The organism is Actinomyces vulturis (genome assembly GCF_001687305.1).
GTDB lineage: Bacteria > Actinomycetota > Actinomycetes > Actinomycetales > Actinomycetaceae > Actinomyces > Actinomyces vulturis.
Genome location: NZ_LZRK01000003.1, coordinates 1 through 230686, shown reverse-complemented (window position 1 = coordinate 230686; position 230686 = coordinate 1). Strand labels below are relative to the sequence as shown.

201 protein-coding genes, 6 tRNA genes and 2 pseudogenes (1 of these 209 cut by a window edge) are annotated in these 230686 nt (G+C 54.4%); 139 read left to right on the top strand and 70 right to left on the bottom strand.

The window, feature by feature from the left end; all coding sequences use genetic code 11:
- Positions 1-65: the 3' portion of a DUF5719 family protein gene (locus A9753_RS05770; RefSeq protein ID WP_067781685.1), read on the top strand. 1570 nt of this gene lie to the left of the window's left edge; the window shows 65 of its 1635 coding nt (coding positions 1571-1635); its start codon lies off the left edge, out of view; the stop codon is at positions 63-65.
- Positions 66-160: 95 nt separating this feature from the next.
- On the opposite strand, the gene A9753_RS05765 is transcribed toward A9753_RS05770, so the two are convergent.
- A complete protein-coding gene (locus tag A9753_RS05765) occupies positions 161-598 on the bottom strand; it encodes a metallopeptidase family protein (RefSeq protein ID WP_245637382.1) in 438 nt (145 codons plus the stop codon).
- Between the two features lie 137 nt (positions 599-735).
- Here A9753_RS05765 and A9753_RS05760 point away from each other — a divergent pair, with 137 nt between their 5' ends.
- The 3 genes from A9753_RS05760 to A9753_RS05750 are packed head-to-tail and all read left to right on the top strand — an operon-like array spanning position 736 to position 2374.
- Positions 736-1164 (top strand): DUF3499 domain-containing protein, encoded by a 429-nt coding sequence (locus A9753_RS05760; RefSeq protein WP_067781682.1) that lies wholly within the window; start codon positions 736-738, stop codon positions 1162-1164.
- Positions 1161-1388: a hypothetical protein gene (locus tag A9753_RS05755; RefSeq protein WP_067781679.1), complete on the top strand. Its 228-nt coding sequence runs from the start codon at positions 1161-1163 to the stop codon at positions 1386-1388. The genes A9753_RS05760 and A9753_RS05755 overlap by 4 nt, the downstream gene beginning before the upstream one ends.
- A 32-nt stretch (positions 1389-1420) precedes the next feature.
- A complete protein-coding gene (locus tag A9753_RS05750; protein ID WP_067781676.1) occupies positions 1421-2374 on the top strand; it encodes a cation diffusion facilitator family transporter in 954 nt (317 codons plus the stop codon).
- Here A9753_RS05750 and A9753_RS05745 read toward each other — a convergent pair.
- Complete coding sequence (locus A9753_RS05745) at positions 2360-3130, bottom strand: RDD family protein (RefSeq protein ID WP_245637381.1); 771 nt, start codon at positions 3128-3130, stop codon at positions 2360-2362. The two genes, A9753_RS05750 and A9753_RS05745, sit on opposite strands and share 15 nt — an antisense overlap.
- A 51-nt stretch (positions 3131-3181) precedes the next feature.
- On the opposite strand from A9753_RS05745, the gene A9753_RS05740 reads away from it, so the two are divergent.
- Positions 3182-4174 carry a stage II sporulation protein M gene (locus tag A9753_RS05740; protein ID WP_067781668.1) on the top strand — a complete coding sequence of 331 codons (993 nt, stop codon included), beginning with the start codon at positions 3182-3184 and terminating at the stop codon, positions 4172-4174.
- Between the two features lie 108 nt (positions 4175-4282).
- On the opposite strand, the gene A9753_RS05735 is transcribed toward A9753_RS05740, so the two are convergent.
- The 5 genes from A9753_RS05735 to A9753_RS05715 are packed head-to-tail and all read right to left on the bottom strand — an operon-like array spanning position 4283 to position 9705.
- Positions 4283-5578: a DUF58 domain-containing protein gene (locus A9753_RS05735; RefSeq protein ID WP_067781665.1), complete on the bottom strand. Its 1296-nt coding sequence runs from the start codon at positions 5576-5578 to the stop codon at positions 4283-4285.
- Positions 5579-5584: 6 nt separating this feature from the next.
- Positions 5585-6715 carry an AAA family ATPase gene (locus tag A9753_RS05730; RefSeq protein ID WP_083090343.1) on the bottom strand — a complete coding sequence of 377 codons (1131 nt, stop codon included), beginning with the start codon at positions 6713-6715 and terminating at the stop codon, positions 5585-5587.
- Positions 6712-7872 (bottom strand): DUF4350 domain-containing protein, encoded by a 1161-nt coding sequence (locus A9753_RS05725; protein ID WP_067781662.1) that lies wholly within the window; start codon positions 7870-7872, stop codon positions 6712-6714. Before A9753_RS05725 ends, A9753_RS05730 begins: the two co-directional genes overlap by 4 nt.
- Positions 7869-8510: a DUF4129 domain-containing protein gene (locus A9753_RS05720; RefSeq protein ID WP_067781659.1), complete on the bottom strand. Its 642-nt coding sequence runs from the start codon at positions 8508-8510 to the stop codon at positions 7869-7871. Before A9753_RS05720 ends, A9753_RS05725 begins: the two co-directional genes overlap by 4 nt.
- 16 nt (positions 8511-8526) lie before the next feature.
- A complete protein-coding gene (locus tag A9753_RS05715) occupies positions 8527-9705 on the bottom strand; it encodes a hypothetical protein (RefSeq protein WP_067781655.1) in 1179 nt (392 codons plus the stop codon).
- 140 nt (positions 9706-9845) lie between these two features.
- Between A9753_RS05715 and mtrA the strand changes: the two genes are divergently transcribed.
- From mtrA to A9753_RS05690, 5 genes are all read left to right on the top strand, one after another.
- Complete coding sequence (gene mtrA / locus A9753_RS05710; protein WP_067781652.1) at positions 9846-10541, top strand: MtrAB system response regulator MtrA; 696 nt, start codon at positions 9846-9848, stop codon at positions 10539-10541.
- On the top strand, positions 10538-12340 hold the full coding sequence (mtrB, locus tag A9753_RS05705; RefSeq protein WP_067781649.1) for an MtrAB system histidine kinase MtrB: 1803 nt from the start codon (positions 10538-10540) through the stop codon (positions 12338-12340). The genes mtrA and mtrB overlap by 4 nt, the downstream gene beginning before the upstream one ends.
- Positions 12330-14126, top strand: coding sequence for an LpqB family beta-propeller domain-containing protein (locus A9753_RS05700; protein ID WP_067781647.1), 1797 nt, complete (start codon positions 12330-12332; stop codon positions 14124-14126). Before mtrB ends, A9753_RS05700 begins: the two co-directional genes overlap by 11 nt.
- A 173-nt stretch (positions 14127-14299) precedes the next feature.
- Entirely contained in the window at positions 14300-15649 is a 1350-nt protein-coding gene (gene glmM, locus A9753_RS05695; protein WP_067781645.1) for a phosphoglucosamine mutase, read from the top strand.
- Positions 15650-15684: 35 nt separating this feature from the next.
- Positions 15685-16524, top strand: a complete 840-nt coding sequence (locus A9753_RS05690) for a hypothetical protein (RefSeq protein WP_067781642.1) — start codon at positions 15685-15687, stop codon at positions 16522-16524.
- Between the two features lie 295 nt (positions 16525-16819).
- Here A9753_RS05690 and A9753_RS05685 read toward each other — a convergent pair whose 3' ends face one another.
- A complete protein-coding gene (locus A9753_RS05685) occupies positions 16820-17944 on the bottom strand; it encodes a twin-arginine translocase TatA/TatE family subunit (protein WP_067781640.1) in 1125 nt (374 codons plus the stop codon).
- A gap of 264 nt (positions 17945-18208) precedes the next feature.
- On the opposite strand from A9753_RS05685, the gene A9753_RS05680 reads away from it, so the two are divergent.
- Positions 18209-18847, top strand: coding sequence for an O-methyltransferase (locus tag A9753_RS05680; protein ID WP_067781637.1), 639 nt, complete (start codon positions 18209-18211; stop codon positions 18845-18847).
- Between the two features lie 317 nt (positions 18848-19164).
- Here the strand turns inward: A9753_RS05680 and A9753_RS05675 are convergent, their stop codons facing one another.
- The gene (locus A9753_RS05675; protein ID WP_067782292.1) at positions 19165-20373 is read right to left on the bottom strand and encodes a P-loop NTPase; all 1209 of its coding nucleotides are present in this window, start codon (positions 20371-20373) and stop codon (positions 19165-19167) included.
- Positions 20374-20589: 216 nt separating this feature from the next.
- Here A9753_RS05675 and A9753_RS05670 point away from each other — a divergent pair, with 216 nt between their 5' ends.
- The gene (locus A9753_RS05670) at positions 20590-22518 is read left to right on the top strand and encodes an acyltransferase family protein (protein ID WP_067781634.1); all 1929 of its coding nucleotides are present in this window, start codon (positions 20590-20592) and stop codon (positions 22516-22518) included.
- A 195-nt stretch (positions 22519-22713) separates the two neighbouring features.
- Here the strand turns inward: A9753_RS05670 and A9753_RS05665 are convergent, their stop codons facing one another.
- Both A9753_RS05665 and A9753_RS05660 read right to left on the bottom strand, forming a co-directional pair.
- Complete coding sequence (locus tag A9753_RS05665; protein WP_067781630.1) at positions 22714-23538, bottom strand: sugar phosphate isomerase/epimerase family protein; 825 nt, start codon at positions 23536-23538, stop codon at positions 22714-22716.
- Positions 23535-24245, bottom strand: coding sequence for a YflT domain-containing protein (locus A9753_RS05660; protein ID WP_067781627.1), 711 nt, complete (start codon positions 24243-24245; stop codon positions 23535-23537). Before A9753_RS05660 ends, A9753_RS05665 begins: the two co-directional genes overlap by 4 nt.
- Positions 24246-24407: 162 nt before the next feature.
- Between A9753_RS05660 and A9753_RS05655 the strand changes: the two genes are divergently transcribed.
- Together A9753_RS05655 and A9753_RS05650 are read left to right on the top strand one after the other, a co-directional pair.
- Positions 24408-25700, top strand: coding sequence for a magnesium transporter MgtE N-terminal domain-containing protein (locus tag A9753_RS05655; RefSeq protein WP_067781624.1), 1293 nt, complete (start codon positions 24408-24410; stop codon positions 25698-25700).
- Positions 25693-26205, top strand: a complete 513-nt coding sequence (locus A9753_RS05650; protein WP_067781620.1) for a DUF1003 domain-containing protein — start codon at positions 25693-25695, stop codon at positions 26203-26205. Before A9753_RS05655 ends, A9753_RS05650 begins: the two co-directional genes overlap by 8 nt.
- 160 nt (positions 26206-26365) lie before the next feature.
- On the opposite strand, the gene A9753_RS05645 is transcribed toward A9753_RS05650, so the two are convergent.
- Complete coding sequence (locus A9753_RS05645; RefSeq protein WP_067781617.1) at positions 26366-27931, bottom strand: aminopeptidase P family protein; 1566 nt, start codon at positions 27929-27931, stop codon at positions 26366-26368.
- Between the two features lie 154 nt (positions 27932-28085).
- Here A9753_RS05645 and A9753_RS05640 point away from each other — a divergent pair, with 154 nt between their 5' ends.
- The 8 genes from A9753_RS05640 (at position 28086) to A9753_RS05605 (ending at position 36154) form a co-directional block, all read left to right on the top strand.
- A complete protein-coding gene (locus A9753_RS05640) occupies positions 28086-28931 on the top strand; it encodes a PHP domain-containing protein (RefSeq protein ID WP_067781614.1) in 846 nt (281 codons plus the stop codon).
- A gap of 140 nt (positions 28932-29071) precedes the next feature.
- Positions 29072-30763, top strand: coding sequence for a DUF5129 domain-containing protein (locus tag A9753_RS05635; protein ID WP_067781611.1), 1692 nt, complete (start codon positions 29072-29074; stop codon positions 30761-30763).
- 162 nt (positions 30764-30925) lie between these two features.
- Positions 30926-31138: a 50S ribosomal protein L31 gene (gene rpmE, locus A9753_RS05630; protein WP_067781608.1), complete on the top strand. Its 213-nt coding sequence runs from the start codon at positions 30926-30928 to the stop codon at positions 31136-31138.
- Positions 31139-31270: 132 nt separating this feature from the next.
- Positions 31271-32353 carry a peptide chain release factor 1 gene (gene prfA / locus A9753_RS05625; protein ID WP_067781605.1) on the top strand — a complete coding sequence of 361 codons (1083 nt, stop codon included), beginning with the start codon at positions 31271-31273 and terminating at the stop codon, positions 32351-32353.
- Positions 32354-32355: 2 nt separating this feature from the next.
- Entirely contained in the window at positions 32356-33387 is a 1032-nt protein-coding gene (locus A9753_RS05620; protein WP_245637380.1) for a N5-glutamine methyltransferase family protein, read from the top strand.
- Positions 33388-33519: 132 nt separating this feature from the next.
- Positions 33520-34521, top strand: a complete 1002-nt coding sequence (locus tag A9753_RS05615; RefSeq protein WP_083090339.1) for a metal ABC transporter substrate-binding protein — start codon at positions 33520-33522, stop codon at positions 34519-34521.
- Positions 34518-35279: a metal ABC transporter ATP-binding protein gene (locus A9753_RS05610; protein WP_067781602.1), complete on the top strand. Its 762-nt coding sequence runs from the start codon at positions 34518-34520 to the stop codon at positions 35277-35279. Before A9753_RS05615 ends, A9753_RS05610 begins: the two co-directional genes overlap by 4 nt.
- On the top strand, positions 35276-36154 hold the full coding sequence (locus A9753_RS05605) for a metal ABC transporter permease (protein ID WP_067781599.1): 879 nt from the start codon (positions 35276-35278) through the stop codon (positions 36152-36154). The genes A9753_RS05610 and A9753_RS05605 overlap by 4 nt, the downstream gene beginning before the upstream one ends.
- 120 nt (positions 36155-36274) lie before the next feature.
- Here the strand turns inward: A9753_RS05605 and A9753_RS05600 are convergent, their stop codons facing one another.
- Positions 36275-37987: a phospho-sugar mutase gene (locus A9753_RS05600; protein ID WP_067782283.1), complete on the bottom strand. Its 1713-nt coding sequence runs from the start codon at positions 37985-37987 to the stop codon at positions 36275-36277.
- 211 nt (positions 37988-38198) lie between these two features.
- Here A9753_RS05600 and A9753_RS05595 point away from each other — a divergent pair, with 211 nt between their 5' ends.
- Together A9753_RS05595 and A9753_RS05590 are read left to right on the top strand one after the other, a co-directional pair.
- Entirely contained in the window at positions 38199-38942 is a 744-nt protein-coding gene (locus A9753_RS05595) for an LOG family protein (protein WP_067781596.1), read from the top strand.
- 157 nt (positions 38943-39099) lie between these two features.
- On the top strand, positions 39100-39267 hold the full coding sequence (locus A9753_RS05590; protein ID WP_067781593.1) for a DUF3117 domain-containing protein: 168 nt from the start codon (positions 39100-39102) through the stop codon (positions 39265-39267).
- A gap of 157 nt (positions 39268-39424) precedes the next feature.
- Here A9753_RS05590 and A9753_RS05585 read toward each other — a convergent pair whose 3' ends face one another.
- From A9753_RS05585 to A9753_RS05575, 3 genes are read right to left on the bottom strand one after another with little or no spacing between them, the layout of a single operon-like run.
- A complete protein-coding gene (locus A9753_RS05585) occupies positions 39425-42583 on the bottom strand; it encodes an AAA family ATPase (RefSeq protein WP_067781590.1) in 3159 nt (1052 codons plus the stop codon).
- Complete coding sequence (locus A9753_RS05580; protein WP_067781587.1) at positions 42583-43848, bottom strand: metallophosphoesterase family protein; 1266 nt, start codon at positions 43846-43848, stop codon at positions 42583-42585. Before A9753_RS05580 ends, A9753_RS05585 begins: the two co-directional genes overlap by 1 nt.
- Before the next feature lie 54 nt (positions 43849-43902).
- Positions 43903-44739, bottom strand: coding sequence for an undecaprenyl-diphosphate phosphatase (locus A9753_RS05575; RefSeq protein WP_067781585.1), 837 nt, complete (start codon positions 44737-44739; stop codon positions 43903-43905).
- 112 nt (positions 44740-44851) lie between these two features.
- On the opposite strand from A9753_RS05575, the gene A9753_RS05570 reads away from it, so the two are divergent.
- Entirely contained in the window at positions 44852-47491 is a 2640-nt protein-coding gene (locus A9753_RS05570; RefSeq protein WP_083090338.1) for a multicopper oxidase domain-containing protein, read from the top strand.
- An 18-nt stretch (positions 47492-47509) separates the two neighbouring features.
- On the opposite strand, the gene A9753_RS05565 is transcribed toward A9753_RS05570, so the two are convergent.
- Genes A9753_RS05565 through A9753_RS05550 form a run of 4 tightly spaced genes read right to left on the bottom strand, consistent with a single transcriptional unit; the run spans position 47510 to position 51098 of the window.
- Positions 47510-48127, bottom strand: a complete 618-nt coding sequence (locus tag A9753_RS05565) for a GNAT family N-acetyltransferase (RefSeq protein ID WP_067781582.1) — start codon at positions 48125-48127, stop codon at positions 47510-47512.
- Between the two features lie 5 nt (positions 48128-48132).
- The gene (gene rsgA / locus A9753_RS05560) at positions 48133-49191 is read right to left on the bottom strand and encodes a ribosome small subunit-dependent GTPase A (RefSeq protein WP_067781579.1); all 1059 of its coding nucleotides are present in this window, start codon (positions 49189-49191) and stop codon (positions 48133-48135) included.
- Positions 49184-50569, bottom strand: coding sequence for a 3-phosphoshikimate 1-carboxyvinyltransferase (gene aroA / locus A9753_RS05555; protein ID WP_067782277.1), 1386 nt, complete (start codon positions 50567-50569; stop codon positions 49184-49186). The genes rsgA and aroA overlap by 8 nt, the downstream gene beginning before the upstream one ends.
- 22 nt (positions 50570-50591) lie before the next feature.
- Complete coding sequence (locus A9753_RS05550; protein WP_067781576.1) at positions 50592-51098, bottom strand: DoxX family membrane protein; 507 nt, start codon at positions 51096-51098, stop codon at positions 50592-50594.
- A gap of 67 nt (positions 51099-51165) precedes the next feature.
- Between A9753_RS05550 and A9753_RS05545 the strand changes: the two genes are divergently transcribed.
- The 3 genes from A9753_RS05545 (at position 51166) to A9753_RS10180 (ending at position 52464) form a co-directional block, all read left to right on the top strand.
- Positions 51166-51936, top strand: a complete 771-nt coding sequence (locus tag A9753_RS05545; RefSeq protein ID WP_083090337.1) for a sigma-70 family RNA polymerase sigma factor — start codon at positions 51166-51168, stop codon at positions 51934-51936.
- Positions 51933-52232 carry a mycothiol system anti-sigma-R factor gene (gene rsrA, locus A9753_RS05540; RefSeq protein WP_067781573.1) on the top strand — a complete coding sequence of 100 codons (300 nt, stop codon included), beginning with the start codon at positions 51933-51935 and terminating at the stop codon, positions 52230-52232. The genes A9753_RS05545 and rsrA overlap by 4 nt, the downstream gene beginning before the upstream one ends.
- Before the next feature lie 157 nt (positions 52233-52389).
- Positions 52390-52464, top strand: a complete 75-nt coding sequence (locus A9753_RS10180; protein WP_425394250.1) for a 50S ribosomal protein bL37 — start codon at positions 52390-52392, stop codon at positions 52462-52464.
- A gap of 163 nt (positions 52465-52627) precedes the next feature.
- Here the strand turns inward: A9753_RS10180 and A9753_RS05535 are convergent, their stop codons facing one another.
- The 4 genes from A9753_RS05535 to A9753_RS05520 all read right to left on the bottom strand — a co-directional run bounded on the left by A9753_RS05535 (position 52628) and on the right by A9753_RS05520 (position 59319).
- On the bottom strand, positions 52628-53230 hold the full coding sequence (locus tag A9753_RS05535; RefSeq protein ID WP_067781570.1) for a GDSL-type esterase/lipase family protein: 603 nt from the start codon (positions 53228-53230) through the stop codon (positions 52628-52630).
- 94 nt (positions 53231-53324) lie between these two features.
- Positions 53325-57188: a multifunctional oxoglutarate decarboxylase/oxoglutarate dehydrogenase thiamine pyrophosphate-binding subunit/dihydrolipoyllysine-residue succinyltransferase subunit gene (locus A9753_RS05530; protein ID WP_425394249.1), complete on the bottom strand. Its 3864-nt coding sequence runs from the start codon at positions 57186-57188 to the stop codon at positions 53325-53327.
- A gap of 239 nt (positions 57189-57427) precedes the next feature.
- Positions 57428-58540 (bottom strand): HAMP domain-containing sensor histidine kinase, encoded by a 1113-nt coding sequence (locus A9753_RS05525; protein WP_067781564.1) that lies wholly within the window; start codon positions 58538-58540, stop codon positions 57428-57430.
- Positions 58537-59319 (bottom strand): response regulator transcription factor, encoded by a 783-nt coding sequence (locus A9753_RS05520; protein WP_067781561.1) that lies wholly within the window; start codon positions 59317-59319, stop codon positions 58537-58539. The genes A9753_RS05525 and A9753_RS05520 overlap by 4 nt, the downstream gene beginning before the upstream one ends.
- A gap of 86 nt (positions 59320-59405) precedes the next feature.
- On the opposite strand from A9753_RS05520, the gene A9753_RS05515 reads away from it, so the two are divergent.
- The 4 genes from A9753_RS05515 to A9753_RS05500 all read left to right on the top strand — a co-directional run bounded on the left by A9753_RS05515 (position 59406) and on the right by A9753_RS05500 (position 63851).
- Complete coding sequence (locus A9753_RS05515) at positions 59406-60728, top strand: hemolysin family protein (protein WP_067781558.1); 1323 nt, start codon at positions 59406-59408, stop codon at positions 60726-60728.
- The gene (locus A9753_RS05510) at positions 60725-61879 is read left to right on the top strand and encodes a hemolysin family protein (RefSeq protein WP_067781555.1); all 1155 of its coding nucleotides are present in this window, start codon (positions 60725-60727) and stop codon (positions 61877-61879) included. The genes A9753_RS05515 and A9753_RS05510 overlap by 4 nt, the downstream gene beginning before the upstream one ends.
- Before the next feature lie 169 nt (positions 61880-62048).
- Complete coding sequence (locus A9753_RS05505; RefSeq protein WP_067781551.1) at positions 62049-63014, top strand: M23 family metallopeptidase; 966 nt, start codon at positions 62049-62051, stop codon at positions 63012-63014.
- A gap of 63 nt (positions 63015-63077) precedes the next feature.
- Complete coding sequence (locus A9753_RS05500; RefSeq protein ID WP_176702747.1) at positions 63078-63851, top strand: glycerophosphodiester phosphodiesterase family protein; 774 nt, start codon at positions 63078-63080, stop codon at positions 63849-63851.
- 114 nt (positions 63852-63965) lie between these two features.
- Here the strand turns inward: A9753_RS05500 and A9753_RS05495 are convergent.
- The 4 genes from A9753_RS05495 to A9753_RS05480 form a co-directional block, all read right to left on the bottom strand.
- Positions 63966-64041, bottom strand: a tRNA-Arg gene (locus tag A9753_RS05495).
- A 90-nt stretch (positions 64042-64131) separates the two neighbouring features.
- Positions 64132-65388 carry a GHMP family kinase ATP-binding protein gene (locus tag A9753_RS05490; protein WP_245637379.1) on the bottom strand — a complete coding sequence of 419 codons (1257 nt, stop codon included), beginning with the start codon at positions 65386-65388 and terminating at the stop codon, positions 64132-64134.
- Positions 65385-66194 (bottom strand): nucleotidyltransferase family protein, encoded by an 810-nt coding sequence (locus A9753_RS05485; RefSeq protein ID WP_067781548.1) that lies wholly within the window; start codon positions 66192-66194, stop codon positions 65385-65387. The genes A9753_RS05490 and A9753_RS05485 overlap by 4 nt, the downstream gene beginning before the upstream one ends.
- Before the next feature lie 77 nt (positions 66195-66271).
- Complete coding sequence (locus tag A9753_RS05480; protein ID WP_083090334.1) at positions 66272-67564, bottom strand: Nramp family divalent metal transporter; 1293 nt, start codon at positions 67562-67564, stop codon at positions 66272-66274.
- Between the two features lie 169 nt (positions 67565-67733).
- Between A9753_RS05480 and argS the strand changes: the two genes are divergently transcribed.
- From argS to rho, 5 genes are all read left to right on the top strand, one after another.
- Positions 67734-69410, top strand: a complete 1677-nt coding sequence (gene argS, locus A9753_RS05475; RefSeq protein WP_067781545.1) for an arginine--tRNA ligase — start codon at positions 67734-67736, stop codon at positions 69408-69410.
- 2 nt (positions 69411-69412) lie between these two features.
- Positions 69413-71026, top strand: coding sequence for a hypothetical protein (locus A9753_RS05470; protein ID WP_067781542.1), 1614 nt, complete (start codon positions 69413-69415; stop codon positions 71024-71026).
- Positions 71027-71128: 102 nt separating this feature from the next.
- The gene (locus A9753_RS05465; protein ID WP_245637378.1) at positions 71129-72532 is read left to right on the top strand and encodes a homoserine dehydrogenase; all 1404 of its coding nucleotides are present in this window, start codon (positions 71129-71131) and stop codon (positions 72530-72532) included.
- Positions 72533-72657: 125 nt separating this feature from the next.
- On the top strand, positions 72658-73554 hold the full coding sequence (locus A9753_RS05460) for a homoserine kinase (protein WP_067781538.1): 897 nt from the start codon (positions 72658-72660) through the stop codon (positions 73552-73554).
- 190 nt (positions 73555-73744) lie between these two features.
- A complete protein-coding gene (rho, locus tag A9753_RS05455; protein WP_425394248.1) occupies positions 73745-75676 on the top strand; it encodes a transcription termination factor Rho in 1932 nt (643 codons plus the stop codon).
- A 109-nt stretch (positions 75677-75785) separates the two neighbouring features.
- Here rho and A9753_RS05450 read toward each other — a convergent pair whose 3' ends face one another.
- Positions 75786-77414, bottom strand: coding sequence for a DEAD/DEAH box helicase (locus A9753_RS05450; RefSeq protein ID WP_067781533.1), 1629 nt, complete (start codon positions 77412-77414; stop codon positions 75786-75788).
- A gap of 326 nt (positions 77415-77740) precedes the next feature.
- On the opposite strand from A9753_RS05450, the gene A9753_RS05445 reads away from it, so the two are divergent.
- Positions 77741-78370, top strand: a complete 630-nt coding sequence (locus A9753_RS05445; RefSeq protein ID WP_067781530.1) for a ferritin-like fold-containing protein — start codon at positions 77741-77743, stop codon at positions 78368-78370.
- Positions 78371-78492: 122 nt separating this feature from the next.
- On the opposite strand, the gene A9753_RS05440 is transcribed toward A9753_RS05445, so the two are convergent.
- Positions 78493-78708, bottom strand: a complete 216-nt coding sequence (locus tag A9753_RS05440; protein ID WP_067781527.1) for a DUF3107 domain-containing protein — start codon at positions 78706-78708, stop codon at positions 78493-78495.
- A 143-nt stretch (positions 78709-78851) separates the two neighbouring features.
- On the opposite strand from A9753_RS05440, the gene A9753_RS05435 reads away from it, so the two are divergent.
- Positions 78852-82394, top strand: coding sequence for a UrvD/REP family ATP-dependent DNA helicase (locus tag A9753_RS05435; RefSeq protein WP_067781524.1), 3543 nt, complete (start codon positions 78852-78854; stop codon positions 82392-82394).
- A 53-nt stretch (positions 82395-82447) separates the two neighbouring features.
- On the top strand, positions 82448-85738 hold the full coding sequence (locus tag A9753_RS05430) for an ATP-dependent helicase (RefSeq protein WP_176702746.1): 3291 nt from the start codon (positions 82448-82450) through the stop codon (positions 85736-85738).
- Between the two features lie 94 nt (positions 85739-85832).
- On the opposite strand, the gene A9753_RS05425 is transcribed toward A9753_RS05430, so the two are convergent.
- On the bottom strand, positions 85833-87017 hold the full coding sequence (locus A9753_RS05425; RefSeq protein WP_067781518.1) for a phosphotransferase: 1185 nt from the start codon (positions 87015-87017) through the stop codon (positions 85833-85835).
- Positions 87018-87251: 234 nt separating this feature from the next.
- Here A9753_RS05425 and A9753_RS05420 point away from each other — a divergent pair, with 234 nt between their 5' ends.
- The 9 genes from A9753_RS05420 (at position 87252) to ettA (ending at position 95015) form a co-directional block, all read left to right on the top strand.
- Positions 87252-88481 carry a TadA family conjugal transfer-associated ATPase gene (locus A9753_RS05420; protein WP_067781515.1) on the top strand — a complete coding sequence of 410 codons (1230 nt, stop codon included), beginning with the start codon at positions 87252-87254 and terminating at the stop codon, positions 88479-88481.
- The gene (locus A9753_RS05415) at positions 88481-89332 is read left to right on the top strand and encodes a type II secretion system F family protein (RefSeq protein ID WP_067782261.1); all 852 of its coding nucleotides are present in this window, start codon (positions 88481-88483) and stop codon (positions 89330-89332) included. The genes A9753_RS05420 and A9753_RS05415 overlap by 1 nt, the downstream gene beginning before the upstream one ends.
- A 29-nt stretch (positions 89333-89361) precedes the next feature.
- Positions 89362-90246 carry a type II secretion system F family protein gene (locus A9753_RS05410; RefSeq protein WP_245637377.1) on the top strand — a complete coding sequence of 295 codons (885 nt, stop codon included), beginning with the start codon at positions 89362-89364 and terminating at the stop codon, positions 90244-90246.
- Positions 90247-90383: 137 nt separating this feature from the next.
- Positions 90384-90623, top strand: a complete 240-nt coding sequence (locus A9753_RS05405) for a hypothetical protein (RefSeq protein WP_067781509.1) — start codon at positions 90384-90386, stop codon at positions 90621-90623.
- Between the two features lie 7 nt (positions 90624-90630).
- Complete coding sequence (locus A9753_RS05400; protein ID WP_245637376.1) at positions 90631-91074, top strand: TadE family protein; 444 nt, start codon at positions 90631-90633, stop codon at positions 91072-91074.
- Entirely contained in the window at positions 91071-91559 is a 489-nt protein-coding gene (locus A9753_RS05395) for a hypothetical protein (RefSeq protein WP_176702745.1), read from the top strand. The genes A9753_RS05400 and A9753_RS05395 overlap by 4 nt, the downstream gene beginning before the upstream one ends.
- A gap of 41 nt (positions 91560-91600) precedes the next feature.
- A complete protein-coding gene (locus tag A9753_RS05390; protein WP_176702744.1) occupies positions 91601-92059 on the top strand; it encodes a hypothetical protein in 459 nt (152 codons plus the stop codon).
- Between the two features lie 49 nt (positions 92060-92108).
- Positions 92109-93224, top strand: coding sequence for a peptide chain release factor 2 (prfB, locus tag A9753_RS05385; protein ID WP_067781500.1), 1116 nt, complete (start codon positions 92109-92111; stop codon positions 93222-93224).
- A 105-nt stretch (positions 93225-93329) separates the two neighbouring features.
- Positions 93330-95015, top strand: coding sequence for an energy-dependent translational throttle protein EttA (gene ettA, locus A9753_RS05380; protein WP_067781497.1), 1686 nt, complete (start codon positions 93330-93332; stop codon positions 95013-95015).
- Between the two features lie 102 nt (positions 95016-95117).
- Here the strand turns inward: ettA and A9753_RS05375 are convergent, their stop codons facing one another.
- A complete protein-coding gene (locus A9753_RS05375) occupies positions 95118-96122 on the bottom strand; it encodes an acyl-CoA thioesterase (protein WP_067781495.1) in 1005 nt (334 codons plus the stop codon).
- Positions 96119-97822: a phosphoenolpyruvate--protein phosphotransferase gene (ptsP, locus tag A9753_RS05370; RefSeq protein WP_067781492.1), complete on the bottom strand. Its 1704-nt coding sequence runs from the start codon at positions 97820-97822 to the stop codon at positions 96119-96121. The genes A9753_RS05375 and ptsP overlap by 4 nt, the downstream gene beginning before the upstream one ends.
- A 293-nt stretch (positions 97823-98115) precedes the next feature.
- Here ptsP and A9753_RS05365 point away from each other — a divergent pair, with 293 nt between their 5' ends.
- Positions 98116-98361 carry a PTS sugar transporter subunit IIB gene (locus A9753_RS05365; RefSeq protein WP_067781490.1) on the top strand — a complete coding sequence of 82 codons (246 nt, stop codon included), beginning with the start codon at positions 98116-98118 and terminating at the stop codon, positions 98359-98361.
- A gap of 71 nt (positions 98362-98432) precedes the next feature.
- Positions 98433-100754: a 4-alpha-glucanotransferase gene (malQ, locus tag A9753_RS05360; protein WP_067781487.1), complete on the top strand. Its 2322-nt coding sequence runs from the start codon at positions 98433-98435 to the stop codon at positions 100752-100754.
- Between the two features lie 123 nt (positions 100755-100877).
- Here malQ and A9753_RS05355 read toward each other — a convergent pair whose 3' ends face one another.
- The 4 genes from A9753_RS05355 to A9753_RS05340 all read right to left on the bottom strand — a co-directional run bounded on the left by A9753_RS05355 (position 100878) and on the right by A9753_RS05340 (position 102737).
- On the bottom strand, positions 100878-101333 hold the full coding sequence (locus A9753_RS05355; protein WP_067781484.1) for a PTS sugar transporter subunit IIA: 456 nt from the start codon (positions 101331-101333) through the stop codon (positions 100878-100880).
- A complete protein-coding gene (locus A9753_RS05350; RefSeq protein WP_067781481.1) occupies positions 101330-101560 on the bottom strand; it encodes a PTS sugar transporter subunit IIB in 231 nt (76 codons plus the stop codon). The genes A9753_RS05355 and A9753_RS05350 overlap by 4 nt, the downstream gene beginning before the upstream one ends.
- Before the next feature lie 117 nt (positions 101561-101677).
- Positions 101678-101941, bottom strand: a complete 264-nt coding sequence (locus A9753_RS05345) for a PTS sugar transporter subunit IIB (RefSeq protein ID WP_067781478.1) — start codon at positions 101939-101941, stop codon at positions 101678-101680.
- A complete protein-coding gene (locus A9753_RS05340) occupies positions 101934-102737 on the bottom strand; it encodes a GntR family transcriptional regulator (protein WP_067781474.1) in 804 nt (267 codons plus the stop codon). The genes A9753_RS05345 and A9753_RS05340 overlap by 8 nt, the downstream gene beginning before the upstream one ends.
- A gap of 271 nt (positions 102738-103008) precedes the next feature.
- Here A9753_RS05340 and A9753_RS05335 point away from each other — a divergent pair, with 271 nt between their 5' ends.
- Positions 103009-104316 carry a PTS transporter subunit EIIC gene (locus A9753_RS05335; RefSeq protein ID WP_067781471.1) on the top strand — a complete coding sequence of 436 codons (1308 nt, stop codon included), beginning with the start codon at positions 103009-103011 and terminating at the stop codon, positions 104314-104316.
- A gap of 366 nt (positions 104317-104682) precedes the next feature.
- Here A9753_RS05335 and pepN read toward each other — a convergent pair whose 3' ends face one another.
- A complete protein-coding gene (gene pepN / locus A9753_RS05330) occupies positions 104683-107259 on the bottom strand; it encodes an aminopeptidase N (protein WP_067781467.1) in 2577 nt (858 codons plus the stop codon).
- 327 nt (positions 107260-107586) lie between these two features.
- On the bottom strand, positions 107587-109647 hold the full coding sequence (locus A9753_RS05325) for a M13 family metallopeptidase (RefSeq protein WP_067781464.1): 2061 nt from the start codon (positions 109645-109647) through the stop codon (positions 107587-107589).
- Between the two features lie 130 nt (positions 109648-109777).
- On the opposite strand from A9753_RS05325, the gene A9753_RS05320 reads away from it, so the two are divergent.
- From A9753_RS05320 to epsC, 3 genes are all read left to right on the top strand, one after another.
- A complete protein-coding gene (locus tag A9753_RS05320; protein WP_067781461.1) occupies positions 109778-110464 on the top strand; it encodes an IMPACT family protein in 687 nt (228 codons plus the stop codon).
- 360 nt (positions 110465-110824) lie between these two features.
- A complete protein-coding gene (cysK, locus tag A9753_RS05315) occupies positions 110825-111823 on the top strand; it encodes a cysteine synthase A (protein WP_083090332.1) in 999 nt (332 codons plus the stop codon).
- Between the two features lie 145 nt (positions 111824-111968).
- Positions 111969-112511, top strand: a complete 543-nt coding sequence (epsC, locus tag A9753_RS05310) for a serine O-acetyltransferase EpsC (RefSeq protein WP_067782253.1) — start codon at positions 111969-111971, stop codon at positions 112509-112511.
- Between the two features lie 270 nt (positions 112512-112781).
- Here the strand turns inward: epsC and rpmF are convergent, their stop codons facing one another.
- Positions 112782-112952 (bottom strand): 50S ribosomal protein L32, encoded by a 171-nt coding sequence (gene rpmF, locus A9753_RS05305; RefSeq protein WP_067781458.1) that lies wholly within the window; start codon positions 112950-112952, stop codon positions 112782-112784.
- A 202-nt stretch (positions 112953-113154) separates the two neighbouring features.
- Between rpmF and A9753_RS05300 the strand changes: the two genes are divergently transcribed.
- Complete coding sequence (locus tag A9753_RS05300) at positions 113155-113607, top strand: ribose-5-phosphate isomerase (protein WP_067782250.1); 453 nt, start codon at positions 113155-113157, stop codon at positions 113605-113607.
- Positions 113600-114664, top strand: coding sequence for an Fpg/Nei family DNA glycosylase (locus tag A9753_RS05295; RefSeq protein ID WP_067781454.1), 1065 nt, complete (start codon positions 113600-113602; stop codon positions 114662-114664). The genes A9753_RS05300 and A9753_RS05295 overlap by 8 nt, the downstream gene beginning before the upstream one ends.
- A 191-nt stretch (positions 114665-114855) precedes the next feature.
- On the opposite strand, the gene A9753_RS05290 is transcribed toward A9753_RS05295, so the two are convergent.
- Positions 114856-114932, bottom strand: a tRNA-Pro gene (locus A9753_RS05290).
- A 185-nt stretch (positions 114933-115117) separates the two neighbouring features.
- Here A9753_RS05290 and A9753_RS05285 point away from each other — a divergent pair.
- Positions 115118-115789 (top strand): queuosine precursor transporter, encoded by a 672-nt coding sequence (locus A9753_RS05285; RefSeq protein WP_245637375.1) that lies wholly within the window; start codon positions 115118-115120, stop codon positions 115787-115789.
- Positions 115790-116002: 213 nt separating this feature from the next.
- Here the strand turns inward: A9753_RS05285 and tgt are convergent, their stop codons facing one another.
- Complete coding sequence (tgt, locus tag A9753_RS05280; protein ID WP_067781450.1) at positions 116003-117274, bottom strand: tRNA guanosine(34) transglycosylase Tgt; 1272 nt, start codon at positions 117272-117274, stop codon at positions 116003-116005.
- Between the two features lie 260 nt (positions 117275-117534).
- The gene (gene pgi / locus A9753_RS05275; RefSeq protein WP_067781447.1) at positions 117535-119211 is read right to left on the bottom strand and encodes a glucose-6-phosphate isomerase; all 1677 of its coding nucleotides are present in this window, start codon (positions 119209-119211) and stop codon (positions 117535-117537) included.
- Positions 119212-119277: 66 nt separating this feature from the next.
- Between pgi and A9753_RS05270 the strand changes: the two genes are divergently transcribed.
- Complete coding sequence (locus A9753_RS05270; protein ID WP_176702743.1) at positions 119278-119700, top strand: hypothetical protein; 423 nt, start codon at positions 119278-119280, stop codon at positions 119698-119700.
- A 143-nt stretch (positions 119701-119843) separates the two neighbouring features.
- On the top strand, positions 119844-120296 hold the full coding sequence (locus A9753_RS05265; RefSeq protein ID WP_067781440.1) for a Dps family protein: 453 nt from the start codon (positions 119844-119846) through the stop codon (positions 120294-120296).
- Positions 120297-120662: 366 nt separating this feature from the next.
- Here A9753_RS05265 and A9753_RS05260 read toward each other — a convergent pair whose 3' ends face one another.
- Positions 120663-121244: a hypothetical protein gene (locus A9753_RS05260; protein WP_141673326.1), complete on the bottom strand. Its 582-nt coding sequence runs from the start codon at positions 121242-121244 to the stop codon at positions 120663-120665.
- A gap of 179 nt (positions 121245-121423) precedes the next feature.
- On the opposite strand from A9753_RS05260, the gene A9753_RS05255 reads away from it, so the two are divergent.
- The gene (locus A9753_RS05255) at positions 121424-121879 is read left to right on the top strand and encodes a hypothetical protein (protein WP_067781433.1); all 456 of its coding nucleotides are present in this window, start codon (positions 121424-121426) and stop codon (positions 121877-121879) included.
- Positions 121880-122199: 320 nt separating this feature from the next.
- Here A9753_RS05255 and A9753_RS09810 read toward each other — a convergent pair whose 3' ends face one another.
- From A9753_RS09810 to A9753_RS09640, 3 genes are all read right to left on the bottom strand, one after another.
- Complete coding sequence (locus A9753_RS09810; protein ID WP_067781430.1) at positions 122200-122481, bottom strand: hypothetical protein; 282 nt, start codon at positions 122479-122481, stop codon at positions 122200-122202.
- 539 nt (positions 122482-123020) lie between these two features.
- Positions 123021-123776, bottom strand: a complete 756-nt coding sequence (locus A9753_RS05245) for a hypothetical protein (protein ID WP_067781427.1) — start codon at positions 123774-123776, stop codon at positions 123021-123023.
- Positions 123766-124182, bottom strand: a complete 417-nt coding sequence (locus tag A9753_RS09640; RefSeq protein ID WP_141673322.1) for a hypothetical protein — start codon at positions 124180-124182, stop codon at positions 123766-123768. The genes A9753_RS05245 and A9753_RS09640 overlap by 11 nt, the downstream gene beginning before the upstream one ends.
- Between A9753_RS09640 and A9753_RS10175 the strand changes: the two are divergent.
- From A9753_RS10175 to A9753_RS09795, 3 genes and pseudogenes are all read left to right on the top strand, one after another.
- Positions 124100-125319, top strand: a pseudogene (locus A9753_RS10175) (IS3 family transposase). The gene A9753_RS09640 and the pseudogene A9753_RS10175 sit on opposite strands and share 83 nt — an antisense overlap.
- A 441-nt stretch (positions 125320-125760) precedes the next feature.
- Positions 125761-126177 carry a TNT domain-containing protein gene (locus tag A9753_RS09800; protein WP_067781424.1) on the top strand — a complete coding sequence of 139 codons (417 nt, stop codon included), beginning with the start codon at positions 125761-125763 and terminating at the stop codon, positions 126175-126177.
- Positions 126174-126413, top strand: a complete 240-nt coding sequence (locus tag A9753_RS09795) for a hypothetical protein (protein ID WP_067781421.1) — start codon at positions 126174-126176, stop codon at positions 126411-126413. Before A9753_RS09800 ends, A9753_RS09795 begins: the two co-directional genes overlap by 4 nt.
- Before the next feature lie 325 nt (positions 126414-126738).
- On the opposite strand, the gene A9753_RS05225 is transcribed toward A9753_RS09795, so the two are convergent.
- Positions 126739-126812: transfer RNA gene (locus A9753_RS05225), tRNA-Gly, on the bottom strand.
- A 120-nt stretch (positions 126813-126932) separates the two neighbouring features.
- On the opposite strand from A9753_RS05225, the gene A9753_RS05220 reads away from it, so the two are divergent.
- The 8 genes from A9753_RS05220 to A9753_RS05185 all read left to right on the top strand — a co-directional run bounded on the left by A9753_RS05220 (position 126933) and on the right by A9753_RS05185 (position 138110).
- Positions 126933-127223: a hypothetical protein gene (locus A9753_RS05220; RefSeq protein WP_067781418.1), complete on the top strand. Its 291-nt coding sequence runs from the start codon at positions 126933-126935 to the stop codon at positions 127221-127223.
- A gap of 298 nt (positions 127224-127521) precedes the next feature.
- Entirely contained in the window at positions 127522-128886 is a 1365-nt protein-coding gene (gene tig / locus A9753_RS05215; RefSeq protein WP_067781415.1) for a trigger factor, read from the top strand.
- Between the two features lie 224 nt (positions 128887-129110).
- The gene (locus A9753_RS05210; protein WP_067782244.1) at positions 129111-129719 is read left to right on the top strand and encodes an ATP-dependent Clp protease proteolytic subunit; all 609 of its coding nucleotides are present in this window, start codon (positions 129111-129113) and stop codon (positions 129717-129719) included.
- Positions 129719-130384 (top strand): ATP-dependent Clp protease proteolytic subunit, encoded by a 666-nt coding sequence (locus A9753_RS05205; RefSeq protein WP_067781413.1) that lies wholly within the window; start codon positions 129719-129721, stop codon positions 130382-130384. Before A9753_RS05210 ends, A9753_RS05205 begins: the two co-directional genes overlap by 1 nt.
- A gap of 300 nt (positions 130385-130684) precedes the next feature.
- Positions 130685-131977 carry an ATP-dependent Clp protease ATP-binding subunit ClpX gene (gene clpX / locus A9753_RS05200; protein WP_067781409.1) on the top strand — a complete coding sequence of 431 codons (1293 nt, stop codon included), beginning with the start codon at positions 130685-130687 and terminating at the stop codon, positions 131975-131977.
- Positions 131978-132014: 37 nt separating this feature from the next.
- Entirely contained in the window at positions 132015-132356 is a 342-nt protein-coding gene (locus tag A9753_RS05195) for a chorismate mutase (protein WP_067781406.1), read from the top strand.
- A 571-nt stretch (positions 132357-132927) separates the two neighbouring features.
- On the top strand, positions 132928-136275 hold the full coding sequence (gene ileS, locus A9753_RS05190; protein ID WP_245637374.1) for an isoleucine--tRNA ligase: 3348 nt from the start codon (positions 132928-132930) through the stop codon (positions 136273-136275).
- The gene (locus A9753_RS05185) at positions 136275-138110 is read left to right on the top strand and encodes a bifunctional folylpolyglutamate synthase/dihydrofolate synthase (protein ID WP_067781399.1); all 1836 of its coding nucleotides are present in this window, start codon (positions 136275-136277) and stop codon (positions 138108-138110) included. The genes ileS and A9753_RS05185 overlap by 1 nt, the downstream gene beginning before the upstream one ends.
- A gap of 393 nt (positions 138111-138503) precedes the next feature.
- On the opposite strand, the gene A9753_RS05180 is transcribed toward A9753_RS05185, so the two are convergent.
- Positions 138504-139733 carry a hypothetical protein gene (locus A9753_RS05180; RefSeq protein ID WP_067781395.1) on the bottom strand — a complete coding sequence of 410 codons (1230 nt, stop codon included), beginning with the start codon at positions 139731-139733 and terminating at the stop codon, positions 138504-138506.
- Positions 139734-139969: 236 nt separating this feature from the next.
- Here A9753_RS05180 and dhaL point away from each other — a divergent pair, with 236 nt between their 5' ends.
- From dhaL to ffh, 7 genes are all read left to right on the top strand, one after another.
- Positions 139970-140707, top strand: coding sequence for a dihydroxyacetone kinase subunit DhaL (dhaL, locus tag A9753_RS05175; RefSeq protein ID WP_067781391.1), 738 nt, complete (start codon positions 139970-139972; stop codon positions 140705-140707).
- On the top strand, positions 140704-141624 hold the full coding sequence (gene dhaM, locus A9753_RS05170) for a dihydroxyacetone kinase phosphoryl donor subunit DhaM (protein WP_067781388.1): 921 nt from the start codon (positions 140704-140706) through the stop codon (positions 141622-141624). Before dhaL ends, dhaM begins: the two co-directional genes overlap by 4 nt.
- Positions 141625-141626: 2 nt before the next feature.
- Positions 141627-142055 (top strand): nucleoside-diphosphate kinase, encoded by a 429-nt coding sequence (gene ndk / locus A9753_RS05165; RefSeq protein ID WP_067781386.1) that lies wholly within the window; start codon positions 141627-141629, stop codon positions 142053-142055.
- Positions 142056-142082: 27 nt separating this feature from the next.
- Positions 142083-145706: a chromosome segregation protein SMC gene (gene smc / locus A9753_RS05160; protein WP_067781383.1), complete on the top strand. Its 3624-nt coding sequence runs from the start codon at positions 142083-142085 to the stop codon at positions 145704-145706.
- Positions 145707-145805: 99 nt separating this feature from the next.
- Positions 145806-146138, top strand: a complete 333-nt coding sequence (locus A9753_RS05155; RefSeq protein WP_067781379.1) for a hypothetical protein — start codon at positions 145806-145808, stop codon at positions 146136-146138.
- Positions 146139-146299: 161 nt separating this feature from the next.
- Positions 146300-147481 (top strand): signal recognition particle-docking protein FtsY, encoded by a 1182-nt coding sequence (gene ftsY, locus A9753_RS05150; RefSeq protein ID WP_067782241.1) that lies wholly within the window; start codon positions 146300-146302, stop codon positions 147479-147481.
- A 126-nt stretch (positions 147482-147607) separates the two neighbouring features.
- A complete protein-coding gene (gene ffh, locus A9753_RS05145) occupies positions 147608-149293 on the top strand; it encodes a signal recognition particle protein (protein ID WP_067781375.1) in 1686 nt (561 codons plus the stop codon).
- Positions 149294-149535: 242 nt separating this feature from the next.
- Here the strand turns inward: ffh and A9753_RS05140 are convergent, their stop codons facing one another.
- The 5 genes from A9753_RS05140 to A9753_RS05120 all read right to left on the bottom strand — a co-directional run bounded on the left by A9753_RS05140 (position 149536) and on the right by A9753_RS05120 (position 154902).
- Positions 149536-150948 (bottom strand): cryptochrome/photolyase family protein, encoded by a 1413-nt coding sequence (locus A9753_RS05140; protein ID WP_067781372.1) that lies wholly within the window; start codon positions 150946-150948, stop codon positions 149536-149538.
- Between the two features lie 67 nt (positions 150949-151015).
- Complete coding sequence (locus A9753_RS05135; protein ID WP_067782238.1) at positions 151016-151627, bottom strand: response regulator transcription factor; 612 nt, start codon at positions 151625-151627, stop codon at positions 151016-151018.
- Positions 151628-151728: 101 nt separating this feature from the next.
- Positions 151729-153072 (bottom strand): sensor histidine kinase, encoded by a 1344-nt coding sequence (locus tag A9753_RS05130; protein ID WP_067781369.1) that lies wholly within the window; start codon positions 153070-153072, stop codon positions 151729-151731.
- A gap of 12 nt (positions 153073-153084) precedes the next feature.
- A complete protein-coding gene (locus A9753_RS05125) occupies positions 153085-153915 on the bottom strand; it encodes a hypothetical protein (RefSeq protein ID WP_067781366.1) in 831 nt (276 codons plus the stop codon).
- A 12-nt stretch (positions 153916-153927) separates the two neighbouring features.
- On the bottom strand, positions 153928-154902 hold the full coding sequence (locus A9753_RS05120; RefSeq protein WP_067781363.1) for an ABC transporter ATP-binding protein: 975 nt from the start codon (positions 154900-154902) through the stop codon (positions 153928-153930).
- 449 nt (positions 154903-155351) lie between these two features.
- On the opposite strand from A9753_RS05120, the gene rpsP reads away from it, so the two are divergent.
- From rpsP to A9753_RS05060, 12 genes are all read left to right on the top strand, one after another.
- Positions 155352-155840, top strand: coding sequence for a 30S ribosomal protein S16 (gene rpsP, locus A9753_RS05115; RefSeq protein ID WP_067781360.1), 489 nt, complete (start codon positions 155352-155354; stop codon positions 155838-155840).
- 1 nt (position 155841) lies between these two features.
- Positions 155842-156078: an RNA-binding protein gene (locus A9753_RS05110; protein ID WP_067781358.1), complete on the top strand. Its 237-nt coding sequence runs from the start codon at positions 155842-155844 to the stop codon at positions 156076-156078.
- Positions 156079-156248: 170 nt separating this feature from the next.
- On the top strand, positions 156249-156785 hold the full coding sequence (gene rimM, locus A9753_RS05105) for a ribosome maturation factor RimM (RefSeq protein ID WP_067781355.1): 537 nt from the start codon (positions 156249-156251) through the stop codon (positions 156783-156785).
- On the top strand, positions 156785-158224 hold the full coding sequence (gene trmD / locus A9753_RS05100; RefSeq protein WP_067781351.1) for a tRNA (guanosine(37)-N1)-methyltransferase TrmD: 1440 nt from the start codon (positions 156785-156787) through the stop codon (positions 158222-158224). The genes rimM and trmD overlap by 1 nt, the downstream gene beginning before the upstream one ends.
- A gap of 165 nt (positions 158225-158389) precedes the next feature.
- The gene (gene rplS / locus A9753_RS05095) at positions 158390-158737 is read left to right on the top strand and encodes a 50S ribosomal protein L19 (protein ID WP_067781347.1); all 348 of its coding nucleotides are present in this window, start codon (positions 158390-158392) and stop codon (positions 158735-158737) included.
- Positions 158738-158843: 106 nt separating this feature from the next.
- Positions 158844-159968 (top strand): signal peptidase I, encoded by a 1125-nt coding sequence (gene lepB / locus A9753_RS05090; RefSeq protein WP_067781344.1) that lies wholly within the window; start codon positions 158844-158846, stop codon positions 159966-159968.
- Positions 159958-160683, top strand: a complete 726-nt coding sequence (locus tag A9753_RS05085) for a ribonuclease HII (protein ID WP_067781340.1) — start codon at positions 159958-159960, stop codon at positions 160681-160683. Before lepB ends, A9753_RS05085 begins: the two co-directional genes overlap by 11 nt.
- A gap of 125 nt (positions 160684-160808) precedes the next feature.
- Positions 160809-161120, top strand: a complete 312-nt coding sequence (locus tag A9753_RS05080) for a DUF2469 domain-containing protein (RefSeq protein WP_067781337.1) — start codon at positions 160809-160811, stop codon at positions 161118-161120.
- Positions 161121-161348: 228 nt separating this feature from the next.
- Complete coding sequence (locus A9753_RS05075; protein WP_067781334.1) at positions 161349-161738, top strand: YraN family protein; 390 nt, start codon at positions 161349-161351, stop codon at positions 161736-161738.
- A 64-nt stretch (positions 161739-161802) separates the two neighbouring features.
- Positions 161803-163377: a YifB family Mg chelatase-like AAA ATPase gene (locus A9753_RS05070; RefSeq protein ID WP_067781331.1), complete on the top strand. Its 1575-nt coding sequence runs from the start codon at positions 161803-161805 to the stop codon at positions 163375-163377.
- Positions 163352-164707 (top strand): DNA-processing protein DprA, encoded by a 1356-nt coding sequence (locus tag A9753_RS05065; RefSeq protein ID WP_083090328.1) that lies wholly within the window; start codon positions 163352-163354, stop codon positions 164705-164707. The genes A9753_RS05070 and A9753_RS05065 overlap by 26 nt, the downstream gene beginning before the upstream one ends.
- A 212-nt stretch (positions 164708-164919) precedes the next feature.
- On the top strand, positions 164920-165903 hold the full coding sequence (locus A9753_RS05060; protein WP_067781325.1) for a tyrosine recombinase XerC: 984 nt from the start codon (positions 164920-164922) through the stop codon (positions 165901-165903).
- Positions 165904-165948: 45 nt separating this feature from the next.
- On the opposite strand, the gene A9753_RS05055 is transcribed toward A9753_RS05060, so the two are convergent.
- Positions 165949-166152 carry a hypothetical protein gene (locus tag A9753_RS05055; protein WP_067781322.1) on the bottom strand — a complete coding sequence of 68 codons (204 nt, stop codon included), beginning with the start codon at positions 166150-166152 and terminating at the stop codon, positions 165949-165951.
- Between the two features lie 101 nt (positions 166153-166253).
- Positions 166254-166835, bottom strand: coding sequence for a M23 family metallopeptidase (locus tag A9753_RS05050; RefSeq protein ID WP_083090327.1), 582 nt, complete (start codon positions 166833-166835; stop codon positions 166254-166256).
- A 391-nt stretch (positions 166836-167226) separates the two neighbouring features.
- Here A9753_RS05050 and rpsB point away from each other — a divergent pair, with 391 nt between their 5' ends.
- The gene (gene rpsB / locus A9753_RS05045) at positions 167227-168069 is read left to right on the top strand and encodes a 30S ribosomal protein S2 (protein ID WP_067781316.1); all 843 of its coding nucleotides are present in this window, start codon (positions 167227-167229) and stop codon (positions 168067-168069) included.
- Between the two features lie 54 nt (positions 168070-168123).
- The gene (gene tsf / locus A9753_RS05040; protein ID WP_067781313.1) at positions 168124-168963 is read left to right on the top strand and encodes a translation elongation factor Ts; all 840 of its coding nucleotides are present in this window, start codon (positions 168124-168126) and stop codon (positions 168961-168963) included.
- An 85-nt stretch (positions 168964-169048) separates the two neighbouring features.
- On the opposite strand, the gene A9753_RS05035 is transcribed toward tsf, so the two are convergent.
- Positions 169049-169846 (bottom strand): substrate-binding domain-containing protein, encoded by a 798-nt coding sequence (locus tag A9753_RS05035; protein WP_176702741.1) that lies wholly within the window; start codon positions 169844-169846, stop codon positions 169049-169051.
- 316 nt (positions 169847-170162) lie between these two features.
- On the opposite strand from A9753_RS05035, the gene A9753_RS09630 reads away from it, so the two are divergent.
- The 19 genes from A9753_RS09630 to A9753_RS04945 all read left to right on the top strand — a co-directional run bounded on the left by A9753_RS09630 (position 170163) and on the right by A9753_RS04945 (position 191010).
- The gene (locus A9753_RS09630) at positions 170163-170393 is read left to right on the top strand and encodes a hypothetical protein (protein ID WP_141673313.1); all 231 of its coding nucleotides are present in this window, start codon (positions 170163-170165) and stop codon (positions 170391-170393) included.
- Between the two features lie 423 nt (positions 170394-170816).
- Entirely contained in the window at positions 170817-171554 is a 738-nt protein-coding gene (gene pyrH / locus A9753_RS05030; protein ID WP_067782235.1) for a UMP kinase, read from the top strand.
- Positions 171551-172108: a ribosome recycling factor gene (frr, locus tag A9753_RS05025; RefSeq protein WP_067781310.1), complete on the top strand. Its 558-nt coding sequence runs from the start codon at positions 171551-171553 to the stop codon at positions 172106-172108. Before pyrH ends, frr begins: the two co-directional genes overlap by 4 nt.
- A 359-nt stretch (positions 172109-172467) precedes the next feature.
- Positions 172468-173412 carry a phosphatidate cytidylyltransferase gene (locus tag A9753_RS05020; protein ID WP_067782233.1) on the top strand — a complete coding sequence of 315 codons (945 nt, stop codon included), beginning with the start codon at positions 172468-172470 and terminating at the stop codon, positions 173410-173412.
- A gap of 91 nt (positions 173413-173503) precedes the next feature.
- Complete coding sequence (gene rlmN, locus A9753_RS05015) at positions 173504-174841, top strand: dual-specificity RNA methyltransferase RlmN (protein ID WP_083090325.1); 1338 nt, start codon at positions 173504-173506, stop codon at positions 174839-174841.
- Between the two features lie 12 nt (positions 174842-174853).
- A complete protein-coding gene (locus A9753_RS05010) occupies positions 174854-175399 on the top strand; it encodes a DivIVA domain-containing protein (RefSeq protein WP_067781306.1) in 546 nt (181 codons plus the stop codon).
- Between the two features lie 67 nt (positions 175400-175466).
- Entirely contained in the window at positions 175467-176888 is a 1422-nt protein-coding gene (locus A9753_RS05005; RefSeq protein ID WP_067782230.1) for a 1-deoxy-D-xylulose-5-phosphate reductoisomerase, read from the top strand.
- Positions 176885-178195, top strand: a complete 1311-nt coding sequence (locus tag A9753_RS05000) for a M50 family metallopeptidase (RefSeq protein WP_067781303.1) — start codon at positions 176885-176887, stop codon at positions 178193-178195. The genes A9753_RS05005 and A9753_RS05000 overlap by 4 nt, the downstream gene beginning before the upstream one ends.
- 122 nt (positions 178196-178317) lie before the next feature.
- On the top strand, positions 178318-179502 hold the full coding sequence (gene ispG, locus A9753_RS04995; protein ID WP_067782227.1) for a flavodoxin-dependent (E)-4-hydroxy-3-methylbut-2-enyl-diphosphate synthase: 1185 nt from the start codon (positions 178318-178320) through the stop codon (positions 179500-179502).
- Between the two features lies 1 nt (position 179503).
- Complete coding sequence (locus tag A9753_RS04990) at positions 179504-180400, top strand: GNAT family N-acetyltransferase (protein WP_067781300.1); 897 nt, start codon at positions 179504-179506, stop codon at positions 180398-180400.
- Positions 180401-180461: 61 nt separating this feature from the next.
- Positions 180462-182285: a proline--tRNA ligase gene (locus A9753_RS04985; RefSeq protein ID WP_067781296.1), complete on the top strand. Its 1824-nt coding sequence runs from the start codon at positions 180462-180464 to the stop codon at positions 182283-182285.
- Between the two features lie 113 nt (positions 182286-182398).
- Positions 182399-183982 carry an ABC transporter substrate-binding protein gene (locus tag A9753_RS04980; protein WP_176702738.1) on the top strand — a complete coding sequence of 528 codons (1584 nt, stop codon included), beginning with the start codon at positions 182399-182401 and terminating at the stop codon, positions 183980-183982.
- Between the two features lie 242 nt (positions 183983-184224).
- Positions 184225-184503, top strand: coding sequence for a DUF1540 domain-containing protein (locus A9753_RS04975; protein WP_067781289.1), 279 nt, complete (start codon positions 184225-184227; stop codon positions 184501-184503).
- A 177-nt stretch (positions 184504-184680) separates the two neighbouring features.
- The gene (locus tag A9753_RS04970; protein ID WP_067781286.1) at positions 184681-184962 is read left to right on the top strand and encodes an HU family DNA-binding protein; all 282 of its coding nucleotides are present in this window, start codon (positions 184681-184683) and stop codon (positions 184960-184962) included.
- A gap of 522 nt (positions 184963-185484) precedes the next feature.
- Positions 185485-186252, top strand: a complete 768-nt coding sequence (locus tag A9753_RS04965) for an ABC transporter ATP-binding protein (protein ID WP_245637396.1) — start codon at positions 185485-185487, stop codon at positions 186250-186252.
- A complete protein-coding gene (locus A9753_RS04960) occupies positions 186228-187913 on the top strand; it encodes a hypothetical protein (protein ID WP_067781282.1) in 1686 nt (561 codons plus the stop codon). The genes A9753_RS04965 and A9753_RS04960 overlap by 25 nt, the downstream gene beginning before the upstream one ends.
- A 62-nt stretch (positions 187914-187975) precedes the next feature.
- A complete protein-coding gene (gene nagB / locus A9753_RS04955) occupies positions 187976-188731 on the top strand; it encodes a glucosamine-6-phosphate deaminase (protein ID WP_067781279.1) in 756 nt (251 codons plus the stop codon).
- A gap of 138 nt (positions 188732-188869) precedes the next feature.
- Complete coding sequence (locus A9753_RS04950; RefSeq protein ID WP_067781276.1) at positions 188870-189202, top strand: DUF3039 domain-containing protein; 333 nt, start codon at positions 188870-188872, stop codon at positions 189200-189202.
- A 59-nt stretch (positions 189203-189261) separates the two neighbouring features.
- A complete protein-coding gene (locus A9753_RS04945; RefSeq protein ID WP_218056745.1) occupies positions 189262-191010 on the top strand; it encodes a DEAD/DEAH box helicase in 1749 nt (582 codons plus the stop codon).
- Positions 191011-191014: 4 nt separating this feature from the next.
- On the opposite strand, the gene A9753_RS04940 is transcribed toward A9753_RS04945, so the two are convergent.
- Positions 191015-192379: a nicotinate phosphoribosyltransferase gene (locus tag A9753_RS04940; RefSeq protein ID WP_067781269.1), complete on the bottom strand. Its 1365-nt coding sequence runs from the start codon at positions 192377-192379 to the stop codon at positions 191015-191017.
- Between the two features lie 58 nt (positions 192380-192437).
- Here A9753_RS04940 and clpS point away from each other — a divergent pair, with 58 nt between their 5' ends.
- Genes clpS through A9753_RS09625 form a run of 5 tightly spaced genes read left to right on the top strand, consistent with a single transcriptional unit; the run spans position 192438 to position 195774 of the window.
- Positions 192438-192761, top strand: coding sequence for an ATP-dependent Clp protease adapter ClpS (clpS, locus tag A9753_RS04935; RefSeq protein WP_067781266.1), 324 nt, complete (start codon positions 192438-192440; stop codon positions 192759-192761).
- On the top strand, positions 192739-193512 hold the full coding sequence (locus A9753_RS04930) for a DUF2017 family protein (protein WP_067781264.1): 774 nt from the start codon (positions 192739-192741) through the stop codon (positions 193510-193512). The genes clpS and A9753_RS04930 overlap by 23 nt, the downstream gene beginning before the upstream one ends.
- Positions 193513-193553: 41 nt before the next feature.
- A complete protein-coding gene (gene murI / locus A9753_RS04925; RefSeq protein ID WP_067782221.1) occupies positions 193554-194369 on the top strand; it encodes a glutamate racemase in 816 nt (271 codons plus the stop codon).
- Positions 194366-195142, top strand: a complete 777-nt coding sequence (locus A9753_RS04920) for an MBL fold metallo-hydrolase (RefSeq protein WP_067781261.1) — start codon at positions 194366-194368, stop codon at positions 195140-195142. Before murI ends, A9753_RS04920 begins: the two co-directional genes overlap by 4 nt.
- Positions 195130-195774: a hypothetical protein gene (locus tag A9753_RS09625; protein ID WP_141673311.1), complete on the top strand. Its 645-nt coding sequence runs from the start codon at positions 195130-195132 to the stop codon at positions 195772-195774. Before A9753_RS04920 ends, A9753_RS09625 begins: the two co-directional genes overlap by 13 nt.
- Here the strand turns inward: A9753_RS09625 and rdgB are convergent.
- From rdgB to pip, 9 genes are all read right to left on the bottom strand, one after another.
- Complete coding sequence (gene rdgB, locus A9753_RS04915; RefSeq protein WP_067781258.1) at positions 195731-196393, bottom strand: RdgB/HAM1 family non-canonical purine NTP pyrophosphatase; 663 nt, start codon at positions 196391-196393, stop codon at positions 195731-195733. The two genes, A9753_RS09625 and rdgB, sit on opposite strands and share 44 nt — an antisense overlap.
- Entirely contained in the window at positions 196390-197178 is a 789-nt protein-coding gene (gene rph / locus A9753_RS04910; RefSeq protein ID WP_067781255.1) for a ribonuclease PH, read from the bottom strand. The genes rdgB and rph overlap by 4 nt, the downstream gene beginning before the upstream one ends.
- 234 nt (positions 197179-197412) lie before the next feature.
- Positions 197413-197499 (bottom strand) — tRNA-Leu (locus A9753_RS04905).
- A gap of 71 nt (positions 197500-197570) precedes the next feature.
- Complete coding sequence (bcp, locus tag A9753_RS04900; RefSeq protein ID WP_067781252.1) at positions 197571-198050, bottom strand: thioredoxin-dependent thiol peroxidase; 480 nt, start codon at positions 198048-198050, stop codon at positions 197571-197573.
- A 104-nt stretch (positions 198051-198154) separates the two neighbouring features.
- A complete protein-coding gene (locus A9753_RS09790) occupies positions 198155-198325 on the bottom strand; it encodes a hypothetical protein (RefSeq protein WP_176702737.1) in 171 nt (56 codons plus the stop codon).
- A 205-nt stretch (positions 198326-198530) separates the two neighbouring features.
- Positions 198531-198606: transfer RNA gene (locus A9753_RS04895), tRNA-Lys, on the bottom strand.
- Between the two features lie 36 nt (positions 198607-198642).
- Positions 198643-198715 (bottom strand) — tRNA-Lys (locus A9753_RS04890).
- A 125-nt stretch (positions 198716-198840) separates the two neighbouring features.
- Positions 198841-199392 (bottom strand): hypothetical protein, encoded by a 552-nt coding sequence (locus A9753_RS04885; RefSeq protein WP_067781249.1) that lies wholly within the window; start codon positions 199390-199392, stop codon positions 198841-198843.
- Positions 199393-199395: 3 nt separating this feature from the next.
- Positions 199396-200388: a prolyl aminopeptidase gene (gene pip / locus A9753_RS04880; protein WP_067781246.1), complete on the bottom strand. Its 993-nt coding sequence runs from the start codon at positions 200386-200388 to the stop codon at positions 199396-199398.
- A gap of 93 nt (positions 200389-200481) precedes the next feature.
- Here pip and A9753_RS04875 point away from each other — a divergent pair, with 93 nt between their 5' ends.
- The 3 genes from A9753_RS04875 (at position 200482) to A9753_RS04865 (ending at position 204219) form a co-directional block, all read left to right on the top strand.
- Positions 200482-201402, top strand: coding sequence for an ATP-grasp domain-containing protein (locus A9753_RS04875; protein WP_067781243.1), 921 nt, complete (start codon positions 200482-200484; stop codon positions 201400-201402).
- Between the two features lie 120 nt (positions 201403-201522).
- Entirely contained in the window at positions 201523-203355 is a 1833-nt protein-coding gene (locus A9753_RS04870) for a cation:proton antiporter (protein WP_067781240.1), read from the top strand.
- Between the two features lie 159 nt (positions 203356-203514).
- The gene (locus A9753_RS04865; RefSeq protein WP_067781237.1) at positions 203515-204219 is read left to right on the top strand and encodes a hypothetical protein; all 705 of its coding nucleotides are present in this window, start codon (positions 203515-203517) and stop codon (positions 204217-204219) included.
- A gap of 4 nt (positions 204220-204223) precedes the next feature.
- On the opposite strand, the gene A9753_RS04860 is transcribed toward A9753_RS04865, so the two are convergent.
- The 3 genes from A9753_RS04860 to A9753_RS04850 are packed head-to-tail and all read right to left on the bottom strand — an operon-like array spanning position 204224 to position 207077.
- A complete protein-coding gene (locus tag A9753_RS04860) occupies positions 204224-205540 on the bottom strand; it encodes a lysophospholipid acyltransferase family protein (protein WP_245637373.1) in 1317 nt (438 codons plus the stop codon).
- 5 nt (positions 205541-205545) lie between these two features.
- Positions 205546-206409 (bottom strand): phosphatidate cytidylyltransferase, encoded by an 864-nt coding sequence (locus tag A9753_RS04855; protein ID WP_067781234.1) that lies wholly within the window; start codon positions 206407-206409, stop codon positions 205546-205548.
- Positions 206409-207077 (bottom strand): CDP-alcohol phosphatidyltransferase family protein, encoded by a 669-nt coding sequence (locus A9753_RS04850; protein WP_067781231.1) that lies wholly within the window; start codon positions 207075-207077, stop codon positions 206409-206411. Before A9753_RS04850 ends, A9753_RS04855 begins: the two co-directional genes overlap by 1 nt.
- Positions 207078-207253: 176 nt before the next feature.
- On the opposite strand from A9753_RS04850, the gene A9753_RS04845 reads away from it, so the two are divergent.
- The 19 genes and pseudogenes from A9753_RS04845 (at position 207254) to A9753_RS04755 (ending at position 230011) form a co-directional block, all read left to right on the top strand.
- On the top strand, positions 207254-208183 hold the full coding sequence (locus A9753_RS04845) for an SseB family protein (RefSeq protein WP_083090322.1): 930 nt from the start codon (positions 207254-207256) through the stop codon (positions 208181-208183).
- 27 nt (positions 208184-208210) lie between these two features.
- Positions 208211-208903, top strand: coding sequence for an ABC transporter ATP-binding protein (locus A9753_RS04840; protein WP_245637372.1), 693 nt, complete (start codon positions 208211-208213; stop codon positions 208901-208903).
- Positions 208903-210840 (top strand): DUF6297 family protein, encoded by a 1938-nt coding sequence (locus A9753_RS04835; protein ID WP_067781225.1) that lies wholly within the window; start codon positions 208903-208905, stop codon positions 210838-210840. The genes A9753_RS04840 and A9753_RS04835 overlap by 1 nt, the downstream gene beginning before the upstream one ends.
- Positions 210841-211231: 391 nt before the next feature.
- Positions 211232-211828: a translation initiation factor IF-3 gene (gene infC / locus A9753_RS04830; RefSeq protein WP_083090321.1), complete on the top strand. Its 597-nt coding sequence runs from the start codon at positions 211232-211234 to the stop codon at positions 211826-211828.
- Between the two features lie 95 nt (positions 211829-211923).
- The gene (gene rpmI, locus A9753_RS04825; RefSeq protein WP_067781220.1) at positions 211924-212118 is read left to right on the top strand and encodes a 50S ribosomal protein L35; all 195 of its coding nucleotides are present in this window, start codon (positions 211924-211926) and stop codon (positions 212116-212118) included.
- Positions 212119-212144: 26 nt separating this feature from the next.
- Positions 212145-212525 (top strand): 50S ribosomal protein L20, encoded by a 381-nt coding sequence (gene rplT / locus A9753_RS04820; RefSeq protein ID WP_067781217.1) that lies wholly within the window; start codon positions 212145-212147, stop codon positions 212523-212525.
- A gap of 132 nt (positions 212526-212657) precedes the next feature.
- Positions 212658-214859, top strand: a complete 2202-nt coding sequence (locus tag A9753_RS04815; RefSeq protein ID WP_067781215.1) for a polysaccharide lyase family 8 super-sandwich domain-containing protein — start codon at positions 212658-212660, stop codon at positions 214857-214859.
- 61 nt (positions 214860-214920) lie between these two features.
- A complete protein-coding gene (locus A9753_RS04810) occupies positions 214921-215739 on the top strand; it encodes a TrmH family RNA methyltransferase (protein WP_067781212.1) in 819 nt (272 codons plus the stop codon).
- A gap of 81 nt (positions 215740-215820) precedes the next feature.
- Positions 215821-216909: a phenylalanine--tRNA ligase subunit alpha gene (pheS, locus tag A9753_RS04805; RefSeq protein ID WP_067781209.1), complete on the top strand. Its 1089-nt coding sequence runs from the start codon at positions 215821-215823 to the stop codon at positions 216907-216909.
- Between the two features lies 1 nt (position 216910).
- Positions 216911-219526, top strand: a complete 2616-nt coding sequence (pheT, locus tag A9753_RS04800; RefSeq protein WP_067781206.1) for a phenylalanine--tRNA ligase subunit beta — start codon at positions 216911-216913, stop codon at positions 219524-219526.
- A 102-nt stretch (positions 219527-219628) separates the two neighbouring features.
- Positions 219629-220117, top strand: a complete 489-nt coding sequence (locus A9753_RS04795; RefSeq protein WP_067782215.1) for a flavodoxin domain-containing protein — start codon at positions 219629-219631, stop codon at positions 220115-220117.
- A pseudogene (locus A9753_RS04790) lies at positions 220114-220626 on the top strand (arginine repressor); the annotation flags it as partial. The gene A9753_RS04795 and the pseudogene A9753_RS04790, both read left to right, overlap by 4 nt.
- Positions 220627-220897: 271 nt before the next feature.
- Positions 220898-222175, top strand: a complete 1278-nt coding sequence (gene tyrS, locus A9753_RS04785) for a tyrosine--tRNA ligase (protein ID WP_067781200.1) — start codon at positions 220898-220900, stop codon at positions 222173-222175.
- Between the two features lie 75 nt (positions 222176-222250).
- A complete protein-coding gene (locus A9753_RS04780) occupies positions 222251-222529 on the top strand; it encodes an arginine repressor (RefSeq protein WP_176702736.1) in 279 nt (92 codons plus the stop codon).
- Positions 222530-222907: 378 nt separating this feature from the next.
- Entirely contained in the window at positions 222908-224371 is a 1464-nt protein-coding gene (arcD, locus tag A9753_RS04775; RefSeq protein WP_067781194.1) for an arginine-ornithine antiporter, read from the top strand.
- A gap of 239 nt (positions 224372-224610) precedes the next feature.
- A complete protein-coding gene (locus A9753_RS04770; protein WP_067781191.1) occupies positions 224611-225852 on the top strand; it encodes an arginine deiminase in 1242 nt (413 codons plus the stop codon).
- A 262-nt stretch (positions 225853-226114) separates the two neighbouring features.
- Positions 226115-227125 (top strand): ornithine carbamoyltransferase, encoded by a 1011-nt coding sequence (argF, locus tag A9753_RS04765; RefSeq protein ID WP_067781188.1) that lies wholly within the window; start codon positions 226115-226117, stop codon positions 227123-227125.
- An 8-nt stretch (positions 227126-227133) separates the two neighbouring features.
- Positions 227134-228057 carry a carbamate kinase gene (gene arcC / locus A9753_RS04760; protein ID WP_067781185.1) on the top strand — a complete coding sequence of 308 codons (924 nt, stop codon included), beginning with the start codon at positions 227134-227136 and terminating at the stop codon, positions 228055-228057.
- Positions 228058-228436: 379 nt separating this feature from the next.
- The gene (locus A9753_RS04755) at positions 228437-230011 is read left to right on the top strand and encodes a YfcC family protein (protein ID WP_067781182.1); all 1575 of its coding nucleotides are present in this window, start codon (positions 228437-228439) and stop codon (positions 230009-230011) included.
- Positions 230012-230686 lie beyond the last annotated feature (675 nt).

Genomic DNA, 230686 nt, shown 5'->3' with positions numbered 1-230686 from the left:
CCTCATTCCAAGCGCTGAGCACCCAAGATCATGTGGCCAGCGAATCCTTCGTTCCCGCGCCGTAAGGTGCTCGTTGGGGACGGTGTTGTATCAGTGGCCTCGATGCCACCTCGTGGATTCACGGGGAACTAAGGAATGCGGCCAAGTGAATCGGACCAACTTAGTCGCGCTCTAAATCTTCAGCACTAACCCCAAGAAGAGACGCTACCTGTTGAGCAAGGACCGTGCGAATCATGGAAGACAGTTCACTTGCTGATGACGCCCGCGAGGCAATCACACGGCGGTAAACCACCACACGAGGAGCCAAACCAGCGCGCGGCTCAGCATCAAAAGCACGGCCCAGAACCACGCCCCTTTCCCACGGAGCAGGATCTGATGGGGGCACCTCCTCAACGGCGAACTCAATAGTCTCTACCGCTGGACAAATCACGGCCATACGATCCACATGCCCCATAACAAGACGATCAAACTGTTCGCGACGAGTTCTCCATGCGGGAACCGTATGCGGCAGCAGAGGCGCACGAAGCCCGCGGCCATGACGATCACGGCGTCGAGCAGGCGGCGCCATCGGGTCAGGAAGCAAAGGATCAGGACTCACCCCATCAGCCTAAAGGGAAGGCTGGCGCCACGCTCTCAGGGCACGCCACGAAACACCTCCGCACAGGGACATGCGGGGATATATCAACCGCTGTTACCCTCTGCTCGCCCTTGTCAGCGCGCCACATGCACATACCAATGCGCTCGCGATACTCTCACCATGTGAACTCAGGACGAATTTGCCGCAGACCCGGCTGTGAACGCCCCGCAGTAGCCACATTGACCAGTGTCTACGCGGACTCCACTATTGTGCTCGGTCCGCTGGCGACTCAGCCTCAGCCCGAGGCTTACGACCTGTGCGAACACCACGTGGAAAACTTCACCGCACCCCGCGGTTGGCAAGTTATTCGCCTCGTCACCGAATTCGAGTCCGCGCCCCCGTCCGACGACGATTTGGTTGCGTTAGCTGAAGCTGTTAAGGAGGCATCACGTTCACCTCACCCACGCATGCAAGGCCGCAGTACAACCCGCATGGAGTCATCACCCTTGACCCAACCACTCGGCGCTGACGGCGAGATCGCTCGGCGAGGGCACCTGCGTGTTCTTAGGGGAGAAAAAGACTCGTGAACGCAACTCCTGACCATCTGCAGAACCCAGCATCTCTTCCTGAAGCCTGGGTCCAGGCGCTTTTGCGATGCCCACGAACCTCCCACCCTCTTACTCCAGCCACCGCACCTGATGGTTCAACTGTTTTACTCAACGTCATCGACGGATGGATGTATCCCGTAGTTCACGGAGTCCCCCTGTTGCTGCCCAACAGCGGAATACACCTTGACGACACTAATGACTAACGTTTTATTCGCCCACCAAAGGACTCATCACTGTGTCAGACGGACATAGCCACGAGGGAAGCGCCGCGATTCTCGCCGCCCTTGGAGCCAACATAGGTATCGCACTAACAAAAGCACTCGCCTGGATGCTCACCGGATCATCATCCATGCTTGCTGAAGCAGTTCACTCCATGGCTGACAGTGGAAATCAGGTGTTGCTTTTAGTAGGAAAAAAGCGCTCCCAGAGGCAGGCTGATGATGAGCATCAGTTCGGTTATGGTCGAGCGCGCTATGTTGCAGCGTTTATCGTCTCGATCGTCCTGTTCGTTTTGGGTGGTCTTTTTGCCCTTTACGAATCATGGGAAAAGTTCCACCATCCAGAAGCGATCACCTCCTGGCAATGGGTTCCCTTAGCAGTTTTAGGTGTATCCATTGCTCTAGAAAGTTTCTCACTACACACGGCATTAAAAGAAGCAGCACAGGCTCGCGGAAATAGTTCCCTGTTTACCTATATTCGTACCTCACGCTCGCCTGAGGTCCCTCTTCTCCTGCTTGAGGACATGGGAGCTCTCTTCGGCCTCATTTTGGCGATGGGCGGTGTGGTGATGACACTGGTGAGCGCAGATGGACGTTGGGATGCTCTGGGAAGTGGAGCAATCGGTGTCTTGTTGGTGATTATTGCTCTGTTTCTCGCCACGGAAATGTCCTCATTACTGCTTGGTGAATCTGCCACCCCTGAAGTTCAGCGTGACCTGGAATCAGCAATCGAGGGAGATGGACTTCAGCGTCTTATCTACATGAAGACAGTTCATACCGGCCCGCAAACGATTGTGGTGGCCGCGAAAATCGCAGTGGATAGGCAAAGCACCGGCGAAACAATCGCTCGCGCTATTAATCGTGCAGAAGAACGTATGCGTCAGGCAGTACCGCAGTTCAATTTGGTGATTTTCATTGAGCCTGACCTTGACCATGATGGCGTAGAGGCCAGTCATTTAGTAAGCAAATGAGGGATTCTCATTTAATACGTACTCCCGGTCTCGACGCTCAGCGAGAATTGCGGCAATGACCCGTTCAGGATGAGCTTGCGGTGGCGGGGGAGGAGAGACTTTCGAGACGAGTTCTTGGGCAAGGTCTATCCCTTGACGGTGGCGTGACATGGGGTCCATGGTCCGTGCTCGAGCGAGGAAACCACGAGCCGCCAGAGTTAATGAGCCATCAATTGGGACAATATTGGCGTGGCGAACCCATGCTTCAAGTTCAGGTGGCATGAGAACAGGCAATGGCTGTTGAGCCCACATGCGTTCGTTCACCACATAGGTGCCTGCAAGATAATCGCCTAAACGCTGACCGCGTCGTGAAATGACTGAGACCAAAACGGCAACCATACCTGACGTGAGCCAGACTTCAACAAAAGCCACCATGATGCGAACGAAAGAGTGACGAAGGCGAATCGGACCCCCATCGTGGCGTACAACACGAGTACCCATCACAATCTTTCCCAATGAGCGGCCTGCGGTAAAAACCTCAATGCTCATCGGGATGACCACTATCCACAACAACATGATTAGTGCGATAGAAGTCATCATTTGCGCCGGAGAAAGAATGATTCGATCGAAGAGAGACACCATGGTGATCAGGGTGAGAAGAAGCATGACCCCGAAGAACACATAGTCAATCAACCCGGACAATACACGGGTACCGACCGTTGAAGGCATCGCATCGAGCGCAACGGCTTCACCGGTCACCACAAGATCGCGTGTCATCCTTCTCTCGGATGATGCTGTGTGCGTAGTCACCATGACAGAATACAGGGTGTGGACCTTGACGCATTCGTTACAGCGCGCCGACCTGTATGGGATCGGCTTGATCAACTCGTTGCTCAACGTAGCCTATTAGGGGCAGAAGCAGACGAGTTGATCTCGCTATACCGTCAAACCGCGCATGATATGTCCCGGGTCAGTGCGAATTGTCCGGATCCTGCAGTGCTCCATGAATTGTCTATTCGTTTAATGCACGCACGTGGGCGAATTAGTGGAACGAAAAAAACTCACTTCAGTGAAGTCAAACGATTCTTCACTACCGTTCTTCCGATTAGCTTGTACCGAGTACGGTGGATGAGCCTGTGGGTCACGATTGTCAGCCTTCTTGTAGCCCTCATCGTTGGCGTATGGACATATCGTTCACCCGAAGCAATGGCCCAGTTAGGTACACCCAAGCGCCTCCAAACCTTGGCTGAGCAAGACTTTGCTTCCTACTACTCTACTTACGCTCCATATGATTTTGCTGCACAGGTCTGGACGAACAACGCGCGCATTGCCGCCATACTAGTGGCCAGTGGCATCACTGGTTACTTTCCCGTGCAAATTCTGTGGCAAAACTCTGTTCACCTCGGACAAATGGGAGCCATACTCGCTGACCATGATTTGCTTGGAACCTTCTTCCTCTATATCGCACCACATGGCTTGATTGAATTGAGTTGTGTGTTCATCGCGGGTGGTGCTGGGCTCCACCTCCTGTGGTCATTCCTGGTTCCTGGAAGGCGCCCCAGGATCCAGGCGCTTGCCGAAGAAGGCCGTATCGTTCTTAGCGTCGTGGTCGCATTGACAACCGGATTATTTGTTGCAGGTTTACTCGAAGGGTTTATTACCCCTTCATCGTTGCCATGGGCACTGAAGATTCTCATTGGTGCTTTGGCATGCATCGGTTTGTGGTGGACGATGTGGGTTGTGGGCGCACAGCGCGCTCATGAGGGCCAGAGTGCCGATCTGGAAGAAGTAGACGCTGGTTACAGCGGCATCTACGTCTAGTTTTCTTCCTGAATGCCTGATCGCGTTAGAACCTGAGAGGCATGAAAACTGACGGCGCACGTCGCAGATGAAACGTGCTTGACAAGTGAAGCGAGAAGAACGAACAGGCTATAGTTTTCCGGCTGCTTTTAACTCGAGATACCGATCCGCTACGGCAGGAGGCAGTGCAGTGGGGGATGCCTGGACTACCGATACTCCCAACTGAGTTAAGACACTCGCAGCCTGGTACACATCGCTACGCATATGCTCAGCCGCTGCAGCGACATAAGTATCCTTGGGGTCATCGCGGTGACGAATTGCTTCATCCAATGCGGGATCTTGAGCATGGGCAACGACCACGGTGTGCTGCTGCGCCAAGGTGCCAATAATTTTGCGCATCCGAGAATCAAGGGTTGCTGATTCGATGGTCGTCAACACCACGATTAAGCCATGATGTGTGAGACTGCGTTGCGCCAGCGACCACACTAACGACCAGTCCATTTCAATAAGGCGAGCATCAACTGGGGCGAATTCGCTAGCAATGTGATGCAGCAAATCATCACCCGCCACACCGTGTGTTCGGGCACGAACTTCACGATCGCAGCCCACCACATCAACATGATCTCCAGCATGAGAAGCCAAAGCTGCCAAGAGCAATGCCGACTCAATGAACGAATCAAGACGAGGTTCATCGCCCAATCGAACAGCACTCAGGCGCGCGGTATCAACAATCACCAGAACACGACGGTCACGCTCAGGGCGCCATGTACGCAGAACAACCTCTCCCCGCCGTGCAGTAGAACGCCAGTCAATCGACCGTACATCATCACCAATGACGTAGGGGCGAAGCGAATCAAACTCTGTTCCCTGCCCGTGCATCATCACAGCAGCGCGACCTTCAATTTCACGCAACTGCACTAGTCGAGACGGCAAATGGCGGCGTGAATGGAATGGGGGAAGAACACGGACCGTACAGGGGATATCGCGGTTCCACTGCCTACCAGCGAAACCGAGGGGCCCTAGGACCCGCAGGGTGAGCGGGGCAGCTTGACGATCGCCACGCCGCGTAGGGATGAGCGTGTGAGTGAGGGTGACATGTCCTTGTTTCTCCAAGAACAACGACATGGTCTTATTTTCAGCGCCTGCACTCGGAGGCCAGGCGTCTTTGAGGTGCGCATGAACGGGGCGAGAGGCAGTATTGAGCACGTCAATCTCAACGTCGACACTCTGTCCTAAACGAATCGTTCCAGGAACGCGGCGTTCAATGTGAAGCACATCCGGTTTAGGGGACAAGAACATGTCCAGGACACAAATAAAGCCAATAAGAAATCCCACCCAGCCCGCTAGCCACCATGGGCTAGGAACAACGATGGCAAGAGGCACACTCAGCGCTGTAACAAAAACAGTACGTCGCGTAATAAACATGGTGGTTTAACGAGGCACAGGAACGGTGCGAAGAACGGATTCGATCACGCTTGAGGGCGTGACACCTTCCATCCGAGATTCGGCACGCACTTGAATACGATGGCGTAAAGTCGGTAAAGCCAAGGCTTGAACATCATCCGGGGTAACGAATGTTCGCCCAGACAACCATGCCCATGCGCGAGATGTAGCAAGCAGCGCTGTGGCACCACGGGGGCTTACACCTAGCGACAGTGACGGGTTCGTCCGAGTGGCTTGCACCAGATCCACGATATAGCCCACGACATCACGAGAGATTTCTACACGGCGGACCTGCTCACGAGCGACATGAAGATCCTCAATACTCATGACCGGGCCAACGCCTGCCCCCTCAAGATCGCTGGGAGAAAATCCCTGAGCATGACGAGCAACGATTTCAATTTCTTGTGCTCGCTCAGGTAGAGGCAGAACAAGTTTGACCATGAAACGGTCCAACTGTGCCTCAGGAAGGACATAGGTGCCTTCGTACTCCACAGGGTTTTGCGTAGCGATCACCATAAAAGGATCTGGGAGAGCACGCGGAGTACCATCTACGCTGACTTGGCGTTCTTCCATTGCTTCAAGCAAAGCTGACTGAGTTTTTGGAGGCGTGCGGTTAATTTCATCCGCGAGCAAGATATTGGTGAAAACCGGGCCCGGACGGAAAGAGAACTCGGCGCTACGAGAATCGTAAATGAGTGAACCTGTGACGTCACCAGGCATAAGATCAGGGGTGAACTGAATACGTTTGGAATCCACATCCATTGCTTTTGCCAAAGTGCGGACCATCAAGGTCTTCGCCAGACCCGGAACACCCTCAAGCAATACATGGCCACCCGCGAGCATGGCGACAACCAGTCCAGTGACTGCAGCGTCCTGGCCAACAACCACTTTAGCGACCTCTGCACGAACCTTTGCTAAAGAATCACGTACCTGTGTGTTTTCCGGAAAATCCTGAGATCCTAAAGCGCCAGTCGTGGGCCAAGGACCATCGAAACGCCTCAGCTGCTCAGGATTGAGAAGCGGTGCCTGTGCAGCAGAACCGACCGGCTCATGATGAGGGATTGATACCTGTGAGGCATCTTCAGGCATTTGACCATAGTTCTGGAATGGAGTTGTCATAGCGGATGAACCTCACTTTCGATGGTGTCGAGCTGCTGGGCGAGATCGACAAGACCACGATCGGTCGTTGGGGCAGGGCCGAAGAATAAGGAGTGGACCTCATGGGGATGACGATGCGTACGAGAAGAAATCAGCATGACGACGTCATCATTACTTAGTGACGACGATGAACTCAGTTGCTTAGTCATACGATGAAGTGAACCTGAACGCAGGTACTGCGCAGCATGGACATGGTCATGAGAGTGTTCGTAGAGACGACCCAAACCAATCGTCGTCTCAATAGATTTCACCTCAACAGGAAGCGGCTCTCTAACTAACGGCCCAAAACGCCGGCCGAGTGCAAAAGCCAACACGATAACCGTCAAGAGGAAAGCGAAGAGCATACGAGGAAGGAAAGGCGGCACACTAACGGAGTTCCACACGCTAGTGGGGGGAGGAGTGGCCGCATCGAACCACTTGACTTTGGGACGCTCACCCAAAGCATTAATGAGCAAGGCAGCGTTGCCCGATTCAGCAAGATGAGAGTTCAGGGCTATGTCACCATCTGCGATGAAGGTCAACTCCCGACCTTCATTCGTCACTACATGAGCCACAGAGAAAGATGAAGAGTTTTGCGAAGTGGACAAGGGAAAGCACGCATCAATCGTTGTCCCATCAGGTAAGGCCCAATGTCCATCATGAAAAACAGCGTCCTTGCTGAGTGTGAGTGAGGTCAGAGAACCTGCAAGTGACTCCGCGCGAATCCCAGGAGCCCACTGACATTGAGCAGTGAGAAGTTGCTCAGACGGGGCACTTGTGCCAGAAGCGGACAATGCATCAGTAACATCCGAGAGGTTAGCCCACTGCGTACCTAAAAACACTACATGCTGAGCGTGGGAAAGATGCTTAATCTGCTTTTCATCAAGGCTGGCTGACTGCACTACGACAACAGTGACATCATCACCGGCAGTATCGAGATCATCGAATGATGATAGTGCCGATACCTCAATATCAGAGTCTTTTAACAGCTCAGACAAGGCCATTGTTCCGTTGGCATGGCGATTGAATGGTGAATACGCAACCCTCGAATCAGGCTGATGAAGCATGACGACTATGCCCATGGCAAGAAGAAAGACCATGAGCACAATCCAAAAACTCCGTGACTTTAATGCCTTCATGCCTTCACCTCACTAGGGGAAGACAAGACAGTCACCACATGTTCTGTCAGACGGGTCATTTGCTGCTCATCGTTTTCTGATGCCGTAATTTGTCCATAACGAACTGAATCAAACAGATGCGCTGCGTCAATGATCTCTCCGCGGAGATCAGGGAGAAATTGAGCGATCCGCTGGGCCGCATCGCAAGCAGTTAGACCCGGATAGACACGAATGATTCGCCGTTCATCACATGAACGCACCATCCAGCGGAAACGCTCCACGAGGGCCAAATCAAACATTCCTTCGCGTAGCGCCTGCTGCGCAGACTCAAGCAAATCATCTGACGACGACTCTGAGGTAAAGACTTCGGAACTATCCTGTGCGTACTGGCGCCTGCGGCGTCGGAAACGCACAAGAAGCCACACCACGATGACAGCGATAGCAATGACCACAACCCACGCAAAAACCGTATAAATCCATCGGGTAGAGCCAATTCCGCCCATGTGGCCGGTGAGAAGTTCCTGCAGCCACATGAAAAAACGCTCCAGTAGCGAGGGACCGTCAGTATAAATGCCGCGGGAGAGTTCCTCCTCTGCCTGGCGACGAGCTTCGTCAGCATCAGGCGTAGGAGGAGCAAATTCCGTGAATAGCGTCAGCACAGACCACATCATTAAGTCACAACTCAGCAGCAGCCTGACGCAAATTAGCGTCAAATCCTTCACGACGCATACGTAAGTTGACGTAAATCAGTGCAACTGTTGCTGCAGCGAAGGGGATCGTAATAGCGCTGATCAGGTTGGTCAGAAATGTCTCGATCACAATCAATAGGGTCGTGTGTTCAGGACTAAACATCATACCGAGGGCTAAAGCACCACCGACAAGACCGCCCATAATGCCGCTCAAGGTTCCCACAATCAGCATAGTGATGACCTGAACGCCGAAGATATGCCAGAACGATCCCTTGCTCAGCGCCCATGAACGCTTTAAGGAAGCAAAGACACTGAGATTTTCAAGAACCAACGCGGCAGGAGAAACGCTCCAGCGCACGTAGAGGAAAATCGCAACAATGATCCAGGCGACAGTCCAGGCAATGCCGATCAAAACAAGCGCAACAATGATGCCAGTCGACGGGTGATCCATTGATACGCCAGTGAAAATCAGTCCAATGACTCCGGCAAAAATCGCGGCAGAGATGAGAAAATACACCGCGTTCATCAAAATGGCCAGACCAATAATTGCCCAGATACGAGGCTTGGTGCGCTCCCATACCTGAGAGGTGGTAGCAATACGACCAAGGACGGCGCGAGAGACTGCCACGATCAGCAAACCTGTGATGATTGCTGTGGCCAATGCGCCCAGTAAGGAACTCGAAATAGATGAGATATTGCTTGTTAACGACACCTGGGTTGAGGCAAGCAAATCCTCATCACTCGCTGTGCCATCAAAGAGGGAGACCAGAGAAGGCATTTGTCTCAAAACGATCCAGGACAGTAACGCGCTAATCGAGGCAATGATTGTCATCGTCACCAACGACATGAGGAACATTGTCTTAGGATTAACACGAAGGGCTTGGAATGCGCCGTCAATGATTTCAAAAACGCCCAGAGGACGAAGCGGAATGATGCCTGGTTTTGGCGCATAGGAGAAAGACACAGGCTGTTGCTGACCAGGCATGGGAACAGTCTGTTCCGGAGAGACATAACCCTGTGCAGGCTGATCAAAACCACCAGGATCAGAGGAAACAGAGGGATTGGGCTGGGAGACTTGCGAGCCTGAAGGCTGGGAACCGTAGGCGCCAAAACGCGGTGTGGAGAATTCGGAATCGTTTGTTGGCGGAACCCACGAATCACTCATTGATGTATCCCTTCGATGGTGGCATCAATCCTTACATGCTCATCCTTTCATGTTCACCGCCGGTAAACCTCCATCTTGAGGATGAAAACTCACGGCATGCCTGGCCCCACCCAGGCGAATAAACGTGCAAAAATACCAACATGACCACCCGTATCCTCGTCGTCGATGATGACATCGCCCTTGCGGAAATGATTGGCATCATGCTTGAGTCCGAAGGCTACACGCCATCGTTCTGTGATGATGGTGCCAAAGCCTTGGATGCGTTCCGAGCCATCCAGCCAGACCTTGTCCTTCTTGACCTTATGCTTCCCGGCATGGATGGCATCGAGGTGTGCAAGCGCATCCGACTCGAATCCGATACACCGGTTATCATGCTGACCGCTCGCTCTGATACCCAAGACGTGGTTGCCGGATTAGAGGTGGGGGCGGATGACTATGTCCCCAAGCCGTTTAAATCTAAGGAACTTCTCGCCCGCGTTCGTACCCGCCTGCGTCGATTACCAGAAGTTAATGCTCCCGTCGCTGCTGAGCATCTTCGGGTGGCGGATATCGACATTGATGTCGCTGGCCACGAGGTTCGCCGCGGTCATCAGATTATTGCCCTCACTCCTCTCGAGTTTGACCTCATGGTCACTCTTGCTCGAGCACCCTGGAAAGTCTTTGGGCGTGAAGAACTTCTTGAGCAGGTTTGGGGATACGATCAGCATTCGGCAGACAACCGTCTTGTTAACGTTCACGTTCAGCGCTTGCGCGCGAAAATCGAAAAAGATCCTGAGCATCCCGAAGTGGTAGTCACTGTTCGCGGTGTGGGATACAGGGCAGGAACAGTAGCGTGATCCGTCTGCTGCCACGGCCATGGCAGCGTGCCATTGATAAACGCATTTCCCACCTGCCAGCAGTCCGTGCTGTACGCCGTAGCCTGGCATTGCGTATGGGGCTAACGGCACTCGCTTTGGGTGTAGTGCTCGTGGTGGGACTGCTCGTTTTTGTTACGGGACGTATTCGTTCTGATGTTTTTAGTGACCGTCTCAATATTGTTCTTGACGACGCTTCCATGCGTGTGGCCACGGCACAAAGTCAATTTGATGCCTCCACCGCCACGACTGCTGACGAAGTAGCCTTCCTGGCTCAAAGCCAACTCACCCAAATGAAATCGTCCTCATCAGGGGCCGGTGGCGTGGGCGTGGTCTTGGTACGTTCCAGCCAGGAAACCTCGCCCACCCTCATTAACGATCTGACTACCTCCACGGCTCTACGTACGCTGATTAGTGCTGACCTAGCGAAAAAAGTTGAGGAAGCAGGACCTGGCCACCAGTACTGGCAGTCCATCGCCGTCCCTACACCTGACGGCGATGACACTCGAGGCCCGGGCATTGTGGTGGGAACGCAAATCATCCTGCCACAAGCAGGGGTTCACGACCTCTACATCTTCTACACACTTCAACCTGAACAGCGCACCCTCGACCTTGCGGCCAGGGCAGTCAGCATTGGCTCCATGGTGGTGCTTGTTCTTCTTGTACTTGGTGTGTGGGGCTTGACGTGGCGAGTTCTCCTCCCCGTTCGCCAAACGTCCCTTGCTGCTCAGCGCGTTGCTAGTGGCCACCTCTCTGAACGCCTCACCGTGCGAGGCGAAGATGAATTGGCCTCACTAGCCATGAGTTTTAACAATATGGCCGCCTCTATCGAGGCTCAAATTGATCGCCTGGCAGAACTCTCACGACTTCAGCAGCGATTCGTCTCCGACGTCTCCCACGAACTGCGGACACCACTGACCACCATCCGATTGGCTGGTGAACAACTCTTCGACGCTCGCGATGACTTTGACGATCCCATCCTCAAACGCAGTGCCGAACTGCTCAGCGAACAAATCGAACGTTTTGACCGCATGCTCTCCGACTTGCTCGAAATGTCCCGCTTTGACGCCGGCGCCGCCAATCTAGCCGTGAGGAACACGGACGTACTCGACGTGCTTAACCATGTGGTGGCGATGGCCGGACCGTTGGCTGCCACCAAAGGCTCAGATATTCGCCTCACCGTTCCTGACTACCCCTGCATGGCAGAAATCGATCCTCGACGCGTTGAACGCATCCTTCGTAACCTTGTGGTCAACGCTCTTGAGCACGGCGAAGGAAACCCCCTAGATATTGAGATGGCAGCCAATAACACTGCCGTCGCTGTACGCGTCCGTGACCACGGCATTGGTATGAGTCCCCAAGTAGCCGAACATGTCTTTGACCGTTTCTACCGTGCAGACCCCGCCCGCGCCCGTACTACCGGTGGCACAGGCCTAGGCCTATCCATCTCTCTAGAAGATGCATCGCTCCACAACGGCACCCTCAATGCCTGGGGCTGGCCAGGAGACGGCGCATCCTTCCTGTTGGTCCTCCCCGTGACGCAATCCGTTCCTATCGACATCCCGCCACTTGACGTCATTCCCGACGATGCACCCCCGTTGGCCAAATTTGCCACCGAACCCGAATTGGCTGATCCCGACGACGCGCCCGCCGTTCCCATGACACCACCCCTGGGTATCCCTGTTCCCGTTCCCGCCACCCGTTGGGCTGACGAAACAGGAAGCGTGCCTGCCGTAGCCTCAACCGCCGACGCCGCCGCGGAGGATGAAGATGACAACTAACCTCACCCGGCGCACCGCCCTCACTACACTGTCTCTAGCCACGTTTACCACCCTGAGCGCATGTGCAGCTCTGCCCACCTCTGGGCCAGTTACTGAGTCTCAACCCGGCCTTTCCGCGCCGGACCCGCTGCTCCAAACAGCAGATGGCCCCGCAGATGGCGCTAGCCCTGAAGAACTCGTCTCTGCATTCCTTTTGGCCTGCGTAGCTGGCTTCTCTGATGACTTTTCCACCGCACGTCAATTCCTCGCAGGCCCCGCACTACACTCCTGGACGCCCGAATCTGCCGTCTATGTGTACGTCGCTAGTTCTACCGTCGACGTCACCCAAGACACTGACGGATCGGTTAGTGTCAGCGCACCGGCAGTGGGCACTGTTGACCATAGTGGCCTACTTACCCTGGCTGAAGAGCCCTCCGATCACGAGGCGCGATTCACGCTCGCCACCAACCCCTCAGGTCAGTGGCGCATCATCGCGTTGCCTGACGGGGTATTCCTTTCTTCGTCGACCTTCACGTCCACTTTCGTCACCCAACGACTGAACTTTCTCACCCCCACACGAACCCGTCTCGTCCCCGATATCCGTTGGTTCCCTCGGCGCAAACTTGCCACCCGCCTCGTCAACGCACTTTTAGCCGGCCCCTCGCCATGGCTTGCCCCCGGTGTGGTCACCGCTATTCCCTCAGGAACTACCCTAGGCGTGGGAGGAATCGAGGTTAACGAGGGAACAGCGCGCGTTGAACTCTCCGCGGACCTGCTTCAATCATCAGACGCCGACCGCCTCCTTGCTGGCGCACAAATTCGTTCCACACTGCTTCAGTTACCCACTGTGCGCGACGTGGATATCGTCGCGGATCAAACACAATTTCCCTCCGACGCTGATTCCCTGGCAGACGATGGTTCAGTATCCCAAGTCAACACATACGTGGGGATCACTCCCGCAGGCATTGTTCAACGCACTCAACCATCTGCTTTTTCTCTGGCCATCAGCGCAGATTCACTCAGTGGACTCAATCCCCGGTGGCCGTTACCGATCCCTCGGGGTGACCAGAGCGCCACACAGTTCGTCCTGTCCACTAATCAGGGATTGATGGCCATTGACTCAGTGACCAACCAACGCACGGTCATCTCACAACAACTCACGCCCATTCCGGCTATCGCAGACGGCTACGGTTGGATATGGAGTGCCAATGACACAGCCCTGCACGCCTACTCTCTTCAAGGCACAGTTAATGCCATCGAATCAGACTGGCTTGAACAAGGCACCATCCTTGCCATGGACCTCTCTGCAGAGTCCACGCGAATGGTCATCCTTCGCCACTTACCTCAGACAGAAAAGCAATCTGCTGACGGCAGCCAGGCAAGTGATGAGGCGAGTGAGAATGAAGCGAGTAACACGGCGTCGGACGAACACGGCCATGAAGTGATTGATGTGGCCGTAGTGATTCGCGATGACAGCGGTATGCCAACTGGACTTGGACCTGCTGTACGTATCGCGCGTGGTGACTTCAGTGCCGTAACGTGGTCTGACGATGTCAACATTGCGGCATTAACCGGAGACCCCCATGACACTCAACTTCGAGTGCGCCTGGCCACCGTTGGTGGTCTAAGTAATACCATCGACGCTCCCGATGACGCAGTCCACATTGCCTCCAACCGTCTCGACGGCGTGCTCGTGGCACAGGATGCCAAAGGTGACCTTCAAGTACGTTCGGGTGCTACATGGCGTCTGACCGTGGATGATGTCACAGACGTTCGCTACCCCCTAGCGGTAATGAAAACCAACTGAATAATCTCCACATCAGGACAACGACACGTTATCTACACCGTGCTTTTGGTAATCTGACAAGTCCAACGGATGTAAGCGCGCGATAAACTATCCCTTACCTGCAGCGGAATCCCCACGTGACCACTGCATGCCCAAGGCGTAAGCCCACCCCCAAAAAATTCTAGGAGGCCACTGTGGCTCGACTGTTCGGAACCGACGGCGTGCGAGGCTTAGCAAACGACTTACTCACCCCTGCGCTCGCGGTTCAACTCGGTGAAGCAGCAGCGCGAGTGCTGACAGAAAAAAGCCTTGTTGCTGGCAAGCGTCCTCGGGCCATCGTTGGCCGTGACACCCGCGCATCTGGTGAATTCCTTGACCACGCCATCAGCGCAGGCCTCGCTTCCTCTGGTGTGGACGTCACCCGTGTCGGTGTTTTGCCCACCCCAGCAATCGCTCACCTCACGGCCACCCAGGACATTGACTTGGGCGTCATGATTTCCGCCTCCCACAACCCCTTCCCTGACAACGGCATCAAATTCTTTGCTCGTGGGGGCTTCAAGTTGGAAGACGCCGTTGAAGACGAAATCGAAGCACTGCTTGGCGCTGAACTGACACGCCCTACCGGAGCGGACGTTGGCCGTGTTATCAAGGGTGAAACCGTTGCTGACCAGAACTACATCAACCACCTCGTCAATGCCGTGAACACGGACCTCAGTGGTCTGCGCATTGTGGTTGACGCATCCAACGGTGCAGCTTCCGTAGTAGGACCCGCTGCCCTGCGGGCAGCCGGTGCCGAAGTGCTTGTTATTAACGCCTCACCTGACGGTCTGAATATCAATGCCAACTGTGGTTCCACCCACCCCGAACAGCTCCAGGCATACGTCCGCACCGTGGGCGCTGACATGGGTGTGGCCTACGACGGTGACGCCGATCGCTGCCTAGCTGTTGACGCAGCTGGCAACCTCGTGGACGGCGATCAGATTATGGGTCTTCTCGCTGTAGGCATGAAGGAAGACGGTACACTCGCCTCTGACACCCTCGTGGTTACGGTGATGAGTAACCTTGGCCTGCTTAACGCTATGAAGGCCCGCGGTATCCGCACTGTCCAGACCGGTGTGGGTGACCGTTACGTTCTTGAAAAGATGCTTGCTTTTGGATACACCCTCGGTGGCGAACAGTCCGGCCACGTCATCGATTCCATTCACGGCACCACCGGTGACGGCGTACTGACCTCTCTGCGTGTTGCTGCACGTATGAAGCGTACTGGCGCTTCCCTTGCTGAACTCGCTTCTATCGTTGAGCGCATGCCCCAGACCCTTATCAATGTGCGTGGTGTGGATAAGAGCCGCGTGACCACTGATGCCGGTGTTCAAGATGCCATCAGTGCTGTAGAAGAGAAACTTGGTGATAGTGGGCGCGTGCTTTTGCGTTCTTCCGGTACTGAGCCTCTCGTCCGCGTCATGGTGGAAGCTTCCACTCAGGATGAAGCCGATAGGGTTGCTCAGCACCTCGCTGACGTTGTCAAAGACCGCCTGGCTCTCTAATTTATTTTCGTATCGAATTTAACGGAGAAATAACGATGAGTGTACTAGACGGAGTTCTCGCTGAAGGTAATGCCGATAACCTTGACCTTCCTGAGATCGGAATGTTTTGGTACGGACCAAAATTGCACCGCGCGGAGCAAATGTCAATGCAGTCGTATCTCAATCAAGGGCATCGGGTAAAACTGTTTTGCTATGAAGAGCCACATGGTGTTCCTGAAAAAGTTCAGATTCTCGACGCAAATCAAGTGATTCCAGAAAATAAACTTTTCTATAACCAACGTGGTGGCGCAAAAGGGTCTCTTGGGGCTTTTTCAGATGCTTTTCGTTTTAGGATGTTCAAACTTTTTCCTGGCATTGTGTGGTCCGATACTGACATGGTTTGTTTAAAGCCTGTGTGTGATCATATTGATGGATACCGTTGGGGGTTTGAGAGTGAGAATAGAGTCAATGGGGCTTTACTCTCTATTCCTATTGATTCGCCATTGTTTAAGTGGTTTTATCATGGTTCTATGCGTCCTAATATATGGATGCCTTGGGATTCATGGAATGATCGATATATTAAATTTCGTCGTTTTGTCAATCGTAATCACCCTGGAAACATTCAGCATGGTGAATATGGGCCAACTGGTTTGACACAAGCGGCAAAGTATTTCTCTCTATTGGACACAGTTCAACCTGGACACGTGTACTATCCGCTTAGTTACCATGATTGGGAAAACATTTATTTGGCTCCTGCTGCAGACTCTCGAGAAGTGCTTCTCGGTGCAACATGTCTTCATTTATGGAATGAGGCGCAAAGATGGGCGTCTTGGGATAAGGATGGTTCATGGCGCTCAGATTCTCTATTTGAAGAACTTTGGTCTGCGCTCATGTGATGGATAGTTTCGAGAAATATCCGTATGTATAAGATGGATCTGTCATTTTCTACAGATTAAATCGCTCGGGTGGAGTTGGAATTTGTATTTTCTGTTTTCAATTTCTTGAGATTTTGGAAGATAATCAGGCTAATGAGCCGGTAGGACCTACAACGGTATTTAGTTAGTTTGAGTGCGAACTCCTTCGCATGCATTCATGTGGAATGGCGTTAAACTAAAAATGATTGCGCGTATTGGCTGTTCGCAGTCGATGAGATATTGGTGTGGGCCCCAGTCAACTGAGCCCCCTCGTCAATCAGAGAGTGACGGAGCGCTTGGAGGCTTGGGTGCGAGCGGCCTTCTTGGACGTGCGGATTACGTCGCGCGGGTTGAGCGGAACAATCGTCACATCAGAGGCAGTGGGGGAGAGCGTCGAGGGAACCGTGGTGGATTCGCGCTCTGCATCATCCACGCCAGCCTTGATAGCGGCAGCATCAGCCAATGAAGCAGCCTCTTCGGCGACCTTCGAGGCCTCATCAGCAGCAAGAGCAGCATCGCGAGCGGCAGCGGCGGCGGCTACAGCAGCGCCGGCGGCAGCAACGCGGGGGTTGACTACCTCCTTGGCGTCCTCGTCCTGAGCCTCGGTAGCGTTTTCTGAATCGTCAGCCACTACCTCGCTGCCAGAACCAGAGTCTTCGTTTTCAGAGGTTTCAGGCGCGGAGGACTCTACGGAGGACTCGTCTGCATCAGTCACGTCGGCAGGTGCGTCTGAGGATTCCTCAGAGGAGATATCAGCGGACTCAGCGGCATCATCGTTTGAGGTGGCTGCTGAATCATCACCGTTGTCGGTGGAATCCGAGGACTGAGCATCCTCGCTGGCATCAACGCTCACGGCCTCGGGAGCATCAGCATCGACGGACTCGGATGTGCTGGAATCAAAGGAATCAACGGACGGTGAGGCTGCGTCGTCGGAAGAAGCGGCAGCGGTGGAATCAATGGTGGAGGAATCGTTAGAAGAATCAGAATCAGAAGCGGTTGCCGTGGCAGCAGCCGTAGCAGCGCCACCAGCGGCAGCACCAGCCTTGGCTGTGGAGGACAGGCTCAGATCGTTCTTTGATGGAGCAGATTCCTTAACGGCGTCAGCCACTGACTTGAAGGGATCTTGAAGATCGCGCTTAATCGCGTCAAGATCCTCACCTAATGCATCACGCACAATCTTGCGGGGATCGTATTGGCGAGGATCAAGATCCTTGAGATTCATATCAGCCAGTTCAGGGCCGATTTCCTCAGCAATAGTGGACTTTGCATTGTCCAAAGCTACACGGGCTTGGCGCACTAACTGACCAAGTTTTTGGGCGTACTCCGGTAAGCGCTGCGGGCCAACAAGGACCACAACGAGAAGAAAAATGACGAAAAATTCGGAGCCGTTGATCCCAAACACAATCCTCAGTATAGCCGTGATTGATAAGGGGGAAATCCTGCCTCGTCGTCGGGAGATGAAAGGACTCATTACGTGCCATGAGGGCCTCCCTTGTCAGTTAAGAGGACCATCGCGTGACGGGAAGGAAAGAGAAGGGACTAAGGTGCCTGGCAACGGCGTGATGGCGAATAAGGAACCTGATGAGAACTATAGTGACGCGTCTGATCAGCAATAACGGTAGAACCTGGCACAATAGTGCCCACAGACCACATGAGAGGAATCAATGTGAGTGCAGATAAAAACCTCACCTGGAGTTTTACTGAAGAAGTAGCAGCTCAGGATGACATGACGTCTGCCGCACGGGTGCATGCCAGCGAAATCGGCGCCACTGCGGTTTCCGCTGGTGAAGGAGCAGTTCTGCGCATGCTTGCCGCCGCAACCGGAGCCAAAGCTATTGCTGAGGTCGGCACAGGGGCAGGAGTTTCCGGACTCTGGCTACTGGCAGGCATGGGGGATGACGGCGTACTCACCACTATTGACGTGGAACCTGAGTTCCAGCGCGAAGCCCGTAAGACTTTCGCCGCTGCCGGATACCCGTCCTCTCGTACTCGTATCATCGGTGGCCGTGCTCTGGACGTTATGCCCCGTATGGCAGCACGCTCTTACGACATGGTGGTCCTTGACGCCGAACCGCGTGACACCGCAGACATGATTGAGCACGCCATCCGCATGCTCCGTCATGGCGGTGTTCTAGTGATTACTCGCGCTTTGTACAACGGCAATGTTGCTGACCCGGCCAAGCGTGATGAAGTGACTGTCGCTATGCGTGAACTGGGCAAGGATCTGCGCGCCCGTGAAGATGTGCAGACCACCCTCCTACCCACTGGCGACGGACTGCTTGTTTGTGTCAAGACCGGTGCCTGAGTAACCACCTTATCGTCTGTTACTCGTGTGCTCCTTAATTAGTGCTAGTCATGAAGAGACAACTCATTCTTCATCGATTAGTGATAACAGACTGAACAGAGACCACGGGCGAGAAACAGTTAGTTACTAGCAATCGTTATGACAATATCGGGGCACCTCAAACCGCGATGAACGGGATGAGGCGCCCCGAGTTTTAGTGTGGTGGCGTAGGTTTGAGGAGCTTCAATGGCCAATAGCGAAAAATGGCCTGTTCTAACGGCTAGTGCTGGTTATTGATGGCCACCAATAAACGCTCCCATCAGTGGAATGCCTGCAATTTATTGGGGAGTCACTCCAAGCGGGCGACCAGCTAGGCCACGGGCGCGCTTGGTTAGACGCTGAGCGACCTCGACCAATGCCTCCGCAGCAGGGGAGCCCTTAACAGGGTCAGCGTTGTGAGGAACCTTCGGGTTCACGAACTGATCGTCATCTGTCTCAGGAGTGTTCTGTGCCGCCGGAGCGCCGCCGATGGTGGCGGGGCGACCCACGTCGCTGCCTTCACGCACAGCAATATCGAGCGGCAACTGGGTGAGCAGAGGAACCTCGTATCCCAGTGCTTGCGTCAAAGAGTCAGAGACCGCCTGACCGCCACCGGAACCGAAGATTTCCACGCGGGAACCATCAGGTATCGGCATATAGGACATATTCTCAATAACCCCAACAACACGCTGGTGCGTCTGCGAAGCAATAAGACCGGTGCGTTCAGCAACCTCAGCGGCAGCCAACTGCGGGGTAGTGACCACGATGATCTCAGCATTGGGCAGCAACTGGGCCACCGAGATAGTCACGTCACCGGTGCCAGGAGGAAGATCGAGGAGGAGTACATCAAGGTCTCCCCAGTAAACGTCGGATAGGAATTGCTGGACGGCACGATGAAGCATAGGGCCACGCCACACCACAGGCTGTCCTTCATCAACGAACATGCCGATGCTCATGACCTTGACCCCATGAGCAACCGGAGGAACGATCATGCCGTCCACCTGTGTGGGGGTAGTGTCCACGCCCATCATGCGAGGGATAGAGAAACCGTAGATATCAGCATCAACCACGCCAACACTTAATCCCTGAGCAGCCATTGCGGCGGCAAGGTTCGCGGTAACGGAAGATTTACCCACGCCGCCTTTACCGCTGGTGATTGCGTAGATACGGGTGAGGTTACCGGGCTTGGTGAATTGGATAGTGGGTTCGGCTGCTCCGCCGCGCAGGGTGGCGCGGAGCTGAGCCTTCTGCTCGTCGGTCATCACGCCGAGTTCAACATGAACGTCGGTGACTCCCTCAACCTTGCTGACTGCGGCAATCGTGTCCTTGGTGATGGTGTCTTTCAGAGGGCATCCCGCAACAGTAAGATCAACGCCTACCGTGACCACGCCGTCGTCAGTGATATCCACGCTGCGTACCATGCCAAGTTCGGTGATGGGACGCCGGATTTCAGGGTCGATGACGCCGGTCAAGGCTTCGCGGACTGCTTCTTCGGTGGGATAACTCATGGCCATAGTCTACGTCTGTTGTGCTTGCGTCCCCATTCCTGCCTTTTCTTCGCACTATGATGGGCCAGTGTCTCGGTCCCAGGATTCCCACGTCCGTGACGTTATGCCGTTGGCGCATGTGAACGACTTATCTACCCCAGGAAGTCGCCGTTGAGAATGTCTTGAGTACACGCCCTAGTGTGATTGTTGTCAGAAATACTAAGTTGAAGGAGTTGTATGCCCACCGCACGTCCACACTCTGTGCGCATGCGCGGTCTTGACGGATTGCGAACTATCGCTGTTGGGGTGGTCCTGGGCTACCATCTTCTTCCTCGTCTGGTTCCTGGCGGTGTGGTTGGTGTTGATGTCTTCTTTGTGATTTCCGGCTTCCTCATCACCTCCCTTCTTCTTACTGAACGACGCCGCACCGGCCGTATTGATATCGCTCGCTTCTGGCTCAGGCGTTTACGACGGTTGGTTCCCGCGGTGACCCTTATGGTCATGACAGTCACCGCGTTGGCTGCTATGGCTGGGGGAGATATCTTGGTGGGGATTCGCCGCCAAGTTCTAGGAGCGCTGACTTTTTCCTATAACTGGGTAGAAATTGCCCACGGCTCCTCTTACTTTGATCACACTCGTCCGGCATTGTTGACCAACATGTGGTCGCTGGCAGTTGAGGAACAGTTTTATATTTTCTGGCCCCCGGTGATCGTGCTACTTCTTGGTAGGCGCCTGACTCGCTGCTCTCGTTTCATGGCTGCTGGTATGACGGCTGTGCTTGCAGTTTTCTCAGTTGGGTGGGCCTGGTATTTGACTCAAGGTGGAACAGATCCTTCCCGCGTATATATGGGAACGGATACGCACGCTTACGGCCTCATGATTGGTTCGGCGTTGGCTCTGGCTGATGGATGGGCTTTGGATGCTGCTCGCAGGCCCACGAACTGGCTCGCCCGTGCTGTTGCCTCCTGCCATCATCGTCACGATGCTGATGCCACAACTCCCCTCGCACTGATGAGAGTGGACCACGCGCTCGTGATGGGTCGCGGAATCATCGGTTGGGCTGGCTTAGCAGGCATTGTGATGTGTGCACTGAACATCAATGCTTTGGACCCAGGGATGGTTCCGTGGGGACTGGCAACGGGGTCCTTGTGTGCAGCAGCTGTGGTACAGGCATTGATTCCATCGATTGCTGCGCGTCGCGGACCCGGACGGGCATTAATTCATGTTCTTGACCATCCTGTGTTGACCTGGTTAGGCGCACGTTCTTACGGCATTTACTTGTGGCATTGGCCCTTGTGGGTCTTGGCATTTAGCGTCTTTAAGGGAGTCAGTGGCCCCTGGTGGGCAGCATTACTGATTCTTTTGAGCGTGCTCATTGCTGATCTGTCCTACAGGTTTGTTGAAGTTCCAATGAGGAAAGACGGCTTCGTGCCTACTCTCCGCAGGTGGCGCACGCTTTCAAGTCACCAAACCATGGCAGCCTTGGCTGCGGGCGCGACCGCAGTAGTGTGTGTGGCTGGCGCCGGTCTTGCTGCGCAACCTGAACGCACCAGCGTTGAAGAACTTATAGAATCGGGTGCTCAGGCAGTGGCTTCTGCCGAAGCATCCACCCCTGAAACCAGTACAGCGCCGCCAGCAGTACCAGCGCCTACCCCAGCGAGTTCGATTCCTTCCCCCGATCCCGTTCAAGGGGATGAAGTCTCTATCGTGGGTGATTCGGTGACCTTGGCATCCGCTGGCGCATTGACTGAAAAACTCCCCGGGGTTGCCATTGATGCTGCCGTCTCCCGTTCAATGCTTGCCGCCATGGATGTCCTCAAAGGGCTCGATGCCGCCTATGGCGCTCGGCCTTACGTGGTGATTGCTCTGGCAACGAACGGCACCGTGGACCGTGAACAACTCAACGAGATTCTCAACTACCTCGGTAAGGATCGCCGACTTGTTCTGGTCACCGGATATGCACCCGATTACGCTACCTGGGTTCCTCCAGCCGACCAGACGATCCGTGACTTTGCCACGGAGTACCCGCAGCAAGTTCGCGTGGCATCATGGGACAACGTTATTGTGTCCCACCTGGAGTTTCTCGCTGATGATGAGATTCACCCCGGCCCTGAAGGCGGTGAACTCTACGCTGCTGGCGTGGTTGAGGCGCTTAATTCTTTCTAGTCTGTACGCACTGGTGAAGCATAGAAAATAATGACTGGGGTGAGGGATTCATTAGGGTTGAATGAGGCGAGTTCTGAAAACGCTATCCCACCTGCATAGCACGTTAGTTCCTGCAATCACTAAGTCAAGTCAACTCCGTGAGTGTTTTTATGCGAGTAGTACTTCTATGAACGTCGTTGCACTGCGTGAGTTTAATCATTGAGGAGCATCGTGGCCTAGGTGCTTGCGGCAGAAAGCCAAGCAATCAGCGAGAGCTTCACGACGCTTATCTTTGGATAGGGACCGCGTGCCCACCTCAATCACCACGTCGCCGTCAAAGCCGGTGGAGGCCAAGAACTGCAGCAAACGTTCAGGATGCTGAGAGCCTTGTCCAGGAAGAAGGTGATCATCCTTCGGGCCGGCCACGCCATCAGTCATATGCACATGGCGCAGCGTAGGCCCCAAGGAACGAGCCATTGCCAAACTGTCACAACCCGATGTGGCTGCATGGGACACATCGAGAGTCACTGAGCGATAACCCTGACCGATCGGATCCCACGTGGGGGAATAGGCCTGGAAGTCACGCGTGGAATGAGCAGTGCGGGTACGCCAGGTAAACATATTCTCCACGGCTAGACGTACCTCCGTGCGCTGCTCGCGCTCGGCAATACCGGAGACAAACTGTCGCGCGTAGCGGGTCTGCCAGAAGAACGGTGGATGAATGACTACAGTTGAGGCCCCCACTGCTTGAGCCAGTTCAATTGAGCGATCAATTTTGCCCCACGGTGATGCGCCGAACACTGAGCGCGTCAGCAGCAAGGTCGGTGCATGGATAGCAAGGATAGGGATGGAATAACGGTCCATAAGCGTACGCAGTGTGGAGGCATTCTGCGTATTGCGGTCACTCCACACCATGATTTCCATGCCGTCATAGCCCAGGGAGGAAGCAACCTCGAACGAGGCCTCCGCCCCCTCGGGATACATCGATGAGGTCGATAACCCCACACGGACCTCATGAGTACTTCGGGGCTGATCAATCATGAGTGGTTAGTATCCTCCGAGGGTCCTTGCTGCTCACCATGAGTGGGTTGCATAGGAGAGGAAATGGAAGTGTTGAGCATTTGCTCGCGTTCCTCAGGACTTAGACGCACCCCAAAGCGAGGCTTCTCGTTGGGACGAGAGCCAAATGTGCTGGGAACTGACGGATCCTCGCTGCGTTCGGTGCGGCGTCGAGAACCGAACTGCCCGCCGGGGGTGAGGTTACCTTGCTGGTGAGCTAGAGCCTTAGCAGCTTCATAAGCCTGATCGGAAGCCATGATGGCGTAACGGGCAGCGATTACCTGGGAAACAGATGTGAAGTCACGGCGACCACGGCGCATGGCATACGAAATTCCCTGGAACGTGGCCCCCCATAACACACCTAAAGCTAGGCATCCGACGATAGTGAAACTGTTCATTGAATCGCTGCTGGTTAAGTAAAAGACTGCAGTGAGTAGCACACCCAACCACAGGCCATTGATTGCGCCAGAAAGAAGAACACGTGGCCATGTCATGCGCCCTGTGATGTGCTCGACCTGGCGTAGATCCGTCCCCACGATTGTCAGGGCCTGCACAGGAAAACCGGAATCAGCCAGCATATCGACTGCCTCTTGAGCCTGAGCGTAAGTGGAAAAGGATGCCACTTCATGACCTTGGGTGGCTCGAAGAAGAATTGAGGGTGCCGTGTTGGGGGTTGGTGCAGGTGTCATAGAGCAATAATCCCATGCTTGACGCCGCGGTGACGTATTCCGTGAGTAATACCGCCACTAGCGCAATGCCGTCATCTTCGGGGGGGCGTAAGAGAGACCTGTCTTGTTTTCTCGCAAAGCCTAACGTGGCATTGCAACGCGTTAGCCACGTAGTCTTAAGGAGTGGAGAACACTAGGAATCGCCCCAGCACCCGCGTCTTTGTTGCGCGACTGGCAGGAACAACTGTATTCGATCCCCTTGGTGACGCAGTCGGCAAGGTTGCAGACGTCGTGCTCCTTCTTCAGTTGCGTGACGCACCCCGCGCAGTGGGGGTAGTGGTCGAAGTTCCAGGGCGGCGCCGTGTTTTCCTTCCACTCTCACGCGTCACCTCCATCGCGCCTGGTGCCGTCATTACCACCGGACTACTCAATATTCGCCGATTCACCCAGCGTCACGTGGAAACCCTCGTCGTGGGGGAAATGCTTGATCGCGTTGTGGAAATGAAAGATGGAAGTGGCAAAGTCACCATTCGTGACGTGGGTATTGAAAAGGACCGCGGTCAGGACTGGAAGGTTACCCGCTTGTTTGTCCAGCGTTCCTCTTCCGGACCTTTAGGTTTGCGCAAGGGAGAGACCTTCATGGTTACTCCTGAAGATGTGGTGAGCCTTGGTGGCACGCCCGAACAGCAGGGGGCAACCGCACTGCTTGCCACGATGGAAGATCTTAAGCCCGCCGACCTGGCTGATGTGCTTCACAACCTGCCTGATGCTCGTCGCATGGCTGTCGCTGCTGAACTCAGCGATGAACGCCTCGCAGACGCACTCGAAGAACTCGGTGACGATGATTCTGTCTCCATTCTCTCCGCTCTGGACTCTTCGCGTGCAGCCGATGTTCTTGACGTGATGCAGCCAGACGATGCCGCAGACCTCATGTCCGAACTGCCAGACTCTAAAGCCACCGAGTTACTTGCCTTGATGGAGCCCGAAGAAGCAGAAGACGTGCGTCGCCTCATGGCTTATGACGAATACACCGCCGGCGGCCTCATGACCACTGAGCCCATGATCCTTCCCCCTGAAGCAACTGTGGCCACACTCCTGGCCCAATCACGCAAGGCAGAAGTGACCCCAGCCCTCGCGGCTATCGCCTTCGTGACCCGCCCCCCACTGGAGAGTCCCACAGGACGATTCATTGGCGTGGTTCACTTGCAACGTGCACTTCGTGAACCTCCTCAGACGCTGGTCGGCTCAATCGTTGATCGAGACATTGAAACCGTAGGCCCCGATGACTCAATCGGTACCGTCACGCGCCTCCTTGCTACCTATAACCTCACGGCACTGCCAGTTATCGATGAGGCCCACCGGCTGCTTGGCGCCGTGAGCGTCGACGATGTTCTTGACCACCTGATGCCTGATGACTGGCGTGAAGCCGATGAAGCCATCACTGACGAAACCATTGAGAGGAGCGCAAATGGCTGAGTCCCTCGATACGCCCCTAGAATCCAGTCGCCGCTTACGCTTCAATGGCGGTGACAGTGAAAGTTTTGGACGCTTCGCTGAAGCCACCGCCCGATTCATGGGCTCACCGAAGTTCATCCTTTACATGACGATCTTCGTGGTGGCATGGATCAGCGCCAACGTCATCCTCGTGGCCTACGCAAAGCACTACGCCTGGGACCCCTACCCATTCATTCTCCTCAACCTCGCATTCTCCACACAGGCCTCCTACTCAGCACCCCTTATTCTTCTTGCACAAAACCGCCAAGATGATCGTGACCGCGTGACCGCTGAACAGGACCGTCAGCGAGCAGAGCGCAACCTTGCGGATACTGAATTTCTCACCCGAGAAATCGCTTCACTGCGCCTCGCTATGAACGAAGTGGCCACCCGTGACTTTGTTCGCGGCGAACTGCGCGACCTGCTCGATGAGATTCGTGAAATGACAGAAGACGAAGACACTAACGACGATCAGGACAACAATTAGTTCGTAATCTAGCGCTCGGTTGTTTCAACGTGAAGGGGGCTGCACCCAATGGTGCAGCCCCCTGAAGTTATCTCATCTCCGCTTATTTCTGTGACGACAAGGAAGGTCATCGCCAAGATTCAGTGGTGATGAAACGTCAACTGTCATAAGTCAATGACGCTCAGTTGTCCGACTGAATAAGGCTGGTAATCCATGCCTCGACGTCGTCGATGGTACGAGGAATGGATTCGCTCAGACGCTCCACGGAACCATCGGGACGAACGATGCAGTCATCTTCAATGCGCACACCCATGCCGCGGAACTCTTCGGGAACCTTGAGGTCATCTTCTCGGAAGTACAGGCCAGGCTCGATGGTGAAGCACATGCCCGGCTCCAACTCAGCATCCATGTACATGTCACGACGTGCCTGAGCGCAGTCATGGACATCAATACCCAGATGGTGGCTGGTGCCATGAACCATCCAGCGGCGGTGGAACTGGCCCTCAGGTTTGAGAGTCTCCTCAGCGCTTACACCATCGGGAAGTAAACCCCACTTTTCCAAGCGGTCAGCGAGAACCACCATGGCTGCTGCATGAAGGTCACGAAACTTTGCTCCCGGTTTGTTTGCTGCAGCCAGAGAAGCCTCGCAAGCATCAAGAACAGCCTGGTACACGCGAGCCTGGGGCTCAGTAAAATGACCATCGACGGGGATAGTGCGAGTAATATCGGCGGTGTAGAGGGAATCCACCTCAACGCCTGCATCAACCAGGACCAGGTCACCAGAACGTACAGGGCCGTTGTTATTAATCCAGTGCAGCGTATTGGCATGGTTACCAGCAGCAGCAATTGTTTCATAGCCCACGCCGTTGCCTTCTTCGCGAGCTTTTGCGCCAAAAGCCCCTTCGAGAACGCGTTCGCCACGCCAGTGCCCCTGGGCGCGAGGAATGGAACGGATCAGGTCATCGAAACCTGCTCGGGTGGCGTCCACGGCGTTCTGCATCTGCTGAACTTCCCACGGATCTTTGGTCAAGCGCAGTTCGCTCAGTGCTTCCATTAGAGCTTCATCACTGGCTTGAGCTTCACTGCCGGAGGATAGGCCGGCCTGGCTACGAGTAGAGTCTACGAGAGAGGTCACTGCGTCATCAGCCTCAAGAACTACACGCAGATTCACTCCGCCGGGACCGGCATCCTTAGCCAGAGCATCAGGAAGAGTATCGATGTGTGCGCAGGTGATGCCGGTGAGGGTCTGGATTTCCTCCAGGCTCGGGCGGGCCCCCACCCACAATTCCCCGTAACGTGCATTGGCGTAAAACTCCTCGCTCGACCGTGAAGCGCGAGGACGGAAATAGAGAACAGCTTCATGAGTTGCCTCGCCTTGAGCAACTTTGCTGGAAGCGTCAGTGAGTGGGTGAAGAACCAGAACGGCGTCGGGCTCGAAGTTCGTACCGGTACCGGTCATATGAGCGAACGCGGAATGAGGACGGAACAGGTAGTCGCAGTCATTTGAGCGAACCTTTAGCGGGCCAGCCGGAATGACGAGGCGTTCGCCGGGGAAGGAGGCGCCAATCGCAGCACGGCGCAGTGCAGCGTAAGGGGCGCTATCGAGAGCCTCAGTAGGACCCTGGGGACGTGGACCCCACCCATCGCCAATGAAGTCGCGGAAATTCGCGCAGTACGGCTGAGCCGAACGGTTGGAACCGCGAGAGGCCATCGACTGGGGGGCTTGGGTTTCGGATTCATTCGTCATACCACCATCGTGCCACGTTTGCCTGGACCAGACCTGTCACCAAGCGCAGAACGAACACAACACTCAACACACATGTATCGCTGTCAACGAAAGGACACTTATGCAGCACCATCCACGCAAGGAGCACAGTAGTGAAGAAACGTACACTGCACATATGCGCATCGACCCCCATACGCACAGTTCCTTTTCTGACGGAACAGACACGCCCACCGAGTTACTAAGCAAGGCACGCGATGCAGGCCTGGACGTCATTGGCCTGACCGACCATGACACTGTTGCTGGATGGGAAGAAGCAGAACGTGCTGTGGCCACCAGTGGCGTGAGTTTGCTGCGTGGAATGGAGATCTCCTGCGCCTGGCAAGGCATCTCTATGCACCTGCTCAGTTACCTTCATGATCCTGCCTACCTGCCGCTTTCTGATGCATGCCTGCGAGCACGCGAGACTCGCGTGACTCGCGCCCAAGAAATGGTCGCTCTTCTCGCCGTTGACTTCCCGATCACCTACGAGGAAGTAGTCCAGCAAGCAGGGGGAGCAGTGACCATCGGGCGCCCCCATATCGCCGATGCTCTCGTGGCCAAAGGCTGCTTCCCCGACCGTAGCGCCGCCTTCGCTGGCCCTCTTCACAACGGTTCGCCCTATTACGTGCGTCACTGGGCGCTCGATCCTGTTGACGCCGTGGCACTCGTTCGCGCCGCAGGGGGCGTTCCCGTCGTAGCCCACCCGCGCGCATCAAAACGCCAGAAGAAACTCATTCCCGATGAAGTCTTTGGCCAGATGAAAGACGTCGGCTTGGCCGGTGTTGAAGTCGATCACCGTGACCATGGCCCCGAACAACGTGAACAGGCCGCAGAGATCGCTCAGCGATACGACCTGATGATGAGTGGTGCCTCCGACTATCATGGTGCGGGAAAGCCTAATTTGCTGGGAGAAAACCTCATGCCCGAGGCCATGCTTGAGACAATCCTTGAGGAAGGCGCTTTGCCTCTCGTCACCCCCTGAGAATACTCAGTGAGCGTGGGATAGCGGTATGTCATCATCCGGAAGGGGGAGTGGTCCCCGCTGATTCATCCCTGCGTCAGTCCCCTTCACTGTGGCGGAGCAGACATAATAGGCTCATGGGATATACCGGACGCAGGTTAGTGAAAGCATCACAGGATGTTGCCACTGTGGGACAACAGCGCAACTACCGTGTCATCGGCGTGGTCATCACGCTGGTACTGATTGTCGTGTCACTTTCTCTCCTTCCACTGTCACTAGCACTGGGATTCACGCAATCACACGCACCTGAACAGGTCGTGATTCATGATGAGGCTAACGTACTCGATACCAGGTGGCTTGAAGAAGAAATCTCCAACGTCGATTTCTACACCTCAGGTATGCGTGTCCTAGTGATGAGTGTGGGAGACATTCCCCCGCAAAGCCTCAATGACGAGATGCTTGAACGGATCCGCACCTCCTACGCTGATGAAGGGTGGATTGACCCCGCCCATCCCAATGTTTTCGCTCCCCACGTCCTCATCATCGCTTTCTCACCTGAAGGGCGTCAGGTGGGTTCCTACTTCGGTGAAGATGTCATGATCGGCGCCTCGGGAGAAACAGCCGTCCAAGACGCCGCAAAACCCGACTACCGCGATGGTCGCTGGCAGCAAGGCACCCTTGAAGCAGTCAAGGAAGCAGCAGGACGTATTGATCGCCCGTTCTTTGCCGGATTCTGGGGATGGTTCATCGGTGGCATCGCCGCACTCGCAGGACTCGTAGGTCTTGGAGGAATGGGGCGTGTTCGGGCAAAAAACAAGTCCATTATCAACGGACTCAAACGCTCTTACACCAACATCACCAAAGACTTTGACTCCACCGCGCTCGCGGCCATGATGCTTCCTCAGGACAAAGACCATTCCACCCAGGTACTCGCCCGCTATGAGCAGTACAAGCAGGACTATTACGCGGCCACCAGTGTGATGCAAGGATTCTCCGAGCCCAAGGGGCTGCACTTGTTCAACCCCAATGTGAGCACTGATTTACAGCGCATCCATGACCGGGTGGTCTCTGTTGATGCCATGGATGACGTTATTAGGAACGCTGAAATCTTGTATTCCCATGGGCCCACCTGGCAGCAGGTCTGGTTCAATGAAATCGGGCCCATCTGTGAAGAATTGGCTGCATTGTCTGACATGGCGATGGACTCCCAACGCCGCTACCCTGGTGTCAATTTCACCGAGTTCCAGAGGTATGTGGCTGACGCTTTCGGGCAAGTGGATAGCCTCGGCATACAACTAGGGGAAAAGGCCATCGATGCTGAACAAGCACTCAGCGAACTCGATGTCATTGCTCAGACTACTCGTATGCAAGGTGCTCGGGTCATGGAAATGATTATGGAGCGCATGCCTGAATACCAGCGCCGCGTATTTACCGGTTCAATCTCAGTTGCCCAGCAGAAGGAGCAGGTCTACAAGGGATATTGGCGTTGGGGTAACCGCTCCATGAGTTACAACCCCGCCAGCACCATTCGCGCTCACGAGGGAAGTGTGTACTGGAACCCTGACGCCGTATGGGCTGCAACCACTCGTGCAGGAAACCTGGATGTCAGCCAGTCCTCATGGGGACGGCGCTATTCCTGGGGAGGCGGACCCTACCCGCGCAGTTACTATGGCAACCGCACTTACTATGGTCCTGTGGTTCTTGTGGATCGTGGTTACCACTCCGCGCGTTCCACTGCTGATCCGTCGCGCTCGAATACCTCTTCTTGGGGTGGCTCAGGTGGCCGCGTGGGTGGATTCTCAGGCGGATCTGGTGGAAGTTTCTCCGGTTCTGGTTCCTCATCCTCCTTCTAGGTCGCCAGAATTCTTTGGTAATCCGTCTGTGGGGCGTGCCCCGTCTCACGTGATCTCGCCTTGTTGATAGGTGTGCCTCTATGGAAAGATAATTCTTTGGTTGCCGGTTCACCGTCACAATCCGTGATGGACCCGGAGCCCTCTGACGCTAAGGAGAAACCTATGAAGCAGGGGATCCACCCCGAATACGTGACCACTCAGGTGACCTGCACCTGTGGTAACACGTTCGAGACTCGTTCCACCGTCACCTCCGGCGAAATTCGTGCCGATGTGTGCTCTCAGTGCCACCCGTTCTACACGGGCAAGCAGAAGATTCTGGACACCGGTGGTCGTGTGGCCCGCTTCGAGGCTCGCTACGGCAAGCGCTCCAAGTAACTGTCTTATCCCGACGCCGATCTGCACTATCGTGTAGGTCGGCGTCGGTGTCGTATCTGGCCAGTGCCCGCGCACTACGGCTAAAGCACCATCATTATGTCACCCCAGCCTTCGCATTACAGAGAGTCAGTCATGTCCCAAGACTTTTCAGCAGCACAGCCCCTCCTTGACGAGCACGCTGAGATCGAAGAACAAATGGCTTCCGAAATGGCTTCTGACCCCGTGGTGCTGCGCAGGCTCGGCCGCCGTTACGCAGAACTCGGTCCTGTGGTGGCCGCGTATCGCACATGGCAACAGGCTGCCCAAGATTTGGCTGACACGCGAGACCTTGCTGACGATCCTGACTTCGCTGCGGAATTGCCTGCCCGTGAGACGGAGGAATCTGCCGCAGCAGACCGCCTGCGCCAACTCCTTGTTCCCCGTGACCCAGATGATTCGCGTGATGTGATTATTGAGGTCAAAGCTGGTGAAGGTGGTGAAGAATCCGCCCTCTTCGCCGGTGACTTGGTGCGTATGTACTTGCGTTATGCTGAATCCAAAGGCTGGGCTACCGAAATGCTCGATGCTACCGAGTCTGACCTTGGCGGCTACAAAGATGTTCGTATCGCGGTGAAAAACCGTAGTGCGGTACCACCTGAAGAAGGTGTGTGGGCTCACCTCAAATATGAAGGTGGAGTACACCGTGTTCAACGTGTTCCCGTCACCGAAAGTCAGGGACGTATTCATACCTCTGCGGCAGGTGTCCTAGTGATGCCTGAAGTTGATGATCCGGGTGAAATCGAAATTGATCCCAATGATCTGCGTATCGATGTGTTCCGTTCTTCTGGCCCTGGTGGGCAGAGCGTGAATACTACTGACTCAGCAGTCCGTATTACTCACGAGCCCACTGGCATTGTGGTGTCGATGCAGAATGAAAAGAGTCAGTTGCAGAACAAGGAAGCTGCTATGCGTGTGCTCCGTGCGCGACTCTTAGCAGAACGTGCCGCCCAGGCTGAGGCTGAAGCAAGCGCAGCCCGTCGTAGTCAGGTTCGTACCGTGGACCGTTCCGAGCGTATCCGTACCTACAACTTCCCTGAAAACCGTATTGCTGATCACCGCACGGGATACAAGGCTTATAACCTTTCTGCTGTGCTTGATGGGGATCTTGGTCCTGTGATCGAGTCTGCCATAGTGATGGATGAAGCAGAACGTATGGCTGCTGTGGGGCAGGACTGACCATGATTCATCGCGTGGAACATGAGCGTCTTGTTCCATCGATGTTGCCGCGTCAAGCGGTGAGGGTGATTACTTCACGGCTTGTTCAAGCTGACATTGTGAACGCCGAGGGAGAAGCTCGCCTTATGGTGGAACATGTCCTTGGCTCCCCACTTATCCTTGCACGCAATCTTTCTGACAATGATGTTGAGGCTCTCGACGACATGGTGGAGCGCAGGAGTCAGCGCATCCCGCTTCAGCACATTTTAGGACTCATGTGGTTCCGTTATCTGGAACTCCAGTGCCGCCCGGGAGTCTTTGTGGTGCGCCCAGAGACGGAAGTTGTTGCTGGATGGGCAATCGACCACCTCGTGGCCTTTGGGGCAGCTCCTGAGACAAGGACATGTGCGGGAACTGGAGATAGGGTGTTGAGCAGTGCCGTGATGTCTGATGGTAGTCAGGTGACGCCATCAGGTGTAGGGCAGGAATGTTCCTCTCGCCCCTTACGTGTCCTTGACCTATGTACAGGGTCGGGTGCGATTGCTGGAAGTATCGCCAGTGAGGTGCCCGGAGTTGAGGTTGTTGGCGTTGATATCAACCCGCAAGCAGTGGAATTGGCTCGGCAAAATTGCTCGGCTCCCACACTGGGTGATGCTTCACGGCGTGTTTCTATCTGCCATGGAGATGTTCTTGACCTGAGCGTCGTTCAGGGACCGCGTGGTGAGCAATGGGAAGCGGGAACGATTGACCTAGTCGTATCTAATCCTCCCTACGTTCCAGCTGGTGCAGTTGAAGATTATGAGACTACTTGTGATCCAGATAGTGCTGTGTATGGGGGAGGGGATGATGGTATGGATTTCCCTCGAGCGCTTATTGCTCACGTCTTCCACTTGCTTAAGCCCGGTGGTGTGTTTGTGATGGAACACGACTCATCTCAAGGGGTGGCCATTTGTGAGGCTGCGCGCGCAGCAGGATTTTGCCAATGCTTGATTCATCCGGACTTGACGGGGCGTGATCGTTTCCTTACGGCGCAGCGTCCTGGAGTGCAGGCTTAATAGCCTAGTCACCACGTTAGTGTTCCTGGCTTATGTCATGATTGATAAAAGTTCGGGCTTGCGAAGTTCGGATACCCGAAACTAGAGTAAAGGCTACTTACTCCGTCCCTATCTGACCTATCGGGAACGCTCATGACCGCCGCATCTCACCGTATCGCTTCACCCCTTGTTTCACATGCAATCTCACGCCGCAGCGCCTTCATTGCTACGAGTGCCAGTGTGCTCACTTTGATGGGAACACTCGCAGCCTGCAGCCCCAAGGCCTCATCAAGCGCTGAATCACAACAGGATTATGAAACCGATCCTCATGCGCCCCGAGTCCTTGCCACCTTCACCGTCATTGCCGATATTGCCCGCAACGTCTCCGGACCACACATGGATATCCGTTCCATCACCAAGCCCGGTGCCGAAATTCATGACTATGAACCCACGCCTGATGACATCAAATCCGCTCAAAACGCTTCCCTCATTATCAAAGCAGGACTAGGTCTTGAACGATGGTTCGACAAGTTCACAAACCATTCCAAGGCTACTGTCGTTGACCTGTCCGAAGGGATTGACCCCATCATGATCTCCGGGGGCGAATACAACGGACAGCCCAACCCTCACGCCTGGATGAGCCCCATCAACGTCGTCCACTACGTTGATCTTCTCGTCACCGCTTTCTCCACTGCAGCACCCGAGCACGCTGACGACTTCGCCAAGAGGGGAGCTGACTATCAAGAGCAACTACGCGGCGTCATGGAATCGATGACGCAAGAACTTAACAAACTGCCTGAAAATGAACGTGCACTGGTCACATGCGAAGGCGCCTTCTCCTACCTGGCCAAGGATGCAGGACTAGCTGAGGGCTACCTCTGGCCAGTGAACTCTGATAACGAAGGCACCCCTCAACAAATAGCCTCCACCATTACTTTTGTTGACGACAACCACGTCCCCGCCGTGTTCTGTGAATCCACCGTCAATGACAAAGCCATGAAACAAGTTGCCCAATCCACCGGCGCAGACTTCGCTGGCGTGCTTTACGTGGACTCACTCACCGGCCCCGACGGAGACGCCCCCACCTACCTTGACCTCATTACCTACGACGCCACCACCATCACCAATGGACTGAGCGGAAAGAACGGACAGTGACCACCTCACACGACGAATCCGCAGCACTCCATGTTGAATCGGTCAGCGTCCACTATGGAGACGTCCACGCCCTAGAACTCGTGGACCTCACTGTGGCGAAAGGCTCCATCTGCGCACTCGTGGGGATGAATGGTTCAGGGAAGTCCACCCTCCTGCGCTCCGTCATGGGGCTGACCGAACCCGATCATGGTCGCATCATCATTCATGGCCTGCCTCCTGCGCAGGCCCGCCACCACGGGCTGGTTGGATACGTCCCTCAGGAAGACGCCGTGGATCGCGATTTTCCGATCACCGTGGGCGAGGTGGTGATGACGGGCCGATACGGACATATGGGGATTCTTCGACGCCCCAGTACAACAGATCATGAACACGTCAGCCGAGCTTTGGAGATTACGGGTCTTACCGATCTCAGTGATCGCCAAATCGGGGCTCTGTCCGGCGGACAACGCAAACGTGCCTTCCTAGCCAGAGCCCTATCTCAAGAAGCACAACTTCTGCTCCTTGATGAGCCCTTTAGCGGCGTGGATAAAACCAGCGAAGCACTCATGTCTGACATTTTGCGCAGCCATGTGGACAAGGGAGGAAGCGTGCTTATCTCCTCTCACGATCTTAAATCTCTTCGCCAATTAGCAGACCGAGCGGTGCTTTTACACCGCCACGTGGTAGCAAGCGGCCCAGCCGCCGACATCCTTACCCCATCCAATGTCGCCCAGGCCTTCGCTATCAGCATGGATGAAGGGGAGGAGATTTTGTCATGATCAATTTCTTCACTGAGCCACTCCAGTATGAATTCATGATCAACGCCTTTGTCGTAGCCACGGCTGCAGCGGTGGTCTGCGCACTACTGTCCTGCTGGATTGTCCTTATCGGCTGGTCCCTGCTTGGGGACGCAGTCTCACACGCAGTGCTACCCGGGGTGGTGCTCGCCTTTATGTTTGGCCTGCCCTTCACCGTTGGCGCTTTGATTGCAGGGCTCATCGCGGTCACTCTCATCGGAACAGTCCGTGACACCTCACGCGTAAAAGGGGACGCCGCCATCGGCGTGGTGTTTACCGCTTTCTTCGCCATTGGTCTCATTCTCAAATCGCGCTACCCCTCCAACACGGACCTTAACGGCATCATCTTCGGCAACGTCCTGGGAATCTCTCACACTGACCGCATCATGGTGCTGAGCCTGGCCGTCATCGTCGGAGCAATCCTTATCGCCCGGCGCAAAGACATCACCCTTTTCGCCTTCGATTCTGTTCACGCTCATGCTATTGGCCTTCACCCTAAGCGCATTAGCGCCTTGGTACTCCTCTTGCTGGCACTTACCACCATCGTGGCACTGCAAGTAGTGGGCGTGATTTTGGTGGTAGCCATGCTCGTTATCCCAGGAACCACCGCCTACCTGCTCAGTGATCGCATGGGGCACATGCTCATCATTGCACCCAGTATTGCGGCACTGTCAACGATCACTGGTCTCTACATCGCCTACTGGACCAATGCATCACCGGCAGGATGGATAGTGGTCTGTCAAGCCATCGCCTTTGCCCTGGCTTATATTGGGTCGCCCAAGTACGGCATGGTCCATCGATTCCTCGTCAAGCGGCGTCATGCGATGAATCCATCAGAACTATCAAAAGGCTTATGACGTTGTGATAATGCTCGTGAGAGGGCGGTAACCGCGTCATGACACGGTGTGGGGGGCAAGGCTTCAAGCCTTGCCCCCCACACCACCACTAGGTCAGAAAGATGACGTTAGCGTCCCGCGTTAGTTCACGCCGATAGCACTGCGCATATCAGCCTTAATTGCTTCTAGGCGTTGCGCAGCATCGTCACGTGCCTGAGCAATGTCAGTGGACTCATCGGTGTCGATGATGACCTCGCAGTAGCACTTGAGTTTAGGCTCAGTACCGGAAGGGCGAACAATGACACGGTCATTGCTTTCGGTGACAAACATCAGGCCATCAGTGGGAGGCAATGAGCCGCCGTTACCATCGCTGGCACCATCAAGAAGATCTTCGACAGTGGTCACGCGGCTACCAGCCAGTTCAGCCGGAGCGCTGGATCGCAGCCGAGCCATTGCATCAGTAATGAGAGACAGGTCCTTCACACGAATGCTCAGCGGACTCGTCGCATGCAGACCATGATCACGAGCCAGGCGATCAAGAAGGTCACTAATGGAACGCCCCTGCTGTTTTAACACACTGGTCAGTATTGCCATACGAACCGAAGCAGAAATACCATCCTTGTCGCGGACGGCAGCCGGATCCACACAGTAGCCCAATGCTTCCTCATAACCGAATACCAAGTTCGGGACACGAGAAATCCACTTAAAGCCAGTCAGCGTGATGCGGTGGTCCAGGCCGTGCGCCTGAGCGATACGGCGCAGCAGACGAGAGGACACGATGGAGTTAGCAAGCACGCCCTGACCAGCGAAAGCAGCCAATTCAGCGGACTGCTCGCCAAGCAATGCGCCAACCTCATCGCCAGTCAACTGACGGTAGCCAGCCTCGCTGGAAGGATCAGGAATCGCCACAGAGCAGCGATCGGCGTCAGGATCATTAGCGATGATGAGATCAGCTCCCACCTCACGGGCAGTCTTGAAGGACTCATCCATGGCACCTGGTTCCTCAGGGTTGGGGAACGTTACCGTGGGGAAGTCAGGATCAGGGGAGAACTGAGAAGCAACAGGAGTAATCGTGTGGAAACCAGCCTGCTCGAGAGCCTGCTGGCACAGAGGGCCACCAACGCCGTGCATCGCGGTCAGAACGATGGACACATCAGCAACAGCGCCCTGGCAGGAGACGGTCTTTAAACGCTCCAGGTAGGCCTCACGCATATCATCGCCGACAGTCTCCCAGCCCTCAGAAGGCATAGGGACCTCGGCAAGAGCGCCCACATTGGCAATATGGCTGGCGATGTCTGCATCGAAGGGAGGAACAATCTGCGCCCCCTGGCCGGCATCAGTGACCGCGCGGCCACCGAGGTAGACCTTGTAGCCATTGTCCTGAGGTGGGTTATGAGAGGCGGTCACCATGACACCGGCGTCGCAGTTCAACTCGCGAAGAGCAAACGCGAGAACCGGAGTGGGGCAGTGATCATCAAACAAGAGCGCCTTGCCGCCAGCACCAGTTACTACTGATGCAGTGTCCTCAGCGAACTGACGGGACATATGGCGAGCATCGTGACCAATGACCACTGAAAACCCTTCACCCAGTGTTTGGCGAAGGTAAGAAGCTAAACCGGCAGCAGCACGGATCACCACAACACGGTTCATGCGGTTGGGGCCAGGACCGATTTTGCCGCGCAAGCCTGCAGTGCCGAAAGTCAGGGTGCCGTTGAAAGCATCCTGTATTTCCTTGATGGCTTCTTCATCATCACGGTTGGCAGCCTCAAGCAAATCAGACAGTTCCTGTGCAGTCTTCTTGTCCGGATCGTCATTGATCCAGGAGGTCACCATGTCGGTATCAAAGTGTTTCATGATGTGAACCGTACCCGCTTGCTCTGACATTGTGTAGAGAAATGACCTAAACCGAGAGGACCATCACCCGTGGGCTGAGACACAAATATGCGATGAGTAGGGAAAACGCAGGACTTTAAGTAATTCGATTAGGGGAGAGAAGGGGAGATAAACAGTCTCAAAAAGCGTGGTGTTCATCCCCCGTTTGCTTTGATATGAGCATGATGGAGCCATGACAAAACGGACTTCATACCGCAAAGGCCCCGTACTTCTTCGTGGCCAGCAAATTCCCGAGCAAACTACTGACAGTCGACTCCTTGATGGACGCTCAGACCCTGACTGGATTCACAACGATCCCTGGCGTGTGATGCGTATCCAGGCGGAATTTGTTGAAGGTTTTGGTGCGTTGGCTGAATTGCCTTCAGCCATCAGCGTGTTTGGCTCAGCACGTACTAAGCCGGACGAATCTGGCTATCACACAGCCGTGGCCGTGGGAAGGGGACTGGCAGAAGCAGGATTCGCCGTCATTACCGGTGGTGGCCCCGGCATGATGGAAGCAGCCAACAAGGGGTGTCAGGAATCTGGCGGTGTTAGCGTAGGCCTGGGAATCGAACTACCTATGGAACAGGGGATGAACGATTACGTGGATCTTGGCGTGAACTTCCGCTATTTCTTCGCTCGTAAAACCATGTTCGTCAAGTACGCCGATGGCTTTGTGGTGATGCCCGGTGGATTTGGTACCTTCGATGAACTATTTGAGTCCCTTACTCTTGTGCAGACAAAAAAGGTCTCTTCCTTCCCTATCGTCTTGGTGGACCGCTCTTACTGGGGTGGATTGTTCGACTGGGTTCGTACAGAAGTGGTTTCCCGCGGAATGATCTCAGAAAAAGACCTCGACCTCATCACCATTGTGGATACCGCTGAAGAAGCTGTTGAGGCTGTTGTTAACGGGGTTCGTGAACTTCGTGACGAGTGAAGATACTGAAGGGTATTTTCGACTTTTGTGGTGATGGTGAGTTTTCTCCGAAACGGACAGGAACTTTCTGTGAGCAATTTCCGGCCGTTTTTCGTGCATTGTGACGTAGAATAAGGCTGGTGTGTTAAACGCACAGATCCTGAAGAAAGGGAAGCACATGGCTGCCATGAAGCCCAGGACCGGTGACGGACCGCTTGAGGTCGTGAAAGAAGGACGCTCGATTATCATGCGTGTCCCCCTCGAAGGAGGCGGTCGCTTGGTGGTTGAGCTGGCCCCACAGGAAGTAACTGCTTTGGGTGAGGCTCTCAAGACTGTCAAGGTCTGATGAGACTGTCTGCTCGGTGATGGGCCTGCTCCGCGTGGAGCGTTAAGCATCATCGCATTAGGGTGAAGTGATCATTTCCTTCATTTGATGACTACGAGGGGCGGAGTGACCGGAAGGTCGCTCCGCCCCTCGTTTTCTTGCTTATGGTGCGACCTAATCAGTTCCCGGCAATTACGCGGAGTGTGGAGCCATTTTCTGTACTCGTTACTTCGATACGGTCAGCGATTTCTCGCTTGAGTTCTTCAACGTGTGAGACTAATCCGATGATGCGTCCGCCTTCACGGAGTTGATCCAGCTCATGCATCACGGCTGAGAGAGTGTGAGGATCCAAGGAGCCAAAACCCTCATCAATGAACAGGGTCTCGAGGTGGATACCGCCGCTTTCGGCACTGACCACATCAGCCAAAGCCAAGGCTAGGGACAGTGACACGTAGAAGGTTTCGCCGCCGGAGAGGGTGCGCGGGTCACGGGCCTGCTCGTTTTCGCTGAATAAGTCGATCACCTCAAGCCCTAGACCGTGGCCTTTGCGCTTGGATGAGCCGGATTCTCGATGGACTCGGCGTAGCGAGTAACGACCATTACTCATCGTCATGAGACGGTCATTGGCGAAGGTAACAACATCTTCAAAGCGGTTCATGAGCACCCATGTGCCCAGCGATGTTTCTTGAGCATTGTCACCGGTAACAAGACTTGCTACGTAAATGAGATCCGCATGTTCGGCGCGTGAGCGATCCGCTTCATCGATGGCTTCTTCCAACTGATGAATCATTGATGAGGCAGTGTCATGCTGTGAACGGAGCGTGGAGAGAACGGCGCTTGCTTGTTCTTCCGCAATGCGCTGGCGTTCCACAACGGTAGCGAGTGCATCGCAATCGGGAGTTGGGAGTTCATCCACTCCCACCAATGTAGGATCACTCAACTGCTGTTTCACTGCTTTTACATCAGTGGTGTACGTAGAATGAGTAGCCACATGCGCAGCAAGGTCATCCTTAGGTAAAACATCTGGACGAGCCGCTTCAATGGATTCGTAACCATTGTTTTCACACAGGAGGGTGAGATCGTCCGTCGCATGCGAGAGCGCTTCCTGTGCTAGATGGTACTGGTCATAACTATCGACGACTCGCTTGGCCCACGAGTAGTGAACAGTCACATCCTGGTAGCGCTCTTCTAGGGTTTCAAAACCTTGGCGATGTTCATCAATGAGGGTGCGAGTGTCATTGAGTTTTTGTTCAGCAAGTGTCGCTGCCTGAACCGCACCAGTCCATGCATCCTTCGCTTCACTCGTTGTTTGTGATGAGGCTTGCTCTTCAGCAGTGAGTTTCTTGAGTTGCTCGTCAACAGACGCCGCTGCCTTGCCAGCAACAACGCATGCCTCATGGGCCTGGGCAGCCGCTTGCAGTTCCTCATTAACTTTCTCTGGGCTAAGGCCTTGGGAGAGGTCACGCTGGGAATCCTGCTGCTGACGAAGATTCTCCAACTGTGTAGCGATGCTGTGCGTGTGGGCCTGTGCTGTGTCATAGGACTGATCAGCAGTGTCAACAATTTCTTGACTAATGTCATTATCGTCCGGCAACAGGGCAGGGTCAGGGTGGTTTGTGGAACCACAGACTGGGCAGGGGGAGTCGTTATCAAGCGCTTGGGCGAGCAGACCCGCCTGAGCATCAATCCAGCGCTGGTGAACAGCAGTCTTTGCTTCGAGAAGTTCGTGTTGCTGAGACAAAGCCTTCTCATACTCCGGCTGAAGTGCAGCAATTTTCTCGCCGATTGCCACGACGTCATGAGCTGCCTTATGACGTTGCTTGACTTCATTGAGCTCAGTCAAGGCTTGTTCAAGTCCCGCAGCAATAACCTGCTGCTCCGCTTTCTCTTTTTCGAGTGCCTCCCGGTGTGAGGGAAAGTCCTGAGCAGACTGAAGAGCTGCGTCATATGTAGCTTTGGACGATTCCACCTGCTCGTGAGCAGCGGTAACTGCTGCTACTAGGGACTCGAGGGAAGCAGCCTGCTTGAGCACGGGTTTAAGAGCAGCAACTTCGTCATTGAGATCATTCACCAGGGTGTGGCGAGCCTCAGTGTCCTTTGCTTGAAGCACATCAGGGTATTTTTCTGCATGAGGATCATCGGCAAGGCCGTCAACCGCACTCTTGGCTGCCGTAAAGTCCTTGCCTGCGCGCTCAAAAGCACGAGAACCATCAAGAACATTCTGTGCACGATGCGCACGATCGATGAGTTCTTTCAGTTCATCCATCACCTTCGCTTGGCTGTTTAACTCATTCAATGAGGTGCGTAGCCGTGCCAGACGTTCTTGACGAGTCACGAGATCGCGAGCGTCAGTGAAGCGTGCTTGCGCATCTTTGAAGGCCTGATGGCTGACATTAAACGCTGACTGTGCATGCTCAACGCGCTGGAGGAGGAACTGAGCCACGCCCGTAACCCGCAATGAAAGCATCGAACGGTAGTGGTAGTCAGACAAATCGGTGAAGGCCGGTGAATCATCGTTATTCGACGGGGCTTCATCATTGTCTTCCGGCGAGGCATTAGCATCCTGGTCTATGGGTTCAAGAGAAACATCCTGCCCGTTGGCCACTGCGATAAGGGACGCATACGGGGTATCACCCTGTAACTGTTCTGCTTGATCAAAGCGCTCAAGCATGGTGGACAGTGACTGCACCGTTAGGGCTACTGAGGTATCTGCTTCTCTGCTGCGGCGCCGCGCATCCTTGGACTGCTCTTCGAGATAGTGCTGCATCTCGTCATAGGTCACGGTGCCGAAAACATCGCGGAGTAAACCGTGACGCTCTTCCGAGGAGGAGCGTAAGAATTTCGCGAACTTGCCTTGGGGAAGAACGACTGTCTGAGTGAACTGCTCGCGGGTGAGTCCCACAATCTGCAGGACTTTTCGGCTCACTTCATCGACGCGGACTAGAGGCGTACCTAGCCCATCACCATCAAGTTCATTGATGGACCACATGGCGACTGTGGGTTTTTCTGTTACTAGTCCGGTACCACGTTTTTTCGGACGCTGATATGCCGGTGTACGCCGGATTCGGAACATGCCGTTAGGAGTGGAAAACTCCAGGGCCACCACAGTTTCGGTGGATGGGTCGGCAAAGGTTGAACGAATGCGATCCGTGGACGAATCATCGTCGGCGACATTGCCGTAGAGAGCGAACACGATTGCATCGATGATGGTGGTTTTTCCACTACCGGTGGGACCGGTGAGCAGGAACTTTCCTGAGGCTTCAAAATCATCGAAATTGATGGTGTGCGTGCCAGGGTAGGGGCCGACTGCTTGCAGGGAGAGACGATGAATATGCATTAGTTGCTCCTACCTGCGCTTAAAGATGCTTCGTACGCTTGACGAAGGATCGTGAGGTGGTTGTCCGTGGGGGTAGTACCAGTCATCGTGCTTAAGAAATCACCGGATACTTCCAGGGGATCACTTGCGCGAGTAATCGCGATTGATTGACGTTGAGGTTCAGCGGCCTGGGCATAGGAGAAGGAGAGCATATGAGGGAATCGGTGCTTCAGCCTGCTCACGGCGCCTGGTACACGCTCTCCCGTCAGAGTGACGTCCAACCATGCGTCCTTGAGGTAATCAAAGGCGCCTGATTCACACTCATCCATGCTCATCGAAACACGTTCAATTCGGTGGTCAAACGGCGTGGTGATCGTTTCCCAAGTCCCCGATTCAGTATCAATGACGACATTGGATTTCTGGTGAGCGGCTTCGGAGAACGAGAAGGGTAAAGCCGAGCCACTATAAACTAAAGCCGGGCGGCGCTCCTCGTCACGTTCAGACGAGGAGGAGAAAGCAAAAGCACCCTCATCCAGTATTTGGGGACGGTGCAAATGTCCAAGAGCCACGTAATCGAGCCCAGGACACCGATCAGGACGCTCTGAATAACCCAGCGTGGTGAAGAGTGACGATGACACGCTGTCCACACCACCAACCCGAATATCACGTTCGGAATCGGTAACTTCACCGCCGGTCACAAACGCATGGGCCATGGCAATGACCGGAATACGCCGTGACCATGACTGAGAACGAGTCGATAAATCTGTTCCTACTAATCGCAGGGCTCCACCCATCACTGCTTGATGAGACCGGGGGAGAGGTTCTTGAGAGGACTCCATCTGACGCTCAAACAGCACCGATGCCAAGGGAGCACGGGCAACATCCGGATCCAAGTATGGCAACGCATAGACCACAGCACCGATGTTCCCGTCGCGATCTGGCAATTCGATTGCCTGGGCAACGTCGGTGATCGACGGTTGAACGTGAACGCGATCGGTAAAAAGACGATGCCCAAACCCTAGGCGAGTGGCGGAATCGTGGTTTCCCGGTGTCAGCACCACATGCGTGAGCGCACTGAGGCGCTCCATCGCATCATTGAGTAACTCCACGCTCTCCACTGGCGGCAAGGAACGGTCATAGACATCCCCGCTCAGGAGGACAGCATCGATCATCTCATCACGGACAATTTGCTCAATGTGATCGATGAATGCGGCATGCTCTGCGTGCAGAGTCAGACCATGAAAAGTGCGCCCCAGATGCCAGTCAGAGGTGTGAAGAATTCGCATGGCCCCATCGTGCCACGGACTAGTGACACATATAGCCCGTCTGCTACGAGGAAATCAGGCAGTCACCAAACCAGCCCCCACACTGATCATGATGAGCACACCGATGACCACGCGGTAGACGATGAACGAGGTGAACTTGTTGGAAGAGACGAAGCGAAGCAGCCAAGCGATAGAGGCATAAGCAACCACCCCGGAGACTACCGTGGCCACGAGGGTAGGAACCCAACCGACAGTGGCAGAGATATCTGCGGCACCTGTGATGGCTTCGAGCACACCCGCAGCCACTAACGCCGGAATACCCATGTAGAAGGACAAACGTGTTGCAGTGACGCGATCGAAACCGCGGAACAATCCGGCGCTAATGGTGGCGCCAGAGCGGGAGATACCAGGAAAAACTGGAGCAAGAGCCTGGAAGCAGCCGATGATTAGTGCATCAACAATGCCCACATCATTCATGGATTTAGTCAGAGACTTACGACGGTCAGCCATCCACATCACGCCACTCCACACGATCAGGGCACCTGCGATAATCCACAGGCTCCGTGAGGTGGTTTCAATGAAGTCTTTAAAAACTAGGCCTACAACGGCGACAGGAATGGAGCCAATGATGATTCCCCACCCCAGAGTGTAATCGGGGTGGTTTCTTTTGCTGATATTGCCCAGACCGCTCACCCATGCGGTAGCGATACGGACGATGTCTTTCCAAAAGTAGATGATGGCCGCGATAATGGCACCCACCTGGATGACGGCAGTGAAAGCTGTCATACCCACGGAATCAATTTGGTAGCCGAGAAGTTTTTCTACGATGTTGAGGTGACCGGTTGATGAGACCGGAAGAAACTCGGTGATTCCCTCGACAATTCCCAAAATGACGGCATGGATAAGGTTCATGTGCACGCTCCAGACATACGGTGCTTTCGGCTTGTTAGGCCAGGACTGCGTCCAGATTAGCGCCATTACAGGTTGGTGACTCTATCGGGCGCGCAGCCGTAGGGTAGGGCCCATGACACATCAGCCTCTTCGACGTTCTCTCCCCTTGGCAACATCAGGTCAAGCCAGTCCAGCCTCTGCGTGGACCTCCCGCCGTCATGAACAACTGCGTCGTAATAGCCTCATTCTGGTGTGGATAGTGGTGGCTTTCGCTGCTGCTGTGATGAACCATTGTGAGTCGTGTATTCACCCCGGCGGCTGGTTCGTTATCCATGCGCTGCTACTTGGAGCAGCGGGCAGTGCCATCACGATTTGGAGCGCCCACTTCGCCACTACTCTCCTACGTCTTCCAGCGCGCTTCGGTCCATGGATGCTTGATGTCCGCCTCGGTGCTCATACGGTGGGCACCGTGCTGGTTCTCGCCGGTGTGTTAGATGACCGCATTGTCTTGACTTTTTTTGGTGCTCTTTGTGTTTTAATCAACGTTGCTATCGGCGTGGCTTCTATGATTCTCGATAAGCGCCAGTCAGTGGGCGCGCGTTTTCACACGCTCGTTTCTTATTACGTCATTGCCTGGCTGTGGTGCATCGTGGGCATCCTTGTGGGGGTGGGGATGACCTATCTGACTCATACTGGGCACGCCTCATCAATACCTCCTATGGCCATGGCTCACGTGGCCATCATGATTCATGGCTTCATGGGAATGACGGTGTGGGGAACACTCGTTCTTCTGTGGCCCACGATGCTACGTACTCGTATGGAAGATGCGGCACCATTCCATGCTCGCCACGCTCTCCTCGCGTTGAGCGTGGGAACTGTGTTCACTGCCGCTAGTGGCTGGCTAGCGTGGATGAGCCTGCTTGGTGGCTTGGCGCTGCTCATCGGTATCGGTGTCATCGTGCGTGACGGGTTAGCCGAAATGCAGCGCAAACCCATCTCTTCACTGGCCACAGCCGCCAGCGCTGCCGCAGCCGTCTGGTATATCTGGGGCACTCTGACCCTGGCTATCTCCTGGAGCCCGCTTGTATCCGACGCCGCTCGTTCCAGTGCCATCACGCGTCTCCTTCCAGCGCTTGTTCTTGGCGCCATGCTCCAGATAATCCTGGGAGCTCTTTCTTATTTGCTTCCGGTGATGTTGGGCGGAGGCCCCGCCCATTCTCGGCGAACGAATGCCATCGTCAATCATGCATGGCCTTGGGTTGTTCTGACCTACAATGCTGGAATCGTGGCCATGCAGATACCGCATGCTCGGGGCGTGTGGGGACTTCTTCCTGTGCTCACCCTTATCGCCATTGCTTTTATGGTGGGTAAACTTCTTGTCATCACATGGATGACGCTGTGTTCGCGGGTAAGCGCACCTGCCACGGAAGTAGCGATGTGCGACGATCGTGTTAATCGTCGTTGGGCGTTAGCAGGCCTTCTCACTGTAGGTGGCGTAGCGTTGACGGGCGAACTGCTTAGCCATGACAGCCTCGTATCCCCATCAACTCAGGGTGGGAAACGCCGTGAAGACATCAGCATCGAAGGAATGCGTTTCACCCCCAACACACTGGATGTGGTTGAGGGGACTGTGCTTACTCTAAATGTCATTAACAATGGCGACCAGGTCCATGATTTATTTATTGATGGTCAGTCCACTGGATTCCTCTCACCGGGAGAATCCGGTCAAGTGACCATTGGCCCGCTCACTGGGCCTGTGACCGGCTGGTGCACTCTGCCTGGGCATCGCGCGATGGGGATGGAAATCCATATTGGTATCAGGGGCCAACAGGATCAGCATGCTGAGCACCACGCGATGGCGGACTCCGACGATTGGGTGGATTGGCAGGCTAAGCCGCCTGCCGATTGGACGACTTACGATCCCTATGCGCCAGCCATGCGCAGTGACAGCACCCCCCAACACCATGAGGTGACCATGACTGTCAGTGAAATGGTGATGGATGTGGGCTGTGGTATTCACCAGCGGCGCATGATGTTTAACGGCACGGTACCTGGCCCCGTTTTGCGAGGAAAGATTGGTGATACCTTCGTCATCACTCTCGTCAATGACGGCACCATGAGCCACTCCATTGATTTCCATGCTGGCATTAACCCTCCCAGTCGTGACATGAAATCGATTGAGCCTGGTCAGTCCTTGACCTATACCTTCAACGCCGAACATGCAGGAATCTGGCTCTACCACTGCTCCACGGCACCCATGAGTTTCCACCTGTCTTCGGGCATGTACGGAGCGGTCATCATTGACCCTGAAGGCCTGCCTGCGGTGGACCATGAACTGGTCATGATTCAGTCGGAAATCTACGCAAGTGAGGGGTCTGTGGAACCTGATCCGAAGCGTATTGCTGACGCGAACCCTACTGTGATGGCCTTCAATGGCTACGCCTTCCAGTACACTCACGCCCCTATTGTCATCGGTACGGATGAACGAGTGCGCATATGGGTGATGGATGCTGGCCCCTCTTTACCTTCATCATTCCACGTAGTGGGAGGACAATTCGACACTGTCTTCTCTGAAGGGCGTTGGGTGCTGGGAGGCCCGGAAAACGTGGGAGTCTTTGCACGTGGAGCATCCCAGGCTCTTGGACTTCAACCGGCACAAGGCGGTTTCGTGGAGTTGACCCTGCCGGAAGCAGGCGATTACCCCTTCGTCACGCATGCCTTTAACCTCATGGAGAAGGGAGCGAAGGGCATCTTGTCCGTGCGTCAGAAGTGATGTGAGGAGACAGCGACTTCAGGACACTTGGGTGCACATGGGGTAACACTCAGGCAGCGGATCACTTGCCTCAATGAGTCCCACGGAGCGCATGCCCATGCGCTCGTACAGTGCTGCGGCACGTGTGGTGGTGGCCTCAAGGAAAGCTGGCATATTGCGCTGATGCGCACGATCGATACCGTGTTCGAGAAGTTTGGAGCCCACACTCATCGAGCGGCAATCGGGATTCACCGCCAGCAGATAGAGATAGTGATGAGGACACTGTGGGTGGAAGGGGGCTGCCAGTTCCTCGCAGCGATTCCACAATGCTGCGCCGTCACCCAGCACACGGACAGCACGATCCTCACAACCAGGATGCTCAAAACGTGGATCCATCTCAATCCACCAGGCACTGCCTGCTAAGGTGCGCTGACCATCCTCAACCAGCCACGCGACGTCGACCAGACCGCCGGGCAGGTAATCGTCACGTAACTGCAGGGACAGGAACCCGGCCATCATGTTGCGTCGGCGTTCAGTGGGAAAGTGTTCCACCATCAACTTCATCGTGGGGTCGTGGAGGAAGACATCAGCCATCAACTCAGTGATGGGATCGGCATCCTGCTCACGTGCTGGGACAATACGAATATCACAGGTCATGTCGGTTATTTCTTCGTGGGATCTTCAGCATCTAAAGCAGGAGCGAGGAGACGGCGGAACGATTGAACGCGGGCAGTGCGAATCTCATCGCCCTGAGCCCATTCGTCTAGAGCACAGTCGATGACGCCATCTTCATGGGTACAGCCACGGGGGCACTGCTCAGCAACCTCTTCTAAATCGGGGAAGCCACGCAGTACATCGGCGCTGCCCACATGAGCCACGCCGAAGGAACGCACGCCAGGGGTATCAATGAGCCATCCGCCCTCATCGAAGGCAACAGCCTGCATGGAGGTGGAGGTATGGCGCCCCTTGCCCGTAATGGCGTTGACATGACCCGTGAGCCTGTCGGCTTCTGGGATGAGGGCATTCATGAGGGTGGACTTGCCAACACCGGAGTGGCCAACCAGCACGCTGACTTGTCCAGCAAGATGACGCCGTACCGCATCAATGCCTTCAATGCGCGGCTGGCCGTCTTTACTGATCGTCACTGTCGTGGGCAAACATGTGACCCCCAGGGGCTCATATAAACTGAGCAACTCGTCACTTGGTGCTAAGTCTGCTTTGGTCAAGACAATGAGTGGAGTCATCCCCGCGTCATAGGCGGCTACTAAATAACGGTCAATCATACCGGGGCGAGGTGGGGGGTCAGCTAACGCGGTCACAATAACGAGAAGCGTGGCATTAGCAACGACAGGCTTCTCGGTACCAGCCATATCTCCATCTTCATTGCTGCGGCGCAGCAACGTGGAACGTTCCTCAATACGAACAAGACGGGCCAAGGTATCTTTACGGCCACTGACATCGCCTACTACGGCCACGTGATCACCAACCACAACTTTGCCGCGTCCTAACTCGCGGGCCTTCATTGCGGTGATATTGCCCTGACCATCATCAGTGAGTGAGGGGTCAGCCAGGTGAATACGGTAATGGCCGCGATCGATACGCGTGACCTTCCCCGTGGGAGCATCAGGGTAACTCGGACGGACCTTTGTTCGTGGACGAGAACCCTTCCCTGGGCGCACCTTCACACGAGGATCGTCGGTACCAATATCGCGTCTACTCATTACTGACTTGCACTTCCTCACTGCTGTTCAGCAGAGATGACCATAAGGACACGAAATTCGGCAGAGTTTTTGACGTGCACTCCACGTCCTCAACGACCACGTCATCAATTGCCAGGCCAATCAACGCAGCAAATGTGGCCATCCGATGATCAGCGAAGGTCGGCAACTGTGCACCATGAAGAGGAGAAGGCTCAATAATGAGTGTCCCCTCATCAGCACTAGCCCGCCCACCAAGCAGCGTAATGACGTGAACAAGTGCAGCCAATCGATCCGTTTCATGACCACGTAAATGACCAATACCAGAAAGTACCGAGCGGTGCCCCTGTGTGCCGGCAATGGCCGCCAAAGCCGCAATTGTGGGAACCAATTCGCCCACATGAGACAGATTCATCTCCAAACCACGAATTTCACCCGTTCCTCGCACGCGGAAGCGCCCCAGGCCAGACTCCTCGGGCTCGAACTCCACCTCGGCGCCCATCAGTGGCAAAATCTCACGCCAAGCATCGCCAGCCTGTGTAGTAGAAACTGGCCACGAGTCAACTGCTACGTCACCGCCAGCAATCATCGCTGCAGCAAGGAAAGGACCGGCATTCGACAGATCAGGTTCGAGAATAACTAGATGCTCATCACGGGCGACGGATATATCAAAGCCATTGATACGCCAAGCATGCGTAGCCCCGTCACGTTGTATGTGGCTAACTTGGCAGCCCGCTGAACGCATGCACTCAATAGTCATCTGCACATGCGGCCATGAAACCACCTCGCCAGTAGTCCAAATCACCGCAGGCATCGGCCATTGGCTAGCACCCATCAACAGAGCAGATAAGAACTGACTTGAGGCACTGGCATCGACTTGCACGTGAATCTCATCGTCGTGAACGCTACTGGTAGCAGGGAAAGAACCGGGGCCCACGCTGGCAGGGAAGAAACCTTCATGAGCAAGGAATGACACATCGCCGCCCACGCTGGACAGTGCGGTAAGCAGATCGGCAACAGGGCGGCGTCGAGCGCCCTCGTCACCATCAAAAATCACCGGAGCGTCAGCAAGCAAACACAACGGTGGAACAAAACGCATCACCGTGCCTGCAAGACCACAATCAATCGTGCAGCCTCCAACAAAGGCATCTCCCGTAGCCAAAGGAGAAGACAACACAAGATCGTCACGCATCTCATCGTGATCAATCTGCACACCAAGCGAGCGCAACGCTGCCATCATCAAATCCGTGTCACGACTGCTCAGCACATGACGAATCCGAGTCCGCACAGGACTCAACGCACCCAGAATGAGGGCACGGGCACTTAACGATTTCGATGAAGGAACCTGAACAGTCCCATGGAGGGGGGTATACGCTCGAGGCGCAGCCCATACGGTGAGCATAGATGAGGAATTAGTTAAACACTCAGGCAACGCGAGCCTGCTCCTGAGCACGCGCTTTTGCTACTGCTGCTGCGGTAAGTTCACGCTGACGCTTCAGTTCAGAAGCACGCCACATCAAGGAGGGCTTACCTTCACGGTCAACTGAAGCCATCAGTAATCCAGCGCCGAGAGCAGCACGGACCATCAAACCATTCAGGGTATCGCTTCGCTCCTGCTTGCCACGAGCAAGCCAGATGGGATTGTTAACAATGGCCAAGGGAACATTAAGTGCCGCAAGAACGGCGGCACTTGAACGAGGAGCCACACCAGTAGCTAGGCCCAGGCCAGCAACAACGCTAAGCGCTCCTGAAGCGCGGGTAATCACTGTGGCTTGTTCGCGAACGACTGGAGGCAGACCAATCTTTTCGAGAGGGGGAAGAACCTTCTCAACTTTCTCGACATGAGCCTTGGGCTTGATTAGGGCATCGATGCCTTCGACAATGAAGACGGATGCGAGGATGGGACGGGAGAATCGACGCATGATATTCATGGTCCATTACTAGCGCACCTGGGGCGTTGTTGCACTCTCAACACACGGACCGTATAGGCTCTATACGATGACTGAGTCTCCCACCCCCACTGCGCAGGCACTGGATTACGATCCAGATGCTGATTTTCGCGCCCCCAATGATGAAGATGCTGCGCAGCGTGCTGCGCGTTTCGAAGCAGACGCTCTGCCCTACCTCGATCAGTTATATGGCGCTGCCGTGCGCATGACGCGTAACCGATCTGACGCTGAAGACCTGGTCCAGGATACCTATGCCCGTGCCTTCTCCTCCTTCCATCAGTTCAAGGAAGGGACCAATCTCAAGGCATGGCTCTACCGGATCTTGACCAATACGTTCATTAACTCATATCGAAAAAAGCAGCGTCAGCCCCAGCAATCTGACGCTTTCGAAGTTGAAGATTGGCAACTTCATCGCGCCGCCAACCATGACTCAGTTGGTTTGCCTAGTGCAGAGATGACCGCGTTGGAGGCATTGCCTGACTCAGACATTAAAGATGCCTTGGGGCAGCTGAGCGAGGATCGTCGTTTAACGGTGTATCTGGCTGATGTCGAGGGGTTCTCGTATAAGGAAATTGCGCAAATTATGGATTGCCCCATCGGCACCGTGATGAGTCGCCTCCATCGTGGTCGCGCACAACTACGTGAACTTCTGGCCGATCATGCACGCTCACTGGGCTACGGTGATGAAGTTGATGATGATCACTCTTTTGATGATGACTTGGCGGGAACAAAAGCGGGTAGTGACAGCGTTACATATTCCAGTTCGCCGGATACCGGTAATCAAGTAACTCACAATCCATCACAGGAGGAGAACGTATGAGCGCCTCACAGACGCCAAATAACAGCGCTCAGCCCTGCTCCTGTTCTGAGGCATTGCGATACCTCGATCGGTTCCTTGACCATGAGGTCGATGCGGAGCTTACTGATCGTCTTGCTCAGCACGTGACGGATTGTCCTCACTGTGGCCGTCTTGCAGACGCCGAGCGTCACTTGCGTGCCATTATTCGCTCTCGCTGTGCGGAGCAGGCACCCCCGCAGTTGCGTGAGCGGATTCGTATGAGTTTGTCTGTTTCGTGTACTGAGTTCAAGATCAGCGGTAGTTCGTCAGGCTTTTAGACTCACTTCTTTATTGACGATGCTACGCATTGTGGCCACACTCACCCCCTGGCTATTCCATGCAAGTGGAACAGATGAGTAAAGGTGTGGGAAACTGTTCCCTGTTACCTGCGCCCCCTCGTGGGGCCAATTGGTCGATAATCACGAGGAGATAGACATGAGCAAGCGTGGTCGCAAGCGCAAGTCCCGCGCAAAGAGCGCATCCAACCACGGCAAGCGTCCCAACGCCTGAGCCGGGTTGAATCGCAACCCAAACTTTTCATGAGGGCGGGCAGTCACAATAGTGACTGCCCGCCCTCATGGTTTGTTTACTCTCGTCTCAAACTCTGCACCCATAGTGCTGATAACAGCGTGCCACTGAGCAGTAACTTAACGATATGTCGAGGGCTTGAGGATTATTCGTGTGCAGAAAACGGTTGTTCAAGACCGAGCCACTCATACCAACCGCGATGAAGAACAAGCCAGGCGAGCAGACCATAGCCGGCTTGGCCAGGCCACTGGCCGCCATTGACTTGAACATCGGTATTCCACTGATCGTGGTTTTTTAACGGGGTAAAGGTATCTACATAGGGAACGCCACGACGCTGGCACACTTCTGAGGAAGCATGGGCCAACTGTGCCATGCCATCGGGATTCACTCCGGGAAGAGGAGGAGGCCCCACCACGAAGCATGAGCGACGCTGAGTAGACGCACCATCAAGAATGTTTGCTAGGGCTAAACGTGAACGAGCAGGAGAAATACCTGCGCGCACGTCAGCGGCCCCCACGCCAATCACTAGGGCGTTAATGCCGGTGTGAGTGCTGCGGCGAGCAACTTCTTCACTCCAGCGTGCAGCCATCTGAGTGGTGGTTTCACCGGGAACAGCGAGAGTGGTCCACATAATGGGCTGTTTACGCGGGGTACGGGCCATCACTCGGCCGGTCCACCCAAGAGCCCGAGGGTCGCCATAACCGGCAACCAGTTCGTCTCCCAGGAAGCAGACGTTGAGATCCTCCACGTACTCCTCCTTGAATTCATCGCACCCTGACGGTGCTTATCACATGGTATCCCACCGCTACATGGCTCATGCAGGGGTGGGATACCGGAAGTATTTAGCGCTGGAATGCTGTGTTGATGAGCTCAACGAGTTGGCGCTTGTGCTCGCCAGCCGTTCCCACTGCGGGAGCAGCAGTTTCAGGACGGGCAACAACTGGAAGCATTCTGCCGCCGGTGAGTTCCATTGGCATATGGAGAACCAGCCAGGGCCATACGCCCTGGTTCTTCGGTTCATCTTGAACCCAGACCAACTGAGCGTCACCGAAGGGCTCCAGAGCGTGAAATAATGCACCCTCATCCAAGGGATAGATTTGCTCGAGGCGCACGATGGCGGTGGAGAAGTCCTCATCCTTGTCGCGGCGAGCAAGCAGGTCGTAGTAGATGCGACCAGAGCACAACAGAACGCGCTCTACATCGCCACGCTCAGCAGCGGCTAGAACACGTGGATGACTGTCCCCAATGACGGTCTGGAATGAGCCACTGGTGAAGTCGTCAACAGAACTCGTTGCTGCTTTCAGACGCAGTAACTGCTTGGGCGTGAGCACAATCAGGGGTTTACGAGGCTGACGGAAGGCCTGGTCACGCAGCATGTGGAAGTGGTTGGCCGGAGTAGAGGGTTGAACTACTCGCATATTGTCCTGAGCGCACAATTGTAGGTAACGCTCAATACGCGCCGATGAGTGGTCAGGCCCCTGACCTTCTAAGCCATGGGGGAGAAGAAGGACAAGACCAGACTCTTCGCCCCATTTTTGTCCAGAGGATGAAATGAATTCGTCAATCACAGTCTGGGCGCCGTTAGCGAAGTCACCGAATTGTGCTTCCCACATGGTCAAACCCTCGGTGCGTTCTACCGAATACCCGTATTCAAAGGCCATGGTGGCGTATTCACTGAGTAGTGAATCGTAGAGTTCGAGAGGTGCTTGTGTGGGAGTGAGGAAGTCTAGAGGAGTCCATTCCTGGCCGGTGAGGTGGTCATGGAGAACAGCGTGGCGCTGAGCAAAGGTAGCACGGCGTGCATCTTCGCCAGCCAGGCGAACGGGGATACCGTCCATAAGGATGGAGCCTAGAGCGAGGAGCTCACCAAAGCCCCAGTCGATGTCACCGTTACGGCTCATTTCTTGGCGCTTAGCCAGCATCTGAGCGAGTTTAGGGTGAATATTGAAGCCTGTTGGGTAAGCAACCTGTGCGTCACCGATACGTTCAATAACGCGACTTGATACGGCGCTGGTCCATACCCCGGAGCGCCGGGCAACCTCAGCAACTGTTGAGGGTTTGCATGCGGTAGCCAGACCGAGTTCCTTATTGGACTTCTCATTCTCATGGGCGCGCACATCGCGACGTTCATTAAGGATGCGCTCAAGTTCGCTTCGGTAGGCTTCATCGATCGCGGTCGCTTGCTCCACGGTGATGTGACCACGGCCTACCAGGTCCTTGGTGTAGACCTCACGAGTGGATGCTTTGCCGTTGATGAGTTTGTACATCACGGGCTGAGTCATCGAGGGATCGTCACCCTCGTTGTGGCCGCGGCGGCGGTAGCAAACTAGGTCAATGATGACGTCTTTGTGGAAAGCTGCACGGTATTCGTAAGCGCGTCGAGCCACACGAGCCACAGTTTCAGGATCATCGGCATTGACGTGGAAGATTGGCACCTGCAGGCCTTTAGCAAGGTCGGTGCAGTAAGTGGTGGAGCGTGCTTGAGCTGCACCCGTGGTGAAGCCAATCTGATTGTTGACGATGATGTGCACGGTGCCGCCAGTACGGTAGGCGGGCAACTGGCTCATATTGAGCGTTTCGTACACTACGCCTTGACCAGCGAACGCGGCATCACCGTGAACAAGGACAGGAACTACCGGGTAGTCATTGTCATTTAACTCGCCGTTACGGGCCATACGGTCCATTTTGGCGCGAGCAATACCTTCAACCACACCATCTACTGTTTCTAGATGTGAGGGGTTGGCCGCCAAGCTGACGCGAGTGGTCACGCCATCAGTACCGGTGAAAACACCCTGGGTTCCCAGGTGGTACTTCACATCGCCGGTTCCCATGCCGCCGGCGATGATGCGCCCATCGAATTCGTCGAAGACCTGACCGTAGGACTTGCCAGCGATGTTGGTCAGGACGTTGAGGCGTCCACGGTGAGCCATACCGATGACCACTTCATCGCGGTTATCATGTGCGGCAGCGTCGAGGAACTGGTCAAGGAGGACGATAAGGCTTTCACCGCCTTCGAGGCTGAAGCGCTTCTGACCTACGTACTTCGTTTGGAGGAAGACTTCAAAGGCTTCTGCCTGGCCGAGCATGGTGAGAATACGGGTACGTTCGGTCTGATTGATGTCAGTCCATTTACCCTCCAGGCGGTCTTGCCACCAACGACGCTGGGCTGGGTCTTGAATGTGCATGTACTCAACACCGACGGTGCGGCAGTAAGCATCACGCAGTAAGTCAAGAATCTCTCGCAGGGTGGCTCTCGGCTTGGTTCCTAGTCCGCTGGTGGGGAAAGTGCGATCCAAGTCCCACAGGCTCAGTCCGTAACTGGTGATATCCAAGTCAGGATGACGCCGCACACGGTACGTAAGAGGGTCAGTGTCCGCTGCTAGGTGGCCGCGTTGACGGAAGGCATGGATGAGCTGAGCAACGCGCGCGGGCTTATCATCTTCGCGTAACTCATCGTAGGTCACGTCACGTTGCCAGCGCATGGGCTGGTGGGGGATACGGAGCGATTCGAAAATTCGATCCCAGAATCCGTCCAGGCCGAGCAGTTTGTTTTCAATCAGGCGTAGGAACTCACCGCTCTGCGCGCCCTGGATGACACGGTGATCGTAGGTAGAGGTCAAGGTGAGAACCTTGCCTACGCCCTGGCGGGCCAAGGTTTCATCACTTGCGCCAGCAAAGCCTGCCGGATAAGCCATAGAACCTACACCGATAATGGCACCCTGGCCCGGCATCAGCCTGGGCACAGAGTGAAGGGTCCCGATCATGCCAGGGTTAGTCAGCGTGATGGTGGTGCCCTGGAAATCATCAATGCCTAGCGAGCCAGTACGTGCCTTTTCAACGAGTTTTTCATAGGCAGCGACGAAGGATGAGAACTCCAAGGTGTCAGCATTCTTGACGTTAGGCACAACAAGGCGGCGTTCCCCGCCGGGAGCCGGAACGTCGACGGCTAAGCCGAAGCCCACATGGGCGTTGTGACGAATGGCGTTTTTACCGTTCTCATCCTGGGTGAAAGACACATTCATCTCAGGCATTGTGACCAGTGCTTCCACAATTGCCCAGCCGATGATGTGTGTAAAGGAAATCTTCCCACCACGAGTATGAGACAGGTGTGCGTTGACGATGGAGCGGTTCTCAATCATCACCTTGGCGGGGATGGCGCGCGCAGACGTGGCCGTGGGAATCGCCAGAGATGCTTCCATATTGGTGGCGGTGCGTGCGGCAGCACCTTTGAGACGCTGGATGGAATCTTCTCCATGGTGGTCATCCAGGGCATGGCGCGCCGCAGCCATTCGTGCGGCATAAGGCGATGAAGGGGGTGCTACATCGGAGGCAGGAGCTGGAGGAAGGTCAGACCGAGTGACGTCCTGAGCCATCGAGGCTTGACGGTGAGGAGCAGCGCCACTGCGTGCGGCAGCAAAATCCGGGGTAGGGGAGGTGTACTGCGCTGCAGTTACAGCGGAAAGGGGCTGCTCCACAGCGGCAATGTCATGATCTTCAGCAGCCGCAGGTGATGCTGCCACGGGCTGAGAAAGGTGAGAGGCTGTGGCCTGGGGATGAGGAAGGGTAGGCGGAACGTGAGGGTAGGGAACGGGGGTATTCATAGGAGCGGGGGTAACAGCATTCGTATTCCCTGCAAAAAGTGCCCGCCATGACGCGGGAACTGATTGAGGATTGCGTTGGTAGGCCTCACGCATATCCTCGATCATTCGGTAACTTGACTCTTCTTGTGCGCTGTTGTCTTGACTGGACACGGCAGTCGCTCTCCTGACTCGATATAAAGGGCAAGCACCCATCCTCATAGTTTAAGGGCGTTTGAGCGAACACGCGGAACAAACACCGATACATTCCGCGCTTGTTCGTGAGGTGGTGATTACTTGTGCCACATCTGAGTAATACGCACTCACTGCTTGATCATTGATGTTTACCCGATCAAGATACCGATTTCTTATGTTCCGGGGCGGCGAAGAACAGTGGTACGACGTTGACGCCCCTCGGGTGAAGAGGGAAGCCGCACGCGAATCGTGGCTCCAGAATTAGGATGGTCAGCAGGCGGATCAATAGCGGCAATCGTCCCGCCGTGAAGACCAACTGCCCAGCGTGCAATCGACAATCCCAAACCGGTTCCTGAAGGGTCCGCACTTGCCCCACGCTGGAAACGGGAGAAAATATGGTGGCGCTCGTCAGGAGAAATACCTGGTCCATGATCGGTGATGTCGATGACCACGCCCTGGCGCCCAGATACACGTCGGGCGGTGACGTGAACAGTTGAGCCTGCCTTGGTATGTCGAGCAGCATTATCGAGCACATTAAGAAACACCTGACGAAGCCGTGCTTCGTCACCTTCAATAGTGAGAGGATTTTCGGCCACACTCACATCCCAAGACACGTCCCGTCCAGCACTATCGCTTGCCCGACGTGCAATATCGACCGCATTGTTAAGCAGATCATTGAGAGACAACGGTGCCACATTCAAATCTGCGGCACCTGCGTCAACGCGGGACAAATCGAGAAGGAAGGAAATTAATTCACTGAGTTGTTCAGTGCGGCAAAGAGCGGAGTTGAGTTCCTCACTGGAAGGGGCCACTACGCCGTCGGCCATATTCTCTAACTGGGCACGTAGGGCGGCCACCGGAGTACGCAACTCATGAGATACGTTCGCTACTACCGCACGGCGGGCTTCGTCTTCTCGCTGTAAATCCCAGGCCATATGATTGAAGGCATCAGCCAAGGCCCCAACTTCGTCGCGGCTAGTGGAGGGAACTCTGCGTGAATAGTCACCTTCAGCCATTGCGGTGGAAGCGTCTTTCATTAGGCGAAGGGGCTCAATCATGCCGTGAGCTAAGACCTGCGTGAATACTAAGGATGCCACCAAGACCACGGGGAAGGTTTGCAACAGGCTCCAGTCTGATTTCATCCCCAACCAGGTTAAAAAACAGGCCGCACTGACCGTAGCGGTTACGAGTACACCTAATTTGATTTTGATTGAACCAAGACGGTCGAGAGGACGCAGTCCACGCCCCTCCACATGGCGCGGACGAACCTGTAGCGGCTCACTCATCGTTCGTTACTGACTAAAGAATCGGAGAAGGCGTAGCCCACGCCGTGCACCGTACGAATGACTTCGCTGCCAAGTTTTCGGCGTAGGGCTTTGACATGAGAATCCACGGTACGCGTGGCAGCGACAGAAGGATCGGCCCACCCCCATACATCCTCAAGCAGGCGTTCTCGGGAGAAGACTTCGCCGGGGCTGCGGGCCAAGCGAACCAGCAAATCGAATTCCGTGGGAGTCACATGAATGTCCTGCCCCTGACGAGTTACGCGGCGACTCGTGATATCCACATCAATGTCACCTAGTGTTAAGAAATCATGTGGGGGGAGAGTCTCATCCTGGGCTTGAACAACTTCTTGAGCAAGTTTTTGAGCACGCTCATGGCGGCGCAGTAGGGCGGTCACACGAGCAACTAACTCACGCATTGAGAACGGCTTGGTCATGTAATCATCAGCACCGCGAGCTAGACCCGCCAGCACATCGGCTTCATCATCGCGAGCAGTGAGCATGAGTACCGGCACATTAGACATGGAGGCCGGTGCCCCTGCCTCCACCCACTTGTGCGGGTCCCGAAGGCGTGAACATAACTCCATGCCATCCATCACCGGAAGCATGAGGTCAATAATTAACGCATCTGCCCCGTAGGTCGTGACGTAATTCCAGGCACTTAGCCCATCACCTACCACCATGACGTGCCATCCCACAGCATTGAAGCGTGCGGCAATCGCGGAAGCAATATCGTGATCGTCCTCGACAACGACGAGACGGGCAGGCGTGAACGTTTCCATACCATTCAGGGTGCCATGCTAAGGGTCACAATGCATGGAGACACAGCGCCTAGTCAGCTAGTAGCCCAATATGAGAAGGTAGGCACATGCTTCTTGACCTCCTCATGCTGGTGCTGGGCGTTATCCTCACACTGGGCACAGCAGTGTTCGTTGCTGGGGAGTTTTCCCTTGTCGCATTAGATCCCGCAACAGTCGAATCGCGTGCTGTTGCCGGCGATCGCCGTGCAGGAACCGTCCGTCAAGCATTGCACTCATTGAGCACATTGCTCAGCGGCGCACAGGTCGGCATTACGTTGACGACGATTTTGCTTGGTTACACCGCACAAGCAGCATTGACTCGTCTGCTTGAACGCTGGCTTGGTTCCTTCCTCTCCGCCGCCATCGCCACGGCTACTGCTGTCGTCATCGCGCTTATCGTTATCAATGCGTTCTCCATGATTGTTGGTGAACTTATCCCGAAGAACGCGACCCTGGCTGATCCTATGCGTGCAGCCCGTGTTGTGGCGCCACCGCTCATGGCTTTTACTGCAGTGTTTAAGCCCTTGGTGATTGTCCTGAATAACGCAGCAAATAAAATCCTCGCTTCCTGGGGGGTCGAAGCATGCGAAGAAATGAGTGGGGCTCGAAGCGCTAGCGAATTAACAGCACTCGTTCGCCACAGTGCTCAAGAAGGCACCCTTGACATGTCCACTGCTACGCTGCTGACCCGTTCCATCGGTGTAGGTGAACTGACCGCCGTGGACGTGATGACGGACCGCGGGCGCATCCACTGCCTTCACGAAGATGACACTGCGGCGGATGTCGTGAGCATGGCTCGGGCAACCGGACACTCGCGTTTCCCTATTATTGGTGAAGATCTCGACGATGTGCTCGGCCTGGTTAACCTTCGTAAAGCCATCGCAGTGCCCTTTGAGAAACGCGCTCACGTCCCGGTCACGTCGAGTTCCCTCATGACGCCGTCCCCTCGCGTTCCTGAGACTGTCCCGTTGGCACAACTGCTTGTTCACCTTCGTGCTGAAGGACTCCAGATGGCCTTAGTTCAGGACGAATACGGTGGTACTGCCGGCATTGTCACCTTGGAAGATGCCATTGAAGAAATCGTGGGTGACGTGGCTGATGAACATGATCGACGCCGCAGTGGCGCCTACGTGGAAACCTCAGGTCAGTGGATTGTTCCTGGATGGATGCGTCCTGACGAACTGGCTCACTCCGCTCATATCTATCTTCCTGATGATGGCCCTTACGAAACACTTGGTGGTCTGGTCATGACGGAACTGGGCCGTATTCCTCGCGTGGGTGATGAAGTAACGACGCTTCGTGCTCACCTTGTGGTGGAAGCCATGGACGGTATGCGTATCACGCGTTTGCGTGTGTGGTCTCTTAATGACTCTGAGGAGACTCAGGCATGAGTACTACTTGGGCACTCGTTGTTACCGTCATTCTTCTGGCTGGTAACGCCTTTTTTGTGGGCGCAGAATTTGCCATCACCAGTTCGCGTCGCGCTCAACTTGAACCCTTAGCAGCAGAGGGTAATGCCCGTGCACGTACCGCCTTGTGGGCCCTTGAACATGTCTCGGCCATGCTGGCTACTGCCCAGTTAGGCGTGACCTTGTGCTCTACTGGACTGGGAGTAGTGGCTGAACCGGCTCTCGCCCATATGCTCGCTCACCCCCTGGCCGCTATTGGTCTAGGTGAAGCAACCGCTCACGCGATTGCTGTGATCATCGCGTTGACTTTCGTGGTGATGGTTCATGTGCTCGCTGGCGAAATGGTCCCTAAGAACTTGGCTATTGCAAGCCCAGAAAAAGCTGCTCTGATCTTTGCGCCGCCGCTGGTCGCCTTATCTCGGTTCTTCAATCCTGCCGTTGTGGTGTTGAACGGTATTGCTAACTCTGTGCTTCGACTCCTGGGTATTGAACCCAAGGATGAAGTTAGCGCCGCCTTCACTGCCCAAGAAGTGGCTTCCATCGTGGAACGTTCACGTGCAGAAGGTGTGCTTGCTGATGACACAGGTCTCCTCTCCGGGGCGCTGGAATTCAGTGAAGAAACTGCCGGCAGTGTCATGGTTCCGTTAGATGAACTCATCACTTTGCCTGACAACTGCACCCCAGAAGATGTGGAGCGTGAAGTAGCAAAAACCGGCTACTCGCGTTATCCGCTTGTCTGTGCGAGTACTTGGCCGGGAAAACTGAATGACGATGGTGACTATCAGCATGGGGGAGTTGATGAGCGCGCTCGTTCCGCGGCGTCGGAGATGGAACTGGTGGGTTACATTCACCTCAAAGATGTCCTTTATGCCGACGGTGACGAGCGTCAACAACCTGTTCCCGCATGGCTATGCCGCGCCTTAGTGCCCGTTCATGCTCAGGATGATGTGGAAGATGTGCTTGCCGCAATGCAGGCTACCGGCGCACACGTGGGCTACGTGCTTGATGAGAACGAGAAGACTACAGGTGTGGTCTTTCTTGAAGATATTCTTGAGGAACTTGTTGGTGAAGTGCGTGATGCTATGCAGCGCGATGATAAACATCTTCTGGAGCGCATTGCGCGCGGACGTTGATCGCGGATAACTAACAGGCTTGTCGTGGGCGGTAATGTCCGATGTGATATTGGACGAAACACCTGTGACGTCAAGACATAGCGGTGTATCGTTATTGTTCTGTCACATTGATATCTGCGACGATAATGGCCTGACTGGTACGCACATCAGAATCTTCGTTCAGGAAGCAATGACTCATACGCAACCTCCTCTTACTCGCCGTGAGATTCGCGAACGCGAACGTGCGGCTGAACGTGCTGCCAAAGCACGTCACGTTCCCTCTATTCCTCAGGCTCCCCACATCGTTGAGTCTGCCCAAGGAATCACGGTTGCACATCCCCATGTACGTCTGACCCCTTTGTCTCGCTCTGGCCTTGCTAAGCGAGTAGGTCTGTTGGCGGTTCTTGGAATCGTTACTGTCCTGGCACCCCTGGCTGGTGGCGTCGTAGGTTTCGCTCCTGTTTCCGCTTCTGTTCCTTCTTTAGCGCCGACGCCGACCACCCCGGTGATCGCCGCCGCTCCCGTTGCTGCGGGTGTCCTGGGTAACGATGTGGACGTTCCCGACGGTGCAGAAGCCATAGCAAATGTTCCGGACGCTGCAACTCGCGCACGTATCCGTGAAGCCTATGAAAACGCTGCCGTGACTTGTGCGCCTCAGTCAGCCGGGGCCAGTGGGGACACTTCCGCCTTTACTACGACTCCTGAAGTCTTTTACCCCATGATGCCTGGCAGTTACACCCTATCTAGTGAATATGGGTGGCGTATTCATCCCACCATGGGCTACTCCAAGTTCCATGCAGGTCAGGACATGGCTGCCCCCACGGGTACTCCGATCTACGCCGTAGCTGCGGGTACTGTTGTTGAAGCAGGTATGACTGATGGCACCGGAACCGTCACAATTAAACACGAGATTGATGGACAAACCTGGTATACCAGTTACCTACACATGTACTCCGATGGCATTTATGTCCATGTGGGAGAGCAGGTTTCTGCTGGTCAACTTATTGCTGGTGTGGGTTCCACGGGCTATTCCACTGGTGCACACCTTCACTTCGAGGTTCGCACAAAAAATGATTCGGCAGACTCTTCAACTGTTGATCCCATGGCCTGGCTTGTTCAACATCATGCCGTGGAACTCACTACGCACTGTTCTTGAGCTAGATCAGGACGCCTGCACCTGGCTACCGGATTTCGTCTCTAAGCGCGATACAGTCCAGATATGACTCCAGAGTTTTCTCGTCGTAAACCGCCCGTGACCATCATGGCGCATCGAGGTGGCAGCCTCGAAGTCCCAGAGAACACTTGGACGGCTGTGGAGCATACGGCCAACCTTGGGCTGCAATGGATGGAAACAGACGCACATGTCACCAAAGATGGCGTATGTGTTCTCAGTCATGACCCGTCTTTCGCTCGGACGAGTCCATCCCATCATCCTGAACTGATTCACCGTATGACGTGGGATGAGGTAAGTCGTATCGATGCCGGGGATGGTAATGCGCCTGTTCGACTTGATGACGTATTAGTTTCTTATCCCGATCTTCACTTTAACGTGGACTTAAAAAACTCCCAGGTGCCTCAGCCTGCTCTTCAAGCGGTTCGCCACGCACATGCGTTGGACCGGGTGCGTTTTTCCTCGTTTTCTGCCCGTCGCCTAGCGGTGTTTCGCAGGCAGGAACCGCGGGCGGTGACCTCTGTGGGGGTCGCTGATGTTATTGACCTTAAACTTCGTGCCGAAGCAGGTGTATCGCTCCCTCATACACGTTTTAGTTGGTATGTCGGTTTAGTTGATAGCGTGCAGGTCCCTGAGGTTGAGCATGGTATTCGTGTGGTTACTGATCGTTTTATCGCTACCGCTCATCGGTGCGGTATGGAAGTTCACGTTTGGACTGTGAATGAGGCTGAAACTATGTTACGTCTGCGCGATGCCGGAGTAGACGGCATTATTACAGATGCGCCTTCGCTGGCGTTGATTACTCTGGGGGAGCATCGCTGAAATATTTCTTGTCTACTGTTTGAGACTCTTAGCAGGCTTAGCGATTGTGAATCATTGAGTCTTGATATAGATACACAAAATTCCCCGCCATCATGCGATGGCGGGGAATGTGTATGGTGCCCCGGACAGGATTCGAACCTGCGACTTCCTGCTCCGGAGGCAGACGCTCTATCCACTGAGCTACCGGGGCTCACTGCGTATCGTAGCAGGCACTAGGGAACTCGGTGAAACTCCGAGTCGTTTTTGACAGGCAAGAGCAGGAAATTCGGAGGCAATGAGATTAGTTGATGGTGCGCTGGGCGCTATCGCCAGGGGTGGTGACTAAGGTTGATGCCCGAGGAGCAACCTCAGGAAATTCAACCGTGTATTTCTTCAACCATTGTGCAGCGAAGTCATCAGCCTGCTCAGAAGTGACCAAAGCCCATACGCTGCCACCAAAACCAGCACCGAAAGCACTAGCAGCAGGAGCGCCAAGTTCACGAGCGAAACGCTGCAATGCAACCGTTTCAGGAACCTGGTTGTTTAAGCCTTCCTCAGTCCAGTGTTGAGAGAGATCTACAAGACGACCAAATTCTTCAATGTCTCTAGCGATTAATGCGTCACCAGCTTGAGGAACGATGGTTTCGTTTTCGATGAGGAACTGCTCGAAGCGCCCCTGGAGATAACCCGACCCCTTGAGCATGGAACGAATTTCTTCAGCAGCAGATTCAGAAGATGTCACAGCATCAGCCAGGTAGACGTCGCTACGACCGGTATTTTCATTCCAGCGTTTGACGATTTCATGTGTGGATAACGCAGCACGGTTGTACTTCTCGCGAGCGGTGCCACTCTTTTCAGCAAGAACCCCCGAGACGGCAACCACAATGGAGTAATCATCAGGCCATGGAACACGGCGCTCTAGGCTGGTGGGGCAGAAGGAGTACTGGCTTAGTACGCCTTGCTTGCCGCACAACATGGCTGTGTGGTCCTCGCTGCCTCCGAAAGTACCTACGCCACGGTGACCTTCAAGATTCTCAAAAGTCTGACCATTTTCGACGCAAGCTAGATAGTGCGCACGTAATTCAGGGGTGGTCACACAGGAAGTGAAAGCCTCTGTTGCTTCCAGACCACTGAGATCCATCATGGTGCGGGCAAGACCCACAATCATGGCGGAGGAGGAACTCATACCGCTGGCAAGCGGAAGATTGGAATCCACGGTGATATGGGCGCCACGAACCTGAGAACCAAAGTTACTCACTAAACGTGAGGCCACTGCTGCTGGGTATCCTGACCAGTGACCATGACGGTCAGTAGAGGGCGCATCGAGGGGGATTTCGACAGTGTCATTGACTGCCTGAGAGGTGACGCGAAGAATGGGTTCTTCAAGAGCCTGGCCAGTGAAAGTCAAGCCATGGGAAGCGGCGGCTGTGAGAGTGCGGCCACCGGCATAATCAGTATGTTTGCCCAGAACTTCGATGCGACCGGGAACAAACCAAGTGACCTCATCGACTCGAGAAGTGAGCGGGCCGCGACCAGCGTCAGTTTCGAGCAGGCTCACAGTTCAACCTCAACGCTTTCTAGAGCAGCACGCACAGCGGCAATGTCGGTGCGGCGGGACATGTCGAGAACACCTACGGACACAGGAACAACAGCGAATTCCGTACCGCGTTCCTTAGCAAGAGAGACGGCATCCACAATTTCGAGTTCGCCGCGGACGGAGGGAGTGATGTCATCACATGCTGCGTAGATGTCCTTGGTAAACAGCCAGGCATTCATGGACAAAGGAGCTTCAGGGCCCATGTCATCAATGATGGACTGTTCAGGCTTTTCGAGGATGCGAGCAAGATTCCCGTTCTCGTCCACGTCCACGATGGCGAATGCGTTGACGCGGTCAGCTGGGATATTGGACTGTTCAACAAGAGCAGTGCGGTTGAAGCCCAGTAGGCCAGCGCCAGGTAACTGGCACAGAGCCTTGAGGGATTCAGCAGGGTAATAGTTATCAGAGTTAATGACCACAAAGCGGTCATCGCCAGTGAACTCGCGGGCTGCAGATACTGCATCGGCTGTGCCCAGGGGCTTTTCCTGGATGGCAAAGTCAATTTTCACGCGACTTGTTTCCAGGTTGCCGTAGTGCTCACGGAAGATGGTGTGTTCAGGGCCAATGACGAGGCAGATGTCAGTGATTCCAGCATCGGCCAGGGCACTCATGACAAAATCCAGGAAGGGGCGGCCCACGTCAATCATGCCCTTGGCGCCGGTCTCTACGGCCTTATCGGTGGTGGAAGCTGCGGCGGGATCAGCAGCGCGCATGCGCGATCCAAGGCCACGAGCGAGAATAACTGCCTTAGTAACGGGGGAGTTCATAGTGTCATCTTAGCGGTCACATCAGCGATACGCTCTGAACTGAGCGGGGAAGAGCCGATTTTTATTCGACCACTGATTTACGCCTGGCCAGTGAGCGTTAAGTAAATAAGCAAAGCGTTGAGAGCAACGATAATGGTCGCGAATACGATGGCCGCAAGTCGGAGTGGTTTGGAATCGGCGTAACGCCCCATGATGGAGGTGTCAGCGCAATAGTGGGCTAGAGGAATAATGGCCAGGGGAATTCCGAAACTCAAGACTACCTGGCTTAGAACAAGCGCCCAGGTTGGCTCCACCCCTGAGGCAATAATCAGGAGCGCAGGAATCATTGTGATGGCTCGGCGAACTACGAGCGGCACGTTAATATGCAGGAGGCCCGCCATAATTTCACTGCCTGCATATGCACCCACGGATGTGGATGCGAGGCCACTAGCTAACAGGCCTATGGCGAAGATCGCGCCGATAACGGGACCAAGGGTCATCGTAATAGCGTGATGGGCGCCTTCGATCGTGTCAGTTCCCTCAACTCCGCTCAACGCCGCTGCAGCAAGTAAAAGAAGTGCAATGTTGACAGCGCCGGCGAGAACCAGTGCCCATACCACGTCAATACGCGTGGCATGCAAAAGATGCGACAGACGTGAATGATTACCTGCTTCATCGCCTGTGAGGTGATCGGTGCCGAAGCGGTCGGTAACCAGAGATGAGTGCAAATAAATGGCGTGAGGCATCACCGTAGCGCCAAGCATGGAAGCAGCAACAAGAACAGAATCACGACCAGCGAATCGAGGAATCATGCCTGCGGCGGTGGCTGACCAATCCGGAGGAGCAACGAATAGTGCTCCCATGAAACCGAAGGTAATAATGATGAGCAGAGCAATGATTGCTTTTTCAAAACTGTGCTGGCCGCGGTGCTCTTGAAGCATCAAAATTGCCATCGAGATAGCGCCAATGATTAGGCCACCGGTCAGCAGCGGCATGCCCGTCAGGAGGTGGAGAGCGATTGCTCCACCAATGATTTCAGCTAAATCCGTTGCTGCGGCAACGAGTTCTGCTTGAGCCCAAAAAGCCAAGCGGGCAGGTTTTGATAAACGTTGCCCCAAAAGAGTCGGTAAGGACTGGCCTGTTACCAATCCGAGTTTGGCGCTTTGGTACTGGATGACCACAGCCATGAGGTTTGACAAAGCAAGAACCCAGACCAGCGTGTAACCGTAGCGCGCACCAGCGGTGATGTTTGCTGCGACGTTTCCGGGATCCACATATGCCACAGCAGCAACGAAAGCTGGACCTAAGAGCATGACAATTCTGCGTTTGTCCATGGCAGGTTTGTGCAGGCTAGGAGTTGTGCTGTGCTGTGGGGATGGCTGGGAAGACATGATGCTTCTAGCGTACAGAGGTTGTTTCGGGTATCCGAAACATAAATACTTGCTTAACAGCGTACTCCTTTCGTGAATTCCTACTCATAGACAGGCATAAAGTGTGAAACAGTGCGCAAAATGCTGCACACACGTGATGAATACCTCGTTGTCACGCTAATCTGTGCTCATGACTCCAGAAGAGCTCTCACAAGCGATCCATTCCGTTCTTGTTTCTGCCATTGATGATGGCGCACTGGCCTTGGACAAGGCTGACTTGCCTGAACCTAAGGTTGAGCGTCCCCGAAACCGAGATCACGGTGACTGGGCAACCAACGTGGCCATGCAGTTGGCGAAAAAGGCCGGGACTAATCCCCGCGCCTTGGCTGGTGAACTTGTTGAGCGTCTCAGCGCCATTGAGGGAATTGACAGCGTTGAAATCGCTGGCCCTGGCTTCCTCAACATTCGACTCAACGCTGCAAGCGCTGGCGAACTTGCCCGCTCCATTGTTGAGGCCGGTGAAAAGTACGGTACTAATGACACCCTTGCCGGCGAACACATTAACCTTGAATACGTTTCTGCTAACCCTACTGGTCCTGTCCATCTTGGTGGAGCACGATGGGCGGCGGTCGGTGACTCTCTCGCCCGTATCCTCAAGGCCTCCGGCGCTGAAGTGACCCGTGAGTACTACTTCAACGATCATGGCACTCAGATTGACCGTTTCGCGAACTCCCTTTTGGCATCAGCACGCGGCGAACAGACCCCCGAGGACGGCTACGGCGGCGCCTACATTGAGGAAATTGCCCAGACTGTGACCAACGATGAGGTTGCTGCTGGACGCCCCGAGCCCGCAACTTTGCCCGATGAACAGGCCACTGAAGTCTTCCGCAAGGCTGGCGTTGAACTTATGTTCGCTCAGATTAAGGACGAATTGCACGCGTTCCGTTCTGATTTTGACGTCTTCTTCCACGAAGATAACCTTCACAACTCCGGTGAAGTGGACAAGGCCATTGACATCCTTCGTGGCAAAGGCATGATCGAAGACCGTGACGGAGCCGTCTGGTTGCTCACCACCAAGTTCGGTGATGACAAGGACCGTGTCTTAATCAAATCCGACGGTAACGCTGCCTACTTCGCCGCCGATGTGGCTTACTTCCTTGACAAGCGTCGTCGTGGCGCTACCTGTGCTGTCTACCTGCTCGGCGCAGATCATCACGGTTACATTGGCCGCATGATGGCCATGTGTGCCGCCTTTGGTGACACACCCGGTGAGAACATGCAGATTCTCATCGGTCAGATGGTTAACCTCGTTAAGGATGGTGCTCCTGTGCGCATGTCTAAGCGTGCGGGCACGATCGTCACTCTTGATGACTTGGTCAGCGCCGTGGGCGTGGACGCAGCCCGTTACGCACTGGCACGTTCCTCCATGGACTCCTCGATCGATATTGATCTGGACCTGCTGTCCTCTTCTAGTAACGAAAACCCCGTGTACTACGTGCAGTACGCCTTCGCTCGTACCCGCAACGTTGCTCGTAACGCTGCAGAAAACGGTGTGAGCCGTGATGCAGGGTTCGAGCCTGGAGCCCTCGATACTCCTCAGGATGCTCAACTTCTCGGCGTCCTCGCTGAGTTCCCTGCCGTAGTTTCCCAAGCTGCTGCTCTGCGCGAACAGCACCGTATCGCTCGCTATTTGGAGACTCTCGCATCTGCTTATCACACCTGGTACGCAGCAACCCGCGTGACTCCTCGCGGTGACGAGGAAATTAACTCTGGTCATGTCGCACGTCTTTGGCTCAATGACGCCGTGGCCCAGGTTCTTGCAAACGGCCTCGATTTGCTGGGCGTGAGTGCTCCGGAGCGTATGTAATCATGGTGAGGCATGCCTCCCACATCGAGTTGTATCCCGCTGATGCTTTTCGCTCAGACCCCATCAACCGGCCAGACTTTTGGCCCTGGGGAACTGACAGTGACAACGGTGAACTCCTTGTGGGAGGCATGCGCGTTCCTCAGATCCTTTCAGCACTCGGGGACGCGCACACTCCTGTTCTCGTCTGTGACGCAGATGATCTCTCCTCGCGGATGTGTACTTGGGCTTCAGCGTTAGCAGAAGAATGCTGGCCCTCCTACGGCATGAACGATGCAACGGTCCTTTATGACCTTTCAACAATGGGAGCGCCGGCTGTCGCACGCCTAGCGCTGAGCCAAGGTCTGGGGCTTAAAGCGAGAAGTCTGGGTGAACTCTCCCTTGGCTTTTCCCTTATCAATCAGCATTGTGCCTCGCTCAAGCACGCAACTTCTCCCGTCCCGGTGAAACGTCCTCACCTCATTCTGGATGCTCCTGTTCTTTTCCCGAACCTTGTCCAGGCGGCACTGGAAGCCCACGCCCTCGTGACAATTCGCAGCATGGCGGACCTGGACGTGCTCATTAGTGTATTGCGTATTCGTCCTGCACAAACACCGCCTCATGCGCGCGTGATTATTGCTCTTCAGACTGATAATGACGGTTATGAGGATGATTCTTCCCGCTCTGATGACGCCTCGTCGACCAACAGGAGGGCTACTGAGGTCACTTATCTGCCCGCACTCACTATGACAGAATTTCGTGAGGCAATACGTATCTGTCGCAAACAGGCAGAAGTAGATTCTCTTTTGGTGGCAATTGAGGGTATTAGCCTGACCTTCACCGATGAGGCACCTTCGGCAATCGCTCAGGTGCTCGGTCACGTTATCGATCAATGGCCTATCGCTGAGTCTCCTGCTCATCCTGACCACGGTGGGGCATCGCTGTCTTTGCTGGACATCACTCTTGATCCGCCGGTGGCTCATACTGATCCTCATTACGCCATCAATGGTGCTGCCCATTACGCGCGTGCTTGGGTGCCCGTGCTTCGTGAGCGCTGCCAGGCTCGTCATCTATCGATTCCTCATCTCATTGTTGACCCGAGTTGGGCTGGCGTAGGTGCCTCGACCATGGTGTTATCCCGTGTTCTTCGTGTTGACCACGGTGAGTCCGCATTGACAGCGTCAACCACGGATTTGAACAATGAATCCATTGATGATTTATCCGCTAATGTGCCTACGGTATGGATTGATACCCCACTGACTCGTGACCTTCTCACGATCAGCGGAAGTACCCCGCTGACGGCCACTTACGCATGGAACGCACATGGTAGTGCGAACAACAATGCACACGCCACCCCTGCGAATGATGATGAACATTCCGCGTCAGCCACACAACAGGAGTACCTTCTTCGCTCCGCTAGCCACGCTGATAGTGCGCACACCGCACTGCGCGTCATCCTCCCGGTAGATCTCCAAGCAAACGACATTCTGGCCATGCCGATTATCGGTGCGATGATGCTGGGACGTTATGCCACGGCGTCATTCGAAACAGCGCCAGGATTGGCGATGATTCATCACGGACAGGCTACCTGGGCCGTGCGCCCGCAGACAGTGGAAGCCGTCATTAGCCGCTTTTTGTAGGCGTTGAGCCTCCCCGAGCAGTGTTCCTTAGCGCCCTATACTGGCCGCATCTATAGGGGTGTCATCCGATACTCCGTCAGCGCACTGCCCCAGGAGAACCCCGTGACAGCATCTGCTACCGCGCCCCATCTACCAATCGTGCGCGTAGGAATTCTTGGCGCAGGAACAGTGGGTAGTCAGGTCTACCGTATTCTTACCGAACGACGCGAGCATTTTGCGCGCATAGCTGGCGTAGACGTCGTGGTCACAGGTGTGGCAGTCCGTGATCTTGGCGCACCGCGTGACGTTGCTATTGACGAATCGCTCCTCACCACAGATGCCATGAGCGTGGCTACCTCTAATGACCTTGTCATTGAGCTTATTGGCGGCCTCGAACCCGCCCGCTCCCTCATTCTTGCTGCCCTGGGGGCTGGAGCCCATATTGTCACGGGAAATAAAGCACTTTTAGCAGTCCACGGTAATGACATCTTTACAGCCGCTTTCCATGCGGGCCGTCATGTTCGTTTTGAGGCAGCAATTGCCGGTGCTATCCCCGTAGTTCGAACTATCGAACAGTCATTGAGTGGTGACGTGATTACCTCGATTACTGGGATTCTCAACGGCACCACCAACTACATTCTCGATGAGATGTCTACCCAAGGCCTGTCCTTTGATGATGTGTTGCTTACCGCTCAAGAACTTGGTTATGCCGAAGCCGATCCGTCCGCCGATGTGGATGGGTACGACGCTGCCGCGAAAATTGCCTTGCTTGCTCGCCTCGCATTCAATACCCCGGTGATGCTTGACCAAGTGCCGGTGAGGGGTATTCGCGGTATCAATGATGATCTCATTGCTGATGCTCAAACCTGCGGCTACACCGTGAAACTTCTGGCAACCGCCCAGGTTATCGAACGCGTCGATGACTGCCTTAGTAATAGTGAGAATGAGGGATCACCTGAAAAAGTATTGGGTGAAAATTGTCAGTGTGCTTGTGCACTTAGTCTGGCTGTCCAACCCACGGTGGTGGGCAATGATGATCGACTTGCGGCAATTCCTGGTGCTACCAATGCTGTGACTGTGGACTGTGAAGCGGCAGGGGAATTGACTTTCATTGGGGCGGGGGCGGGTGGAAATCCTACCGCCAGTGCCGTGATGGGAGACGTGACTACTTTGCTCAAACAGATGGCTGCTGGTGTAGCTATCCCGCTTATGCAACCCTTGCAACAGATGGATGTTCTTTCTGCTGATGAGCAGGCGTCAACATATTGTTTTTTCGCTCATGTCTCCAGTGATGATGATGACGTGGTCAGTAGGCTGGCTGAGAAAACCTCTGATCTTCCTGGCACTTTGGTCCATATCGTCTCCCATGTCTCTATGTGTCATGATGCCACCGTCGTGGACATTGCTATTGATGATCTCACCGTTGTGCAGGCAGACGCCGTACTGCAGGAATTGATGGATATTGATGAATTGGACTCCGTGACCATGTGTGCTGCCCGACTATGTTTAGAAGTTACTGACGAGTAATGACCTTGACGGGACGCTGTGATTGGCAACTTATTTAGGTAGGTCATTGTGCTGGGTGGGATACGCCGTGATAGCCGGAGGCATGGCATCGAGAACGTAGATAGTGAAGTAGGAAGGGGAGGGCGATGAGGATCGTGGCTGAACACGTCACCGTGGAAGCACCAGCAACAATTGCGCATTTGGGTCCTGCTTATGACTGCCTGGCATGCGCCGTCACCCTCCGTGATCGTTTTCTGGTCCGCCCTATTGCCGGAGCAAGCCGCCTCACCGTTCACGGACAATCCATGGATGAATCTTGCGCGGTGGAGTCCACTACCTTCGTCAAAGCGTTACGTGCGGGGTTGGAATTTGTTGGAGCTCCACAGGTAGGAGTTGACCTGTACGCTCACCATCGCATTAGTGAATATGGCGGACTCGGACGCGACGCCGCACACACGGTTGCTGCTCTCCTTGCCGTTCGTGCTCTGATCAATGAACCCGAAGCTCTTTCTGACGATGACGTGCTCATCCTCGCCACAGAAATTGACGGACGTGCCCCTCAAATTGCTTCCACCCTCTACGGGGGCTGTCAGTTGGCATGGCATGACGACGAGCGCATACGAGTCACCGCATGTGCGGTCAGCGATGGATTACCCTTCACTATTCTGATTCCACCTGGTCGCCACCGCATCTCCCAGCGCCGCCTGCATCAAGTACTTCCCGATAAGATTACCCATCGTGATGCCGTGTTTAGCATGGCCAGAATGGGGCTTCTACTCCATGCCCTCGCGGGGGAGGGAGAACTCCTTTTTCACGCTACTGAAGACCGTCTTCACCAGGAGTATCAGCGTGCGCTCCTACCAGGTTCTACTGCTGTGATGGATGTATTACGTGATCGTGGATATCCTGCTGTGATTGCCAGTGGGGGTCCTAGTGTTCTTGTCCTTGCTTCACTTGATGAGCAGTCTCATCGTGAATTACATGACGCTGGCTGGAAAGTGTTGAATCTTGCGGTAGAACGTCAAGGTAGCGTGCTACTCTAGAGGCATACGCAGGCTTCCGGCGCAGCCGAGGCCCGCTGGAAGGCGGATATTTTCTTTATCGTTGCCTCCAATGGATGTTTTCCCCGTGATGTTCCGGGGAATTTCTGATTAACGCACCAGCATTGAACGGGCACGTATTCCCACTGATAGGACACTCGTGAGCGAGACCTCAACATCTTCACCTGACCTCATGACACTGCGACTTCCTCAGTTGCATGAACTGGCAGCACAACTTGGCCTCAAGGGCACATCTCGTATGCGTAAAGGCGAACTGATTGCCGCAATCAGTCAGGCAACCAGTACTTCCGCTCCTAACCGCGGTCAGTCCAATGACTCAGGCGGTTCTCGTGCGCGCCGTTCCCGCGACAACGAGAAGACCAACCGCTCTGATCGTGGTGATGAAGAAAACGAGAAGCAAGACCGTCCTCGTCGTGAGCGTAAAGAACGTCGCGATGAACAGGATTCTTCAGACGAACGCAAGAATCGTCGTTACCACAATGAAAAGCGCTCTAATGAGGAGCCTTCTGAGGAGCGTGAAGGTCGCTCTCAACGTCAGCGTCGCAACGATCGTGATCGCGGTGAGCGCACTGATCGTATTGAGCGTATCGAAGCGCCGACTCGTGAGGACGATGCAGAACGTGGTCGTGGCCGTCGCCCTCGCCGCCGCGTCGTAGCAGGTGCTGGAGCACCCACCCGTGTCAGTGACACTCAGCCTGAACACATCGATGCCAAGGCTGAACTCATGCGCGAACTGGCTGAACAGACTGGCACTCCGGCAGTTGAGCCCTCCGAAATGCGTCAGAATGACCGCCAGGACAATGACTCTAAGCGCTGGGATGATGACGATCGTTCCAACCGTCGCCGCCGTGGCCGCAACAAGCGCGGGCGTGATCGTGATCGGGATCGCGATGAGGACCGCTACGCACAAAACCAGCAGGAAGAAGTCCTTCTTCCCGTCGCCGGTATCCTCGATGTCAACGATAACCACGCCTACTTGCGTACTTCCGGTTACTTGCCCGGTGCCAATGATGTGTACGTCTCCAACCAGTTAATGAAGTCTGCAGGTCTTCGCCCTGGTGACGCCATCACCGGTTGGGTCCGTGAAGGTGGAGAAACTTCCAATCCCTATGGTCGCGGTCGCCGTCAGAACCGTAATTACCGCCAGAAGTTCAACCCTCTGGTCAGCGTTGACACCATCAACGGTATGGACCTGGAACGTGCCGCACAGCGTCCTGAGTTCAATAAACTCACACCCCTTTACCCCCAAGAACAGCTCCGCCTGGAAACTACTCCGAAGGCCGTCACGCCTCGTGTTATCGACCTCGTTGCTCCTATCGGTAAAGGTCAGCGTGGCTTGATCGTCTCCCCGCCTAAAGCCGGTAAGACAATTGTTCTTCAGCAAATTGCCAACGCCATTGCTGTCAACAACCCCGAAGCCCATCTCATGGTGGTCCTTGTTGACGAACGCCCTGAAGAAGTTACCGACATGCAGCGCACTGTCAAGGGCGAAGTTATTGCCTCCACCTTCGACCGTCCCGCCTCGGATCACACCATCGTGGCTGAACTGGCCATTGAGCGAGCTAAGCGACTGGTGGAACTTGGCCAGGATGTGGTGGTTCTTCTGGACTCCATCACCCGACTGGGGCGTGCCTACAACCTTGCGGCTCCTGTCTCTGGACGCATTCTTTCCGGTGGTGTGGATGCTAGTGCGCTTTACCCGCCCAAGAAGTTTTTCGGTGCCGCACGCAACGTGGAACACGGAGGCTCCTTGACGATTCTGGCAACCGCTTTGGTGGAAACCGGTTCCAAGATGGATGAAGTGATCTTCGAAGAATTTAAGGGCACCGGCAACATGGAACTGCGCTTGAGTCGCCAGTTGGCCGATAAGCGTATCTTCCCTGCAGTAGACGTTGCTGCTTCGGGTACCCGCCGCGAAGAACTCCTTATCGATCCTGCTCAACTCAAGATCATGTGGAAACTTCGTCGTCTTTTCTCCGGTCTGGAACAGCAGCAGGCGCTCGAACTGGTGCTCTCCAAACTCAAGGACACTTCATCCAATGCTGAGTTCCTTATGGTGGTTTCTAAGACGACTCCCGGTGCTGGATCCAATACCGACGAGTAAACACTGACTGACAGATGTGGGGAGGGGTGACACTCAATGAGTGTCACCCCTCCCCACATCTGTATTCCTCGATCATCTCGATAAAGAGATGAGAGGTCCTCTTACCAAACTACTGGTTGGATGATTGACGTCGGGTACGTGTGCGCTGACGCTTTGGTTTTGATGATCGTGACTGTGCGGTGTCAGATTTGGCGGTGCGAGATGCGCGGGAGGCGTCCTTGTGATGTGCCGCATCACGAGAAATACCGCGAGATGAACCCGCGCGAGAAGAACGGCCAACGGTACGGGACCGAGTGTTCCCCTTGCGTGCGCCAGACTTACCGCGACGGTTCTTTTTCTGGCCGCCAAGGTCTTCCAATTTTTCAGCTTTTAACCCAGCAAGCGTGCGCTGATCGTCGGGAAGAATGCCCGTAACATCTTGAGGAATATTGAGATCAGTGAACAGATGCTCACTGGTGTGATACGTCTCCACCGGCTCGGTTTGGGGCAGTCCCAAGGCCTTGGCGATCATGCGCCAACGAGCCAGGTCATCCCAGTCGACAAAGGTAATAGCAGTGCCTGAGTGACCAGCGCGCCCAGTACGGCCCACACGGTGGACATAGGTCTTCTCATCTTCAGGGCATTGATAGTTAATGACGTGGGTGACATCGTCAACATCGATACCGCGAGCGGCTACGTCAGTAGCTACGAGAACATCGACTTTTGAATGACGGAAAGCACGCAAGGCCTGTTCGCGAGCACCCTGGCCCAGGTCACCATGAAGGGAAGCAGTAGCGAAGCCACGTTCAGCCAAATCCTGGGCAACGTGAGCAGCAGTGCGTTTGGTGCGAGCAAAAATAATGGTGCGGCCGCGGTCGCGGGCCTGAAGCATACGAGCGAGAACCTCCACCTTGTTCATCGCGTGCGTACGGTACACGACCTGACTCACAGACTGAACAAGAGTGCCCTCATCACCTGGATCCTGAGCGCGAATATGGGTAGGAGCCTTCATATAGCGGCGGGCAAGAGCCACCACAGCGCCAGGCATCGTGGCACTAAAGAGCATCATGTGACGGTCTTCTCGAGTGCCAGCGAGAATACGCTCAACATCAGGTAAAAAGCCCAAGTCCAGCATCTCGTCAGCCTCATCAAGAACTACCGTGGTCACGTGGGTTAGATCAAGAACCCCGCGGTTCATCAGATCGATGAGACGGCCTGGTGTACCCACCACGATTTCCGCACCCTGTTCAATGGCCTCAATCTGAGGTTCGTAGGCACGGCCACCATAAACCTGAACAATACGGACAGTACGATGAGCGGCGGCAACAGCCAATTCATCGGCGACCTGCTTGGCAAGTTCACGAGTAGGAAGAACAACCAGAGCTTGGGGTGAGCCAGCAGCAGGATCTTCATCCCATCCTTCTTCACCGGGGCCCAGGGTGTCCATGAGTAAAGGAATACCAAAACCAAGAGTCTTACCAGTACCGGTTTTTGCCTGGCCAATAATGTCCTGCCCCTCCAGAGCAACAGGAAGAGTCAGCGCCTGGATGGGGAAGGGATAGGTAATACCGTGCTCTTCAAGGGCATCGGTAATCTCTTTTTCGACGCCGAAGTCTGCAAAAGACTTGTGCTTGAGCGTAGCGGTAACGCCCACTTCATCAGTGATATCTGGGGTGGCTTCATCAAGAATCGGGGCGTGAGCGCCAGCGGTCTGCAAAATCCCGGTTGGAGAATCAGTATGAGATTGTGTCATGTTCATGCTTTCAAAAGGCCCGTCAAATTACGGGACAACGCCACTGAATACTGAAGCAACGCTAGAAGACTCAGCGGCACTGGGGCAGCCGATCGTGAATATCAGGGATGGCTGCATCACTATGCAGCACGAAAACATGACGACCGGGCAACCGTGTACCCGTCCAGAGTAATGCCTTGAGAGACAAGGCGATAACTCAACGCGGATGGTGAGGGAGGAATCACGTGAGAAAAAATGGCAGGTGAATACTCGGCGTCGGAAAAACCGGAGAAGGCTACCCAATTTTCGATGACTGTTCACGGCATATACACAGTTGCTATTAGGCTAGGACTATGGCTGAATTACGTGCTGCTGGTGATCGACAAATCGTTGGTGTTGCCGCCTTTTCCCGAACCGTAGCCTGTGTACGTTTCGCAAAAGACGCTGACAAAGCCCCAACCATTACCGATCGCATAACCCTCATGCATATGAGCGCACAGGCGGTTGAGTCCTATGATCGCGTGGCAGTACTCTGCGCTGAACACGGATTTAACGCACCCGAAGAGGGTGAACAGTTTATTGGTGTACTTGGAGACTTCGATGAACGAACCCGACCACTGGATTGGCCAGAACGTGTTTTGAAAACCTCTCTTGGTTTAGGCTTGCTCACTGACTTTGCGATGGGTCTTGTTGATGGTCTTGAAGATCCACTCCGTGCCGCACTGATGAGCGAACTGGCTGATTCTCGCCTGTCGCAATTCACTTATGACGCACTCATGCCTTTGATTAGTCACGATGTGTCCCTGGCCCAGCGCCTGGGATTGTGGGGACGCCGTGTTGTGGGTGAAGAAATCGGAACCCTCCAACGTCTCCTTGTTACGTGTCCCACCCTCATTAGTCCCGATACGGATATTGAAGTGGTCCACGCTGTTTTGACTCAGGGAGCCACCCGACGGATGCAAGCACTGGGATTAAACGCCTGAGAACACAGATGGGATGAGTGAGTAACCACAATTACTTAGAATAGTGGAGGGCCCCACCAAGGTGGTGTGGCCCTCCACTATGAAGAAAACATGTCCGTAGCGAGATCAGACTGTTAATAGGGTCAGATGCCGAAACCGACGCGACGCTGCTCAGTAGCACCCATTTCAACGTAAGCTAATGAATCCGCCGGGACGAAAACTTTACGGCCCTTGTCATCGCTGAGGACCAGAGGGCCACCCTGAGCTGCAGCCAATTCATGGAGAATATCGTCTTGGCTCATAGAGGTTTCCAGAACAAGTTGATCGGAACTGTGCTTGATGCCAATGACAAGCTTCATGATGGTCCTTTCGCCGGGTAAATACCTGAAGTGTAGAACGTGGCTTGCTCAACTCCACAATGCGTCAGCCGTGAGCGAGAAAAACACTGTGATGGAAGGGTAATCGAGGCGTAAATATCAGCGGTGGGTGATGAAATGGACTCATGAACGCCTTAACTCTCCTTCCACCCCTCCCGAGTTATCAGTTGCCTGAGGCTACTGAGACTCAACGTCATGTCATCGAGGTGGTTAACCAGGGGAAGCATGCTGTGATTCGAGGCGGTGTACGGACAGGTAAAACTACCCTTGCGTTACGCCTGCATGCCGAGTTATCAGGTCGGGGAAAAAAAGTTGTTCTCCTTGTTCCTACGCGTGCACGAGCAGGAGAACTCCGTGATCGTGCTAGTGCAGCGCTTGAACAAGTGGGAGCCGGTAGTAGTCATGGCGTGAGCGTTCGTACGCCAGTGGCATTAAGTCTCGATATTCTTCGCGAACTGACAGAACAAGAACCGGAGCGTTTCCCTGCGGTTGGTTTAATGTCAGGCGCGCAAGAGGAGGCAAACCTTGAGCAAATCATTCCCACGATTTCTTGGCCAGGTCTTCACCCTGATGCGCTGACAAGTAGTGTGCTGCGTCGTGATATTCGCCAGTTCATCGCTACTTGTGGTCAATGGGGAATAGACGCTGATACTGTGCGCCGCTGGGGTAAGGAAATGCCCATTGAGATTTGGCAAGCAACCGCAGAAGTGCTCGAGCAATGGGATAAACAGGCGTGCATACCTTCTGCTCATGGCCCCGTTTTACTTGATACTCCACGAGTTGTGCGCCGCTGCGCAGACTATGTGCGCCACCTTCTCGGCACGGCAAGTGCTTTGGATACTCAGACGTTTCCATCCTCGCTTCCTGACGTTCTCATCATTGATGATGCTCACGATTGCAGCGCGTCAGTCTACGATCTTGTGCTTGCACTGAGCGCACCACGTAGTGATGGCTCGTCAACACAGATCATTGCCATAGGAAATCCTGACCAGACTGTTGAGGGATTCCGGGGAGCATGGCCGGGGATTCTTCAGGCTTTAGCTACTCATCCGCAATTGGCCGCTAAAACGTTTGCTCTCCCGATTTTTTTGAGCGGTGAGGCCCGTATTGATCGCATTGTTGCCAATCAATGTCAACGCCTTCCTGTTGAAGGTAGCCTCGATGCGCGGCGCGCTAATGAAGACCTGATGGGGCAGTTTGGCACTCAACCCATTACGCGTCTTGAGATCGGGGCCGAGAACCGTTCCGCAGATGGTGTGGATGTATTCATTACCGACCATATTGAGCAAGAAATTGCGCACATCGCTCGCATGATGATTTCTGAACATGCTGAGCATTCCACGCCCTATTCGCGTATGGCTGTCATCGCGCGCTCCATGACGATTGTTAATGAGGTTCGCCAAGGGCTACTGCGCCGAGGTCTTCCACTTGCTCCTCAGACACCTGCTGTTCTTTTCCGCCATGAGGCGTTAAGCAATGCATTGATTGCTCTTGCCGGGCACGTCCTTGAGGGAAGGCTTGTCCAAGGTCATGAAGAAGCAGTTGAGGAATTATTAACCAGTCCTCTGGTAGGTCTGCATACGAATGATTTGCGCACAATTAGCCGTAGAATTCGTTCCCAGTGCACAGAGGAACATAAGGCTCGTCTCTATGCGCCCGCTCAACTTCTTGCCCACGTTTTTACGGACGCTAATGATCGCGACCTTCTCGACGCCACCATTGCTAACTCAAGAGATGCACTGTCTACTGCACTGATTCGTGCACGTAGCATCTACGATGAAGCACGTGCGCTATACCGTGAAGACCAAGCACAACAACACGATGGTCACCGAGCTGGACGGATCAATGCAGAAGAACTGCTCTGGCGACTGTGGGAAGCTTCCGGAATCGGTGAGTACTACCGCAGTGTCATCGTCAGTAATGATCCGTCTATTACCCCGGATATGGTGATTGATGCCGACCATCACATTGATGTAGTAACTGCGCTGTTCAAACGGGCAGAAGTGTGGACTGCTCGTCATCCCGGGGCCCCGGCACAATCATTCTTCTTTGAACTGAATGAAGAAACGATTCCCTCAGATTCTATTGCTCGTATCGGACAACGTCCCGAAGGTATTTCTGTTCTCACTCCTGCACAAGCGGCAGGGCATCATTGGGACGTTGTTGCTGTGTGCCGGCTGAACGCCAACGTGTGGCCAAACGACACATTGCGTTCTACCCTTACGCGAGCCGATCTCATTGAACGTCGAGCCCTAGGGGAGGGGCCTGACAACGGTGACTGGGCACAATGGTGGACCCATGACATTCATCAACGGCGTCAGAGTATTCGCCATGATGAGCGGCGCATGCTTGTCGTGGCTCTCTCTCGGGCGACTCGTCGCCTCATGGTGACATGCAGCGTGGCACAAGATGATGCTCCCTCAACGTTCTTTTGGGAAATCGCCGATGCTGCAGGAATTTCTTGTCGAAAGGACAATGAACTCATCATCACACCTGCCATTGATGAGTTCAGCACCCGAGGAATGGTTGCTCGTTTACGTCGCACTCTTCTTCAGAGTGCTTACGATGAGGTGGCCGATGAACAGCAAGAGTCTGCTCGGGAAGCAGCTGCACTCCTGGCATACATGGCATCACAAGGAGTCGATCAGGCTGATCCGGATCAATGGAATGAACCCGTTGAGGTCACCTCAACGGCTCCGATTTTCGATAACAACCAATTTATACCGCTGCGTCCCTCGGATCTTGAAGGCATCTCACAATGTCCACTGCGCTGGTTCCTTACGCGACACGGTGCTGACAACGGTGCCAGTCAAGCGCAAACAACTGGAACAATGATTCACCAGATTGCTGAAGACGCAGAGAAGATGGGCCTGCGAGATGAAGCATTGCGTGAGCATGCTCATGAATTGATTGTCGATGATCTTGACCAAGAGACCTGGATCGGTCGGACCGAAAAAGAGCGTTTAGAACGCATGGTCGAGTTCATTAATGAATACCTCAATGAACGCGACCAAGTAGTTGAGCGAGTAGAAGTCGAAGTTCCGATTTCTTCCACTATCACTGTTCCTCGCCTGAACAATCCGCAAGAAGAACTCACCGTTCAGATTCGCGGACGAATTGACCGCCTCGAACATCTCAAAGGTGGGGGAGTGCGTATGGTCGATTGGAAATCAGGTAAACACGTCCCGGATGACCTTGATATCACCAGCATCATCACCCGCGCTCACGAACATTTCGATGGTCCCGCTTCTCCCTTCGATGAGAGTGTCCTTCCTCCGCTCGATGCTGAAGCACTAGAACAGGAAGCCGAGACTCATCTAAAGAACGGCAAAGCGGTGAAAACCCACGTGAATAAAGGTGTCTTCAATGCCCAGTTAGCTGCTTATCGTCTGGCTATGGCCACTAATAGTGAACCAGCGGATGTGGCTAGTTCATGCCTGATCATGCTCGGGTCGGACACACAAAAACTCAAAGTTGTTCCGGCAAGCGGATCTATTGCTGACAGCCCCTTGCCAGAATCGGGGGCTTGGGATTACATCGCTTTGACCGAAGCCGCTTACGACTGTCTAGGCCCTACCTTTGATGCTCGTCCTAGTGGCGCATGTTCCTACTGCCCTGTGTCCCACCTGTGTCCTGTTAACGTCAAAAACTCCGGGAGCCTGTCATGACGGATTCGAAGATCATTCGCTCGAGTGCACACATGGCTGAACTCCTTGGAGGTATGAGTCCAACACAGCAACAACAGCGCATCATTGAATATCCTCTTTCCCCGTTGCTCGTTGTGGCCGGTGCAGGAAGCGGTAAAACAGCTACGATGACTCAACGCATCATCTACCTCATAGCTACCGGTCAGGTCCGCCCCGACGAAGTACTCGGCCTGACTTTCACCACTAAGGCAACGGCAGAACTTGACCATCGTGTAGCACTGAGCATCGATTCATGTGCCTCTCACGGACTCATTGATCTTCCCGAGGATACGGGGCAGCCACATATTGCTACCTACAATTCTTTCGCCGGCATGATCGTTCGTGATTACGGTCTACGGCTAGGTATGGACCCGGACACCACACTTGTCACTGAAGCACGAGCGTGGCAAATCATGACAGAACTGGTGGAAGGTTATGAAAAGAACATCAGCGGTTTTAAGAGTGTTGCTGCCGTTGCTGATAATGCCTTGGCGCTGGCGGGAAAACTCCAAGAGAATCTTCTGAGCATTGAGGATGCTCGTCTTGGCCTAGCAGATCTCACTAGCATTTTCGAAGAACTCGTTCGCATTCCTGGCAGGAAGGGGAAAACCGTCCCATTCCTGGAGAAGAACGTGGCTCGTGAATCTCTCCTTGGTCTTGTTGAGGCATACGTGAACTACAAGCGTGCGCATTCCCTCATGGACTATGGCGATCAAGTGGCCTTTGCCTACAAGATTGTGAGCAGTGAGCCCAGCGTGTGTCGCGATATGGCCTCTACTTACAGCGTGTGTCGCGATATGGCCTCTACTTACAAGGCAATCGTCTTGGATGAGTTTCAAGACACGTCAATTGCACAGATTAAAATGCTTGCCACCCTCTTTTCTGGAATGGGCGTGACAGCCGTTGGAGATCCCAACCAAGCAATTTACGGATGGCGTGGAGCAAGTGCCGGCGCGCTGAACGGGTTCCATGCTGCATTCACACATCAAGAACAACCTCGCGACGTTCTCAACCTCTCTACCTCGTGGCGAAACGATGCCCTCATCCTTGACGTAGCAAACGCAGTATCGAAACCTCTGAGAGATAATAATGACGGTATTGCCGTCCCCGAGCTTCAGACTCGTAGCGTCATTACCGGCGAAGATATGCCTGCCGGAATCGTCCTGACAGATACTTTCATCGATGCGCAAGATGAAGCCGAAGCGGTAGCACGCTTCATGAAGCAGCACAGTGCTCCGGGGCGTTCGATGGCTGTCCTTTGCCGTACTAACAAACAGTTCGATCCAATTCAAAAGGCGCTGACAGCACAAGGAATTGACTCTGTTGTTGTGGCAGGAAATGGCCTGCTCACTACACCCATCGTTCACCATCTTGTCGATGCCCTTCACGTGGCTGTTAATCCTGAAGAAGGTGTGTGCCTGATGGCGCTGCTCGACCGAGCAGGACTCGGCGCTAGCGATATTCGTAGCCTCTATGCTGCAGCACGAGCACTGGCCTACCGTGTCGAGGACACCACGGGGAAACAAGGAATTCGAGAAACTCCTGTGCTCTCTGACGCGGTAGAACTTTGTCGTTATCTTGACGTGAGGGATTTAGAAAACAAAGACGGAAATGAACGGATTGCGCAGGCGCACTTGCTTTCTGCCCATGAACGTCGCGCCTTGACTATTCTGCGTGAGAGTCTCAGTGATCGCGGTGCTCGCATCTGCAGGCGTATTCACCGCCAAATCACGACGATTCGCCAATCCATGAGTCTTCCTTTGCCGCGAATTACTCACATTGCCGAGCGTGCCCTCAATCTTGATATTGAGGCTTCCGTGAATTCCACTCACGCTGGGGATCACATTGCTCTTCGCTCTTTTCATCAAGTCGCCGCACAGTTTATTCGGGACCTCCCTGAAGCAACATTGAGGGAATTTCTTTCCTGGCTCGAAGCGGCAAAAGAAAGAGAAGGGGGCCTCTCTATTCCACAGACCGTTGCTCCGCGCGGTGTAGTCCATATCCTCACCGTCCATGCAGCGAAAGGGCTGGAATGGGAAGTCGTTGCTGTGCCAGGAATGACCGAAAAACAATTTCCTCATTACGCGGCTGAGCCTGATATGGACGACCCCAGCAAGCCTGTGGGTGACTCAGGATGGTTAACCAAAAACGAATTCCCTCATCCTCTTCGAGCTGACGTGGATGTTCTTCCACCTTGCTCCGTTCTTCAGTGCACCTCGGCCACATCCAAAGAAGACTTCTCTGACTGTCTTGACGAATATCGACTTGCTCTTGGCGAGTACATCATTGCCGAAGAACGCCGACTTGCCTACGTAGCATTTACTCGAGCTCAGCATGCGCTTTTCGTCAGTGGTAGTTACTTCACTGGACAATCAACAAAGCCTAAGCCCATCTCACGATTCCTCCGACAGATTCGTGGCTGCGAGGGGGTCCGTGATGCCGGATGGGGGGTTGATACTTTTCCACCCAACGCTACGAACTGTGCTTTGGATCATTCAGAGAGTTATACTTGGCCAACCGTCGGACAAAGAGAAAACCCGGTGCTGTCCGAGGCCCGTCAACGAGCTGTACAAGCGGTTCGTGACGCTCAAGCATCCATGACAACTCTTCCCAGGTGGTCAAGTGACGAGGCGGCTGAGCGGGCCGCAACCATTGATATGCTTATTCGTCATGAACGCATGACTAACGAGGGTCCTAGCGTGCGCGTACCTGCTCATATGCCTGCAACGAGCATTGAGAAACTTGCACAAACTCCAGATGACTATGCGCTGACATTGCGCCGCCCCATGCCACAGCCCCCGAAAAAAGAAGCTCGCTTGGGCACCATTTTCCACGAAGCCATTGCTGAACGTCTCCGCGGGCAAAGCGAGTTACTCTCGATGGTTGATGCAGGCATTGATGATGGATTGGCACCGAAGGAGCGTGAACTGCTCACGAAGTGGTTTACCACCGTGGAGTCATTAGACTATCTTTCAAATCTCACATTGAGATACGCCGAAGTCGATCGCGATCTTCGAATTGGAGACGTGATTATTCGCTGTCGTATCGATGCGGTCTTTAGCGATTGTGATGGACGCTGGTACATCATTGACTGGAAAACCGGAAAACGTCCTGTTTCTGTCGATCAACTTAGCCTCTACGTTCACGCTTGGGCAACGAGTGAAGACATTGATCCGGCTGAGATTACTGCCGCCTACATTTATGTAGACAAGGACCCAGATGATCCGGCCATCATTGCGAAACTTCCGCCCGATCAACTCCAGCCAATTGAGAGTCTTCCTGAGATTCTTCGCGCTTCCACCCTGGATGAATCATCAGTGAACTAGTGAAGATTCTTGCTGTACTGCCGTGAGCGCGACGATGAGGATGGGGGGCGACATGACATGCAGTCATGGCACCCCTGCCGTCAATGTCAAAGTGTTAGAGATACGGATCAGTGGAAATATCGTCATCATCCACATCGTCGATGACACTCATGACCACCGTTGACGTGTCACCACTAGCATCATGAGCGGAGCGCATCCGCTCGGCACGGTAGTCCGAAGCAAAAGAATCATCCGCATCGTCAGTGTTTTCAGAAGACTTCTGCGATAGAGGCGATGATAATAAAGACGATTCGGCGTCGTCACTAGCCGATGTCTCAGTGACCAACGCTACGTGTGGTGGCATCGCTATCGGTTCCTCATCGGCAACCTGTTCATACAAGTCCTCCAGCATCCCCAAAGCATCATCGATAATGTTTTGATCATCAATGCGCACACCATGAATTAGCCAACGCACCAAGTTAAATTCCGTAATGAGATCAGCTCGTTCACGAATATGCAGGTCAATTCCCTCAGTACGAGCCTGCTCGTAGGCTGCCTCAATATCATCGAGACACTCGAAGGGGGCTGAGGCATATAACCATGCCAAATCCTCGGCAGGGTCACCCACATGGATAGCGCCGAGTGAACGAATTGCGGTGACCGCCCCGCCGGCAACCAGCACATTGTCCTCAGCTAAATCACCATGAACTACCACAGCTTTAAAACGCCACAAAGGTTCTTGAGCAATTGCAGAACGCCAGCGATACATGAGTTCAGCACGCACTAAGCCAGATTCTTCGGCTTCATCAAGCATATGAGTCCAGCGGTCACGAACCTGCTGGGAATCGTAAGAAGGCATACCTGCGCCCGTGACCACAGTAGTGGGCAGTTCATGCCACTGACCAATGACCTTACCCAAACCAGAGGCAAGGCCAGGGCCGGGACGGAGCGCTTCCAAATTGAGGGGGCTTCCGGGGATGTGGGAGCGAACTTGAACGTGACCGCACTCGTCTAAGCGCACAGCGCCAGCGGGACGAGGAACGTCAAAACTGAGGGTTCCTCCATCAACTACTTCACCGATCCGGCGCAGCACTTCACTTTCGGCTTCTAGGGTGGCCCCTGCGGCATCATTGAGGGGCTCAAGAACTTCCCAGTGGCGTCCGCGCGTATCGATAACACCGGTGACGCGAAGGTCCTCGGTTGTTTCTTGAGGAAGTGCTAAGCGGGTCGGTTCAAGGTCCGGAACTGCAACACATGCCAAGGCTGCTAAGGACAGGGCGGTGCGGGGGCGAGAGGACATGGAATAACCGTAGGGGAGAAGAGAGAAACATGCATATATCCCGCGCCCGACGGAAATCTATCAGCAGGCTTTAGTGATGTTTCACTATGGTTGCTAGTGGTTAGTTGTAGGAGTTATCCACTGTTTATGAAAAAGGTTTATTCGCGCTATCAGAGAACTCTAAGATGTCGTTAAGAACCCCTCCCTTCATTATTCATCATCGCCACAGATGAAGAAAAATCCCCAAGGACCATCATGGATGCACTCGATCGTCTGCACAGCGAAGTACGTGACCTTGTTCGACAACGAGACATCCATCCCACGGCGGACCCCGATGCACTTCATGGACTCGTCCACGAGGCAATTAACGACTATCTCGCCCGTTCCGACGCGGGCCTTGTTCCACCACTGAATGACCCTGACCACGCTGTCACTTTCCTTATCGATTCACTTGCAGGTTTGGGAAAACTTGAACCCTACATGATGGATGACAGTATTGAGGAAATCTGGGTTAACGCACCTGACAAGGTATTTATCGCACGAGGTGGCCACCCTGAACTTACCACCACCATGCTGACAGCAGAGGAAGTCGAAATCCTTGTCGAACGTATGCTCCGGGCTTCCGGACGGCGACTTGATCTTTCCGTTCCCTTTGTTGATGCCCAACTTCCCGGTGGACAGCGCCTCCATGTGGTCATTCCGCCCCTCACTCAGCAGCACTGGTCCATTAACATCCGTAAACACGTTGCCCGAGCAACAAAAACTCACCATCTGGTGCAGCGCGGTTCAATGACCGATCACGCATCACGTTTTCTCGACGCCGCGGTTCACAGTGGACTTAATATCCTCGTCTCAGGCGCCACTCAAGCAGGCAAAACAACTCTTGTTAGAGCATTAGCCGGGGCGATCCCACCTCACGAACGCGTCATTACTTGTGAAGAAGTCTTTGAACTGTCTTTACGTCATCGCGATTGCGTGGCGCTTCAGACTCGTAACGCCAATATCGAAGGAAGCGGCGCCATTACATTGCGTCATCTCATTGTTGAGTCTCTACGAATGCGCCCTGACCGTCTCATCATCGGTGAAGTTCGTGGAGCGGAGAGTCTCGATTTGCTTATTGCTATGAATTCTGGCTTGCCGTCCATGTCCACTATTCACGCTAATTCAGCACGAGAAGCATTGATGAAACTGTGTACTCTTCCGCTCCTGGCTGGTGAAAACGTCTCATCTGATTTTGTGCTTCCTACTGTTGCGAACTGCATTGACCTAGTGGTGTTTCTTGGAAAGAACAGCCGTGGCCATCGGCAAGTCCAAGAAATAGCTGCCGTCGGTGGACGTGTAGATCACGGAATTATTGAAATGACGGATGTGTTTTATCGTGATCATCACGACAATCTTGTTCGCGGATCAGGAATGCCTTCCAATGTTGAGCAATTCGAGCGAGCAGGATTTGACCTTCCGCAACTGCTGGGGGCACAAGCATGATTGGAGTCGTACTTGGGGCTCTGATGGGTAGCGCCGCGGTTCTACTCTTGTTTGCCATGACCACTCCACCCCGACATTGGTCATCGCACCGAACAGATAAACTACGCGACCTCCTCATCCAAGCAGGGGTTGGAGGTACTAGCCCATTGGCATTCATCGTCTTTAGTATGGGGCTTGCTATCGTTACAGCACTTGTATTTCTGGGGATTTCCCAAGCGTGGCCCGTAGCCGCTGCTTTCGGTGCAATTGCGAGCATGGTTCCCTGGATGGTGGTCTCTCAACGAGCGCGGAGCAGGCGTACTCACCTCAGAGAAACTTGGCCAGACGCTATTGACGATCTCCTGTCATCGGTCAGGGCAGGAATGAGTCTGCCTGAGGCTCTGGGGAACCTTGGCGTTCGTGGCCCCGTTGAAATCCGAAGCCAATGTGCTGCTTTTGCCCGCGATTACCAAAGTACTGCGCGATTTAGCGAAAGTCTTGACCGCCTCAAAGAGCGTTTCGCTGATCCGGTCGCTGATCGAATTATCGAGGCGCTCCGGTTGGCCCATGACGTGGGCGGAACAGACGTCGGAGTGTTATTGACCCATCTTTCACGCATGCTTCGTGAGGATCTACGGACTCGAGGAGAACTTGAGGCACGTCAATCCTGGACCGTCAACGGAGCTAAAGTCGCTGTTGCCGCACCGTGGATCATCCTCGCTCTGCTTTCGTCGCGCCAACAAGCAGCCAGCGCGTATGCCACATCAACGGGAGCCATGGTTCTTCTCGGCGGAGCATGTGCCTGTGCTGTGGCGTATTGGCTCATGATCAGAATTGGCCGCCTTCGAGAAGAACAACGGGTACTGCGATGAGATCGGGAGGACTTTGGCTGGGCGCTGGGATGGGATTGTCCCTCGTATTGCTCTGGAATGTGTGGTGTTCACGTCAGCCCACACTTCACTCACGCATTCGTCCCTATATTCATCATCGGCCGCCAACGAGCCGGCTTCTGCAAGGTAATCGTGAACAAACCACAGTCACAGGAGCCCTCATTCACTGCATCCATTGGGCTACCCGAGCGATGAACCAACTGGGCTCAACTAGCGATGCTGTTGCCAGAAGGCTTGCTCTTCTCCACACACGAATGAGTGTTGACGAGTTCCGTATCCACCAACTTCTCTGGGCCCTTGGTGCCCTGGTGAGCACACTTGGAATGGGACTGTTCCTTGCTTGGATTCGCCCCGTCAATGTGGTGGCACTTGTTGTACTGGCTCTGATGAGCAGTATTGGGGCTATTGCTGCTAGTGATTGGTGGCTGTCGCGTCGGGTGCGTCAACGTACTGCTCAGTTGGACCATGAGCTTCCTGACGTTGTGGAACTCCTGGCTTTGGCCGTTGGTGCGGGTCAATCTCCACTTAGCGCTATTGAACGTGTGGCGACTATTGGGCAAGGAGCATTCATTGATGACTTGCGAAGCGTCGTCGTTGATACACGAAGTGGGACCATACTTACTCAAGCTATGGAGCGAATGGCGAGTCGAAGCGAATCAGCCGCAGTTGGAAGATTTTGTGAAGCTATGGTGATCGCTCTCGAGCGAGGCACTCCATTGGCTGATGTCTTACGGGCTCAGGCTATTGATGCTCGAGAAGCTGCACGGCGCGAATTGATGGAAGAAGGCGGCAAGAAAGAGATTGCACAAATGATTCCTGTCGTTTTCCTTGTTCTCCCGGTTACGGTCATCTTCGCTTTGTTCCCGGGCCTCATGGTTCTACGTATCGGTTTGTAGTTTCTTGACTCAAGCTGCCTCGTTCATGTCCATTGACGCCGCTGCCGTCTCATCCTTGTGCTTCATCTCTGTCCTCCTCTTAGCCACTTATTGATTTACCTTTTTCCCTTTTACCCGCACCCAGATTAGGAACGCTCATGAAGAATTCATTGCCCACTATCAACCGATCTGCCTTTGCCTCCTTACAGGTTCAGGTTGCGGAACTGTCGGACAAAATGAGCCGGCGAATTAGCGATGAAGAACGTGGAGACGTACCCGGATGGGTGCTTGTCACCTTGATGACCGCAGGACTCGTCGTGGCACTGTGGGCTGTGGCGGGGCCAGCTCTTACTCAAGTCTTCACTGACGCTATTGCTAAGGTCACCGGAGCGATTTGAGACTGTGGTGAATCGTTCTCAGACCGTTGGAAGCGGTGTTTTTCGTTTAGATAACGCTGAACGAGGTAGTGCAGTGGTGGATTTTGTCTTGGTGTCCACTCTCGTCATTGCGGTGGCCTTGGCTTTGATGCAGATAGCTCTTGGCCTCCACGTCAGGACAGTGCTAATTGATGCCGCTGGAGAAGGTGCTCGTCGTGCAGCGCTCGTCGGTGGAACTGTTGAGGAAGCTGAACAACGAGTTCGGACACTGTCAAACCTCGCCTTACGAGACGATTACGTGGACATCGTGAATGTTCGACGCGTTGAAGTCGATGGACTGACCCTTGTGGACGTGGAGGTTGTGGCGCCGTTCCCACTTATCGGCTTCTTTGGTCCCGAGGGAACTTTGCACGTCCATGGTCATGCGGTTGACGAACGAACGTTGACTGATTCTCACAGAGGCATTCCGTGATGCGTATCTTCATCCATCTTCGCGATGTCTTGTATGCGGCTCGAGAACGGTGTGTGTCTGCCATGGGCCGGGTAGGAAATGATGATTATGGCAATGCACAAGTGGAGTTTCTTGGTTGGTTTATCGGGCTCGGATTACCGCTTCTTTACTTCATTTTCACTATTGCGTCTGTACAAGCTACTGCCTTTGGTGTTCAATCCGCTGCCGCCGCCGCGGCGCGAGTTCTCAGTGTTGACTCAAGTCATCAGTCACCCCAGCACGCTGCCCAGGCAGCTCAGGTGAACTTGCGTGATCAGCACATTTCTGAGGATCTCATCGATAGGGGAATAAATATAGGGTGTGTTGATGCTGGCTGTTCACGCTATGGCGTCGATATTCATATTCCTGTGGCGTTACCTTTCACCCATGGCGTGATTGATTTACCTTTCGTCGCGGTTGATGCTCATCGTGATGTGATTCGCTCAGGACAGGAGGGGCGACGATGAGGGTCGATCATCGACGAAACATCATGTGTCTATGGCAAGGCGTGAATGAAGCAAATCGTCGAGAGCACGGCAACATGCTTGTGTTAGGAATTGGGGTGTCGACTTTTATCCTGGCGCTTGTTTTGATGGCGAGCAGTGTTAGTGCTGTCTATCTTGATGCCAAGCGTTTGACTGCATTAACAGATCAAGCACTATGGGATGCTACGGGAACGGTATGCCGTATCCGAGATCGCGAATCACTTGACGATGAATCACGGCCATTACTTGATCCAGGGTGCGTCGAAGATGAATTTGTCCGTCGTCTTACTGCTGAATCATCAATATCATCGTTGGGCGGGTTCAGCGATATTGCGGTAGCAGATATTCATCATGATGGGCGAGTCATTACTGTTCGAGTTCGCGCCCACTCCCAGCCTCCATTCCTTCCATGGGGCATTATTCCGGCTGAAGGAATTCCTCTTGAGGTGGCAAGCAGTACGCGAGGATTCGCACAGTTTTAGCGAGCAGTCTCATTCTTCTCTCCTTGCTCACTCAAGGTAGACTACGAGCGTGGCCATTGACTTTTCTGCAGAAATCGACCGTTTAAAAAATACCTATGAATCTATCTCCGCGGTGACAGACCCGGAGGCTTTGCGTGCCCGTATTGCTGATCTCAGCGAAAAAGCTAGCGCCCCCGATTTATGGGACGATCCCGATGCTGCACAGGTCGTCACCAGCGCTCTTTCACACGCTCAGAGTGACCTCAAGCGCGTAGAACAACTTGGCCAGCGCATCGAAGATCTCGAAACTATGCTGGAAATTGCTGGTGAAGAAGAAGGACAAGAAGCTGCTGACATCGAAGCAGAGGCAGAAGCAGACTTGAAGAAGATCAGCGATGACCTCGCTGAACTTGAAATCCGTACCCTTCTTTCTGGCGAATACGATATTCGTGACGCCGTGGTGACTATCCGCTCCGGTGCCGGTGGCGTGGATGCTGCGGACTTCGCTCAAATGCTTTTGCGTATGTACACCCGTTGGGCCGAACGCCATGACTATCCTGTGAAGGTCCTCAATACCTCTTATGCGGAAGAAGCAGGCTTGAAGTCTGTAACCTTCGAAGTTCACGCTCCGTACGCTTACGGCACCCTGTCCGTCGAAGGTGGCACTCACCGTTTGGTGCGCATCAGCCCCTTTGATAACCAGGGCCGTCGCCAGACGTCCTTTGCTGCCGTGGAAGTGATCCCGTTAATCGAGTCCACGGATCACATTGATATTCCTGAAACCGACATCCGCGTGGATGTGTTCCGCTCCTCAGGCCCCGGTGGTCAGAGTGTGAACACTACAGACTCTGCTGTTCGTATCACTCACCTTCCCACGGGGCTGGTGGTCTCCATGCAGGATGAAAAGAGTCAGATTCAGAACCGCGCCGCTGCTATGCGTGTGCTTCAGTCGCGCCTTCTGGTTCTTAAACAGCAGGAAGAAGACGCAAAGAAGAAGGAATTGGCTGGGGATGTGAAGGCATCGTGGGGTGACCAGATGCGTTCTTACGTCCTCAATCCTTACCAGATGGTCAAGGATTTGCGTACTAACTACGAAGTAGGCAACCCTGACAGCGTTTTTGATGGGGATATTGACGGCTTTATTGACGCCGGTATTCGCTGGCGTATGCAGAATAACGACGAATAAATCTATGACTTCACGGTGACCACTAGGGCGCGCCAATGACCAATAGCCCTGATTGTTCGCCGCATACGACACTCTCACCACACAACCCGAAGGATTCTTACCACTGTGGCTGAATACATCTACTCAATGATTAAGGCCCGCAAGGCCCACGGAGACAAAGTCATCCTTGATGACGTCACCATGGCATTCCTGCCTGGTGCAAAGATCGGCATGGTGGGCCCCAACGGTGCTGGTAAGTCCTCCATCCTCAAAATCATGGCCGGCATTGACCAGCCATCCAACGGTGAAGCTCGCCTGACCCCTGGCTACACCGTAGGCATCCTCATGCAGGAGCCTCCGCTCAACGAGGAAAAGACCGTTCTTGGTAACGTCGAAGAAGGCGTCGCCGAAATCAAAGGCAAGCTCGATCGCTTCAACGAAATCAGCGCCCTCATGGCAGAACCTGACGCTGACTTCGACTCACTCCTCGCTGAGATGGGCACCCTCCAGGACGAACTTGACGCAGCCAATGCCTGGGACCTGGACAACCAGCTCGAGCAGGCTATGGACGCCCTGCGCTGCCCGCCGCCGGATGCTGACGTGAAGGTTCTCTCCGGTGGTGAGCGTCGCCGTGTGGCCTTGTGCAAACTCCTCCTTGAGGCCCCCGACTTGCTCCTCCTTGATGAGCCTACTAACCACCTCGACGCCGAGAGCGTGCTTTGGCTTGAGCAGCACCTGGCGAACTATAAGGGTGCCGTCATTGCCGTAACCCACGATCGTTATTTCCTCGATCATGTTGCCGAATGGATTGCAGAAGTCGACCGCGGTCACCTTTACCCCTACGAAGGCAACTATTCCACGTATCTTGAGACCAAGGAAAAGCGTCTCGAAGTTCAGGGTAAGAAGGACGCCAAACTCGCCAAGCGTCTGAAGGAAGAACTCGAATGGGTTCGCTCCTCGGCTAAGGGGCGTCAGGCCAAGAGCAAGGCCCGTCTGGCCCGCTACGAGGAAATGGCAGCCGAAGCAGAGCGCACCCGCAAGCTCGACTTCGAAGAAATTCAGATTCCCCCGGGTCCTCGCCTGGGTAATGTGGTCCTCGAAGCCAACAACATCTCTAAGGGCTTTGACGGACGTACCCTTATCGACAACCTCAGTTTCTCCCTACCCCGTAACGGCATCGTGGGTATCGTCGGTCCTAACGGCGTGGGTAAAACTACCCTGTTTAAGACCATTGTGGGACTTGAGCCTCTCGACAGCGGCGATCTAAAAATCGGTCAGACCGTCAAGCTCTCCTACGTTGACCAGAACCGTGCAGGCATTGACCCCAACAAGACGCTGTGGGAAGTTGTCTCTGACGGACTGGATTACATCCAGGTCGGCAACGTTGAGATGCCCTCACGCGCCTACGTCTCCGCTTTCGGCTTCAAGGGCCCGGATCAGCAGAAGCCTGCTGGCGTGCTCTCCGGTGGTGAGCGTAACCGCCTGAACCTTGCTCTTACCTTGAAACAGGGTGGCAACCTCCTGCTCCTGGACGAGCCCACCAACGACCTCGACGTGGAAACCCTTGGTAGTCTTGAAAAGGCCCTCCTGGACTTCCCGGGTTGTGCCGTGGTCATCACCCACGATCGCTGGTTCCTTGACCGCGTGGCCACCCACATCCTTGCTTGGGAAGGCACCGATGAGAACCCTGCTAACTGGTACTGGTTCGAAGGAAACTTCGCCTCTTACGAGGAAAACAAGGTGAAGCGTCTTGGGGCTGAGGCAGCACGTCCTCACCGCGTGACCTATCGTAAACTCACTCGCGACTCCTGATTTAAGGAACGCAACGGAGGGGGCCTCCACCATCATGGTGGAGGCCCCCTCCGTGTATGTCACCAATGTCTAATGCCATCACATCAATGGCATAAGGAGTCGTCAGGCGGGAATTTCGCCGCCGGAGTCATTGTCACCTAAGCGAATCTGCCAGTGTCCACGAGGTGTATCACTCTCAGGCACACGGATCATGCCCTCCTGAGCGACTGTCGAAATGAGTCGGCCATCGCGTGAGTACACGTCCGCACGTACCATGGCACGCCCTGACTGGAATGTGGGGCAGTCCTGGACGAAGAGCAACCATTCATTAACGTTCACATCGTGATGGAACCACTGTGCATGGTCCAGAGTAGCCAGGCTCATTCCAGGAGTTCGCCAACTCAGACTCTGACGGCGCAGTGCTGGCTCCAGCATGATCTGATCCACCACGTAGGTCAATAAGGCGCGGTGAACCACCTGAGAAGCAGATTCAGGCATAGCGCCGCGAGCGCGCATCCACACATGCTGGCGGCTCGCGCGCTGTTTACTTGAGCGCAAATAGAGGTTTCCCTCCACATGACGTACATCAAAGGCAGCGGTACGACCTAGGAACTTCGCCACCGGATGATCAATGCTACGGAAAATCTCCAAAGCGCTGGTCAATTCCTCAGGGCGAGGAACGCGAGGAGCAGGATCAGCATCCTGTGGTCCCTCTTCCGGGCGCTGGAAAGAGGTGATCATCGAGAGCAGGGTGTGATTGGCCTGTGTCGCAGTGGTGCGACGCTGAACAAAGGAACGACCATCGTGAAGGCGGTCTACCTCAAAAGCGATGTCCTGATCGGGATTACCTCCGCGAAGGAAGGAACCGTGCACGGAATGGGGAAGCATTAACTCGTCTGAGGCCCCACTCTCATGAGGACTTACCGGAGGAAGGCAACCGGGAACTGTTGCTGCGGCAGCAAGCATTCCCTGAGCCAGCACCTGACCACCGTAGACTCGACCAGCCATCTGAGGCAGGCTGCCGGCACGAAAACGATCCGCGCCGTCAGCTTCCTTAAGTGCAAGAACACGCGTGACACCGGCCAGGGGCTCTTCATGAGCCACCGGAACAGGGTAGGGGTGTGTCACAGGCCCAGTTCTTCCAGGATGGGTAATTCAGCACGAACAGCAGCACGCGCCTGTTCAGCGTAAGCACAATCAAGGGCAAGGTCAGCAAGACGCTTGCACTCATCCATCGTCACGGACTTAAGCACGGCATCCACATCAGGAAGTGCGCGAGCAGTCATGGATAGGCTGGCTACGCCGAGACCCACCAACACCACGGCAAGTGCAGGATCAGCAGCAGCTTCACCACACACGCCTACAGGACGTGACTTGGGAGCAGCGCCATCACAAGCGGTCTTGATCAAGCGGAGCACTGCAGGCTGCCAGGGGGAGTTCAGATCAGCGAGGGGGCCGAGAAGGCGGTCAGCGGCCATGACGTACTGAGTGAGGTCATTGGTGCCCACGGAAGCAAAATCAGCATGTTCGAACATGCGATCAGCCATGAGAGCAGCAGAGGGAACCTCAATCATCATGCCGCAAGTCTTCAGACCGTAGGAGCGAGCAAGATCGGTAAATGCCTGAGCCTCTTCAACGGTGGAGATCATGGGAGCCATGACCCACACGTGTGCTTCAGTGGCAGCCTCAGCCTTCGCCAGTGCTTCGAGCTGGTGAGCTAGAACCTCAGGATCGCGGCGGGTAGTGCGGTAAGCACGAACACCCAGGGCAGGGTTGATCTCGGTGGAATCAGTCAGGAAGGGCAGGGGCTTGTCAGCGCCAGCATCGAGGGTACGAACAACAACCTTCTTACCGGGGAACGCTTCAAGAACACCGATGTAAGCGGTTACCTGATCCTCGATGGAGGGTTCAGTGGGCTGATCAAGGAAGCAGAATTCTGTGCGGAACAGACCTACACCCATAGCGCCTGCTTCTGCCGCGCTTCGCGCACTCGCGGCGTCACCTACGTTGGCGAGTAACTGCACTTCGTGGCCATCCTTAGTGGCGCCGTCGCCGTGGAATTCGCGAACGCGAGAAGCCAATTCTCGAGCCTTGCGGAGCTGATCTTCAGACGGGTCGAGGGTAATGACACCCTTAGTGCCGTCAATGAGGGCAATATCGCCATCGCGCATCTGCTCAGTGACTGCTTCACCAGCACCCACCACGGCAGGAATACCCAGGGCGCGAGCAAGAATGGCCGTGTGCGAGGTGGGGCCACCTTCACTGGTCACGAAAGCCACAACCTTGTCAGGGTCAAGAAGAGCAGTATCTGCAGGAGCAAGGTCTTCGGCTACAAGAATGAAGGGCTCAGGCAGGCTAGGAATGCCTGGCATGGGCGAGTCTGTTAGAACAGCAACGATACGGTCGCGCACATCCTGAACGTCACGAGAGCGCTCAGCCATGTAACCGCCAAGGCTTTCAAGCATTTGAGCCAGGGAATCAGCGGCTTCCCACACAGCACGCTCAGGAACGAGGTTGCGCTCGCGTACCATTGCCTGAGCAGAGGAGGTGAGGGTGGGGTCAGCGGCCATTTGAGCGGTGGTTTCCAAAAGAGTGCGACCCTCACCATGAGCCTGTGCAGCACTGAGTTCAAGATTTTTCTTCACAGTCTGTGCAGCTAGAGCAATGCGCTCGCATTCCTTGTCCACATCACGTGATTCTGAGAGCGTCTTCACGGCAGGTTCACTGATTCCAGGGGCCATCCGCGCAATCGGGCCGGCCACAAGGCCCGGGCTTACGCCGATTCCGTGAAGGGTGGGGGTTGAGCTGAGCTCGGGTGCTTGCGTCATTGGGCTCTCCTGTGCGACCTTGACATGCGGACGTATATCCCATTGTGCATGATGGAGGGGGAAAATGGCGAAAGACCGCTGTTTTTGTTCACTCTTGGGGCATTGTGTGCGCTGGGAGATTGACGAGAAACGTATGGAAGACGTCGTGAAGATGTCATCTGCGCAGGCCAAAGCACGTGAATCACGTTAGAGTGATGAGTGCCACGAAAATGGTGGGTAGATCACTGAGAATGTCTTCCATCCTCACTCCGTGGCATCACTGATCAATCGAAAATGAAGGGTTCTAATAATCCATGAATGCTGACCTGATCCTCGAAGGACTCGGAGGATGGGACAATATTGCTTTACTTGAGTCCTGTGTAACGCGTTTGCGCGTTGAGGTTGTTAACCCAGCATTCGTCGTGGAGTCTCGGCTGCGTGAGGCGGGTGCGTATGGCGTAGTCCGTTCAGATAACGTGGTGCAAGTAGTTGTCGGATTATGTGCACGTGATTTAACTGCACAACTGGCCGCGTATCACAACCAATTCCGAACCTCGTGACACAATAAAGTCTAGCGTTCGCTGTAAAGCGAGCGAGCATCTGCCAGCCGTGACGTGAAGGCCTAAATCTCATGAGTGACTCAGCACCTGCAGCAAGCCCAGAATTACTTGAATTGGCTCATGCCTATGGTGTGTCAACAACATGGTGGGATTTCCATGGGCAGCAGCAGGAAACCAGTGCTGCCACACTTCAGGCCGTACTCCAAGCACTAGGCGTGAGTATTCAAAGTCCTGAAGATATTCAGCAGGCCATCAAGGATCATGATCTTGCTCCTTGGCGTCAGGTTCTTCCGCCCAGTTTGGTCATTCGCCGTGGCTTTACCCACCAGGTGGCTGTGCATGTACCTGACGGTCAGCCAGTGCGTGTTCAGATTCATACCGAGGATGGCGATCTTTTTGACCTCATCCAGGTCCGTGACGATACTCCTGCCCGTCTGGTGGATGATCAATGGGTTGGTCAAGCATCTTTTGAAATTCCCGCAGATTTGGACTTGGGTTGGCATGAAATGCTCGCCTGGGTGGGGCCCAATCCTGAGGAACCGGAACGTTGCGTTTTAGCCTGTACTCCCGATCACCTCGATCTTCCCACGACTTTAGGACGACGCCGCAGTGCCACGTCTGTTCTCACTCCACCTTCCGGTGAGGTGGGTTTCGGTGCTATTGACGGTACTGATGAGGTGACGATTGGTGAGGAGGCAGTGAAGGCTGATCTGCCAGAACTCTCTGAACGCATCGAGCATGGGTGCGTTAGTAACGATGATTGTTCACTGTCTGATCCCACTGGACGTGGATGGGGATTAATGGCCCAGTTGTATTCGGTACGTTCCAAGAATTCTTGGGGCGTCGGGGATTGTGATGACCTGAAAGAAATGGTCAGTTTTTTTGGGGATCAGGGAGCAGACTTCCTCCTTGTCAACCCTCTGCATGCAGCCGAGCCCTGCGATCACATGACGCAGTCTCCCTACCTGCCAGTTACACGTCGTTTCGTTAACCCGCTTTACATCCGCCCCGAAAACATTATTGAGGTAGCACGTCTGGATGGCCCTACGCGTTCCCTCATTTCGTGGGCATGGGAAGAAACCCGTGGTATGAACACTGATCCATCCTTGTTGGATCGTGATATTGCTTGGAAAGCAAAAAAGGAAGCTCTCGAAACGATTTTTGCAGCAGGACGTTCCCGTTCTCGCCAGCGTGACTTTGAACGCTTCCGCATTAATGAAGGCCGTGGGTTGGAACGTTTCGCCCTATGGTGCGCACTGACTGAAAAGTACGGTGATATCCGTGACTGGCCTAAGACGATGCGTGATGCCAATAGCGCTTATGTTGCCAATGAAGCACGGCATTTGCGTGATCGCATTGACTTTTATGCATGGATGCAGTGGATTGTCGATGAACAGTTGCGCGATGCTCAGCGTGAAGCGCGGGCCAGTGGCATGGCGTTGGGCATTATGCATGATCTTGCTGTAGGTATTCATCCTCAAGGCGCTGACGTATGGGCGCATCCCGAAGCCTTTGCTACCAGTATCGGTGTAGGTGCTCCGCCGGATATGTATAACCAGCAGGGGCAGGACTGGTCCCAGCCGCCGTGGAACCCCACTTACCTGGAGCAAGTGGCCTACGAGCCTCTACGCCAGATGGTGAGAACTGTGTTGCGCCATGCAGGTGCATTACGAGTGGATCATATTCTTGGGCTTTTCCGTTTGTGGTGGATTCCGCGTGGTATGAGTCCGATGGAAGGCGCATACGTCCGTTACAACCATGAGGCTATGGTGGGGGTACTTCTCCTTGAGGCATACCGTGCCGGTGCTGTGATTATTGGAGAAGACCTAGGCACGGTTGAACCTTGGGTTCGTGATTACCTTGCTTCACGTGGTGTCTTGGGCACCAGTGTGCTGTGGTTTGAAAATCAGCATGACGGTTGGCCTCTTCACCCTGAGCATTACCGTACGTTGGCTCTGTCAACAGTGAACACGCACGATCTGCCTCCTACCGCTGGTTATCTTGCTGACGAACATGTGGCTGTGCGTGAACGTCTTGGTTTGCTGACCGAACCCGTTGAGGTAGTTCGTAGCCAAGCGCGCATGGAGCGTGACCGGATGCTGATGCGTATGCGTGAACACGGTCTGCTTGGCGAGGATCCTACGGAACGTGAGACGGTGGAGGCTCTTTACCGTTATGTCTCAAAAACTCCTAGTGCCCTTATTGGTGTGGCCCTTGTTGACGGCGTGGGGGAGCGTCGTACTCAAAACCAGCCTGGGACAGATCGTGAGTATCCCAACTGGTGTGTGCCACTGGCTGATGGCTCAGGCGACGCGGTGATGGTCGAAGACCTGCCTGGTAACGTCCGCCTAGACTCGCTGATGGCTGCTGTCCGCGACGCGATGGGTCAGTAACTTGACTTTTTCTGTCTTCTTCCCTCGCGGGGGTAGAGGATAGTGATAAAGAGACCGGTGGGGCGCCAACAGTAATACTGTTGGCGCCCCGCCGGTATAACCACGTCGATGGAAAGAAGAAAACTATTTCACGCTGAGAAGTTCATCGCCAGCGTTCACACTCAATCCTGATTCGGGAAGTGAGAGGTCAGATTCCTCTGCCTCCAGAACAATGACGGGGACAATCGGATTACGTCCGCCCTCGGTGATCTGTTGAGGAGACCAGGTCACCATGTCATCACCGGATGATACTTCCTGACCCTCTTCAACATGAACAGTGAATCCTTGGCCGGCTAACTGAACGGTATCAAGTCCAAGATGGACAAGAACGCCGCGACCGGTGGGGGAGAGGATGACATACGCGTGGGGGTGGATCTTAGCCACGGTTCCGTCAACGGGAGCCTTCGCGGTAATCGTTTCAACCTGTCCAGGATCAACAGCAACGCCTGGACCGACGAACTTACCGGAGAAAACCGGATCTGGAACGTCTTCCATGGCGACGGTTGTTCCCGGGATGGGGGCAACAACCGTCAAACTCATCGAAGGTCCTCGATGTCTTCCGAAAGGGTATCAGCGTTGGGGCCAACGATGACCTGAACAGCGTCACCAACGGTTAGAACACCGAATGCACCGGCTGCCTTGAGAGCAGGTTCATCGACCAGTGAGGGGTCCTCCAGTTCGCAGCGAAGGCGGGTGATGCAGGGTTCGATTTCGATGATGTTGTCGAAGCCGCCAAGAGCGTCAACAATCTGCTGGGCCTTAGACATGGTATTTCTCCTTAGGAGTGTGACGATGAAATGACCGGTTTCTCCGAAAAGGCAACGTTGCTGATCCGGCTGGCTGGTCCATACCACTAACTATTGTATGGACTTGTTCACATTTGTCTAGTGATCGTCGTTTTCGTCGCGATGCGCCGCCCATAATTCCTCGTCAAGGTCAGAGGCAATGGTGTCTGCATTTGGGCCAACCACCACTTGGACCACCGGACCAATCGCAAATACTCCGTGCGCACCGCATGCTTTAAGTAAGGCACGATCTACCAATGATGGGTCATGAACCTCTGTGCGCAGGCGTGTTACGCACGGCTCCAAAGTAGCGATATTGCTCATTCCACCAAGGCCTTGGATCAGCAACGATAGATCAATCATTGATGCGCTCCTTAAGGGGCAAGGGGGTTGGCACTGCCCCAGAGGGTCCTGAATATGCGGGAGAAGTGAGGGTTGGCCGTGGGCTAGCAACAGGAACCCACAGTGTGTAGCGATCGGCACGGAAGAGGGAATAAGAAAAGTCCACGGCCACGTCACCGCGATAGGTGCGACGGGTAATGAACAGGCCAGCGGAGTTTTCTTCAACCTGAAGAAGTGTCGCATCAGCGGCGTTGATGAGGCAGGCTTCAATAACATCTTCACCCCAGTCAGGGCGCATGTCATGAGAAGTGAGGGCCGCATAGATTGAGCGCGTATCAGCGTCAGTCAACAGGTCGGGAACTAAATGCGCTGGAACCCAGTTTTCCTCGATAGCCATGGGGACGTCGTCTGCCATACGGACACGGCGCAGGTGGTGAACATCAGAACCTGCCTGGACTTCCAGGGCATCAGCCACTGTAGGGGAAGCTGGAATCGTTTCAGCAATCACAATACGTGACGTGGGGCGCATTCCCCGCCTGCGCATCTCCTCGCTAAAGGAAGTGAGGCGTAACTGTAAATCAACTTTCGGGGGAGCAACAAAGGTGCCTTTACCTTGATGGCGTTCAAGCACACCATCAACAACCAGTGTGTCGATGGCCTGGCGCACAGTCATGCGGGAGACGCTGAAGGTCTCGCAGAGTTCACGCTCAGAGGGGATGGGACATCCAACGCCTAGTCCCTGATCAATCAGAGAGCGCAAGTAATCGCGGACCACCATGTATTTGGCGGGAGACCGAGATGGATGAGCGGGCGCCATACAGACCTCTCTGGAATGAGTGCGATGAGCAATTGCCTCTATTATGCCTGCTTTCCCAGGGATATGCGTGGTATCACAAAAGCGGTGGAACCTGAGCGAGTATGGTTGAAAACGTGAGAAACGCTTGACATGTGCCCCAGGTTACGGTGTGATTGTGACGACTGGTCCAGACATGCTCTGTGTCCCGACCGTTGTCGGTTGCCCAAACGGGTGGCTGACAGTGCATCTCGTGTGGCGAAGAAGCCGCGCTTGTCACAACCTGGAGAACAACTTGAGTACTCAGAAAAAGAAAGGCGGAGCTTTTGCCGCGGCGCAGCGGCTAGGACGCTCCCTGATGCTTCCCATCGCAACTCTGCCTGCAGCAGGTTTGCTCCTTCGTTTGGGCCAGCCCGACTTGCTCGGTGCCGATGGTCTGTCGAAGCACATCACATGGTTTAACCCCGTTGCTGAAGTCCTCGCAGCCGCTGGTGGCGCTATCTTCGGTCACCTTCCCCTCATCTTCGCTGTAGGTATCGCAGCAGGCCTGGCTAAGAAAGCTGACGGCTCGACAGCCGTTGCTGCTCTTATTGGCTACCTTGTCCTCGAAGGTACCTTCGACGTTCTTGCCCAGTGGTGGGGCCGTCCTGCAGATGATCCAAAGATCAACTATGGCGTACTCGCCGGTATCATCATGGGTATCGTTTCAGCCAAGTTGTGGGAAAAGTACTACCGCACGAAGTTGCCCGATTGGCTGGCATTCTTCGGAGGACGCCGCTTCGTTCCCATTGTCACGTCCGTTGCCGCTATCTTCATCGGCATCATCATGGGCATCATCTACCCCGCCTTCAACTGGCTGATCAACGAGACCGTTGGCGGATGGCTCATGGAAAACTCTGGCAACCCCGTTTCCTCCTTCGTCTTCGGTTTCGTCAACCGTCTGCTCATCCCCTTCGGCCTGCACCACCTGTGGAACGCACTGCCCTGGTTCCAGTTGGGTGAATGCACCAACGCCGCTGGCGATACCGTGAACGGTGACCTCAACTGCTTCTTCTCTGGTGTTGAAGGCACTAACGCATGGACCGGTTCCTTCATGACCGGCTTCTTCCCGATCATGATGTTCGCTCTTCCCGCAGCAGCACTGGCCATGTGGCACACTGCTAAGCCCGAACGTCGTAAGGCAACCGGTGCTCTCATGGTTTCCGTTGCTTTGACTGCCTTCCTCACCGGCATCACTGAGCCCCTCGAATACTCCTTCGCCTACGTGGCATTCCCCCTCTACGTAGTTCACGCAGTACTCACCGGTACCTCGCTCGTAGTGGTGAACGCGCTGGGCATCAAGGACGGCTTTACATTCTCCGCAGGTCTGTTTGACTATCTGCTCAACTTTGGAAAGTCTGCCGATCTTTCCGGTGGTGTTTTCCAGGGCCCAATTCTCCTGGCCATCATCGGTCTGATCTACGCCGTGATCTACTACTTCCTCTTCCGCTTCATCATCACTAAGTTCAACTTCCCGACCCCTGGTCGTGAAGATGATGACACTGACGGTTTCGCAGCTGCTCAGGCCGAAGCAGCAGAGCGCACCGGCAAGAAGAACGCCTGACAAGCGAACTTCTTTGCTCTCTCCTTGATACGAGGGTGGGGCCCCTGGCATACGCCAGGGGCCCCACCCTCGTTATGAGCCAAACTTCCTGCCGGCTATTGAAGTAAGTGATGGCTCTTTGTCTATGGCACATCAATGGTGCTTGCTTTTGACTTAGACAAAATTCTGAGAACCCTACAAAGGTTACATCAGCAAGAAAAAAGAGCCGTTTAAGGAGTGGTGCCGGTGGGCGGACAAATGGCATGGAAACTTATGGCTTGAAAAAGACTGATGGTGTGCTCACCCTAGTGGTGAGCACACCATCAGTCTGCGGAACTATCCCCGCTGGTTTAGCGGATTAACGCCATAAACGGGGCTTGGTCATCTTTACTCGGCTTCGAGTTGGCAACGCTGAGCACCCATGACACGGCGGGTGTCATCAAGGTTTTCAGCCACGATACGGCGCAGCGCTGCAGGAGCGTCACCGTGTTTATCAAGCCAGGCACTCAGAGCATTCTCAGCATCTGCATTTTCGGTACCCACCGCAGCCAGAGGCCACAGACCGTAAAGGAGGCTCTCTGCCATGTGGAAGGTACGCGAATCCCAGATCTCCTGAATGACAGAGACATAACTGTCGATGTAAGGAGTTAGCAGGTTAGCGTGAAGGCCTACGGTCGTGAAACCACGAAGCATCTTCACCAAGGTCTCGTTGGGGATGGAGGCATTCTCCACCATGGATGTCCATGCCTTCTGCTTCGCCTCAGTACTGGGGATAGCAGCATAGGCCTGAGCCGTACGCTCACGGCCCGTGGTGGAGACATCTTTAGCACTTTCAGCCTCAATCTCCTCGGTACCTGCATGGTTCGCACTCACCAGGCCGATGAGGAGTTCCCACCGTAGATCCTGGTCTACATCCAGACCTTCAAGGGGAGCAGAGCCATCAAGCCAGCCCTTGACAGTTGCACATTGCTCATCAGTGACTGCACGCTCGGCAACGCTACGAGCCAGTTGCAACTGCGTATCGCTACCAGGCTCAGCACTTTGCGCTAGATCCAATAGAGCCTGAGCGACAGAATCTGCAACCTCATTGCGCTTGCTAGGAGGCATGTAGGTGTTCACGCAGGAGCCAATACGAGCCAGCAGGCCCTGGACCACGGAGGAATGGGTTTCGACCTGGAGCGCTGCCAGCGCAGCGTCGACAAATATGGAGGCGGGAGCTTCGGCGTCACGGACCATGTCCCATACGGCGGCCAGAACGATGGAACGGGACAGAGAATCCTGGAAAGCGCTGATGTTCTCTACGCCATTGTGCAGGCTGACATCGTCAAGGCGGACTTTGGCGTAGGTGAGATCCTCGTCGTTCAGCACGATGACGTCAGGGCGTTTCAGACCAACCATGCCTTGGACGGGGGTAGATGGGCCATCAATGTCGACCTCGAAACGGTTGGTTCGCTCGAATACGTCACCGTTGAGGGTGTAGCAACCTACAACCATGCGGTGCGGACGCAAGGAAGCGGGAGAACCTTCGGGAATCTCCTGAGAAACAGCGAAGGAAGTGATGGTGCCATCGGCATCGACATCCATATCTGGGCGCAGGGTGGTTACGCCAGCTTCCTGCAGCCACAACTCAGTCCAACGGCTCAGATCACGTCCGGAGGTCTTCTCCAACTCAACTAGCAGGTCAGAGAGTTCAGCGTTGCCATACGCGTGAGCAGCCAGATAGTTTTTGATTCCTTCGAAGAAGTTATCGCGGCCTACGTAAGCTACCAGGGCAGTCAACACACTGGCACCCTTAGCGTAGGTAATGCCATCGAAGTTCACCTCAACATCATGCAGATCGTTGATATCGGCCGCGATGGGGTGAGTGGAGGAGAGTTGGTCCTGGTTATATGCCCATGCCTTCTCCAAAGCCTGGAACGTGGTCCATGCGTCAGTGAACTGTGTGGTTTCAGCAGTGGCTAGAGTGGAGGTGTATTCGGCAAAAGACTCGTTGAGCCAAAGGTCGTTCCACCACTTCATGGTGACCATGTCACCGAACCACATGTGAGCCAATTCATGCAAGACGGTCACAGCACGGCGCTCGACGCGTGCCTGGACAGGGCGGGAACGGAAGATGTAATCGTCACGGTGCGTAACGCATCCAGCATTCTCCATTGCGCCGGCGTTAAATTCGGGAACGAAAATCTGATCGTACTTGGTGAAGGCATAGGGCGTACCGAACAACTTCTCGTAGTAGGCGAAGCCATCCTTGGTCATAGTCAGGATGTTTTCGGCATCCATGTATTGCTCAAGAGACTGACGGCAATACACGCCCAGGGGCACTACACGTCCGTCATCAGCATGGTACTCATCGGTAGCACCCACGTAGGGGCCAGCGACAATAGCAGTGATGTAGGAACTCATCCTCTCCGTAGTGGGGAAGGCAAAGGTGTGAGCGTCGTCCTTGCCGTTGAGAGCCTTACCGGGCTTAGGGGTAGGAGCGTTGGAGAAAACAACCCATTCTTTGGGAGCGGTGACAGTAAAGGTGAATGTGGCCTTCAGATCAGGCTGCTCGAACACGGTGTAGACACGGCGAGAGTCGGGAACCTCAAACTGGGTGTAGAGGTAGGTCTGCCCATCGGCAGGATCAGTGAAGCGGTGCAAACCTTCACCAGTGTGCATGTAGGCGCAATCAGCCACAACGCGCAACTCATTGTGCGTTGCAAGGTCATTGAGAGCAATACGGCTATCGGCGAAGACCTCAGCAGGGTCAAGGTCACGGCCGTTCAGCGTAATGGAATGGACGGTGGGAGCAATGAGGTCAATGAAGGTGCTTGAGCCTTCCGTGGCATCGAACGTGACAACCGTCGTTGAAGCAAAAGTAGTGTCACCCTCAGTGAGATCGAGAGTCACATCGTAATTATTGACGTTGATCAGTTCAGCGCGTTTGGCTGCCTCAAAACGGGTCAGATTCTGACCTGGCATAGTTAACTCCTTACACATTTAGTCGGTCAGTTTCTTGATGATTCTGACCTCATCATGATCGCGATAGGAATACATTGACGCGAATACACCATCGTAGCGAGAAATCAACGATATCTCTTGCCCACAACAAGAATAGGACTTCGCCCTGGGAGAGAAAAATGGGGGCCATGGTTTCCCATGACCCCCACGATCAATGAGCGAGCATAATGATCGGATGGTTACTCGTGCTCAAGTCGTGGCTTGAGACTGGTCAAGCCCATTGAGTAACAGTGTGTCCCCGCTCGCGTCGGTGTTGGCAGTTTCAGATAGTTACTCAGATCAGCATCATCACCAAATGGAGACGCGCTTATCAGGATCCAGCCACAGTCCATCCTCGCTGGTCACATTGAACGCTTCGTAGAAAGCATCGAGGTTACGGACAATACCGTTGCAACGGAACTCACTAGGGGAGTGAGGATCGATACTCAGCAGCATCTCCTGGTAGTCAGCACGAGCCTTGGCGCGCCAAATGCGTGCCCAGGAATAGAAGAAGCGCTGTACGCCAGTCAGGCCATCGATAACGGGGGCATCAGCCAAGGAGTTGATGCCTTCACGTTGGAGGATAATGGCATAAGCCTTCAGAGCAATGCTTAAGCCACCAAGGTCACCGATGTTTTCCCCGATGGTCAGCGCTCCATTGACATGCGGGGCAGCATCAGGCTTGCCCATATCGGCATACTTTTTGGCCACAACCTCAGGAATGTAAGCGTCGTATTGCTTGGATAGTTCAGCGGTACGTTCTTCGAAAGCCTTGCGGTCAGCATCGGTCCACCAGTTGGAGACCTTTCCTTCGCCGTCGAATTCGGAGCCCTGATCATCAAAACCATGACCGATTTCGTGACCGATCACAGCACCGATGCCTGCGTAGTTCACCGCTGGGTCAACTTCGGGATCGAAGAACGGAGGCTGCAAAATTGCTGCAGGGAAAGCAATCTCATTCTGGACTGGGTTGTAATAGGCATTCACCGTCTGAGGGGTCATATGCCATTCATCGCGGTTGACCGGGCCATTGAGTTTGTTGGTCTCATACTCGAAATCAGCCTGCTCGCACTGGCGAACACATGCCAAGAGATCACCGGGGAGCGGCTTAATTGAACTGTAATCGCGCCAACTAACGGGGTAACCGATCTTGGGCGTGAATTTGGAGAGTTTGTCGAGAGCGCGCTCACGAGTCTCATCGCTCATCCACTCCAAAGTGGTGATGGACTGACGGTAAGCCTCAATAAGATCAGCAACCAACTGGTCCATCAGAGCCTTGTGCTGTGGTGGGAAGTGGCGAGCCACATACAGGCGGCCCAAACCCTCCCCAATGCAAGCCTCCACAAGACCTACGCCGCGCTTCCAACGGTCACGAAGTTGATCTACACCAGTGAGTTTGTGGGAATAGAACTGGAAGTTCTCGTTAACGAAGTCGCTACTGAGCAAGGTCGCGCGAGCGTGGACGATGTGCCACAGCGCCCAGATGCGAAGAACCTCGAGATCGGTTTTCTCCCATAGGGCTGCAGCATTCGTGATGTAGTCGGGCTGGCCGACGATGAGATTGGTCAGGAACTTCTCCCCACCGCCAACAGCTTCACGCCATACCATCCAGTCAAGGCCGGGAGCACTGGCGGCCATTTCCTCGAAGGTCATGGGGTTGTTGGACTTCTCCACATCACGGCAGGTGACTTGGTCCCAGTGGTGGCTGGCCAGTTCAGTCTCAAACTCCATCAAGGCAGTGGACAGATCATCAGCGGACTTGCCGAGTTTGGCATCAACATCAGCCATGGTCAGCATAGTGGCAACGTGCTTGACGAAATCCCGGCGAATTTCTTCGCGTGACTCTTCACGGTAGTAAGACTCATCGGGGAGAGAAAGACCGCTTTGGGCAACCCATGTGGAGTAACGCTCGGGATTGTTGAGGTCAACCTCCACACCGGCTCCGATGAGCATCGGAGCACTGGAAGCAAAGCCACGGCCTAGGGCCACTAGTAATTCATCTTTGGATGATGCCTCGTAAAACGGTACTAATTCCGGTTCTAGGGGAGTTGCGCCTGCGGCGTCGATGCGCGTTTCGTCCATGAACGTGGAGTACAGGGTAGCGATGGTGGCAACGTCTCGGTCATCATCGGGAGAGATGGTGCCATCGACGCACTGTTCAATAATAGTGCGGCAGTCAATTTCCGACTGATCGCGCAGATCTTGAAATGGGCCAGTGGAGGCTCGGTCGGCAGGGATTTCTGCGGTGGCTAGCCAAGTGCCGTTGGCATGACGGAAAAGATCGTCGGCAGCACGCACTGACGGATCAGCGGCTGCTGTCTCAAAAACGCCGCCTAGAACGGTGGGCTGTGTGGGGGCAGTAGATGTCATGCACCTAACATTAACGTAGAGGGAGGATAAGGCCTAAGGCTCGCTTTGAGGTGCTCATCCTTTGATATAGCGTTTGTTATAGATGTCAGGACATCTCGTTCATTCGACAGTTGATTGAAAGGAGGCTGCGATGACAGATTCTCAGTCTCCCGGGCTCAATGACCTCACTACCGGAGCAGGTACGATCACTATCTCCCCGGGTGAAGAGCGAGAAGTTGATATTGAAATTAAAAAGAGCCACTTTCTGGGATACGCCACCCATGTAACAACGGAAGACGACGCGCGCGAGGTAATTGCGCGGCGTCGCCAAACCTATCCAGATGCCCGTCATCACTGCAGTGCCTTTGTCATTCGTAGTTCCGGGGCCCTGCCTATTTCACGAAGCAGTGATGATGGTGAACCCTCGGGAACAGCAGGCATGCCCATGTTGCGGGCAATCGAAGGTGAAAACCTCACCGACGTGTGTGTGGTTGTTACCAGATACTTTGGAGGAGTTCTCCTTGGCACCGGCGGACTGGTGCGCGCCTACACTCAAGCAACTCAGGAGACCCTGGCGGTATGCCCACTGGTGAAACGAGAAGTTTGGTATCTCTTTCAATGTCATCTTCAAGCTGCCATTGCAGGGGTGGTCAGCGCACAACTACACAGCGCTGGGGTGAGAGTCGATGACATTAACTGGGCAGTAGACGGCGCCACCTTCACTATCGCTCATCCGAGTGCTGACCCTACTGATCTTCACGCGCAACTAAGCGAAATGGCTCGACAAGACGTGGAATTGCAGTCCCAAGGATTCCGAGTCGTCAATGTCCCCTGCTGATCTCGCGTATCTCAATACGCCTCCACATTATGACGATGAGATAGTCCACTAGGAAATGAAGCGTTTCCCTCATCCTGACTGGGGCGGGAACTGTTTGCGTATCTTTTCATGGCGTTTTAGTCTTAACCCGCTCATTAATGCTCACGAGAGGAGAGTCGCGTGACCAACCACGCCGGACTGACTCGTGATGATCAGGTGCCCGCAGACGTCTTTATTCCTGCCGCCACCTGCCTGTGTGCCTGCAACTGTCGCTAGAGCGGCAGGCCACGAATCGTGCGCACCACATTCATCGTGATACTGCGCATGCCTGTTGCTCACCCCTGTTAGCGCACGTCTTGACTTCGTGAAAGAGATATCCCTATGACTTCCTACATTTCTGATGCCGAACTGGCCGCCACTAGCGCAGAAAACACCTTCACTAGCAGCGCCCCTGCCCTTGCCGATAACATCGCCGACCTTGTGGGTAACACACCATTGGTGCGTATCAACAAAATCGCAGGAGATAAAGCAACCGTCCTAGCGAAATTTGAGGCACTCAATCCCGGTCATTCTATTAAGGACCGCATTGCCCTGAACATCATCCGTACTGCTGAAGCAGCAGGTGTGCTTAAACCCGGTGGAACCATTATCGAAGCCACTAGTGGTAACACTGGTGTAGGACTGGCAGCGATGGGGGCAGCACTTGGCTACAAGGTCATTATCGCTATGCCCGAAACTATGAGTAAAGAACGTCGGGCACTCATGCGTGCCTTCGGAGCAGAACTTGAACTCACCGGTGAAGGGGGCATGGCAGGAGCTGTGGCGCGAGCCGAGGAAATTCACGAGGAAACTCCAAATTCTATCTTGGCCTCCCAGTTCTCCAACGCTGCGAATCCCGCAGCACACCGTGCATCCACGGCACTGGAAATCTGGGAGCAGACCGGCGGAAACATCGATGTGTTCGTTGCTGGTGTGGGCACCGGTGGAACCCTCAGTGGCGTAGGCAAGGTTCTTAAAGATAAGAATCCCGACATTCGTATCATTGGGGTGGAGCCTAGTGAGTCACCCTTGCTGAGCGCGGGAGAAGCTGGACCTCACAAAATTCAGGGTATTGGTGCCAACATCATCCCTGATGTGCTCGACCAGGATATTTATGACGAGATTCTTACAATCGAATCGGACCGTGCTATCGAATTTGCACGCCGTGCAGCCGCTGAAGAAGGCTTGCTTGTGGGGATTTCCTCTGGCGCTAACCTCGCCGCGGCAACTGAACTTGCTCAGCGTGAGGAGTTTACGGGTAAAACCATCGTGACCGTCATGCCTGATACTGGTGAGCGTTACCTCACCACCCCGTTGTTCAGTCATCTCATGGACGCCTAAGACCACGTAGACATCAGGAAGCAGATCCAGCATGAGCGCCAAACAACAAGTTCGTGGAGTCCGTAGCCTTCTTAGTTTTGCAGTCAAGCAAGTCGCTGATGTTGTAAGCCACGGGGTAGAGGTGGCTGAACATGTGGTTCACACCATGAGTGAAGACCTTGATACCGCGCAGCGGCGGGATCCTGCCGCGCGAACTAAAGCCGAAGTAGCCTTGCTTTACCCAGGAGTTCATGCTCTCTGGGTGCACCGTGCCGCTCATGAACTATGGAGCCACGGACACCACTTTAGTGCTCGAGCTCTTTCTCAAGCAGCGCGTGGATTAACGGGGATTGAGATTCATCCTGGGGCTACCATCGGGCGGCGTTTTTTCATTGACCACGGCATGGGGGTGGTCATTGGTCAGACGGCAGAGGTCGGCGATGACGTGCTCATGTTTCATGGCGTGACGCTTGGGGGAGTGTCCATGAATCCCGGGAAGCGTCATCCTACCGTCGAAGACGGTGTGACTATAGGTGCGGGAGCGAAAGTTCTCGGCCCGGTGACGTTGGAGGCTGGTTCAGTCATTGGCGCTAATGCTGTGGTGGTCAAGAACCTTCCCCAAGGTCACGTGGCCGTAGGCGTTCCAGGGCGCGTGCGCGACCCCAAGATTGACCGTGAACTCATGGCTGATCCGACACTGTATATCTAAGCGTTGGGTAGGTGTTTGCATGAGCGTTTGTAGTTTCAGAGTCGGAAGTTTCCGGAGGGGCCTATCTGCCCACTTGTACTGGAGTGTTCGAGATTTCTGAGTGATTCCTACAGATGAGATGAGGGAAACGAACTCATCAGACAATCTGTGAAGAACGAAAAAGCGAGGGGCTCGTCCTATTGGACAAGCCCCTCGCAAAAGGTCTTTATGGTGTCTCATTTACTTCATGATGCTCATGAAGCGCTTGGCACCCGCAAGAGTCAACAGTGATCAGGCCTCAACCTTGATCAGGCCGGTCTTGTAAGCCTTGGTCAGGCGGCGAGGCACGGTGACCTCACGACCATTCACCTTGATGGTCTGAAGAGCGGTGAGCTCTGCTTTCCACTGAGAACGGCGATTGCGGGTGTTGCTGCGGGACATCTTCCGCTTGGGAACTGCCATGAGCCCGCTCCTCTCGTAAAAGTCTTGAATCTGGACCGACGCCTACCCTATCGGTATCGCATAGAAGAACTCCAGCCAGGAGGGCTTTCATACGATGTGAGGTTCATCGCCGTCGGCAAAACCCCGCAAGCCTACCACAATGTCAAGCGACAAACCCTCCGTGATCATGCGCGAAGAGGTCATTGTGGTGCACACTTGGACTATGCGGATTCACCTAGCCTCCGATCATGCCGGATTCGACCTGAAAACCGAACTCTCAGCACATCTGACCAACCAAGGCCACGAGGTCATTGACCACGGTGCACTTACCTATGAGCCTCTCGATGACTACCCCACTATGTGTATCGCTTGCGGTGAAGCAGTAGTCCAGGATTTCGGCAGTCTCGGCATAGTGATTGGTGGCAGCGGTAATGGTGAACAAATTGCCGCAAATAAGGTGAGCGGTGTACGTGCAGCATTGGCATGGAATGAAGAAACCGCCCGGCTGGCTCGTCAACACAACAACGCTAATGTGGTGAGCATCGGTGCTCGTATGCATTGCCTTGAAGACGCATTGACTATTGTTGATGCCTTTATCGCTGAAGAGTTCTCTGAAGATGAACGCCACCAGCGTCGTATTAATCTTCTCGCCCAGTATGAGGCAGCCCGTGCCTGAAGGTGACGTTCTCCATCGCCTAGCTCAAGCTCTCGACGAACTATTCGGCCCCTCACGCCACTCTCAGTATCACGAAAAGCCTGCTCCGGTACACGTGTCCAGCCCTCAGGGGCGCTTCGCTGCCGGAGCCGAACTCATTGACTCGAACTACCTCACCGTTACCCAGGCTCATGGCAAGCATCTTTTCCTTGGTTTCACTCCCGAACCCTGGGACATAAGGAAAGGGTTCGTCCTGCCTTCACAAGAGAACTTTGATGAGAGCGATCTTACGTGGCTCCATATTCATCTTGGTCTCTATGGATCATGGGTTTTTGACGGAGACTCCTCTTTTATCGCTCCTCACTCCATCGGCGCTCCTCGTCGTCGTTTCGGTGAAGGTGGAGAAAAGGCGATTGGCTCGGACGGTAAACCACTGTCAGTGCCCGAGATTCAGGCAGGTTCGTCCCAACATCACGAATCTGCTGAGACTGACGCCGCGGCGTCAGAAACTTGGAACGCACCCCAACCGCGTGGACAGGTGCGCGTTCGCTTCGAAAGTGAGCACGGCGTAGCGGACCTTTCTGGCCCTAACCGCTGCCATATCGTGACCACGGACGAAAAACAGGCTATTCACCGCCGACTCGGTCCCGATCCGCTGGATCCCGGTAGTGATCCTTATGCGTTTGTCGACGCCGTGCGCTCCTCATCGCGTACCATCGCCCAGTTACTCATGGACCAGTCTGTTATCGCCGGGGTGGGTAACATCTACCGCGCAGAATCACTTCTACGCGCGCCAATCAGTCCTCATCGCCAAGGAAAAAACATTTCTGAGGCGCGGCTGAAGCGTTTATGGGATGACCTTGTTGGCCTCATGAATCATGGTGTGGACGTGGGGCGAATCGAAACTATTGAGTCAGAACACATTCCTGACCCATTACCGCCGGATGATGCAGCTGCTGCACGCTACTACGTCTACCACCGCACCGGGCGTGCCTGCCTTCTGTGCGGGACGATTGTGCAAAGCGCTCAAGTAGATGGTCGCACCCTTTATTGGTGCCCCGGCTGTCAAAACCGCTGATCGCTGAGTGACACATGACGTTCTTTTCTCATGTCAACGTCATTTCGTCGCTGATGAGGCTGTGGTGAGCGTTCAAAGCGTTCATATTCCTTGGGCTCGCCTTAGAGTAGGTGATGGCGCTTCTTGGCAAGGGGGCTCAGGGACAGCGGATATAAAAATCGGCGAACTACGCAGTAGTCCACCGATGGGATTGGTCGGGGCAGCGGGATTTGAACCCACGATCTCCTGCTCCCAAAGCAGGCGCGTTACCAAGCTACGCCATACCCCGAAACTCACGAGGAGTACACCGTTAAGCGGTGCGAAGAACACTGTACAAGATCAGAGAGCAAAATACGAACTCAAGTGTATGAAGCTATGAGAAAAACGGGAGGAGGAGGGGGATCGGACAACACTGCGATGACGAAAGTTAGGCTAATTAGTTTTCTCTGGGCTCCGCTCGTTACCATTCACAGCGTGAAAAAACCTGCATACGCCTCGCCGGGTTCCCGCTATTACCCTGTGCTTCTGACCGTGATGACGGTCGTGGTTATTCTGTCCAATATTGGAGCATCTAAGGGAGTCCAACTCGGCCCATTCGTCACCGATGGCGGCTTCTTCCTTTTTCCTCTGGCCTACATTTGTGGTGACATCATCACCGAAATTTACGGTTTTGCGGCAGCGCGAAAAGGGATCATCGTCGGATTCATCATGTCGTTCCTGGCAGTGATTTGCTTTCAGATCTTCATTTCTTTGCCCGGATTCACCGACGAATGGTCCCTGGCTCATAACGAGGCCATGGCAATGACATTGGGGCCTGTATGGCGCATCGTGGTGGCAGGACTACTCGGCTTTCTCGGTGGACAAATGACAAACTCCTTCATCATGGTCCATGGGAAAAAGCGCAACTTTGAATCACGTCTTATTCGGCGCTTGATGTCCTCGACCGGCGTTGGTGAAATTGTCGACACAGTGATCTTCTGTTCTATTGCTGCCTCCGTTATCGGTATTACGAGTGTTGGGCAGTTCCTTAACTACACCATGGTGGGTGCAGGGTGGAAGATTGCTGCCCAGTACGCGGTCATCCCGATCACCACTCGTGTGATTGCAGCGATTAAGAAGCGCGAGCCCTCGTATCAGATGCTCTGAGCGCAGTTGTTATACACCCCTCTGTGATGGACAGAGTCGCCGGACCAATGTGATTGGCATTGAAACATTGAGCGGCGAGTTCACCGAGACAGATTCTCGGGAACTCGCCGTCGCGTATTTTATGAGTGCTTATACCAGTGTGTCTTTCCCAGTATGGAGTGGAGGGAACGCGCTTGAGGGGCGTCACCGGAGGAGTTTTGTTTGCTACAGGCGTTAGAACTGAAGGCGTCCGCCGGTTGCGTAGTAGATGTTCATGAACTCGTCGCGGAATTCGTAGAAGCGGCCCTCTTTCATGGACTGGCGAATTGAGTCTACGAGGTGAACAGTCCAGTACTCGTTATGGATCGTGGCCAGCGTCGAGGCCAGCATTTCCTTCGCCTTAAACAAGTGATGGAGATACGCGCGCGTGTAATGCGTGCATGTATAGCACTCACATCCTTCTTCAAGAGGCTCGAAGGCCTTGCGGTGCTTGGACGTGTTGACGTTGTAACGGCCTTTATTTGTATAAATAGCAGCGTTGCGGGCTACGCGGGAGGGGTTGACGCAATCGAAAGTGTCAGCACCCATCTCGCAGGCGGCAAAGAGATCATCAGGCTCAGAGATGCCGAGTAGGTGACGAGGCTTGTCCTTGGGGAGTTCCTGGGCGCACCAGCCCACGATTTCTCCTAAGCGTTGCTTTTCAATGGCCCCGCCTAAGCCGAAACCATCGAACATCTGGCCGTTGATGCACATGGAGGAGAGATCTTGACATGCTTTGCGACGAAGATCCTCGTACTGGGCACCCTGGATCACGCCGAACAATGCTTGGTAAGGGCGGTGCTCACGTTCGATGCTCAGACGACGATGCTCAGCTAGACACCGCTCAGCCCACAGGCGAGTACGTTCGAGTGAATTCTCCTGATAGGTACGGGTATGTGCGAGAGTTGTTAACTCATCAAAAGCAAACATGATGTCAGCACCAAGGTGGTGCTGAATCTGGAGGGAGACTTCTGGGGTGAAACGGTGTTTGGAACCGTCGAGAGGGCTGGTGAACCACACACCGTCGTCATCGACATAAGCTTGACGGGTCTTACCCTCAGCTAGGACGTCATCTGTTTGCAGGCCGGTGGTGTCCATGGCCAGGACTTTTTTGAATCCTGAGCCGAGACTCATCACCTGAAAACCTCCGGAATCAGTGAAAGTGGGGCCGTCCCAGTTCATGAATCGTCCTAGGCCGCCGGCTGCATCGACGATTTCTGGGCCGGGCTGGAGATAGAGATGGAAAGCATTGGCCAAAGTAGCTTGTGCGCCTAAATCTCTGACACTTTCAGGCAGAACCGCCTTAACCGTTGCTTTGGTGCCTACCGCGATGAATGCAGGGGTTTCCACTGTGCCATGAGGCGTGGTGATCACACCAGTGCGTCCCAGCCCATTGTCGAGTTCTGAGGTCACTTCAAAATCGAAGGTGCTCTGCTGGGGGAGTGGTACGTGGTCAGTAATCGACATCTGGAAGAACAACTCACTTCATCAAGGACGAGGCTGACGGTTCCTATGGCAGCGCTATGGCGCTGCCATTCGAAATTGTGGCGCTCGTCAGGCGGTTAAAGGCTAGGTAGGAGATGAGGAGGCTTAGGTGACGTAGCCTCTATACCTCGCGTAAATAGCCAGTCACAGTATAAGTGAGGGGTGGGGAGCCGCTATTGCGTGGCTCCCCACCCCTTAGTCGTTGGTGACATCGAAAGACATCACCGCGTCATAAGTTGACATTAACGACGCTGGCTTAAGTACCAGGTCACCAATGCTGCGGTAGACGAATCTTGGGATTCAAGAGCCGCAGAATCTCCCATCACAGCAGGGGCAATCTGCAGAGCAAGTTTCTTGCCCAACTCCACACCCCACTGATCGAAGGAATCGATGCCCCACACTACGCCTTCAACAAAGGTAATGTGCTCGTAGAGGGCAATGAGTTCACCTAAGACTCGGGGAGACAATTCCTGAGCCATGATGGATGTGGTGGGACGATCGCCAGTGAATACGCGGGCGGGAACGATTTCCTCAGGAGTTCCTTCTGCGCGGACTTCATCGGCAGTCTTGCCGAAAGCGAGAGCTGCGGTCTGAGCGAAGAAGTTGGACAGGAACAGAGCGTGAACGTCGGTTTCGCCGTCGGTTAGCGGGTGTGCCGGGGTAGCGAAAGCAATGAAATCGCTGGGGATGAGTCGCGTTCCCTGGTGAATTAACTGGTAGAAGGCATGTTGACCGTTGGTGCCGGGTTCGCCCCAGAAAATCTCGCCGGTGTCGCAGGTGACGGGAGTGCCATCGAAACGCACACCCTTACCGTTGGATTCCATGGTGAGCTGCTGTAGGTAGGCAGGGAAGCGATGAAGGTACTGAGAGTAGGGGAGTACCGCGTGTGAGTGTGCCTTATAGAAATTGACGTACCAGACGTTGAGCATGCCCATGAGGACTGGGACGTTCTGTTCGAGGGGTGTCGAAGCGAAGTGCTCGTCAATGGCGCGGAAGCCGGAGAGGAACTCGTAGAAGCGTTCGGGGCCGAAAGCGATCATGAGAGACAGACCAATGGCACTGTCTACGGAGTACCGACCGCCAACCCAGTCCCAGAAGCCAAAGGCGTTATCGGGGTTGATACCAAATTCTGCGACCTTATCCAGCGCGGTGGAGACGGCCACGAAGTGCTTGGTCACGGCGTCTGCTTCGGAAGCGTTCTCGAGTGCACCTTGCTCTTTAAGGGTGCTGAGTAGCCACTGGCGAACCAGACGAGCGTTCGTCATGGTTTCCAGGGTGGTGAAGGTTTTGGAAGCGACGATGACGAGTGTGGTTTCAGGATTGAGGCCGGCGGTCTTTGTGGCGGCGTCGGTGGGGTCAATGTTGGAGATGAAGCGGCACTCCAAGCCTTCCTGCTTGTAGGGTTTGAGTGCTTCGTACACCATGACGGGGCCAAGGTCGGATCCGCCGATACCAATGTTGATGATGGTTTCGATCTTCTTGCCGGTTACGCCAACCCATTCGCCGCTGCGAACCTTGGTGGCGAAAGCGCTCATGGAATCGAGGACCTCGTGAACGCCGGGAACAACGTTCTCTCCGTCGACGAGAACTTCGTCGCCTTTTTCGCGGCGGAGGGCCGTGTGGAGGACTGCTCGGTTCTCGGTGACGTTGATTTTTTCGCCGCGCAGCATGGCGTCACGACGATCTTCCAGACCAACTTCACGAGCTAACTCAATGAGGGCGTCGCGGACATCATTAGTCAGGAGGTTCTTTGACAGGTCAACGTGAAGGTCGGCTGCATCAACGGTGAAGCGCTCAGCGCGCTGAGGATCCTCAGCAAACCAAGAGCGCAGGAGTCCGGATTTGCCGGACAGTGTGGAATGAATATCAGACAGCTTCTGCCAAGCGGAGGTGGCAGTGGGGTCAATGGGAGAACTCATGGCTCTACTCTATGGCAAGCGTCGCGCCTGGGGTATTGATGGGGCCTGCGGAGTTGGTTTCGGAGGATGCTGCGGACGAAGGGGAGAGGAATTTATACTGGCTATATGGCGAGGATCAACTATGCGAAGGCCGGCAGTGTTCTTACTGTTATCGTGTCGATGTTCGTCGCAGCGTTTGTGACCTACTGGGTGTTTGACCGGCCGCAGATTCATCCTGGCGCGGTGATGATTAGTAACGCTGCGCTGGTTGGCTTTTATTTTTTAGTGCGCGGACGGATCCCTGCTGGGCTAGGTGTGCGTCCTGTTCTTCTCGACGCCGCGTTGGCAGTGTTTCTCGGCGTCGCTTTTTTGTGTACCGAGGAGTTTTACGATTCGCGCATCTCAGGAAGCATCGTGCGGCTTGTGTGGATTTTCGGGGCAGCGATGTTGCTCAGTGCGTATTTTGATCGCCGGTTTCCTAAGGAAGATGCGAAAATTAATAAGAGTTAAACAAATATCGGCTCTTAGCATAATAACTGTACTTATGAAGTAATAGTCTTTACAATATAGGTGTCAACAAAGAAATCCAGAGCGTTGTTGTTCTTGAACTTATAGATTCCTATGAGTCAACGCAATGGTGAAAGAAGGACATCATGACTGTGAACCCCGTAGTCGCCGAAGCAATGCAGCAGGCCGTTGTTGATCTGAACGCTCTTGCTCTTCAGGGCAAGCAGTTGCACTGGAACCTGCAGGGAAAAAACTTCCTCTCCCTCCACGAACAACTCGATACCGTCGTTGATTTCGCCCGCACCTCATATGACGAATTTGCTGAGCGTCTTGTCGCCATCGGCGGTAGCCCTGATGCTCGCGCCAACACCATCGCCGAATCTGCCGTCCTCAGCCCCTTGCCTTCTGGCTACATTCAGGTCAGCGATGCTTACGAAATCTTCGAAGGCGCGCTCATGGCAGTGTCTGAAGAGATGAAGAAGCATATTGACGGTGTTGATGAAGTCGACCACCTCAGTGCTGATCTGCTGATCTCCACTGCTCGTGAACTTGAAAAGACGGCTTGGATGCTTCGTGCAGAGATGGGTCGTCTTGGCTGACAGTTGACTTTGGCTGGTTGGCAGTTCCTCGCTTGAATGGCGATGGACGTGTTGACCGTTTGAACTTGAGGTGTGGGGTGACGAAAACATTGTTTTCCTCACCCCACACTTTTGTGTTGTCGGTAAGAACTGCTGAAGTTGAGTGCGAAATCTTGTGAAGGTGGTTGCTTACTGCGATGACCGGTGGTGCATCTGCCAGCGGTGATAAAGAGACGTTCGTCGGGGGAAACTGAATCTCAACGTTGCTCATGAATGTGCATAGTTTCCTATGCGCGGCATACAGATGCTTCGTGGAAGTAACTCATTAAAGAGGTCAGTTCGCAGAAACTCTAACAACTTCGTCTTGAGGAGCGGCACTGAAAAATGTTAGTGCTGAGACGAGAAGGTGATTTCAACATTCATATCGGGATCAACTGCGTGAATAATTGATTTGTAGTAATCCTTAGCTTGGTCTTCAAGCATCTGACGGTTGTTGTCGATTTGCATCTGCATTTCGCCTGAACTCAACACTGCGGTGACAACTTCGGCAGCATCAATGTCCGGCGTGGCGAAACTGAGAATGCCATTGTCTTCAGCGATGGTCTGGAACTTTTCATCGCTATGGCCGATAAAAATAAAATCCGGGACGTGAATGCGCACATGTTTGGGATCGACCTGCTCGATTTGGACATCTTTGCCCTCGAATCCTAGTTTGGCGCGGTAACTGTATTGAAGAAAATGTGTTTTCTTACTTCCCGGAATCTCAAATCCGAAGAATTGTCCCGATGACTCCTGCGAGCGGATTCCCTGAATCCCTAAACTCGCTAGTACCACCTGGTTCTCCGTTCGTACGGCATCAATAATCTGGGTGTCTGTTGCCTGGCTATTCGTTGTAAAGGTGACAAAGCCTGCCTTTTCACCAATGTAGAAAGCGCCTACGACTAATGCGAGTACGACGGTTGCGCTCACGATGATTCTGATCAGAAAACGTTTCATCAATTCAGTCCTTTGAAGAATCTGGGGAAAAGGGGCAAGAGTGCGGTTGGAGGAGAGTGAGAGCTATGACTCCCGAACATGAACCCTATTCTCTGTCTGGTTGATACGGTAGCGATAGATGGGAATCGAAATGATGGAATAAAGGAGCCGGCATGCCGAAGGGGATTCGTGGAGTGTCGCGCAAGATGCTGTCAGGAAAAGGTAAAGGGCTTGGTCTCCTCCTCGCCACTGTCGCCCTTGATCATGCAAAGACGTTGGCATCTGACCCTGAGCGTCTGTCCAAGGTCATGGAGACTGTGAATCCGCAGGAGCGCCTCTCTACGATGCAGAAGGCGATACAGGAACGCAAGGAACGGCATCGCGAATCTGTTCTTGCGAATGTGGAAGAAGTGCTCCGCCAGATCGATATAACAATTGACGAGCAGCATGTGGGTGTCACCGATGAACATGAGGTGGGACGCTGGCGTGAAGAGATCGCCTCACTACGCTCGGCAATTCCTCTGGTTCGCGTGAGTCAGGGCAAGGCATGGAAAATCAAGGAGAAGAAACTTCTCCAGCGCGCCAACGACCTTCTCGATTCTGTGTTCGAGGTGACAACAGGACTGTAAGCGTTCTCCTACACCTCGCCGTTTACGGGCTTTAACTCCCAGCAGCAAATAAAAAATCCCGCACCATCGTGGTGATGGTGCGGGGTTTTCGTGGATGCTTTCTAGACAATTTGGATACATGGGAGCGCCCTGACGAAATCGCTCTTGTGTGCGCTCTTTCGCCTGATAGCAAGGGAAAGGGACATTTGCTCAGTCCGACAGGAATCGATCGCTGTGGTCATATCGCAATCACTCAGTGGTGCGTGGCGTACGGATACGAAATAAACGACCCATTTGAGCGGGATGGCCACTGCTTGCGTTTCGGGGTTTGCCGATCTGTGCTACATCTCTTTTACTCTTTGAAAAGCTTGTGGTAGATAAAATTTTAGATAGCGTTGCATGTAGAGAGAATTAGGGTCGTCCCAATGGCGATCTTTTTCTGCTTCAATGAACTCTACAGCTTGAGATTGTTGGCTCATCAATGCTAGCAGCAATGGATATTTTTCTCTCTCAATACCCATGACGGGTTCCCCATCATCACTCAAATCCGCAGGGGTTAGGGCTGCATGAATGTACTGAACATTGGCATTTTTGAAGTATGTTTCATAATGACTGGCCAGCAAAGAAACGACCGGTTCAATGTTGAAATCTGTTTGTCCTTCTGTCTAGATATCAAAAATCGGATCTACCGTTGAGATTCCAGCAAGCAGGTAGAGAGGTTTAAGCGTGGTAGACGAAATATACCCTTTAGGCGGTTGCGAAATTTCAACATACAAATTTTCCAACGGAATGTATGTTAGATGTAGATTGACATGTGCAGAAATTAGGCCACTTCTTCTTTGGTGGGCCAATTGAAAACTGACCATACCGTTGTAATCATCGGATATAGAAAGTGTGGAAATCAGCCCGTAATCTCTTTTCTTTTTGAACCCCAGGGCATTGAGGGCTGGCAACAACTTTTCGCTCACAGATTTTGAAACGTTTTTGAATTGATGCGTTTAAATACCTCAATGATCAATGATCATGTTAAACTTTTCGATTGAAACTCCGGACACTAGTCCTACCATATTCACATTTTTGCCGGCCAGCATCCCACCACCGTATATACCCTCACAGTAAAAACTGAGGAGAGGTTACAGTTTGTGCAATTTATTCTAAATAGTTATTGCATTTGATATTTGATTGCCCAACTAGCTGCCTTAAAAACATACTCTTGTGAATTAATGACCACACCATATCGCAACTCACCTTGTACCCCAAAACGTTCGTCGAGAATAAAAACATTATCAACTAAAGCGTAAAGTCCATCGGGTTGCGTGCAAGAAGAATTTACACTAACCACTTGACCTATTACCTCTACCTCAGACTGTTTATTTATGCCAACGTTAAACCTTGCATCATTACCGTGCTTACAATGTTCTAGGTAATCAACTGTTTTAAAATGAAGTAGCGGTATCTTCTTAGGGTTTGTTATTGTAGAAATCTCATTATCTTTAAGAATTTTGGCAAGCCAAAGATCGCCTTCCAGTCCAGAGTGTAACGATTGCTGATGTTCATATAATTCGACTATCTGTTCACAGAGTGACGTACTCATCCACTCTGCATAGTAATTAACGGAAAGATTTACTTGTTCACACAGTGCACCTAATGCTAAATCGCAATCAATCGGGGCATCTAAAGTATATAAATCTTTCGTGTAGATATGGTTTACCTCAGCAAAACCGCCATAAACCATGATTGCAATATAAAATAGATTTTTCTCGATCGACTTCGAATCTATCGTTGCAGAATTTTTATCATATGTGCTCCCACCCCAAATCATCCAGTAGTCCGATGGCAGCATAAGTATTGTTTCGAGGTAACTTCCTGGATTTGGTGCCGCCACTTTAAAATACATTTGCTCCCCATCATTTGACATGAACTTTTAGCGCCTTACCTGGAATGTGTCCATTAAGTTCTTGCATTAGGCTTAAATCTATAGTCAAACCACCAGATTTTGACGTTTTTCGCAATCCAAGGGTTATCTGATCTTCAATTCCGTGTACATGTTCAAATTTAGGGCCCCATGCGCCTGACACTTCCGGATGCCCAAAAGTCCATCTGTCATATAGATTGCGTAATGTTAGTTCATCATCGACTACTCTAACGTGAGGTTGCTTTCCTTTGGGGAGGTTACCCCACTCTGTTATAACTGATTCGCCCTGGGTTTTGTTCCGATCCATGACCTGAGAGGATCTGAACATAACCAGCAAATACACGCCTGATATGCGAGCTAAGGCAGTGCGTCTGGCTGAGGAAGGCATCAGCAAAGAAAAATGCAGCATCGATGCTGCCTGTAGGGAGGCACCCCCCCCACGATTGGGGTTTCACCCCCACACGCTGCGTAACTAGCTCAAAGCATCCAGAGCAACACATCAGCCCACCAAAGAGATGAGCTGTTACGAGTTGGCTGCCGAAGTGAAGGAACTACGTGCCAAACTGTCTGAAATGCAGCGAGCCAACGAGATTTTGAAAGCGGCATCGGCTTTTTCCCAGCAGAACTCTCCCGTCCCGGCCCACGATGATCCGCTTTATCGATGAACACAAGGATCGTTACGGGGTCGAGTTGATTTGCCGGACACTACGTGAACACCTCAAAGGCAGGTTCATCACCTCGCGTGCTTACCAGTACGCCAAGACCAGGCCGCCTAGCGCCCGCACTATTCGTGATGATCAAGCAGGTGCATGAGGACAACTACAGCGTCTACGGCGCGGTCAAACTTACCCAAGCCCTACGTCGTGAAGGCTGGCACCTGGGAAGTGACCAGGTGGCGCGTTTGATGAAGATCGCTGGTATTCGTGGGGTGATCCGTGGTCGGGGCGTGAAAACCACCCTCTCTCGCGGCGGCAAGGATGATCGCCCGGATCTAGTCAAGCGTCAGTTGCGTGCTGATGGCCCTAACCAGTTGTGGGTGGCTGACATTACCTATGTGCGTGTACGCACGGGGTTTGTGTACACGGCTTTCGTCACGGACGTGTTTAGTCGCAGGATCATGGGGTGGGCTGTGGCTGTGCGTACCTCCATGAAAACAGAGGCTTTGCCTCTAGAGGCGCTTAATCATGCCTTAGCGTGTGCTACTGGGGACATGAGCCAGTTGGTGCATCACAGTGATCGTGGCAGCCAGTACGTATCCCATCTCTACACTGAGCGTCTGCGACAGCAGGGAATCAAACTTTCTGTTGGGACAACAGGTGATTCTTACGATAACGCCATGGCTGAGAGTGTCAATGGCCTATACAAGACCGAGTTGATTTATTCGCGGTAGTGGAACAGTGCTTTTGAGGTGGAGTATGAGACGATGAGCTGGGTTCATTGGTGGAACACTAAGCGTCTTCACGGTGAACTTGGTTTATGTATACCCCAGGAGGTGGAAGAGGAGTATTATGCCGATGACACCGCCCGGGTGTTAGCGACCCAATGACGGAACAAAACCCAGGACGAATCACTTCGTCAGTGATTACGGCCCCTACATTGCAGCATTAGGACTGGTAGCAGGAGCTGCACTGATAGGCGGTCCGATAGGGGCTGGAATCGCAGTCGGTTTAGTTCTCGGTGCAGGCTTCTCTGCTGGAGGACAATACTTAACTACCGGGAAAGTAGACTGGCGACAAGTCGCAACAGACGCCACCATCAGCGGAATCGCAGGAGGCATTGGCGGTGGAGTCGGTTTAGGTTTAAGCAAACAAGGATTTACCGGCGTAATAACACTGCTAGCTGCTGGAGCAGCGGAAGGTTCAACCACGGGCGTAATCGGTTACGCGACTACGCCCGGGCCGCACACGGCACGTGGTATATTCAAGCCGCGACAGTCAATGGTGCAGTTGGCGCTTTAACCGGATATGCAGGCGCAAATTTTAGCAAGTTGACCAGCAAAGTCTCACAATTCACCGAAAAACTAAACCTGAAACACTTTTCTTTTAATAACTTATCCGAGCAAGAACTCGGAAACTTGAAGCCTACCGAAACTGTTTGGCCGTCGAATGGTGGCGCCTTGGGTGAATGGAGAATAAAAACGCTGGAGCCTGGTGAATTGATAGATCGATATGGCTTTCCGGGCGGAAAACATGTGTCGCCGAAAGGCGTGGCTTTTGAACAAAGGGCCTTACCGCCAGATACGAATCTGACTAACTATCATGTTTATGAAGTAGTGAATTTATTTCAAGTAGAGGAGTCGATTGTTGCTCCATGGTTCGGGCAACCAGGCGGAGGAATTCAGTACAGATTGAATGAGAGCGTCAAAGAATTGCTAGACTATAATTTCTTAAGGGAAATCGAATGAATATTCAAGCATTGAAGAACTTGATAGATTTGCACAGTAAGTTTAGGCAGTCGTATTCAATTAATGAGGGTATAAAAGAAAACGCGCTCATACTAAACAAGGATGAAAACGGTTTATTCTGCGTATTTTATTTTGAACGGGGAGAAATTCAGTGGTGTAAGAAATTTTCTTCCGAAGACGAAGCTTGCGACTTTTTTTTAGCGCAGTTCAAATTTTATGAAAAAATAACACTATGAATGAATGGTTATCTGTGCGGATATTGCTCGCTAATATACTTCGAATCTGGAGCCACCTTGCACTATCAGTTTCTTCTTCTATCTTGACTACCATGTCTTAAATGTGCGTTTGTAAACCCCGAAACGCAAGCAGTGGCCAACCTGTCAAACCGGGTCGCTTATTTTGTATCGACGAACTAAGCGCTACTAGGTGACTGCAGTATAACTATAGCGACCGATTCCCGTCGGACTGAGCAAGTGGCCCTTTCCCTTGATATCAAGCGAAAATGCCCATACGAAAGCGGTTTCGCTAGGGCTTCATCTTGTATCCAAATTAGTCAACAAGTGGAGCGAGTGACGGGAATCGAACCCGCACTATCTGCTTGGAAGGCAGAGGCTCTACCATTGAGCTACACTCGCGAGGCAATTGCGAACAACTGCATCGGTGCATGAGCATAGCGTGCCGATGGGTGATCTGTCTATTTGCGTCGTCGTCGCACGGGTCACGTTAGTGTTTGCTTTGCTCCGTAGAATTGCCTTATGCCGTCTTACCGCTCTTTTCTCACTATTGGTCTCCTTGAGCCAGGCGTTGCTCCAGGCGTGGTCCATCTGACGGTGTGCGACGCGGTGCGCGAGTGCACGGCGGTGGAGTCCTGGGATGTCTCCGTGCGTCGAGGGGTTCCTGTTCTCACTGTGCGTTTTACGGGAGACGATGATGCTCATGCCAGGAGTATTCACGATGTCGCACGCTCCAGTTTGCGGGGAATTGCTCAGGTAACTGCTAGTGGCCTGTCGTGCGTGGAGCACGGAAAGAACCGTTTTCTTTCCTGAACTTTCGAGAAAAATCTGCCGGTCTTCACCTGTCGGGTAGATCCTGTTGAACCTGCAGGCGGGAGGCGGGGTCTAATGGGTGCGCGTTGGCGAATTAAACGGGCCTGACGTGGTGAGCAGAGCCCGATTTATCTGTGGCGCTGGCAAGCTCACAGAATTGCCGTTTCGCCCTAATGGCATGGGTGTTTTAGGATAAGGGGGATTGGCGCCGTCCAGGTGCCCGCCGGATCGTAGCGATTTTCGTGCTGCGCACTCCAGCGCATCGTGCCCCTATTCGTCCATTACTGGAGTAAACCCCGTGAAGACCACTGTTGAGAACCTTGACCCCACACGCATCAAGTTGAGCGTTGAGGTCCCCTATGAGACGTTGGCGCCCGCCATCGATGCTGCTTACAAGGAGATTGGTTCCCAGATTCAGGTGCCCGGTTTCCGTAAGGGCAAGGTGCCTGCCCCCGTTATTGATCAGCGTGTTGGCCGTGCTGCTGTACTTGATCGCGCCATCAACCAGATGATGCCCGAGCTTTACCGTGATGCGATGGTGCAAGCGGATCGTGTTCCCATGCTCCAGCCTGAGGTGGAAATCGCCGATGCTCCCAACCTCGTTGGCCCTGCCGGTGGTGATCTCTCTTTCACTGCTGAGGTCACTGTCCGCCCTGTTTTCGAGTTGCCTAGCGTTGAAGGCACCGAGCTCACCGTTGACGCTGTTGAGGTCACCGATGAAGACGTCGATGCAGAACTCGAAAATCTCCGTGGTCGCTTCGCTTCTTTGAAGAATGTCACCCGCAAGGCTAAAACTGGCGATTTCGTCACCATTGACCTCAAGGCCGAAATTGACGGCGAAGAGGTTGACTCCGCTTCCGGCATTTCCTACGAAATCGGCAAGGGCAACATGCTCAAAGGCCTGGACACCGCATTGCGTGGACTCAAAGCTGGCGAGTCCGCCACCTTCTCCACCCAACTCGCTGGTGGCCCCCACGAAGGTGAAGACGCAGAAGTTACCGTGACCGCTACCGCCGTCAAGCAGCGTGACCTTCCTGAGGCTGATGATGACTTCGCTCAGGAAGCCTCCGAGTTCGACACTATCGCTGAACTGCGTGAGTCCCTCAAGGATCAGGTCCGTGAGACCAAGGCCGCTGATCAGGCTGTTGCCGCACGCGACCTCCTCCTTGACGAACTCCTTAGCAAGGTCGAATTCGACGTTCCTTCTGATGTTGTTAAGGCAGAAATCGACAAGCACCTCCAGGCCACCGGCAAGTCCGGCGATGAAGATGCCGCCAAGGAACTCGAAGAGGACATGACTAAGGGTGTTCGCGAGCAGATCCTGCTCGACGTTCTGGCTGAAGACCTCGAGGTTCAGGTCGAGCAGGGCGAACTCATTGAGTTCCTCTTCCAGACCGCACAGCAGTACGGCATGGAGCCCGGCCAGTTCATGCAGGGCGCACAGCGTGCAGGCCAGATCCCTGCATTTGTTGCAGAGATCGCCCGTAACAAGTCCCTCGCCATGGCACTTCGCCAGGTTAAGGTCACTGATTCTGCAGGCAACGATGTGGACCTCACACCTTTCGTCGGTTCCGATGAGCAGGATGCTGCTGCGCTCGTCGAGCAGGTTGAGGCTGCCGCCAAGGCTGCTGCCGCTCAAACCGAGGCTGACGACGCCGAGTGAGCACTTTTCGGCCACCTCACTAGTGAGTGTGGCTGGAAAATGCCGAGGCTAAAGGCTCGGACAATCTTTCGTAGGAGTGAGGGGTCAGTGAAAACTGGCCCCTTGCTCGTGCGCCATGAGCGGAACGAGCGTGGTCGAGTACCGTTGTTATCTTGGTTGCGCGTTAGTCTGGATACAGATCAACCGTGGAGAGGACACTCGTGGATCTTTACACCCCTGCCGGTATGAGTCCGGCATTATCTGAAGGCGCAGCATCAAGCCTTGGCTTGACTGACTCCATTTACAACCGCCTGCTCAAGGAACGCATTATCTGGCTCAGCAGTGAAGTTCGTGATGACAACGCGAATGCTATCTGCGCCCAGATGCTTCTTCTTGCTGCGGAAGATCCTGAGCGTGACATTTTCCTGTACATCAACAGCCCTGGTGGTTCCGTGACTGCGGGTATGGCCATCTATGACACGATGCAGTACGTGGAACCTGACGTGTGCACCGTGGCCACCGGTATGGCGGCCTCCATGGGACAGCACCTGCTAACTTCAGGTGCCAAGGGTAAGCGCTACATCACTCCCCATGCTCGTGTGCTGATGCATCAGCCCAGCGGTGGTGCGGGTGGTAGCGCAACTGATATCCGTATTAATGCTGACCTCATCATCAAGATGAAGCATGAACTGGCTGAAATTACCGCAGCTAACACCGGACACACGGTGGAAGAAATCATTGCTGACTCTGATCGTGACCATTGGTTTAGCGCTCAGGAAGCGCTCGAATATGGTTTTGTAGACCACATTGTTCGTAGCGCTCGCGAAATTAATGACAAGAAGGGTGATCGCTGATGAGTTCAACCGCCCCCTACTTTGAGGCAGCAGCCCGTCAGATGCCCCAGGCTCGGTACGTTCTTCCCCAGTTTGAAGAGCGCACTGCCTATGGCTTCAAGCGTCAAGATCCCTACGCAAAACTCTTCGAAGACCGCATCGTCTTCATGGGGGTTCAGGTTGATGACGCTAGCGCCGATGACATCATGGCTCAGTTGCTGGTTCTCGAGTCTCAGGATCCTGACGGCCTGATCACCATGTATATCAACAGTCCCGGTGGCTCCTTCACTGCATTGACCGCTATCTACGACACGATGCAGTACATCAAGCCTCAGGTTCAGACGGTGTGCCTCGGTCAGGCTGCTTCTGCTGCTGCTGTGCTCTTGGCTGCTGGGAGTCCTGGAAAGCGTTTGGCGCTGCCTAACGCCCGCGTGCTCATCCACCAGCCTGCCATGGAAGGAATGCGCGGTCAGGCTAGTGACATCGAAATTGTTGCTAACGAAATTGATCGTATGCGTGCATGGCTTGAGGACACTTTGGCGTCCCACACTGGCCAGGATATTCAACGTGTTCATAAGGACCTGGAGCGTGACACCATCCTCACCGCTCCGATGGCTCTGGACTACGGCATTGTTGACCAGGTGCTTGAATCCCGTAAGGCCCCACCTTCACCTCACTCCAGTTGACACGTGTGGTGATACGGACTGAATCGGCGAATGATTTTGCTTTGTGTACCGGTGAGCATTGGTGATTGTCTCAATAGGGAATGACTGTCTAGTGCTGAAGTAATACATGACCTTGGTGGGGGTCCCGCTCCTTTGGAGCGGGACCCCCACCGTCGTTTTGCTCTGGTTGTTTTCGTAAGACCAGGTTCTTGGCCATTGGGAAAACGGCGCGCCGGGGGAGGGCTGCTTCAGCCGACATCTGCTGTTCACGCCGTAGGCTAGCGGGGCTAGCACGTATGCAAGTAATGGAGAGTGATACCGGTGGCCCGAACCGCAGAGAGTGTGGACCTACTGAAGTGTTCCTTCTGTGGCAAGAGTCAGAAACAGGTCAAAAAACTTATCGCAGGCCCTGGGGTATACATCTGCGATGAATGCATCGATCTGTGCAATGAAATTATCGCCGAGGAACTCACTGATTCCTCCACCGCCACTGATGTTTCTTTGCCTAAGCCTTTAGAAATCTTCGAATTTCTTAACCAGTATGTGATCGGTCAGGAAAAGGCTAAGCGCGCACTGGCGGTGGCTGTATATAACCACTACAAGCGTGTTCATGTGCGTGAACGCACTGTGGGTCAGAACGCTGAAACCCCGGAACTAGGCAAGTCCAACATTCTTCTCCTTGGCCCTACAGGCACAGGTAAAACCCACCTCGCCCGCACGTTGGCCAAGATGCTCGACGTCCCCTTCGCCATTGTTGATGCCACCGCTCTGACCGAAGCCGGCTACGTGGGTGAGGACGTTGAAAACATTCTCCTCAAACTCATCCAGGCTGCTGACGGTGACGTGACCCGTGCGCAGCGTGGCATCATCTACGTCGACGAAATCGACAAGATTGGACGCAAGTCTGAAAACCCTTCAATCACCCGCGATGTGTCCGGTGAAGGCGTGCAGCAGGCACTGTTGAAAATCATCGAAGGAACTGTCGCCTCTGTCCCTCCGGGCGGTGGCCGCAAGCATCCGAATCAGGAATTCGTGGAGATCGATACCTCCAACATCCTCTTCATCGCTGCCGGTGCATTTGCGGGCATCGAAGATATTGTCAAGGCCCGTCACCGTAAGGAAACTGGCGCACAGATCGTCGGCTTTGGGGCCTTGCTGGATACGGACCAAGTCAACCCCTTCTCCTCAGGTGTACGTCCTGAAGACTTGCGTAAGTTCGGCTTGATTCCTGAGTTTATTGGTCGCCTCCCCGTGATCGCCACTGTTGAGCACCTCGGCGAAGATGACCTTGTTCGCGTCATGACTGAGCCCAAGAACTCGCTAGTCTCCCAGTACCAGTACCTTTTTGCTCTCGACGGCGTGGAACTTGAATTCACGGACGATGCAGTGCGAGAAATTGCTCGCCTCGCCCTTGAACGTGAAACTGGTGCTCGTGGCCTAGCCTCCATTGTGGAAGAGATCCTTGGGCCGATTATGTTTGAGGTTCCCTCTCGGCCGGAGATTGGTCGTGTAGTGATTTCAGGCGCCGTGGTCCGTGGTGAAGAACAGCCTCACACTGATCAAGGCACTGGACGATTGGCTGCAACCGGTGCTCAACGGTCCAAGAGCGCCTAAGTTCTCGCGCGCACTAATGTCACAGTAGGCTAGTGTCATGACACATTCTGACGCGCGCCTACCCCAGCCCCCTGGTGTCCCACCACAACTCGCTCACTATCGAGCAACCATCGACAATCTCGATGCTGCATTGGTTCACATGCTTGCTGAGCGTTTCCGCTGCACCCAACAGGTAGGCGTACTTAAAGCAGAACTTGACCTCCCCGCGTCAGACCCTCAACGTGAAGCGGCCCAGATCGAGCGTCTACGCGCACTGGCAGAAGACTCTGGACTGGACCCTGTCTTCGCTGAGAAGTTCTTTGCTTTTATCGTCGAAGAAGTCATCCGTCACCACAACCACATCAAGTCTGAAGCCCAGTCAGACTCTCAGGCTGACTGACCTCCGTGTGAACTGGGGACGCTGATACGCTCCTACGGCTGTCGTTTCCTCATCCTGCCCCTGCTATATACATCAGGTCAGTTCAGACCGTGATGTTGTGAGTTCACACCGTGAGGTGATCGAATTCGCCAGAGCAAAACACTTCGCCGCGCCGTCACTGCCAGGACTTCGCGTCGGACTGTTCGCTGAGAGAAGTCACACCCCTGCGAACTAGCCCAACGGCACATAGCCCCCATATACTCCAAGCACTATAGGCATTGACCCGGCTATCACCGGTGAGCCTTCGGGAAGAACAGAATCATTCTCATCTCTATCCCATGCTCGCTAGAGCAGGGGAGAAGCAGAGCAAAATTCTCAGTAGAACCCGACGGGATCAGCCCGTTATCGCTGACAATCGAGCGGCCCCGCGTTATTCACGTGTGGGCAAGCGAGGTGGTACCGCGGCCCGCCGCACCCCTCCTCTCACACTCACCCAGTATCGCTGGAACGAGATGATGAGAAGGAGCGGTGTGAACGGCGTCGTCCTCGTGAAGATAGTTGTCAATTATTGATCTCACGGAAGGTGCCCCTCTTGGCAACCACACCCGCTCATAACGGCCAGGCGTTTTACCCCCTGCATCGTGACGGCCAGCCAGTGACGGCCAACCCCTCATTCCCTGACATTGAAAAAGATGTCCTCGCTTACTGGCAGGAAGACGGCACATTCCAGGCATCCATTGACAACCGCGATGCTGGACGCAACGGGGACAACGAATTTGTCTTCTATGACGGCCCGCCATTTGCTAATGGTCTGCCTCACTATGGCCACCTTCTGACCGGTTACGTTAAGGACGCAGTAGGCCGCTTTCAGACCCAGCGTGGTCGCCGTGTTGAACGCCGCTTCGGTTGGGATACTCATGGCCTCCCCGCAGAACTCGAAGCACAGCGTCTCCTCCACATTGATGACATCTCTGAAGTGACTGCTCCTGGCGGCATCGGTATTGCCAAATTCAACCAGGAATGCCGTGACAGCGTCCTGAAGTACACCGACGTCTGGGAAGATTACGTCACTCGCCAGGCACGTTGGGTGGACTTCGACAATGACTACAAGACCCTCGACCCCTCCTACATGGAGAGTGTGATTTGGGCCTTCAAGAGTCTGTATGACAAGGGCTTGGCCTACCAGGGTTACCGTGTCCTTCCTTACTGCTGGAATGACCGCACCCCGTTGTCTAACCACGAACTCAAGATGGATGACGACGTCTATCAGGACAAGCAGGATGAGACCGTCACCGTCGGTATGCGCTTGACTAGTTCTCTCCTCGACGCCGCGGAGTACGAAGCAGCATCCGTGCCCACTCCGTCCACTCCCGAACTCGTCCTCATCTGGACTACCACTCCCTGGACCCTGCCCTCTAACCTCGCTGTGGCCGCAGGCCCTGACATTGATTACGTGGTTGTCCACGTCGCTGATGATCTTGATAGCCCTCTGGCAGGTCAGAACGTAGTCCTCGGTCAGGCGCGCCTTGAGGCTTACGCCAAAGAACTCGGAGAAGAACCCACCGTCGTTGCCACCCTCAAAGGCTCCGAACTCGTGGGCAAGCACTACCACCCTATCTTCGACTACTTCAACACCCCCGAAGGCGTGGCAGAAGGCGGAGCTCCCGGTCCCAATGGCTGGTCCATCATTGGTGGCGACTACGTCACCGTTGACGACGGTACCGGCCTGGTCCACATCGCCCCCGCCTTCGGTGAAGACGATATGTTCGTCTGCCAAGAAGCAGGCATCAACCCCGTGGTTCCTGTTGATGATGGTGGCTGCTTTACCAGCGAAGTTCACGATTATGAAGGCATGCAGGTCTTCGAATCGAACAAGCCCATCATCACCGACCTACGTGATGGCTCCGGCCCTCTTGCACGCGTTGATGCTGCTGAGCGCGCCGTGCTCGTTCAGCGCAAGAGTTACGTGCACTCCTACCCCCACTGTTGGCGCTGCCGCAAGCCCCTGATCTACAAGGCAGTGAGCTCCTGGTTCGTCAAGGTCACTGCCATCCGTGAGCGTATGGTGGAACTCAACCAGGAAATCACCTGGGTTCCTTCCCACATCAAGGACGGCATTTTCGGTAACTGGCTCGCTGGTGCCCGTGACTGGTCCATCTCCCGCAACCGCTTCTGGGGTGCACCCATCCCCGTGTGGGTCAGTGACAACCCTGAATACCCCCGCGTGGACGTCTACGGATCCTTCGCAGAACTCGAAGCCGACTTTGGCGTTGAGATCAAGGACCTCCATCGTCCCTTCATCGATACGTTGGTTCGTCCCAACCCCGATGACCCCACCGGCCAGTCCATGATGCGTCGCATTCCCGATGTGCTCGACTGCTGGTTCGAATCCGGCTCCATGCCCTTCGCCCAGGTGCACTATCCCTTCGAAAATCGTGACTGGTTCGAAAACCACTACCCGGGTGACTTCATCGTCGAATACATTGGACAGACCCGTGGCTGGTTCTACACCCTTCACGTTCTAGCTACTGCGCTTTTTGACCGCCCGGCCTTCACCACCTGTGTCTCCCACGGCATTCTGCTCGGTGACGATGGCCAGAAAATGAGTAAGTCTCTGCGCAACTATCCTGATGTCAATACCGTGCTCGACCGCGACGGTGCTGACGCAATGCGCTGGTTCCTCCTGTCTGCCCCCGTCATGCGCGGTGGCAACCTTGTGGTAACCGACCAGGCTATCCGTGACACCGTGCGTCAGGTCCTCCTGCCCGTGTGGAACACCTGGTACTTCTTCTCCCTCTACGCCGGAACCGCCAACGATGGAGCCGGATATGTCAGCAAGGGAATCGACGTCACCAACGACGCACTTTTCGGTGCTAACGGTGAACTCGATGTGATGGACCGCTATATTCTGGCTCGTACCCGCGACCTAGCCAACACCGTTGGCCAGCAGATGGAGGACTACGACGTCACTGGTGCGTGCGCCACCATCCGTGACTTCCTCGATGTGCTCACCAACTGGTATCTGCGAACCTCCCGCTCCCGCTTCGTTGACGGCCAGACCCTTGCCTTCGATACCCTGGCCACTGTCCTGAAGACCCTGATGGAAGTCATGGCACCTCTCGCGCCACTGACCACCGAGGAAATCTGGCGAGGCTTGACCGGTGAGCGCTCCGTGCACCTGACCGATTGGCCCGTCCTGTCTGATCTTATGGCTGACGATGAACTCGTTGCTGCTATGGACCAGGCCCGTGACGCCGTCTCCAGTGCCCTGAGCCTGCGTAAGGCTCAGAAACTCCGCGTCCGCCAGCCGTTGCGTACCCTGACTATCGCCACCACCGATGCGGAAGGCCTCAAACCCTTCGCTGACCTCGTGGCCGATGAAGTCAACGTCAAGGACGTTCGCATTATGGACGCCACTGAGGCAGGCTACTGCGAACGGCGCGAAGTAATGCTCAACCCCCGTGCCTTCGAACCCGCAGTACGTCAGTTGACCAGCAAACTTTTCGCCGCTGCCAAGTCCGGTCAGTGGGAAGTGGGCGAGGATGGTTCCGTGACCTTCCCCGGTGTGGAACGCGATGGTCAACCTGTCGTCCTCAGTGGAGACGCCGTGTCCGTCACCTCTCGCATCGAGGTGGACTCTGATGATCTGGCAGCAGCCATGCTCCCCTCTGGCGCCTTTGTGGTTCTCGATACCGCACTGGATGAAGAACTCGAAGCCGAAGGCTGGGCACGTGACATCATCCGAGTCATTCAAGATGAGCGTAAGGCCGCAGACCTCCACGTCTCCGATCGTATCCACGCCACCGTCACCGTTCCGGCTGACAAGGTGGAATGGACCGAGCGTCATATCGATATGATTCGCACGGACACAGGCTCTAACGCCATCACCGTCGACGCAGGAGACGTGAAGGCTCCCGAAGCAACAGTGGAGAAGATCTAATGACGACTGAGCACACCGCTCACTCGCACCCTGAGCCCCCTAAGCAGCACTCTGGTGCAGCCTTCGGTATTCCCGAAGGTGCCTCGGAGGAGGAAGTCGTTGATGCTGTTTTCGGTGTTGATGAATCCCTGCTTCCTTATCTCGAAGCAGCAGATTCTGACGACCTCAGCCTTGCTGAAGTCCGTGAAGCAGGAATGAATGCTCAAGAACGCGCCAAACAGGCTGACGATGAGGATCGTGAAGCACTTCGCGCACTCATCGCCGGCCAACTCCTCGGTGACGATGAACAGCAGCGCATGGAAGCACTTGATGCCCTACTTTCTGACATCGATACTGATGACTGGCAGGACTGGGATAACGATGACGATGAGGATGACTCATCTGCAGCTCAGAGCCATGAGGCCCTGCTGCGTCAGGCAGCACGAGAGGTGGATACCCGCGCCCGCATGCGTGCTATTGAACAGGAAATCCTCTCTCGCGCGCCTGAACATAAGGTGCAGCCCTCACTTGAGCGTATCGAAGCATTCTTGGACCTCGTGGCTCATCCCGAGCAGACCTACAGGGTTGTCCACGTAACCGGAACGAACGGTAAAACATCCACTACACGTATGGTTGAATCGCTCTTGCGCGCCACCGGAATGCGTACTGGACGATTCACCTCCCCTCACCTGTCCACCATTCGTGAGCGTATCGCGCTGGACGGAGAACCCATCAGTGAAGAAGCTTTCATTGCTGCTTGGGAGGATGTAGCTCCCTATATCGCCATGGTTGACGAACAGTCATTGGCCAATGGGGGAGTGCGGATGAGTTTCTTTGAAATCCTCACTTGTATGGCTCTTGCTACTTTTGCTGACTACCCCGTTGATGTGGCCATCATCGAGGTGGGAATGGGAGGCCGGTGGGACGCCACCAATGTGGTCCCTGGGGACGTGGAAGTCATAACACCGATCGGTTTGGACCACTCCATGTGGTTGGGTGAAACCATCGAAGAGATCGCTACCGAAAAGGCAGGAATTATCAAACCGGCCTCTAGCGTGGTGGTCTCATCACAACGCCCCGAAGCGTGGGCTCCTATCCTGGCAGCTGTCGAAGAAACGGGAGCACTACTACGTGCCGAAGTTGCTACTGACGCCGAACGTACCAGCGATGATGAATGGTTTAGTTCCGCTTCTGTTACCCGTCCAGAGGGTGAACTCCAGGTGCTTGATCGCCAGTTGGCGGTAGGCGGGCAACTTGTCACCCTCAAGACTGCCGCTGCGGTATATGAGGATATATTCCTTCCTCTTCATGGCGAACATCAAGCTCATAATGCGCTTCTGGCGCTCGCGGCTTGCGAAGCTTTGTTTGCGGGACGTCCTATCCCGGGTCAGGTCGTTGAGAATGGTTTCTCCAGCGTTACCAGTCCTGGTCGGATGGAAGTCCTTCGCTCCTCACCGACAGTTGTTGTGGACGCTGCTCATAATCCTCATGGCATTGAGGCTCTTCGTGCGGGCATGGAAGAAGTTTTCCATTTCAGTCATCTGGTCGCCGTGGTAGGTGCCATGGCAGATAAGGATGTGGAAGGTATCTTCGCTGGACTTGAACCAATGTGCCAGTCAGTGGTGTGTGTCCCTATTGACTCACCTCGTGCAATGGATGTTGATGAGTTGGCAACTGTGGCTCGTGAGGTTTTTGGTTCTGATCGTGTGGACTGTGCCGAGTCTCTTCTCGATGGCATCGAAAAGGCTGCAGCTGCCGCTGAAAACCATGACGATCCTTTGCCATCTTCGGGTGTGCTGGTTGTGGGGTCAGTGGTTCTTGCTGCACAGGCGCGCCAACTCTTCGGCAAGGCTTAAATATCTTCTTGCGCCCCTTCATCTGTGATCGACACGAGTATAGATAAGGTGGCAAGGAGTTAGTCCATTGTCGGGCAGAGGGGAGTTGAACTGATGTTCGCCCTGCGCCGCGAGATTCCACCTGACGCTGATTGTCGGGCAAGGGGGAGTTGAACTGATGTTCGCCCCTTGCCCGGCAATCTCTTCTTTGAGACTTCACGTTGACCCGAAATTCTTGTCCCTCGCCATCGTGTCGCTGTTGAATATGACGATGGCTTTTTCTTTGGTTTTTCACCCCAGGGAGAGACTCAAGGCAATCCATTGTGACAGTTACTTCAGTTGATGGCGTAGGGCATCGACACAGGGGGGAGAAGCCCCAAAGGGATCTGTTGTGGCTGTTAGCTCGGGAGAGGACTATTGAGAATACTGCACCGGATGCATCGTGAGCGTAGTGCCATCCCAGGTAATGGTTGTGGTTGCCTGACCAGAGTACGCAAGGTGGGCATCGGCGTCGTCACCCGGAACAATCTGGTTCATCCACGTTACGGTAGCCTGATCGCCAGAGGTCAGCATTGATGTCACAATGGCTTCGCCATTGCCTGCGCCGTGCTCGCGCAGATCAATACTGGAGACTAATGCGCCTTGTGAATCGTAGGCCGCTAAGACTGTGTGGAATGTCGGGGATCCATTGTCATGGCACTCTAGGGGAACGACTGTCACGGTGTTGTAGACATGGTCGAGAACAGTACTCGGTTCACGAACCCATACGGTTGCTTCACCGATATGAGCGACTCCCGCATTAAAAGCGGCCACCTGGTTGCCTGGCACACATGAGGGGGGAATGTTGACTGAGGAGGAGGCAAAGACAGAGCGAACGACGGGACCTGTTCCCAGGACACTGATACCAATTTCGTCGCTCGACTCGTTCATAGAAGCCAAAGTTGCAGCGCTAACCTGACCATGTCCGTTAGTTATCGTAACAACGAGTCCACCAACAATGCGCTTGCCTGATGCATTGTCAGACCTGTCTGCTCCTAATGAGTCGGATGAGGATTCTTCATCACTGATATCAGACTTATTTTCGTCAGATGACTTGTCAGGTTGATCCGCGTCATCTTGGGCGTCAGAAGAAAAAGCGCTGTTGCTGTTATCTGCTGGGATGAGAAGGTCACATCCCGCCATTGATGACGTGACACTGGCCTGAGGCATTGTGGCCGGAGCCTGCCCTATATGACATGACATACTCAGTGATGACAGGGGAAGAGCGATAAAAGCGTCGCGGAGTGTGGAGTGTTCAGAGTCAGATATATTCTGGTACGAATCATCGTCAGTGTTAACACGCTGATTCAGCGCTACACGTACATCCTGCGATGACACAGACCAGAGAACTGCCTCATCGTTACGTGAGAGCGCAGTAAAGAAGTCAATCGCTGTATTTTCAGTTATCCGTGTCAGATCGAGCGAATTCTCAGTGGGACCCGGGGCAGGTGTCACAATGGCGCTATCAGTCCCTGGAGTAGAGGTCCATTCATCAGGTTCGCTGTGTGGTCCACAGGCCGCCACACTGATGAGTCCAGCCATACAAACGCCCGTAGCCAGGAGACGAGAACTGCGATGGGGGGAGGTGGTTCGCAAAGACAACATGAGGGGCCTTAGATGCGTGAAACAGGGGAGATTGCGGGAAGTGATGCACTGTTATGTGCACAACACGCCCACTATCATAAAATGTGAGTTCATTTTTCGCGCTGAACAGGCATCGTGCGTAGAGCAATCGATGGTTTTCCTTCGACGAGTTTTGTACATTCAACGTCGAATTCATGGGAAAATGGGCTAAGGAATGCATATTTGACAGCACTCATCATTGGCGAAAGGCTGACTCCATGGAGCTCGATTCCACCTGGGCGCAAGACTGGGTACGCCGCAGCGCGCAAGCGATGACCCAGCAGCGTAACGAATTGATTGATCTTGACCGCGCTATTGGCGACGGTGATCATGGGGAAAATCTTGATCGCGGATTCGCTGCAGCAGTTGCCCAGCTTGATGCAGTCGCTGAAACTGACGATGCTCCTCATACCGTTGCCGATGTTCTAAGAATTACCGCTGCTGCCCTCATGCGTCACGTGGGTGGTGCAGCAGGGCCGCTTCTGGGCACCGGATTGCTTCGCGCAGCCCGTGAGGCAGAAGCGCAAAATGACGTTATCGATTCTCACGGTATTGCCCGTATTCTTGACGCCGCAGCGCAAGGTATTAGCGCCCGTGGCCGGGCCGTAGTGGGAGACAAAACCATGGTGGATGTGTGGGTGCCTGCTGCACAGGCAGCACATCGCGCAGCCGACGAAGGAGGCTGCCCCGGCCAGGTTCTCGCCGCAGCAGCACAGGCTGCTCGCTCGGGTGCCAAAGATACTGAAGCCATGGTGGCTAAGCGTGGGCGTGCATCTTTCCTTGGTGAGGATTCCCGTGACCACCGTGACCCCGGAGCACAGTCCAGTGCTCTGATGCTTTTGTGTGCCGCTCAAGCCGCAGCCGCGATGCACGCAGCCCAGGACCATGAGGCTCCCTGCGCCGCATTGACTCATGAAGCATTATCTTCTCTTCCTGACCTAGGCGATCTCTCGTGACCTCACCGGTTCATCGGGGCACCCCGTTGACTGCTCTGGTGGTGTTTTCTCACTCCCGGATGCTTGCGGAGGGAGTTGTTGAACTTGCCCGAGGAATGGCTCCCACTGTTGCCCTGTATGCCGTGGGCGGAACTGTTGATGGGCGTTTGGGGACTGATGCGGATGAATTGACGCGCGTTGTCGATGAACTTCTCGACCAAGGACACGAAGTTCTGATCTGTCCTGATTTGGGAAGTGCAGTGATGAGTGCTGAATTCGTCGTCGACATGCTTGATGACCCTCGCGTGGGTGCCGTGGACCTTCCTCTTGTGCGCGGCACCATGGCAGCAGCATGCTCAGCTCAACGTGGCGATGATATGCGTACCTGCGCCCAGGCAGGAGCGCAAGCTTCCCAGTTTGTGGCCGGGAGTAATCCAGTAAGCATGTCTGTCAGTGACGACCATGAGCTTTCTTGTTTGTACGATGTCACACGAGCCACCGTTAACTCTGTGCCAGTCGATACTGTTGATCTGACACGATCGGCTACCACGCCCAGTGGCAGTGATATGAACGTAGAGCACACTTCTAGTGGTGGGGAAGGTAAGGTATCAGTTCATCTGCACGCCCTGCAGGCCCCTGCCCAGCTGCCTATCCCTGAAGCACATCCGCTGCGACGCATTGTTGATGTGGCAGATCCGGACGGTATCCATGCTCGTGTTGCCGCAGCAATCACATACGCTGTTCATCGTTACGATGCCTGTGTTGAAATCAACGGTGCTTCGGCACGCAATATTTTCGATCTCATGGGACTGGGAGTTTCCTGCGGTGAGGGGGTCACCATTGTCAGTTATGGCCGCGAGGCAAAAGACGCCTTAGAAGCCGTCTGTGAAATCCTCCTTGCTACCTCACACGAGACAACCTCACACGAAAGGGCCTGATTATGAATGAATTGACCCGTACCCTCATCCTCATTAAGCCTGATGGCTACAGCCGCGGTCTGACTGGAACAATTCTGCAGCGTATTGAAGCCAAGGGATACACGCTCAAAGCACTATCGGTGGTTAACGCAAGCGAAGAACAACTTGCCTCTCATTACGCTGAGCATGTCAACAAGCCTTTCTACCCAGGCGTTCGCGACTACATGATGAGCGGCCCGATTGTGGCTGTCATCGTCGAAGGCTACCGGGTCATCGAAGGAATGCGTTCCATCATGGGGGCTACTGATCCCACCACTGCAGCCCCCGGCTCTATTCGTGGAGACTTGGCTTGCGCTAGTAGTGATGACACCATCCGCAACCTTATTCATGGCTCAGATAGCCTTGAATCGGCCACACGAGAAATCGCCATCTGGTTTCCCGAACTAGCCTGATCGCACCCTGATCGTCAGGTTCGACTCGTGCATCTGAAAACACTGACCATGAAGGGTTTTAAATCCTTCGCCTCATCGACCACGCTCACCCTGGAGCCAGGGATTACTTGCGTGGTGGGCCCCAATGGGTCAGGCAAATCCAACGTGGTGGATGCACTGACCTGGGTCATGGGTGAGCAAGGCGCCAAGAATCTTCGCGGTGCCAACATGAGCGACGTGATTTTCGCAGGTACCTCCGCTCGTCCGCCGCTCGGACGCGCTGAAGTGAGCCTGACAATCGATAACTCTGATGGTGTATTGCCAATCGATTACACGGAAGTCACCATCACCCGTACGCTCTTTCGCGGAGGCGGCAGTGAGTACCAAATCAACGGTTCACCGGCGCGTCTACTCGACGTTCAAGAACTCCTTTCTGATACGGGTCTTGGCCGACAAATGCACGTCATTGTGGGACAAGGACAACTCGATTCCGTTCTGGCTTCATCGGCTATGGATAGGCGAGCTTTTATCGAAGAAGCTGCGGGTGTACTCAAACACCGGCGTCGTAAAGAACGCGCGTTGAAAAAACTTGACTCCATGGCAGCCGATCTTGCCCGAGTCAATGACCTTACTGTGGAATTACGTCGACAATTGGGTCCTCTTGCGCGCCAAGCAGCCGTAGCACGACGCGCCCGCATTATCCAGGCCCAAGAACGTGATGCCCGCGCTCGCCTCCTGGCTGATGATCTTGTTCAAGCCCAGTTGCTTCTTGAGGCCGGACACGAAGATGTTTGTCAAGCTCAGCGTCGCCGTGAAGCGGTGATGGCTGAGCAAGATGAAGCTCGAGTTGCTTTACATCAGCGCACCGAAGAACTTAGCGTCCTTGAGCGTGAGGTTGATACCTCCACACGCATGTGGCAAGACCTTAAAGACGTAGCGCGAGAACTCTCTTCAGTAGCACAAGTTGCTCATGACCGACTCTCACTACTCGCCGTACCTTTACCCCAGCCTCAGGGAACGGATCCAGAAGAACTGGAGCGCCGCGCACGTCAGGCTGACGAAGAGCTACAGGCCCTTCAAATCACTTGTACCCAAGGCGATGAGGCACTTATTACGGCTGGAGAAGCGCGCCTGGCAGCTGAACGCTGTGAACAAGAAACTCTCGCAGCCTTGACTCAGGCACGCGAAGAATTGTCCCGCGCTCGTGAATCCGCTGCTCGCCTTGGCGGCCGTGTGGCCTCTGCACAATCACGAGTTGACGCCTCTCAACAAGCCCTCACCCATGCACAATTAGCACTCGAACAAGCACAAGAGCGCCAGCGCACAGCTGCGCACCACCTTGACGCACTCGCGGACGCTGATGAATGTTTAGGCGATGGCGCTGACCCAGGCCAAGCTCAACAACGCCACGATGCAGCAACTCAGGCATTAACGCTAGTTCGCGCTGAGTACCGCGAGATTCAGCAGGATCTTTCCGAAGCTCAGGCTGCACTGGCAACATGGACCGCGCGCGCCGAAGCGTTGGCGATGACGATGAAACGAGAGACGGCCTCAGACGCATCGACAAGGCTGGGGGTGTCAGATATTGCTTTCGCTCAGCAATTCACTATTGATGATGGCTGGCATATGGCGATTGCTGCTTTGTTGGGAGACTTTGCCGATGCATTGATGGCGGAGTCTTTTACTCAAGCAGTGTCCGCTCTTGAATCAGCTCGCGATTATGACATTGCGGGCCTTCATATTGTGAGCCCACCGCCCATGTCCCATTCTTTCTCTTCGTCGGCTTTGTCATGGTTCGAGCCAGGGGAGTGGGACCTGCAGGCGTTTCCCGATATTCGCGTGGCTACTGAAGTGGTGCACACGGAGATATCAATGCTGCTTCCCGTGCTAAACACCTTGATGAGGGGAATGTTTCTTGCCTCGTCACGACAGGTAGCCGCACAGTTTATTGAAGTTAATCCTCAGGCTATTGTCGCTACACGCGATGGTGACTTGTTAGCAGCTGGATGGGTGCGGATCGCAGGAAAAGCCCAATCCACGCTGATTGAAGTAAGTGCCGCTTACGACGAAGCTTGTGAACATGCTGAACAAGCTACTGCTCATCGTGATGCCCGGCAAGAGGCTCTTCGGCAGGCTCATGAGCGTGTTGAAGCAGCCGCTGACGAAGCTCGAATTGCCCTAGATGAACTGCGTCAAGCCGATGCTCATGCTGCAGCTCAAGCGGGTGAGCGTGCGCGTGTTCAGGCTGCTTATGATGCTGCGTGCGCTGATACCCAACGCGCTCAAACGGTGCTGACTCGTTCTCAGGACGAGCACCAACGCTTTCTTGTTGCCCTCGCTAATGCGAAGGCCGCCTTTGATGATGTGGAGAGTGCGGATCACTCTGCCCTTGAGCAGCGGGTGAGCCAAACCCAGCAGGAACTTGACCAGGCAACACAGGCAGCCAAAGACTGTCGAGCCCGGGAAATGGAACGTCGTCTGGAACTGCGAAGCGCTCAAGAACGTTTATCTTCACTCCAAGGTCGAGCACAATCTCTACGCTCCGCTGCCCGTCATCAACGCACTGCACAACAGGCGGCAGCGCGCCAGGAACGTCAACGGCAAATTGATGTGGTAGTCGCCCACGCTATCAGTGAGCAAGCCCAAGCCGCTTATGAAGCAGCTCAAGCAAGTGTGCTCCAAGCTCAGCAACGTCGCGATGAAGCTCACCATCACCACCGTCTGTGTGCGCACGATGTAGCTCAGATTCGTGAGCGCATTGAAGAACGCGAAAAAACACTGTCCATACTTACAGATACGGCCCACCGTCAGGAAATCGCTCGTGCTGAGCAGCGCATGCGTGTTGAGCAACTTGAACAGCGAGCGATGGAAGAACTGGGCATCGACGCTGAGGTCTTAGTTGAGGAATACGGCCCTCATGTCCCTGTTCCCCTCCTGGATGACATTGATGATGCAGACAGCGATGAGGGGAATGGCCGTGAAGACCGTGCAGGCATTCCTTTTGTCCGTCATGAACAAGAGCGGCGTCTGGCTCGAGCCCAACGTGATTTAGCCAAACTGGGTAAGGTCAACCCGCTGGCTCTTCAGGAGCACCAAGCTCTCGAAGAGCGCCATTCATTCCTTAGCGAGCAACTGGCAGATCTCACCCAATCGCGTGATGATCTGCTGGCGATTGTTGAGGATATTGATGCTCGCGTTCAAGAGGTTTTTGAACAAGCATTTCTCGACACCGCCCGTGAATTTGAAACCGTATTCGCCACCTTGTTTCCTGGTGGGTATGGGCGATTAGTGCTAACTGATCCGAGTAATATGCTCACCACTGGTGTGGATATTGAGGCTCGTCCTGCGGGCAAGAAGGTCTCTCGGTTAAGTTTGCTTTCCGGCGGTGAGCGTAGCCTGGCTGCTGTGGCATTGCTCGTTGCCATCTTTAAAGCGCGTCCATCTCCCTTTTATGTCATGGATGAGGTTGAGGCTGCTCTGGATGACACCAACCTTGGTCGTCTCTTAGAGATTTTCACGCAGTTGCGTGATTCATCCCAACTGATTGTCATCACCCATCAGAAACGGACAATGGAAGTGGCGGATCGTCTTTACGGCATCACCATGCGGGATGGTGTGACTCACGCAGTCAGCCATCGTCTTGAAACGGCGACGAAAGTTACGTCTTTATAACAAAAAGTTTTCAATAACCCCGTTTCGTGAGGGGAATCGCATTACAATTGTGCAACATTGGCGCGCTTGCCTTGTGCTGCACAGTCCCTGATGGGGACCATGGTGTCCATGGGCAACATCATCATTCCAGTCATTATCTTCCTCATTGCAGGACTGGGGGTTCTTGGCCTGGTCCTGCTCGAACGGCGCCCGGCACGCGAATGGAGTGAACAAATTCGTACCATTCGTGACCAGGCCCCTGTGGTACCTCTGAATGACGTGGACGTCATTCCTGAAGACGTTCATCTTTCGGATTTGTTCACCACAGATTCCACTCCGGTCTACACCGGAACCCAGCGCATCCAGGGTCTGGTCAGCGCAGTAGAAAAAACCTTCGAAGTAGCTGAGCACTCCACTCAAGCCATGCGAGTTAAAGTTAAAACTAAAGGGTGAATCTTGCTAGTCGGCTTGGTGGTGTTGTCTGAGTACCAAGCCGCATCACCGAATTCGACGCCGAGCGGCACGTTCACATGAGAACGTGACCTCTCGGCGTCGCTGTGTTGACTGAGGTAACACAGCCGAAGGTAGAGCCTCAGTAAGGCATAATGGGCGTTATGGATTCAACCCTGCTTGCTCTCATTGCAGTAGCTGCAATTCTTGCTATCACTCTCATCGGTGGTTTGTTTTATATTGCAGGTTCGAAGAAGCGTAGCCAAGCGCAACTACCTGACCATCTCACCCCGCACATTCCCACTAGCGATGAGGATGTAGTTCCCACATCAACCGCGCCTGCTGTTGGAGGGGGAGAGGTACAGGCCACTCCTGCATTACCGAGCCTTGAGGTTCCCGAATCCCTTGACGGACGTATGGTTCGTCTGCGCTCTCGTCTAGCGAAGAGCGGCGGCTTTGGCCAAGCAATTGTCAACGTTCTTTCCCGCGGTGACCTGCAGTCCAGCGATTGGGAGGAAATTGAGGATACTCTCCTCAGCGCGGACTTGGGGCTTGAAGTCACTGACTCCATCATGGATGCCCTACGACAGCATGCCAAGGTTCTTGATACCTCGGATGCTACCGTGATTCGCCAGGCTCTTCGTGAACAACTCCTTGCTCTTGTAGATCCTTCGCTGGACCGCTCCTTGAATACTGAGCGTCCCATGATCGCTCGTGACGGTGGCGAAGTCTATGCCCCCGCTTCTGTCTTAATGGTTGGTGTGAACGGCACCGGTAAGACCACCACGTGCGGCAAACTTGCTCGTGTCCTCGTGGCCGATAACAAATCTGTGCTCATGGGCGCCGCCGACACCTTCCGTGCTGCCGCCGCTGAACAACTCACCACTTGGGGCAACCGCGTGGGCGTAGAAGTTGTTCGCTCAGACAAGGAAGGCGCTGATCCCGCATCCGTGGCCTACGATGCCATTAGTCAGGGCGTGAAAACTGATGTGGACGTCGTCCTCGTCGACACCGCCGGCCGCCTCCAAAACAAAGCCGGACTTATGGACGAACTGGGCAAGATCAAGCGCGTCATGGAAAAGGTCTCTCCCGTGGGAGAAATCCTCCTCGTCCTCGATGCCACGACGGGCCAAAACGGTATGCGTCAGGCTCAGGTGTTCTCCGAAGCAGTGGGCGTGACCGGCATTGTGCTGACCAAACTTGATGGCACCGCTAAGGGTGGCATTGTGGTTACCGTTCAGCGTGAACTAGGTGTTCCTGTGAAGTTTGTTGGACTGGGCGAGGGGCCTGACGACTTGGCTCCCTTTGATCCTGAGTCTTTTGTTGATGCCATTGTTGGAGCATGATCGCTCCGTAGGAGTGGTGTAGTAGACCCTACGGCACTCATCATCGCTTCTGGGCCACCCTGTATGGTTATGTCTAGTTGTGTCCTGGCCTTACGGCTACCTGTAGACCCTTAAGGAACAAACGACGTGTTCGGAAATCTTTCAGATCGGCTTTCTCAGTCCTTTAAATCCCTGCGTGGAAAAGGCCGCCTGACCCAGGCCGATATTGATTCCACGGTCAGTGAGATTCGCCGCGCCCTGGTGGAGGCTGACGTTGCCCTGCCCGTCGTGCGTTCATTCACCGCTGCAGTTCGCGAAAAAGCTGAAGACGCCGCACGCTCACAAGTCCTCAACCCCGCACAGCAGATCATCAAGATCGTTAACGACGAACTCATTGACGTTCTCGGCGGCCCTTCACGAGACATTAACTGGGCACAGTCCGGCCCCACCATCATCATGCTCGCCGGTCTCCAGGGTGCCGGTAAGACCACCCTCGCCGGAAAACTCGGCTACTGGCTGCGTGAACAAAACAAGCGCGTTTTGCTGGTTGCCTCTGACCTCCAGCGCCCCAACGCGGTTAACCAGTTGCAGGTGGTGGGTGAACGCGCAGGCGTAGACGTCTGGGCACCCCAGCCCGGTAACGGTATCGGTGACCCTGTTGAGGTAGCACGAACCGGTGTGGAACAAGCCCGCAACGGCCACTACGACGTGGTGGTCGTGGATACCGCCGGTCGTCTCGGTGTGGACACCGAAATGATGAACCAGGCTATCGCTATCCGTGATGCCGTACGTCCTCACGAAACTATTTTCGTCCTGGACGCCATGGTTGGTCAGGACGCGGTGAACACCTCCGTCGCATTCCGCGATGGCGTGGGATTCACCGGTGTGGTCCTGTCCAAACTTGATGGTGATGCCCGCGGTGGTGCGGCTCTGTCCGTCCGCGGCGTGACCGGTGCGCCGGTCCTCTTTGCCTCCACCGGTGAAGGCCTGAAAGACTTTGAACGCTTCCACGCTGACCGTATGGCCAGTCGCATTCTCGACATGGGTGACCTTCTCACCCTCATCGAGCAGGCTGAAAAGACCTTCGACGCTGAGCAGGCAGAGAAAGCCGCTCAGAAGATGGCCAGTGGTGAATTCACTCTCGATGACTTCCTCGACCAGTTGCGTCAGATTCGCAAGATGGGCTCGATGAAGAAACTACTCGGCATGATCCCCGGCATGGGACAGATGCGCGAAGCTATCGAAAACTTCGACGAACGAGAAATTGACCGTATCGAAGCCATTGTCTGCTCCATGACTCCTCAGGAGCGCGCAGATCTGTCTATTCTCAATGGTTCACGTCGCCAGCGTATTGCTAAGGGTTCAGGTACCACTGTCCAGGCAGTCAACGAATTGGTGGAGCGCTTCGGCCAAGCTAAGAAGATGATGGAAGCCATGAGCCGTTCCGGTTTGGCTGGCGGTATGGGCGCAGCCGGAGGTATGCCTGGTGGCATGCCCGGTATGGGTTCACTACCTGGCATGGGCAAACGTGCAAAAGCCCGTCAGGCTCCCAAGACCAAGAAGGGTAAGGGGGGTTCCAAGAAGGGCAAGAGTGGAAATCCCGCCAAGGCAGCACGCCAGGCCAAGCAGCAGGCTCAGGCTGCGCAAACTGTTGAAACTCCTGCTCATACTCGGGGTTCTTCCTTTGGGATGGGAGCGCAGGCTCCTACTCAAGCACCTGGTGGCTACGGAATCATGCCCCAAGATAATGACGCTCCTGCAGGAGCCCAGGACGTGGCTGCTGCCATGGACCAACTTCCCGAGGATCTGCGCCGTAAACTTGGCCTTCTCTAACGTGACCTGAGTCGTCTCGCTTCGTCGGGACGATATGAACGCAGCACACACATCGTGTGTCCTTGACAGAGGGCAACACGGCTGGTGAGGCTCCGAATGGAGTTCTCACCAGCCGTTGGTCTACGAAGGTCTTGAGGCGGTGTGAAGATTCGGTGAGCCCCCATGCGGGGATCGTTGTTTGTCATGGCGTGTGCCAGATACTCGTGTATCAGAAGGCCTCACTGAAACTGGCACGGGGATTGCTACTTCTTGCCCTTGATGGAGGAGTATGCCTCAAGCGCCGTAGCGCGTGAACGCTTCAAATCAACAATCGGCTCAGGATAAGACGACGTTCCGTACTCCTTAACCCACTGGCGAATGTATCGCTCCTGCGGATCGAAGTGATCAGCTTGGAGAAGAGGATTGAAAATGCGGAAATAGGGGGCTGCGTCATCACCGGTTCCAGCAATCCACTGCCAGTTAAATGGGTTCGATGCTTCATCCGCATCGACGAGAGTATCCCAGAACCACTCTTCACCGCGCCGCCAGTGCACACCGCAGTTTTTGACTAAGAATGATCCGGCGATCATTCGGACACGGTTATGCATCCACCCACTGACCCACAATTCACGCATCCCCGCATCAACAATCGGAATGCCCGTTAGTCCCTGCTGCCACAACGCGAGACGAGTCTGTTCCTGAATACCAGATGCCCACGGGAAATGATCGAACTCGGTGCGAATGTTATGAGTAGGCATCGTGGGGACATGGAAAAGACGATGCCACGCGAACTCGCGCCACAGAACCTCATTCGTGAACACATGGGCCCCGCCTGCTGCTCCAGGGATCTCCTGAGCCAGTTTCATCACGTGCTGCCAGACCATGCGGGGACTAATTTCTCCAAAGCGCAGGTGTGGAGATAACCGCGAGGTGGACCTGAGTACGGGGACATCGCGCTCGTCCTTGTACTCCACCAGGAATTCCTCAATGGCATCAAGACGCTCTAGAGCACCCTGCTCACCTGGGTGCCAGGTTTCACGGAGGCCACCAGCCCAGTTGGGGCGAGTAGGCAGAAGTTTCCAATCAGCCAGGTGCTCAAGAAACTCCTGACGAGATTTCTCAGTGAGGGCCCATTCGGGATGCCGTGCGGAACTTGGGCCAATGAGATTCGAAGGGATGGGCAGGGGTTGGCCAGGTCCAGGAACAGCGCGGCAGGCCTTGGAAAACGGCGTGTAGACCTTGAACGAATCCCCCTGCTGGGTACGAATCGTCCAGGGCTCATGGAGGAGGAATCCTTCATGAGAATGTGCCTCGATTCCCTCATCAATGAGGGCCTGCTTGATTGATGCATCAACTTCACGCTTGGCTAAGGCGTAACGACGCTGCCAGGTCACTAACGAGGCGCCAGCCTCGTGAGCAAGATGAGGAATCTCGACGCGCGGATCACCTTCGCGCAGGATGAGCGGGCCATGATGCTGCGCTAAGGATTCTTCAAGAGCGGTCAATGAATGATGAAGCCACCAGCGACTAGCCCCACCAAGAGGACGCACTCCGTCGATTTCCTCCAAGCAGTACACAGCCACCACGGAGCCATGAGCCGCCGCCTCAGTGAGTGCTTGGTTGTCAAGGAGTCGGATATCATCACGAATCCACCACAGGGCAATCGGTTCATTCATGCTCAACACTGTACAGTTTCAGCGCGCTCAGACCCCAGCGGGGGCGGCTAGGTCTGAACAGGAAGTGTTAAAGCCATCCATTGGATTCGGCGACGCGTGCTGCCTCAGTGCGGTTACGTGCATGAGTTTTTCCAATGGCATTGGATAGGTGATTGCGAATCGTGCCTTGCTCAAGGAATAACTGTTGGGCCATCTCAGCAACGTCGGCGCCACCAGCAGCCAAACGCAACACGTCACGCTCGCGTTCAGTGAGTGGGTTGGGGCCAAGGATCACCGATTCTTGAGCCAAAGTAGGATCCACCACTCGCAAGCCCTGGTGAATCTTGCGCACCGCTTCAGCCAACTCGTCAGACGGAGTGTCTTTGACCATGAAACCGTGAGCACCCGCCGCCAGGGCGCGAGACAAGTATCCGGGCCGGCCAAATGTGGTGACCATGAGAATATGACCCGGCCACGCGGCGTCGGTCAATGCTTGTGCACCTGTCAGACCATCAGCTTCCGGCATATCGATATCAAGCAGGACCACATCAACCTGGTGCTCGCGGACAGCCTCGACAATTCCCACCGCATTGGGTAGTTGAGCAACCACGTCAATATCTGGTTCGAGCCCTAACAGTGTGGCTAGGGCGCCGCGAACCAGTGCTTGATCATCAGCAATCAGGACGCGAATTACAGACACGGCCGATGACGTATCGCCCGAGTCTGGTTCGCAAGAAGACGCTGCGGAAATATTGCCATCGTGAGGCCCAGCGTTGTGGTGGGGCAATGAAGAACTAAGCATCACGGCAATCTCACTTCCACAATCGTTGACCACGGCGAATCATCCCCCGGAGATATCACTCTAAGTGAACCACCTGCTGCCTGGCATCGCTCGGCCAATCCAGTCAATCCATTACCGCGGATAGCCGAATCCATGCCACACCCATTATCGGATACACGTAATAACCCTGGCTGGTATTCGACCTCCAATGCCTGTGCGTGAGAATGACGAAGCACATTCGTTGTGGTCTCGCGAAGAGCCCAGGACATTACAGGCTCATGTGCATTACTGATGCTGCGTGGATCGCCCACAGTCGTCAACGTAATTCCTGCAGCCTGGGCGGCTGTGCGTGTAGCAGCCATCTGGCTTGCTAAATCAGGGCTGCGCAACTGTGTCACTGTGGAACGCACATCAGCCAGTGCCCGGCGAGCAATTGTCAGCACATCATCGAGTTCTCGTTCAGCAGCTACTGGGTCTACTCGCGTGAGTTTTTTAGCCACTTCCGTTTTGAGTGTCAGCGTGGTCAGCGAATGGCCAAGAATATCGTGGATATCACGGCTAATAGCCTCACGTTGGTTAGCTAAGGTTTCCTGGCGCTCGCGGAGTTGCTCGCGTTCACGCAGGGTATTACCGAAAAAACCGAGAGTGATGGCGAAACATGATGATGAACAGCCAATTGCTGTGTACACAACCCATTCTGGCGCGTGAAAAAGAAACGTGGCGGCAATGGCTCCAGATGTCATCACGATTGTGAAGGTCATACCCCACCAGATGGGGAAGGAATACAACACTATTGCTACGACGAAAGGCATGAGCCACAAGACCCACCAACCCCCTGCCCAGGCCACAGCAATAGCAGCGATGAGTTGGTAGACCAATGAGGTCACCATCAGAGGCATATTGACATCACTCATTGACTTCACAGTCACGTCGCGAGAATCCCAGGGCATGTGTTGACAATGACGTACATAGGCGGCGATAAAAAGCGCTAAACCAGCAAGCCCCACAATACGTTGAGTGAGCGAATAGGTGTCAGAGACGATAAAAGTCGCACCCGGAAGGATAAAAAGAACAAGCCAAATATTGGCGTCCCAATGGATAGGGCCCACCATGCGCCAGCATAAAAACTCGCGCAACACTGTTGGTTCGCACGTGTGCTCTTCACGCGAAGCACTGGTGGGCAATGACATGGGAATCCTTGATGTGGCGTTGGTGGAGATGAAGCGATGAGAAGCGGTAGGAGTAAGAAATGGTGAGAAACGATGAGAGGCTGAGGGATTTAGCGGGCAAAAAACGGTGACGATGACACGGCGTGAGGGGAGGCTCGGACGCATTGCTGAGCGCACGCCCTGTGAACCTGTCACCGTAGCAACCAGTCATGCACGGTAGCGCTGTGTAGTTCTGCGGAATCCCAACACCACGATAATAAGGAAGATGGCAATCCATACCAGGGCATTCACGGTGGGAATCCAGAGGGGCTCGTGGATCACGCCGTCTGCTGTGGGAATTGCATCGTCCATCATCGGGCGGCGAGCCAAATTCAACACGCCATACATCGGGGTGAAGCGCGCGAAGGTGAACAGTGAACCGCCCAGAGGCATGAAAGCGTTACCGAGGAAGGCCAGAAGCGAGGTTGCGCTTCCCGCAATCCCCGGTGCGCTCCGTGCAGGGGCCCACATGCCTACCGCCAAGCCGAAGAGAGCAAAAGGAATGCCCGCGGTAATTGACAGCACATAGGTCACTGCCCACAGCCCAAGAGAACTCATCCACGCAATCTGCGCCGCTCCCATGATGTACAAGATGGTCACGGGAATGATGGCCATGAGAAGAGCGCTGACCAGACGGCTGGTGAGGTAGGAGCTTACGCCGCCAGCAGTCAGCGCAACTTGGCGAGCCCAACCGCTGGATAAGTCAGCGGCGGTGCTTGCCGCAGCAGAAGCGGCGGAAATGGCGGCACTAAAGGTTGCCATGGCAACGAGGATGGTTGCTGACACATTGGTTTTGTCATTGACCACTTCAGCCGCCCACGACGCGTTCGTGCCGAAGATTTGGTACATCGCCACCGGCATGATGATGGCGAAAAAGACAAAACTGGGGTCCTTGATATCGGTGAGGAACTGAAGACGAATGCCCGTGGCAATAGAGGGACGCTTACGCCGCTTTGCGGGAAGTGATGGCGCGCTGGTGGAGGTGAGTGTGTGTGACATGGGTGCTTCCTTTCAGTCGTTGTGCTGGGAGTCTTCGGTGACGAGAAGGGAGAACACGTCGTCGAGAGAAGCAGGCTGGATGGAAAGATTCGAGATAGGTGACTCGGTGAGCAAAAGGCGAGCAGCGGCGTCGGAATCAGTAGAGCGCAGCAAGATGGTCTGGTAGGTGAACTGGTCGCTGACCTCGAACTCGGTGAAGGGCACGCCCGCCTCGATAAGACGAGACTCGATGCTGCCGCCGTCAACGTCTCGCGGCAGGCGTGCACAGAGCAAGGTGGAGTTGATGTGGGTGCTCAGTTCAGCGGTAGTCCCTTGAGCGATGAGTCGGCCCTTGTTGATGATGGCGATCTTGTCAGCGAAATCGGCAGCCTCTTGAAGGTAGTGAGTGGCAAAAATAATCGTGCGCCCCTGATGCGCTTGCTCATGCATGGTTTCCCAGAATTCAGCACGTGCCTGCACATCCATACCTGTGGTGGGCTCATCGAGGATAAGAACCTCAGGGTTGGGAAGGAGCGCTAGTGCCAGGCGGAGGCGTTGACGTTCACCGCCGGATAATGCCCCCACTTTTCGCTTCGTTAAGGTTTCTAGGTGGGTAGCCTTGATTACTTTGTCGACGTCGCACACCACAGCATGCATGGATGCCACTAGTTTTAGGGTGGAAGCGACTGTCATGGTGGTGACAAGCCCCTCGCTTTGCAACGTGGCACTTAGACCGGCTTGGCCAATCATGTCGGCGGGGGAAAGGCGACGCTTAGAGCCGGAGGGATCAGCAAAAGAGATCGTCCCGCAATCGGGGGTGGTCAGCCCTAAAACCATGTCGATTAGGGTGCTTTTCCCGGCGCCATTCGGGCCAAGGAGAGCAAGGACTTGGCCCACAGGAATATCCATGCTGATGTCACAAACGGCATGAACATCACCGAAGGACTTGTGAACGGCGTCGATATGAACCGCTGACACAGGTGCTGAAGTAGAAGGTGAAGAGGTCATGGCACCAGTGTGGAAAAAATGGGTGCCCAGGAGAAGGTGCAGGTGTCATGACCTGCTCATGACAGATGTCATGGTTGGCATGATTCGGTGATAGTCGATGGGAATCGGGGCCTAACGACAGTGAACAGACTCTACCGATAAAGACGGACTATTCAGTAGCGAGAAGCAGGAGAATCGGAGGGGCAGTAGCGAGAAGCAGGAGAATCGGAGGAAAAAATAGGCGGGGGAATAGGGGGTGGCGTGAGACATCTCGCATCCAGAAAACCCCAGAAGATAAGCTTTTCGTTAGCATGACATGGCTCATTTCTGGCAGAATGACTCGCTGTACTCGACCGCGTCAGGCCCCTCTCCCTGACGCAGGCCGCGACACCGGCACCTGCCGGAAACCGTTGCTCAACCCCACCGGGGACCGGCAAAAGCCAAACATTTAGAACCAGGAGTTCAACCAAGTGGCAGTTAAGATTCGCCTCAAGCGCATGGGCAAGAAGTTCGCCCCCTTCTACCGTGTTGTCGTTCTCGATTCCCGCAAGAAGCGTGACGGACGCGTTATTGAAGAGGTCGGCGTGTATGACCCCATGCAGGAGCCCTCACTCATCAAGATCGATGGTGAGCGCGCCAAGTACTGGCTCGGCGTGGGCGCACAGCCCTCCGATGCAGTACTCAACCTCCTCAAGATCACCGGTGACTGGCAGGCCTTCAAGGGTCTCCCCGGCGCCGAGGGTACCTTGAAGGTTAAGGAAGTCAACGTTGAAGCTGCTGAGGCCGCTATCAAGGCCGCTGCCGATGAGGCAGAAAAGCGCAAGGCTGCTGTGGCGGAAGCCAAGGCAAAGGAAGAGGCTGAGAAGAAGGCCGCTGAAGAGGCTGCAGCTGCTGAAGCTGCCGCGGAATCCACCGAAGAAGCCGCTGAAGCTTCTGAGGATGCCGCCGAGGAGGCCTGAGATGCTTGCCGACGCACTCGAGCATTTGGTTCGAGGCATCGTCGATCATCCCGATGATGTGACGGTGACTAACCGGTCACTGCGTCGTGGACAACTTCTCGAGGTTCGTGTGAACCCCGAAGACCTAGGACGTGTCATCGGCCGATCCGGCCGCACTGCACGCGCTCTGCGTACCGTCATCGGAGCACTCGCTCGCGGTCCTATCCGTGTTGATGTTGTTGACACAGATCGCCGCTGATCGAGCAGAACCAATGCATTCGGGCTGGGGCCGGAACGATAATCATCGTTCCGGCCCCAGCCCGTTGTTTCTCCGCTCTCTTTAGTAGAGTGTGACCGTTAGGGTGATTCACCCGCCCCTCGTGCCTACTTACGAGCACACAACCCTGGATCCAGAGAAGAAAGAGCACCATGCTGCTGACCGTGGGAGTAATTGGCCCCGCCCATGCCCTCAAAGGCGAAGTACGTATTGACGTGCGGACTGACGATCCGGACACTCGCCTTGAACCTGGCACCGTTATGCCCACGGAACCCGAAAGCGCCGGCCCCTTGACCATTGAGCGTCTCCGCTTCGATGGACAACGCTATTTCGCCATTTTTCAAGAAGCGCATGATCGCACCGCTGCAGAAAACTTGCGCGGAGTCAAACTCCTTGTTGATGTTGATGATGAGGAGGAATCTGATGACAATGATGATGCTTGGTATCCCCATCAGATCGTCGGCATGGCATGTGAAATGGAAGACGGCACCCCCTTGGGTGAGGTGATCTCTCTTCAACCCGGAATCGCTCAGGACCGACTGGTAGTGCTGACTCCCGAAGGGGAAGAAGTACTTGTTCCCTTCGTGCGCGAACTTGTCCCCGAAATTGATGAAGAATCCTTCACCGTAGTCATTAACCCACCCGGAGGTCTCTTCCCGGGAATCGGACAAGCAGAAGAAGCGCGCTGATGCGACTGGATATCGTCAGCATCTTCCCCGAATTCTTTAGCGTCCTCGACTTATCCCTTATAGGCAAAGCCAACGCCGACGGACTGCTTAACCTCCACGTCACCAACCTGCGTGATTACGCTACCGACCGCCACCGCACTGTCGATGACACTCCACTAGGAGGTGGCGCCGGTATGGTGATGAAACCTGACGTGTGGGGTAAAGCCCTGGATGAGATTTTTCCTGAAGCAACCCTGGGGGATGGGGAGCGCCATGTCCTGATTGTGCCCACGCCGTCGGGAGAAACATTTACCCAACGTATCGCCGAAGACTTAGCCGGCGCCGATCATCTTGTCTTTGCTTGTGGACGCTACGAAGGTATCGACTTCCGCGTCGCCCAGCATTATGCCGAGCGTGGTGTGGAAGTCCGTGAACTGTCCATCGGCGACTATGTGCTTAACGGTGGCGAAGTGGCTACGGTTGTCATGATTGAGGCTATTGGCCGGCTCTTGCCTGGAGTAATCGGCAACCCGGATAGCCTTGTTGAAGAATCTCATGGAAGCGCAGGCCTTCTCGAATATCCGGTCTACACACGCCCAGTCAACTGGCGCGGACAAGAGGTGAACCCTGTTCTTCTTAGTGGTGACCATGCCGCGATTGCACGATTGCGCCGTGACCAGGCGTTGGAAAAAACACTGCGCCGGCGCCCGGATATGATTCAAGCGCTGCGTCCAGATCAACTTGACTCTGATGATCGCTCCCTCCTTGCGCGACTGGGCTGGTGCGTTGGGGAAAACGGCGTGCGTCCCTTAGAGATTCGTGAACTTGAATCAGGCGACGTCGATCGGCTCCACGCGCTGGCAATCCGCACCTTCCCGGACGCTTGCCCGCCGTTCCTCTCCCATGAGGATATTCAGCAGCACCTCGACACCGTGCTCAGCCCCCAATCCATCCACTCATGGATTGATAACCCGCACGTGCGCGTTATTGGGGCATTCCTGCCACAGAATTCAGCGGCTCCCGAAGGAGACCATGGGGGAGAGGCTTCATCCGATACGGGTGATGGTCGCACGCAAGCCGAGCAAACTGCACACGGCGAACAACTTGTGGGATACGCACTCGTCGTGGGACCACGTGCTGACGGACCCATCGCCGAAAAATGCCCCAAGCAACTGAGTGATGAGCACTGTTCCTGGGCGCACCTTTCCAAGGTTTACATTGATCAAAAGTGGAGGGGAAGCGGAATTGCTGCAGCACTGATCGCAGTGTCCGCAGATATGGCCAGCCAGATGGGAGCGACCTCCCTGTGGACGGCCACGTCCACGGCTAATAAACGTGCAGCCAAATCGTACAAACGTGCGGGAATGACTAAAAAAGGTGGACGTACCTATACCGTTGGCACCACTACCTGCCGTGATGTGGTGATGCAAATGACTCTTTCCTCTGCCTCTCCACAGTAGAAGTGCCCTTACTTCCTATGGCAAACTAAGCGGGCGCATGTTCGTGGGCATGGTTCTGCCACTGGGGAACCAGCTATTCACACGGAACATGGCAACCGCAACTGAGTGCCAGCAAGGCACCCTGATAAGCGCTAATGACCGGTGGCATCAGCGTGGAGTAGATACATGAACCTGATCGATCAGATCGACGCAGCATCCCTGCGTGAGGATATCCCCGCATTCCGTGCAGGCGATTCTCTCAAGGTCCACGTCCGCGTGGTCGAAGGCAACCGTAGCCGTATCCAGGTCTTCCAGGGCGTCGTGATCGCTCGCGCCGGCAGTGGCGTTGGCGAGACCTTCACCATCCGCAAGATCAGCTTCGGATGTGGCGTGGAGCGTACCTTCCCCCTGCACACCCCCTCCATCGAAAAGATCGAGGTTGTGTCCCGTGGTGACGTGCGTCGTGCAAAGCTCTACTACTTGCGCAACCTGCGCGGTAAGGCTGCCAAGATCAAGGAACGTCGCGAAGACTGATTCCTTCGTCAATCTTGACACCGAGGCCCGGCTGCCAACTATGGCAACCGGGCCTCGCCTCGTATGATTGACCTCAGACACCCGAACCACCGGAAGGCCCTTACCGATGAGCAACTTCACGCCAGCTCAGCCGCAGCGTCGCGAGCAGGCACCGCTCACCGGCAAGGACGCAGCGGAGAACACCCGCATCGAATTCGCCCCCGAATCAAAGACGGACGAGGTTGCTGAACTCCCACCTTCCTACGCTCCCACCTCACCGCGCACCCCTGAGGCAACAGCCTCAACCGATGAGAATGAGGACGCCAGCGCTTCGGAAGGCGACGACGAACCCACTTCCCACAAGGCCAACCCACCCTCGGCGGTCGTGAAAAGTTGGCGCAAACACCGCGAAACCATTCTGGTCATCATCGTGGTGCTTATCGTCTCCGCGCTGATCAAATCCTTCGTCATCCAGAGTTTCCGCATCCCCAGCCAGTCGATGGAAAACACCCTGCTCGTCGGGGATTACGTCACCGTTGCAATGTATGACGCGGAGGACTACACCCGCGGAGATGTTGTGGTGTTCGTGGACCCAGACTCATGGCTGAACGTTCCTGATTCCACTGGCATTAAAGGCCTCATCAAAGACGGCCTCATGCTCATCCGTCTCCTGCCCGAACACTCTGGTCATCATCTCATCAAACGCGTCATCGGTATGCCCGGAGACCACGTCTGGTGCGATGGAACAGGCCCTATTATCGTCAACGGCGTGGCCTTGGATGAGACCTACCTCAAACCTGGAGTAGCCCCATCCACTATTCCTTTTGATGTGGTAGTTCCCGAAGGCTACGTGTGGGTGATGGGGGATAACCGCGCTAATTCCGCTGACTCTCGTTATCACGAATCCGACATATACGGCGGATTCGTCCCTATGGACAAAATCGTTGGACCCGCCACCACAGTTGTCTGGCCATTAAATCGGTTTACTCAGTTGGACAAGGGTGAACAAGTATTCGACGATGTGCCCGCTCCATCTCAACCGGCCCCCAGCCTCAACGAATCGATCGAGGAACGAGGCATTGCTGAGCAAGATGGCGACGTCCAACAGTCCGCTGAGTCAGCCTCGCCTAAAGGCGACTTAGAAGAATCCATCCAGGATTCTCCTGCTGATGGCGCTGAGCAACTTTCCGACGATGAGGAAAGTCGCGAGGATGGAAGTGGTGTCGAGAACGCGGACAGTAATGGCAACTAAGTACACCGTCACTCGCGACCTCGAAACCGAACTGCTCCGTTCAGCCCCGCTGGTTGGTGGCATGGATGAAGTGGGGCGCGGATGTATCGCTGGTCCTGTCACCATTGGACTGGCGGTGGTGAGTTCCTCTACGAATGATGTTTTTCCTGAAGGACTTGCGGATTCTAAAGCGCTTCGTCCAACGGCTCGTGAACGTATGTGTCAGCCCATTGATGAGTGGGCTGAATGTTGTGTGACGGCCAGCGCGAGTGCCAAGGAAATTGATGCTATCGGCATTATTGATGCCATGCGGTTGGCTGGTCGTCGAGCGTTACATCAAGCAAAAGTGCTCGGTGCGTTACCCAATCTCATCATTCTTGACGGTAGCCACAATTGGCTTACCCCGCCCGAACTGGATCTCCTTGCTGCTGTCGATGAGCGGCCTGTCGACGGTATTGATACTGATTTAGGTACGCCTATTGGTCTGGAGGAGATTCCGCCTGTCACCATGCGTGTTAAAGCTGATGCCACTTGCGCCGTGGTTGCTGCTGCAAGTGTGGTGGCTAAGGTTCGCCGTGATGCGTATATGAGTAGTTTGGACGATCCCGGGTATCAATGGGCTTCGAACAAGGGATACGCTTCTCAAGCTCATCAAAAAGGCTTGGCTACACTGGGCGTCAGTGCGCAGCACCGTACCTCGTGGTCACTTCCTGGATTGCGACTGTCACGCGGCTAGCTTAAGTCTTTCTTGTGCGAATTATGTGCGTGGATGTATCAGCTCGGGGAGACACTTGACGATAGTGCTTACCCTCTTGGCGTGTACGTGCGGCGGAGTGTACTGGACTCAGGCATGATAGGCAGGTGAGTGTAGAAGACGTCGAAGCCTACGAAAACAATCTCGAACTTGAGTTGTACCGCGAATATCGTGACGTAGTGAATTTGTTTTCCTACGTTGTGGAGACCGAGCGACGTTTCTACCTAGCAAACGCTGTAGACGTGCAAGTGAGGACCAACGGTGGTGAAGTGTTCTTTGAACTCACCCTTGAAGATGCGTGGGTTTGGGATATTTACCGTTCCTCGCGATTCGTCAAGAATGTCCATGTGGTTACTTTCAAAGATGTGAACGTTGAAGAATTGACGAAGTCAGAACTCGAAATACCTTCCGGGAACTGAACGTTTTCGTATTTAGTCCAGCGCTTTTTCTCGCTCCACCCTCTTTCTTATTAGGGTGGAGCGTTTTTATTCGTCTTTTTCCAATGATTTGCGGATGATGACGCATACCTCTGCCGTTCGTAGTCATTGTCCACTGCCTGGAATTCCTCTTTCGTCCCCACAGGTATCTCTTCACGAACTTCTCTGATTGCTATGAAGTGGGCATGCTGAAGGAGGAAAGGAGAACGCATGGCACACCACAGCGCGATTGAGCGTGGCAGAGCAGGAGAAAACGTCGCTGCACGCTACCTCACCGCATTGGGCTGGACGATTCTTGATCGCAACTGGCGTAGCAGCGACAAGGGGTTGCGTGGCGAACTCGACATTATTGCTCAAGATCCTACTTACTCAGGCGGTCTTATCTTCTGCGAAGTTAAAACTCGAACCACGTCTCGCAGTGGGCATGGCAGCGAAGCCGTCACATCGAAGAAATACGCATCTCTGACCGCATTGGCCTCATCGTGGTTGCGAGAACACCCTGATCATCATCGGGGCGTGCGCCTTGATGTGATCTCTATTCACGCTGGTCAGGGCCGTCACGTTCGTCTGTTTCATCACCGAGGAGTGAGCCGTCCATGATGGATGTATCGGTGATAAGGAAACGAGTATGTGTCTGTTGTGGGGATGAAACAGCAGGTGTCACATGGCAATAGCACGAACGCGAACCGTCACGTTGACGGGACTGAATGGGCACGTGGTTACGGTTGAAGCCCAGTGCACATCCGGATTGCCTACCTTCACTCTCGTGGGGCTTGTTGATGCCACTCTTCGAGAGTCACGTGATCGAGTACGAGCAGCACTTTCTTCTTGCGGAATTGCTTGGGGAGAATTTCGTACGACTGTCAGCCTCACCCCAGCTGATATTCCCAAGAATGGTTCAGGTGCAGACTTAGCGCTTGCAATAGCCATCCTGTCAGCGCGCGGACTTATTCCTAGTGAAGTTATTGGTCACGCTGTCCATCTGGGAGAGGTGGGCCTTGACGGAACAATCCATCCTATTCGTGGCATTCTCCCTGCTGTTGCCTGCGCAGCAGAACATGGCATTAGCAAGGTATTCGTCCCTGAAGTTAATAGGGCGGAAGCCTCACTTATCCCCGGTATCACTATCATTTCCGCCAGTCATATTGCTCAAGTGGCTAGGTATTGGGGTGGACAAGTTCCTCACATGGCCGCTGTTCATCTTGATAACTCACCAGCACTACTGCAGCCTCGAATTGTGGATCAGGTCCCACAATCGCTTCCTGACATGCGTGATGTGATTGGCCATGACGAGGCAAAATTCGCTCTCGAAGTTGCTGCAGCTGGAGGGCATCACGTGCTCATGGTGGGAGCACCTGGAAGTGGCAAAACTATGCTTGCTCAACGTTTACCAGGCATTCTTCCGCCACTGGATGATGCAGCAGCTGTGGATGTGACGTCCATTCACTCCATTGCAGGCATGTTTCAACCAGAGAAGGGACTGATTCGTCAGCCACCCTTTCGCTCGCCACATCACAGCGTCACAAAAGCGGCTCTTATCGGTGGTGGTAGCGCAACGCCGCGGCCAGGGGACATTTCTCTTGCTCATCGTGGAGTGCTATTTCTCGACGAAGCACCAGAGTTTTCACCTGCAGTTCTCGACTGCCTGCGCCAACCTTTGGAAGAAGGAACCGTCACCATCGACCGTATCCGGGGTAGAGCGACTTTCCCCGCACAGTTTCAACTAGTCATGGCAGCAAACCCGTGTCCATGCGGTTATCTGGGGGATCGCACCAGGAGATGCACGTGCACATCACTGGCCCAACGTCGCTATTTCGCACGTCTATCGGGACCGCTTTTGGACAGAATCGACATTCACATCAGCGTCAAAGCCAGCGCCGGTCGCGTCCTTGCAGCGCATGGGCGCAGCGACTCCAGTCAGGATATCGCCGCACGAGTTAAACAAGCACAACAGCGTTCGCGTTATCGTCTCCGCCACACGCCGTGGACTAAGAACTGCCAAGTACCCGGTTCCTGGCTAAGGAAAAGCGATAACTCTCTTGAGTCAACCGTTATGAAACGACTCTCTCAAGCGATGGATCAGGGTCTACTCACTCTTCGCGGAGTAGACAAAGTGCTTCGCGTTGCCTGGACATTAGCCGATCTCGAAGAACGAGACACCCCTAGCACATCCAATCTTGCCATGGCCCTAGCCATGAGAATTCAAGGACCCAATGATGACCACCACTTGGCTTACTAGGCACGATCCCTTCATCATTTGCTCTGACATTGGGCAAGACCTCAAGCTCACGCCAACTGATTGTGCGTATGCCCTGTGGTCACGGATTACTGAACCAGACGATGATGTCGCCTCGGCACTGATTTCGCATCTTGGTCCGCTGGATTCATGGCAATGGCTGAGAGAAGCGGGATTCACTTCTTGCGGACAATTGCGGGACACCATCACCATCCCGCCTGAGATGGCCGAGCATACGCCCCGGGCACAAGCCACCATCACTCGCCGGTTCCGCAGTTGGGCGCCACGCATAGAAGCCATGGATATACGGCGTGAACTTCGCACAATGGTCAGTCTTCATGGACGTGTGTTGACTGCGAATCATCCGCACTGGCCTGAGGGGCTGAGCGAGCTCAACCACCCACCTTTGTGTCTGTGGGTCCGCGGACATAGTGAGCTTCTTCGTGGCTGCAGTGCTCGTTCTTTAGGGGCTTGTGCAACTCCAGGAGAGTATGACGATGGGGGAACAGGTGAACAATCGTCCTTCTCATCTCCTATTGTCGCCATGGTGGGAGCCCGAGCCTGTACGCGAACAGGAAGCACTATCGCTGAGGAAATTGCTGAATATCTCGCTGGCCATAACTGCATCATCATGTCTGGGGGTGCATTTGGTATTGATGCTGACGCTACTGTCGCAGCGTTACGCCACGGCCCTGTGATCGCTGTCAGTGCCGGGGGAATAGACCGTTATTACCCCCAAGCTCACCGGGAGATGTTTGAACGAATTATTGCTCAAGGGTTGTATGTTTCCGAAGTTCCTCCGGGGAGTGTGCCTGCTCGCCATCGCTTCTTGTCACGAAACCGACTGATTGCTGCCATAAGCCAAGCCACCATCGTGGTGGAAGCGGCATGGAGAAGTGGAGCCTTGTCCACTGCCGCTCATGCACGAAACTTAGGCCGGCACCTTGGTGCTGTTCCTGGAAACGTGTATAGCCCCAGTTCGGCGGGCTGCCACAAATTGCTTCGCGATGGAGCTACCTGTATTACGAATGGCCCAGAAGCTTTAGAACTTGTTACTCCATTAACTACACCACTCGACGAACAAGCACAGGAAATGCTTCCTCTCTCGTCACTACCTGCAAGCAGCATGCGTGAGAAACTCAGACAGCCCCAATCAGATGAGTGCCGAATTTGGGAAGCTCTACCTCTGCGTCGTGGTGCCCCAATTCGTTCGATTGCCATCGCAGCGGGAACCTCGCTAGATGACACTGCGAGAGTTCTCTCGCAACTTTGTCACGAGCACTATGCAGCCCTCAAACAAGGACTATGGCGCCGAGGAGAAAATACCCCTTAATGCAATTCGGCTGCTGTGGCTTGTCAAAGAGGAGGCTGCGAGTGCAACAGAAGCATTCATTTGCCTGAATAAAAGCACCATTGCGAAATAAGAACAAAAGGTATTGCTAAGACGTAAGGAAGGGAAGAATCGGGAACAGGGGGAGACTATCGGGGAGAAAACTCCGCAGCCGCATGACGAAAACTGGGGCATGAGCACGTACAGTACATTTCATGGCAACTCCAGCACTCACACTTCACCACATGCTGGATACCTATGGGGATTATCTTGCATATGAACGAGGACTATCTTCGCATACTGTCCGTGCCTATCAGTCTGATCTTCAGCAATTCTTTGCCATGTTTCATGTTCATGGTGACGACTCTCTTGAAACCTTGCTGCCGACGCTAGAACTTAACGACGTTCGCCAATGGTTGGCTCAAGGAACAGCGGAAGGTGCGTCGCGAGCTACTACTGCTCGTCGATCGGCTGCTTTACGGACCTGGAGCGCTTGGGCGTATAAAAAGGACTATCTTCCCCATGACATCACCATGCGACTGCGTAGCCCATCGGTTGATAATCGACTTCCTTCAGTGCTTAGCATTAACCAGGTTGAGCAACTCCTCACCTATGTTCATGAGCAGGAAGACCGTGCCCGTGTAGCGGTGAAGGAAATGCCTGGCGATATGCAGATTCATCGCCAATGGCGGATTTGCAGTCGCGACGTTGCCATTCTTGAAATTCTCTATGCCACGGGAATACGCGTGAGCGAACTGTGTGGCCTGTGTATCAGTGACCTGGACAGCGCAGAACGAGTCATGACGGTGACGGGTAAGGGCAATAAACAACGTCGGGTTCCTTTTGGTGTTCCTGCAGCCAAAGCAATGACCCAATGGCTCCGTCTGCGTAAGGAGCACTTGCGTCAATCATCTGCCCCCGATGATGATGCACTGTTCCTCAGCATTCGGGGAAAGCGCATCGACCCACGTGCAGTGCGAGAACTTGTCCACCATTACGCTCACGCTGCTGGTGTGCCTGATATTGGTCCTCATGATTTGCGACATAGCGCAGCTACCCACGTTTTGTCTGGAGGAGCAGACCTGCGCAGTGTCCAAGAACTCCTTGGACACTCTTCGCTGTCAACCACACAGCGCTACACCCACGTTTCTCCAGAACGACTTCGAACTGCCTATAACCAAGCGTTCCCTCGAGCTTGAGTACTCAAGGGAACGCTTAGTAACAGCCTGTTATGTCTCAGTTGCTTACTGGGCTAATAACATGCGCAGTTGTTCGACTTGCTCCAGTTCCGTAGCTGCACTGCCGGGATCAGCCCATTGATCAGCAGTGAGTAAATCAACGGCGGTGTTCGACTCATGAGCAGCAGACACGTGAGCGGCATGAGTATGCAGAGCATTCAATAGAGTCCGAATGTGTTCTTCGGATAACTCGACAACCTTGTGAGCCATAGTTCTCTCGCTTTCTCCAATGTCACATCGCCTGAACGATGGTGTGTTATCGACATTATCGCGATTGCGGATAATCCGCCTGTTTGACGATTTGCTTGATCCTAAGAACACAATGCTCGTTGAGTGTTCCTTGGCGTGGGCAAGAGGAGGAATTCGGTGCGAGGTAGTGATAGAGGTTTGAGAACGATGAGAGGAGTCTTAATAAGAAATATGGGGTTTAGATAGGCAGTCTTTCCTCTTCGGGCACCCCAGTGAAGAACTGTGACACCATCATGACGATGCCCAGGAAGGAGAGTACCGATCACTTGACCACGGTGAACCCGTTCGCCAGTGTGTACTACGGCATCGACAGGTTCATACGTTGTCCGAATCCCATCAGGATGATCAATGGAGATCACGGGTCGAGAGACCACGAGGCCGGCGAAAGCCACCACACCATCACCCGCAGCCTGCACATTCTCACCTTCCTGACCGCGGAGGTCGACACCACGGTGTCCAGGCATCCATGGTTGTGGGGGAGGATTGAATGCTTCAACAACATCCGGTGGTCCATTAAGCGGATAGTCATACAGAAGCGATGACGAAGCGCCTGCAGATGAAACAAGGACAGCAACAGTGAGAAAAAGGCTGATCGCCATGGTCATAAGCGCCTGAGATAATCGAAATCTCGCGAAAGAATTCATGGTGAGAGACTCTCAACTACGTGTCGTAACAGGGAAGAGGGGTGTGGGCGTGTTGTGGATGGCATGGATGCTTCTCGAGGTGGGGAGAAGAGGGGAGAGCAGAACCACAAACCTCCGTCTACGACCTGCACTATTGCTTGTGATAGCCTCGTTCCAGCAGTCGCCTCACGGCGGCTGACTTCGCGTGTCCGCACCCCGTCCTTTCGGGCGTTGGTCGTCGTGGTCTTTTCTTCATTGAAAAGTGGCGGCCCGCCGCGGGCACTAGGTCTCATGGTAAACGTGAGAATGTGTAACCAGTAATACCGGGCAGTGATGCATGTGCACCACACCTATGCCCCCGACTTGATGGCATATCCAGCAACCTCTGGGTATGCGCGGAAGGACCACTTTCATGGCAGTTGTGACCATGCGCCAGCTCCTGGACAGCGGCGTTCACTTTGGACACCAGACCCGTCGCTGGAACCCCAAGATGAAGCGCTTCATCCTCACCGAGCGCAACGGCATTTACATCATCGATCTTGCTCAGACCGTTGAGGATATTAACCGCGCCTACGACTTCGTCAAGGAAACCGTCGCTCGTGGCGGCAACATCCTTTTCGTTGGCACCAAGAAGCAGGCTCAGGAAGCTGTTGCCGAGCAGGCACTGCGCGTGGGAATGCCTTACGTCAACCAGCGTTGGTTGGGTGGTATGCTCACCAACTTCTCCACCGTGCACGCTCGTCTTGAGCGCATGAAGGAACTTGAGCTTATCGACTTCGACGATGTGGCAGCATCCGGCCGCACCAAGAAGGAACTGCTCATGATGCGTCGTGAGAAGGACAAGCTCACCCGCACCCTCGGCGGTATTCGCGATATGGCTAAGCTTCCCAGCGCTGTGTGGATCGTTGACACCAAGAAAGAGCACCTGGCAGTTTCTGAAGCTCGTAAGCTTAACATCCCCATCATCGCTATCCTCGATACCAACTGCGATCCTGATGAGGTTGACTACGGTATCCCCGGCAACGATGACGCAATCCGCGCCGTCGCACTGCTGACTCGCGTCATTGCTGACGCCGCTGCTGAAGGTCTCCTGGCACGTAGCGCAGGCCGTGCCAAGACTGGCGCCGAAGCAGAAGTCCCTGCTGAGCCCATGCCTGAGTGGGAAGCAGAACTCCTCGCCGGCCAGAACACTGAGGAAGCCGCACAGGCTCCCGCCGCCGAAGAAGCTCCTGCTGAGCAGGCCGAGCAGGCCTGATTAGCGCAAGCGATCAGACACACTTCATTCATCAACACACGTCAGGAGACGTACATGGCGAACTACACCACCGCTGACATTAAGGCACTGCGCGAAAAGACCGGCGCTGGCATGCTCGACGTTAAGAAGGCTCTCGACGAAGCCAACGGCGACGCCGAGAAGGCCATTGAAATCATTCGCGTTAAGGGCCTGAAGGGCATCGCTAAGCGCGAAGGCCGTGCAGCATCTGCAGGCCTTATCGCCGCTAAGGTCGTTGACAGCGCAGAAGGCCAGACCGGCGTTCTCGTGGAAATCAACGCAGAGACCGACTTCGTGGCCAAGAACGAGAAGTTCATTGACTTCTCTGACAAGGTGCTCGCAGCCGCTCTTGAGTCCGGTGCTGAAGATGCTGAGGCTCTGGCCGCCGTTGAGGTTGAAGGTCAGTCCGTTAAGGACCTGACCGACGGTATGCAGGCCGTTATTGGCGAGAAGATCGTGGTTCGCCGCGTTACTCGCCTTTCCGGTGAGCACGTTGAGCTTTACCTCCACCGCACTAACCCTGACCTGCCTGCACAGGTTGGCGTTCTCGTTGCTACCGACGCAGCAGCTTCCGCCGTTGCGCACGATGTTGCTATGCACATCGCTGCATACTCCCCTCTCTACCTTGACCGCGATGAAGTTCCCGCTGACATCGTCGCTAAGGAACGCGAAATCTGCGAAGAAACCACTCGCGCAGAGGGCAAGCCCGAGGGCGCTATTCCGAAGATTGTCGAAGGCCGCATGAATGGCTTCTACAAGGAAAACTGCCTTGTGGATCAGGCCTTCGCCAAGGATCCTAAGACCACCGTGGGCAAGGTTGTTGCCGAAGCTGGTGGCAAGGTCACTGGCTTTGCACGCTTCCGCGTCGGCGCCTGATGACATCATCAGTGAGGTAATGCCTGAGCATTCCTAATTTGAGGTGGCCCCAACCTGCATAAGCAGGTTGGGGCCACCTCAAATTTCACATCGTTGACTGACGAATCGTTAACTTTGGTGGACCGCTTGTCATATCATGTTCACCTTCGCCGTCAAGCAATGCCAACAAGGCTTCAGCAGCTAAAGCGCCCAAGTCAGCAGGGGAGCGATGCAGAGCCGTCACAGGGATAGGAAGAACGCGACAGATCGGTGAATCCTCACAAGAGACCACGCGAACATCTTGACCAATGTGATACCCGTGGCGGGAAAGTACGCCATATCCACCCAAGGTGAGAATCTCATTGTCATAGACGACGGCATCGGGAATATGGGGAAGGAGAGAAGATGTCGCATGGGCGCCGGCATCTTCAGATTCGCCGTCACTAGGGGCAACGAAAGCATCAATTCCATGATGGGCTGCTCGCCTGAGTAGTGCTTTACCACGATCACGTACGTGCTGGTAATTATGAGACAGGTGAATGTAAGCTAAGGAATGGCATCCAACCTCCGCGAGATGGTCGACAATCGTGACCATGGCATCATGGTCCGATGTACTGACACTGGCTGCTCCTTCACAGTGCTGACCGGTGTAGACGAAGGGTAAGCCAATACTGGTAAGGACATTGACGCGTTCATCATCGTCGCGTGGGTCTACAACAATGACTCCGTCAACGGTCCTTGAAGATTTCCATCGCCGATAAATCGCGATTTCGTCTTCAACGCTGGTAGCCAGAGCAAGGATGATAGAGAGCGAGCGCTCAGAAAGTGTGCGCTCTGCTCCCACCATGAAAGAAAAATAAAACGATTCGGCGGTGAGGCCCTCAGGATTGCGGCTAAGTACCAAACCGATGGCGCCCGCGGTGGAGGAAGAGAGAGCGCGAGCAGCATGGGAGGGGCCCCAACCGAGTTCGTGGGCTATCCGTAGAATTTTGTCTCGAGTTGCCTGGGAGAGCCCTTTACGATTGTTGAGGCGAAGGAAACGGCGGTGGGGGAGACTCCTGCTGCGGCAGCGATGTCTTTGATTGTCGTTCCCATAGGTGAAGTGTATCTTTCTCTGGCTTCGCGGGCTTTATGAGGGGTAAGAGGAAGAGTGAACATCTTCCACTAAACCGTGTTGGTCTATCCTCATTCCCCCCACCAATGACGCTGTAGGAGGAGAGATGCACGGTAACTCCACGATTTTGCTCAAGCGACTTGATCGCACCCTCGATGAGCGAATCTGTCCCGCCGTCGCCACACCTGTGGCGCTCCTTGATGTGCGTTCCTGGTCTGTTCCTGAATCGTCTGACGGAAGTGTTGGTGAACCTGTTCCCTTCTCTCGGCCTATTTCCCGGGACTTAGCCCTATATAGTGGGTGCCTCAACGTCTTAATATCCCTGTTTTGTCTGTAGACGTGAGTGGTGAAGTTCAATCCCCGGAGGACAGACTCTAAGTCTGTTCCCACTGTGCGCTAAACTTAGCGTGATTACGCGTGCGCATTGGCGCAAGCGCTCCATATGCTTCACTTTTCAGTGAGCACTCCCAGACTTCAGGAGGCCTGGCTCATGACTGATCACCCCACCAGCCAATCCCCATCAGAATCTGGCTCCTGTCACTGCCAGGGCTCCATGTCGGACTCCACGGGAACGCCGTCTAACGTCCACGCATCTGAGTCTTCCTCGTGCTCATCCCAGCCGTCCGCTCATATCGTAACTCCCGCACTAGCCACTCAAGGAGCATCCGCACACGTGGGTCATCACAGCGCAGAAAGTTTCCGAACTGCCGATCAAGCACATGGCGTATCCCTGCACCCCCGCGAACTCGTTCATCCCACGATGGTTGCACCGCGTTCGCGCCGTGTCCTTCTGAAACTCTCCGGTGAGGTTTTTGGTGGCGGTTCCATTGGCCTTGACCCCGATGTTGTTTCCGATGCCGCACAGCAGATCGCTGCAGCCGTTCAGCAGGGCATTCAGGTTGCTGTGGTCGTGGGCGGTGGTAACTTCTTCCGTGGTGCTCAACTCTCTCAACGCGGTTTGGACCGGGCTCGTGCTGACTACATGGGCATGCTCGGTACTGTCATGAACGCCCTTGCATTACAAGACTTCCTCGAAAAGGCTGGTGTTCCTGCCCGCACCCAGACCGCCATCGCCATGGGTCAGGTCGCAGAGTCTTACATTCCTCTGCGTGCCATCCGTCACATGGAAAAGGGTCGCGTCGTGGTCTTCGGCGCGGGCGCTGGCCTGCCTTACTTCTCTACGGACACTGTTTCAGCCCAGCGTGCACTGGAAACTCACTGTGACGAACTGCTGGTCGGCAAGAACGGCGTGGACGGTGTATACACGGCGGATCCTCGTAAGGATCCCTATGCCACGAAGATTGACCACCTTACTTACGAACGAGCACTCCACGAAGGATTGCAGGTCGTTGATGCTGCTGCATTCTCTCTTTGTAAAGAAAATGACCTCACCATGCGAGTTTTTGGCATGGGTGAAGGTGGAAATATCACTCGAGCCCTCATGGGTGAGAAAATCGGTACCCTGGTGACCACCACAGATGAAGGAGCACAACAGTGATTGAAGAAGCACTGCTTGAAGCAGAAGAAAAAATGGAGAAGGCTCTTGAAGCCGCCAAGCACGAACTGGCCAATATCCGTACTGGCCGTGCCAACCCCGCCATGTTCAACTCCATCATGGTGGATTACTACGGTGCGCCCACCCCACTACAGCAGTTGGCTTCTATCACCATCCCCGAAGCACGTACGGTGATTGTCTCCCCCTTCGATCGCAGCGCTATGAAGGATCTGGTGACCGCAATCCGTGAGTCTGATTTGGGTGTTAACCCCACCGATGACGGCACTATCATCCGTGTCACCCTGCCGGCACTGACTGAAGAACGCCGCAAGGAATACGTGAAGTTAGCACGTAATCGCGGTGAAGATGCGCGCGTTCAGGTCCGTGGTGTTCGCCGTAAGGCCAAGGATGAACTTGACCGCATCAAGAAGGACGGCGAGGCCGGTGAAGATGAAGTCGAGCGCGCAGAAAAGGAACTTGAAGTTCTGACCAAGAGTTTCGTGGAAAAAATCGACGCAGTCCTGGCCACTAAGGAGTCCGAACTCCTCGAGGTCTGAGGCTGGCAGGATTCTCCTTATTCGTGATGACCACCAATTCCCCGATTGATCCTCAGCAGGCGCCTGCCTCTTCGAGTCAGGCGCCTGCTGAAGTGTTGCCAGAAACTCGTATGGCACGTCGGCGGCGCTTGCAGCAAGAAGCCACTGCTCGAGTTGCTGGCCAAGGTGACGCCAGTGCTGTGACTCCTGAAGCGCACTCTGAGAATTTCGTTCCAGTTACTGCATTACCAACTGCACAGGACGATGCCTCTAGCGCATCGCAACTTTCCGCCGCGACTATCGCATCCGCGGCCTTGCTGCCTGTGATTGAGAATGAATCCGGTGTCGGTTCTAAGCCTCTTAAACGTGAGCGCCGAAGCCTGTGGGATACCTGCGGAACTATTCTTTCCCCAGGCCCCACTCCCAATAGACCCCCGCTGCCTTCAACCGGTAAAGCAGGCCGTAACCTTCCGGCAGCACTCGGAGTAGCCGCTGTTCTGGTCGGGATTGTTCTGGCCACACTAATGTTCACCAAAGTTCTCTTTACGGGGTTGGTGATCATCGCCGTGTGTGGGGCACTGTGGGAACTTGCTGGTGCCTTTGCGCGCAAAGGTCTACGGCTGCCACTAGCACCGTTATGGCTCGGAACCATTGGTGTAGTTGTCTGTGCGTGGTCCGTAGGTGCAGAAGCGATGTTTGGTGCTTACCTCGCCACAGCAGGCGCAGCATTCCTCTGGTGTTTTTTCGACCATTGCGAAGCTGAAGCGGGCACCGATTGGGAACTTGCCTCTTCTTCGGACATTCATGATGGCGCACATGACACACTCCGCCGTTCACGAACCTCTAATGCTGTGGCAGCAGTGTTTGCAGCCACGTACCTGCCTTTCCTCTCGGGCTTTGCTGTTCTACTTCTGGCACAAGACCACGGCGTAGGTAAAGTCCTCATGCTTATTGCTCTTCCGGTTGCTAATGACACCGGTGGCTGGTTAGCAGGTATTACCTTTGGTAAACACCCCATGGCTCCCTCGGTTTCACCGAAAAAATCATGGGAAGGATTTGCCGGATCGATGATCGCTACCATCCTCACCGCCACAGGATGCATCTGGGCACTGAATGGTCCTATCTGGGCTGGTCCTATTCTTGGTGCATGCATTGTGGTTGTCTCGACATTGGGAGATTTGGGGGAGTCCCTCATTAAACGTGATGTGGGATTGAAAGACATGGGGACCCTCCTACCTGGACATGGTGGTTTGATGGACCGACTTGATTCCATCCTCGTTGCTGCCCCCGTGGTCTACCTGTTCTGCCTGTTGGCATTGTGCTGATCCAGCACATATCGACAGGTAGTGACAAGATACTGACGTGGTGTCTGTGCAGATATATGCCCAGACGCATCTTCTGATGAAGGAATGATTGATGACTGACAAGGCATCACGCTCCACGCGTGCCCCCAAAGAACCGCGTCGCGTGCGCGGTCAGATTCAGGTCCTTCCCACAGACCAGCCACCAGAAGGCGCTACTTCACCAGATGCTAAACCTCGCCTGAGTTTTGCTGTCCCTCCTGCTAAAGGAAAAGCCCCCCGGCATTTGGCTGACCTTGACCTCGCTGGACGGAAATCAGCCCTGAAAGAAGCAGGCCTTCCTGCCTTTCGGGCCGATCAACTTTCGCGCCATTACTTCACTCACTTCACCCGCGATGCTGAGGATATGACTGATATCCCCGCCGCTATCCGTCACCAGGTCTGCGAAGATCTACTCCCCGAACTACTCACCGAAGTCACTGCACTTCATGCTGACCGCGGAAAAACAATCAAGTACCTTTGGCAACTCTTTGACGGCGTACGCGTGGAATCTGTTCTCATGCGTTATAAGGACCGCACCACTCTATGTGTCTCTTCAGAAGCCGGATGCGGAATGGCTTGTCCCTTCTGCGCCACCGGACAAATGGGGCTGACCCGTAACCTCTCCACCGCAGAAATTATTGAACAGGTCCGTCACGCAGCTCTTGCCTCTGAGCGCGGCGATCTGGTAGGTGGCCCAGCACGCCTGAGTAACGTCGTGTTTATGGGGATGGGCGAACCGATGGTCAATTACAAAGCCGTGGTTCAGGCATTGCGTCGACTGATTGAACCAGCCCCTGAAGGCTTTGGATTGAGTGCACGGAACATCACCGTCTCTACTGTCGGGCTGGTTCCCCTGATTAAGAAACTCGCCACCGAAGGAATGCCTGTTACCCTAGCGGTTTCACTTCATGCTCCCGATGATGAATTGCGTGATGCGCTCATTCCTGTGAACTCTCGCTGGAAGGTTGGAGAGTTACTTGACGCCGCTTACCATTACTACGAAGTCACTGGACGTCGCGTCTCTATCGAATATGCCCTTATCAAGGATATGAACGATCACCAATGGCGCGCCCAGCTTCTGGCTGACGAACTCAACGCTCGCGGTAGGGGATGGGCACACGTCAACCCTATTCCCCTCAATCCCACGCCTGGCTCCATCTGGACTTGCTCACTGCCTAGTGTTCAAGAGCGCTTTGTTGAGACCCTCCGTCATGCCGGAATTACCACCACTGTTCGTGATACTCGCGGCAGTGACATCGATGGCGCCTGCGGCCAGTTGGCTACCGCTGTGCTGGAAGGTAACAAATCGGCGTCGACCGATCCATCAGCCAAATCGCGAGCCGCCGCTTCACCGACGGTTGAGCCGGTTACAGTATCGTTAACGCCTCGCCCGCAGGCCGACGATCAGTAGGAAGGTACCGACGTGAGTGACATTTTTCCCCGCACGCGAATGCGCCGTCCCGGCTACCGCCCTGACCAAGTCGATGAGTACTTCCATGACGCTCATGAACTCTACGAAGGAGGCAGTGCCGCCGCGCTAGATGCCGAACGCGTCCGCTCTACCGCATTTGACATTGTCCGTGGAGGATATGACCCCGCTGCAGTCGACCAGGCGCTTGATCGCCTCGAAAAGGCTTTCGTTAAACGTCGCCGTCAAGAATTTATTGATGAGCATGGTCGCTCCGCATGGATGGAACAAGTTGCCCAACTAGCTACCACTCTTTACGAGCGCCTTTTACGTCCCGAAACACTCCGTTTTGCCCCTGCACGGCGTAATGGCTACAAATGTGCGGAAGTTGATGCTTTCATGGACCGCATCGCTAACTATTTCGACTCATCCGAGCCGTTGACCAGTCGAGAGGTTCGTGACGTAACTTTCAGTCGTGCTCACGGTGATAAGGCCTATGACGAGGCTAGCGTAGATCGCTACCTAGCACGTGTTGTTGAAGTCTTGATGAGTGTGGAATAAGTCCCCACTGACCTTACCCTCTCCCTATGGATGCTTTGTTGGTGTCCCCGTGAAGAAAGCCACTGTGATGACGTCGCCGATTATTCCTTTGCTTCCCAATGTTGACGTGGGCGGCCCCAAACTTGTCATCCTTGGCTCTACTGGATCCATCGGTACCCAGGCGCTTGACATTATCGCTACGTTACGCCACACCATGGCTAAGGAAACGGTCGGTAATTTTTCCATTGAGGGACTTGCTGCTGGCGGTGCTCACTATGAACTTTTGGCTGAGCAGGTGCTCACGTGGTCTGTTCCGCGTATCGCTCTGGCATGTCCGTCAGCACGCCAACCTTTCCTTGACGCCTTGCGTTCCTTTGCCGAGCGTCATCACCTGCCCGTCCCATCGGTTGATATCCTTACTGGGGAAGACGCCGCACGTGATCTCATTCTTTCGGCGAACCTTCACGAGGGCGATGTAGTCCTCAACGCAATGACCGGTGCAGTGGGATTAGTTCCCACCCTCACTGCTTTAGCTACTGGTGCTCGCCTTGCTTTGGCAAATAAAGAATCACTGGTCGTAGGTGGGGCAGTGGTACGCCAAGCGATGGTACGCCCCGGCCAGATTGTTCCTGTTGATTCTGAACACAGCGCCATCTTTCAGTGCCTGGCTGCCGGTTTACATGAACGAGGGATGTGTGCTCGGCGATTCCAGGGGCCTTCTACAGTACGCCGCCTTATTCTCACCGCATCAGGTGGCCCATTCCGTGGAAAGCATCGTGACGAGCTCCGGAACGTCACTGCTGCACAGGCTCTGGCTCACCCCACATGGTCGATGGGGCCGGTTGTGACTGTGAATTCCTCAACTTTAATGAACAAGGGCCTGGAACTAATTGAAGCCCATCTTCTTTTTGACGTGCCCGCTAGTGAAATTGACGTGGTGGTTCACCCTCAGTCCATGATTCACTCTATGGTCGAATTCGTCGATGGCGCTACGATGGCACAAGTGAGTCCGCCTGATATGCGTCTTCCTATCGCACTCGGCTTATGCTGGCCACGTCGACCTATTCTCACTACCCCATTGTCCGGGCAAGTAGATACCGTCTCATCCGCCTATATGGGGAATTCATCCCCGTATGCAGGCCTTGAAGCATCTGCTTATGACACCAAGACCACACTGACTCCTACGAACTTTGCTGGTGCGTCGTCATGGACATTCGAACCCGTGGACTGTGAAACCTTTATTGCGTTGGATCTTGCGCGAGAAGCCGTGAGTTCCTCACCCACGCACCCCGCAGTTCTCAATGCTGCCAATGAGCAAGCGGTTGACGCATTCTTAAACGGCACATTAGCCTGGCTCGACATCTGCCGAATCAATGAGCAGGTACTCCATGATCATCATGACTCTTCTAACAACCCTGTCAGTGTGGAAGACGTGATGGCTGCCCAAGAGTGGGCCCGTCACCGGGCCAACGAACTCATCGCGCGCCGCGCGAGTGAAGGACGCATATGAATCTGGCCTATGTCCTAGGAATCCTCATCATGGTGCTCGGCATCATGCTCTCCGTAGCACTGCATGAGTTGGGGCACATGATTCCCGCTAAGAAATTCGGTGTGAAAGTTCCTGAGTATTTCATCGGCTTTGGTCCAACTTTATGGTCAGTGAAAAAAGGCGAAACACGCTATGGTGTCAAAGCCATTCTGCTGGGCGGGTACGTCAAACTTGTCGGGATGCTCCCGCCAGCCCCTGCTGGCAAACCGGATAAGCGTCTTCCCAACGGAGAACTGGGGCTAGTTGGGCAGGCACGTGCTGATGCCTTAGCAGAACTTGAGCCTGGTGAAGAAAACCGAGCTTTCTACTCTCTCTCAGTGCCTAAAAAACTCATCGTGATGAGTGGCGGCATCATCATGAACTTCATTCTTGCTGTGGTTTTTCTTGCCGTGAGCATTAGTGTGGTGGGAATTCCCACCTACACCTCTACTGTGAATTCAGTAGCCACGTGTGTCACTACCTCACCTACTGGCACTTGCAGCAAGGATGATCCAGTTGCTCCTGCCCATGAAGCAGGATTTCTCGCTGGTGATCGCATCGTTTCGTGGAATGGTGAACTGATGAACGACTGGGCTGATGTCCAACGTGCGATCGCTCATGGGGGAAGCGCCCCTGCCCAAGTAGTGATTACCCGTGACGGGCATGAGCAGACATTGGCTGTGACTCCCGTTCTCGTTGAACGTCCCGTTCTGGATGCTTCCGGGCGTACTGTTCCGAGTAATGATGGCTCTATTGCCATGGAACAACGCCCCTATGTAGGTATTGGACCTTCACTAGAAACCGTACGCGGTTCGCTCACTGAACTACCTCACATGACACTGTCTGCCACTTGGCAGACCATTCGTGTGGTGGCAACTTTGCCTGTAGGGCTTTACCACGTGGTGGCCGCTGGATTGGGATTTGAAGAGCGCTCAGCAAACGGAATCGTGGGGCTTGTTGGCGTGGGACGTATGGCAGGACAAGTAGCCAGCGGAGGTTCTGGAGACATTCCTCTGAGCGTGCGTATCTCCACGATGCTTTCTCTCCTAGCCAGCCTGAACTTGGCGCTGTTCGCCTTCAACCTCCTTCCTTTCCTTCCCCTTGATGGTGGACATATCGCTGGTGCTCTGTGGGAAGGACTGCGCCGAAGGATTGCGACATTGCAAGGTCAGTCCGATCCTGGTCCTGTAGATACTGCACGTCTTATCCCCGTGGGCCAAACTGTAATATGGATCCTTATCATCATGACCTTGGTGTTGGTTTGGGCGGATATAGTCGCACCTGTCTGACGTTTTCCTTTCTCATTTGCGCTGCATGAGCGGACAAATGAGAAGAGATTTTTTCCAGATTTTCACACGCAATGGACGGCCTCAGCGGAAGTAGTCAGACTTTCAGTGGCATACTTGGGGCCGTGACTGAAGCGATCTCTCTTGGAATCCCCTCCCTGCGTGAAGAGCCCCAGGTGCTGGCACCACGCAAACCTACCCGCCGTATTATGGTGGGAGACATTCCTGTTGGTGACGGAGCCCCCATCTCCGTACAGTCCATGACCACAACCAAGACTCATGACATTGGTGCTACGCTCCAACAAATCGCTGAACTCACTGCAGCAGGTTGTGACATTGTTCGTGTCGCCTGCCCTACCGATAAAGACGCTGAAGCATTACCCATTATTGCTAAGCAGTCCCGAATCCCCGTCATTGCAGACATTCACTTCCAGCCCAAGTACGTCTACGCTGCCATTAAAGCAGGCTGTGGTGCTGTGCGAGTGAATCCAGGAAACATCCGTAAGTTTGATGACCAGGTTAAAGACATCTGTCAAGTTGCTTCAGATCACGGTGTGAGCCTACGCATCGGTGTAAACGCGGGTTCTCTCGATCCTCGATTGCTGAAGAAATATGGAAAAGCCACCCCTGAAGCACTTGTCGAATCAGCCGTCTGGGAAGCAAGCCTTTTTGAAGAACACGGCTTCCACGATTTCAAGATTTCTGTTAAGCACAATGATCCTGTCACCATGGTGCAGGCCTACCGACTCTTGTCAGAAAAGGGTGACTGGCCCCTCCACCTCGGTGTGACCGAAGCAGGCCCCGCCTTCCAAGGCACCATCAAGTCTTGCCTGGCATTCGGGGCTCTTCTCGCTGAAGGCATTGGTGACACTATTCGTGTGTCCCTCTCTGCCCCGCCGGTTGAAGAAGTCAAGGTTGGCAATAAACTTTTGGAGTTTATGGGCCTTCGCCCTCGACAGTTGGAAATTGTTTCTTGCCCCTCGTGTGGACGAGCCCAGGTTGATGTATGGACCCTGGCAGAATCCGTTGAAGAAGGCTTAAAGGAAATTACTGCGCCCTTGCGAGTCGCCGTCATGGGCTGCGTAGTGAACGGGCCCGGTGAAGCCCGCGAAGCTGACCTTGGTTGTGCCTCCGGCAATGGGAAGGGCCAGATCTTTGTTCGCGGCAAGGTTGTTGAAACCGTCCCTGAAGACCAGATCGTGGAAACCCTACTCAAGCATGCTCAGGCCATGGCTGCAGAAATGGAAGATGAACTCGGTGCTGATGCCTTAGCAGGAAGCGCACCCGTGGTGGTCACTCCAGGCGCCTGATATGCGCCTGTTCCACAGCGCTGGGCCACACCCCATCGCTGCAACTCAGCGTGAACCGCTGGAGCACTTGTGCGCCACTAATCCCTATGAGGCTCTCAGCCTTGCCCACCAGTTACGGCGTTTTGACCGTTGGGGGAAGGGAGACGTGGTGATCATGGGAACGCCAGGTAATCCGATTGCCGGCGCATGGACCACAGGAACTGCGATGCCAGTGGGACTAACTGGCCTGGAATCGTCACGTGACCTTTACGCCTTTGCAAAGTACACGGCGTCGAGATTAACGAGGCGTGGATCCGTCATGGGACCTCATGATGATATCGAGATTCTTTGGCGGCCTCTTGAGGTCCATGGAGTACGCGCCCGAGAGTTTCGTTGGAATCAGCCGGTTCTCCGTTTCCCTGAGGGAAGTCAGTGGAACTCTATTCGGGCCGCTGTGCGCGGTCATTGGGCATTTCAGGCTCTCCATGCGGCCACACTGGGCCACTATGGCATGGTGATGCCTGCATCGTGTGCGATGTTTGAAGAGGAAGTGGGCTACGATCCCCAGCGTGAGGGCGGCGGATACGCCCGTCATGTGCGCGAACTGCTCAACTTCGGGCGAACCTTTGTTGTCACCGATGATGGACATGGCGGAATGGGACTCTCGCGTGTTGTATTCAAAGCAGATGTTGGAAGCCTCGCTCATGACATGGCTGGGCTGACAGGAGTGTGGACACACCCCGAAATGAGAGGACTGGGAATAGCTCGTGCCGCCATGGTTGCTGTGGTGGATGCAATTAGAGTCTCAATGGCCACCACTGTGACCCTTTATGTCAATGATTTCAACACTCCTGCACGACGCCTCTATGACTCACTTGGAGCTAGTCAAGTGGGCACCATGAGTACCATTCTTCTCTGAGAATCAAGCCGCCTACGAACCGGGGCAATCAGTTCGTGAACAAAACGAGTATCATCGTGGCGTGCTGCAGAATATGTCGACCGCTTTCATCCGTACCCTTCGTGAAGACCCCGCCGATGCGGAGGTCCCCAGCCACAAACTTCTTGTTCGCGCTGGCTACATCCGCCGAACCGCTCCCGGCATCTACACTTGGCTGCCGCTGGGGCTGCGAACACTGCGTAAGATCGAAACCGTTGTGCGCGAGGAAATGGACGCCATGGGTGGCCAGGAAGTGCATTTCCCCGCACTCCTACCTGCTGACCCCTACAAGGCGACCAACCGCTGGGCCGAATACGGACCTACTCTTTTCACTCTCAATGATCGTAAGGGCGGCGACTACCTTCTGGCCCCTACCCATGAGGAAATGTTCACCCTGTTAGTGAAGGACATGTATTCCTCGTACAAGGATCTGCCCTTATGCCTTTACCAGATTCAAACGAAGTATCGCGATGAGGCTCGTCCCCGTGCAGGCCTGATTCGCGGTCGCGAATTCGTGATGAAGGACTCCTACTCCTTCGACATGGATGACGATGCACTCGAGGTCTCATACCGTAAGCATCGCGATACCTACCAGCGTATCTTTACCCGCTTGGGTCTTGACCACGTCATCGTGAACGCTATGGCAGGCGCGATGGGTGGCTCCCACTCCGAAGAGTTCCTGTTCCCCTCACCTATTGGTGAAGACACTTTCGTGAAATCCGACGCCGGATACGCAGCAAATGCTGAAGCCGTCACCACCGTGGTACCCGAGCCTCGTGACGCCTCCAATGAACCGCCTATGCGTCTAGTGGACACCCCCAATACGCCTACTATCGATTCACTTGTTGCCCTGCTCAATGAGCGTTACCCACGTGAAGATGGACGCGACTGGGAAGCTGCTGACACTCTTAAGCACCTTGTCTTTGCTCTGATTCATCCCGATGGTGAACGTGAACTACTCGTCGTTGGCATTCCTGGGGATCGCGATGCGGACATGAAGCGTCTTGAAGCTTCTGTAGCACCGTGTGAAGTGGAGATGGCAACGGATAAAGATTTCGAAACCCACCCCGAACTTATCCGTGGCTACATTGGCACCAGCGCAATTGGCCCCAACTCACCCCTGCGCACCATTGACGAGAACGGTGAAGCGATCGGATCCGTTCGTTATTTGGTGGACCCCCGCGTTGTGGAGGGTACCTCCTGGGTTACCGGTGGAGACGAAAGTCTTAAGCACGCTATCCACGTAGTTATGGGACGTGATTTCCAGGTAGATGGCACCATCGAAGCGGCTGAGGTTCGTGAAGGTGATCCTGCTCCCGATGGTTCCGGTCCTCTCCACCTTGCTCGTGGTATCGAAATTGGCCACATCTTTGCCTTGGGACGCAAGTACGCAGAGTCTCTCGGTTTGACTGTTCTCGATGAGAACGGTAAGTCGCGTGTGGTGACTATGGGTTCCTACGGCGTGGGCGTTTCCCGTGTTATGGCAGCACTGGCTGAAGCAAACCATGATGATAACGGCTTGTGCTGGCCGATTAACGTAGCCCCGTTCCATGTTCAGGTATTGGCCACCGGTAAGAAGGATGACGTCTTTACCGCTGCTCAGGAACTCTCTGTATTACTGGATTCTATGGGCATTGAGGTTCTTTATGATGACCGCCGCAAGGTTAGTGCAGGCGTGAAGTTTGCTGATTCTGAACTCCTCGGTGTTCCTTTCACCGTGGTGGTAGGGCGAGATTTTGAATGCGACGGCACCGTGGAAATCCGTGATCGTCGCAGTGGCGAACGTACCATTGTTCCCTTCGAAGAGGCTTCGGAAACCGTGCGTGACTTGGTTAAGAATGCACTGTCTGAAGTTGCTAACCGCTAAGTGACCTTCAGGAGTGGGTGCAGGGGAGTATCATTGCTCTTTTTGCGGGCCATACTTGAGGAATCGGAGTGATGAGACAACCGCAGTCCTCTGTGTTGCTTTCCAGGCGTCACGTGTTGACGTCTGCATCCTTAGCGACCCTGGGAACTGTCATGGTCATGGGGGCGGGCGCGTGTTCGACGCGTCCGCAACCTTCTACTTCTATTTGTGACAATGTTGATTCATCACATCGCGAGTTGACCAGCATCATCACTGCGGGAATCTCTGACGATGTTGATCCCGGTTCCTTTGACCCTCTCACGGCAACGGGACCATTAGAACTGTCAGTCAACTGGCACACCATGGAAGGGTTGACTGAACTTCACCCAGGAACTCGTCGATGCTTTGCTACGCTTGCCTCTGACATGCCGGTGAAGATTGATGAGACTACTTATCGGGTGACGCTTCGTAATGGTGCCCAATTCGCTGACGGGCGCGTGGTGAGCGCTGATGATGTGCTGTTCTCGTTTGAACGAGTTCTAAACCCTTATTCGGGGAGTCCGGTGCGTCCCTTCGTATCCTTTATCGATACACTCACGGCGGTGGATGAGCGCACGATTGAGTTCCACCTTAACTATCCTTTCCCACTCATCGATTTACGTTTAAGCGTGGTCAAAATCGTGGCGAAAGGTGAACATGGTGTCCCTGTCCAAGGCTGTGGACAATGGCCACTGGGGAGCGGACCATACGTGATGGTCGATGATGGTACTACCAGCCAAGAAATACGATTCGTTCGTAATGAGCACTATAACGGGCCGTTCCCGCCTCGTTCAGATCGAATGGTGTGGCGAATTCTCCCTGACTCCATCACTCGCGTGAATGCCTTGACCTCCGGTGCTGTGCAAGCCATTGATGCGTTGCCTGTGGAAGATATTTCGGTAATTACTCAACCGAACATCGTTTCGGCACAACAGGGATTCGGCATGCTTTTCACCCTGTTTAACTGCGGTTCCACTCCAATGAACCAAGTGAAAAACAGGCAAGCACTGATGTACAGCTTGGACTATCAATCAATTTGTGGTCACGGTATGGGTGGATATGCGGCACCTGCGTCATGTTTCGTGGAAGAAGGACACCCCGCCTATATGCCTGCTTCTACAATTTATCGCCGCGATGTGGACAAGGCTCGTGCTCTTTTTGATGAGACGGGTCTGAAATCTATCCGTGTGCTGTGTGCGAGTTTTGATTGGCTTTCGCAGGTGTATGCCATTATTCAAGGTAACTTGAAAGAAGTTGGCCTAACAATCTCTTATGAAGAGAAAAAACTTGCTGACGTTTATTCGACAATCACGGGTAATCCTGATGCTTTCGATGTTGTTATTGCTCCGGGAGATCCATCAGTCTTCGGAGATGATTGTGACTTGCTGTTGCGGTGGTGGTACGCCAATCCATTGTGGACGCAAGAACGTATGCATTGGAGTATGAGTGAGTCCTATGCCTCACTTCAGCAATATCTCGAAGAAGCAGTGCGTCAAACTGGGCAAAACCAACGAGATACATGGAAGAAGATTTTTGATCTCTTGTCCGAACAGGTTCCTTTGTATCCGATTTTTCATCGTCAAACAGTGACTGCTTATAACCCCAATACTTTGGTGGATTTCTCTCCTATTTCTGTTCCAGGATTATATTTCCTTGGTGCTGGAAGCACCGAGAAATAACGGGTAGAGCCTGAAATAATAGGCATTTAGGGTATGCCGTATTGACCTATTTTCTTAATACTCAAAATAAATACTTAACTGTAATGATTCGTATTTGGTATACCTAAGTTGACTTTCTTGTGGTTGAAAAATCAACGAAAGTGATGCATCTATCGACAAAGTGGCTTTTCTTATTCACTGTGGAGTGGTTGGTAATTGGCGCGGGTAGATGGCAAGCCCCGCACTGATGAAGGAGAACACTCATGATGAATCAAGCCCCTCAGGTTTCCGGATGCACCGTAACTTCCTGCTCTTACAACAATGATGGCTGTCATGCTCTGGCTGTGAATGTTAAGGATCGTGGCTGCACCACCTTTATTTCTCTCAATGAGCGTGGTGGACTCGATCGTGTGACTGCAGCGGTGGGTGCTTGTCAGAGTGCTGATTGTGTTCACAACAGCAATCTTGAATGTGCTGCTCCTGCTGTACGCATGGCTGATCGGGGTGGAAAGGTTGCGTGCCTGACCTATGAAGCACTCTGATGTTCATTTTGAGTGATACTTCAGTGGCTTGTGGGGTTCATGTGACTAGAGTGAGAAATGTAAGATCTTCGCAACGCCGAATTTCCCCGCAAACCTGACAAATCCCCTCGTTTATGCGTAGCGTTGCTCGCAGCGGCGTAGAAGACCCGCGCCGACAACCGACCGAGAGGGATGGACATGTCCGTCAATCGCACTGAGCTTATCGCTGCCATCGCCGAGCGCGCTGGCCTGACCAAGACCGACGCTGATGCTTTCCTGGGTGCTTTCCAGGATGTTCTCGTCGAGAACGTTGCCAAGGGTGAAGCTGTCAAGATCACCGGCCTCATGGGTGTGGAGCGTGTTGAGCGCGCTGCTCGTACCGGCCGTAACCCCCGCACTGGTGAAGAGATTCAGATTCCTGCTGGCTACGGCGTCAAACTGACCGTGGGTTCTGCTCTGAAGAAGGCTGTCGCTAAGTGATTTCGTCGCTACACACGGTGTAGCGCGGTTTGTCTAGCGTGAGCTAGCAGAAATAAGGGCGGTGGGTGCCATCATGACGATGGTGCCCACCGCTTTGATATGTCAGTCAGTGGGGGGCAGGTGAAGTCTAAATGGATAAAAGTAGTCAGCGATAGACGACTTCTTGCCTTGTTGATCGCGCGAACTCGTCTTTCATCCTTCAGGATGATGAGACTCAGATTACTTTTCTTTTAGGGTTAAGTCATGGCTTCTTACGATGACTTTGATGCATTGTTCTCCGCGGCCCCGAAAGTGACACCTATAGGCGAGCATGGGGACGCGGTAACTTCTGGTTCCAATTCTGTCAACCAGGGCATTGTTCCTCAAAGGAACTCTGTTCCTCCGGACGAAGCCTCAGTGTCCAATGTCGAAGCCCATACATCGGAATACAGGCCATCTATCACTCAACAGGATATTTCTGACGATCACCTCAAAAAGCATGTGGTGATGGATGGTGCGCAGTGCGGGAGTAGCCCAAATGGTATGGTGAATGACTTCGCTATTGAATGCCGAAATCTTTACAAAGCATTCGGTAACAAAATTGCTGTGAACAATCTGTCCATGCTGGTCCCCGTAGGAAGTTTCTTTGGGGTGGTGGGCCCTAATGGTGCGGGTAAAACCACCACGCTGTCCATGGCCACGGGACTTTTAACTCCTGATCATGGTCAGGTCTTGGTTCGTGGCATTGATCTATGGGCAGAACCTGATAAGGCACATCCGATTCTCGGTATCCTCCCTGACGGACTTCGCACTTTTGATCGTCTTAACGGCCGTGAACTTGTCACGTATTGCGCCATGCTGCGTGGGATGGACAAAGCCACGATTAGCGATCGTGTTGATCAACTCCTTAAAGTCCTTGACCTCTGGGACGCAGGCACCACCGTCGTTGCGGATTACAGCGCGGGCATGAAAAAGAAAATTAACCTCGCGTGCGCGCTTGTTCACTCACCCGATGTTCTTGTCCTCGATGAGCCTTTCGAAGCAGTGGACCCGATTAGTGCCCGCGTGATTCAACGCTTGCTCCGCCATTTTGTGGAGCAAGGCGGAACGGTCATTTTGTCTAGCCACGTCATGGCTACTGTGGAACAACTCTGTAGCCACGTGGCAATCATTCATGAAGGAACGGTTCTCGCCCAAGGCTCTCTTGACGAGGTGCGCCGGGGTGAAAGCCTTGATGATCGCTTTGCACATCTGGTGGGCGCAGAAATGAACGACGAGGAGTTGTCATGGTTAAAACCCTCCTCTCGCTAAGGCTCCGCATCGCCAAGAACATGCTGTTCCGCTCTCCCATGGCGATGATCGGAACGTTCTTTGGCCTGCTCTACCTTGGCGCTATTTACGTCGGTGCGGTGGGGTTCATTGTTGCCGGTGCGGGCTTTTTGGAAGAGTCGGGCTATCAGATGCTCGTGGGAGTGGCTGCGATTCTTATGGCGGCAATGTGGCTCCTCCTTCCACTGTTCTTCACCGGCATGGATGGCACGATTGAGCCACGCAGCCTAGTTACCTGGGTGCCGCCATCAAAAAAACTTGCGCGAGCCCTCATTATGGTCACCGCGCTAGATGCCTCAGGTATCGGAAGCTTGATTATTGCTCTGTGCATTGCGATTGGCTGGTTTATTCAAGGCCATGCCCTGTGGGGTGTCCTTAACCTGATCCTTGCCCCGCTCGCATGGTTGCTTTGGGTGTATTCCGCTCGCGTCGCCACCTCATATTTCTCACGAATTGCTACGCGAAAAACTCGAGAACGGATGTTCGTCCTCTTTGTTGTTCTCATCATGGCTATAGCAGTCGCTCCGCAAATGATGAGCGCCATGCTTTCCTCTGACGGCGATGCTTCCTCCTCGATTTCACTGAGTTTTTCTGAGGCGAGTGCATCCATTTCTCACACGGTCTGGGTCATCGCCAGCGTGATTCCCACTGCCTGGCCCATCGCAGCACCACTCTCATTCGCTCAAGGACACCTCATCGTCGGTATTGGCCAGATTGTGGGGAGTGTTGCGCTTCTCTGGGGCTTGAACACTGTGTGGGCACGTCAACTCGTGCTTGTCATGACCTCACCGCAGAACTCCGTATCGAAGCACAGTGCCTATGCAGAAGGAACCTCTGACCTAGTGTGGGCTGATCGGCTCAATCGTCACCTACCTGCCCCTGTGGCTGCTATTGCCGCACGTTCCCTTCGGTATTGGAGGAATGATCCGCGATACCTCACTCAGTTCATTGCTGTGATGGTCGTTGCCTTGATGCCTGTCTTTGGCGTGTACATGGGTGCGCGAGGCAGTGATGCCGCCCAGGATATGGGGGCATTTCCTCTCGTGATTGCCTGCGGCTTAGCAGGCATCTTTATGGGCGTCAGCCTCGTCAATGACATTGGTATGGACTCCACTGCCGTCTGGACTCACATCTCAGCTGGTGTGCGGGGGCGAGACGATCGACTTGGACGCCTGGTTGGCGCAGCTATTTGGCAGATTCCCTTGTTATTCGTGATTTCTGTGGGCATTTCAGTAATATTCAAGAACGCCGAGGGGATGGCAGTGGGACTCGGTGTAGGCCTTGCTGCATGGGGCGGTTCCATGGCTACTGCATCGGTGATGAGCGCTTTGGTGCCCACGGAGACTCACGCCCCAGGCGAGTCGATGATGAAATCAAAGACGTCATCCAATGCCTTCTTCGGAGCCCTTCTGCAAATCCTCACGATGGGCACAAACTTCATTCTCCTGGCACCCGTCGTCATCTATTGGGTGCTTTCCCAATTCGTCGTTGATGTCCTTCCTCCGCTCACTGTTCTTCCCGTTGGCATCGCCTGGGGTGCATTGTTGCTATGGGCGGGAATTACCTGGGGCGGCAAGGTGTACAACCAGCGAATTGTCAGGAATTTATCGAGAATTTCTTCTTGGGATCAGGCCAAGGTCTAGACCACTTGGTATACACTTTCTAGTATCTGATGACCGCGTGATCATTCAAGGAGGAAAATCCCGTGGAGTTAGTCATTTGTGACACCCCAGAGGAAATTGCTTCACTGGCAGCAGACCGCATTGAAGCACTTATTCAAGCCAAACCAAATGCCGTTCTCGGAACAGCAACCGGTTCCAGCCCCCTGCCCCTCTACGACGAGTTGGCACGACGCTGCGACGAAGGCCGAATCAGTTTCGCAGGCGTTACTGGTTTTATGCTGGACGAGTACGTTGGCTTGGAGGAAAAGCACCCCGAGCGTTACGCCAACTTTATGGAGACCAACCTGCGTTCCCGTATCGATATGCCTAAGGGCGCACTCCAGGGGCCTGACGCACTCAATGTCGATCCACAGGCTGCATGCCGTGAATACGAAGAAAAGATGGCGCAGGCTGGATACTGTGACCTGCAGATCCTAGGCATTGGTTCAGATGGGCATATCGGTTTTAACGAACCCGGTGGTTCTTTGCAATCGCGTACTCACCTGGGTGTTCTGACTGAACAAACCCGCTCGGATAACGCACGGTTCTTCAACGACGATATTGACGCAGTGCCCACCCACTGCATCACTCAGGGCCTGTACACCATCATGCAGGCCCGCCAGTTGCTTCTTATCGCTACCGGTGAGAATAAAGCAAAAGCCATCGCTCAGCTTATTGAAGGCCCTATTAGTGCTGCATGGCCGGCAACGATTATGCAGATGCACCCGGAGGCTGTGGTTTTTGTGGATCCTGCTGCAGCAAGTCTGCTGGAACATGCGGGGCCTGAGGGCTGGAAGTAAACACACTGCCGTTTATATGTGGGGGCGAGGATGGAATGAACATCCTCGCCCCCACATCTGTGTCAATTCTGTGTAGCATGAGAAAGACCAAACGTGCTGATCGGTCATTAGTTCATCAGCGTGTCCTAGACTAGAGACATGAGTCAGCCAGCAGATCCGAACGACCCCCGTGAAAGCGGCCAGCCCTCGCAGTCCGTGGGCACGGCTGTCTTAGAGCGTGAAGAACTGCAATCCACGGATGATGGTGATTCGGAACGATTTGCCCACTACGTTCGTAAAGACAAAATCGCAGCAGCGGCAGCCACTGGCCGCCCTGTTGTGGCCTTGTGTGGCAAAGTCTGGACTCCTGGCCGTGACCCCGGCGCCTACCCGGTCTGCCCCACCTGCAAGTCGATTTTCGAGCAGATGAAGAATGGTGGTGGCAATGATGGCCCTCGTTTCCCCCGATTCCCCTTTGGGGGAGGTAAGTGACGGGGCTGCAACGCCCACCGCACGTACCTGCCCAAGCATCAACCGCAGCCGCCCAAGGTCTGCCACCGGCTTATCCACGCCGAGCACCATGGGGTACGGCTTCATCGTTGCGTGCTTGGCAGGCAGAAGCGGTGGAGCAGTATTTTGCCACCATGCCCCGCGATTTTCTTGCGGTGGCAACCCCCGGTGCAGGTAAAACGACTTTCGCTCTGCGTATTGCCACTGAACTTTTGGCTCGCGGCGAGGTTCACAAAGTCACGGTGGTCGCTCCCACGGAACACTTGAAATATCAGTGGGCTGAAGCAGCCGCGCGCGTTGGCATCCATATTGACCCTTCTTACTCCAACTCTCAAGGCGCCTTGGGAGCACGCTTTGACGGCGTAGCACTTACCTATGCGCAGGTGGCTGCCAACCCGAACCTTCACCGTGCTCGTACGGATGCAATTCGCACTCTCGTCATCCTCGACGAAATTCACCATGGTGGCGACGCACTGAGTTGGGGCGATGCAATTCGTGAAGCATTCACTCCCGCACGTAAACGCCTGGCATTGACTGGTACTCCTTTCCGTTCAGACACAGCCTCTATTCCCTTTGTGACGTATACACCTGACTCACAAGGTATTCGACGATCCCGTGCGGATTACACCTACGGTTATGGCCAAGCCCTTAAAGATGGCGTGGTTCGCCCTGTCATGTTTATGACCTACTCGGGCAACATGCGTTGGAGAACCAAGAGTGGTGATGAAGTGAGCGCCCGCCTTGGTGAACCGTTGACGAAGGACATGGAATCTCAAGCTTGGCGTACCGCTCTCGATCCTCGGGGGGAGTGGATTCCTGCCGTTCTTGCGGCCGCGGATCAGCGCCTGAGCGAAGTCCGTCGTCAAGTTCCTGATGCTGGTGGTCTTGTTATCGCGACAGATCACACTTCTGCCCGTTCCTACGCAGCTCAGCTCAAAGCCATCACTGGTCAGGCTCCTACAGTTGTTCTCTCTGATGATTCGGGTGCCTCAAGCCGAATTGAGTCCTTCTCGCAGTCTGATGAACGCTGGATGGTAGCTGTGCGCATGGTTTCAGAAGGCGTGGACGTTCCACGGCTTGCCGTGGGGGTATATGCGACCTCTACGTCTACTCCTCTTTTCTTTGCTCAGGCTGTAGGTCGTTTCGTTCGTGCGCGACGTCGTGGTGAGACTGCCAGCGTCTTCTTGCCCTCTGTCACGCCTCTACTGTGTCTAGCAAACGAACTTGAAGCAGAACGTGACCATGCCTTAGATCGTCCCACCAAGGATACGGACTTGGGTGAGGAATACCCCGAAGACGATCTGATTAAAAAAGCGAATCGCAATGAGCAAGCGTCGGCTGATTTGCTGCCTGGTTTTGAAGCCATGCAATCTCAGGCTGAATTCGATCGCGTCCTGTTCGACGGTGGCGAGTTTGGCATGGGCGCTGATGTCGGCAGTATTGAAGAGCAAGGATTCCTGGGACTTCCTGGTCTTCTTGAGCCCGAAGAAGTAGCAGCACTGCTTAAAGCTCGCCAGGCGGAGCAGATTAAAACACAAAAGCGTGCCCAGAAGGCTGCGCATTTGCGTCGTCAGAACTCAGGTGTGGATGATGCACGTCGACGTGCAGCCGCGCGGAAAGAACTTAGCCAACTCGTTGCCGCATGGGCACGTAGAACAGGCCAGCCGCACGGCGTCATCCATACTGAACTTAGACGTGTTTGTGGAGGCCCCGAAGTTGCCGGAGCCTCCACAGAAGAGATTGAAAAACGTGTTGAGCGCTTACGCCGCTGGTTCGTGGGCAAGCGCTAAAACTTCAGTGACGTGTGGCGCTGACACCATCAAGATCCACGTGACGGGTAGGAATACCTACCTCCCCTTCGCTCAAACGCCATGCCTCATACGGCAACTGAGCTCGCGAGTCATAGTGGCGAACGATAGCTGCCTCCAGGCCTTTCTTTCCGCGGAATTCCTCGCGAATTACACCGTTTTCTACGAGAGTGACCTGTAGTGGGCGAGCGCCAGCTTCACGTAACGCAGCAAGGCCTTCTTCTTCATTGGCAGCGGAGATGATGAGTTCCTCAACAGCGCGTTGCTGATCATCAAGTACACGTCCAGCCCACTTGCGGCCCCCCACCGTGGACTTGCCGCCCTTTGAGAACTTAGCTACCTCTTCCATCTGGCCGTCTTTGTTTTCACGTTCTACCAATTTGTAGACCAAAGCAGCGGTAGGTACGCCAGAACCAGTTACTAATTTGGTGCCTACACCGTAGGAGTCTACGGGAGCGGCACCCAAAGCAGCGATGGCGTATTCATCCAGGTCATTTGTTACTGTGATTTTCGTTGTTGTTGCGCCCAGAGCGTCGAGTTGGCTACGTACTTTGAATGCCTCGGCCACCAAGTCTCCGGAGTCCAGACGAACAGCTCCCAGTTCACCACCACCATTGCGGGCAGCCTTGACAGCGCGATCTACGCCGGTAGGAATGTCGTAGGTGTCCACCAAAATAGTGGTACCAGGCCCCATGGAGGCTACCTGGGCAGCGAATGCGTCTTCTTCAGTGTCATGGAGAAGAGTGAAGGCATGAGCGGATGTTCCTACTGTAGGCAAGTGGTAGCGGGCACCAGCTTCGAGATCGCTTGTTCCCACAAAACCGGCCACCACAGCGGCACGAGCTGCACTGACAGCGGCATCCTCGTGTGTACGACGTGCCCCGAAATCCACACAGGGGCGCCCATGTGCAGCAATAGTCATCCGTGAGGCTGCTGAGGCAATCGCGCAGTCATGGTTGTAGATGCTCAGGACTAGCGTTTCAAGGATGCATGCCTGGGCGAAGGTGGATTCGATAGTTAGTAGGGGAGAGCCGGGGAAATAGCATTCGCCTTCGGCATAGCCGCGAATTGTTCCTTCAAAATGGTAGTTGCGTAGGAACTCGATCGTGTCCTTATCGACCACGCCAGCGTCACTGAGGAAAGACAGTTGCTCTTCGGTGAAATGGAAGTCTTCTAGAGCGTCGAGGAAACGTCCGGTTCCAGCAACTACGCCAAAACGTCGGCTAGCAGGGAAACGACGCCCAAAAAGCTCAAAGACGCACTTGCGGTGTGCGGTTCCTGAGCGAAGTGCTCCTTGGAGCATGGTGAGTTCGTACATGTCTGTCAGGAGCGATGTGGTCACGCTGGTCATATCTCCAGCCTACTCAGTGGTTGATGTTCATGTCAGTGCCTAGCGTTAATCTTGGACTATGGCCGTTCCCACTCTTGCTCCACGAACTGACGCTGAAGAGCGCACCAGTGAAGACGAATCTTGGGCATGCATTGTTGATGACGATCCCATTAACACCACTACCTATGTCCAGCGAGTCTTTATGTCCTACTTCGGTTACTCTTCGTCGAAGGCGTATACCCTCATGATGCGTGTGCACACGCAAGGGTCGGCACAAGTGTCCACAGGACCGCGAGAACGCATGGAAACGGATGTCCAAGCCATGCATCATCGAGGATTGCGGGCGCGGCTAGAAAAACAAGGTGGTGATGATAGTCGTGATGACAGCATTCACCTGGGATAAGGATCAGCAACTTTTCCTCGCATGGATTGGTGATGGCCATCGTCAAATTCTCTGGAATGTGGCCAGCGCGGTCCACGCGTTATTGATTCGTCAATCGTCATTCAGTCAGTTAATGAGTGATGGCGAGCAGATTCTTTATCCCTCATGGCTTGCTCCTAATGACTCGCCTCAGTTTCAGGATGAGGACCCTGCTATTCGCGTCTTATTGGGTGTATGGAGCCAAGACGAAGAGGTTGATGCTCAAAGCCGAGAACTGTGTGATGATTCCACTGCCCGCACCAAAGCGTTGAGGGCAGCAATCCTTAGACGTGTACTGAGTGCGGGAGATGGGCAACAAGCACAATTTCACTGCCCCACTCTTGAAGAGCAAGCATTTTCTGACTTTCCAGTCTCGTCTCTTTGCATAAGCCCGGCGCCATTGATGAGTGAAGAACTCTCACTCGCTGATGATCTTCAAGGTACTTGTGTAGCCGTCAACCACGATGATGTCGATGATTTTCTTGCGGCATTGAATGATATTCGTTTACTTCTGGCTCAACGTATTGGAGCAGATCAACCTGACGGCCCCACTGTGGACTTCCTTATTGCTAAACGCAATGAACAAGCAGAATCTGAACAGGGTGATGGGGGAATCACCTCACAGACAGATGGTGCCAGCCACGCAAGCCAGATCACAGAACTGTGTGAAGACGCTTATCTGTTCACATCGTGGTGGCAGGAATCACTGTTAGATCTGCTTTTTTCTTCCTAATTCCCGATAGTCTTCACATCGTGAAGGAAGCGCCTATCGGAATCTTTGATTCAGGAGTCGGAGGACTCACGGTCGCGCGTGCCATTTTGGACCAACTGCCCCACGAAAATACGCTTTATATTGGGGATACAGCCAACACGCCTTATGGGCCTCGCCCTATCGCTGAAGTTCGTGACTTGGCTATTAATGTCATGGATGAACTTGTCGATTCTGGCGTGAAATTGCTTGTCATTGCCTGTAACACCGCCTCGGCAGCAGTTCTTCACGACGCACGTGAACGATACACCCTGGGGCGAGGCGTTCCCGTGGTCGAAGTGATTCACCCTGCTGCACGCACTGCCGCTCGCGTTACTCGCAATGGCCGCATTGGTGTTCTCGCGACCCGCGGCACGGTGGACTCTCGTGCTTATATTGATGCACTCGAAGCGGTCCCTGGTATCACGCTCACACAGCAGGCATGTCCGCGTTTCGTTGACTTTGCTGAACGCGGCATCACCACGGGTGATGAACTGCTCGATGTAGCCCGTGAATACCTTGAACCTGTGACTGTGGCTGATGTAGACACTGTGGTTCTGGGCTGCACCCACTACCCGCTTCTGGCAGGTCCCATTTCCTACGTTTTGGGTAACCACGTTACCCTCGTTTCATCAAGCGATGAGACAGCGAAAGATGTCTATCGTGAACTTGCTGCACGTGACCTCCTTCGCGATGCTACCGATGAATTGGCAACACATGAATTTAGGGCCACAGGTGACCCAGAATCGTTCAAAGAACTTGCGCATCGTTTCCTTGGCCCAGAAGTTGGCCATGTTTCACCTGCTCACCTCAGTTCAGCCGGGATAGAGGCACGTTTATGAAAATTACCGTGGTGGGATGTACCGGCTCTATGTCCGGCCCCAACTCCTCCGCTTCGTCGTATCTCATCCAGGCAGACGATGGCACCCGAACCTGGTCAATTATCTGCGACCTAGGGCCGGGATCTATGGGACAACTTCTTAACCACCTCGATCCACGAGACCTTGATGCGATCGCCATCTCACACTGCCACGCTGACCATATGGTGGATCTTGTTGGTATGCATGTGTATCGCCGTTGGCACCCTCAAGGTGCTCTAGGCCCTGTGCTTTGCATCGGCCCCTCAGTAACGCGTGATCGTGTCCGGGGAACAGATGGAACCACCGCCGAAGAAACTTACGATACGGAATTTACTTTCGTTACCGCCCAGCATGGTCATAGCATCACCGTGGGGCCCATGACGATTACCCCCTTCGATGCCCTTCACCCCGTTGAAGCATACGGTTACCGTATTGAAGGTCCTAGCGTTGACGGTGGACGTGTCACCATGGCCTATACCGGGGATACGGATTCCTGTGACACCATCACTCAGATGGCTCAAGGAGTGGATTTTCTTCTCAGTGAAGCCGCGTTTACTGAGCAGCATGACCCCGTCCGTGGCATGCACTTAACTGGCCGACGCGCTGGCGAACTTGCCCAGGAAGCAGGAGTGGGACGCCTTGTTCTGACCCATATTCAGCCGTGGACTGATACGAATATTCCGTTGGCTGAAGCACGTGAAGTATTTGACGGCCCAATCGATGTGGCTACCGCAGAATCACAATGGATGCTTTAAACAATTCAGATATGGACTCCCAGGGTGAGTCTTCGCTGGTGGAACTCTCATCTGGGGGTTGCACTGTTGAACTGAGTCACGAGTTTGTTGATGAGCGACCGAGATTCATGCGCGTGCCCGCATGGCGAGTAACGCGTATTGGTGACAGTGTGGCTGTGGGGGCGGGTATAATGCTCGCCTTGACTCCACAATGGATTAACCCGCTTATTGCTGCGTATTGGCTAGGAGCAGTTTTGACTGTGCTCGCTGCTTCACTGACTTGGGAAAGTTGCGTGCGTAGCCGTTTATCGCTCCTACGGTCAGCGGATACCTCTCTTGGAGAACAAAACTGCGCAAAACGAACTTCGCGGTATGCCCTGCCACAAACTCTTTGGCCCGGTTCTTTTATGATGACGCTTGCAGGCTGGCTAGGTGCTATGACCGCGTGGCGATTGTGTGGTGTCTTTCTTTCTCCTGATATCTATGCGACTGCCCCCACGCTGGGCGTAGGGGCAGTACTTCCCATAGCGGCGATGCTTATTGGCTGGCGTATCGTCTGGGCCTTTATTCGCGCTCATGACGATATGCGTCCTAAGCGGTTACACAGGACTATTCCGGCTGAGGAACAAATACAGCAGCCACATACTCACTGAGCATCCTCAAGGCCTGGCCACGATGGGAGATCGCGTTCTTCTCATCACTACTCATTTGTGCCGTGGTGCGACCTTGGCCGCCAGGGGCATCTTCACTGGCAGGAACAAAGATCGGATCATAGCCGAAACCATTGTCCCCTTCAGGAACAGTCACAAGCCGGCCCACCATTTGTGCTTGGCACACCACAGGCTCGCCTTCTGGCAGTGCTAAAGCGGCAGCACACATGAAGTGAGCGCCGCGGTGAGGATCGACAATGTCTGCTAACTGATTGAGCAGAAGGGACAAGTTCGCTTCATCGTCACCGTGATGACCACACCAGCGTGCAGAGAAAATACCTGGAGCGCCACCCAGAATATCGACGCATAAACCAGAGTCATCAGCAATAGCAGGCAAACCTGTCGCTTTGCAGAGAGCTTGAGCTTTAATCAGGGCATTGGCTGCGAAAGATGTCCCATCCTCAACTGGTTCCTCAACGCCTAGACCTTTTGCGCTGACCACACTGGAGGGATCAAAATCAGGAATCAACGGGGTGAGAATCTGGCGAAACTCGTTAACCTTGCCCTCGTTGTGAGTTGCCAGAATGAGGCGAACGCCGTCAGGAACGATCACATTGCTCATTGCTGCTCCTGCTTTTCTTGACGAGTATCAAAGAATGCAATGCCGTCCTCAGCCTCCAACGCGCTGCGTTGTAGCGTGGCAAGTTGTGCGTTACCAAGTTCGGCTAAGTCGAGAAGACTACCCAGTTCGTCACGATCAAAAGGAGCATGTTCAGCAGTGCCCTGAACTTCAATGAACTTTCCAGAACCGGTCATCACAACGTTCATATCTGTCTCTGCACGGACGTCCTCTTCATAGGGGAGGTCCAGACAGGGCAGGCCGTCGATAATGCCTACCGAGATAGCGCTGAGAGAATCGCTGAGCACCTTGCCAGCAGCAACAATGCCCTGTTTTTGTCCCCACGCGATGGCATCAGCTAAAGCGACGTATGCGCCAGTGATGGATGCAGTACGAGTACCACCATCAGCCTGAAGAACATCGCAGTCAAGAGCAATGGTGTTTTCACCTAGAGCATTGAGATCGATGATGCCGCGTAGGCTGCGTCCGATAAGGCGAGAAATTTCGTGGGTGCGGCCACCCACCTTACCTTTGACGCTTTCGCGAGGCGAACGTTCTGAGCCCGCGCGGGGGAGCATGGAATACTCAGCTGTTACCCATCCCTGGCCGGTGCCTTTAAGCCAGCGCGGAACACCCTCTGTGATGGATGCGGCGCACAGGACACGAGTCTTTCCCATAGAAATTAGCACGCTGCCTTCGGCGTGATCGAGCCAGTTGCGCTCAATAGTGACAGGGCGAAGTTGGTCAGTAAAACGGCCGTCGTTGCGACGTAAACGGGTAACAGTCATATCTCTACCCTACCGGTCTCCAGTGATATTCACGGGCAGCCTTTGCTATTTACTTGTACACGTTGGGGCTAATTCAAACGGGGGGGCACTCACCTGGATGCCCCGAACTCGGCCTGTGCAAGTACTAGTGTGTTTTAGGGAGTGCGCGGAGCAAAAAGATGGAACGCATCTTGCGCAAGGGGAGACTAACTCTGCAATTCCCAGTCTGGATGAACTGGATCGGCATGATAATTATGGTGCGCGAGAGGGGACTCGAACCCCTACACCTGTGAAGGCACCAGGACCTAAACCTGGCGCGTCTACCAATTCCGCCACTCGCGCGAAACCATGAGAAATTCATGGTGGGGGAGTCTCACCGGATGGGTGAAGCTCCGGAGCCTAGGGTACAGCCTTTAGGCTTCAACTCCAAGAATACGACGGAGGCGGTCCACATGGCCGGTGGCTTTGACGTTGTAGAGGGCCTGAATCACCGTGCCATAGCGGTCCACTACGATGGTAGAACGAATGGTTCCGGTGACGATCTTGCCGTAGTTCTTTTTCTCACCCCACGCGCCCCACTCTTCCATGACCGTATGCTCAGGGTCGCTAAGAAGAGGGAAAGGGAGGGCTTCTTTACCGGCAAAGCGTTCCAATGCCTGCGGCTTGTCAGGGCTTACGCCAACAACTTCGTAGCCTGCCTGTTGCCATACAGCCAGTGAGTCACGGAAATCGCAAGCTTCTTTGGTACAGCCAGGAGTTGATGCACGTGGGTAGAAGTAGACAATGACGCCTCTCTGGGAGCGCTCACGCAGGTCTTTTAAACTCACCATCTGCTCAGAGGCATCAGGAAGAGTGAAATCAGGGGCTTGGGTGCCAACTTCTAAGGTGCTCATGAATCCACTTTAAAGGACAGGACTGACAGGTAAAAGACACATGCCACGGACTTACATGGTCCGTGGCATGGAAGTGGTCCTCTACGGCAAGAGGAATTATCGACTTAGGCGGCAAGGTCCATCGAGGACTTGGCTGCTTCAAGACGTTCAAGAGCCCGCTCCAAACGAGAGGGGGCTGCGTTGGCGGACAGAGAATTAATCTCTTCCTGCGCGGCCAGGAACTCGCGGAGTGCGGAGTCCTGAGTAGTCGTGGTGAAACTGGGTGATTGAGTCATCGTCTTCTCCTTCTTCTTCTTTCATGCAATAGCCGGATATATCGTGAGGCGATATGGCTATAGGGGTAGCGTCTGGCAGTGGAGGCTTGTCAAGCCGGGAATTCACTGATAAAAATCCACGCGTCCGCTGGTGTCAATGCAGGGTTTTCGCTGGGATTGAGGGGTACGGATAATAATCCGTCGAGACTCCGCTCACTTTCAGACGTGGTACACCGCCAGGGACTCGAACCCTGAACCCGCTGATTAAGAGTCAGCTGCTCTGCCAGTTGAGCTAGCGGTGCTCAGTCACTCCATCGCTTTCACGATGAAGGCTGTCGTACACCGCCAGGGACTCGAACCCTGAACCCGCTGATTAAGAGTCAGCTGCTCTGCCAGTTGAGCTAGCGGTGCATGCCGCACAACATTAAGCCGTGCAACAGAGATGAACTGTACGCAAGAAAGATGTCTCGCGTCCAATCGCTAAGGCCAAAAAAGCCTGTTTGTGTTCTAATTCACGTTCTTTGGTGGGTGGGGAACTATGAATCCCTATCCTGTTGACGGAACTTCATTGCCTCTTTTTGGTGCTGAATCTCAGCCATACGGCGTCGATCTTTAGCGGACAAGGGAGTGTGCGGCGAACGTGAGCCGCCGATCATTTTGCTATCACTATCCTGCTCATCTACGGAATGGCGGCGCCTACCTACCATCGCCGTTCCCGGTACCTTACTGGCTAGGGCCATCTCGGCGGCGTCGGGCTCAGAGAGTTTTCCTGTACGTGCCCACAGACGGTACTGAGCCAGAGTGTGGGCCTGCTCATCATTAAGACGTGCCCATAGGGGCATACCGAAACGATGGCGTTCGCGAATACGAAGGCCCGTATTCCAGCCCACGGCAGCGATAACGATGATGGCGGCTGCGCCCCACACAGACGGATGATGCATGGGGTCAGAGGATGTTGCGACTGTCACCCAGCCGCCAATCAAGCCACACAGGATGAAGGTCACTACGCCCACACCAATAAGGCTGGCCGGGTAATGCCATGAGGGGGCGGAGGAAGCCTTTACGCAAGTGTCCTTCTCTCTACTCACTACTCACACCTGACCTTCAAATTCATCGGCGAAACGATCAGTGGCCCGAATTAACTGATCCAGAGTGCCAGGCTCGCGGAAAGCATGACCAGCATCAGGGGTCAAATGAATCTCGCTGTCAGGCCATGCGCGGTGTAGTGCCCAAGCAGTTCCCGACGGGCACACCACGTCGTAGCGTCCCTGGACGATAACACCAGGAATATTGTGCTCGGCAAGAATATGGGCGTCGCGAATAAGCTGGCCATCTTCCATCCATCCACGGTGGTAGAAGAAGTGGTTTTCAATACGTGCAAAAGCTGTGGCGAACTGAGGGTCTTGCATTTCCTCCACCAACTCGGGGTGGGGGAGTAGATAACTGGTTGCGGCCTCCCAAGTTGTCCATGCCATGGCAGCGGGGCCATGAACAGATGGATCGGGATTGGCCAGAAGTTCGTGGTAACGATCGATGAATTCGCCGCTCTTTACCCCTTCGCCAGCGCCAGTTACATAGGCTTCCCACAGATCCGGGAAGATCATGTCAGCACCAACACCCTCGTAGTACCAATCGAGTTCACGCTTGCGCAGAGTGAAGATACCGCGAAGCACCAAGGCGAGTGTGTGCTCAGGGTGAGTTTCGGCATACGCAAGGGATAAAGTGGAGCCCCAAGAACCGCCAAACACCAGCCAACGGTCAATACCTAGGTGCTCGCGAATCTTTTCCATGTCCTCGACAAGAGTCCATGTAGTGTTGGTAGACAGATCAGCATCTGGTTCCCATGCGTGAGGCAGTGACTTACCGCAGCCACGCTGATCGAACAAGACAATGCGATAGCGTTCAGGATCAAAGCATCCGCGGTGAACAGGGGAGACCCCACCGCCAGGACCCCCGTGAACGAAGACAGCAGGAATGCCTTCGGGGTTTCCTGAACACTCAACATAAATACTTTGCCCGTCCCCCACGTCAAGCATGGTGGTGGAGTAGGGCTCAGGAATGGGATACAGACCACGTAATTGCATGTTCCCTAGTCTGCCACGCTCTAGATATCTCCGGGGACACATCACAGTCCATCAATGGCGCAAAATCGCAGCGAACACGATACCGTTAGGGGCGTGTCTAAGCCCATCGTGACCCTAGCAACCTGCGCTGATTTCCCTCATCTTGATGAGGATGATCAGGCACTTCCTGATGCCCTTGCCAGCCGTGGTATGGACCCGCGCATTGCCGTGTGGAATGACCCGGACGTGAACTGGGATGAGGCAGGAATCGTTGTGCTGCGTAGTGTTCGTGACTACGCAAAGAAGCGTAACTACTCGCACTTCCTCGAATGGACTAAGGCTGTGCCCCGTCTGCTCAATCACGCTGACGTGGTGCGATGGGGCTCAGACAAACACTACCTGCAGAACTTGTCTGAGTTTGGTGTTCCCACCATTCCCACCACCTGGCTGGAGCCTTCTGCTGGCTATTCCAAGCACCAGGTTCACACTCGATTTCCTGCCTATGGTGACTTCGTGGTCAAACCCGCCATCTCTTCTGGAGGTCGTGGAACAGGGCGCTACACCGCTATTGACGCTAAGAGTCGCGCTGAAGCCATCAATGACACGATGCATCATCTGGGGCGTGGTCGTAGTGTCATGGTGCAGCGTTACCTTGATCAGGTGGACCACAAGGGCGAACTATCTTTGGTCTACTTCAACGGCGTGCTCTCTCACGCAGTAGAAAAAGCCGCAATGCTCCATCCTTCATTCCGTAGCGTGGATGAACTGCACGAAGAAATTGTCACCGCCCGCGAACCTAGTGAGCAGGAATGGCTCTGGGGTGAAAAGGTCCGTAAGGCCCTTCACCGTCAGATCAAGTCTCAGTCCGGACGCGACATGCAGTTGCTCTTTAACCGTGTGGATGTGGTGGCAGATGGTGAAGGAGGCTTCTATCTCATGGAAGTTTCTCTTATTGACGCCGGCCTCTACCTCACCAGCACCGATGGTGCTTTAGAAAACTTTGCAGACGCCATTGAACAACGTGTTTTCTGGTAGGTCATACTCGGCAGTGTGATCGTGTTTCTCGACGTCACACCATCACCGCACCGTAGACCGCATTACTCTCTTCCCAGACATTTACAAGCGTAAGCGCACCACACGAGGGGAGAAGACTCCATGAGCATCGTCTCCATTCTTATGCTTACAGTGCTCACCCTCTTGGTCATTGCTTCTTTTGAAAGCCTTGGCGAGCGAATGGGGCTAGTAGTGCCTCTTCTCCTCGTAGCATTAGGAGCCATTGCCGGACTTATCCCGAGTGTTCCCTCTATCATCGTGGACCCTCAAATCATTCTCGAGGGGATTCTCCCGCCACTCCTTTTCGCTACCGCGGTCTCCATGCCAGTGATGGATTTTCGGAGAAACCTTGGCCCCATTGCCACTCTCTCCGTCTTTCTCGTCATCCTGACCTCGCTAGCCCTAGGCCTCATGCTGTGGCTCGTAGTTCCCCACATCTCATTGGCCGCTGGTATCGCCGTGGGTGCCATCATGAGCCCCACAGACGCCGTGGCCACCAGTATCGTCAGACGCCTCGGAGTTTCCCACCGGATCGTTACTGTCCTCGAAGGTGAAGGCCTTATCAACGATGCCTCCGCTCTGGTTCTCCTGCGTTCGGCCCTAGCGGCAGGAACTGGCGCCATTTCTATGGGAGCGATCGTTGGTGACTTTTTCTGGGCGGTAAGCAGCGCCGTCGCTATCGGATGGATCATCGGTGAAGTGGGCATTCGGGTCCGTGCCCGTACCACTTCATCGGCCGCTGACACCATCATCAGCCTGGCCATCCCCTTCATCGCTTCCATCCCCACTGAACATCTGGGTGGCTCAGGACTCGTTGCGGCTGTTGTTGCTGGCCTCATCACAGGGCATCATTCTGCCGCTATGGTCCCACCTGACCACCGTATCTCAGCACGCACCACCTGGGCTGTGCTCTCCATGATTCTCGAAGGTCTGATCTTCTTGATGATGGGCATTCAATTAGGCGGTGTGCTTGAACGCCTCCGCGCCGATTCTCTGGGCTTGACCATGGCCCTCTGGGTTAGTTTGCTTGCCCTGCTCATGACGATCGTGGTGCGTAGCGCTGTGGTTATCGGATTGGTCCGCTTGGCTAAGCGTTATGTGCGTCGCCTTTCCCAAACCGCCAAGGCTGACGTTGCTGCCGCGATGAAGCGCTTCCAAGCGCATAAGTGCTCCAGCCCCTACGAACTACCTGCGTCTGTCAAGGCTATGCGGGCAAGGCAACCTGTGCCCAGCAACAACTCATCGTTGTTACAGAAAGTCAGTGCGCGGCGTCGAACATGGCTACGTCAACGCTGGGCGCGAGGTATGGCCGACGTGCGTTATTACATTGATGCTCAACTGGGTTGGAGAGAAGGAACAGTTCTGGTGTGGGCTGGTATGCGAGGGGCTGTTACCCTGGCCGCTGCCCAGACTCTCCCGCTGGATTTCCCGCACCGTGCTTTTCTTGTCATGATCTCCTTCATCGTGGCTGCGATGTCCCTACTCCTTCAGGGCGGCACCTTGGAGTACCTGGTGCGGCGCGTTCAGCCACGTATGGCTACCCCGCCCACCTCAGAAGAACGTGCTGTTCTTATTGCCGCTTTTGATGACGCCGCCCACCATGTTCCTGTGCCCGAACCGCTTCGCTGTGTACTGGGTTGCGACGATCACGGTCGTGGTGTGCCTGACGCGCGTGGAGGAGCTATGGCACTAGCGACCCGACTGTTTGATGCACTGCATGACGAAGGTTTCCGGGATATGCCCGCCGACGAGCGTAAGCTATTGGGAGAACAAGCCGTCGATTACGCCATTGACGTCATCCATGCTCAACGTGAGGCACTGCTAAAAATCCGCAATGTGGGTATGGTGAACTCCAGTCTGCTAAGTGATGCCATGGCCAACCTCGATGCTGACCAAATCGGTTTGGAAATGCGGACTCATTCGCACGATCACTGAGAAAAATCAGTATCTGATGGCTACATGCCTACTCTGGAACTGCCATCCTCACTCGTGCCACTATTTCTAGGCCCTACGCACCACTTATACTGAAACAACGCCGCGTCATTTCTTAATAGTCATGACATCAACACGCTAGGCATGTTGGAAAGGACCCCCATGAGCAGCGATGACATGTTCGAGGAATCCATCGATTCCCAGTTCGAGTCACTCATGGCCCAATTCGGTGACGAGTTTTCACTTCCTCAAGATGAAGACCAGGACGCGCCAGTCGACATCACCGAGACAATCGAACCTGTCATCACCGACGAGGATCTTTCTGATCTCAACGCACCTTCAGCAGTACTTGGCGCTCACAAAATTGCTGTAGTTGTGACCCCGGTGGCCAGCGCCAAGGCACTCGCGGGTATGTGTGCACTGGCAGGTTTGAAATGCTGGGTAGTGCCCTCATCAAGTGGTGCTTTGGCAGTCAAGGAATTTACCAGTGCTCATACCACATGGGACATCAGCGAACTGACCGGAGGTATGGACTCTGAGCCCACTCAGGCGGCTGAACTCGCAAGTGAACTTTCCGCCCTCTCGCGTGATGGCGTCATTCTTCTGACCGCAGACCTGGCAACAGACGTGGGCATTGAACAAGGGCTAAGCGGACACATTACTGCCCGTCATTACGCCAATCGCCAACCCGGTGAAGACGTGAGTCCCGGCATGATCCTGAACTCCATCGATGGCCTGGCCGAAGACCTTCTTTTAGGCCTTACCTCAGTAAGTGACATTGACGGCGTTATTGACACCACCGATATGCCACGATCCACCGCTATGCGATTCTTCGGCCACGGATTGCGCAAGCCTTTTAGTTTCTAACTGACTAACGCGACCAGTGGCGCACGATCTTTGTGAGCGCCACACCAAACACGGTGCCGGTTGTGACTAGATACTTGCCGTAATGCTGACGCGTCACGTCACCAATGGGCTTATTTAATGCTCGAATGAGAGCAGTTGAGACCCCCATACGGACAGCACGTTCACCTGCACAATGGAGAAGAACTCGGCCAAGTGGCATCTGTGCCCGGCCAGACTCACGAGCAAAGACTTTCACCGGGATTCCCGTGAGTGCTTGCGCCCAATAACCCTGTGGCCCTTTGTGTAGATAGACACGGGTGTGGCGTCGCATTTTCTCAGTGGTCCACGGAGCAGGAAGAAAGTGGCCACGGTGAGCCAACGTGTGGGTAAGGGCTACTCCGCACACGCTTCCTGCTGTAATAAATGCCCCACGCCGAGTAAGACGAGACATATCTGTAACTCCCAGCCATACTTGGCACATTTCGGCCATGATCGGGAAGGAGAGCGCTTCAGTAAAACCCCACACGAAGGAAAGTATGTCTCCACGTTTGCCCTGATGAATCTGAGCAATAGTTGCATGGACATTGGAGACGGGAAATGACGAGCGAGGTGCGTCTAACATCTTGATGATTTGTTGACGTGCCTGTTCGCTTACCGTGCACACATCATGAGACGGCGTAATCGGCTGCCCCACACGTACTTCAATAGGGCAGTAACGAGGTAGACGAGCGTGACGAGGCATGAGCTCTTTTGACCCCACCAGAGCCACCGGAAGAATTGGGATACCAAAATCTCGAGCTAGACGCGCAGCCCCCGAATGGAAAGGCCCGACAATCTCATCAGAGTCATGATCTCGAGAGCCTTCGGGAAAAATCAGCACACTCATCGACTCAGCCACACGTGGAGCCAGACTGTCACGTAACTCCTCATACGCGCCCTCTCCATCACGACGCACAGGGTACGCACCGAGCAAACTACGAGCAATAAAACGGCGGGAGCGACGGGTAAACCAGTAATCCTGGGCGGCCACAGTGACGGTCCGCATAATCGTGGGTGACGCAGCCATCATTGCAATCGTGTCGGCATGAGAATTGTGATTGACCACCACGACGAAGGGACCATCAGCGAATTTTCCACGGACATGCACACCACCAAATGGAGCAATGATCGTGGCCCATAACTTTTGACGCGCAATAGCACGCCACGTCACCTTCGGTGGGGCTGTCACAATAGAACGAATAGTTTGTCCCATAGAAGTTGGCCATGAGGAGCCTGTGCGTGTTCCTAAGGACTGCATGGAGGCCCAGGCATCACGAGGACAAAACGATTGAGACGTCATCATGCTTTTCACCACATTCCTTCATACGCCACTAAGGGCAGAACCAATAAGAGGGAATCAACGCGATCAAGCAGACCGCCAAAACCAGGTAGCCACGAGCCTGCATCTTTTACGCCCACACCACGCTTGAGCATCGACTCAAGTAAGTCACCAGCGACCGCGCCGATACCCACAGCCAAAACCACTCCCACGTGGAAATCGCCGATCAGCGCAAGAATCAGTGCGGCACCAAGTAAAGTTCCTACGAAACCACCCCAGGTTTTATTGGGGGAGAGGGGAGACAAGGAACGGCGAGCCCAGGAAAAACGCTTGAGACCCTGACCACCACACCAGGCCGCTACATCAGCGCCTGCTGCAGCAAAGGCAATCATGAAGGCGTCATGCCATACCACCACAAGATGAGCAAGAGACCAAGGAATCCAAATTGATCCAAAGCCCGTTAATGCTGCAACTGTGATGCCACGGTGTGTATCGCCGCGAAGAAGCGATGGGAAAGCGCAGACCAACACTAAGAGCGGAGCAATAGTCATCGAAGACGGTGCCTGCCAGGCGATGAATGGGTAGGCAACGCTTAAAGCCAGCAAGATGAATGTCTCCGGCTTTGGCAGATCAGTCAGCATCGAAAACTCTCGAATTGCTTGGAGACTAATGATGATAGCCAGGGCAACCGTAGTGGGATACCCGAGCCACAGAGGAATACCCACCACTGGGACAATGATTGCCCACGTTACCCACCGGGTGATGAGAACTTGACGACGGCTGAGGAAAACCGAAATACCGGAAATTATGAGGATGGCTCCCACCATGGATGCCATCCATAAGGCTCGACCGCCAAGTGTTAGTGCACCAATGCTCACGTCAGGCAGAGTCATTACGCTTTGTCCTTGCCTATGCGAGTAATGGGTTCGGCAGTAGCAGGAGCATGGACATTTGCTGTTGCGAGATCAGTATGATCCTTCAACTCTTTATACGAGTGAACAAGGCGAATCGTGCCCGTGAGGATACTGCCACCAATGGTGATGGTGCTGATGATGCCAATCCATTGAGGAAACGCAGCGGCTATAACACTTGCTGCACAGCGTTCAGTCTTCCCCCAAGGACCACCGTTGAAACGTGTGCCTCCCGCCCCGGCAGAAGACAGTGATGTAAAGGTGGGAATAGTGGCTGCAGCAATTGCTGCCCATGCAAGATAAACGCTGGTGTTGCTTTGTTCAGTACGGATGGCCAGCCAGAGCACACCACACATGATGGCGAAATCACTAATGCGGTCACCCACTTCGTTCAGAACGAAACCGAAAGGGCGAGCTACTCCACGGGCTCGAGCTACCGCGCCATCAAGATTTGCACCGCCAAGACGAGCGATCACCAGCGCAAGGGCTAGTGGCCACCAGCCTGCGGCAATGGCGAACATGGCACCAATACCGCTGGCAATTCCCACTGTGGTCCACACATCGGGGCTGATGCGACGACGAATCGAGACGTGAATAAAACATGCCAAACGCCGGGTGTACCAGAACTTCAATCCATAGAGTGAGGCCATAGACAAACCTTAAAGGCCACCAGCGCCTCATGACGGCGAAAGCGTGGGGGAGGACTCCCCATCCCCAGAGGAGAGAGACTGCCTCACACACATGCTTGCTGTGGAGAAGAATAATTCACAGTCGCGTTACGAGTACTCCAGTGAATGCACCAAGTTTGCGCGATAGAGTGGAATGCATGAGCGAGCACGAATCCGCATCCTTACCGCTCCAGCCAATCACTGGTGGAGATGATCCCCAACTTCAGGCAGCGCTCGCGGCTCGCCAGCGTTTAGCCCAGCGTTTACGGCCTAACCCCTTCGCCCACGATGATGGTTCTACCCCACCTGCAGTAGAGAAAGCACTGTCATCACACGAACCCGCGCATATTTTTATCCGTGACCTAGTCACAGCACTTCAGTCCAGCCGAGTCCTTGTGCCCGTGCCGGCTCATTCACTCCATTCGTCTGGCTCTGATTTTCCAGTTTCCACTTCGGTAAATGTCAACACCGGCAAGGAATTATCCGCTACTGAGTCGCTAGGCGCTCCTGACAATGGTGAAAGTACCAGTGAGAAAAAGGCCGTGATTCCCCCTCACCGTCCCCACGCTTCATCCCCCTGCCAGGATGCAGCCACCTTGGCAGTCCGGGTCGACGAGCATCACGTCGGTTTACCTGTCTTCACCAGCGCACAAGCCATGACTGCCTGGGATTGCACCATGCGCCCCGTTCCCGTCACTGCCGAACAAGCAGCTCAGGTAGCTTGTACCAGTACCGATATGCTCTGGCTCCTTGATCCAGGTACACGTAACCTCCGCATCCCTCGTCCTGCCGTCATCAGCATGTCCCAGGGCGAGCAATGGGTCCCCAGTTGGGAAAACCCCCGCGTTCACTCTGATCTGCGCGAAGCAATTACCGCCTGCCCCCACGTCATCGACGTAGTTTTTGAACCCGGTGACCGATTCGAATTACGCGTCGTGGTCCTCATCGATTCCTCATCGGGACAGACCGCCGTGTACGACGCAGTCGACGCCGTGCAGCATATTTTGTGTGACAACATCTGGTCCTCCAGGGTGGACCATGTTGAACTTTGCCCCGTCCCGTATGACCCTTCTTCCTACCAGAAGTAATCTGTCTACTCGTACATCAGACAGGACATGATGAACACAGACACTCTTATTACTGCAACTGACCTCGTTGTTGGCTATACCGACCGTCCTGTGTGCTCACCGCTGACTTTCACTGTCCAACAAGGCCAGATGCTGGCCTGCATCGGTCCCAATGGAGCGGGAAAATCTACTCTTCTGCGTACTCTCACAGGGATCCTTCCGCCATTAGATGGTCAATGCACCCTTATGGGGCAACGCCCCGACCCACGTCGATCATGGCAACGAGCAGGACTAGCTACCGACATGTCCATGGCCGCATTTTTTCCAGGTCTTACCGTCTCCGAGCATCTCATGATGGTGTGCCTGGGGCACGGTGTGAATGACCCCGAACAGGTCGTTGAGGCCAGTTTGGAAGACTTTGGTCTTGAGACTGTCCGCGATTCTGTTCCTGACCATCTCTCTAGTGGTCAAAGGAGCCGCCTTGCACTTGCGGCCGTGTTCTGCCGACCACGTTCTCTGATCATTCTTGATGAACCCGAATCCCGTCTTGATGTGCAGGCTCGTGAAGACCTTGGTGAACGCCTGCGTGATGAGTATGAATGCGGCGGAGGTGGCTTCATCGTCAGCCACGATCCAGCCCTTGTCTCCGTGATGGCCACGGCGGTACTAGTCATCGACGAGCATCCTCGCGTGGTCAGTGTTGACGAAGGCGTTCACATCATGCGGACAGGGCTTGTGTGATGGTCACGGCCCCAACCGGTGATCAGCACAGAAATCACCACGACGCTGATCCGCTAGAGAACGCCTTTCCGTCAGGAAAAGCAATCAGTCGCTGGGTACGCCAAGTCACCCTTATCCATTCAGGAAAACTGTCTGAACTCCTCGGTGACGCATACATCGCCATCCTCGCCATGGTCATGAGTGCCTCGATGGCCTGGGCGGTGTTCTTCCGTACCAGCAACGCCACTCTCACCACCCACACAGCCACTCTTTCTACTGAACTGAACTCCATGATGTGTGGGGGCATGGTCATGCTCCTGACGGCAACAATTTTTGGCCCTGTCAGACGAATGGGGCCGATTCACCTGCGCCCCTCGGCAGCTGCCTGGTGGCTGGGACTACCGGGGCGGCGTCGTGCATTTTTCATTCCGTCCGTGCTCTCCACCCTTGGCGCAGGCGCACTGTATGGAGCCATCAGCGGGGCAGTGGTTGCGCGATGCGACCATCACTCAGCAGGCGTCATCGGTGTGGCGATGGTCGCCGGGGCAAGTGTGGGCGTCCTGGCTGTCCTCCTCCTTCAAGCCGCACAGTGCCACGGCACTCACTCGCGCATCGTCATGCCGCTTCTGGCCACACTCGGGGCACTGATGGTAGCCGCTGGCAGTTTCGGATTCTCACCTCGGTTCGATACCGCTGCGCTCCTTACTATCCTCAGCGTCGTCATCCTTTTGTCGGCGGTGGTCTGCCTGGTCCTCTGGCAACGCATCATCTCTCCCCACCTTGTCCGTCTTCATGACCGGGACATCATCGAGATTGCTCGCCGTTCTGCCGACGTCTCCATGGGCACTCTTGCTCTGGATACGCGCGCTGTGGGACGCGTGCTTGCCCCGCCACTCCCACGCGGGAGGAAGGATGCGACCTTCATTGGCAAGTCTGGACTCTGGGGGATTACCTGGGCGAAGGTCTTGAACGACCACAGTGTGAGCGAGTATCGCGGCGATAGGGGAGGGCAGCGTCTGTGGCCGGTTATTGAGCCTCGGAGCAGCGCAAGTGCACCTACCCCCACGGACACATCACCATCGGTTCCTTCGGCTCCCGGCTCACCATCTCGGTCTGCAGGTACTGATGCGATTTCCGACGCCGAACCTGCTGCGATGCGCTCCCGTCACCTCCCAGCCCACTCACCGCGTATCCGGGCTGAACTCCGCAGCGACATTCATCATCGCTCCCACGCCCAACCGATGGCTTTTCTCCGGTGGCGACTGCGCTCTAGTCTGCGCGTTGTAGGCCTCGTGATTGCTGAGGACTTACGACTGTTCAAAGATCAGCCATATCGCTGGACTACTCTCGCTGTCACGATTCTTCTCGCCTGGATTCCCTCTTTTCGTGCCCACTCGACGGTGCCGTTGACGATTGCCTGCGTGCTTATCGCAGCAGGGATTGCCGTGATGACGGTGGCCGATATGTCCCGGCGAAGTTGGTGGGAACCACAGGCTTGGGAATACCTTCCAGTCAGTGATGGATGGCTGCGCCTTGGCCATGAACTGGCCGCTTCCCTGATTCTTCTGCCGTGGACTGTTGCTGTGAGCATGCAGATTTCTCCCCTTCTGGGAAGCCCTCACCGCGCTACAGGATTCGTCGACTCAACGGTTAATCCATGGGTGGCTTGGATGGTTGTGACATTCTTGACTGCCTGCGCACTGGGTGGAGCATGCGTGCGTTCCGGGTTCCGTTCAACTCCGAAATTTAAAGCCCCAGTGGTTTCTTCGCCGTTGGGTTCCCTGCCACCCGGTGCCGTTGAGATGATGCTTGCCGGACCTGATGCCGTGGTGTGTGCGATGATCCCTATGCTCGCGGTGTTTGTTGGTGTTCCACTAGGCAACGTGGTGGTGCTTGTCAGCGTACTGACTACTGCAATTGTTGTGGTATGGGGTATCAAGATTGGCCGTATGGCCTAAAAATCGGTCGCATGGGTGCAATCAGTAAAACTCAATGAGTGACCCGCCTTCACATTTGCGTCACTGGCGTCGTTGTATGGGTGACATCGGTACAACTCAATAAGTCACTTCAGATGTGAGCAATGTCTTGACCATGCCCTTTGAGGTATTCATAGGGAAACTGATAAAGTTTTCCTGTTACCGGCCGGTAGTTCTACCGGTACGTAAGCGGAGAAATCCCACCTGGGTTCCATCTCATAGTCCATGAGTTCATTAGGGAATCGGGTCCTTAACGGTCTCTATAATGACTGTTTTGTGTGCGCTTTGCGCAATGAGGTCTCCGCCTGCGTCTTGGGATGGAGACCTTTTCCATTCCTTGCGGATGCACGACTTCTCGACGTAAGGAACTGCCATCAGCGAGCCCCGTATTAACGAACGGATCCGCGTCCCCGAGGTACGTCTCGTGGGTCCCAGCGGCGAGCAGGTGGGCGTTGTCCGTGTGGAAGATGCCCTCCGTCTTGCCGAGGAAGCTGACCTCGACCTGGTTGAGGTTGCCCCCGACGCACGCCCCCCGGTATGCAAGTTAATGGATTACGGCAAGTTCAAGTACGAGTCCGCCATGAAAGCGCGTGACGCCCGCCGTAACCAGGTCAACACGCAGCTTAAAGAGATCCAGTTCCGTCCCAAGATTGATGATCATGACTACGCCACCAAACGTGGCCATGTGGAGCGGTTCTTGAAGGGAGGCGACAAGGTCAAGGCCTTAGTCCGCTTCCGTGGACGTGAGCAGTCGCGCCCTGAACTTGGTATTCGCCTGCTTCAGCGTCTTGCTGAAGAAGTTGCCGAGTTAGGAACCATCGAGTCTCATCCTCGCCAGGATGGCCGCACCATGGTTATGGTGCTGGCCCCCACGCGAAAGAAAACTGAGGTGAAGTCGGACCAGCGTCGTCGCCGCGAACAGGCTCGTGCCGCCAAGCGTGCATCGAAGACTGACGAAGCAAACGACTGACGGTTTGACCACCGTCCCACCCTGTCGCCACCGCGGCATGGGTCCATAGCCGGATAAGAGGGCTTCTTATCAGGCCGATCCAAGAGGAACATCAAATGCCCAAGAACAAGACGCACTCCGGTGCCAAGAAGCGCTTCCGGGTCACCGGCAGCGGTAAGCTCATGCGCGAGCAGGCCAACAAGCGCCACCTGCTTGAGGTCAAGTCTTCTCGTCGCAAGCGCAAGTTGAGCCAGGATCAGGTCGTGGATAGCGCCAACCTGTCCCAGGTCAAGAAGCTGCTCGGTCGCTGAGCACCCCACAGATTTAGGAGTAACACATGGCACGTGTGAAGAGGGCTGTTAACGCCCAGAAGAAGCGTCGCACCGTTCTTGATCGCGCCTCGGGCTACCGTGGTCAGCGTTCACGTCTCTACCGCAAGGCCAAGGAACAGGTCACGCACTCTGGCGTGTACGCGTTCCGTGACCGTCGCGCTCGCAAGGGCGACATGCGTCGTCTGTGGATCCAGCGCATCAATGCTGCCGCCCGCGCCGAGGGCATGACCTACAACCGCTTTATCCAGGGTCTTACCTTGGCTGGCGTTGAGGTCGACCGTCGCATGATGGCCGAACTGGCTGTCAACGAGCCTGCCGCATTCAAGGCCCTCGTTGAGACCGCCCGTAAGGCTCTCCCCGCAGATGTGAACGCTCCCGCTAAGTGAGTTCACCTGCGTCATAACGTTCAGTGATGCCTCGGTATTGTCACCGGGGCATCACTGTTTTTTTGCCAAAGTACAGAGACCTGACATACTGCTGACTATCAGGCCACCATCGATGCTTTACAAGGGACGCATATGAGTGCTACGCCAGCCAAGCACATGAACCTAGGCCGCTACAGTTCTGTGTCACCATTCGCGCGCACTGAGTCTCAACAGACCGTGGACTTGCGTACCACCTGGATCGATCTGATCACGGCGCGCAACGCTTATCTCAACTCGCCACTTACTACCCGAGCACTTCAGCGCCGTGACAATCGTGCCACCCAGACGCTCGCTCTGCTTCAATCCGACACTGACCATCACTTGTGTGGCATCGATCTGACCTCATGTTCTGACCCTCTCTTGTGTCGCATTGTGTGGGATATTGAGGAATGCGCCTATTGCCTGGCCACACCGCAATCCGCCCACTATGCCAGTGAGGACCTCTTTCACGCGCTGATCTGTGCCATTGATAGGCTTCTTCGTCATGCCTATGGACCTGAACATCCTGAGTACGGCAACTGGTGGACCTGGGAAATTGGAATTGCACGCGCCCTAGCAGACATGATGTGCATTTTGCTTGAGAGCGCAGAACAACTGCGTGATATCCATTGTGATAAGCACAATGACACAACAGATCAGGTGAATACCGAACTGCATGACGTTATCAATCGCAGTGCGCAAGCGATCAACTTTTACGTTCCTGATCCTTGCGAACAATTTGACGGTATTCGAACCCCCCGCCAACCATCCACCGGAGCCAACCGTGTGGATCTATGCCAGGCGCTTACCATCAGTGCAATAGCGACGAACAATCTCGATGCTGCTATCAACGCCTTTATGGCAGTCTTGCCTGTGCTTGCCCCCGTCTGTCATGGAGACGGTTTTTATGAAGACGGGTCTTTTATCCAGCATCATGCCATTGCCTACACTGGTTCGTACGGAGATGTTCTTCTCAGCGGAGTATGCCGCCTCTTTGCGCTCATGCATAAGTACATCGAGCCTTGCCATATCGAACGATTAGGCAGCATCATTACTGACTCCTACATGCCGATTATTGTGAACGGACGCGTCCTGGACTGCGTACGGGGACGCTCAATCGGACGGAAAACAGATCCAGCAACTACGCGTGCTCACTCCATCATGGGGAGCATGATTCGCTGCGCGGCATTCCTCCCTGATGAAAGGGACTCGTGGGCCACGTATATTCGTTTCCAACTCCACGGAGCCACTAACTCAGACTTTTTCTACGATGACTTAGCAACAGTTGCCATCCTTGCTCCTTACGTTGAGGAATCATTTTCATATCGCGGTGATGAATTAGGGCCCCACATCGTTGAGAACTATAAGAGCCATAGCAGTCACTACGTTAACCGTTCACGCGCCTACCAAGCTATGGACCGACTTATCCATCACGCAGATGGCTGGAGCATGGCACTGTCACTCTGCTCGCCACAAATCGCATGGTATGAATACGGCAACAAAGAAAACGGTTGGGGATCACGAACATCATTAGGAATGCGCTACCTCATCACTGCTGTTGACCCTCATCCTTACGACCCCCCTTTTTGGCCCACTCTGGACTACAGCGCCCCACCAGGAACAACGACCGATTCCACACCTCTGCGTATGAACGTCGGCCGCCCCTGGGGAGATGAAACCCCTAGCGGAGGAAACACCACCATCTCGAGCAACGGCACAATCAGCCAAGTGTCAGCAGACCTTTACGCTCCAGACTCTTCTCTTCATGTCCGCAGATTCTGGTTAGCCACCCCCGAGAGCATCATTGAAACGCTGAGTATCTGCGACCCAGGGCGCGGGGGAGTACGCACCACTCTTGACGATCGCATCGTCAATGACCCAAACCACGCACTTATCGTCGATGGGCACGTGTTCACCCCACATGAGCCTGGTCTAGTTACTGATCCGGGATGGGCACATATCCAAGGAACGGGAGGAATCATTTTCCTGACCCCGTGTACCATCCGCGCACACGTCAGGCAACGTCACGGTTCCTTTACAGACATCAACCAGTTTTTCGACATCCACGAGGATGATCAACAACTCCACGCATGGTGGGCAGGCCTTTGGATTGAGCATGAACATCATGCGCACGCAGCATGGAGAATCCTGCCTGGTGCCACACCAGAACATACACGTTGTGTTGCACAAGGCATTATCGAGGCGAACAGTGAGTCAATTAATTGTCCACCGTTAACTCTTAGCTCCCTCACCCATACTCGTCACGCAGTGAACTACAGCGGAATAAACTACGAAACTCAGTGGGATGATCAGTGAGATTGAGCCGAAAACCTACTGCTCGGCGTCGAGAAAACACCTCGGGCACTAGAGTGGAGGTATGACAATGAACCGCGAGCACTTTCGAGATGTGCTGACGAATCCTGACTCCACACGCATTACCCGTATTGCTGCACTGTCTAACAAACACGCTCGCACCACCCACCGCCGCTTCCTTGTCGAAGGACCCGGTGCCGTGAGCGAAGCCATTGCCTTCGCCCCTCACCGTATCCACGACGTCTACTTCACCGAAGACGCCGCAGAACGTCACAGTGACCTCCTGACCGCTGCGAGTGAAGCTGATCTCTACATCCACCTGTGCTCCGACCAGGTTATGCGTACCATCTCTACTGACTGCCAAGGCATCGTTGCCGTAGTCGCCATGGAGGATGCACGTGAACTCAGTGACATCCTGTCTGGAGCAACTCAAGTTCTCATCCTGACTGAAACGCAGGACCCTGGAAACGCCGGCACCATGATCCGTGTCGCCGATGCGTCGGGCGCAGATGCAGTCATCCTGTTGAAAGGTAGCGTGGACGTCACCAACCCCAAGGTTGTTCGTGCCACCGCAGGAAGCCTCTTCCACTTGCCCATTATCGGCGGATGCACCATTGAGGAAGTCCTACGGGCATGCCGTAATGAAGGACTCAGTGTTTTGGCAGCCCACGGACGTGGAGGGGTGGACCTCTACGACGTTCATGACATGCTTACCCAGCCTGTTGCCTGGCTTATGGGTAATGAGGCACGCGGGTTGGAACCGGCACTGCTCAGTCGTGTGGATGCCGTAGTCACCATCCCCATCTTCGGCCACGCAGAATCACTCAACGTGGCCAGCGCTGCCACCGTTTGCCTCTACGAAACGGCTCGTGCCCAACGATAAGCCCACTTGGCCCCTAGTCCTTGAGCGCACTAGGCTTGGTCCTTGGATAAACCACCGATCCGGCAATGGGAAGGTAACACCATGACTGACGCACCTGCGCCAGCGCTCTCACCCCTTGATGAACAAGCAATGACTGCCTACATTGAGCAGTCCATTGCCAATATCGAGAGTGCTCACGATCTTGCAGAGTTGAAAACCGTCAAAGCAGCAGTAGTGGGTGATTCCTCCCCACTCGCCTTGGCCAACCGTACTATCGGTTCACTAGACAAAGCAGACAAACCCACTGCCGGCAAACTCCTTGGTCAAGCACGCGGACGCATTAACGCTGCTCTCACTGCACGTGAAGAACTTCTTACTGCTGAAGCTGAGGAGCAGATGCTTAACAGCGAAAAACTCGACGTCACCACTGTCGAGCCTCGCTATACTCCCGGCTCACGCCACCCCCTCGACCTCCTCATGGATGAGGTTGAAGATTTCTTCACCTCTATGGGTTGGACTATCGCTCAGGGCCCTGAGGTGGAACATGAGTGGTACGACTTTGACGCACTGAACTTCGACGCTGACCATCCAGCGCGTCAAATGCAGGATACCTTCTACATTGACGGTGAAAGTGTCGGTGCGCCAGCTGGTGAGCCTTCCAACCTCGTGATGCGCACGCACACCTCTCCTGTCCAGGCACACGTCATGGTGGAGCAGGAGCCCCCTCTTTACATCGCATGCCCCGGTAAGGTGTTCCGCTCTGACGAACTCGATGCCACCCACACCCCCGTCTTCCACCAGGTTGAAGGCCTGGCCGTGGATAAGGGCCTGACTATGGCTCACCTCAAGGGCGTACTTGACCACTTTGCCCGCGCCATGTTTGGCCCAGACGCCACCACACGTTTGCGCCCCAGTTTCTTCCCCTTCACTGAACCCAGCGCCGAAATGGACCTCTGGTTCCCTCAGAAGAAAGGCGGCCCCGGCTGGATCGAATGGGGCGGCTGCGGCATGGTCAACCCCAACGTCCTACGCGCATGCGGTATCGACCCCGACGTTTACACCGGCTTCGCTTTCGGCATGGGCCTGGAACGCACCCTGATGCTCCGCCATGCCATCGCAGACATGCACGACATCGTTGAAGGAGATCAACGCTTCTCCCAGCAGTTCGGCCTCACCGGAAAGGGACTCTAATATGCCTTTCGTTTCACGCCAATGGCTCAAAGACCACGTTGATCTGCCTGAAGGCCTCACTGCAGAACAGTTGGCTGCTGATCTGGTCAAGGTAGGCCTGGAAGAAGAACAGATCGTTCCTCCTGCCGTTACCGGTCCCCTCGTCGTCGGCAAGGTTCTTACCCGTGACGCCTTCGAAGCCTCCAACGGCAAAACCATCAATTACTGCCGCGTCGACGTTGGTGAATACAACGACGAACCCGGTGTAGGTAAGGAACCCTCTGACCTGCCCAGCCGTGGCATTGTTTGCGGTGCTCACAACTTTGAGGCTGGAGACTACGTTGTGGTTTCTTTGCCCGGAGCCGTGCTTCCCGGCGATTTCGCTATCGCTGCACGCAAGACTTACGGTCACATCTCTGACGGCATGATCTGCTCTGCCCGTGAACTGGGGCTGGATGATACCAACTTCCCGCGCACTGCCGCAGGCATCATCCTCCTTGACGAATGGCTTGGTTCTGCTGAGGCTATTCCTGCCCCCGGCACTGATGCCATCAGCATCCTTGGGCTGGGTGAAGACTTGCTTGAAATCAACATCACCCCAGACCGCGGCTACTGCTTCTCCATGCGTGGCGTGGCACGCGAGTATTCCCACTCCACCGGCGCAGCATTCGTCGATCCCGCTGATCCGACGAACACTGATCGTTTCCCCAACGGCGTGCTCAGCGGCCGTACCGACGGCAGTGAAATCATTATTGATGACCAGGGTCCTATCGATGGCAATCAGGGCTGTGATCGTTACGTGGCTCGTGTGGTGCGAGGTATCGATCCGTCTGCTCCGACTCCGTCATGGATGGCCGACCGCCTCATCGCCGCAGGCATGCGCCCCATCTCTCTGGCCGTCGACGTGACGAACTACGTGATGCTTGACCTAGGCCAGCCTCTGCACGCCTTTGATCTGGACAAGGTCAGCCTTCCCATCGTGGTTCGCCGCGCCACTGAGGGTGAAAAACTGACTACTCTGGATGACGTCGAGCGTACTCTTGACTGTCAAGACCTCCTCATCACCGACTCACCTGAAGGACAAGGCTCTCGAGTTCTTGCCCTGGCCGGTGTGATGGGCGGAGCATCCACTGAGGTTACTGATGACACCAAGAACATCCTCATTGAAGCCGCACACTTCCATCCCGTGAGCATCGCTCGTAGCGCGCGCCGTCATAAGTTGCCCACCGAATCGTCCAAGCGTTTTGAACGCGGCGTTGATACGCAACTGGCCCCTGTTGCAGCGCAGCGCGCGGTTGACCTCCTCGTTGAATACGGCGGGGGAGTGGCAGAAGATGCGGTCACCGATCTCAATAGCACCGAGGCGCCTGCCCCGATCTCCATGCCTGTCTCCGCTTCTGAGCGTCTGACTGGCGTGGCCTATACCCCTGAACGCATCGTCGAACTGCTGACCATGATTGGCTGCACCCTCAATGGTGATGTGACCAGCGTGGAGGATACCGTCGAGGTCATCCCTCCCACCTGGCGCCCCGACTTGGTGGACGTGGCTCACTTGGTTGAAGAGATTGCCCGTTTGGATGGGTATGACGCCATCACTCCTGTTTTGCCTCAGGCGCCGGCAGGAACCGGACTGACTGCTCGCCAGCGTGCTCGGCGCGACGTGATTCGTAACCTTGTCGCTCAGGGTCTCAACCAGGTACTCAGTTACCCCTTCATCGGTGACGTCCACGATTCTCTCGGCTATGCCGACGATGACCCACGTCGCCAGTGTGTCCGCCTGAGCAACCCTCTGGCTGACGACGCCCCCTACTTGCGCACCTCCATTCTTGATTCTTTGGTGGACGTTGCTCGACGCAACGTCAGCCGTGGCCTGGATGATGTGGCTCTGGTTGAGGTGGGCAGTGTCACCGAGCCTGCTGGTGCGGTGCCTGCTCCTATCCCTTCTGTGGAATCCAAGCCGTCCGACGCCGAGTTGGCCGCTCTCGATCAAGGAATCCCGTACCAGCCTTGGCACGTCGGCATCGTGCTTGCTGGCAACCGCCGTCCCGCAGGTGTGAACGGTCCAGGAGAAGCATGGCAAGCCCGTGATGCTATCGATTTGGCTCTTTCCTGTGCTCGCGTACTTGGCGTGAAGGTCACCGTTGAATCTGATGAACGTGCACCATGGCATCCTGGTCGTTGTGCCAAGATTTCATCGGTCGCATCCTGTGAAGTGATCGCATGGGCCGGCGAACTTCATCCGCGCGTTTGTAAGGCACTCGGACTGCCTGCGCGTGCTTGTGCAGCCGAACTCAACCTTGAACCGCTTTTTGCTGAAGTAGAAAAGGCTGCACCACTTACGCCTACACCCGTCTCCACCTTCCCTGTAGCCAAGGAAGATTTCGCCTTCGTTGTTGACGCCGACCTTCCCGCTGCCACTGTTCAGGCTTCCATCGAGGCAGGAGCCGGCGACCTGTGTGAAGGTGTTCGATTGTTCGACATCTTCACCGGCGAACAGGTTGGCGAAGGTAAGAAGTCACTAGCTTTTTCTGTTCGATTGCGTGGCGACCATACGTTGAGCGCCAAGGAAATTGATGCTGTGCGTAAGAAGATTATTAAGCGCACTATTCATACTTGTGGCGCCCAGTTACGCGGCTGAACCACTCGTCTTCTAAAAAGAGATGCCCTTCACATCGGGGGATCGTCGGTACGGGACTTTACGCCGTACGGCGATCCCCCTAATGCGTGCATACTTATGTGTATGAATATTCTTCTCGTTGCCGCATCTAAGCATGGCTCCACGCAAGGTGTTGCTGAAGTTATTGCTGAGGTACTCAAGGAACGTGGTCATAGCGTCGACCTTTTTTCCCCGACTGATGCTCCCGACATCGCTCCTTATGACGCGCTTATTGTTGGCTCTGCCGTCTACATGACTAAATGGATGCCAGAAGCCGTAGACTTTACTAAGCGAGTCAAGCACGAAAAGCCTGGAATTCCTGTGTGGGCATTTTCTGTGGGGTTGTCTGGACTTCCTCAGGGAGAAATCTCTGATCCTTCCCGCGTTGGTCCTGTGCTACTTAACATTCAGGCCAAAGATCATCGCACCTTCCCGGGACGCTTCGATCCTTCGCAGCTTAGTCTGCGTGAGCGCTCCATTGCTCGCCTTGGTGGTGCAAGCGAAGGCGATTGGCGCGATTTTGATGATGTCCGTGACTGGGCCTTAACGATTGCTGATGAGTTGGACAAGTGAATAACACTTTTCTCCCCGCCACCAAGGCTGCTCGCCATGCCTTAATTACTCAACTCTTGGGGCAGTACCGAATCAGTTCACAAACTGATCTTAAAGACGTTCTATCCCAGCATGGTGTGCTCACCACTCAAGCAACCTTGTCCCGTGACCTTGTTGAACTGCGTGCAACCAAGGTGCGATCCTCAACCGGGCGATCGTTCTACCGGATTCCCGAAGCTGGCGCTCCGGGGCAAGTCATGGATCCTATTGTCGATGATGAGCCCATTGAAGAAGTCCGTCCTTCGCGTTTGCAGCGCTGGTGTGCAGACCTGCTTGTTACTGCTGTCCATGCGGGCTCTCAAGTGGTGCTGCGTACTCCACCCGGCGCAGCGCAGTTGCTCGCTGCAGCGCTTGACGATGCAATGATTCCCGGAGTGATGGGATGTATTGCTGGTGACGATACGGTCCTTGTACTTACGCGTACCGAAAAGATCGCCGCCCAGGTTGTGGAACATGTTCTTAGTTTGGCTGCTCATGATCGTCACTCATCTTCACGGGTGGCCGGCGGTTTAGCTGCCACCGTGGAGGAGAACCTTACTGTTGACGATGATGATGAAGGCGTGGTTTACGCCAGCGAGCATGATCTGCGCTCATAAATGTTGTCCTTGTCGCAAACCATGTCCTGTCGTGGTAGCGCGCTGTGACTATTGCTGCTGAGCATGACACACTAACTAACGGCGAGTATTACTCGTCCACACAAGTCCATCCCGCAACGGCGGGTGACCGCAGGAGAAATTCACCGTGAGTGACGTTTTTGAAGAATTGCAATGGCGTGGCCTCGTTGCCCAGCACACCGATCTTGATGCGCTGCGTAGCGCACTAAATGATGGTCCGGTGACCTTCTATTGCGGCTTCGATCCCACGGCACCGTCCCTCCATCATGGGCATCTCGTTGCCGTGAAGGTGATGCGTCATCTGCAGATGGCAGGTCATAAGCCCCTCGCACTTGTTGGTGGAGCAACCGGTCTGGTGGGTGATCCTCGTGACAAGGGTGAACGCGTCCTGAACTCACGTGACGTTGTTGCTGGTTGGACTGATGCGTTGCGTGGTCAACTTGAAAACCTCCTTGACTTTGAAGGAGAGAACGCCGCACGTATTGTCAATAACCTTGACTGGACTGAAGCGATGAGCGCCATCGACTTCCTCCGTGATCTAGGTAAGCACTTCCGTATGGGAACTATGCTTGCCAAAGATATTGTTGCTCGTCGCCTGGCTAGTGAAGAAGGCATCAGTTACACGGAGTTCAGTTACCAGATTCTTCAGGCCAACGACTACCTTGAACTGTACCGTCGTTACGGCTGTACCCTAGAAGTAGGGGGTAACGATCAGTGGGGTAATCTCGTTGGTGGTATGGACCTCATTCACAAGACGGAAGGTGCTTCCGTTCACGTGATGACCAATCCCTTGATCACAAAGGCGGACGGAACCAAATTCGGTAAGACTGAAGGTGGGGCTATTTGGCTTGATCCCACTATGCTTTCGCCTTACGCCTTCTACCAGTTCTGGTTGACGGCCGATGATGCTGATGTGGTTCGATTCCTTAAGGTTTTCACTTTCCTTGACCGTGAAGAAATTGAGCGCTTAGAAAATGCGACACGAGAGAATCCCAAAGCTCGTGAGGCTCAGCGTGTGCTCGCTCATGAAGTGACTACCTGGGTCCACGGTGCTGAGCAGACTGCACGTGTTGAAGCAGCAACACAAGCCTTATGGAGCAATGGCGGCCAAGAGGGGCTTGCTGGCATTGATGCCGCTACCCTGGCTGGCGCTATTGCAGACTTGCCTTCGGTGAGTGGTGTGGTAGGCGAGACTTCCCTGATTGACGCTTTGGTTGGTGTCGGATTAGAAAAAGGACGTAAGGCAGCGCGACGCACCATTGAAGGCGGCGGTGCTTACATTAATAACGTGAAGATTGACGATCCTGAGCGCGTGATTGCTGTTGACGATGTTCTGGCTGGGGGAGTCGTTCTCATTCGCAAGGGACGCCGCCAACTTGCGGCCGTCAAGGTTGTTGACGCCTGAGTCGCTATGACTGACACGCATGAGGCAACTTTAACGCCAGATGGGGCTGTTATTCGACGGGTACGTAGGGCGGTTGTGCATGTTGATTGCATCGATAACGATGTAATTGTTCGTACCCTCGCCGGTGCGGCTCGGTCTGTGGCCAACGCTGTAGATCAGGCGCATTGGCCTGGGGTTTTGGGGACGATTGCTGGTAATGATTCGCTGATCATCGTGTGTGAGAGTCAAGAAAGAGCAATGAAGTTGTGCGCAGATTTCCCTCGTGGTGTTTACAGCGATGGATATTGCTTGCGCTTGGTCGACTATCCCCTGGAGGCTTCTGGTCAGATAAATGCCTCAGAGAGGGAGAACTGACCGACGTGAACGCGTCTTGTAGGAATCAGCAATGAAGTGATTTACGTCACAAATAGGTTTGTTGGTGTGGGGCCATAGTTCGCAGGTGTGGACTATGGTCCCACACGTATTTCTTAATCTATTTTTTGAGAAAAATATACTTCGGTGAAGTAACTGGACTTAACGTCAAGGGTTTGTGTTGTGATTCCAGCGATTAGTGGTGTTGCAAAATTCTGTCATTTAATTCTGGACTTTTAGCCTTTATTCGCAAATGCATAATCATGCATACCTGGTGATGTGTTGTCAGCCACTTTTCGCGCACATTTTCGGTTTCGTACAGGTTATAGTTGTAGATGTCTTTGGTTCTGCATCCACATCCACAAAGGAGTGACCTCACAGATGTCTGCTCAACCGCAAGCTGAAGCGCCTCAGGCGCCGAAGGCTGCACCACTTTCACTTTTTGCGCTGACAGCGCTCGTCATCGGCTCCATGATCGGTGGCGGCATCTTCAGCCTCCCCAGCCAGATGGCAAACGCCGCCGCTCCCGGCCCGCTTCTCATCGGCTGGATCGTCACCGGTTTGGGCATGCTTGCTCTGGCCTTCACCTACCAGCGTCTGGCAGTGTCTCGCCCTGACCTGGATGCAGGTGTTTATGGCTACGCACGTGCTGCATTTGGTGATTATGTCGGTTACTGCTCCGCATGGGGCTACTGGATGAGCGCATGGGTCGGCAACGTCGGCTACATGGTTCTGCTCATGGCTTCTATCGGTGTTTTCCTTCCCGGGTTTGGGGACGGTAACACTGTTCTGGCGATTGCCTGCGCTTCTGTACTTCTGTGGGTCATGCATTTCTTTGTTTTGCGTGGCATTCATGAAGCAGCCGTTGTTAATACTATTGTGACTGTCGCCAAGATTGTCCCCCTTGTTGTCTTCATCATCATCGCCGTCATCTCCTTTAAGGCAGGTGTCTTTACCGCAGACTTCTGGGGCAAGACCACTGAGATTGGTGGCGAATCACTTGGTTCCACGCTTCACCAGATGAAGGGCATGATGCTCGTGACTGTGTGGGTCTTCATCGGTATTGAAGGCGCCTCCGTCTACTCTGAGCGTGCAGCAAGCCGTAAGGATGTTGGCAAGGCCACTGTCATGGGCTTCCTTGCAGTGCTCGCACTTCTCATTTTCGTGAACTTCCTGTCCTATGGCATCCTCAGCCAGCCTGAACTGGCTGACCTGAAGGATCCCTCTATGGCAGGCGTCCTTGATGCAGCCGTCGGCTCTTGGGGTTCTAAGTTCATTGCTGCTGGTCTGATCATCTCCCTTCTGGGTGCGCTGCTCGCATGGGTCCTCATGTGTGCAGAAATCCTGCGTGTTCCTTCCAAGGAAGGCGTGCTTCCTAAGTGGATGGGTAAGGAAAACAAGAATGGTGTTCCCTCCGGAGCTCTCTGGTTGACCAATGCTTGTGTTCAGGCCCTCCTCATCTGGACACTTTTCAATTCATCTACCTACACCAGCCTTATCTACTTGGCATCTGCTCTGATCCTCGTTCCTTATCTCTTAAGCGCTCTCTACCAACTCATGCTTGCTGTCAAGGGTGAAGGTAAGGGCGGCTCTAGTGACCTGTTTGTCGGCATCGCCGCAACTGCGTACACCATTTGGTTGGTTTACGCCGGTGGCCTGGTCTACCTGCTCTTCTCCGGTCTTGTTTATGCCGTCGGTACTGTTTTCTTCGTCCAAGCACGTAAAGAGAACGGTGTTGCTAAGCCTTTCAAGACCTACGAACTGGTCCTCGTCGTTCTCTTTGTTGTCATGGGCTTGACCGCAATCTTTGGTCTTGTCACAGGCTCCATTGACTTCAATCTGTGATCGCATGAGTAATTACTAGTGGGTAACAGTGCTCTTTTTTCACTAGAAGTCGCTAGAACCCACATATTGAGAAGTTTATTTGGGTAACCATATGAACCTCTCAAAGCGAGGTGAAGTGACAAGACACCTTGCACGGTATCTCTGGGTACCACAACAGATAAACAAAGGTGGCGGCCGCTGGTCGTAACCCGCGATTGGCGGCCGCCCCGACAACTCCACCACTCAAAGGAGAGTTTCAAATGTCCGCAACTCCTCACGGCGTATGGTCCGAAAACGGCAAACTGCGACGCGTGATGGTGTGCCAGCCCGGCCTCCAGCATGCTCGTTTGACCCCCACCAACTGTGAAGAACTCCTGTTCGATGACGTTTTGTGGGTTGAGCAGGCTCAGAAGGACCATGATGTCTTCACCTCCCTTATGCGTGAGCGTGGCATCGAAGTTCTCGAAATGCGCGAGCTCCTCGCTGATGTACTCTCCATGCCCGAAGGTCGTAAGTGGATTCTCGATCACCGCGTTACCGATAACTCGGTTGGCGTTGATGTGGCCCTGAACCTTCGTGCATACCTCGACGAAATGGACTCTAAGGCTCTGGCCATTCTCCTCCTCGGTGGCCTGCACGTTGCTGAAGCACCCCTCGAGGTCACTGGTCACATGCTTAAGACCCTCGATGCAGATAGCGATGAACCCACGTGGCTTATCAAGCCCCTGCCTAATACCCAGTTCTCCCGTGATAACTCTTCCTGGATCTTCCAGGGTGTCACCTTGAATCCCATGTACTGGCCTGCGCGTCAGCCTGAAACTCTGCTGGCTGCAGCCATCTACAAGTTCCATCCTCAGTTCACTGACTATGAGTTCCCAATTTGGTTCGGTGATCCCACCAAGTACTGGGGTGACGCAACCCTTGAGGGCGGTGACGTGATGCCCGTCGGTAAGGGCATTGTCGCCATTGGTATGGGTGAGCGTTCCTCTTACCAGGCAATTACCCAGGTCGCACGTAACCTATTCGCACAGGGTGCTGCTGAGCGTGTGATTATCGCTGGTCTGCCCAAGACTCGCTCCGCTATGCATCTCGACACCGTGTTCACCTTCTGTGATCGTGATGTTGTCACTGCATATGGACCGATTGTTGACCGTATCCGTCCCTTCTCTATTCGCCCCGGCGACAAGGAAGGCACCATCGAGATCCATGAGGACGAAGGCTCCTTTGTTGAGACCCTCGGCCGCGCACTTGATGTTAACTTCACCACCGTTTACACCGCAGGCGATGCTATCCAGGCAGAGCGCGAGCAGTGGGATGACGGTAACAACGTCGTGGCTCTTGAGCCTGGTGTTGTTGTTGGTTACGATCGCAACCTTGGCACTAATGCCAAACTGCGTGAAGCAGGCATCGAAGTTCTCGAGATTCCTTCTCGCGAACTCGGCCGTGGCCGTGGCGGCGGTCGCTGCATGACCTGCCCGATTGATCGCGATCCCGTCTACTGATCGGCACCGTGACGGGGTAGTTCTTGTATCTCGTCACTTCCGATCACACCGGTGGTGACACGTGCGCTGCACGTGTCACCACCGCCCCAGGGATTTCATGCGCGACGGAGCACATGTTCCCACCACACAGACACGCCGCGGTGTGTGTCGCTCACTGTGTGTATAGCGTTTATTCGCTACAACTCTTCCGCAGGTCGCAGTGACACCAGTCAATTTCGACCAACCCTTTGAATCACATAACCCAACACGGGAAGGTATTTCCATGACTCATCACGAACTTTTCGGCCGTCATTTCCTCAAGGAAACTGATTTCACCCCTGCCGAATGGCGTTCGCTGCTCGATCTGTCCGCTAAGCTCAAGGCTGATAAGAAGGCCGGCCGCGAGGTGAAGACTCTCAAGGACAAGAACATTGCCCTGATCTTTGAGAAGACCTCCACCCGTACCCGTTGCTCTTTCGAAGTCGCTGCATTCGATCAGGGAGCACACGTTACCTACCTTGATCCCACCGGTTCCCAGATGGGCCACAAGGAATCCGTGGCTGATACCGCGCGCGTGCTCGGTCGCTTCTACGACGGCATCGAGTTCCGTGGCAAGCAGCAGGCTCACGTTGAGATCCTCGCTGATCTCTCTGGCGTTCCCGTCTGGAACGGTCTGACTGACGAATGGCACCCCACCCAGATGCTTGCTGACCAGCTCACCATGATCGAGCACTGCGACAAGCCAATCGAGCAGATCGCTTTTGCTTTCTTGGGCGATGCTCGCAACAACGTAGGTAACTCTCTTCTCATCTCCGGTGCCATGATGGGCATGGACGTTCGTATGGTTGCTCCTCCGGAACTGCAGAACTCTGAGGAGATCGTCGCCAAGGCACTCGAAATTGCCAAGGAGACCGGTGCACGTATTACCATCACCGAGGATGTCGAGGTTGGTGTCAAGGGCGTTGACTACCTCTACACTGACGTCTGGGTTTCCATGGGTGAGCCCAAGGAAGTGTGGGATCAGCGTATTGCCCTGCTCAAGGATTACCAGGTCAATGCTGAACTCGTTGAGAAGACCGGTAACCCCGATGTCAAGTTCATGCACTGCCTGCCCGCATTCCACGACCGCAACACCACGGTCGGCGAGGATATCTTCGAGAAGACCGGCATGCCCGCCCTTGAGGTCACTGATGACGTGTTCGAGTCCGAGCGTAACGTCGCATTCGACGAGGCTGAGAACCGTATGCACACCATTAAGGCTGTTATGGTCGCTACCCTCGGCGAATGGGAGTGAGAACATCCATGCGAATTGTTGTAGCTCTGGGTGGTAACGCCCTGCTCCAGCGTGGCGATAAGCCTGACGCATCAACCCAGATTGACAACGTCAAGGCAGCAGCCGTGGCATTGGCTAAGTTGGCTCAGGACAACGAAGTCATCATCACCCACGGTAACGGCCCTCAGGTTGGTGTTTTGGCTCTTGAGTCTGCAAACGACGAGCGCCTGTCGATGCCTTACCCCTTCGATACCCTCGGTGCCGAAACTCAGGGCATGATTGGTTACTGGCTCCTTCAGGCCATGCAGAACGAATTGCCTGGGCGCAAGGTTGCTGCCATGGTGAACCAGACTCTGGTTAGCGCTGACGATCCGGCGTTTGCCAACCCCACCAAGTTTGTTGGTGAGGTGTACTCCAAGGAAGAAGCCGAGCGTTTGGCCGCTGAGCGTGGTTGGAGCGTTAAGGCCGATGGCGAGTACTACCGTCGCGTAGTTGGTTCGCCTAACCCCGTGGGCGTTGTTGAAACCGACGTTATTCGTTCCTTGGTGGATGCTGGAGTTCTCGTTGTCTGTGCTGGTGGTGGCGGTGTTCCCGTTGTCCGCGGAGAAGATGGCAAGTTGACCGGTGTTGAGGCAGTGATTGACAAGGATCTCACCGCAGCACGCCTGGCCGAAGACCTCGGTGCTGACGTTTTGATGATTCTGACCGATGTTGAGGCTGTATACGAAGGCTTCGGCACTGATGCTGCCCGCAAGATTGAGCGCGCAACTCCCCAGGAAGTTCGCGATATGGGCCTGCCTGCAGGATCCATGGGTCCCAAGGTTGAGGCAGTTTGCCGTTTCGTTGAAGCAACCGGGGGTGCCGGTGCTATCGGTCGACTTGCTGATTCCATTGACGTGATTGCTGGCAAGACCGGCACCATCGTCACTAGGGACGGTAAGTATGGCGAGTGATCGCTAAATAGTCTTCTCGGTCTGTTGGGCTGAGAGTCTTGATAAGGGCGGTGCGCGTACCGTATGGTGCGCGCACCGCCTTTTCTTATGTTGCGTGATGTTTGAGTACAGGCATTATCTATTTAACTGCGAATACTTTTACTGTGTGTTTCGTTTTGAGCGGCAGTCTTCTAAGTGAGTATGCACTGTTGCGTTTTGTCATCACTTTGAGGTGTCTGAAGAACATCTTGAGAATATGTGCGTTTTGCCGATCGAAAAAACTTGCAGATGCTCACGCCATCGGGGATTAGATGGTTAAACTTTTATCATTGATAAGGCGCAGCGTTGCGTCGTTCATGAGCGAATCCGTCGTCCCTGTCGCACTAGAAAGGGTAACTCTATGTCTGCTGCTGCAGTCGCTGAGAAGGGTCCCCAAGGTTCAACAAAGAAGTTGAATTTCCGAGCGCCCTCCGCATTTACTATCCTCTTCGTCCTAACGATTCTGGCAGTTATTGCTACCTGGTTCGTTCCCGCTGGCTCATACTCGAAACTGGTCTACAACGCTGACGCTAATGTCATTGAAGTATCGACTCCAGCTGGTGAAGTCGAAACCTTTGAACCTGACCAGGAATCACTTGATGAACTCGGCGTAAAAATCGATATTGGCGAGTTTACTTCCGGTGCTATTAAGAAACCTATTTCCGTTCCTGGAACCTATGAGGAACTTGAATCCAACCCTGCATCGTTGACTTCTGTTCCGCAGTCCATGGTTGATGGCACTATCGAGGCAATCGACATTATCGTCTTCATCTTCGTTCTTGGTGGCCTGATTGGTGTTGTCAGGGTGACCGGTGCCTTCGAATCTGGATTGATGCGTCTGACAAAAGCGACCAAGGGACGTGAATTCCTGATGGTCTCTGCCGTCTCTTTGTTCATGATCATTGGTGGTACCAGTTGTGGTCTTGAAGAAGAAGCAGTGGCTTTCTATCCCATCATTGCGCCTATTTTTATCGCGATGGGTTATGACTCAATTGTTGTTGTAGGCGCAATTTTCTTGGCCGGATCCATTGGTACTTGTTTTTCGACAATCAACCCGTTCTCGTCAGCTATTGCTAACAACGCCGCCGGTATTGGTTTGATGCAAGGTATGACATGGCGCGTCATCGGTCTAATCGGTGGCACCATTGCTGTCATTATTTATTTGCGGTGGTACTCCTCGAAGGTCAAAGCAGATCCGACGTTCTCTTATTCCTATGATGATCGTGAGGCATTCCGTGACCAGTGGCAGATGGGGGGCGTTGATGACGAACTTCTTCCCTTCGATTGGCGCCGTAAAGTTATCCTGATTCTTTTTGTTGCTGCATTCCCCATCATGGTGTGGGGCGTCATGGCAGGTGGCTGGTGGTTCCCCACCATGGCTGCATCGTTCCTGACTATTACGATCGTCATCATGTTCATCGCAGGTCTGGGCAAGGGAGCTCTTGCTAATGAAAAGATGCTCGTGGACGGATTCAGCGAAGGTGCGGGTAGCCTCGTTGGTGTCTCCTTGATTATTGGTCTTGCGCGTGGCATTAACATGATCCTTAATAACGGGCTGATTAGTGACACCATGCTGTACCACGCTGCTGATGTGGCTTCGAAGATGAGCGGCCCCGCATTCGTGCTTGTTCTGCTCTTCATCTTCTTCTTGCTTGGCTTCGTGGTTCCTTCATCATCAGGTCTGGCCGTGCTTTCCATGCCGATTATGGCGCCCTTGGCTGACTCGGTGGGCATTCCCCGTTTCGTGGTGGTATGCGCTTATCAGTGGGGTCAGTACGCCATGCTCTTCTTGGCGCCGACCGGTTTGGTTATGGCAACACTGCAGATGCTCGATATGAAGTACTCGCACTGGTTCCGTTTTGTGTGGCCCATGGTGGTCTTCGTGTTGGCCTTCGGTGGCGTTTTGCTCGTGATCATGTCTTTGGTCTACGGCTGATCGCGTCAATGCCTAGCGAGCGAGTCGCCCTGAAATGTCGGGACATGACGATTTCTGGTGGTCTTGAAAGCTTACTTCTGTGTAGACATGTACGAGAAGTACACACTGGTATTTAGGTCAGCGAAATTATCGGCAGTACTTGTGAGGCTCGCGAAGCGTCCTGTGTCATGGCGCAACCAGGTTAAAAGTGTCAGGCATCCAGAGGTTACTGTGAGGTAACAAACGAATAGCGACTCTGCTAGGTGAAAATTCTTGAAGTGGGGCGAACTTGAAAACTTAGTTCGCCCCACTTCTTGTTGATATTCCGGTGAAAAATAAACGAATATGACGTCTGTGTTGACCATCACGCCTTGTCGAGTTGACCTGTAGAAAGCAAGGGCCGTAATGTTCTCTCCGGCCCAAGGCGAGCGCGAAAGTGCAAAACGCCAAACGGCTGGTCCAACCCGAGGAAATCGAGAAGGTCCTGTCAGTCAGATCACACGGTTTGAATTTGACAGAAATTCTTCAAGTTCCTAGAGTTGGGCAAGCATTCCGCAAAGAGGAAGTTTTGGTAAATGCCAAATGAAATCTTTGGTGGGCATGTTGTTTGAGAACTCGATAGTGTGTCAAGTTTATTTATGCCATGAGCATGCATGACTTGTTGTTGTGTGTGTTTATTTTTGTTTTGTTTGCTGT

Coding starts and splice junctions, on each gene's coding strand:
- A9753_RS05760 (WP_067781682.1), top strand. CDS start 736: ATGCGCTCGCGATACTCTCACCATGTGAACTCAGGACGAATTTGCCGC.
- A9753_RS05745 (WP_245637381.1), bottom strand. CDS start 3,130: ATGACACGCGATCTTGTGGTGACCGGTGAAGCCGTTGCGCTCGATGCG.
- A9753_RS05735 (WP_067781665.1), bottom strand. CDS start 5,578: ATGTTTATTACGCGACGTACTGTTTTTGTTACAGCGCTGAGTGTGCCT.
- A9753_RS05730 (WP_083090343.1), bottom strand. CDS start 6,715: ATGACAACTCCATTCCAGAACTATGGTCAAATGCCTGAAGATGCCTCA.
- A9753_RS05725 (WP_067781662.1), bottom strand. CDS start 7,872: ATGAAGGCATTAAAGTCACGGAGTTTTTGGATTGTGCTCATGGTCTTT.
- A9753_RS05715 (WP_067781655.1), bottom strand. CDS start 9,705: ATGAGTGATTCGTGGGTTCCGCCAACAAACGATTCCGAATTCTCCACA.
- mtrA (WP_067781652.1), top strand. CDS start 9,846: ATGACCACCCGTATCCTCGTCGTCGATGATGACATCGCCCTTGCGGAA.
- A9753_RS05700 (WP_067781647.1), top strand. CDS start 12,330: ATGACAACTAACCTCACCCGGCGCACCGCCCTCACTACACTGTCTCTA.
- A9753_RS05690 (WP_067781642.1), top strand. CDS start 15,685: ATGAGTGTACTAGACGGAGTTCTCGCTGAAGGTAATGCCGATAACCTT.
- A9753_RS05675 (WP_067782292.1), bottom strand. CDS start 20,373: ATGAGTTATCCCACCGAAGAAGCAGTCCGCGAAGCCTTGACCGGCGTC.
- A9753_RS05670 (WP_067781634.1), top strand. CDS start 20,590: ATGCCCACCGCACGTCCACACTCTGTGCGCATGCGCGGTCTTGACGGA.
- A9753_RS05665 (WP_067781630.1), bottom strand. CDS start 23,538: ATGATTGATCAGCCCCGAAGTACTCATGAGGTCCGTGTGGGGTTATCG.
- A9753_RS05660 (WP_067781627.1), bottom strand. CDS start 24,245: ATGACACCTGCACCAACCCCCAACACGGCACCCTCAATTCTTCTTCGA.
- A9753_RS05650 (WP_067781620.1), top strand. CDS start 25,693: ATGGCTGAGTCCCTCGATACGCCCCTAGAATCCAGTCGCCGCTTACGC.
- A9753_RS05645 (WP_067781617.1), bottom strand. CDS start 27,931: ATGACGAATGAATCCGAAACCCAAGCCCCCCAGTCGATGGCCTCTCGC.
- A9753_RS05640 (WP_067781614.1), top strand. CDS start 28,086: ATGCGCATCGACCCCCATACGCACAGTTCCTTTTCTGACGGAACAGAC.
- rpmE (WP_067781608.1), top strand. CDS start 30,926: ATGAAGCAGGGGATCCACCCCGAATACGTGACCACTCAGGTGACCTGC.
- prfA (WP_067781605.1), top strand. CDS start 31,271: ATGTCCCAAGACTTTTCAGCAGCACAGCCCCTCCTTGACGAGCACGCT.
- A9753_RS05620 (WP_245637380.1), top strand. CDS start 32,356: ATGATTCATCGCGTGGAACATGAGCGTCTTGTTCCATCGATGTTGCCG.
- A9753_RS05615 (WP_083090339.1), top strand. CDS start 33,520: ATGACCGCCGCATCTCACCGTATCGCTTCACCCCTTGTTTCACATGCA.
- A9753_RS05605 (WP_067781599.1), top strand. CDS start 35,276: ATGATCAATTTCTTCACTGAGCCACTCCAGTATGAATTCATGATCAAC.
- A9753_RS05600 (WP_067782283.1), bottom strand. CDS start 37,987: ATGAAACACTTTGATACCGACATGGTGACCTCCTGGATCAATGACGAT.
- A9753_RS05595 (WP_067781596.1), top strand. CDS start 38,199: ATGACAAAACGGACTTCATACCGCAAAGGCCCCGTACTTCTTCGTGGC.
- A9753_RS05590 (WP_067781593.1), top strand. CDS start 39,100: ATGGCTGCCATGAAGCCCAGGACCGGTGACGGACCGCTTGAGGTCGTG.
- A9753_RS05585 (WP_067781590.1), bottom strand. CDS start 42,583: ATGCATATTCATCGTCTCTCCCTGCAAGCAGTCGGCCCCTACCCTGGC.
- A9753_RS05580 (WP_067781587.1), bottom strand. CDS start 43,848: ATGCGAATTCTTCACACCTCTGACTGGCATCTGGGGCGCACTTTTCAT.
- A9753_RS05575 (WP_067781585.1), bottom strand. CDS start 44,739: ATGAACCTTATCCATGCCGTCATTTTGGGAATTGTCGAGGGAATCACC.
- A9753_RS05570 (WP_083090338.1), top strand. CDS start 44,852: ATGACACATCAGCCTCTTCGACGTTCTCTCCCCTTGGCAACATCAGGT.
- A9753_RS05565 (WP_067781582.1), bottom strand. CDS start 48,127: ATGACCTGTGATATTCGTATTGTCCCAGCACGTGAGCAGGATGCCGAT.
- rsgA (WP_067781579.1), bottom strand. CDS start 49,191: ATGAGTAGACGCGATATTGGTACCGACGATCCTCGTGTGAAGGTGCGC.
- aroA (WP_067782277.1), bottom strand. CDS start 50,569: ATGCTCACCGTATGGGCTGCGCCTCGAGCGTATACCCCCCTCCATGGG.
- A9753_RS05550 (WP_067781576.1), bottom strand. CDS start 51,098: ATGAATATCATGCGTCGATTCTCCCGTCCCATCCTCGCATCCGTCTTC.
- A9753_RS05545 (WP_083090337.1), top strand. CDS start 51,166: ATGACTGAGTCTCCCACCCCCACTGCGCAGGCACTGGATTACGATCCA.
- rsrA (WP_067781573.1), top strand. CDS start 51,933: ATGAGCGCCTCACAGACGCCAAATAACAGCGCTCAGCCCTGCTCCTGT.
- A9753_RS05530 (WP_425394249.1), bottom strand. CDS start 57,188: ATGATCGAGGATATGCGTGAGGCCTACCAACGCAATCCTCAATCAGTT.
- A9753_RS05525 (WP_067781564.1), bottom strand. CDS start 58,540: ATGAGTGAGCCGCTACAGGTTCGTCCGCGCCATGTGGAGGGGCGTGGA.
- A9753_RS05520 (WP_067781561.1), bottom strand. CDS start 59,319: ATGGAAACGTTCACGCCTGCCCGTCTCGTCGTTGTCGAGGACGATCAC.
- A9753_RS05515 (WP_067781558.1), top strand. CDS start 59,406: ATGCTTCTTGACCTCCTCATGCTGGTGCTGGGCGTTATCCTCACACTG.
- A9753_RS05510 (WP_067781555.1), top strand. CDS start 60,725: ATGAGTACTACTTGGGCACTCGTTGTTACCGTCATTCTTCTGGCTGGT.
- A9753_RS05505 (WP_067781551.1), top strand. CDS start 62,049: ATGACTCATACGCAACCTCCTCTTACTCGCCGTGAGATTCGCGAACGC.
- A9753_RS05500 (WP_176702747.1), top strand. CDS start 63,078: ATGACTCCAGAGTTTTCTCGTCGTAAACCGCCCGTGACCATCATGGCG.
- A9753_RS05485 (WP_067781548.1), bottom strand. CDS start 66,194: ATGAACTCCCCCGTTACTAAGGCAGTTATTCTCGCTCGTGGCCTTGGA.
- A9753_RS05480 (WP_083090334.1), bottom strand. CDS start 67,564: ATGTCTTCCCAGCCATCCCCACAGCACAGCACAACTCCTAGCCTGCAC.
- argS (WP_067781545.1), top strand. CDS start 67,734: ATGACTCCAGAAGAGCTCTCACAAGCGATCCATTCCGTTCTTGTTTCT.
- A9753_RS05470 (WP_067781542.1), top strand. CDS start 69,413: ATGGTGAGGCATGCCTCCCACATCGAGTTGTATCCCGCTGATGCTTTT.
- A9753_RS05460 (WP_067781538.1), top strand. CDS start 72,658: ATGAGGATCGTGGCTGAACACGTCACCGTGGAAGCACCAGCAACAATT.
- rho (WP_425394248.1), top strand. CDS start 73,745: ATGACACTGCGACTTCCTCAGTTGCATGAACTGGCAGCACAACTTGGC.
- A9753_RS05450 (WP_067781533.1), bottom strand. CDS start 77,414: ATGAACATGACACAATCTCATACTGATTCTCCAACCGGGATTTTGCAG.
- A9753_RS05445 (WP_067781530.1), top strand. CDS start 77,741: ATGGCTGAATTACGTGCTGCTGGTGATCGACAAATCGTTGGTGTTGCC.
- A9753_RS05440 (WP_067781527.1), bottom strand. CDS start 78,708: ATGAAGCTTGTCATTGGCATCAAGCACAGTTCCGATCAACTTGTTCTG.
- A9753_RS05435 (WP_067781524.1), top strand. CDS start 78,852: ATGAACGCCTTAACTCTCCTTCCACCCCTCCCGAGTTATCAGTTGCCT.
- A9753_RS05430 (WP_176702746.1), top strand. CDS start 82,448: ATGAGTCCAACACAGCAACAACAGCGCATCATTGAATATCCTCTTTCC.
- A9753_RS05425 (WP_067781518.1), bottom strand. CDS start 87,017: ATGTCCTCTCGCCCCCGCACCGCCCTGTCCTTAGCAGCCTTGGCATGT.
- A9753_RS05420 (WP_067781515.1), top strand. CDS start 87,252: ATGGATGCACTCGATCGTCTGCACAGCGAAGTACGTGACCTTGTTCGA.
- A9753_RS05410 (WP_245637377.1), top strand. CDS start 89,362: ATGGGATTGTCCCTCGTATTGCTCTGGAATGTGTGGTGTTCACGTCAG.
- A9753_RS05405 (WP_067781509.1), top strand. CDS start 90,384: ATGAAGAATTCATTGCCCACTATCAACCGATCTGCCTTTGCCTCCTTA.
- ptsP (WP_067781492.1), bottom strand. CDS start 97,822: ATGACGCAAGCACCCGAGCTCAGCTCAACCCCCACCCTTCACGGAATC.
- A9753_RS05365 (WP_067781490.1), top strand. CDS start 98,116: ATGAATGCTGACCTGATCCTCGAAGGACTCGGAGGATGGGACAATATT.
- malQ (WP_067781487.1), top strand. CDS start 98,433: ATGAGTGACTCAGCACCTGCAGCAAGCCCAGAATTACTTGAATTGGCT.
- A9753_RS05355 (WP_067781484.1), bottom strand. CDS start 101,333: ATGAGTTTGACGGTTGTTGCCCCCATCCCGGGAACAACCGTCGCCATG.
- A9753_RS05350 (WP_067781481.1), bottom strand. CDS start 101,560: ATGTCTAAGGCCCAGCAGATTGTTGACGCTCTTGGCGGCTTCGACAAC.
- A9753_RS05345 (WP_067781478.1), bottom strand. CDS start 101,941: ATGATTGATCTATCGTTGCTGATCCAAGGCCTTGGTGGAATGAGCAAT.
- A9753_RS05340 (WP_067781474.1), bottom strand. CDS start 102,737: ATGGCGCCCGCTCATCCATCTCGGTCTCCCGCCAAATACATGGTGGTC.
- pepN (WP_067781467.1), bottom strand. CDS start 107,259: ATGCCAGGTCAGAATCTGACCCGTTTTGAGGCAGCCAAACGCGCTGAA.
- A9753_RS05325 (WP_067781464.1), bottom strand. CDS start 109,647: ATGACATCTACTGCCCCCACACAGCCCACCGTTCTAGGCGGCGTTTTT.
- A9753_RS05320 (WP_067781461.1), top strand. CDS start 109,778: ATGACAGATTCTCAGTCTCCCGGGCTCAATGACCTCACTACCGGAGCA.
- cysK (WP_083090332.1), top strand. CDS start 110,825: ATGACTTCCTACATTTCTGATGCCGAACTGGCCGCCACTAGCGCAGAA.
- epsC (WP_067782253.1), top strand. CDS start 111,969: ATGAGTGAAGACCTTGATACCGCGCAGCGGCGGGATCCTGCCGCGCGA.
- rpmF (WP_067781458.1), bottom strand. CDS start 112,952: ATGGCAGTTCCCAAGCGGAAGATGTCCCGCAGCAACACCCGCAATCGC.
- A9753_RS05300 (WP_067782250.1), top strand. CDS start 113,155: ATGCGGATTCACCTAGCCTCCGATCATGCCGGATTCGACCTGAAAACC.
- tgt (WP_067781450.1), bottom strand. CDS start 117,274: ATGTCGATTACTGACCACGTACCACTCCCCCAGCAGAGCACCTTCGAT.
- pgi (WP_067781447.1), bottom strand. CDS start 119,211: ATGAGTTCTCCCATTGACCCCACTGCCACCTCCGCTTGGCAGAAGCTG.
- A9753_RS05270 (WP_176702743.1), top strand. CDS start 119,278: ATGCTGCGGACGAAGGGGAGAGGAATTTATACTGGCTATATGGCGAGG.
- A9753_RS05265 (WP_067781440.1), top strand. CDS start 119,844: ATGACTGTGAACCCCGTAGTCGCCGAAGCAATGCAGCAGGCCGTTGTT.
- A9753_RS05255 (WP_067781433.1), top strand. CDS start 121,424: ATGCCGAAGGGGATTCGTGGAGTGTCGCGCAAGATGCTGTCAGGAAAA.
- A9753_RS05245 (WP_067781427.1), bottom strand. CDS start 123,776: ATGTCAAATGATGGGGAGCAAATGTATTTTAAAGTGGCGGCACCAAAT.
- A9753_RS09640 (WP_141673322.1), bottom strand. CDS start 124,182: ATGCTGCATTTTTCTTTGCTGATGCCTTCCTCAGCCAGACGCACTGCC.
- A9753_RS09795 (WP_067781421.1), top strand. CDS start 126,174: ATGAATATTCAAGCATTGAAGAACTTGATAGATTTGCACAGTAAGTTT.
- A9753_RS05220 (WP_067781418.1), top strand. CDS start 126,933: ATGCCGTCTTACCGCTCTTTTCTCACTATTGGTCTCCTTGAGCCAGGC.
- A9753_RS05210 (WP_067782244.1), top strand. CDS start 129,111: ATGAGTCCGGCATTATCTGAAGGCGCAGCATCAAGCCTTGGCTTGACT.
- A9753_RS05205 (WP_067781413.1), top strand. CDS start 129,719: ATGAGTTCAACCGCCCCCTACTTTGAGGCAGCAGCCCGTCAGATGCCC.
- A9753_RS05195 (WP_067781406.1), top strand. CDS start 132,015: ATGACACATTCTGACGCGCGCCTACCCCAGCCCCCTGGTGTCCCACCA.
- A9753_RS05185 (WP_067781399.1), top strand. CDS start 136,275: ATGACGACTGAGCACACCGCTCACTCGCACCCTGAGCCCCCTAAGCAG.
- A9753_RS05180 (WP_067781395.1), bottom strand. CDS start 139,733: ATGTTGTCTTTGCGAACCACCTCCCCCCATCGCAGTTCTCGTCTCCTG.
- dhaL (WP_067781391.1), top strand. CDS start 139,970: ATGGAGCTCGATTCCACCTGGGCGCAAGACTGGGTACGCCGCAGCGCG.
- ndk (WP_067781386.1), top strand. CDS start 141,627: ATGAATGAATTGACCCGTACCCTCATCCTCATTAAGCCTGATGGCTAC.
- A9753_RS05155 (WP_067781379.1), top strand. CDS start 145,806: ATGGTGTCCATGGGCAACATCATCATTCCAGTCATTATCTTCCTCATT.
- ftsY (WP_067782241.1), top strand. CDS start 146,300: ATGGATTCAACCCTGCTTGCTCTCATTGCAGTAGCTGCAATTCTTGCT.
- A9753_RS05140 (WP_067781372.1), bottom strand. CDS start 150,948: ATGAATGAACCGATTGCCCTGTGGTGGATTCGTGATGATATCCGACTC.
- A9753_RS05125 (WP_067781366.1), bottom strand. CDS start 153,915: ATGTCACACACACTCACCTCCACCAGCGCGCCATCACTTCCCGCAAAG.
- A9753_RS05120 (WP_067781363.1), bottom strand. CDS start 154,902: ATGACCTCTTCACCTTCTACTTCAGCACCTGTGTCAGCGGTTCATATC.
- A9753_RS05110 (WP_067781358.1), top strand. CDS start 155,842: ATGCTTGCCGACGCACTCGAGCATTTGGTTCGAGGCATCGTCGATCAT.
- rimM (WP_067781355.1), top strand. CDS start 156,249: ATGCTGCTGACCGTGGGAGTAATTGGCCCCGCCCATGCCCTCAAAGGC.
- trmD (WP_067781351.1), top strand. CDS start 156,785: ATGCGACTGGATATCGTCAGCATCTTCCCCGAATTCTTTAGCGTCCTC.
- rplS (WP_067781347.1), top strand. CDS start 158,390: ATGAACCTGATCGATCAGATCGACGCAGCATCCCTGCGTGAGGATATC.
- lepB (WP_067781344.1), top strand. CDS start 158,844: ATGAGCAACTTCACGCCAGCTCAGCCGCAGCGTCGCGAGCAGGCACCG.
- A9753_RS05085 (WP_067781340.1), top strand. CDS start 159,958: ATGGCAACTAAGTACACCGTCACTCGCGACCTCGAAACCGAACTGCTC.
- A9753_RS05075 (WP_067781334.1), top strand. CDS start 161,349: ATGGCACACCACAGCGCGATTGAGCGTGGCAGAGCAGGAGAAAACGTC.
- A9753_RS05070 (WP_067781331.1), top strand. CDS start 161,803: ATGGCAATAGCACGAACGCGAACCGTCACGTTGACGGGACTGAATGGG.
- A9753_RS05065 (WP_083090328.1), top strand. CDS start 163,352: ATGATGACCACCACTTGGCTTACTAGGCACGATCCCTTCATCATTTGC.
- A9753_RS05060 (WP_067781325.1), top strand. CDS start 164,920: ATGGCAACTCCAGCACTCACACTTCACCACATGCTGGATACCTATGGG.
- A9753_RS05055 (WP_067781322.1), bottom strand. CDS start 166,152: ATGGCTCACAAGGTTGTCGAGTTATCCGAAGAACACATTCGGACTCTA.
- A9753_RS05050 (WP_083090327.1), bottom strand. CDS start 166,835: ATGAATTCTTTCGCGAGATTTCGATTATCTCAGGCGCTTATGACCATG.
- rpsB (WP_067781316.1), top strand. CDS start 167,227: ATGGCAGTTGTGACCATGCGCCAGCTCCTGGACAGCGGCGTTCACTTT.
- tsf (WP_067781313.1), top strand. CDS start 168,124: ATGGCGAACTACACCACCGCTGACATTAAGGCACTGCGCGAAAAGACC.
- A9753_RS09630 (WP_141673313.1), top strand. CDS start 170,163: ATGCACGGTAACTCCACGATTTTGCTCAAGCGACTTGATCGCACCCTC.
- pyrH (WP_067782235.1), top strand. CDS start 170,817: ATGGTTGCACCGCGTTCGCGCCGTGTCCTTCTGAAACTCTCCGGTGAG.
- rlmN (WP_083090325.1), top strand. CDS start 173,504: ATGACTGACAAGGCATCACGCTCCACGCGTGCCCCCAAAGAACCGCGT.
- A9753_RS05005 (WP_067782230.1), top strand. CDS start 175,467: ATGACGTCGCCGATTATTCCTTTGCTTCCCAATGTTGACGTGGGCGGC.
- A9753_RS05000 (WP_067781303.1), top strand. CDS start 176,885: ATGAATCTGGCCTATGTCCTAGGAATCCTCATCATGGTGCTCGGCATC.
- A9753_RS04990 (WP_067781300.1), top strand. CDS start 179,504: ATGCGCCTGTTCCACAGCGCTGGGCCACACCCCATCGCTGCAACTCAG.
- A9753_RS04975 (WP_067781289.1), top strand. CDS start 184,225: ATGATGAATCAAGCCCCTCAGGTTTCCGGATGCACCGTAACTTCCTGC.
- A9753_RS04970 (WP_067781286.1), top strand. CDS start 184,681: ATGTCCGTCAATCGCACTGAGCTTATCGCTGCCATCGCCGAGCGCGCT.
- A9753_RS04965 (WP_245637396.1), top strand. CDS start 185,485: ATGGTGAATGACTTCGCTATTGAATGCCGAAATCTTTACAAAGCATTC.
- A9753_RS04960 (WP_067781282.1), top strand. CDS start 186,228: ATGGTTAAAACCCTCCTCTCGCTAAGGCTCCGCATCGCCAAGAACATG.
- A9753_RS04950 (WP_067781276.1), top strand. CDS start 188,870: ATGAGTCAGCCAGCAGATCCGAACGACCCCCGTGAAAGCGGCCAGCCC.
- A9753_RS04940 (WP_067781269.1), bottom strand. CDS start 192,379: ATGACCAGCGTGACCACATCGCTCCTGACAGACATGTACGAACTCACC.
- clpS (WP_067781266.1), top strand. CDS start 192,438: ATGGCCGTTCCCACTCTTGCTCCACGAACTGACGCTGAAGAGCGCACC.
- A9753_RS04930 (WP_067781264.1), top strand. CDS start 192,739: ATGACAGCATTCACCTGGGATAAGGATCAGCAACTTTTCCTCGCATGG.
- A9753_RS04920 (WP_067781261.1), top strand. CDS start 194,366: ATGAAAATTACCGTGGTGGGATGTACCGGCTCTATGTCCGGCCCCAAC.
- A9753_RS09625 (WP_141673311.1), top strand. CDS start 195,130: ATGGATGCTTTAAACAATTCAGATATGGACTCCCAGGGTGAGTCTTCG.
- rdgB (WP_067781258.1), bottom strand. CDS start 196,393: ATGAGCAATGTGATCGTTCCTGACGGCGTTCGCCTCATTCTGGCAACT.
- rph (WP_067781255.1), bottom strand. CDS start 197,178: ATGACTGTTACCCGTTTACGTCGCAACGACGGCCGTTTTACTGACCAA.
- bcp (WP_067781252.1), bottom strand. CDS start 198,050: ATGAGCACCTTAGAAGTTGGCACCCAAGCCCCTGATTTCACTCTTCCT.
- A9753_RS09790 (WP_176702737.1), bottom strand. CDS start 198,325: ATGACTCAATCACCCAGTTTCACCACGACTACTCAGGACTCCGCACTC.
- pip (WP_067781246.1), bottom strand. CDS start 200,388: ATGCAATTACGTGGTCTGTATCCCATTCCTGAGCCCTACTCCACCACC.
- A9753_RS04870 (WP_067781240.1), top strand. CDS start 201,523: ATGAGCATCGTCTCCATTCTTATGCTTACAGTGCTCACCCTCTTGGTC.
- A9753_RS04865 (WP_067781237.1), top strand. CDS start 203,515: ATGAGCAGCGATGACATGTTCGAGGAATCCATCGATTCCCAGTTCGAG.
- A9753_RS04860 (WP_245637373.1), bottom strand. CDS start 205,540: ATGATGACGTCTCAATCGTTTTGTCCTCGTGATGCCTGGGCCTCCATG.
- A9753_RS04855 (WP_067781234.1), bottom strand. CDS start 206,409: ATGACTCTGCCTGACGTGAGCATTGGTGCACTAACACTTGGCGGTCGA.
- A9753_RS04850 (WP_067781231.1), bottom strand. CDS start 207,077: ATGGCCTCACTCTATGGATTGAAGTTCTGGTACACCCGGCGTTTGGCA.
- A9753_RS04845 (WP_083090322.1), top strand. CDS start 207,254: ATGAGCGAGCACGAATCCGCATCCTTACCGCTCCAGCCAATCACTGGT.
- A9753_RS04840 (WP_245637372.1), top strand. CDS start 208,211: ATGATGAACACAGACACTCTTATTACTGCAACTGACCTCGTTGTTGGC.
- A9753_RS04835 (WP_067781225.1), top strand. CDS start 208,903: ATGGTCACGGCCCCAACCGGTGATCAGCACAGAAATCACCACGACGCT.
- rpmI (WP_067781220.1), top strand. CDS start 211,924: ATGCCCAAGAACAAGACGCACTCCGGTGCCAAGAAGCGCTTCCGGGTC.
- rplT (WP_067781217.1), top strand. CDS start 212,145: ATGGCACGTGTGAAGAGGGCTGTTAACGCCCAGAAGAAGCGTCGCACC.
- A9753_RS04815 (WP_067781215.1), top strand. CDS start 212,658: ATGAGTGCTACGCCAGCCAAGCACATGAACCTAGGCCGCTACAGTTCT.
- A9753_RS04810 (WP_067781212.1), top strand. CDS start 214,921: ATGACAATGAACCGCGAGCACTTTCGAGATGTGCTGACGAATCCTGAC.
- pheS (WP_067781209.1), top strand. CDS start 215,821: ATGACTGACGCACCTGCGCCAGCGCTCTCACCCCTTGATGAACAAGCA.
- pheT (WP_067781206.1), top strand. CDS start 216,911: ATGCCTTTCGTTTCACGCCAATGGCTCAAAGACCACGTTGATCTGCCT.
- A9753_RS04795 (WP_067782215.1), top strand. CDS start 219,629: ATGAATATTCTTCTCGTTGCCGCATCTAAGCATGGCTCCACGCAAGGT.
- arcD (WP_067781194.1), top strand. CDS start 222,908: ATGTCTGCTCAACCGCAAGCTGAAGCGCCTCAGGCGCCGAAGGCTGCA.
- A9753_RS04770 (WP_067781191.1), top strand. CDS start 224,611: ATGTCCGCAACTCCTCACGGCGTATGGTCCGAAAACGGCAAACTGCGA.
- argF (WP_067781188.1), top strand. CDS start 226,115: ATGACTCATCACGAACTTTTCGGCCGTCATTTCCTCAAGGAAACTGAT.
- arcC (WP_067781185.1), top strand. CDS start 227,134: ATGCGAATTGTTGTAGCTCTGGGTGGTAACGCCCTGCTCCAGCGTGGC.
- A9753_RS04755 (WP_067781182.1), top strand. CDS start 228,437: ATGTCTGCTGCTGCAGTCGCTGAGAAGGGTCCCCAAGGTTCAACAAAG.